We start from the raw sequence: 186183 nt of genomic DNA, 5'->3' as shown, positions 1-186183 counted from the left end.
CCTGCCCCACCAAAAGATGCGGCAACGCGAGCAGGCCCATTAAACCGCCACCACCACCATTGTGCCCAGTTTGCCGGTAATTCAGCAGCGCTCAACTGCAGCATCACTATCGCCACATCGGTAATAATGGTTACATTAAATACCACCGCCATTGCCAGTGAAAGAATAACCCCCATACCTATTTTACCGATCAACAAGTAGTGTTTTTCACTGGCTGAACGGACAAACCACCGCCTATAGATATCACTGACCAATACCTGACTGCCGAAATTCAAATTATCACCAACGGTAGACATGGTTGCCGCCATCATCGCTGCAACAAGTAAACCCATAGCACCTACCGGCAACATATCCTTCATTAACCGGCCGTACACAAGTTCCCTGTCAGCTCCCGATGCTCTTAACTCGGGGTATAGAACAGAGGCTGAGATACTTGGTAAGGTAACCAGCAGCAGCAACACAAACATGCTTATTGCGGTAACTACGTACATGGTTAAGGCTTCAGCAGGAGTTCTGGTGGAAAGAATGCGCTGTCCTTCCATCGCTCCGCCCATTGGCGCCGCATCCCCGCCATAGCCAATACTTTGACCAAATAGCCAGGCCATGCCTGCTGCCATTGGAAAAATATCGTGATTTAGTGGTGGGGTCATTTGTAATAGCTCCGGATGTGTAGCACCGAACGTGTGATGCAATGTAGCAGTCATTGCCTGAGGACCACCAAAATGGTTTAGCGTAAGCCAGGCAAGTGTAATGGTACCAATAAAGAAGATCACCATTTGAATTAGGTTGGACATGACTACCCCCTTGTATCCGGAAAAGAACACAAAAAGAAAAGAAACAGGCACAACCAGATACATGGTTTCCTCTTTTGTTAAGCCAAACGCAGGCCCCATGATCTTGTAAGCGGCCAATAGTGTAATACCTGTCCATGCCGGCATAGCAATTAATGAGGTTCTTATTGCGATCCACAAACGCATGGCAGCGGCTGGTTTTGCAGGAAAGCGCAGATCATAAAACTCTAATGAGGTAAAAAGATTTAATCTTCTCCAGAACACGGCAAAAAGCACCCCCCCCAGGAACAAGGCCAGACCAAAACGGCTCAGATACCACCATGAAATAAACGAACCCGTTACAATCGCTAATCCCCCATATCCGGTAGCCGCATCGGGGCTTACTAAAGCTGCTGTATAAGATATTCCATTTAACCATCCGGGTATTTTGCGACCGCCAAGGAAAAAGTTCTCCAGATTGGCAGAAGAGAATCGCCTGTGCCAAAGAGAAAGCAAAAACATTAAAACTAAGTAACTTATAACGATCCAGATATCAGGTTGGTTCCAATTCATACTATTTATTGTTTATAATTCCTTTCAATCGTTGTTCAAGGGGCGCAAGTGCAGGCAAATTACTCTGAGGGCTATCAAGATAAAAATACGCAGTAGCGGAGTAATTATCTACCCTGTAAAAATTAACCCATTCATCGGCAGGAAACTTATCATCATTAATATCGGGAAAACCAACTTCCTCCATCAGTTTGACCAAGCCTTTCTGAGTCATCACCGATATTGGTTTTACGCTGCCTCCTGCTTTTGCGATGCCTCTGATGAGATCCCGACCACCCCCGCCCATTTGCTGAATAGTAACCTTGCAATCCACATTAAAGTAAACCGGATCAGGAAKSYGRTNAMYGRTWWAAKKYKTAYWGSSTWKWTYCSWTMTYMRCTATTGGTGCACCCTGATACAGCTGTGAAAAGGGTCCAAGGTTCCATGCAGACCCTATGTAATCTTCCGTGCCGGTACCCACAAGAGTAGGATGCTGATCGTCTCCGTCCAGATATGCCTTTACCTCTCCTTCTCCGAACCAGGTAGTACCATAAACATTGTCGGTAATCACACTGATATTGGTTCCCAAGAAACGCCCCTCACCTTTGATACGGGGTAATATTTCAAAATCCTCGGCAAGTCCTGCTGCTGTGCTGTTGCTCCAGTACGCATGGAAGTATGCAACCTTTTTAGCGTGCTTTTTGAGTTTCGTAAAATTAACATCGTAAAACAATAGCTGCTTTTGCCTCCCCTCATTAACCAGTACCATCCGAGCATGTTTTTTAAACGGCATTGGCACATAGCTGTTAAAAGATCTACCCTCCGGACTGCTGAACAAAGCACTTTGGAAGGGAGTCATCCTGCCTAAACCAATGCCGAAGAAGTCTCCTAAAGGAACCGAAACAGCCGCCTTATCGGCATTATCCCAATACATCTCAAGCTTTATCGACCGGAGGGCTTCAGGGCTTCTATCCATGATCGTCATCCAGATCCGATTGATTAAACCACATCCGCTGTAGTCCATTAGCGTAATCTTTTCACCGGGACTTACCCAAACACTGGCGCGTCCTTTGGCGCCTTTGTTTTCCAAAGCACCCCCGCCTTTTTTGGCAGATGGGTTTTCCAGGCTAACCCAGCGGGTTTCTTTGCCGGAAGGCAGATCGTACAATTCCTGTGCACTTAAATCTGCAAAAGAAAGGTAGCATCCTATAAGTATCAGTCCTTTGAAAATTAATCTGTTCATAAACATTTTTAAGAATTTTGACCGGTTTTACCAACCCGGATTTTGAGTCAGTTTTATATTTTTTTGTATTTCATATTGTGGTATCGGCCACAAATAATGTCTGTCTGTAAACACCCTGGATTCGACAACAGTTCTTTTATAAAATGCATCGCTGGACATATTGTAATCCAAACCATTAACATCGATACCGTATACTTTTTTACTGTCTATATCGGCAGCGATTTTCCACCTGTGCGTATCAAAATAACGATTCGTTTCAAAGGCCAGCTCTATACGCCGTTCATGCCAAATTTTTTCCCGCATTTGATCTTTTGATAACCCCGAAGGTAAATTTGGCAGACCGGAACGGTTCCTAATCAGATTTACATATTTGTACACATCAGTTACAGGACCGTCAGATTCATTAAGTGCTTCAGCATAGTTTAAATATTGCTCGCCTAAACGAAATAGTATCCAGGTTTTTCTCGGACCGGTATTCCCGTTCCTTTTGTAGCTCGGGTGGCCGAACTTCTTCATCAGGTATCCTGTTTCACTGTAATTACCTGCATTATTGGTAGCCCTTCCATCCGGAGCTCCTTTCCAAAACTTTAAAGGATCATTCAGCGGACTCCTTTGATCTGGCTTATATTTTTGCCCGGTGAACATAATGCTGGCATAAAAACGAGGTTCCCTGTTTACATACATATTGCGGGTTCCGGCGACATAATTGGGATTATCAACAGTAGTATTACCGGTTTCTACATAACCTGATGCAGAATTGATTATTGGGGTCATATCCGCATTGTAACCCAGGATAGGACGTTCACCATTGGCCATTTCATAATCGTCCACAATATTTTGTGTTGGCGCGTTTAAAGTAAAACCTGTACCGGGCATTCCTCGTGGCTCGCTATAAACATCCAGATCCAGGTACCCTCCCATAGTCCTTACCCAGATGACCTCGTCATTCCAATTGGTATAAAACAGTTCCTGATAATTAAGTATGGGATCATTTGTAGCAGATTTGTACAGTTTATGGCCTGCAGTTTCTGCCTGATCTATGCAGGCCTTGGCTGCCGTGGCAGCAGTTTTCCATCTTTCAGGAGCGAAATCCGGAAACAACCTGAGTCCATCTTGTTTCAAAGCTGCATAATCTGCGTTCCCATTCCATAACGGACTGGCCATGAACAGTAAAGCGCGCGCTTTAAGTGCCAATGCTGTAATTTTAGTAGGTCTGCCATACTGACTATCGTCACTCGCAGGGACACGAACATTTAACATTTCTGCCGCCTTATTACATTCGTTTACAATAAAATCAACACATTTATCTATCGGTTGTCTTGTTTCAGCTAAAAAGTCTCCATTTATAGGAATTGATTTATCAATAATAGGCACAGGCCCATACATCCTGATCAATAAAAAATGATAATAGGCTCTTAAAAAGGTGGCTTCACCTTTCCATTTGTTGATTTTATCCTGCGTCACCAGTTCTGTTAAAGGAAGCTTATCTATATTTTCAATAAAAATATTTGCCTTTCTGATGCCTTGATAGCTGTTCGACCAGCCATCCTGAACATTGGTAGCATTGTCTATGCTCCATGTCCCATCATTCATTCTGTTACAATAGGAAGGTTCGTGCCCTTGCTCCATCTCATCGGCTGCACCGGTAAAGGTGTTTGTCATCGATACCCCATTTCCATTATCAGGAAATACAAATTCTCTTGGTAAATGGGAATAGGTATTGGTTAAAAATTGTTCAGCGAAAACAGGATTGGAAAAAACCTGGTCAATATTGATGTCTCCATCAGGAGTTTTATTCAAAAAGTCTTTCTTACAAGAAGGAGTTGTAAGAAACAGGATGGTGATAAAAAATAATAATATCGTTGCTTTCATGATGCCTAACTTTAGTTTATAAAAATTAAAAAGTAACCTCTAACCCGAAATTGTAGGTCTTGTTTATCGGATGCCTGCCTGAACCAAAATCGGATTCCGGATCAATGACTTTCAGGTTATCCCAGGTCGCCAGGTTGGTTCCGTTGATAAATATCCGGGCATTACTTAAGGAAATTTTCTTTGTAAGCTTGCTTGATAGTGTATAGCCAATTTCCGCATTTTTGATCCGGAGGTAATTGCCACTCTCCTTCCATAAAGTAGAACCGATATAATTGTTCGTGCTGTTCGCTCTAATACCAGGGTATGTTGCATTGGTATTGTCTCCTCCTGGAATCCAGCGCTGATCAAAGTAATTTTGCTGTACATTATACAACCCTTCTGCGCCCTGGAATGCCCAGGTAGTATATCCCTGACCGTAAAAGAAATCCCTGTTGGCAGCACCCGTAAAGAAGATACTGATATCAAAACCCTTATACCCCAGCGTACTACCAAATCCGTACATGATCTGAGGAAATGATCCGCTATACTCACCAATCACGGTCCTGTCGGCAATATCTATTATCCCATCGTTATTTAAATCCTTATACTTAATATCCCCTGGTCCGTAATTTGACGCTCCTCCGGCTAAATTTTCCTGGCTTGGGCTATTGGCAACATCTGCTGCATCTTTAAACAATCCAAGCGCAACATAACCTAAGTTAGCGCCTATGGAATGTCCTCTTAGCTCCTGCCATGGATATAACTGTTGGGGTTGATCATTTTCAATTATCTTGCTTTTCGCAAAGGAGAAATTAGCCAAAAAGGAATAATAGAATCCTCCTTTGGTGGTATTCCGTAATTGCAGATTACCCTCCACGCCTTTATTGGTGGAAACTCCCAAATTTGCATAAGGCACCGTCCCACCGGGATAACCAGTATAGGTTGGTATTGTTGCCCTTAGCAATAACTGATCTTCTCTTCGTTCATGAAAAACATCGGCAGTTAAGGTGAATTTCCCATTAAATAACTCCAGGTCAAATCCTGCATTTGTTTTATAAGCATTTTCCCAGGTCACATCCTCATTCCCTATACGGAGCTCACTGAGTCCACCCGGATTGTAAGTCTGTCCATTACCAAATTCGTATCCTGTTGCTCCTTTGTTAAATGTCGATAGAAAAATGAAGCGTTGCAGCGGGTTTCCAATCCTGTCATTTCCAACCTTTCCATAACTACCTCTTATTTTGAGGCTACTGACTACGTTTTTATTCCAGAATTTTTCATTTGAGACGATCCATCCGGCACCTACCGAAGGGAATAACCCGAATTGCTTTCCTTTCTTAAAGTTTTCCGAACCTGTATAACCGGCATTGAGCTCAATTAAATAACGGGTATCATAGTTATAAGTTACGCGACTGATAAGCCCTAAACGTCGTTCAGGTAAGTTGTCGATTGAATTCGATGTGGCGACATTTTGTGCATCCTTCTTATTTCCTAACAGCAGGCCAGAGATGCTGTGTTTACTAAATGTGCGGTCATAGTTTAAGGAAACTTCCCCGTACATTGTTCTATAGGTTTCATATCTGTTGCTAAGTGCCAAAGCACTTTCGGTACTTGTACGGGTATATTTTTCAAGGCCATTTACGATTTCGTAACGAAATGCATCGGGACTTTGCGTCCGCACATTTTGGGTGATATCGACCACATCGAATGACGCCAATCCCCTTACAGAAAGACCGGGAGTTATTGATGATAAGTCCCATTTAAGTCCAAGATTGCTGATTGTCGTATTGTAACTCTGCCGGGTATATCCTGATTTAGTGATCCTTGTCCATGGATTGATGATCAGATCACCTGTTGCGCCGGAATTGGAGCCATCCGGATTTTTAAAAGGCATAACCATTGGATTGGTCAGCTTTAGATAAAATAAAACACCATCGGCATCATATGCCGGATAATTTGTGCCCGAAATAATGGCGGACAGGCCTAAACTCAGGTCAACGTTCTTGGCGACATTAATATCTACATTGGATCTGAAACTATATCTGTTCAGTGCTGCATTTGTTTTGTATACATTTCCTGCCTCTTCATTATAACTGCCCTGTTGGGAGGTATACCCCAAATTAACATAGTATTTAACGGCTTCACTTCCACCAGAAACACCCAGATTGTTAATGGTTTGGCTGGTATGCTTCCTAAATATCACATCATACCAGTCTACATTCGGATAAAGATAAGGGTCAGAGCCGTCCTTAAATTTCTGTAGCTGCACATCAGAATAAGCAAGCGCCTGCCCCGTTCGTATCCTGTTTTCATTTATTAATGTGGCATAATCAAAACTATTTATATTGTCCTCCACCCGCAAAGGAGTTACAATTGCAGATTCTGATCTGAAGTTCACTCTTGGTTTGCTTACAGTTCCTTTCTTGGTGTTGATCAGAATTACGCCATTGGCTCCCCGGCTACCGTACACAGCGGTAGCAGACGCGTCTTTTAACACAGAAAAACTTTCTATCTCCTGAACATTCAAGGTGGTCCAGTAATCCTGCAGATCCCGTTCTATACCATCTATGACCACAAGCGGTTTGTTTGATCCGCTCTGCGAGATTTGACCACGGATAAATATGCTGGCAGCATCGTAACCGGGCTGTCCTGACGATTGTCGGGTCATTACCCCGGCCAATTTGCCCCCAATTGCATTGGTTAAAGACGGAGTGGCAAACTTCTGAATATCCTTAACTGAAACTGTAGATATGGAACCAACCAGATTGACTTTCTTTTGGGATCCGTAACCCACAACCTGCACCTCATCGAGTTTCTGTCTGCTTTCATCTGGCTCCAGTTTGACCGTAATCGTTCTGTTATTACCAACCCGCAGGGTTTGGCTCTTGTATCCAACAAAGCTCACAATTATAGAATCCTGTTCATTCGCTATCTCGAGCAGGAATTTTCCATTTATATCCGTGACTACGCCGCTGGCCGTTCCTTTAACGCGTACTGTAGCTCCTGGCAAAGTCTCCTCATTCTCATCAACAACAGTTCCTTTAAGTACGAAAGTATCTTTGGGTGACTGCGCCTCCGGGCCCTTGGCTTTAGCGATCAGCGAAAATGAAATGATCAATAGAAACAACAACAATGTAAATCCCTGTCGCAGAAAAGCAAGGTCACTTGTTGGTTTTACAAGCACACAGCAAGCGCTGCATGGAGGTAATTTTGGTTTGGTGAAAAGTTGCATGGTTTAGTGGGTTTGGTTGAAAAGTTGACATTTATTTAGGTTTTTTTCATTGGTATAATTGTCTATCTATTTTTTGAATACGTATTCATAATCTGTCAAAAAAATAGCCAGGCTATTTCTTTTTAACTGAATTCCTAACCACCATATGCCCTTTAAACATGAGTGTTTTAGGTTTCGCAGTACTGTCATTTATTTCGTTTAATAGAATTTCTATTGTTCCGTCGATCATCTCTTCCACCGGCTGTTCCCAGGTGGTTAAGGAATAAGAAGGCCATGCGCCCATCCTGATGTTATCAAATCCAAATACCGAAACATCTTCCGGTATCCTCAACCCTATGACCCTGATCGCATCCATTGCGCCAAGGGCGATGATGTCATTACCGCAAAAGACACAATCTATGTGTTTATTCTTTGTCATAAGTTCCTGTGCGGATTTAAAGCCGCTCTCGTAGGTATAGTTACCAGGCTCAATCATGAAATCCGTAATGTTTCTTTCTTTCAATACTTCCTCAAATCCTTTAAGTCTGTCTAAAGTAGTAGAGGTATCAGAGGGACCTGATATAAAAGCAAAAGACCGGTGACCCAGCTCCACCAAATATGCAGCTATCTGCTTGGTGGCTAAATAATTATCACAAAACACAGAGCTACTCCCTGCCTGCTCTGTATAGCGATTAAATAGCACAACCGCTATTTCACTCCGCTTAAATTTAAGGGCAGCTGAAGATGACAGCAATGCATCTGTTATAATTACGCCTTCAACATTATATTCAAGCAGCTGACTGATTTCCTTTTCCTGGATCTCCTCATTTGTTGAATTGATAAATATGAGGTGATACCCTAAAGCCGACAAACGGTTGTGAAAGATTTCCAGCACAGCAGAATAAAATGGATTTCGAATATTACGCATCACTACCCCTATCATGCGCGTTCGCCTGGTAATCAGGCTTCGTGCATGTGCATTGGGTTGATATCCCAGCGCTTCAGCAGCCTCAAGTATCTTCTTTTTCTTTTTCTCCGAAACAATTGCTCCGCCTGCAAAGACCCTTGATACCGTCGCCTGTGAAACTCCCGCTAATTCAGCTACGTCTTGTGATGTACTATGCTTTTTACTCAATTCGTTTAGTCTATGTAAATGTATATGATTATGAATACGTATTCATAATATATCAAATATAATTACATATTCTTAAAATGCAAATAAATTCTATAAATTTTTATAGACCTGTTTTACCGTAACTATCTGTGCATCTTCAGCTGATCAAAAATAAGGTTATGTTTCTGTGAATGGGAAGCTAGTTTCTTAAATCAGATTCTGTATGCATGGCGCAGATCCAATTGTTATTTTCCTTAACCCAGGTTGATGTGCACGCACATTTCCCTGAGGATTTCTGCCCATCGATGCCATATTCTAATTCTATAATATAGGCGATAACTGCACTACCTCCTAAGATCTCGCTTTCAGCGTCCGAAATATTCAGAACTTTAAGCTGCCTTCCCGCTCCAGAATCAAACATTTTTTTAAAGGAAGGTTCATCTACACTTCTTACACCATCTTTACCAGCTACAATACACGGGAAGTGGGTCAGGGTTTTTACAGTATCAAAATCACGGGTTTCCATCGCTTTCCAATACTTTTTTTCAAGTTCAAGAATTTGATTTTCCATAATATCAAGTTTGGAATGTTATAACAATGCAACTAGAATATAGTTTTGATAAAGCATTTCAAATTATGGATTTGGAGCAAAACCATGTTACCAGTCGATTTTGCTTAAACTTGCCGTTCCGCTCATGTTAACATTTGTTAACTGGGTGTAAGAGCAGTCTAACAACTTAAGCTTTCTCAAGCCGAACACATACAGGGAGACCAAGGGATTATCTCTCAAAGACAACTCCTCAAGATCTTTAAATTGGGTAAAATCTAGTTTTGACAATTGATTCTCGCTCAGTCTGATTAATTTCACCGCAGCACATCCAGACACTTTAAACTCAAGTAAATTATTTTTCTGAAACTCTATATGCACGAGCTTAGGAAGGTTAGGGATGTCGACTTTATACAGGGCATTATCGTGCATTTTTATCTCTTCAAGCTTCAGCAGTCCTGTTAAATCCAGTGCATTGATTTTGTTCTGATGAACATATAAAGTTCTTAGGTTTACCATTCCTTTCAAGTTCATGGTCTGGAGCTGATTGTTGTAGCCAAAGATCTCTTCCAGATTTCTCATTCCTTCAAGATCCAGGACCTTTACCTGATTATTCCAAAAGCTAAGTTCTTTTAAGTTTGTGAAACTTTTAATACCGATCAATGAGCTTATACCAGCCTGATCTACACTTAGCTTTGTTACTTTTTGTGCTTCTGACAGCTGAATTTCCCCATCTCCATTCAGGTCTACCCCGAGAATAACAAGTTGCTTTTTAAAATTCGGATCAGGTATTTTTACAGTTTGAGCAATAGCACCGAATGATACCGTGACCCCAACAAGCATTATATAAAAAGCTAAATATTCTTTTTTCATCGGTTTTCTTCCTGATTTAATTATGAACAGCCACATTCATTACCACTCCTGGTTCCTTAATATCCACAAATCCACTGATTTCATTTTCAATAAAAACATCATACTGATAGTCCTCATAAATTGGTGAAGAACCTAAAACATATCCATAAACATTATAGGAGGTACTGGTTCCGGTTTGAACGGCAACTGTTTTTTGCCTCGCGAAGGCAATCCAGCTAATGATGTAATATTTTCCCGGTTTCAGGTCAGTAAACTGAAAGCTTCCCTTATCATCTGTAAATCTACCTTCCACACGGTAAGTAAATGCAATATTGTTCATTGTAGCCTGTTTTTTGCGGCTATTAAATTTTTTCTTCAGCTCCAGAAATTCTGTGAAATATGGCGTCACCGGGAATAACAAGATCTGACTTCCTTTAACGCCAAAATTATCTTTTCCTTTTTTCTTTAATGTGGCTGTGCCCCGTATGGTAGCTGTCCCCTTTTCCATCAGCTTAGCAGTTTCAATCTCATTAAAAGCAGTAGCTGGAAGAACCCATTCCGGGGCCTTCTGCGCGTACGCTATATGACCGCACAACAAAAGCAGCAATTTTACCGATAGTACTTTTAATATTCTTCCATTCATGACTTTTTCTATCCTTTAGGTATGGTTAAAGCTCATCAACCATTCGAAATTACGGTCAGAAAATGTTTACCGCAATAGCTGTAAACAGTCATTTGCAACTAGCTGTAAACAGCTAGTTGCAATGTTTATGAAAGGTTCCACTAAATTTAGAATGTTATATCATCCGCTACGTTTCCACCCTGCGCTGATGCAAACAATTGCCTGTACTTTGCATTGTAAGCATCCTGTTTCTGGGTGTATCCCTGAAAATCTGCTTGTATGTCAGTATGGATCTGCGCATTCCATTTGGAAGCAGCGATCTGGAAATCTCCCAGGGTAATACCGTACTTATCAGCAATCCACTGGGCGCCATCCATTCCGTACTCATATGCTACATTTCGTGCTACTTCCAGTTCCTGATAGAAATCTTTATCTGTTTTTATCTGTGCTGTATAGCCTGCATCTTCGGCAGCACCGGTTACCGCATTGCTGAATTTCGGATGCTGACCTGCCTGTGCAAAATACTGGCCAAACAGCGTCACAATCTCAAACGTTTGATCTTGTTTCATTCTTTCAGGCCAGAGCAGGTTCGCTTCCTGCCATACTGGTAATTCTACTCCGAGCGCTTTTGCAATTGCCTCCTCGCTCAAACCGCTTCCTAGTTTGGCGCATGCTGCACTGTAATCTTCGAGGCTAATCCCGTGAATGGGTTCTAATAATTGATTTTCCGACATAATAATTGTTTATAAATGATTAATGCTTTTATCTTTTAACAGGCGGAGATAGAACTTTTCATTTTCTTCCTCCATATCTGGTGTGATCTTGTTCCATTCGTCAAACATGGCACGAAGGTATTGCTGGTATAAATCAGGATCTTTGGATTCCCGCTCCTCATAGGCCTTCAACAAATGTGCAGTACGTTGTTCGGCAAGACTGCGCGCTTTATGCAAAACCATTTGCGCACCGCTGGAAGGCAAAAAAGTATTCTGCGTCTGGCAATACGAACAAGTCACATACGTTGCGATGAAGAACATTTTGGAGACCGTTATTTTTCCTCCGCATTGCTTGCAGGTGAACCGATCCTTTATTAACGCAAATGAAGCCAGTTGCTCCTGATAAAATGCTTCCAGATCTTCTTGACCGGCCGCTTTCTGTAATAATGAAGTATAATCATGACATCGCTTTTCAAAAGCATAATGTCGGTTAAAGCAGGCCTCCCTGAAGTCGTTTGATGTCAGCACCCCCAATGAATATATTAGACCCAGGATTCTATCCTCTTTAACTTCATTTGCCTGGTCCTGCATCCGGCGTATTTGACCTAGCAATCCCGCCAGCATGCGGCTGTGTGCTCTTTTATAAGGGTCCTGGTCCGCTTTAAAAATTTCTTTCAGCTCCGGAATGGCAGCGGTACACATTTCACCCATCCGTGTTTCCAGCTTTTCGAGGAAAACAAACCATCGTTCTTGTGTTTGCCACATCAGTTCTTCCATTATGAATTATTGTCCTTCTTTATGTGAATGCCGTCTGTAAGTTTAATGTCCATGAAGCTGAAACCGCAATAAGCGCAATTGGTCAAACCATCTTGGTAGGCCCTGCCAGCACCACAATTAGGACAGTCACGTATTTCCATCTGCGCTGCTTTGTCGACCACCTCTCCACCATAATTCTGTTGCGAAAGTGCTTGTTGCTTTAGCTTTTCCACGTAGCTCAATGTCTTTTTCTTTTCTTCCTCTGGCATATCTACAGGTATTTTAGCAGCTCTTCTTTCTTGGCGGAATATTCCGCTTCATTGATCAGTCCCTCATCAAAAAGTACCTTCAGCTTCTTCAACTGTGCAGTTATATCATCTGCGGGGTTGGGCTGAACAGCAGGTTGTTGTTGGTGATTCAGAATCATTGCAAGTGCTGTTGCTTGTTTAGCTGCGTCGTTCAATGCGGTATGGTCTCTTCCGATAGCATTGGCCACGTTGAATTGGGAGAACTTATTCATATCGTCTACCATATTCATTCCGGTAACTGTGTCATAATGTTTGAGCAGCTCTTCCGGCAGGATGGCACCCGCGATCAGGAAGTTGGTTACCTCCAGCCCGAGTTGGCTAAAATAAGGCTGAATAAGTGGCTGCACCTTTTCGTTCAACGACGAAAGATTTCCCGCCACATCTATCACTGCAATACCTGCCTGTGCCAGCACCTCCGCAAATTTGGCCGCAATGAAATCACGAAGTGCCCATTCTAATTCGGCAATGGTTAGCATCGGGTACGTCCCTGCGTATTCCTTAAAGAATTTCCCTACGTCTTTTATATGGAGATTGAACGAGCCGAAAGCACGGATACGCACCTGGCCAAATTGCTTATCTCTCATCAGCACGGGCGCCGGCGTTCCCCATTTGAGGTTGATAAACCGGTGGGTATTGAAAAAATAAACATCTGCCTTAAAAGGACTTTGGAAACCGTATTTCCAACCTTTCAAACGTGTCAGCACCGGAATGTTTTCTGTTTCCAGTTTATACTTTCCGGCGGAAAACACATCTGCCAACTGGCCTTCATTCAGAAATAATGCACTCTGGCTTTCCCGAACGGTTAACATTGCGCCATTCTTTATTTCTTTGTCCCCATCTGCAAACTTCCACATCAACATGTTCGGATTCGGGGTTACAGATTCTATGATCTCAATAAACGGTAATTGCATACTCGGATTAATAATAATGAGGAAATAACATTTGATTATGAATTGTCGAAATTCCTGCACAAACAAAATTCTGGACATTGGAATTCATTTCCAAGGTTCAGCTGACTACAAAATACCTACACAAAGCACTAAAACATCTACAGAGCGTCTACACCCCATAGAAATTATTAATTAGCTTCACATTCCCAAACAAAATCCCTGGTTGTAGCTAATTTAAATGCGTTAGTAGGCTAATTGTAGACGTACATCCAAAATGCGTAGTCGCTGAGTAGTCTCTGCTTCATTGGATCAAGATCAGTATTGCCGTAATTTTGTATTGTTTATTAAGATAATTTTTTCAATTTCTCGCCTGCACATTGACTGATGATGAATACTCCATCCATTTAAAGGAGATGCAGCAACTCTGCAAAACGAAGCAGCAATTTCTGATGAATTGTCAGGTGATTTATTTGAGGAAGGTGCCAATCAAAAAGAATATAAACATACCATAAATGCCTACGGTTTTATACAACATGAAGCACCCGAATTACAAGCATCCTTAAAGCTGAAAGGCAACCCTGAAGATTGGATCATTTTGCTTAAAGTAGGCTCTACAGGTGATTTCATGTGGGGCGATGCTGGCGATCTCTTTTTTGTAATACATAAAAGCGATTTGACCAAAGGCGATTTTAGCAATGTTTTCGTAACCATAGAAAGCAGTTGATGCCTGCTAACCAGGTGCCTGTTAAACCACTCATTCGCTTAAACCTTACTGTTTTGTTCCCCTGAAATTGTAGGCGACATCACCTGAGGAACTGGGAAGTGTAATAATAACTATGTTTTTCACCGAGTGTTGATAGCCCAGTGTACCTTCAGGCGTTCCAATGGCCTCAACATCATCAGAATTTTGTATAGCTTTTACAGCGATGATTTTTGGCGTTACATTAGAATAGGCTTCGCCCTGTTTTGCTGAAATCTTTACTTTATTACCGCTTTCTTTGGTAATAACAATAATTGCATTAAAATACTCCTGAGTAGCATCGAGCGTTCCTTTATATGTTCCCACAACTCTTTTTGCAGCTTCCTCATCTGAATTCACAGGTGAACCTCCTTCTTTTTTCTTACAGGAGAACAATACGGTTAGCGCCAGTACGGATAATACTAATGATAAATTTTTACTTACTGATTTCATAGATTGATTTTTTAATATCTTATTGAATAATGTAGATTTAAACTGATCAAAATTACCCTATGCTTTTTCCTAAACATGTGCAAGAATGCTCAATTCCTGAATTGCTTTCTAATCATTAACGATTATCATGCTTTTTAAAGAAAACCATTTTTTTGCATCCAGTTCTGGCAACTCGGGAACCAATTATTTTTGCTTTCCGGATCAGAGATGCCAAATCCATGTCCACCTGATTGCAGGACATGCAACTCAACGGGAACACCTGATTTAAGCATTGCATCAAAGAAACTTAGACTATTTTTTACAGGAATGACGTCGTCATCAGCAGCATGGATCAAATATGTAGGCGGCGTTTTGGCACTTACATGCCTATCGGTACTGTATAAATTTAATGCCTTCCGGGAAGGCTTCTTTCCGATTAAGTTTTCCCTGGTCCTCGATACAAAAGGATCATATATAATGACCGGATAGAGCAAGACCATAAAATTGGGCCTAAGCGATATGTTTTCACTGTTTTCAATCACCACCCTATCTATCTGAGTACCGGCGGTCGACACCAGGTGCCCCCCTGCCGATAACCCCATCATACCGATTTTGAGTGGATCTATGTGCCATTCACCGGCTCTTTTGCGCACCATCTTAATAGCAGTCTGGGCATCTTGCAGGGGGCCTATTGTTTTATCTTTCATGATTTTTTCACTGGGCAAACGATATTTCACAACAAAGGCAGCAACTCCCAGTGCATTAAATGCTTTTGCAAGCTCAACGCATTTTTTTGGCGCCAGAACAAAATAACCACCACCTGCAAAAATAATTACAGCAGTGCCATTTGCCTTACCTTTCTCTGGAAAGTAGGCTTGCATAGTCGGAACACTTACATTGCTAATCAGACCGGCACTGTCAGCCTGCTCTATATAATCCGGGGGTGTTTTTTTTGAATTTGGGATGCCATGCGGATAAAGTGGTATCACGTGATCCTGAGCTTGGCAAAGGGATATCAATAAGATACAAAAGATTAAAATTAACGCTTGTTTCAATGTTACTGGAATTGGCATGATCAGATTTAAAAATTGATCTAAATTATTCCATCTCCGAGGCTAAACGTATGCAAGAATGCTCAATTTAGGTGTAAGTTTTTCTAAAGATTAACGGTTGGGTACCATAAGCCGATTTAAAAGCCCTACAAAAAGCGCTGACATTCTCAAAACCACATTGCCAGGTGATCTCATGTACGGGTTTATCACTGTTTTTTAGGAGTTCTACAGCCCGATCAAGCCTAATCTGAATCAAATACTGATACGGAGTGGTCTTAAAAACAGACTTAAATTGCCTGACCAGCTGTGGAACCGATAAACAGGCATTACTACTAAGTGTATCCAAATCATGCTTTTCCATAAACGTGGAATGAAGAAAATCTTTGGCAATACATAGGCGTTTATATATCTCCATTTTGGAGCTTACCTTTATCGCAGACACCTCAGCTGCCCGCCTTGATTCTGATTTGAGTGTGCTTATCAGATAATGAAGAAAGAAAACAAGATTTTCTTCTGTACCGCCAGTATAACCATGGGTTTCAAGGTCTGAAATCAGCTTTGCAAGTTGAAACTGCATTTCAGGTTCAATAGCATTAAGCGTCTGGAAAAACTCAGGTTGTGTATTGTTAATCAGGAAGGGATTGTCAAGTAATTCGTTATCATTTTTCAATGTGTCGTTGAAGACTGAAGATGCAAATTCCTTTTTAAAGAAGACCGATATCCCCCTCACACTTTCATGGGTATCAATGTTACATGAATAATTCTGTTCATTGTTAAGGATCAGGAATTGTCCGGGCCTTATCGCCAGCCTGCGGTTATTAATACCATACCACTCTTCGCCTTTCAATATTGTCTTAAAAGACAAACATCCTACATGGTCATCACAAAAACTAAAACTGCTTGTCGTGTTAAAAATAACATTGTGCTCTTTAAACCTGCTAAAGTGCAGCTCCTCGTTAAAATCAGGGCTGGAGTGGTCAGGAAGCGAAGTTAAATACATATGATGATAATTTTCTTACTCTGAAAAGACATACACAATATAGCAATTGCCCGATAAATACTGCTGATTAAACCATTGGCTCAGGCTATTCTCGCCAGTGGATGTTGTAGGTATATGATGACCAGCGACAGCAAAAAGAAAGGCACCTCAATCATCACTCCTTTGAAATCTTTATCGAGCAGATGAAAACAGATAATCAAGAGAATACCCGCGGCCATCAGAAAATTTCCCCAGAGAAAAGTCTTAGGTATGAGCATTAGTACAACGCTCAACAACGTAAAGAAGCCTAAAACCATTACTCCTTGCTTGCCAATGTTCCATTTGCCAAACAGCTCGAGCATATCGGATTTACCGGCAAACATTGCCCAGCCCTGTTTAGTCCCCATATAGGCAGCAAACAGAATAAGTATGCTATTTATAATTTTCACTATCATCGTTTTAAGTTATAGATTTATCCAGATAAATAGAAATGTAAAAGCAAAAATCCTGATCGTCTGGCTCAGGACTTTTGCTTGAACCTTTTACCTGGTAGTATAGCCGCCGTTGGCAAAAATGGTCTGCCCGGTGATCCACCAGCCATCCGTAACCAAGAACTCCACCAGCGGGGCAATGTCTTCAATCCGGGTAAGCCCACCTAAAGCCGATGCCGATTTATGGTAGGCAACTGCCTCTTCGCTCTCCTGTCCGTAAAAGAATGGCGTATCCATTGGACCGGGTGCAACTGCCGTCACAGAAATTCCCCTTTCTCCAAACTCTTTCGCTGCAGCACGTGTAAAATCCTCAACAGGTGCCTTTGCTCCGGCATACGTTGAGTAATAGCCGGTAAATGCGGCAAGCAATGAAGTTACAATGGTACAAATTTTACCATTATCGTTCAATTGCTTCCCCGCTTCCTGTAAAAAGAAATATGCCTGTTTTGAATTGATGTCGAACATGCTATCGTATTCAGCTTCCGTAGTGTCTAGGAATGGCTTTTTCAACACTTTACCTACTGTATTGATTGCGACATCAATACCACCAAATCTTGCTTTTGCTTCCGAAAAAAGCTTTACTACATTTTCAACACGGGCTAAATCTCCCTGAATTAGGTAAGCTTCTCCACCAGCTGAGGTAATATCAGCTAAGGTTTTCTCTGCGTCAACTTTTGTTGACTCACTATTGTAATGAACAACTACCTTTGCTCCTTTTGCTGCCACATTCCGACTAATTAAACCACCTAAGTTTTTCGCGCCACCAGCGATTAACACCACTTTTCCTTTTAAATCATTCCTGCTCATAATAAATTTTTTAAGATTACTGACAGGGTAAAATTCAGCTATAGCCGTTAAAATATCGTGGTGAACTTTTCGGAGCTTTCAGGTGTTTGCTATTTTCTATGCAGTTTTCTAAATTTTCCAGGTGTTTGTCCTGTAAATTTCTTGAAGAACTTCGAAAAATTGGAAGGATCATAGGTTAGTATTTTTGCAATGTCTGCAATGGAACGGTCCGTTTGGAGCATCATTTCTTTAGCCTGTTCCACAATTTTCAAATCATAAAAATGACAGGGATGATTGCCCATTGTTTGTTGAACCGTATCCGTCAGGTGGGTATGAGACACAAATAATGCACTTGCGATTTCATTCAATGTCAACATCTCAGTAACCTCGCCACTAACGATTTTAGCCAGATGAAGATCTAAAAAATCAAAATAGGCCCTGGTAGTTTCATTCCCCCGTTTCATAGGCTTTTTAGCGTTTAACATAATTGGAAATTGCAAAGATTACCATAATTTAAGGCTTTCGCATGGTGAACTTTTCGGTATCCGCAGTGCTAAAAAAAACAGCCACGCAAATTGGGATGTTCAACAGTCCTAATTTACCCCTTAATTTGTCGTTTCTGCACCTTATCCCAGTTAAAAAAGATCTTGATATTTGTATAACAACAAAAAACCAAATCATATGAACAATACCAAGAAAGTAGATGAGTTTATGAGCAAACTCGAGCATCCATTGAAAGCAGAAATAGAAGCCGTAAGATCAATCATTGTAAACAGCAACCCAAAAATAGAAGAAGATGTAAAGTGGGGCGGCCCCAGCTTTTTTTACAAGGAAGATCTGGCCACTTTTAACCCCCGGATCAAAAACTACGTCGCCCTGATCTTTCACAAAGGCGAACTGCTGAACGTAAAATCTGACTTCCTGGAGGAGGCCTCAAAAGGAAAAGTTTACGCAAAGTTCTATTCCATGGAACAAGTGACTGCCCATAAAGAACTAATTGAACAAATGGTCAATAGCTGGATTGAATTGATGGACAAGTAAAGCTTGTCCTGAAGATTGGAGAAATGTTAGTAAATCCAAATTGTGGAAATCTTGTGGATAATTACTGAAAATCAATCAGATTTATATAGGATATTAGTGTTGTATTTGACATTTTTAGCCATGAAAACGGTCTTATTTCTTCTCTTAACCCTTGGCATTTCTGTTAGCGCCTTATATACAGCCACCAGTATGTCCAATCCCTTTCCAGCATACGGTTTAGTCCTGAGCATCTGGGTTTTGTTCTACTGGAGCTATACACGCAGGTCACGCCGTATGGCCAATAGGCGTTTCCGGGAAAACATGTTCCAGGAGTACATGCGTAACACAATGCACAACCAGCGTCCATAGTATGTAAAACATTACCAATTTTGTCGATTACAACAAGGCTATGGCCCTTTCACCTCTGTTAAATCTGCATAACCCCTCATTACCGAAACATCTTCTGAGTGTACCAAAAATTGCCGTCTTTGAGCAGAAAATGTATATGTTATGTGAAAAATCCCCCTCACCTGCAACTCGCTATTGCCGTTATATCGAAAATAGGCGGGTTTCTGATCAGTTGTAGTAAGGTTATTTTCACCTTCTGCTTTATGTGCAGGAGTATCAGTAGAAGAAGTAAATTGTAGACCTTGTCTTTTTTGTCCGCAGCAGTTCATAGTTTTAGTTTTTAAGGGTAATTAGATTTTTTCATAATTATTTGTTCTAAAAATATTGCCGCTGCCGAAAACGACAGGACCAATAATATTCTCTCGATCCAATTGTTACCGAAATAAACTCCTATGGGTAGTGCTACCCAAATAGACAAACAGAAGAAACAGTCCATTAGCGAACCAAAAAAGCTTTTACCAGCAAGTTTTCTTAGTTTATAAATTAAATCAAAAGGACCATCTTCAGCCTGTATTAAATGGGTAACACGCCAAACGGAAAGAACAGAAATTAGAAACAAATAAGCTGTCATTGCTTTTTGTGTTTATGGTAAACGTTCAATGGCTACTCCAGCGCTTACAATATAGTTGCCGGCATTTGCACCTGCTCCATAACCATTAGTTGTTCTTTTTGATGCTGTTAAACCAATAGAAACGGTTGCATAACTTTCAGTAGGTTCAAGCCATTTTCCTGTTGGAACAGGTAATGGGACAAAAGTAATTTGGTGTGAATTGGAATCTCCAAACTTACTTACATCTGCCGTACCCCGATAGCCCGGACAATTATTAGCTTCGTTATTAGCTGGGTTATCACCATGTAAAATGCTTGGTTCAGGCACTGAACTTCCTAATCGTTTTACTTCAAAACCTGCAGAGGTTCCACATTTTCCGATAGAAAGATCGTAATGATCCTGAAATACAGAATTAGGGTGCGTTTCGCAAGCTTTAAATGTAACATTTAGCGGAGTGTTTAAGTAGGCCTCTTTAATGCGATACAAATTACATTCTGCTTTTACAATGTTTACACCATCGGCATCAAACCACACATTATCCAGGCTAAAGCCAAGGGAATTATTATCAATATACATGGCAATCATATCTGTAGCACCTGATATATGGTTTCCTGCAGCATCGTAACCATCCATACGGAAATAAACTGTTCCGGGTGCCGAACCCTGATAAATTCCTGTATTTAATTGTATTAAGCGGTTTTTATCATACGGTATCCACGGTATACCGGCTTCAATCTGAGCTTCTACATTTAAGTAATAAGGCACTTTAATTGCCGGACCACCATCAACTTTTAGTGGTATAGTATCATAAGAGCCTATTAATTTGGGCAATAAGTCCAACCCAAAGCCTTGAAATAAATAGCCCATATAACCTTCGGTAACATAATTCCAGGAACTGAAGGGTTCCGATATGCTTTTGCTATATCTAATGGTATAGAAAGCAATTATTGGATCATTAGGTTTCCTTTGTGTATTATACAAACAACCTTTTACATCCACTGTACCCGCCCAGGCTGCACAATCTATATTCAATCCTGCCAAAACATTATGGCTGCTAATGCGACCATCGGCATGCAAATGGTTGGCTAGGGCAGCAGAATTTCTATCCATAGCAGCAAAGGAAAAACTTGCAGTGCTATTTTGATTACCACCTATAATTACATTACCTAATGAACCAATCATATTGCCGTTAAAACAATTAAAAGGTTTAGGTATAACCGATGCCGGGATACAAATATCAATACGCTTAATTCGACTTACATTAAAGTAGCAGGCACTCTCATATAAAACAGGCGCACCTACAGTAGACCCTGGGATACTTACAACCAGATCAGGCATCACTTGCGCTGCAAGATCTTCGCCACTGGCATAATCAAACAGTTCGTCAAATACATCGGTAAGCGTATGTTTATAATGGAAAATATAGTTACCATTCATATCGGTAATGGCAAAACCTAAATTTCTACGCTCTCCGTTACCAGTATACGGGTTTCCAGCTTTTTCAGCAGCCGTACGGTCGTATTCTTCAAAATTCAAGCTGATATTTTTACCATCAGCAATGCTGCATCCAAAACGGGCGTTATCGAAAACACCGACAATGTCGCGTCGGGCCGAGCTGAGCGTACTACTTATATTGGCATCTAATTGTATACTCTTGGTATATTTCAGCGTTCTCTCAAATGAAATATTTTCAGCACCTTTTAAATTGGCAGCTCTTGTATCAATTGCCCTTTCTTCGTTTTCGATGCTAAATAAATCAGCTACGCGACTCGGGGTTTGCCTGTCATCCGATAAATTAATCATAAGGGGTTTAAATGGCCCTGGATCTGGTGGATTTGGATTTACAATAACAGGTGGAATACGTTCAGGATAATATTTCTCTATCACTTCTCGTATTCCAGGATTTTTTAACGCTTTTTGGAAAGCATAAATATTATCGATTACAAAATGACTGCGGTAACACGGATTATAAAGACAAAGACCACTATAAGTACTCACATGGCCATAGGCTAAATAATCCTGATAACCCGCTGGAGTAAAGCAGGTAAGTACCAAATCATCGAAATCCTGATCACCTCCCCCATCATTCGACTGAATTTGAAACTGGTAATTGCCTCCCACTTTGGTTGGAAATTTAATTCGGGCATCAGAATTCTGAAAACCAGTACCCGGATCATGTTGGATGTTAAGCGTCCACATGGCACCGGTTACTACTACATCGGCTGCACCGACTGTACCCTGATAAGTGCCGTTTCCACTTGTAGCACCTTGTACTACAAACTGCTGTTTAAAGGTTGCGTTTTTGGCCGTAACACGTACGGTCCAATTGCCTTGCATGGAAATATACATAGTTTTGATTATTTTAATAGCCTACTCTGTTATCGGATTTTCGGCTTACTCCGGTATTTGATTGTAGATACACTCAGACTTACAGCCGTTACCCTATTTAGCATGCTGAGTGTAGTTTGGAGAGCACATCTTAAATATCTTCCTCTGTAACACAATCATTAGGGCAACAGCGATATTCTTGCGATTTTTCGAGTAGTTCTATTTGTCTTCTTAAAAGTTCATTTTGTAAATGGATGCGTTCTCTTGCAGCGGGCTCGCAGGTGTTACATTCATCCAAACAGCCCTTCACAATAACGCCGGCAGTGGGCAAAGAGAATTCCATAGAAAACTCAAATTTCTTCCGGTAGGCGGCCGATATTTCACCTTTATCATCTAAAATACCTGCAGCAATCAGGTCTTTGTTTAGTTCTTTTAAAGCTTCTTCGCGCATGGCAGGTGTTATGGTCGGATTTACAAAAGCAAAATTTGTAATTCCCGAAACACTAATCAGTTTCTCTATGCTTACCAATTCAAACTTTACCACTTGTTTTTTATTCATCCGATAAAAAAAGTACGAGATGGCATGGCAACCATTAGGATTTGAAAACTCCCTGGATGAAGATTCGAAATGATCTTCTGATTGACCTTCGGCATGCACTTTAGTAGCTACCTCGCCAATCGAAATGGAGTGCGCTTTATGCGTTGCATTTACAGCCTGGGTTGCCGAAGCTCGCATGTTGCTGCTCTGACTGTTTAAATAATCAAGTGTAGACGAACCGTTGTGGTTTTTGGTAGAGTTGCTATTAGAATCTACACCCGGGCTAAATGGATTAATATCTATACTGCTGCTAGAGCCACCACTAAAATCCCAATGGTCTTTATTTTCGCTGCTTTGATTTCCTGATTGATTGTTTTCCATATCAGAAAAATAGCTTTGCGACGCTGTCATAAAGTATTGTTCTTCGGATATCTGTTCAGAACGATAACTTAACTGAGTGCTGGCATCGTAAGTAAACTTGCTTCTTCGGTCAGTTGTAACCAAGCGCACTTTTTCGCCAGGCAACAGGGTGGTGGTGTAAACCGGATCACCCAGTACATTACCTATTGTGCATCTACTTAATTTAAAGCTGATTAACAATTGGGCTACCAAGGCGATTTGCCTATCCTGCCCTTTTATAGCCAATGGATAATTTAATGTGCGTGTAAAAACCAATACATCGCAATTGCTGTCTTTTAACAATTCCGGACAGCAGGGAATTTTTGAGGACTCATGTTTATTTTCCATTTTTTTAATTTTTTAGTCAAAACCTACCTGGCAATTAAATGATCCTAAGAGCGCCTTTAGATTTGTTTTTTTGATAGACTAAAGTTCCGAGGAATACCATCCATGGACAAGGTAGCTTCCACGGGTTTTCGCATGCGTGTTAATACGCATGCACTATGTGGCTTTTACGCAATTATTAAAAAAAGGCCGTTAATCGCCACTAAACACTTGAAATACAGTTAATAATATTTAATTTTAGTAAACCATACTAAACGAATCTTATAAAATGGAAACTCAAAACAGACAACACCCGATTGATGGTACCGAAGGCGATCCTATTGATATAAAGATTGCCGCTGCCTGGACAAAGAACTATCGTATCATGAATCCAAATGAAACGATTTCACATTTTTTTGGCAATCAGATTTTGCAGCAAATCCTTGAACAGCCCGAATGCTTAGGCATCCGTATCTATTATGCCAATGAAGTGAGGCTAAATTGGATTCAGCGTATTTTTGTTGCTATAAGCAATTTTTTACGTTGGATTGTTGGTGCATATGGCGTAAAGCACCTGATTCTGGTGGGTAGCGATAAAGATGGTATAGATCAAATACCTGAACAAGTGCCAACTATAGCTCCATCAGATCCAGAAAAACCAATGATGGCGATGTCTTTTAAAGCAGCAGCTCCCACTATAGCCGAACAAGCCTCACCATGCCCGGGAGGTGCCGGTTGTCCGAAAAATACATTAACCAACTAAATAAGTTAAAAAMKWAAMNATRMANTNNCCAAYTWARTAAGTTAAAAAATTAACGATGTCACCGCAGCTCCTTTTGCAGAACTTATCAAGCCTGTCGGCACTCTTGCCTATAGCAGCGGCAATACTTAATTATAAGCACTTAAATAAAGTGCAAAAAATTGCCGCTGTATTTTTTATAGTTTCCGGCTTGTTCGATCTTAGTTTGCTATTGGTGAGGCACCTCGATATAACTTTAATTACCAGCGGAGAGCGCGCTAACARCGNCRMYCTTAATTCATTTATTTATACTGGTCAGTGTTTTGTTTTATGCATTAATGTACTTCCATGCATTTAATAAATTAGTTTTTAAAAGGCTCTCAATAGCTCTTGCAGTAATAACCGGCGCGTTAATTTTTATCAATGCATTTTTTATAGAAGGTCTATTAAAATTTCCTTCTGTCGGAAATACCATTTTAAGCGTAACCCTAATCTTATTATCCTTACTGTATTTTTGGCAATTACTTGATCAGGCCGAAATTGTTCGTTTAGAAAAACAACCCATGTTTTGGATAAGCGCAGGAGTGCTATCGTACTGCAGCATCAATATTTTTCTATTTATGCTTATGAGGTCTTTAGGCTCCCTATCTCCAAACTTCTGGACCATTCACTCCATAATTAATATAATAGCTAACCTTTTATTCGCAATTGCTCTATTTTGCAAACCACAGAAAACGATATAACCGAAGTACTTATTATTGGTACACTAGTGGTAGTTTTACTGCTGGTATTTTTGTTTTTGTTCGTAATTCTTTACCAGCGCAAAATGCTAAAATACCAGGAAGAAAAACGTAAGATGCAAGCCGAAGCACAAAACAGCTTCCTGCAGGCGGTTTTTGAAACGCAGGAAAGCGAGCGTAAACGCTTATCTGTTGACTTACATGATAGTGTCGGACAGGTACTATCGGCCATTAAATTAAATCTGCACCGCATTGATAAACTATCTGGCAATGCCGAAAACGCATCAAGCCTGCTGGCCAGTACCCGCAAATTAACCGACGAATGTATACAGGAAATACGTAACATTATCCATAATGTTTTGCCCACAGTTTTAATCGATTTTGGTCTAACCGATGGCCTTAAAGATCTGTGTAATTATGTCCAGCAAAACACTGGCATGCAGGTAAATTACAGTCAAAATTTAAATGGAGAACGCTTTAAACCCGAAGTAGAACTTACACTTTACCGTATGGTGCAAGAGTTGTTTGGCAACGCCATAAAACACGCACAAGCTACGGCAATAGATATTTCATTAAGCAAAGAGGCCGATTTGATCCGTTTAAACTTTAAAGACAATGGCATCGGTTTTAATAAAGATGCTATTGTACATGGTTTTGGTTTAAAGAATCTGCAAAGCCGGTCTCAATTAATAAAAGCAGACATTAAAACACATTCAGCCGCCGAAAAAGGCACACAAACTACCATTACTTTAAATATTAATAACCTTGATAATTAACTTATTCCCCCATATCTTTAACTTATGTCCTTAATAAATTTAGCTATCGCTGATGATCATAAAATTTTCCGTGAAGGTCTAAAATTCACTTTAGAGGATTGCAGCCAATTAAACCTAATTATAGAGGCAACAAATGGCAAAGATTTAATTGATCAAATTACCGATAATAAACCTGATGTTATTTTAATGGACATTAAAATGCCCGAAATGGATGGCATGCAGGCTACAGCTTATATTCATCAGCATTTTCCAGACATTAAAATACTGATGCTTTCTATGCACAACGAGGATAAATATATTTTAGATGCCATGCGTTTGGGAGCTTCGGGATATCTTTTAAAAAATGCAGAACCGGAAGAGATACTGGATGCTATTTTAACCGTGCAGGCTAAAGGCTTTTATTTTAACGACAACCTGTCGATAACTATGGCTAAAGAGCTGCTGGGTATAAACTTCATGCATCGTTTGCACCAAAAAGACGCCAAGCTAAACGAACGTGAAATCGAAGTACTTAAACTTATCTGCGAAGAATGCAGCAATACTGAGATTGCAGATAAATTATTTTTAAGTGTTCGTACCGTTGAGGGTTATCGCACCAGATTGTTCGAAAAAATAGGCTCTAAAAACATTGCAGGCCTTGTTATTTACGCAGTAAAGAATGGAATAATAACAATATAAGGTTTTCACAACCTATTTAGCTTCGGCCATCGGTTCATAAAAATGCAGTTTATTTATCCACTCTTTCCATAAGTACTGTGCTTTTTGCTGCATGTGTTCTGATGCCATTTCAAATTCTGTTCGTGTATCAGATGTATTCGAATCATAGTTGGTATAGAAACCGACATAAAAAGCATTGCGCTGTACTATTTTTTTTGATAAACCTAAAAATCCACTTTCTACATCTTGCCATTCTACAAGCTCGTACCTTATACCCAAATCCTCAGATTTTAAATGGATGTAAAAAAACGAATCGTATATTTCTTCAGTTTCAGTTCTTTTTGTTCTAAGCTCAAAACCAACGTACATGTTTCTCTCTACCCATGCAGATGACGAAGGCATTTTATTACTGGTTACTAAATTTAAAATCCGCTTTAAATATTTAATGTTTTCTTCTTTTGCCTTTAAAGGATAATCAAAAAGTCTATTCGGTTGAGTTTTATAGAGCGAAACGACTACCTCATCAAAGTTCTGTCCTGCGTTTATAATATTCAAATTACTCTTAGCATCGTTCACTACATCGCGGATATAAGTTAATTGAGTGTTTGCAAATTTCTCGGTAATTAGTTTAAAATACTTTTGAGCTTCGTTTTTATCGTTTAAACCCAGGTGGGCATGCGCCATAAAATAGTATTTAAAACTCTCTGCTTTTTCGTTTTGCATTTTTTGATAAGCCGGATTGCTAAATAAATCACTTACATAGCTAAGACTTTGATTGTGCAAACCCTTAGCCATTAAAAAGTTGAAATACACAATAGCTGTATCTAAAACAACACTTACAATAGTTTTATGCTCATCTCCGCTTTCTTCAAATTTTCGGACGGTTTGCTCATAAATCTGTTTTGCCTCTTCGTATTTTTCTGCTTGTCGATAAGCAGTTATGAGGTAGAACATCACTTGATACCATTTTTCTGCTTCCAGAATATTTTTGTAATAATCGAAATTAGAAAGCACCTCCAAACAGAATCTCTCCAGGTTCAGGTCATTTTCATTTCTCCACGAAATTTCCATTCCATTATCCAAGTTTTCCCAGAATGGTGAAACCTGATAGCCCTGCCAATGTATATCTGAAGCAAATTTACACTCCTCATTAAGGTAGCTTTTATGCTGATACCAGGACACTTGTTTAATTACAATACCCAGATTGTTGCAAAGCATTGCAAAAGTGTGTGGTTCATTGTTAATCGACAAACCCTTATCGCTATTAAAGTAAGTGTTAAATGCGTGGTAGCCGGCTAAACCGTATTTCTTTGCCGTTTCATAGTACATTTGGGCCGAAAAATGATCGTTTTTATCCTGTGCCTCATTGCCTTTTTCCAGATAGGTAGTTAGTATATTATAGCAAATTGCACCATCTGGATAAATTGGAAAATCGATAGTTCGTAAATCGATATTTAAATCTTCTGCTGTATCATAATATCTTTCGATCGCTAAATCTTTTACCTCCTGAATTATTTCATAGTATTTGGTCAAATTATCAAAGCCTTTTTTTGCATTCTTATCATTGAAGTAATAATTGTTACTCAACATCCTCCAGGCTATTGCATTTGTTGGATTTTTTTCAGTTTCATTAATAATAACGGACAGATATTTTGCTACAAATTCCTGACGGTTTTTATACCCAAATTCTGTTGGCATCTCAAATGCTGTGGGATAAAATAAACTAAATAAATTCCAATGCTTATTTAATTTCCCCCTGTTAAACAGTACTTCTATCTTTTCAGCATATCCTTTACACTCAATAGGTTCTGCTGAATCAAAATGTTTCGACAATAATTGTTCTGCCTCATCAAATCTTTCTAATTCCAGCAAAAGCAATCCACCCTCATAATTTCTGGGTGTCATTTTTGGCGCATGTTTAAACGATTTAAGGTAATAGTCGACCGCTTCAGTTTCATCGCCTTTTTCCTGATGGAGATAAGCCAATCTGTAATAAGTATCGCCAAAAGCCTGGTCTTGTAAAGCGCGATTGTCTTTTATGCCACCAACATCAATCAGCTTATCTTGCAACGTTTCAATAGCAATATCATTTAACGATAGTTTTTCCAGGTAAATATAAATCAACCAATCATATGCCTGAAGTCTGCTGGTTATATCGCTACTCGTATTGAGTATAAGGCTACAGTCATCTTGTATGGCAAATGTGTTGTTAAAAACAGGGCTGTTATTTATTCTTATTCGCCATAATAAAGCTTCAAAATGATGCGGCTCTTTACTTAATATGGTTTGAACTATTGTCAGGATATTTTCGCAGGTGTTTTTGTTTTCAATAGCTGATAACAAATCGTCTTCTTTTGAAAAATCAAGTGTGTTGTATAGTGCTATGATGTGGTTGAGTTCGTCAGAGAATTTATTCATTGATATGCATTATAGGTATCGGAAATACAAAGAAATAAGTAAAAAGATAAAAACAAAATTTTGATTAAAATAAAATTCGCGGATAGTAAATATATCTGTTAATTAGGCTTGATTAGTTTAGCCATCGCTCTTACGGGAAAGGTTCCAACTCCTTTGAATTTAGGAGGAATTGCACTAAAGGTAAAGCCATCTGCGGGTAGTAGATACAAATTGCAAAGGTGCTCCACTATTAATATTTCTGCTCCTAGTAGTGTGGTATGAACAGGTCTTGTTTTTCCTTGAGTGTTATCGATGTTATGAGAATCGATGCCAACCAGTTTCACACTGCAATCTCTTAAGTATTTGGCGGCCCCTTCTGTTAAATAAGGATGATGTTCGTAATACGCTTCCGTATTCCAATTACTATCCCATCCGGTATGAATCAAAACTGCTCTATTTCTGATTTCGTAATTTTTTAAGTGTTCTTCTGTTATTTCCAGGGTCTGGGAAAAGGGTACATGGATTACTATAGCCACTAGGTCTGTAAAACATTCTAACCCAACTTCTGAGAGGTCTTTTCCGTTTTCAAATCTATGAAAAGGACAATCTATATAAGTACCCGTGTTGCTTACCATTTCAATTTTTCCAATTTGAAATGCGGTTCCTTCTGCATAAAACTCTTTTGAGTTTTCCCGGCTCAAATAGTCACAAATAATAGGCGCTGGCAATCCTTTATAGGTTACAAGTCCATCTTCAATAGTATGGCTCAAATCAATGAATAAATCTGACCCTGCTTTTTCGTTAACGGGTTTGCGCTTGTGTGCTTCGTTAAAAATTTCCTTATTCAGGATTTTAGTTTGCCCAACCATAAGCAGTCTTAAATCGTCAACAATATAGTCGGCAAGTTCTTTATCAGAAATGTGGTCACCAGCTATGTCCAGTCTAAAATCTTCACCTTTTATACTTCCTCCATTGGTAAAATATATTTCAAAGTCAAATTTCACTCTTTTGTCCATTATCTTTTAATTTTTATTTGTTCCTGTATCGCAAATTTAGATTTTTACAACTTATAGTTGTCAATAACAACTATAAGTAGCGTAAATACAACTATAAGTTTATGTATTTTGTTGATTCGGGAAATGCATCCAAATACCTTTGTGGTGTCCAAAAAACAATAAAAAGATAGTACCTATGTTAAGCACAAAAATGATCGGCAATAAGATTGCAGAAGCACGAAAGAAAATAAATACGTCTCAAGTCCAGCTTGCTCAACTTCTGTTCATCAGCCCACAGGCAGTCGGAAAGTGGGAGCGCGGAGAATCAATGCCAGACATCACTACTTTTAACCGTCTGGCTGAAATTCTTGGTGTTGACCTTAACTATTTTTCAGAAAGCTTCCAATCTGAAGCCACTGGGATACCACCGATCGAATTGCCATCCGGAAAGCAAGAGAGAAAACTTAGCTGGGATATGTCGCTGGGAAACTGGATTGATGCTGACTTTTCAGGGTTGAAAAATCTACATGAAAAATTCAGTTCATCTAACATGCAGCGTTGCAAATTTATCGGTTCGGATTTATCGGGACTTCTCCTAAAAAGCAACAACCTTGATAGCTGTGATTTTTCAGACTCCGACATCAGCAACAGTCACATTCGGGCTTCCAACTTAGACAACAATCTATTTAAGAACAGTTCCCTGAAGGAAGCTAAATTTTTGAAAAGTTATATCAGATACTGTGACTTCTCGGGCTCAGATATCAGCAGCAGCCAAATTCAGAGCTCCCATTTAAGCAATAACTTATTTAAAGGGTGCTCTCTTAAAGAAGCTGATTTTTTAAAAAGTCATTTAGAAGGTTGCGATTTCTCAGGTGCTGATTTTACCGGAGTAAGATNNAAATCNCRGMKRNNTCRAGRWTRWTRMWKTTYMGGAKANAGTMYSGAWWMRTMYSWMKYYNAYTGRKAYACMWMTTGCTGATATTGTTTTTGATGGAACATTGGAGGATTGTTATTTTGAAAACTGTGTTTTTGATTGGGTAAAGTTCCAGAATTCAACGCTTACTAACACTTTCTTTAAAAACAATACATTTAAACGGAACCGGATTCAGTTTACAGACTGTAAAGCAGATCGTATTACCTACGAATTCCTGAAACACGGTAAAGCAGATCTAACTGGTATCACTTTGATAACATCGTAAAACGAGTCGTCATCTTGACGATAAACTTTTCGGTTCCTAAAAATTAATATTTTAAACTTTTGTATTTAGTTAATGGTTAAGCTTAAATAGACTTGATATGAAAATTGCTACTTACAATGTTAATGGTATTAATGGCCGATTACCCGTACTACTTCGCTGGCTCGAAGAGGCGCAGCCAGATATAGTTTGCCTGCAGGAGTTAAAAGCGCCACAGGAAAAGTTCCCTGAACAAGCCATAACAGCTGCCGGCTACAATGCCATATGGCATGGCCAGAAAAGTTGGAACGGGGTTGCAATCCTTGCACGAAATCTGGAAATTAAAGAAACCAGACGAGGGCTTTCAGGTGATCCAGAGGATTTACACAGCAGATATATTGAGGCTTTTATAGATGGGATAGTTATTGGCTGCCTTTATTTACCTAATGGGAACCCTGCTCCCGGATTAAAATTCGACTATAAACTGGCCTGGTTTGAGCGCTTAAAACTTCATGCTAAAGCTCTCCTGGATTTTGATATACCCACAATACTTGTAGGAGATTATAATGTGATGCCCACAGAACTTGATGTATACAAACCCGAACGCTGGGTTGATGATGCCCTGTTCAGACCCGAAGTTCGCGATGCTTTTAAAACCCTGGTTGAACAGGGATGGACCGATGCATTAAGGACATTGCATCCAAATGAAAAGATTTATACGTTCTGGGATTATTTCCGCAACGCCTACAGCCGTGATGCAGGTTTACGGATAGATCACTTCCTTTTAAGCCCCCACTTAACCAGCCGCCTCAAAGCTGCAGCAGTCGACCGTCATGTCCGCGGATGGGAAAAAACAAGTGATCATGCTCCCGTATGGATTCAATTAGAAAATCATCTTACTTAATCTGCACCACTTCCAAATTAAGTATTTCACCTAATTTTTTAATTTTTGACGCAATGTGTCCCTTACCTATTGCACAATGGTGGGCAGGGCCTTCCTGGTTCCAGGCTTCTACAAAGTTCCTTGCCCCCAACGAAAATTTATACCTGCTATTGGTATTTCCAATCTCCAGAATCGGGCCTGCAACTGATTCTGCTTCGGCAACCAGTAACTTTAGCAGCCCCTTGCCGGTTTCTACTACTGACAATAGCGTAACCGGGCCATGGCTAACGGACATTTCTACCGATAAGCCATGGCCCACCTTACCGTGATAAACTTTTAGCGGCTTAACTTTTATCTTTCCTTCCGCAATTTTTGGATGGCAGGGTCCATCATGCCCCATCATCACTACATCATCGTTAAAATCCATGGCGTAATACTCAGTAAAAGATCCCCCTGCACCAAAACTGTCCATTATTTTCATGGCCTGCACATTTTTAATTTCATATTCGCCTGCAACAGGAATGTGTTTACCCGTGAGTAGTGAATTACCAAGTATAACAGAGGTAACCGTATTTTCATTTTCGGCATTGCCAGTACCTTTGTGGTAATAGGCTAAAKAASCCAGNNCATNNTKATYNTACCAGCTTATCCAATGCAACAGCGGTTTTAGCTGCGCGATGTAATTCTTCTGGCAGGCAATCGTCCTGCACATCAAATTCAGTTTCAATTTCAGTTAACTTTTCTTCGATTTCTGCATCGGTTACACCAGTTCTTAAGGCCGACAATTCATCAACTTCCAGGACTTCGATGTGCCCGCCAAATGTTGCACACTGAAGGGTAAGATCGGTATAAATGTCTAGCATCCCTCCGTAATAATTACCCATCACACCAAGCCGGTTGTACTGCATGGTTCTGGCTACTTGCGCTGCCTGTATCCATTCTTGTATTTGGGTCCAAACATGGGGATCATCATAAAGCAGCCCTGTAACCTGAAAAAAGGGAATGTTGCTGCGACGAAACACATTTGCAATTTCAGGTACCGAACACGAAGAACAATACGCCAGCCACTCGCCCGTCATTGCAATTCTGTTTTCCATGTTGTTAAAGCTTTCATAATCAATGCTGGCTTGTGGGGCAAGATTAAGAACAATTACCGGTACCCCCGCCTTTCTTACAACGGGCAACACGGTTGATGACAGTGCATAGGTAGTCGCATATAGAAATATGAGATCAACATCCTCTTGCTTAAATTTTAAGCCAGCATCAAAAGCTTTTTCTGGTGTGTCTATTAAGCTAAGGTTAACAATTTCGGCATCAAAAGCTTCCATACTTTTTGCCACCACCTCAATGTATTCCGTTAGCCGTTGTTTAAGTCCAGCAAATTGATCCCAATATGCTTGCAGACCTATCCCAAATAATCCTATCCTAACCCTCGATTGTTTATACATTATAATATTTTATTTTTTTATAGTTTCCTGAATGATAGTTACTGGGCCCATAAGTCCTGATTCTTGTAAAGGAGAATCGGCATTGTACTGTTTGGAAGTGGTAAAAGTATATCTTCCACTTGTACGAGGCTTGTTATTCAAAAGCCAATCTGGCCATTTATCATCCTTAATTCCATCATCAGGTTTTTTCTCATCGCCAATTAGCCGATTCCCCCAAAGGTTCACCACTTCAATTTTGAGTTGGTTGTTTTTTACCTGCAAATGGTTAGAAATGTCAATTTTCCACGGAGCAGTCCATATTATACCCATTTCCTTTCCATTTAAGGTAACACGCGCCATATTCTTCACCTTCCCAAGCTCCAGATATATCGGTTGTTTTAGGTTTGCCTGTGGGAAATCGAAGGTTTTATGATAGGCAGCCGTACCAGAATAGTATTTAATTCCCTCATCTTTATTGGTGGTCCAATCAGATAGTTTATCGAATATAGCACTTGCAGGCCCACCCCATTTAGGATCAAATTTAACCTCCCAAGGCCCATTGAGCCTTACAAGTGTTTTTATTAAGGCTTCCTTTTTTGTTTTTGATGCAAGCCATTTGTTCTCTTTAGAGAACATGATGAAACAGCTTTCATACGCATCCAATTGCAAAGGAATAGTACTAATCTTGTGATCTGTTTTGAAGTCAGTTAATGGAATACGTTTTCCGGTAATGGCATTCCATAATTCAGGCGATCCTTGTGTACTGCGGAACCTGGCATCTACTTTTATTGGCTTGTTTTGTGTGTTCGACAAAAAATAAAGATCCCAGTTGCTTCCTGTTCGGTGGGTATATCTGATTTCATCGGCAACGAAATCTTCAACTACATTTTCCGATTTTAAAATATCAGCAGTAAGCTCATACTGGGGATATAAATTATCAATCCGGCTGGCTAGTTCACCACCCCATATAAGGGTACCTTTGCCATAGGTTCTTTTTGTTTGCGCTGCAGGTTTGGCTACAGAACCCCATATGGTTTCGCTTAACGCCAATACTTTTTTGTCGCAATCAGGAAAGCCACTCAGACTTGGAGATCTTAGTGGAGGGCTGCCTAATACGGTTGCTCCTTGCTTTACCAGGTCGCCAATCTTGCTGAGTAGTTCAGGTGTCATCGATTCGTAAGCAGGCAGCACAAGTAACCGATAAGATGCTCCGCTGGGGAACACTACATTTTTGCCTTTTACAGAGGCTTTCATGAGCTGTAATGGCGAACAACCATCGAAATTATATTGTTTTCTATTACCAATCGTATCGCCCTGAATTGCTGATGCCGGCGGCAAGAAAACATGCGGAGCACCTTCTGGTGTCATGTATAAAATATCGGCTACTGTACGCCCTTGTTGCAACAAGTATTGGCAACGTGTAATGTATTGGTGGTAAGCTGCCGCCATTGGCCACCAGGTTTGTCCACGATCCCAATGCACGCCATATGGTCCCATTGTTGCGCCCGGTTTTAAGGAATCAGGTAAGAATTGATTTTGGAAAGTGTGGTAAACGAAACGGTTTATGCCAGAGGCAAAGGCCCAATCACCCTGGTTTTTTACTGATCCCGGATGTTGCTTCCATCCTTCATTATTCTGTGCTGTAAAGGCTTCGGCAGGAACAAGTGATCTGCCTTCAACATGGGCAATAGATGTTGCTTCAATTACGCTGTAGGTAGAATTAAAGCCAAAACCTTTACTCCAAAACTCGGCCATAGGCACATCGGCAATACTTCCAAGATCCAGATCTGCGGTCGGGTTCATGTCGTAGGGTTCTATGGATAAGGAAAGTCCATGGCGTTTGCCGTATTGTTTTACATGGTTTGCATGGTTTTGCAACACAAGTTCCTGTGCGGTTAACCTTAGGTCCCATAAAAAACGTTCACTTTCTTCTCTTGAGCCTACAACGTTTCCTGAGTAAACGGGGTAATAGGTTATCGGATCGTAGCCTCTTCTTTTTAGGAACTCCTGCCTGAAATTAGCTGTCCAGTTTTGAGCACCCATTTCCCAACTGTCCATATGCAGTCTCTTTAACCCGCCGTTACTCTTGCTGCCGGGTTTAGCTATTTTTTTGAAGATTTTACCAAGGTAGGCATCCAGGTGGGCATTAAGTGCGGTAGTATCCAATTTATCGGCTTCAAAACCTAGTCCTGGAACAGGTGCAGGTCGGGTAATTGCGCCGTTATTACGGCTGCCAAAGCGCATAACTATCCATTTGCCTGATGGCGGAGTCCAATTCAAGGTTCCATCGGCATCCATCTTACCGGTAAGATCTATTATTTTACCTTTTTCAATGCCTTTTCTCTGATCCGACTTAAAATCGGGTTCCGCTAAATAGGGTTTCACTGTAGCAGAGCTATATGGGGCACGATAATACAGTGCCTTTTCTTCGTAATCGCTAATTGCTTTGACTGAAGAGGTAGCAGGAAATGCCAGAACAGCCACATCTTTATAATATTCCCTCCATTGTTTTTTAAAGTCTTCCGGTAGGTTGCCTTCGCCAAAGAAAGGTTTTTGGGGTGCAGGCACGGGCAGTACAATCTTTTTGTGATCATCTGAAGAGACGGTAACCTGGCTCGACACCAGGTGCTGCATAGATTGTTCTGCTTTAACCCATGGCCCACCACTACCTGTCCATCCGGGACCTATCCCCAATGTGATTTCTATCCCCAGGCGCCGAGCTTCCTTTTCTGCATGGGCAAACAAAGATGTCCACTGTTCACTAAGGAAATCAACGGCCCCTCGCGGTACACCAACGTTTACTTCCAGAAAGATCAAATTACCAATGCCAGCCTTTTTCATAGACTCGAGGTCTTTGGTTATCGTTTTGGCGTTCATATTCCCATCCATGAAGTACCAGTAGACACCGGGCTTATATTTATCCGACGGATTAGCGAAACCTGCTTTCATCTGTGCTAACTGCGCTGTGGCAGAAACAATTGAAAAACAAGTAAGAACAAAAAGTAAAAAAAAGCGATTTAAGTATTTCATGCGGCTGTTTTTTTCGCCAGCTAACTAAATTCGGCATTAATTAAGATAAATGCACAATTAATAGCCAGGATTCTGTATTAAATTTTTATCAAGAAAAAGCTGTCTGTCCGGTATTGGATAAAGTGCTTCATAACCATCAAACCTATAGTCATTTGGAGAGAATGGCACTCCGCCACGGTCAACAGTAGGCTGAGCTTTTTCGGCCTGACCATGTGTATTTAGTAAAGTTATCATTTGAGCATTGGTAAAAGCTCTTTTCATATCAAACCAGCGATCGTTCTCAAAGGCTAGTTCCACCCTGCGCTCATGTCTTATTGCAGCACGAAAAGCATCCTGACTAAGCCCACTTAAACCAATCAGGTGTGCCCTTTCTCTAACTTTATTGATATATTGATAGGCATCACCAGGGCCGGTTTGTTCGTTTATTGCTTCAGCGAGCATCAACAGTACATCTGAATACCGCAGAACAGGCCAGTTATCGTCAGTACGACCGGCAATTGTATGTGGATGATTGTATTTGTTAACATATGGAATGCCTACAAATAGGCCATCCGCATTAGTATAACCTTCCTGAAGTGAAACCGCTTTACGTTCATCGTTTGGTTCAAATTCAGCAATCATATTTTTAGTGGGAATGTTCCAGCCTTGCGGACGGCTGGTTGGGAAACCCGTGATAGCGCCCGCAGATCCTCTTGGCGCAAAGGTATAAATGAAACTACTCCATTCGCCCAGATTATTCCCACCCTGGTACTGAACTTCAAATAATGATTCGCTATTGTTTTTACTTTTAGGATCAAAAACAGCAGCATAATCTCCAACCAGCACATAGCCCATTGGCAAAATTTGCCTTAATGTGCCCTCAGCTTTTGCATAATCTTTTGTGGTTAAATAGACCTTACCCAATAACCCCAAAGCTGCACCTTTAGATGCTCGGCCTACATCCGCCGCTGAATATTCACTTTTTGCAGGCAACTTGGCCGCAGCATCGGTCAGGTCTTTTATGATCTGATCATACACTTCCTTTTCCGGACTTCTTTTTGTCTGGAACGCATCAGAAGATGAAGCGAGCGGTTCTGTGATCAATACTACCGGGCCAAAATACCTTACCAGGTTAAAATAGTAATAGGCCCGCATAAATTCAAGCTCGGCTTGATACTGATCCTTTTTTTGCTGACTGATAGCGGTAACTCCTCCGATCTTTGAAAGCGCATAGTTGATGTTGTACAATGCATTATAGCTTTGGTTATACAGATCAGCTACATTTACATTTGTTGCAGTCACATTCCAGAACTCAAAGGCCTCTGCCCTGTCGGTTTGCCCCCTGTCTGAAGGATCTAGCTGTATTGTAGTATTGTCTGAAGACATTTCTGCAAAGATGTACTGGCTGTTTACATGACTTTGCAATGAGCTATAAGCACCACTAACTGCCTGTCTGATTTCATCTTCACTCTGGTAAAACTTATCAGCTGTTTTCTTAGTTGGATCAGACAAATCCAGGAAAGATTTTTTGCAGGACACTATAGCGAGTACACCCGCTAAAACTGCAATTTTATATAGATTTTTCATTGTTTCTGGTTTTGGTTAAAAATTGATCCTTGTACCTATAGATATTGTTCTTGGAATTGGATAAGACTCTAAATCTCTTCCTGGACTGATGACATCATTACCGTTATTGGCCCTTGCCGCATTGACCTCTGGATTGTTTCCAGGATACTTAGTGATTAGGAATGCATTGTCTACACTGACAAAGATCTTTGCATCCAGGAAATTCTTGATCCTTGGAATGGTATACCCTAGTGTGATGTTCTTTACCCAAGCATAGCTACCGCTGTATACATAGCGCGAGTTAGATTCGCGGGTAAAATAATAGGTATTAGATCCAGCCTGCTTACCTAGACCCGGGTTTTGTTCAGATCGCCAACGATTTTGAACCTCCTTTAGCACGTTAAAAACACCGTCAATATTCGCGAGATTCATTTCAATAGCCCTGTAAATATCAGCTCCATAAGATCCATTTAGTAATACGCTTAAATCAAAATTCTTATAGCCTGCATTCCAGTTCCAACCCCAGGTAAATTTAGGATTTGGGTTACCAAGCACTATCATATCCTGTGTATCATAAGATATTTTGCCATCGCCATTTCCATCCAGATATTGATATGTGCCCGGAATATGGTTAGGATTACTCGGCGTACCATCTATCTGTGCCTGGTTCTGATAAATACCCAAAACTTTGTAGCCATAGAATAGTCCAATTGGTTTTCCTACCTCGGTAAGGTTGTAGCCATCATAAAATGCACCTGTCAGTAATGAATTCCTGTCCCCATCAATGGACAATACCTTATTCCTGTTAAAGGAGATATTAAACCCACTGCTAAATGATACCTCTCCAAATTTATCACGGTAGTTTAACCCAAGCTCCACACCCTTGTTTTCAAGTTCTCCGATATTGGTAATCACACTACCAAAACCGGCTACGGCAGGAATCTCTACATTCAAAAGCATATCGGTTGTTAGTTTTCGATAGTACTCTGCTGTTAAATTTAGTTTCCCATTAAACAAACTTATGTCTGTACCGATATCCAATTGTTTAGACTGTTCCCAGCCCAGATTGCTATTTGGGAAAGAACCAATTGTTGCACCCGGGGAAATTGCGTTGCCAAGAACATAATTGCTGGGATTGATAATGGCCTGAGAAGTATAATTACCAATATTATTGTTTCCAGTTACCCCATAACTTGCCCTTAATTTGAAATCAGATAGCCATTTCAATTCCGGGAAGAAACTTTCCTTTGAAATACGCCATCCTACCGATGCAGAAGGAAAACTTCCCCAACGGTTATTGCTTCCAAATCTTGAGCTCGCTTCGCGATTAAAGGCTGCTGTAAACAGGTATTTATCTTTGTAAGAGTAATTTACCCTAGACAGGAAGCTCTCAATGGTAAATGCTGCCATCCCTGAACTGCCATCTCGTTGATTTGCCGCAGAAACATATTCTACCAAATCATCCGGAAATTCAGTACCTGTAGCATTACCGGTATTTACTGTATTTTTTTGAAAAATGTGCCCAACAGTTACCTCCAGTTTATGATCTTTCAGCTGAGGTGAATAGGTAAGCAGGTTATCCATACCATAATTGGTATAGTTATAAAAATATTCTCCTGAACTAGCCAAACGCGGTGGGGCATTATTAAATCCGGCAATACCAGAAGGAGTAAAATCATGATTCCTGTCGTTCTGTAAGGTTCCGTTAAGATTTGTTCTGAAAGAAACATTTTTTATGGGCTTAACTTCTACGTAAGCATTGGCTGTAAGATTACCCTTGTATTGTTGATGAAGCTCTTGCATAAGGCGCTGTACCGGATTTGGAAAACCGAAAATATTGTCGTGCCCGCCAATGTAATTATTGAAAGTACCATCCTCATTATACACCGGTTCTCTGGGATCCATCAGCAGGGCCTGATCCACAATGTTATTACCAAATCCACCTGCAATGGCATCACTGTTTTTAGCCCATGAATAAGCACCTGATAAATGCAAGCCAAAATTAAGATAGTCGGTGGGTCTGCCATCTAAATTGGCTCTGGCTGTGATTCTGTTAAAGCCTGTGTTTTTTAATGCTCCTTGCTGACTCAGATATCCCAATGAGATATAAGAGCTTGACTTTTCTGCACCATTGCTGAGTGAAAGATTATAGTCGCTAAACGGTGCATTCTGGTGCAAAATTTCGTTATACCAATCGGTAGATACCTTGGTTTGTTCGGGAAACCTGAAATCAGCTGGTATTTCGCTGATATCTGGTTCTCTATTCTGAAAATACCTGATCTTATCGGAAAACACCTCATTTTGAAAAGCAGCAAATTCCGATCCGTTAAGTACTTTTACCCTTCTTGAATCAGGTACATTGGCTATTCCTGTATTGGTACTGACTGTTAATTTATGGCCATCCTTTTTCCCATTTTTTGTAGTGATCAGTACCACACCATTCGCACCGCGAGATCCATATACTGAAGTAGATGCTGCATCTTTTAAAATGGTCATACTTTCAATATCATTGGAATTTAGCGCAGTCCCTACACTGGTTCCTACAGGGAAGCCATCAACCACATATAAAGGATCGCTGGTTGCTCCGAGGGAACTGTTACCGCGGATTTCGACCTGTAGTTCTTGTCCGGGCTGCCCTGTTGTCTGCTTTGCTACCACACCTGGAGCTTGCCCCTGAAGTAGCCGCCCAACATTTGAAGCAGGTATACCCTGAGATTTCGAAAGATCGATTTCAGATACTGCTGAAGTGATATCACCTTTGCGCTGTGATCCGTAGGCCAATACCACCACCTCTTTTAAACCTTGGGATGAGGGTAGCAACCGGATATTCAAGTTGGCATTACTTCCTACAACTACCTTTTTTTCTACATAGCCGATGTAGCTAAAAATCAATGTAGCACCCTGCGAAGCGCTGATGGAAAATTTTCCGTTTGCGTCTGTCTGTGTAGCTACCTTAGTGCCTTGAACCATAATTGAGGCCCCAACGATGGGTCCTGTATCCAGGGAATCGGTCAATGTTCCCGAAATAACTGTTGGTGTCTGTGCCTGAACTGGCAGGTAGCACAATAGCATTATAGCTAAAATAACTAAGTATTCCCGGCTCAGCACAATTAAAAGTCTTGTTTTCATAACTTACTTTTTAATGTTCTAAAAGTTTATATTGGTATCCAAAACTATCTTTAATGTGAACTGGAATAAATAGAGGTTTTGATAAAAGACCTGCATTTTTTGGCATTTGAAATCCATTCTATGATTTTTCTTAGTAGTTTTAACCTTGCAGCGAACTCGTTAAGGGAAACTATTTGCAACCGGCACTAAGAAAACTAACCAAATGATTGACAAGTATGATTAATTTCTATAAGTATCTCCCTGTCAGCAAAGAAGATGAAAGTTGGGGCTTGACTGTACTCAATAGCGGATGCACACATATTGAGCCCACAAACGTATATCCCTTCAAAAGTCACCCGGCACACCACAATTTTAATTGGAAGAGTTGGCGCACCTTGCAGGAATATCAGGTTATTTACATCACTCGTGGAAGCGGTATCTTTGAATCCGAAAATTGCAAACAGACCAAAATTAATGCAGGAACAGTCATTGTGCTGTTCCCAAATGAGCGCCACCGTTATAAACCCGACCCAGAAACAGGTTGGGATGAATACTGGGTAGGGGTAAAAGGTAAAATAATAGACAATCTGGTTACCTCAGGCTATTTGAAGCCTGAAGCACCGACACAGTATATTGGTTTTAATGAAAGTATACTCGAAGTATATAATGGCATTATGGAAAAAACGAAACAAGAGCGCCCTGGTTATCAGCCTCTGGTTTCGGGAGCAGTCTTTTATCTGCTTGGTGCCTGTCATTCGCTTGCCAAACAACATACCCTTGGTAACCAGGAAGAGGATAATGTTATAAACCGGGCAATGCTCCTGTTTCGTTCAAATATAAATAACCCATACTCTGCCGAACAGGCCGCGCAGGATTTGTGTGTAGGATACTCCTCGTTTCGGAAGTTGTTCAAAAATTACACAGGTTTATCTCCAGGACAGTATTACCTTCAACTCAAAATTGAAAGGGCAAAGGATCTATTGTGCAGCAGCAATATACCGATCAAAGAGATCTCTATTGATCTTAATTTTGAATCCAGCTTCTACTTTTCAAAGCTTTTTAAAGAGAAAACCGGATTAAAACCAACGGACTACAGAAAGCGCTGCAGAGACACTGTGAACGAAGCATAATTGAGCTCAGCTATCCGTTGTAGGCTATGGCAAACTGTTTTGCGAAATCTTCAAGTTTGATCTTACCAATGGGAACAATGTTTTTGGAATCGAAATCCTCCCAAAGTACACCGCTTCTAATGGCTGTACCCATTTCTACATAATTCTTTGCAATTTCCTCTGGAAGTCCGGCTCCTACCATTCCATCAAAGGCCTGCACATCATCAAATGCTACCCATGGCAATTCAGGCTTACCAATTGCTTTTCCTAGCTCCTCTGCGACTTCCTTAAGCAGGCGTTTATCACTTGCGATGTAGAAAATACGCTTTCCGGTAAAGCCTTCCTTGATTTTACCTGCAGCGGCGGCAGCTATATCCTTTGGATCGACCATAATGATTGGTTGATCTGCGCCATAGTTAGACCCGATGATTCCCATGTGCCTGATCAAATCCTGATTCGCATAGAAATTGTTATAGAAAAATGCAGGGCGAAGGGTTAGTACATCGATATTTTCAAGTTTACTAAAGATCTGTTCAACAGCAAAAAGCCCTGCAATCGGGCCAGTTCCTTTGTCAAGATGAGCACCTATACTGCTCAATAAAACTACTTTTTTAACACCAGAGGCTTTTATTGCATTGGCATAGTGCTCGCCAACTTCTCTAATATGTCCTTTAAGGTCATTGACAGAGAAATCATTAGGTACCATCAGATATACTAAATCAGCACCGGTAAAGGTATCTATAAGAAAACGTTCGTCATTTACTGATCCAATTGCCGGGGTTGCACCAAGGCTGATAATTTCTTCTGATTTTTCTTGGTTACTTGATACTATGGTTACCTGATGTCCTTCAGAAATCAGGTGAATTGAAAGTGGTCTGCTGATATTCCCCAGTGACCCGGTTATAATTATTTTCATGATTGTTCTGTTTTTATTTACAGACAAAGTTATATTTGTACTTACTTTTATACAAGTACTTACCCCAAAGTATGTATCATGACAGCGATCAAAGAAAATTCAACTTTAAACACCAATAGGCAAAACAATATGGCAACCTGCCCGGTCAGCTACGTGATGAGTAAGATTGGAGGTCATTGGAAACCGGTAATACTTTACCACCTCATGAGCGGACCAAAAAGGTATAGCGAGTTGAAGAAATTGATTCCTGCCATAACTGAAAAAATGCTTATACAGCACCTCAAACAGATGCAGCAGGATGTGCTGGTTATCAGAAAAGCGGAGAACATTGTCCCTCCCTTTGTTACCTATAGTTTAAGTTTTGAAGGGGAAGAATTGAAGCCAATCCTCGATGCAATGGTTGAATGGGCCTTTGCACGAGATTTTAAGGCATAATCAAGGCCCTGCTTTAGCCTAATGTTTTTGAATTCAACCCGCATTTCAGGTGTTACGTGTGCCTGAAGGCCTAATAATCCTGCCATTTTACGATTGACAGGATCATTATCGGTAGCATCACTCATTAATACACCATTGATATAATGCTGCATATGATTGCCTTTAACAACCAGGTGATATTCATTCCAATCACCGTTACTGATATTCTTTGCCAGCTTCTCTGATGTGCCTAGGGTTGATAGGAGATCGGGTTTTCCTAATGAATCTACAACTACCTTCTCGCCTCGTTTTGCGATAAATCCGCGGCCTCTTTCTTCGTAGTTTAAGCCTGTATATTCATTGCTCCCATCTATGTCGGCCTGATAACCTTTTAGTCCAAAGGGAACACCAGGTACTTCTTCGCTCCTGTACTGAACACCACTATTTCCTCCTTTTGAAATTTTATACTGTAATTTCAGTTCAAAATCATCTACTTTTCCTCCTGTCCATATTAAAAAAGTATTATTCTTTAATTGGTTCTCAAGTGTTACCTCACCTATTATAGCTCCGTTTTCAACCTTCCAGTGGGTTAAATCTCCTTTCCAGCCCTGCAATGTCTTACCATCGAAAATTTTAACAAAATCCTTTTCCTGACTCATAGCTGAAAAGGTGATCATCGAACATAAAACTATACTTACAATAAATTTTATTGAAATTCTATCTATTTGACGCATCTTCTTACTTCTATTTACTTGCCGGCTGAAACACCTTATTATCTTTATTTCCACCTGAGATCAAATAAGCCATTAAATCTTTTAATTCTTCATTATTTAGGCTATTGATCATGCCAGGCATCATAATGGACAATTTAGATACAGAAGTGATGGCTACGTCCTTTTTCTTAATCTCGCGAAGTGTTTGAGGAGAAAAAGGATTTTGAGAAATATAAATTTTGTCTTTGGTCTCTCTCTTAAATCTTCCATAGATAGCGCTTCCGTCTTTTAAATAATAAACCTTTGCGGCATACTGATCAGAGATCACTTTGCTAGGTGTTATGATAGATTCAAGGATGTCTTTCTCAGAGAATCTGGTTCCCAGATGCGTAAGATCAGGGCCGGCAGAACCACCCTCGCCACCGGTAGTATGGCAAGAAATACACATTGTGGCGGCAAACATCATTTTACCATTCTTATAATTTCTACCCACCAAACTGTCTTTTACTACTGCAAGTGCTTCGTCCAGTTTCCAGTCTCTTCCAGGACCTTTTGGCTGTGTAACATCGCCAAGTTTAAGCTGTTTATTGTCTACCAGGCCATCTCCAGAGATTTTGTTAAAATGAGCAAATTGTTCTTTTGGCACATTGGTTAGGGCTATTTTACGTGCTTCATCAATAAAACCGATATAACTGTTACCTCCTTTAAACCCGAATGCTTTATAGAACCATTTAAAATATTTGTTGCGAAGTGCCGGTGTCCACCCTTTTTTGGCTTCGCTTAAAGCTACAGCATAATAAATCTGTTGCGAAGGCGGCGTTTTAGATAGTGTTTTTGCAATATCCAATCCATATTGAGGGTTTTTCAAGATCAAATCTGACGAACTGGTAATTCCTTTCTGGTAGTCCTCATCATCCTTGGCCAGGTCTATTAAGGCTAAAGTTTTAGGTACGACCTGCTCATCGCCTATGTAAACAAGGATCTTGGTCATGAATCGATTGATTTCATTACTCTTGGCCGGAAAATGAGCATTTAGATATTTGCTTAGTTTCAATCTGTCTGCCGGTTGGGGTTTACCGGTTCGTAGTAACGTTAGCTCAAAAGTTCTTAACAAATCCATCTTCTGCGGCTCTGACAATGACAAATAATTGATATCCATCAGGGCATTCAACATTTTACTGTTTAATTCCTTACTTCCATTTCTGGCCAGTGCAGTCATGGCGTGCATCAAAATAATTGGGTCTTTTTCATTCAAGGCTCTGTCTTGCCATTCAGCAACGGGCTGATGTTCAACAGCAATCCTTGCCGCATATCGAATATAACGATCTTTGTTTTTCAGGTTTGGCCAGGCCATGTTAATTGCCTCAGGATTGGGTGTTGCGTGAAATTCTTCCAACTGCTTCCTCAGGTTGCGTGCTTCGAGCATACTTGCAGTTGCATTGCTTGGTAATTCTTGGTTTGGCAATGAATTATCCCCATAATAAACTCTGTATAAATCAGATTCAAGCTCACGTCCACCCGTTAAAAAATATAGTGCACCATCAGGCCCAATCAAACCATCGGTAAGTGGTAAAGGCTGGCCTGATAAAAATTCCTCTGCAGTTGTTTTATAAGAAGATCCATCGGGAATAAGCTGTACTGAGTAAATGATACCAAAAGTCCAGTCAAAAGCCAACAAGCCACGACGATATTTCTCTGGAAAACGAGCATTATAACTGCTAACCAGGTTTGTAGGTGAACCCTGACCAACGTTTAAAATAGCGGGGAGATTATCAATGTAACTTGGTGCCCAATTGGTATTTCCAGAGCGCCAGCCGAATTCACTACCACTAGGAGAATGAGAAATTCTGGTGGGTTTATACCACGGCATCCCCATATCCCACTCCATATCGCCATCATAAACAAACATTTCTCCATCTTCGTTAAAGGCAAAATCATATGGATTTCTATATCCTGCACTTACCAACTCCCATTTTGCTCCTTCCGGATCGGTTTTCATTACAAAAGCGCCTGGTGCAAAACGGTCTGTAGCATGGCCATTAGGATCTTTAATGGTTGCCAACGCGTTGTCTTCTTTCCAGGTTTTAGGTAAGCGGTAACTGTCCATTTCCGGCATATCCGTATAATTACCTGCAATCATGTAAATCGACTTTTTATCAGGCGAGAGGACAATACTGTGAGGGCCATGTTCACCCTCTCCAGTTAATGCTTTCATCAATGTTACTTTATCGAATTGATCATCACCATCGGTATCCTGCAATCGGTAAAGGCCACTTCCACTTTTAAACTTGTCGTCACTATTGTGATTAACCATTACGTATAAGCTGTTGAAGGCGTAAAGCAAACCATGGGCATACCCCATCCCTACTTTAGCATTTGTTGAATCGCCAACAATTAGTTTTTCTACTTTTACTTTAACCTTGGTGGTATCTGATCCTATTGCGGGTATTTCCAGCCTGTATAAAAAGCCATACTGATCGGAGGTAATTATCCTTCCCTTATCATCAAAGGTCATGGCTACCCATGATCCGGTTTTACTTTCAGAAGGGCTATATAAGTGTTCTGCTTTAAAATTTGGTAAAAGTTTTAGTTTTTCAACTTTTGGTCCTGGATTATCTTTCTGGAAAGTGGTGAAGGAAACACCGATAAGAATGAGTAATAAAAATACTACAGATAATTTAACAGACCTAGTTCTGTTTGATTTCATGTGGGTTGGTTTATTTGTGTGTTTGGTATAACAAGAATATCGTAAATACATGAAATACGCAACCTGTGCTGTCCTGTACTGATATACGCTAGCCATATTTTATCTTTTCTGACATATCCCTTTAAACAAAAATACACTATAATGCAAATTAAAAGACAAAATTGCACTTAGTCTTAAATATTTTTTATACTTTTTGATAAAATGGCTAGCTTTATAAAAGAAGCAAAATATTAAAATGAAGAATTACCAGAAATACCTTAACATTAGTGAATTCGAAAAAAATTGGGGATTTTATATCAATACAGTTGGTTCAGCAAAGGTAGAGCCTAATAAAAATTACCCAAACAATCGTGAGCATCCACTAGATCATTCCTTTACCTGGGATAAGGGCAGAATACTAGATGGTTATTACCTGGTTTTCATTACAAAGGGCGAAGGTTTGCTGGAATCTGCAAAAACCAAGGCCTACAACATTAAAGCCGGAACCTGTTTCTTTTTATTCCCAGGCGTATGGCACAGATACAAACCACATCCTCAACACGGCTGGGAAGAATATTGGGTTGGTTTTAATGGAAATTATCCTGATGAATTGATGAAAAAGGGAATTTTTACTGCTGAGAATCCTTTTATTGATGTTGGCCTGAACGAAGATTTACTGCAGCTTTTCCATACACTCATCAAAACAGTCGCTGCTGCCGAAATAGGTTATCGTCAGATCGTTTCAGGGCTTACCCTTCAAATTTTAGGTTTGGTAAATGCAGTATCGAAATACAAAACGCCTGATATCGGAAATCAATCTAAACTCATCTCGAAGGCAAAATTTCTTTTACAGGAATCTATTGAGAACCCGGTGAATTTAGAAGAAATGGTAAAGGATTTGCCTATGGGGTATTCGAGATTCAGGAAGATTTTTAAAGAAACAACTGGCTTATCACCAAATCAATATCACCTTAACCTGAGATTAGACAAGGCGAAGGATTTACTTACATCCACCAATTTGACCATTAATGAAGTGGCTTACCAAACAGGTTTTGATTCTATTTTTTATTTTTCCCGCCTATTCAAGAAAAAGAATGGATTACCACCTAAAGAATACAGGCTTCGCAAAGTATAACTAATGATTATTTAAATTACTGACCTCAACAAATCCTTCATGTGGCTATTGATTTCAAACTGATCTGCAACGGGCATTCCATTTGAGGGTAACGTAACCATATATGGAGGTGGGCCAAATTCGGGAGTAATGGTTAATAGCTCATCACCGGCTTCTTTTTTATAGTCAATGATTTTACCCCACCATTCAAGAAATATCCTTGTGGCATTCTGCCACTCTTTTGCACGTGGGTCTGTTACTTGTGGTCCTTCAGGATAACCAACTCTTGCATGAATGTGTTCAGTTCTTTTTATTGCCTCATCTAAAATATCCGGGCAATTCTCTAAATAACTTTCGGTTACACAAACCCAATGAGAAAGATCGGCAGTGATTTTCATATCAGGCCTAAGAGCAAAAAGTTCCATTGCATTGTACGGGCTAAAACCTATCCTGCCCCTATGGGTTTCGTGGACAACTGTGATGTCCCTTTTTACAGAGAATTCCTGAGCGGTATCAATTACCCTTAATTGTTCATCTTTTGAAAAATAGTCTTTACCGCTATGCGAATTGATAAGTATCGGGTTGCACTCCATAGAGAGATTCAAATAATATTCAAAAGACTTACAAAAAGACTTAATATCGGTACCTGCGGCTTGATGCTGATGACATACAATTGGAAATTGGTACTCGCCTAGAAGTCGGATAAACTTTTTACGTTGTGCAGCATCTTCCGGAATCCATGCATCAACCCCATCATAACCTGCCTGCTTTACTTTTAGAAAAGAATCTTCAAGAGGAAGGTCTTCCATCCCCCAAAGTGTGCACAAAATTTGTGTTTTCATTTGCCTTTTGATGCTTTATTGACCTCCGTCGAAAAATATACCACTTACTGCAGCATTCTCGCCACGTACATGATTGATGCGAATCCTTATGCTTCCGGTATAATTAAAGATCAGATATTTTCCATTTTGATAATCCTTAATTAACTGAACAGGTGAGATGAGTTTGAGTGTTTTGGCGTCAAATATTTCTACAGCAGAGCGCCTTTCTTTGTTATCCCAATCTAAAAAATACAATGCGATTTGATGGTTGTGAGTTCCCGTAACCTGAAGATCCATTGTTAGGGTCTGCAAAGTCGGAGTTGGATCTTTGGTTACAATAGCGCCAAAGCTACGGTTAGTACCTGAGGTGTCTCTGAGTATCCTATTGTCTGCCGCCAAATCCAAATGAACATTTGCCTCATTTCTTAACTTTACTGATGATATGTATGCAGGTAATTTCTGTAAATGTTTATTGTTTTGAAGGTAATTAAACAAAACAAATCCTTCTTTACCATAACTACCCTTCCAATTTCCAGAAGTTAAGCTATCCTGCAGGAAAATGTTAATAGGGTAATTCCAGGACATACTTTTTACTTGCGCAGCTTTATTTAGTGTTTTATAAACTACCTTATATTCATATTTCCCTTGCCTTAGGTTATTTACATTTATGTAGCCATCTTTAATTTGAAATCCTGCTCCGCTTAAAATTGGTTTTCCATTTAAAAAAAGTGACTTCATAGTATTGCCACCTAATGGAATCGCAACCTTTTTTGCCAACGTGCCCCTGGGTATTTCGAGTGTAGTTATCCCTGATTTCACATTAAAGCTGGCAGTGATCAATCCATTTAATGTTGGTGTGCTTCCATTAACATAAGATATGGTATCTCCTAAGTGAGGTACGATTTCAAAGACTTTGAAGCCCGGCTCAAGTGGCTTTATGCCTAGCACCTCTTCTGACAGCCATTTAACTACTCCTGCGCTCCATGGATGTGTCAAGCTGGTATATCCGCATTGGTTATTGGGTGGAGCATCATTTTTATCGAGTATTGCATTCCAGCTTGGTCGGTACACTTCAAAAAATGTTGTTCCTCCATATTTGATTTGTCCGCCCCAGCAATCTTTAATTGCACATATAGCCTCTTCGTACTTTTGCATTTTAGCCATTGCCCCTATGATAAAATATTCATTAAATGGGGAATAAGACAGGCGGTTTACCCGATCCGTATAGTTACGCTGATAAAACAAGGCATCTTCCTTAGGTGTTGTAAGACCAGTATTAATAGCGTCTGCTGATGCATGAAGTCCAAATTCGTTCGGCCAGTTCTTCTTCTTTCTTTCTTCAGCAATTTTCTGCTGAGCATAATTGGTATATTTCTGTGCCAGGTCGGGTCTTCCAATCTGTTTCATTAAGCGACCAAATTCGGCCCATGAACGTATGGTAAGCATCGAATAAGCACGCTGAGATTCTTCGATATTTGGATTTTCGAAACCTGCTCCAAGACGCTCGTCCCAACCGTAAAAGCCTAACTTAGGCGAATTGCCAAAATGCTGATATGCGAGATCTAGTTTTTTACAAGCGTTATCAATATATCTGTTGACAAATTCAACATCTCCTGTATAATTTACATAATCAATAAGACTTAAAACCCAATAGAGAGAATAGCTTAAAATACCGTTATTCAGATCTGCTGTATTTATCGTGTTGGCTTTCACAAAACCATAATTACCAAAGGCAACCATTGAAGCTGCCTGCGATGGGTAAGCATCGCCGGTCCAAGAATGGCGGTCGCTCCGTTCCATTAATATTGCTCCAAAATAGTCTTTTTGAAAATTTAACTTAACGGTATAGGCACCAGTATACCATATTCTGGTCAGTTCCGAATCACTGCAGGAAAAGCTACCCTGGTAATTTACAGGTTTAACCTGACAAACCAGACGAAGGTTCTTTATATGCCAGGATTGTTGATGCGAGCGTACGTTTATCCAACCAAACCTTACTCCTTCATAAAGTTCCGGGTTTAATTCTAATCTGTACGTTTGACTATGTTTAACAGGGGCCATAGTTTTAAGCGGATGTAATGCGCCGCTATTTACAATTGCCGGCTCATTATACTCGCTGATGCTCATGGTTACACTGTCTATTAAATCATCGGATTCAAATTCAAGCCAGCCTGCGTTTGTTTGTCCAAAATCAAAACGAATTGAACCCTTTCCATTTACAGCAATTGCGCCAGTGTTCTTAAATTCTTTTGTGTTAAAACTATCCGGACTTGAAGTTTTCCAGCTAACGGGTTGCAAGCTATAGCTTTCCAGCCCATCTGATGCTTTAGGACCGGCCCAACTATTATTAATGAGCGGGTCTGGTGAGAACGGATTTTCGGTCAGTTTCTTTTTTGCAGAAATTGGCGGATAGATACTGCCTTGCGCATGTACGCTTTGAATGCAACTTGAATAGGATATAAAAAAAACAATTACAAAAAAAACACGCGCAAAATGAATCATAAAAAGCTACTCCTTAATACAGTGAAATTTAATTTGGTTTAAAGCGAAGTTACACGCTGCCCCTAAAATATCATTGCTATTAAATGGCTTTTCTTTGCACTTTTTGGCATTAATCTACATTACCATCCTTTAATTGCACCGCCTTTAAATTCTATTTCAGCTGCCTGTGCTACTTCAGCAGATTGATATGCCTTTACAAAGTTTTTGATTTCTGCTCTGTCTTGATCTCCTGCCCTGGTAACAATAATATTTACGTAAGGAGACTTTTTATCTTCTACAAAGATTCCGTCTCGCTCTGCAACTAAACCGACAGGTGTGGCAAAAGTATTATTAATGATAGCTACAGTTACATTCTGATCGTCTAATGCCCTTGGCAACTGAGGAGCTTCAAGCTGAACAATTTTAAGTTGTTTTGGGTTTCCTACAATATCATTTACAGTAGGCAATAAGCCAACTCCATCTTTTAGCTTTAATAAGTTAGCCTTTTGCAATAATAACAATGCCCTGCCACCGTTGGTAGGATCGTTGGGTATAATAATAGTGCTGCCGTCCTTAAGTTCTTCAATTTTTTTAATCTTTTTCGAATAACCAGCTAACGGATAAACAAATGTATTACCAACAATCGCAAAATTATAACCACGCTGCTTAGCCTGAACATCTAAATAAGGTTTATTTTGAAATGCATTTGCATCAATATCTCCCTGATGAAGCGCTTCGTTTGGCATCACATAATCATTAAATTGTACCAGCTCTACGTCTAATCCGTATTTTTCTTTAGCTACCTTTTGAGCAACCTGAGCAATTGTATATTCCGGGCCCGATTCAACTCCAACTTTAATGTGATTGGGTGTATTCTTTTTCGAATTGCCTCCGCAGCCGAATAAGCCAACAGAAGCTATAATTGTGAATATTGCAAGTGCTTTAATTTCTATTTTCATAAGTATTTTTAATAAGTTATTTTCTATGATCTACTTTTTTGGCTATAAAATCGCCAGTAAACTGTATAAAGAACACCAGGGCTACAAGTGAAACCAGTACCGTATTCATTACAGTGACATCGTATCCTACATATCCATACTGATACCCTATTTGGCCTAGTCCACCTGCTCCTACAGCTCCTCCCATTGCAGAATAACCTACAAGAGTGATTAACGTAATTGACGCGGTATTGATTAACGATGGAAGTGCCTCTGGAAGCAAGACCTTGTAAACAATTTGAAATGGTGTTGCCCCCATTGCCCTTGCTGCTTCTACCAAACCATGAGGAACCTCGATCAGGCTATTTTCTACCATGCGGGCAATAAATGGCGCCGCACCAATGCTTAAGGGAACCAATGCAGCTTCTACGCCAATAGAGGTGCCAACAAGCATCCTTGTAAAGGGTATCATCCACACAATTAATATAATGAAAGGAATAGATCTGAAGATGTTAACAATAACTGACACTGTATTATTAAGCCCTCTGTTCTCTAACACCTGTCCTTTGCGGGTCATAAATAACATTACACCAGTTGGCAACCCAATAACGAATCCAAAAAAACCGGAGACAAAGGTCATGATGATGGTTTCCCAGGCTCCTTTAAAAAGGAGTAAAATCATTGACTCAGACATATCCCAATACCTCCACTCTTATCTGTTTTTTGTTATAAAATTCTATTGCTTTTTGGTGGTTCTCTTCAGTACCTGAAACCTCAATTACCATTGCACCAAATTTAACCCCTCCGGCATATTCAATTTGCGCATAAATAATGTTATTGTCTAGCTGAAATAAGCGACTTACTTCAGACAAGACGGGATCATCGGCAGATTGCCCTGTAAATTCCAATTTCAACAGGGGCTTTTTATCTGTTTCTTTCTTCCTGCTCAATCTTTCCAAATATTCTACCGGGATATTGATTTTTAAAGAAGAAGCTATAAATTCTTTAGTAACATCCATTTGGGGATGTGCAAAAATCTCACTGACAGACCCTTGCTCAATAAGCTCTCCTCCACTAATTACAGCAACCTGATCGCAGATGTTCTTTACAACATCCATTTCATGTGTGATTAGTAAAATGGTAATATTCAGGCGTTTATTAATGTCTTTTAACAGGTTAAGAATTGATTTTGTTGTGGCTGGATCAAGCGCACTGGTAGCCTCATCGCACAAAAGCACTTTAGGGTTACTGGCTAAAGTGCGGGCAATGGCTACACGCTGCTTTTGTCCGCCGGACAAATTTGCCGGATAATCATTATGTTTTTCTTCCAGTCCAACTAATGCAAGCAGCTCAGCAACTCTATTATTGATCTCTTGTTTAGGCATTTTATCCAGCTCCAACGGGAAAGCTATATTCTCTGACACTGTTCTGGAAGACAAAAGGTTAAAATGTTGAAAGATCATTCCAATCTGTCTTCTTTCTTTAGCCAGCTCTGTTGCCGATAAGTCCATCAGATTTTGTCCATCAACAATTACTTCACCTGAAGTTGGTCTCTCCAATAAATTAACGCAACGGATTAATGTACTCTTACCAGCTCCTGAGGCCCCAATTACACCAAATATCTTTCCCTTAGGAACTTTTAGTGACACCTTTGACAGGGCAATGATTTCCCTGTTTTTCTGATGAAACTTTTTAGTTATATCTTTTAATTCAATCATTAACCTTATTGCAGTTTTTGACTTAGCTATGTGTATAATACTAAGTTCGCTGCAAAAGTAAGAATAATCATTAATAGTCTAGTGTATTAATAGACTTTTACATCAAGTACACATTTAATTAAAAGCTTCTTCTATAAGTTCTTTATTTATCATTGCCCCTGCTTTGGTACCCGCTGCCGTAGCAGCAGATACTGCACGAAACATTGTGGTATTATCCCCTGCAGCATAAATGCCTGGTATTGTTGTTCTCTGAAAGTCATCAACACTGATAAAACCTTGTTCATTGATACTACACCCAAGTTGTTCTGGCAACCTGGAGTGTTGGTTAAATCCTATTTTGGCAAAAACCGCCGACAACTTTTGTTTGCTTCCATCTTTAAAAACAACATTTGTAATATAACCTTGATTGTGTTCAATTTCCACAATCTCCTTTTCTATAATTTCAATATTGTGCTGCTTAATCTTTTCTGTTTGTTCCGGAGTAAGAGTAGATTGTCCATTTGTGAGCAAAACGAGATTTTTACTCCAATTATAAATTAGTCTGGAGAATTCAAAGCCTAAATCACCATTCGCAATAACACCAATTGGCTTATGCTTAACTTCATAACCATGACAATATGGACAATGCAGAACAGAAATACCCCAACATTCTGCAAATCCGGTAATGTCAAGCATCTGATCACTAATACCGGTAGCAAATAGCAATTTACTTGCAGCAAATGATTCTCCCGTTTGTGTACTTATTATAAAATCATTTTCTGCTTTTACTGCTCCAATTGCAACATCTTCATGAAAAATTACTGTATTATACTTTAAAACTTGATCTTTCGCGGCATCTGCCATTTGTTTAGGAGGCAGTCCATCTTGAGTAATAAAATTATGTGAATGAGGTGTTTGCCTGTTGCAGGGTTTTCCACTATCTATAATTAAAACTTTTTTCAGAGAACGTCCGAGTGCCATAGCCGCTGAAAGTCCGGCATAACTCCCCCCTATTATGATTACATCAAATCTTTTAGAGTCTTCCATATTTGTTCACTTATGCATAAAAACTGTATTGCTTTTATAGCAACAAAACTAAATACAATAATCAACAATGCAACATAGTTGCAAATAAACTCTGTTAATGGAATCTCATTTTTTGTAAACAGCTATTAGTTTGAGGAGTTTTTCCTCAAAGACTTGCTTCCGAAGATGTTATAGCGAATAGCAAAAGCTTGCTGGCTATCAATTACACCATCAAGGAAATGAAAGGATAAAGTAAACTTACCTTCAATTCCTTTATATATTTTTGGTCGCCAGCTCAGATCTAATCTATTATATGTTTTAGCTGTATAGAATTGATCTCCATCCATTATGTGATGGCCATCGCCTTTATAAAATGAATTGGTAACACCAAATCTGTGGTACTCTGCAGCCATTTCCAATAACAATCCTTTTGGTGTTTTCCAACCTCCAACACTACGCTCACGCTCAAAAGACATTAAGCCACCTGTATTAAAAGTTAATGAGTCTAAAAATGTTCTACCACTAAGATCTAAACCCACTTTAACTGCGAGTGCTCCATTATCTTCGATGTGGTCTCCCGGAATATCTATCGCGGGCCCTGCGTTATGCAACATCATCGCATAATGAGAAACAAAGAACATGTCTTTTTTATAACGACCTGATAATCCGAATATAAAATTTTCTCTATCGGTTGCCGTCTGACGACTCGTCCAATCAATAAACAGCAACTGCTTCCAGTTTTCATTTTCATATTTAAGTAACATACCTTCCACATTTGGTCGGTAATAACTTAGCGTATCGTTTAAAACCGCTCTTGGAAAATCAGAAAGCAGATCTCGTCTTGGAAACATTCCCATATAAAAATTCCAGTTTTGCTGAGTAAACTGATAATAAACTACAGGATCTATTTTATTGGTAAATTTAGGCGAACCAAATTCATGCAAGGCATTAAATCCAACTCTGATGCGGTGGGTACTGTCAAGCAATAATCCCAGTTCAGGAGAAAATCTTAATCCAAATATAGTTTGAGAAAATCGATTTGATCTGGCATACTCCCTATTGTCTGCAAAAGTGTGAATATTGAGGTTACCTTCGATTTGCTGAGAATAAATTTTTGTTACAGCAGAGGACAATAGAATAATAGTTAACAGAATTTTAATTCTCATATATTTAAGATGTGCTTTTAAGGTTTGACTGACCGTGTTATTATCAATAACATGGTCTAATATTTTTGCTTCAATAACACAGGCAAATATTAGATAAAATAGTCTTATTTTAAAACTTAATAAATGTTAGTTTGTAAAATTTAATTGTTTAGCCCTATGACCATAAATCAATTGCGTTTAATCACCTCTCTGTTGATGTTTATGATCTCAAATGTAGGTTTGTCACAAAACAAAATTGTTGTATTTCAATCAGATTTCGGCTTAAAGGATGGTGCCGTTTCAGCTATGAAAGGAGTGGCAATGGACGTATCTCCAGAACTTAAACTTTACGACCTCACGCATGAGATTCCTGCCTATAACATTTGGGAAGCGTCTTATCGGCTCATGCAAACTGTGCCGTACTATCCCAAAGGAACAGTTTTCGTTTCTGTGGTAGACCCCGGAGTTGGCACTGAAAGGAAATCGGTAGTATTAAAAACCAACACTGGCCAGTTTATAGTTACACCCGATAATGGAACTTTAACATTAACCGCAGAGCAACTAGGGATTGAGGAGGTAAGGGAAATTGATGAAGCGGTTAACAGACGAAAAGATTCAGGCAAATCTTACACCTTTCATGGAAGAGATGTATACGCATACACCGCGGCCAGATTGGCATCAGGCGTGATCTCTTTTAATGAAGTTGGGAAAATATTGCCCAAAGAAGTTGTACGAATTCCTTATCAAAAAGCAACTATCATTGGCAAAACGCTTAAGGGCAACATTCCAATATTAGATGTACAATACGGAAATATATGGACCAACATCGATGCTGAACTTGTAAAAAAGTTCAATTTAAAATACGATGACCTCCTAAAAATTTCATTTTTTCATAACGGCAAAAAAGTGTATGAAACTGAGGCGCCATACAGCGAAACTTTTGGTAATGTACCAAAGAGCAAACCTTTATGTTACCTCAATAGCTTACTACAACTTTCATTTGCATTAAATCAAGACAGCTTCGCCACCGTACACAACATACAAAGTGGAAGCGACTGGGATGTAGAAGTAACTAAGCTAGACTTCTGACAATTGAAGTTCTTCTTTCGGGATATCTTGAATCACATCTGCCTGTTTCTTCTTTACCATAACACTTACCCTGTAAACGAAAATACAGCAAACAGCAATAATTACCGAAACAACGATACCTAAGACGCCATAATTTTGAAGCGGGCTTGTACTGCTTTTTTGCGTAACTATAAGTCCTGCACACAAAGCAGCAATACCGCCTGCCATTTGCTGAAGCGAAGCGTTTACACTCATAAAAGCACCCCTATCTTTCATATCTGGTATACTCATGGTAAGTGTGGTTGCAGGAATCATCCTGCTCATTATCCCCATAAACAATACCATATTGATTAATACAACTTGCCAAAGCGGTATAGGTACCAGATTTGTATAAATTAATATCATTACTATTGCCAGGGCAGAACCTGCAGTAAACAACATAAATTTATCAATCTTATCACTTAACTTCCCTATTAATGGCATTATTATAATTGATGCTATACCGGTAAACATAAATACCATAGGCAGTTGCTGAGGTGTTATATTTATGTTGTTAATCAGATAGGCACTACTAAAAGGCATAAGCATAAAACCTCCGACACTTAAAAAGGCTGTAGCGATAAAACCTGTTTGATAAGATTTGTTCGACACTGCATGCCATAAATGCAAAAAAGCACTTTTATCTGATTGAAGGGCAAGATGCTTATCAATAGGCTTAACCTTAATTACAATGGTTATAGCTATCAACACTGCCAGACCAACGATCATTAAAAAGGAAGAATGCCAGCCCCATAAATTCGCAAAATAAAGGCCAATTGGAATACCAAGTACCTGACTGGCAGCAAATGCCATTTGTACAAAGCCCATCACCCTACCACGTTGATTAACCTCAAATAGATCGGTCATGATGGTCATGGAAATGGCACCAATAACACCTCCAAATAATCCTGTTATTATTCTGGCACCTAACAACATCCAATATGTTGTTGCTAAGGCACAGCATAGCGTACCAACAATAAATCCTGCGTAGAAAAACAATAGTATTTTTTTACGATCGAATTTATCTGCAAAACCAGCTGCAAGTATCCCTGATGCTCCTGCACTAAATGCATAAGAAGATACTACCACTCCAAAGCCTTTTGGAGTAATTGAAAGTGATTTCATTAAATAATCGCCCAAAGGCGCAAGAACCATAAAATCTAGCACTATTGTAAATTGAAGTAAAGCCAACAGGGCTATTACCAGCTTTTGATAGTTGTTAAATGGTAAAATTATATTAGTTGATGGTTGTTTCATGAGTTTTTTTTATTAGGTCAATTCTTCACACTGATATCCATTTTTTGAAACCAGTTGAATTACCTCATCTAGTTTCAAAATCGGAGATACGATACGCAGCACACAATCAACATCTTGTTGATCTACTGTCCATTGTTCTATTTTATGTTTCTCCATTACTTTAGCGATGAGTATTTTATCATCAGCAGTTTGAATGTTTGTTTTAAAAAGCAGAATATCTTTAAAATCTGGTTCCATAGTTTTTTACTTTTTTAATGCTTTTATTACCAGTTCAAAGGTTTCCCAAAGCGCCTTATCTGTTAAAATAAATGGTTTACCTCCAATACTGCGACCTTCAAAATGAAATCTTACAAGGTTATATAAAGGCGCAAAAGCTACCGACCAATAAACTTCCAGCTGCATTGGGTTAATTTCGCCCCTGTTGATTGCATTGGTCATAAATTTGCCAAGTGTTATCTTGAAATTATTCACARYTNNGWTCSRWARASCTGCTCCTGATAGGTTGAAGTCCTCAATTGCTCTAGAAACTGTGCTGTTATTGGATTTTCAAGCATACACTTTGCCCTATTTTTCCATTGTTGCCTCAACCCAACTTCAAAAGATACTTCAGGATCGAAATTCTCCAGCATCACCTTGCTCATCCGCTCTGCTTCTTCCATTGCTATCTGTAAGATCAGATCGTCTTTGTCTTTGTAATAAATGTATAGCGTAGCTACAGATATTTTGCACTCTTTAGCCAACTTATTCATGGTAAAACCTTCAAAGCCTGTCTTCACAAGCAACTCCATTGCCTTCTGTTTTACCAACTCTACTTTATTCAGATCTCTTGCGCGCATATTGCTTTTCAAATATCTCCACAAATATAAATGAATATTCATTCACTTATATAAAATATCTAAAAAAATGTTTTGATCATTTAATTATAAGTACTGATGCACCTTGTTTTTGCCTTTCCATTCAAAAAGAATAACACCTGATCCTATTTAAATCCAGAAAAATTTGAACTTATTGGATTTCTTATGTGTTATAGGTTAAACCTTTAAATTTTAATACGATGAAAAGTCCAAAGAATAAAACCATTAAAGCCGAAATAATAGATCAAAAAAAACCAAAGGGTTCTGAACCAGAAAACTCAACTTCTGCAAAAGATGCCAAAAAGGTTAAGATTGAGAAGAAGTCCTAAATACCACTTGTCCTTCCCGTTTCTTACAAACTTATTTGTAAGCGAATAAGTGCAAAGTATTTTAACAATTCAGAAACATTTTCAAGTTTTAACTGTAGGTATATTAACTAACCACTTAAATGCTAAAATCATGAAAACTAGAATTTTATTACCGGCTGTATTGTGCTGCTTGCTTAATTTAAATGCTTGCCGAAATACAGAAAATAGCACAAGTAGTACTTTGGCCGATTCTTCTCTAGAGCAAACAATGACTGACACCACGGCCGTAAACCGCGGTGAGGGAATGCAGTTCTTTTTAGAGAAAGCCGCTAATGCTGGTAATATGGAGGTAGAGCTTGGTAAAATGGCAACATCAAAAGCCAGCAATGTTAGAGTTAAAAAATTTGCTGAAAAAATGGTGAAGGATCATACTAAAACAAACGATAATTTAAAAAAACTGGCCGATAAAAAGAAATTAACAATACCGACCGCCATTCCTGAGGCCGATCAGAATCATATAAATGAAATGGCAWAWWKATNSWGRWGYTYAWWYTRATNRWMAYKMCWTNGSAYRKSWTKGTAAAAGATCACATAAAAACCCTTGATTTATTTAAATCTGCAACAACTTCGGGAGATATAGACATAAGAAGGTTTGCTGCCAAAACACTCCGCATGATTGAAGGGCATTATAAACTTGCCACAGATTTGAGTTTTGACTTAAAATAAAAAAGGGGATATCAATGATTGCACTGTCTCCAAAAAGTTAGACACTTTCTGGGGACAGTCCATGATCAGCTCTCTTTTTTATTTTTTCTCTGCCCTGGCCGCCTTCACTTCTGAAACTTTGATGGCACTCGCCTTATTCCCAAAACTGTTCCTTACAAAGGTTAAAACATCAGCTATTTCCTGATCTTTTAAAAAGCCGTGCGAAGGCATTACATTAGTATAAACTTCACCATCTATTTCAATTTCTTCTGCCAAACCATTAAGTGCTATCTTAATTAACCGGGTTTTATCGCCAAGAACATATGTTGTTTTTATCAATGGAGGATTCATGTTCTGAACACCACCTCCATCTGCCATATGGCAGCTTAAACAATATTGATTATACACTTTTTGTCCGTTAGCCAAAACCAATGCAGATACCACTTCAGTTTTGACCGTCTTTTTAACTTTGCCTTTTGTTTGGGCGTTTAATTTTATACTACCTATTGTTGTTAAGATCAAAAAGATCGCTAAAACTTGCTTCATCAAACTTTTTATTTTTTATTATAGACGATACGATAAATTGTTCCTTTAACATCATCTGTTACATACAGTGAACCATCAGATCCCTGAGCCAATCCACAAGGGCGATGGTCTGCCCTTCCAGCAGCAGCTTTTTCAGGTGTACCAGCAAAATTATCGGCAAAAACTTCCCAATCACCGGAAGGTTTTCCATCCTTAAATGGCTGAAATACTACAAAATAGCCTTTTTGAGGTTCAGGAGCACGATTCCAGGAGCCATGAAAAGCGATAAAAGCACCATTTCTATATTTATCAGGAAACATACTTCCGGTATAAAACAGCAGACCATTTGGTGCCATATGGCCTGGAAAGGCAACGGTGGGATCTATAAATTTTGAATCAGCCTCTTTCTTTTTATTACCACCATATTCCGGAGCTACTATTTTTTTATGTTGGATCTGATCATAGTACATAAATGGCCAGCCAGCATTATCGCCTAGCTTTAAAGCGTACAAACACTCCGCAGGAACTTCTGCCGATTCTTTTTCATTATAAAGCTCCGGCCAGGAACTGTTCAGGTTATCTCTGCCATGCTGCATAACAAAAAGCTGGTTATTTTGCTGATTCCAATCTAAACCGACAACATTTCTCAGTCCGGTTGCAAAACGAACACCCTGACCATAGCTCTGGTTCAGTTCTTTTGCTTTGAACTGCCATATGCCAGCCATAGAATCTAACAGTGGGCAGCCTTCTATTCCTGGAGAACGTAACCCACGATCTTGTTCCTGACATGAATTTGAATTTACGCCAATGTTTACATAAACATTCCCATTGTTATCTAAAACAAGTGATTTAGTTTCATGCTGGCGTCCTGCCTTTAAACCCGTAATGATCTTTTCGGGTTTATTGGGGTCAATTACTTTATTCTGTGCATCGAGCTTGTACCTAAATACTTCCTGATTTGATGAGGCATATAAGTATCCATCTTTCATGTAAATTCCGGTGCCCCCATAATTACCAAAACCACCAGTAACCTGGGCCTTACCATCGCTATTCTCATGAAGTACAATAATCCCCTTTTCTTCTTTGGATCTTGCAAGTTTAACATAGATATCGCCTTGCGGCGTAACAACAAGATGTCTGGCTTTTGCCCCTAGCTCTGCCACTTTTAAAGCGCCAAAACCTTCTGGCAACTTCAATCCTGCATTATCAGCATCAGCTATTGGCCCATTGCTTCTTAAATGATTATTTGAAATATTTTTGAAAGAATATAATGCAATAAAAACTATTGCACTTAACAAAACCGGAATTAATAATGTTTTTTTCATCTGGTGATTTATTTGAAGAACTTTCCGCTATTTAAAGTTATTGTTTTTCCCCTGCATTTTTCATCTAAATTAACGTAATAATGCAGTTGCACACCATAATATTGGCGCCTGCCCGTGCAGGTCACCAATATTACGTTTACGATCTAAGTAATACTGGCGATCATTCTTTTTATTTGTGCCCTCACACACTTCTCTTACCTCATCATTTTCATTGATGTAAGTGATTAAGCCAAGCCAGCCTTTCCGGGCAGCTTTCCCATAAACTTCTTTATCCAGCCAGCCATTTTTCACACCTGTAATCATTGCAAAAGTAAACATTGCTGTTGATGAAGTTTCTTCCCAGGCTTCTGGGTCATCGATTAACTGACGCCACATTCCATTGTCAGCCTGATATTTAAGCAAGGAGGCCATCATGTTTTTATACCCTTTCATAATGCGTTCATAATTTGGATTGTTTTTAGGTATCGATCTAAGCAGTTCGGCCATACCAACAGCCATCCAGCCATCTCCTCTACCCCAAAAGAAGGGAACATCGGGCGCGTGATAAAACAGGCCATTAGGCTCCTGAAGCTTATCCAAATAAAAAACCATCTCTTTAGCTGCCCTATCTATATACTTCACATCACCAGTGGCTCTATACGCTTGGGCCTGAACAGCGGTGATCATATACATATCATCTATCCATAAACGTGTTTGCCAGGTGTAACCCTGATTGTAAAACTCATGCGATTCAGGTTTTACTCTCGGGCCTTCTGGTGGTGCCCATTGTTTATCTGCAATTGACAATCCAAGATCAAGATATTTTTTATCTTTTGTTTGTATGAAAAGCTCTAATGGAACGGATCCAAATACAGTATAATCTACATGATCAGGCACAGGAAGCATTTTGGCTTCTTCGCCAAAAAGGGGTTCAAACCTATCAGCAAGTTTTTTAACCATCTCTTTATTTCCGCTTTGTTTTGCAAAAGTTAAAGCACCAAACCAGGCGCAGGTTTCTGGATAAGTAATCACCTTTGGTGGTCCGGGTCTGTTAAAATTCGTGTGTGGTGTTACTATGAAATGATTTGCTACTCTTGTTCCAATTTCCTTTGGTGATGTTCCTTTTGGCCAATTCTTTAAATTGGCTTCTTTTGATTGTGCCTCTACATTACGCTGTCCTACAATCATAAAACAGGATATAAAAGCTGCTATGCTTAAAATTTGGTTTTTATTCATGCTAGTATATTTATTTTTTGATGATTTCTAATTCTTTTGATATTCCTGATAATTTATTTCCAGTCACTTTTACATTAGCACTTGCTGTCCCTTCAACACGAACAAGTGCTTTTGTTGTCCCCTTAACGGTAATATTTTTTATCAATGCAGTTCGTACATTTTCTAAGCGGATAATCGACTCGCTTCCTTCAGTATCTGGAAGATTCCAATTGCTAACCTCCAAATCGCTTCCGTCCTCGCAAACTAAAGCGGGTCGGAGGTCATTTCCAGAAAGTTTAAACTGAACATTAATAAGCTTCAATCCTTTAACATGCCTTGCCCAAATGCCGTAGGCGGGAACCCGCGGACCAAATGTTTTAACTTCCGGATATTGATCAATCGCTTCAGGTACCACTTGCCTGCCATGGGCTGCAGTTCCACCTCCGGCCAAACTAATTTCTATATTTTCAAGAGTTAAACCAGTGATATAATGCCCTGGAATACCAGTGATCAAAACACCTGTTGGGGGCAGTAATTGTGCATCGGCAGATGCTTTGGCTTTAATATTTTTAATTACAACATTCTCAAAAATACCTGTTTGCTGTTTTGTATCAGCATCTTTGCGGAACACACTTAATCGCGATCCAAGACGGAACAGCATTGGGGTCCTAACCTCTTCCATGGTTATATCCGATATTTCAACGTTTCGTAAATGAGCACCATCAACGCTTAGTAGCTTAATGCCTCCATTTCTGGTCTCATAGATATGACAATTTGAAATTTTAATATTCTCGAAAGCTGCCATGGATTCAGTTCCCATTTTAATTCCTGCCTGACTGCTTTTAAGTCTTAAGCCTGTTACTATAATATTCTTACAGGCCATTTTACTTGATGTGGTTTTAAACACCAAGGCATCATCCCCGCTTACTACATCACAATCTCTAATTACAACATCCTGGCAACCATCAATACCGATACCGTCATTATGGGCAACACCCACACTTTGTATCTTTACATTTTCAATATTTATTTGTCTGCTCTGAAAATAATGCGAAGTCCATGCCCCTGCATATTTTAAAGTTACACCTTTAACATTTACGCCGGTACAACGTACAATTCGTAAAAGAAAAGGCCTCATCCCCCATCGTTGTCCTTCGGGCCGGGTATCAGTAAGTATATGTTTTGCTTTAATTGCAGCTCCCTGGCCATCAATTGTTCCTTCACCTGTAACTCCAATATTTTTCGCATCCACAGCTACAAGTAAAGCCCATCCCACATCAATACCCAACCCCTCGGTAAAAGGGTCCATATTTTTATAATCTTTAAGGTCTGTACTGCCCAGTAAGACAGCGTTCTTTTGAAAACTGATAGTTACATTGTCCTTCATAACGATAGTTCCTGATAAGAATTTACCTTCAGGAAAGATTACGCTTCCGCCACCCGATTTATAGCATTCCTCAATTGCCTGTTGAATAGCCTTCGTATTTAAGGTCAGCCCATCACCAACAGCACCATATTTGATGATGTTAAAGTCAGCAGCTCTTACAAAACTTGTAAGAGCCGTCAACACACATAAACCAACCAATAATTTCACTTTAATCATTCTAATCCTTATCTCTAATTAAATATAGCCATTAAGTATAATTCCGCTAAAACCAGCCTGGGTTTTGCGGATATTTTGGACCTGTTGTAGTAGCATCGATCTGATCCTGAGGGATAGGTCTAAGCACATGAAAATCCATAATATTTGCGCCCGCTTCCGGATTATAATTTTTAGTTTTTACCCTGTCAATTAATTTCCCCGTTCTTACAAGATCCCACCACCTAACATTCTCTCCGCATAATTCTCTTGAACGCTCATCTAAAATAAAATCAAGTGAGGGAATTGAAGCAACATCCATTACAGAAGGGTTTGGATTTGGAAATGCAGCCCTTCTTCTGATAATGTTGATATGATTAACCGCTTCTGAAGCTGCCGCTCCGCCCATAAACGCTGCTTCGGCTGCAATCAAATGAGTTTCAGCTAAGCGATAGACAATAACAGGCCTAATCGACGGATAATTTAAATCTGCACGTTTGGTGTCATTGTATTTTTTCATATAAGGTGATAAAGTATTATCATACTTACGTGGAGGTATCAACAAATATCTGGATGCTGCTATTTTAGCATCACTAACATCATACCCAGGCATAAATATAGCCGTATCACCTAAGGCAAATTTAGGTTGACCCACAACAGCATTTGCTGGTGCACCAGACGGGAGCGGACTTTCCCACTTCGGAATGGAGGCGGCATTATTACACAACCAAACGGTTTGAAAGGTTTTTGCATATCGCGTATCATTTAATCGCTCTGCAAAAGCCTCATTTGTTAGCCACGCGGTAGGAACGCAGCGAATATAAGGCCTTCCATAAAACACATCGCGTTTCATTCCCGGACGAAGTTCATATTGTGGCACCCACATATGGTTTAGTACATTATCTGCTCCGCCACTATTATTTGGACCATTATATGCCAAATTTGAGGTATGCTGTACTGTCCACAATACTTCATTACTATTCTCATTTCCTTCTGCATAAACACTGGCAAAATCTTGAAGCAATGTGGCTCCGCTTGTATTGATTACTTCCATTGCAGAATTATAGGCATTTGTATAATCATCTGCTTTTTTAGCAGATGAACCGGCTCTGGTTAAATATACCTTGGCCAATAAGTGCATAGCAGCGGCTTTGTTAGCCTGTCCCGGTAATGCACCGCTTGATTTAGGGCCGGCAAATAGGGCCGGCTCGGCAAGTACATCTTTAAGATCCTGAACAATAAAATCATATACTTCAGCTAAAGGCTGACGCGATGCGGAGGTTGTAGGTGTACTTTGGAAGTTTTTATTTAAAGTGACATCACCCCAAAATTGCACCAGGATAAAATAGTAGTTTGCCCGTAAAAACTTAGCCTCCGCTACAATTCTATTCTTAAGATCATCTGCAACCCCAGTAACCTTGGCGGCATTATCAATTACGCCATTACAGGTGTTGATATTAACATAGCAGTCTTTCCAAATTGCGGAAACAGTCCCATTTTCAGTATTGTAGTTACTATTGTATTTATTGATATTGTTGTTCCCATCCTTACCTGTGTAAAACTCATCCGTACCAATCACGGTCATCGTGAATAAGTTTTGGTTTCCCCAGAAGGACCGGGTACCTGCATAGGCGGCATCAAGCCCCTTCTGAAAACCCTGAGCTGTAGAGAAAAACTCTGGTGTTAGTGTTGAATGTGGTTCTTCTATTAAAGCTTTTTTACATCCGCCTGTAACCGCCAAGCAGAAACAAGCCAATATTATGTATATATTTTTCATTAGTATATAATTTATAGTAAAAATTATAAGGTCATGTTTAAGCCAAACACAATTGAATAAGTTGCCGGTGTATCAACACCAACTGACCCCTTATTATTTCCTCCATTAAGCGCCTCCGGATCTATGCCTTTATAAACATTCCTATACTTTGAAAAGAGAATAAAAGCATCGTTGGCAGAAGCATAAACCCTTAAGGTTTTTCCCCCAATTTTCGCAGCAAGAGCAGTAGGAAGGTTATATCCAAGCGTCATACTTCTGATCTTAACAAACGTGCCATCAAAGTACCCTAACACTCCTCTGTTAGGTGTGTTTGTTGCGGCAGCATTAGGCTTGGGCCAGAAATTTTCATGATTGGTTGGCGTCCAATAGTTAACATCCAGGTTGTTATAATTTCCCTGAAAAGTATTGGCAAACCCACTATTATGAACACTGCTAATAATGGTACTCCCAAATCTTCCAAAAGCCACTACGGTAAAATCTAAGTTTTTATAAGCGAATCTATTTGTAATGCCACCAGACCAGTCGGGCTCACTGGATCCAATAAATGTCTTGTCATCAGCATTGATTTTTCCATCACCATTCACATCTGCAATTCTAATATTACCTATCACAGAGCTCGAACCTTGTTTAACAGTTAATCCATAGGCCAATGCTAACGCACTATCGGCCGGTGTATTTTGCCATATTCCAACTCTTTTATCATCATAAATTACACCGATTGGCTGGCCAACAAAACGTCCATTGGCTATATCATTAATTACGCCGTCCTGTAGCTGGGTAATTTTCCCTCTATTAACAAAAACATTAAAATCTGTGCTCCAGCTAAATTTATCTTTACCATCACCATTAAAATTTACAGTGCTTACCTGAAATTCAAAACCTTTGTTTTCAGATTTCCCGACATTGGTTACTATGGCATTTGGTATTCCGGAAGTAAATGGAAGATCCTGAGGCAGCAACAATTTATCGGTATAAACTTTATAAGCTTCAATTGATCCTGTAATCCGATTGTTTAAAATGCCAAAATCTAAACCAATGTTAGCAGTAGCTGTATTTTCCCAGGTTAAATTTGGGTTTGGAACGTTAGAAAGATATAAGCCGGTTGTAGTCTTATCACCAAAATTATAAACCGCTCCAGATAAACTACCAAGGGTTTCATAAGGATCTATAGATGTATTTCCAACAACACCATAACTAGCTCTCAGCTTTAAATTTGTAAACACCTTTGAATCCTTCATGAAATTTTCCTGAATGATATTCCATCCGGCCGCAGCAGATGGGAATACTTTATATTTGCCTCCGGGAGCAAGTCTAGATGAACCATCCGAACGCATGGTTAAGGTTAATAGGTATTTATCTTTAAACCCATAGTTAATCCTTCCCATATAAGAAATGATTGACCATTTTGAATAACTACCACTGCCGACCAGATTTGATCCCAAAGCTGGATTGTAATACCAAAGGTTATCGGCCAGAAGGTCATTATTATTAAATGAATTTGACTGATTCTGTGATTGCTGATAGCTAAACAACCCCGTAAAATTCAATTTGTGATTTTCAGCGATAACCTTATCATAAGTTAAAATATTCTCTAAGGTATAATTAGAACGAAAGCCCGTTTTATTATTTGACTTAGACAATCCGCCCAAATTATCAGAGGTAGCACTGGCAAAGAAGTTACCGTAAACATCAGATTTTATTTCGGCACCGGCATTAAACCTGTACTTCAAACCATCAGCTAATGCAGCTTCTAAATATAGTGTTGTAAAAGTTCCATATCTTTTTCTGTTCTCTACCTTCGCTCCTTCAACAAAGTCCCCAAGTGGATTCCATACCTGATTAGCACTACCTGGCACAAATCCATATAACTTACCATCCGCATCATATGGCGTAGACAATGGGCTTGCCCGCAGAACCTGCCCCATTGGGTTCGCTCCTTCTCCCTTGGTGGTATTAAATGAATTTAAGGAGTTTAGTCCTACCTTAAAATATTTACCCAACTGCTGATCAACGCTCAATTTCACACTATATCGTTCATAAGCTTGTCCGGGATAAATCCCCGTTTCATTAAAATATCCTCCTGAAACGGAATACTGCGTTTTTTCTGTTCCGCCAGAAACACCTACCTGGTGATTGGTCTTTATCCCATTTTTATAAATCAGGTCCTGCCAGTCGGTACTTCGGCCACTTGCAATACCTTCAAGTTCCTCTGCTGAGAAAATACCACTTGTTAATATTTTTGGATCATCAATTCCGGTAAAAATGGGCTTGTTATTCTTGTCGAAGTTACCGTTAACGACAGCCCATCTTTTTAGCATCTCAAACTGCTTACCATCCATCACGTCAATCTTACCCAGATTCTTTGTTACTCCGGCATAACCGCTGTAAGTTACTACTGGCGCACCTTCTTTTCCTCTTTTGGTAGTTACCAGAATTACCCCATTGGCCCCTCTTGATCCATAAATAGCTGTAGAAGAAGCATCTTTCAACACCTCTACCGACACTACATCGTCTGGATTTATATCATTTATATTTCCATTATAGGGTATACCGTCAACGACAAAAAGTGGATCATTATCAGCCCCGATTGACCTGGCACCTCTTATCCTGATAACAGGTGCAGTTCCAGGTTTGCTATTACCACTTCCCTTCTGGATATCTATACCAGAACCCCTCCCCTGCAGGGCTTGAGATAAATTGGCAACAGGCACCTCCCTTAATGACTTTTCATTAATAGAAACTATGGAACCAGTAATATCTGATTTCTTTTGTGTTCCGTAACCTACTACAACAATTTCGCTTAATGTTTTATCTTCGGTTACAAGAGTCACATTAATTGTTGACCGGTCTGCAACAGGTATTTCCTGAATTGCAAAACCTACAGAAGAAAATACCAGGGTTCCTGAACCGTTTGGAATTGTAATGGAATAATTCCCATTTACATCGGTACTGGTGGTTGTTGAAGTACCTTTTAATTTAACACTTACACTAGGTAAGCCTCCGCTGGCATCCGATACTTTTCCTTTTACAATAAATTGCTGGAAGGAGGAAAAGCCATCAAAGCTACAGCAGCATAACAGAAGTGCCAGAAGGCACCACTGAAGAGAAAATGCTCTACTAATCATGGTTTAAGGTTGTTTAGGTTTAAATATTTGATTAGTCTAATGAAAAAAAATTTGCCCGCATTTTTCTCTGTTGCGTTAGCATATTCTTCAATCAGATTGTCATTTAGATAAGCCCTGGAAGCTAGTTCGTTGCTACAATTTCAAAAACGGAACTGCTTAATGGAATAATCTTCCCCGGAGAAAGATTTAAACCAACTTTCATCAGGTAGTCTCCACTATAAACTTTATCGTTATCCGGATGTGTTGATTTTGTGTCTGGCAACAGATTAATCTCTTTAATTTTATACTGCTTTACCGGATCGAGCCCATCTAAAGTAACTTTCCCCATATACTCCTTGCGTCTGAAATTGAGCAGATAATTAAACAAAACTGCTTTATTTTTATCCTCATTCACATACATCATAACCGCCCTGTTTTCCTCATAAGGTGAAATCAGTCGATATAGATCCCCAAACCAAATTACATTGCTAATGCGTTTATAATTTTTAACCGCTTCGTTGCTAAACTTAATCTCTGCATCAGTTAAATTTTTCACCCGAATATCGTATCCAAGTTTTCCCATCATTGCAACATCCGTGCGGAACTTAAGCGACTGTTTGCCCATGGAAGTTACGTGGCTGGAAACCGTTACAGATGGAAAAAAGTTAAGATAACCCCATTGAATAAAGATGCGTTCCAATCCATCAGTATTATCGCTAGGCCAAAATTCTGTAAAATACTTTAGTCCACCATAGTCAACCCTACCGCCGCCGCCTGCACAAAGCATAATGGGCAAATGAGGATGTTTTTTTCTTATCCGCTCTAAAATATCATACAGACTTTTGGTATAATCAATAAATAAATTCCCCTGATTTTCTTTAAGATATGGCGAATATGTATTCGTCATCATCCGATTGCAATCCCATTTTATAAAAGCAATACCAGGGTTCTTTGTAACCAGCTCATCGACCATATTGAACACGAAGTCCTGCACTTTAGGATTAATCAGATCCAATACCAATTGATTACGGGAATAAGCTTCCTCTCTGTTCGGTAATTTCAGAATCCAGTCAGGATGATTTTCATACAACTCACTTTTCGGGCTCACCATTTCCGGTTCTATCCATATTCCAAACTTTAGCCCTTTTGCTGTTGCTTCCTTAGTAAGAAAACCCAAACCACCAGGTAATTTTTTCTTGTCTACCTGCCAGTCGCCTAATGCAGTTTTATCAGCATCGCGCGGATATTTATTACCAAACCACCCATCATCCAATAAAAACAGATCCACACCCAATTTACCCGCGCCGTCAAATAACTCAACCAAAATATCCTGGTTAAAATCCATGTGAGTAGCCTCCCAATTATTCAATAATGTAAGTTTTGGCTTATCGCCATCCAACACCCCATAATTTCTTGCCCATCTATGTAAATTTCTGGTGGCTGCCCCCTTACCTTGATTTGAATAGGTAAATATAAAAGCAGGTGTTTCGAACGTTTTGCCAGGCAACAATTTATATTCTGACGCGTAAGGATTCATACCCGTAACCATACGTAAGGAATTCTGCTGATCTATTTCAAAAGAGCATTGAAAATTACCCGACCATGCCAATGTGCCTGCAATCAATTCACCACTATTTTCGTCTGCAAGCTTATTCAATGAAAGAAAAAATGCAGGAGCACGATACATTTGAGCACGAGTACCCAGTTTGCTGTCCAGAATTTTAATACCTGCTGTAAGCTGGGTTTCTTTCATCCTCATCTCGGTCATATAATCTCCATCAAATTGACTGAGCCAATATTTAGAGGCATCAAAATGAAGCATTGAAGAAGCATAGTTTGTAAGTATTATGGCTTTCTTCTCATTGTGTTTTACAGTTGTCCATTGCTTAATGATGTCTTCATTTTTATAAGCAGTAAAATGCAGCACCACTTCAACAGCATATTGAGGGTCTTTAAGCGTAATGGTAGTAGCAGTTATATTATCATGCTTTTCTGTTTTATGGGTTACGTATTTTAAATCAAGTGATGGGTTTCCATCAGCATGAATAATTCTTATAGCAGGCTCAAACAACTCACCCATACCAGCGCCTATATAAGCTTCCCTGCGCATTGATTTTAGCAGGCCCTCATCAACTGAACTATTTAGCTTCTGACCCAAATAACTCTGATAAAGTTTAGTATTATTACCAACAGTAAAAACAAGCGATGCATTTTTAGTATCTACAATAATTTGTTTTTCGGATTGTCCGAAAGATGTTAACCTAAAAGAGACAAGCAGAATACTAAAAAATAGAATGCATTTATTCATAACGATTAAGAATTTATAATTATAACCTGATCAATTGAGTTGCACCTTCTTTTACTTGATATTTGTATACTTTATCACCCTTCTTAACTACAATTATCAGCTTGTCTTTTCCTGCTCTTGATATCTCCAGATCGAATACATTTCCAAAAGAATGGATATTTCGCAATGCAAATCTGTCCCATGTCTTTGGCATTCTTGGTGTGCAGTTAAAGCTATTGAAGCCAATAGGTCGCATGCCAAAAAGCCCCTCTGTAAATATCCTGCAATACAAGCCACTTTCTGCAGATAAATGACGCTGGTTACCTTCAGGATATGCCTCAACGGGATAAGGCACATGATCACCAAGTAATCTCCTTCTCGAATAATATTTTATAAAATCCATTGCTTTTTCAGTGTCTCCGGCTTCAAGAACTCCCCTTAATGCATAAAGTGTAGAACGATCCCAGAAGGTATCTTTACCCGCCTGTGTTGCTAATCCATCGGCAGTCCACAAACGTGGAGAAAATAAGGCATCGATAGTTCCCTTTTTCCTGTCAAATATGCCTACGGTAAGGGGCAAACATATCCAGGCACGCAATACATCATTCCCTTCGTAATATTTGTAGGTTTCAAAACCTTCAACATTGCCGCCAAAATATTTTTCGATATTTATTTTTAATGCATCAGCTTGTTTACGATAGCCTTCTATTTGTGCCTTTGGCTTGCCCAGTAGTGGACCTAATAATGTGGCAGACCGCAATGCATCATAGTATAGGGTATTTGTGGCCAGGTTAGCTTTCCCAGCAGGAAAGCGCCCCTCAAGTTCATCTTTATCAGAATTCACCACCCCCTCATTATTCATTTTTCGTCTGCTAAATTCCAGGCACCATTCAATTAAGGGCCACAAGACGCGTGCGGAATTTATGTTTCCATTCGCCAAAGCATAGCGTGATGCGCCATAAGCGATCATTGCCTGGTCTCCCCTGTCTCCAGCGCCTTTCCATACGGCATCCCCTTCAGCAACAATAGAACTTGGAATTGGCTTATAATCCGGATTCATATATTTTGCAAACCAGCGATAAGAATTCATTGCTGATTGATTAGCGATCCTGTCTCCTGAAAATGCGAAGTATGGGTTAACATATTCTGCCTGGTCATTAGCCCATATTGCGGCATAATAAGCCAAACCACCCGGCCCATGCATATAACCACCTTTTGTTTTATAAATGCTTTCCGTAGCTCTTAGTTTAGCAAACTCAAATGCTGTATTAAGTATGTTATCTGGAGTTTCTAGTTTAAGTGGCGCCTGAATTTCAGCTATCCTTGCTACCCTTTTTTGTTCTTCCAGATCAGGATTGATGGTCTCTATATCTTGTGGCGTATCAGTTGCCAGATAATAAACTGCAAAGGTTACCGATTTACCCGGTTGCAAAATGCGATTCCCTTCTCCCCTTGTACCCATTATTACAGAATGAGATTGCACTTTACTTTTAGAAGGATCAGTTCTTACTTCTCGCTTTAAATACTCCATTGAAATAGTTTGTTCTTTATCTGATTTATTAGTAAAAACAAACTTTTCAATAGCCATTGGCCTATCGACAGAAGGAAAAAGGCTTCTTTCTATTTCCGCTAAAACAGGCATACCTGTTTCGGCAGAAACCTTCATAATTCCTTTATGATTTATCTTTTTTACACTATAGCCTAATGTACCGGATTTACCACTTTTCTCAATCGAAAAATCTAACAATCTGTTGTTTATATAAAACCTTGGCAATTCATTATCCTGAAAAGAATAAGAGATATGTGTTCTGGTTCCATCGGGCAACATTCTAAAAGTCGGAAACACAACTGTTCTACTAATCTTCGCTTTTCTATTGCTATCTAAACCATACTCAACCCACAAGGCAACCTTCTCTCCTGCCATTTCGATATGATCGGTATGGGGTAATTCATTTTTGATAACCCAGCTAATACTGCCATCTTCCTGAATACCCCAACGATCTGTCTGTTTAGGTAACACACGCTGTTGAGCATAACTAAATGATTGCATGATACCCATACAAACTATGAGCACCACGGTATGAATAAGATCTCCCTTCATGGTTTTTTATTTTTCTTAATCGTATTGTAATTTATTCATTCTGATTGCAAGTGCAATTTGAGTAATACTTAGAGCTAATCTATTGCCACTATTGGCTAAGTAATCAACCGTATTAGCATATTCAGATACGCACAGTTTTTCATCTTTAAAAATGTTTATCTTTCGGTGCGCCTCATACAAATACTCATTTCGCTGGCGAACACTTGTCTGAAAATTGGCCAGGATTTATGGAAGGTGCGTTGGAAACCGGAAAAGAAGCAGCGGATAAAATATAATAAGAACAAATAATATAAAAATGAGATTAAAGAATTTTGGTTTTAGTTTGATGATATTTTTTAGCTCCATATCTATTTCAAATGCACAACAGGATAAGGTAGCTACACTTGATAATTTTTTTAATCATGAAACAAAAAAGAACAAGGATGCAAATGAGATCAGGTTTCATTACACATGGGAAGATCAAACCCTAAATGGTTACTCTATACTTGGAGATATTTTTAAAAAGAATGGGTTCCAGATCAAAAATCTTGATACCGGGCCAACCCTTAAATCCTTAAAGGGTACCGATGTATATATTATTGTAGATCCAGACAACACTAAGGAAACTCCTAACCCAAATTACATAACCAAAGATCATATAGAAGCAATTACCAAATGGGTAAAATCTGGAGGAGTATTGGTATTATTAGCCAACGACAGTGCCAACACTAACCTTACACAGTTAAATATGCTTGCGGAAAATTTTGGCATTAACTTTTCCAATAAAAACCGAAACATGGTAAAAGGGAAAAATTATGAAACAGGTACGATAAATGTTCCTTCAGGAAATGAGGTATTTACTTCCTCCAAAAAATTCTACATAAAGGAACTTTCAATTCTTCAATTGAATCCACCTGCCCAAGCTTTAATAACAGAACAGAACGACGTTATCATGGCTACTGCCAGATACGGCAAGGGAATTGTTTTTGCCCTTGGCGATCCATGGATCTATAACGAATATGTTGATGGAACCCGCATTCCCTCAACATATGAAAACTACAATGGTGCAGTTGAACTGGTAAAATGGCTTAGTTCAAGAATACCTCATCAATAAATATCCATGCTGGCTCACCTTTGCCTGGATGCCATTGAGGGAGTTTCTTAAAGTTTTTGACAACTATTTTTAAACAAGAGATACTGCGTGGTTCAAATTTTGCATCTAACTTTATAAGGGCATTCCCCTCATCTTTAAGCGGCATTTGGTTTTTTATAACCTTCAATAAACGAAGACTTTTTTTATCTGCACCAGCCCAAATCTCAACCTCCTGCGGAAGTAAAATATATGCAGAAACTTGTCTCATTACATTAAGTGTTACCGATTTTAAAGAAATAGGTTGCTTAAAGAACATTATAGTCTCCATGTTATTTTCCCTAAAACCAATCCATTTACCAGTAATATCAAAATTACCCAGCTGATTGTCGACCAATGTCTTTGTCCCATCAGACCTATATTTTTCATTTGGCTGTAATAAAAAGGCAATGCTATCAGGCTTGTAATTGCTTTGATAAAAATTAAAAACCACCGCATCGCTGCTATACCAACCGGCTTTATATGCTTTTGCTTTTAGGGTAGTGGTCTCCTTAATAATAATTTCTTTATCATATAACGGTGACTTAAGACTATCAGGCTCTGTGCCATCTGTGGTGTACCTGATTTGCACTCCATTTACAGGGTGTTTTACCTGAAGGGATAACGAATTTTTAAAAATAGAAACATCTGTACTTAAACGCGGCTGATTTAATTTAACCGGACTTTTGCCATCATCTTTAAAACCACCTATTACCTCCAATCCCTTATTCATTTTCTGTAATTGGCCTATCTCGGCCTCATTTAAGCCAGTATTCCATAAGGTCAGCTCCTTAAGGCTTTTCATCCCTACTAACTCTTTAACGAAACTAAAATTAACCTTAGTTCCCGATAAGGATAATGCATTTAAATGATTTAAGGATTTTAAATACTTAAGCCCATCACCCTTAATATCCGTAAAATTTAAATTTAGCTTCCTCAGATTTTCAAACGCTCCTATTGTCTTTAATTCCTCATCTTTAACCGGTAAATTATTCAGATTTAAGGATACAATCTGCTTTTTAACAGGCATCAGTTCTTTTATAGCCTCAGGCTTATAAATACTTCTATTATAAATATTTACTTCTAAAGCTGGTGATATTTTATCGAGTGCATAAATTACACGATAATTGTTATTTAGTTTTTTAACCGTTGCTTCATCTGCTGCTGCAAAATCATAATTTTCCTCAACAGATGTCACTGGGCCCAACAATGATGCAGATAGTACTCTCAAAGAATCGGTTTTTGGCAGATCTAAAACTTTCTTCTTTAGATCAGCATTACCCTTTATCCACAAAGCTAAAATGGCAATTTCTTCACTTGTTAACTGAGATTTACTCTTAGGAGGCATGTGCTTTTTATCCTCTGCAGGGAGGTGTATTCGCTCCAGCAACAAACTTATTTCAGGTTTCCCTGGCACAAATAATTTGCCGTTCTTTCCTCCTTTAAGCATTGATTTAGCATCTGCCAGAATTAAACTGCCTTTTGCTTTTTCTAAATTATGGCAGCTCAAACACTTCTCATTAAATATAGGCATGATCACATCATCAAATATGACTGCTTTATCTACAGGAACCTTTTCTTTTTCTGGCATTACGGCTGCCAGCACAAAATTATCTCCATGAGTTAATGTAGCTCCATAATGGCCAGTAACAATTAAACATAAAATGGTGACAACAGCACCTGCTTTTGCTACAGATGCTTTATACCAGGACGAGTTTCTGGACCAATAGATAATTGAAGAAATAAAGACAATACTTACTCCTGTCCATTTGTGCCATTGCAAAGTACTGCCGCTATAACCTTCTTCTTTAGAAAGGAATAATCCCATAACCACAGTTACTGCAGACAATAAAACTCCTGTTAACAATAACCCGGTAGTGAAATTCTGATATAGTTTTTCTCCTGTGTATGCCTCCTTAAAGCGAAAGAATTCCAGAAGCATCGCTAACAGCAAAAGTACGATAGGAAAATGCAGAATCATAGGATGCAGCCTACCCAATGGCTGTAACCAATACGGCACAGAAATCTTATCTCCAAATACCAGTAAAAAGACAATAAAGATGTTTAACGCAAATAATGCATTTTCAGTAAAACCTTTAAGCGTAATTCTCATAAAAATTATGCACGGGTAAATTTATATGGATATACTTTGCCCGATGCCCACTGTGCTACATAAAGGTTGTCGTCGTCATCTACACATACATCATGTGGATTCAGAAAAATCTTCTCTGCCTGCGACATTGGTTGCAATACGCCATCCGTATAAACCGGTGCTGAACCACCAATATTAGACACTACCTTATTATCCTTATCCAAAATAGTAACAAAGCCACTATTCTCCTTATTCAAATCCGGTGATCTAAGCACCGCAGCATATAAATAATCGTTTTTAATAACCGGTCTGCACACACAGGCACCCGGAAGCGCAATTATCTCTTTTAAATTCCCTGCCATATCAAAGCGTTTAAAGCAATTGCGTGTACGATCTGTAACCAGCAATGAGGCTTCACCCTGTCTTTTATCAATACAAACCCCATGCGCATTATCCAGATGTTTTGTTTCGGTACCTTTTCCGCCAAAATAGCTCAACAATTTACCTTCAGCATTATAATGCAGAACATACTGCAATCCATAACCATCCGCAATAAAGAAATCACCATTGTCAGCGACGGCTACTTCAGTTGGTACATATTCTTCATTTTTTTTGTACAAACCCGTTTCCATCGGGCAATCAAGTGTCATCAATATTTTCCCATCCAAAGTAGTCTTATATACCTGATGTCTGTTTGTATCAGTAATAAAAAGAAATTCTTTACTACCCTCTCTGGTAAGTGTTAATCCATGTGCTCCGGGAAATTCATGACCCCAGGAATCTAATAGCTTGCCCGATTTATTATAGATCAGTACATTATTTTTGGTCTCATTTGTCAATAAAATAATCCGGCCTTTTTTATCCTGCACCATTTCGTGACAATCATTTACCGGATTCTTTGCGGGGTTCAATTGTCCCCATTTTGCGTCCATAGTATAACGCATATTGTTGTGACCGTATACAGGTTCTTTTGATTTTGCTAATGTATCTTTCATAATAAAAAATCCGGCAGAAACTGCGGTTGTATGTTTTAAAAATTCTCTCCTTTTCATAAAATATGCTTTATACTATAATGTCATTAATTACTTTACCGGCTACATCTGTTAGTCTGTAACGACGGCCTAAATGTTTAAATGTGAGTTTCTCATGGTTTAGTCCAAGCTGATGAAGAACTGTTGCATGAAAATCGTTCACATGAACAGGATCTTTTACAATATTATATCCAAATTCGTCAGATTCACCATATACTATGCCTGGTTTAATCCCACCTCCAGCCATCCAAATGCTAAAACAGCGCGGATGATGATCACGCCCATAGTTATCCTTGGTCATCGCGCCCTGACTATAATTAGTACGGCCAAATTCTCCTCCCCATATCACCAATGTTTCATCAAGCAGTCCTCTCTGTTTCAAATCGGTTATTAAAGCTGCCGACGCCTGATCTACGTCTTTAGCTTGCCCTGCCATTTCATTTGGCAGATTGCCATGTTGATCCCATCCCTGATGATATAACTGCACAAAACGCACCCCGTTTTCGCTTAACTTACGCGCGAGCAAACAATTGGCAGCAAAAGTTCCCGGAACCAAACAGTCGGGCCCGTAAAGTTTTATAATATCGTCAGGTTCTTTAGAAAGATCGGTGATTTCAGGTACGGCAGTCTGCATTCGATAGGCCATTTCGTATTGTTGCACTTTGGCATTTATCTCCGGATCACCAAACTCCTGATACGACATTTCATTTAACTCGGCAAGTTTATCCAACATCTTTCTTCTTTCAAACCTGTTCAGTCCTTCCGGATCTTTTAAATAAAGTACCGGATCTTCGCCACTGCTAAATTGAACCCCCTGGTGTGTTGAGTCCAGAAATCCATTAGTCCAGAGTTTGGAGTATACCCCCTGCCCATTACCTTTTCCGCGCGACAACAATACCGTAAACGCCGGCAGATTTTTGTTTTCACTACCTAAACCATAGCTGAGCCATGCACCCATGCTTGGTCTGTTTCCTTGCTGCGCCCCGGTTTGAAAGAAAGTTAGCGCCGGATCATGATTTATCGCTTCAGTAAACATAGATCTGATGATACAAATATCATCTACAACCTTTGCAGTATGAGGGAACAAGTCACTAATCCATGCTCTCGATTCACCGTATTGCTTAAAATCATAATATGAACCTACCAAAGGGAAAGAGGATTGATTAGCCGTCATACCGGTAAGGCGTTGACCTGCTCTAATGGATGCCGGAAGCTCCTGCCCCATCATTTCTCTTAGCTTAGGTTTATAATCAAAAGACTCCAGTTGCGACGGAGCACCGTTTTGAAACAGATAAATTACTCTTTTGGCTTTAGGAGCAAAATCAGGAATACCAGGAGGAAGTCCTGCCTCTTCAAAACTACCGGTAAACAGATCCGGAATTAATAACGATCCCAGTGCAACACTCCCTAGTCCCAAACTTAATTTTGAAAGGAAACGGCGTCTGTTAAAATTAAGGCCATGCTCCAAAATATTCTTTTCCATATATCAGGATTTTGTAATGGTTTCTTCTAAATTATATATTGCTGCTATTACTTCCATCATTGCGGCAAGTTCAGTTTTATTGGTTTTCTGAGAGAGTGGATACTCTCCAACTGCCAGAACTTTATCAGCATTTGATTTTTGCTTAAACACCTTCAGCTGATCTGCATAATACGATGCCAGCAGTTTTATTTCTTTATCCTTTGGTTTTCGGCATACAATCTTTCTAAATGCTGTGCTGATTTTCGATTCGGCTGTTCCCTTCTCCTGTAATAACCGATCTGCCAAAACACGCGAAGCTTCCAGTACAGTCGGATCATTCATCATGACCAATGCCTGTAGCGGAGTATTGGTATTTAATCTTTTCACCTCACACTGATCTCGGTTACTGGCATCAAAAATTCCCATGGTAGGCGGTGGTACTGTTCTTTTAATAAAAGTATACATACCTCTACGGTATAAACTCTCCTTATGATCTTGCTTATAACTAGCTAGTATTCCACGACCAGAGGTAGCAGCTTCCCAAAGCCCTGCTGGCTGATATGGTTTAACACTTGGACCTCCTATGGTATTCACCAACAAACCACTGCTTGAAAGTACCACATCACGAACCAATTCTGCTGGAATACGGTAACGCGGCGCTCTTGCTAAAAGGATGTTATCCGGATCTGTTTTTAGTTTTTCAGGCGAGACTACAGCCGATTGCCTGTAGGTTGCAGATAATGTAATTTGTTTTACCAAACGCTTGATATTCCAACCATGGTTCATGAAATCAACCGCAAGCCAATCCAGCAATTCCGGATGAGAAGGTAGTTCTCCCTGCATACCAAAATCTCCGGAGGTTTTAACAATACCGCGACCAAAAAACTCCTGCCATACCTGATTTACAAATACCCTTGAAGTGAGCGGGTTTTTCTTATCGAACAACCACTGGGTTAATCCTAATCTGTTTTTAGGATATTTCTCGTCGAATGAAAGTAATGATTTTGGAGTTCCTGCCTTTACTTCTTCTCCATGCGCATCATAAACACCCCTGTTCAGCACATAAGTTTTACGAACCGTGTCCTGATCACCCATCACAGAAACGATTAACTTACCTGTATCCTGCTTATTTATAAATTTCATGATGTCCTTAACATCAGCATTGCTGATTTCCATAAGCGGCTTTTTCGCATAAGTCTCCGGCCCACCAATAACCGATTCAAGACCTACCTCCTTTACATTATTAAAAAAGGCAAATACCTGATAATATTCTTTTTGCGAGAAAGGATCGTATTTATGATCGTGACAGTGAGCACATTCAAGCGTAACACCTATAATAGCTTTGCCAAAAGTATTGGTACGATCCGTAACATATTCAACGCGATATTCTTCATCAATGACCCCGCCCTCTTCAGTGATTTTATGATTTCTGTTAAAGCCCGTAGCTAAAAGCTGTTCTTTAGATGCATTAGGCATCAAATCTCCGGCAAGCTGCCAGCTCACAAACTTGTTGTAAGGCATATTTTCATTAAAAGCATGAATTACCCAATCTCTCCATGGCCATTGAGTACGGTAACCATCATCCTGATAACCATGAGAATCAGCATACCTGGCAACATCTAACCAGTGCAAAGCCATTCTTTCGCCGTAAGTAGGACTCGCCAATAAAGCATCAACCGCTTTTTCGTAAGCATTACTACTTGAATCAGCTAAAAATTTATCCATCATCTCAATAGATGGTGGCAAACCGGTGATGTCCAGACTAACACGCTTCAACAATCTTTCCTTATCTGCTTCAGGATTAGGTGCCATTCCTTTATGTTCAAGCTTATCCAATACAAAATAATCTATTTCATTTTTAGCCCATTTAGCGTCCTTAATCTTAGGCATTTGTGGTGCTTTTGGAGGAGTAAAGGCCCAGTGCTTTTCGTATTTAGCGCCTTGTTTAATCCATTTCTCTATTATAGAAATCTCATGAGCCGTTAATTTAAGGTTCGAGTTTTTTGGAGGCATCATATATGCCGAATCCTTGGATGCAATTCTTAAAAATACTTCAGAGGCATTCGGTTTAAACGGAACAAGAGCATGCGCCGATGGGTTTTCCTTTAATGCCTTATAAGCCTCCTCTGCAATATCCAGTCTTAAATCTGCTTCCCGTTTATTAGCATCGGGGCCATGGCAAATAAAACATTTGTCTGAAAGAATTGGTCTGACATTAAAATTGTAGCTAATGGTATCTGGCAGCTGTTCCTCGGCAACCTGAACAGTAGAAGGAGTGTTACATGCCTGAATAGCATATACAATAGCAAACAACGTCAGCGTTAAATAAAAAAGCCTACGGTACATACGATATCTATTTGGTTTCAATTGTACAGACAAGCTCTCACTTATCCGATTCTATAAATTTAAGATAAATACTTTAAATACCAATTATTATTTTTCTTAAAAAACAAGAAATGAAATTTTTAATGCTTAAATTGTTATGGCATATGCAACACTAAACACCACAGGAAATGAATGCAGAATTTAATGATGTAGCACTAATAAAAAATTCAGAAAAAAATAGATTTGAGCTTAAAACCGATGATTATGTGACTTTTATAGATTACAAAGAGCGTGGAAAAAAGATATGGCTGATCCATACTGAAGCACCCGAGGAGCTTAAAGGAAAAGGAACCGCAACTGCGATAGTTGAAAAAACATTAACCTATATAGAAGACAATGGTTACAAACTCATTCCCCTATGTCCATTTGTAGTAACATACTTAAAAAGACATAGGGAATGGAATAGAATTTTAGATGAAACCGTAGCTCCTTTTTAAGCCCACTTTAAAAAGTACTTGCTTCCTTTAGTGGTATTAAAGCTAACCACATTACCAGCTCCAGTATTTAATASCWMMKWTNKKAMSWGCNSTMKTGTRRRSANAAGTTCCAGCCGGTAACTGAATATAACATTCAGCTCCGCTTACAGACAATATCTCAGCTTTAGTTAATTTACTGTTCTTCCAGCTAAAACTAAGTTCAAAGCCATTTCTTGCACGCATTCCCTTTACATTACCGCTGCTCCAATCCGCATTTGTTGGCAACGCAGGCAATAAGCGGATCACCGAATGATTGCCGTTACTTTGCAATAACATTTCAGCAATAGCAGCCGTACCGCCAAAATTTCCATCAATTTGGAATGGTGGATGTGCACAAAACAGATTAGCATAAGTCCCCGCACCACTGACCATAGAAATCTTACTTCCCGCAACAGCAGGCGCAAGTAACGCTTTAAAAACCTTCCAGGCATGATCACCATCACCCAGCCTTGCCCAGAAGTTCACCTTCCATGCTCTCGACCAACCTGTACCTCCATCACCCCTTCTCTCTAAAGTCTTTCTTGCGGCAGCCATTAATAAAGGTGTTTCTAACTGTGTGATTTCATCATAAGGGTATAAGCCATACAAATGGGAAACATGGCGATGTGTTACTTCAGGATCTTCATAATCTCTAATCCATTCTTGAATACCACCTGTTCGTTTACTGATCTGATTAGGGGCTAACCGAGCTTTTAACTGCTGTAAGCTGTCCGCCCAGCTTTTATCTACACCTAATAGCTTAGCCGCAGCGATCGTATTGCTCATCATTTCTCTTCCAATCTGCATATCCATAGTAGGCCCCATTGTGGTTTGTCCCTCAAAACCATCCTCAGTTTTATAGGAGTTTTCCGGAGAATTTGATGGGGCAGTTACCAACCACTTGGTTATCGGATCTACGATTAAAATATCGGTATAAAATTTTGTTGCTCCTTTCAATACCGGATAAATTTCTGCTAAAGTCTTTTTATTTGGGTTATATAGATAATGTTGCCATAAATGACTGCTTAACCATGCGCCACCAGAAAGAACTGAACCCCACGAAGCATGCTCTCCTGGAGCTGTAAATCCCCATGGGTTTGCGATTACATGCGCTACCCATCCTGTGCTGTTATAATAGGCCTTTGCAGTTTTCTGTCCTGGTGCAACCAAAAATTTTGTGAACTCTATCAGTGGTTTATGTAGGTCAGCTAAATTTGTATTCTCTGCCAACCAGTAGTTCATTTGAACGTTTATATCTAAGTGATAATCTCCATTCCATGGAGTTTGATACTCTTCAGCCCAAATCCCCTGCAGGTTAGCAGGTAAGCCCCCGGGTCGAGAACTTGAAATCAAAAGGTATCGTCCAAAATTAAAATATAGCGCAGGTAACGTTACATCACGATCTCCATTAGCAAAACGTTCTAATCGCTCTGCTGTAGAAAGTGACGCAATACCGGCATCCTCTTTTTCCCCAAGCTGAATTTTGCAACGGTTGTAGTAAGCTTGAAAAACTTCAGTTTGCTTAGTTTTTAATGTTAACCATGGAAGTTTACCTGCCTCATCAACGTATTTTTTAGCTACAGGTAACGGTGCAGAACCACGTCGTGTTACATTTGGCCAGTTCATATCTGTTGCCCCACTAATTACAATAAGGCATTCTGTTGCCCCATCCACTGTCAATCCGTTATTTTTCGCAGTTATTTTTCCTGTCGATGAAATGGCTTTTGCAAAGGCCGCGAAAAGAATTCCTTTGTCTCCATCACCAGCAGGTAGTTGTCCTGTCATCGTAAGTCCATTTCCTTGTGCGGAAAACTCGGCATTTTCTTTTCTGCTTAACGACAGATCAAAGTTTAATCCTTTTGATTTGCTCGAAGTCAGGCGAATGATAATAGCTTGTTGAGGAGCACTTACAATTACTTCCTCTTTAAAGCTTACACCAGATCTGCTCCATTCTGTAATTGAAATGGCTTTATCTATATTTAATGTCCTTTTGTAACCCGTTACTTTCGCTGTTGTATCTCTCCAATTAATGAACATATCTGAAAGTATCTGGTAGCATCCAAACTTTACGTTTGCTCCATTACCAAAACCAGAACCAGCCCCAGCGCTTGTAAAATACTTTTGCAGCAGCCCTTGCGCTTCTTTATTTTTGCCTTCCTTCAGTAATTGCTGAATGACTGGTAAATGGGTCGCAGCATCAATCCTGTTCGGATTCTCTACCCCGCCCGACCACATAGAAATTTCGTTTAAAACAATCCTTTCTTTGTTTGGATTACCAAATACCATAGCACCTAGCCGGCCATTGCCAACAGGACTTGATTCAGTAAAATGGGTAGCTGGTGATTTAAATTTTACTTCCTGATCTGTCTGTGCGACTAGCGACAAACCACCTAAGGTGAAGCAGAAAAACGAAATGCAGGTCTTTTGGAATAAACTCATCTTTAGTACTTATTATATTTGGTACTCAAAGAAAGAGAATTACGGCCTTAGAAATTAGCTGCATTTGTCAAATTATTAAGCAATATTGGCATTCTAACGTGAGCGCTTATTCATAGCCATTTTTCAACACCAATACTGCACCTGGCTTAGCCGTCAATTCTACAAATCCATTTCCATCAGCTTTTACTTTAAAATCTTTGTTTGAGGCAATAAAATGAGTCTTAAATGGTAGTTTTAATTTTGTTACTCCACCTTTCTCCGAAACGATCCTAACTTCATCTACCTGTCCTCCTGTTTTTTTTGCACTTACAAGAAACGCACCTTCTGTACGCAAATTTTCAAATGAAGTGTCTTTCCATTCAGCTGGAACAGCGGGCATAATTTCAATAAACCCTGCATAACTCTGCAGGAGCATTTCTTGCAAGCCTGCTGCAAATGCAAAATTACCTTCAAGCGTAAAAGGTCTGTATTGAAATTTAGATAACCCTGATTTTGTTTGATCTCCATTTAAATGGAAGCTATTTATAGAGCAAAAAGCCCTGGCAAATATCTGTAGATCCTTTGCTGCGCCCGCTCCATCTTTTGCTCTTGCTTTAATATTTGCAAGCCAGGAGTAAGAATATCCACACCAATAATCGGGGCCTATTTTATCCAATAGCTGTATCGTATTCTTTATAATAGATTGAGCTTTCGGTCCATCTTCCCATTTTATTAGCCCTAATGGGTGGATAGCCATCATATGAGAAAAATGTCTGTGCGATTCTTTATAATCCAAACCTGGTGCAAATCTGAGCTCATCCTTGTCCGTTATAGAGAAATTATCAAACTCATTTAACAATTTATTCCATCGCGCCGCTTCGGTTTTCAATCCTAATTCAATAGCAAGTTCTTCTGCAGCTTTAAAGGTAAATTTCATTAAAGCAAGATCATAGTTAGTATTTTCCAAAAACCAGGCACTAAGATCGTTGTCGTTGATCTCCGGACTCGAACTAATTTTCAATTTCCTGTGTCCGTTTCCATCTTTAACCGTTATGTGCTCGAGAAACTGGGCTGCTCCTTTGATCCATGGGTAGGCCTTATTTTTAAGAAAAACCTTATCCATACTGTAGCGCCATTGCAGGTAATAATGCTGCCCAAGCCATGAAGAAACTGTTGGTGATAAAGAGTATTGAATCCATCCGCCCATTTCTGTACCATCCAGAGTCGTTACTCCAGGCACAGCAATACCGTCTGCACTAAAATAAAGCTTAGTATAGCGTTTATAGTTTGCCTTATTTTGCTCTAAATGATTAATATAACCCATTGCTTCATCAAGATGATTACCACTATAAGCAGGCCAATAACTAAGCTGAGTATTTAAATCATGATGATAATCGCCTTTCCATGGCGGTATCCTTCCGTTATCGGCAGTCCACACCGCCTGCAAGGAAATTGGAGGTGCATCCGCTCTTGCAACAGAGCCGAATTTATATTGTTCTAAATACCATTGTTTCTCAATCAACGTATCGGGTACATGAATTGCAGACTTACTCCAGAAAGTATTCCACCACCCTACATGCGTTGAAAACTCCTTATTAAAAGTAGTGGAGATGGCATTTTGAGTAATAGAAGCAGCTTTTTTGTTAGCAATCTTACTCGGATACTGAGATGAAATACTCCAAACTCCTTCAACAGTTTTACTGTCAGTTCTTTTCCATCTAACATTGATATCGTAACCAAACCCACCCCAGCCTTCCTGATGATAAGTTATGCTATTTCCATTTTGCTGAATTGTCCCCTGTTTATATCCCAATCTCGACAGGTCATCGCCACCTACCGGATCACCAGAAACTTTAACCGCTCCTTGGTATTTTGGTGCAATCAAATGTGGTTTAAAATCATTGCTTACATTTTCAAATCTAAACCAGCCCAAAGGCTTTACGGCATCAACAAAAGTTTTCAGAATTATGCCATTTGCCCAGCGCACTTCGCAAACTGCATCCTTTAGAGACAAATGAACACCTTCGGCCTGTCCCCAACCCTTGGTTTCAAATTCAAGAGCGCCAGCAGGTATTTTCGAAGGTGCAGGTTCTCTGTCGTAAGGTGCATCAAAATAGTCTTGTACAGGCTTATAATCCTTTTTATTTACCTGATCTATTACCCATTTATAACTAAACTCTTTCCTATGCAAGCCCTTCATTGGCCGCATATCCCAAACATCTACCCTATCCAAAGAGAAACGCAACCGTTCTCCTTTTTGCCAAATCAAGGCACCTAAAGTTCCATTACCCAGGGGAATAGCTTCATCCCATTGGGATGCCAGCTTATTGAAATGCAGATCGTGTTTCGGAGACTGCGCTATTGCAGTGATCGATGTAAAAATAAAGAGGAATAATGCAATTGTTCTGTTCATAAGATTTCCTAACCTGGTTTAAAAATAGGTTATTTTATTCTAAGTTTTGCATATCCTCCTCTACATTATCCTCTTCTCTGGTTTCTATAAATTCTGTCGCATGTTTGTTGCGCATAATCGGTAACACAGGTGGGGTACCACCCAATCCAATCCCAAAACAAGCTAATATTATCAATACAAYGANSTCCAACAAGACGCATTGTTTTCTTAAAGCGTTTCATAAAAAAAATTATAGGAAAAAGCCTTTCGGCCAATAAACCTCTCGTCAAAAAAAATAAATAGTCTTAGAAAATTAAACTATGCCGGGAGGCTTGTTTTTGGAGACGCCGGATAAAAAAGAAATCTCACAGCACATAGAGTGCCCAATAGAAAATCAATAGATAAAACTAGAAATGCATTAGCATTGAACTGAATATGAACAATGCTATTTTTAAGCATCAGGAGATTTCTGAAAACATATTTTAATGAAGAAATTTTGGAATAAATCCAATTGATCTTAGCAACAAAACTCTTGTAGAATATTTTATGGCCATTTGTTCCACTCTGATTTACGATCCTTTGTTCAGTTGGATATGCTGCTAAATTAACAGGAGAAATAACCTTGGCTATTCCTGATAACGCAAATAAATTTAAGAACATGAAAAGTCCAACTACCCAATGGAGTAGCAGCTCTTTATAATTCACAGACTTAATTTTCATCATATTGGATCAAAGATAGTCAATTTCAAAAACTTAACGCTGGTGTTAATTCTTCGCAATGAAAACCCTTATCTTTTAAGATATAATTAACCATCGGTGCACAAGGAACAGAGCTTACCACACTTAGTATTCTATCAATTCCCTCGGTCCTGAATGACCAATTGTTCTCTCCAAATATGATATCCATTATAGGTCTGATAGAAATCAACTCATATTTATCTTTTACCGAAGTTTTAAAACTAATTGTGTTCATCGCTTTATGATCTATCTAATGAATAACTTACCATAAAGATGAGGGTTATCACTAAATCATACCAGTTCTATCCGGCTAAAGCAGACAAAAAGCTCGACGAGTGGCCATAAAACATCGGTGAAAATTTCCAAACTATAATGTGATTATTCAATTTGCACCCAGGTATAGCTCTCAGGCTTAAGCGTACAGGTATACGATATCTCGTAATCTCTGTTTAATGTATACTTTTTAGCTACACCCTCCTTCTCTTTCAAAGTGGCAGTGCCGGTTAAACCTGTATAATATAATGGAACCTTTACGGTACGGGTAATTTCCTTTTTCGATGGATTGTACAGCATCATTAAACCTTTGGTTTTTAGGCTGGGGTTTACATGTAATATTCCATCCCAATCTCTCCCGTCAGCTCTTCTCAAATGGATAATTTCCGAGTTCAATATATCTCTGTATTTCTTATACCAATCAATCACCTTAATTACAGTTTGCTTGGTAGCATCCGTATCATATAAGCGCGGGCCCCGATAACAAGCTTGTACACCTGCTCCATAATACTGCATCATTAACTGTTCATAATCTTTTAGATGGTCATTTAAAGGTTCAAGAACGGCTTCGGCGCCTCCTCCCTGATAAACTGTTAAAGGAACAAACCCCCAACTCATAGACGAAGTTTTTTCCCATGTTCCATCAAATATATTCTGGCGGTTAAGGATCATCTGATTTGCTCTTGGTAATGAAAAATTCACCTCTCTGTAGCCTATTGCTATTTTGTGCGTACCATCCAGAAAATACCAGTCGGGCGCATTTATATATACTCCCTTTTCATTTAAGGAACGGTATAAATCTTTCTGAATTTCCATTTGCTTCCATTGCGAGTCCTCCAGTCCTTTATGTCCAGGATGTGTTGTTGAAGCACATACATCTCCCGGATACGGGCCATCATTTTCCCAAATATCGAAGCCGGTATGCGCATAAAAAGTCTTTATCTTATCGCGGTAACCCAGTCCCCATTTACTGCCAAAACATGGTGCATTGCCAAAGAAAGCTCCGCCTGGTTTACCGGTTTTAGGACTTATTACGTCATCTTGGTCACTTATTTTTCTGGAGCTAAACAACGAATAACTCCCGATAAATACTTTTTTACTATGTGCATAATCTGCCAGGCCCTTCCATTTTTCAATATTAGCAGCAGAGGTGTCTTCCATATTACAATGACTTCCGAAACTTAATATTAATGCTTCGTAGCCGGTTGCGGCACATTGATCTATCGCTGTACGCACCTGTTCATCATTTTTGCTAACCAAATGCATAAAAATTGGATTCGCTGTAGTCCATGGTGCTATTGCATTGTACATTTTACGTATAGTCAAACCTCTCCTCTCCCTATCGTAACTATCCATTAAAAGCTCATGAGTACGTACGGATTTAAAAACACCGCCTTTCTCCAGTTCAATACCGGGAGCTTTATCAGGATAAACTTCCAATAAACACGGTGTTTGATAATCGTAGTTAACTTGCGAGGTGTACGTCGAGTCAACCTTCCAATGGGTCGTTTGATCGCTTAGATCGTATCGCATTGCATTATTAAAGGCATAGTTTGTTTCCAGGTAAATACCTTGTGGTTTGGCCATTTTTTCTGGCGATCCAACTACAGCGCTTTGCTCTTCAACCATGCCCAAAACTTCACTAATTACGCGGTCAATCTTAAATGCTTTATCAGATTGATTTTGAACTGTCAACGATTTTACAATCAAAGGTAAACCATCATACAATTCGTAGTTTACACTTACCGTTAAGCCCTTCAGTTCATCAGCTCCTGCTTTATAAAGAAAAGATACCACCTTACCGCTAGGCGGCTGATTGTTGCTTGCCCAAAATTTACTTTTCCATTTAATAAATGGCGAAATTGGTTTTATATCGAAAGAAACGAATTGAAAAGCATTCTTATCAGCAGTAAAACCATCAAGCCATTCAGGCAAAAGGTAAGCGTTTTCCTTTTGCCCCTTTAAACCTCCAACTTCATAGTCTTTTCCGTTAATGGTTAAACGGGCTTCTGCTTTTACAGACCTTAGCAACTGTCTGCCATTTATCAGATTAACATAATCGATACAGGCCACATTAGGTGTTATCCTAAAGACCCTTTTGGTCAATCCATTTTCAAGAATTACATCCTTATCTGACTTGTAAATAGCAGCTTTATATGATGCCGAATTTAATAACCAATCTGGTTTCGATGTATTCTTAACAGATTGATTGCCCTGTGCATTTGCATTACTTAATTGACCTGTTAAGATCAGTGATATGCAAGCTAAAGCATACCTGAAATTCAGAATATTCAATCGTATCATTCTATTTTGCTTGTTTAACAGGTTTAGGAAAATAGTCGGTAGAACTTTTACGTTTGTTGTTAAAAAACAATGCGTAGCGGATTACCTGTCCTTTTTTCAACACCACTGGTTGTTTATAAACAGACGACTGCTCATTAACATCGGATCCGTCAGTTGTATATCTGATAGTACTCGCCTTTGTAGGATCATTAAGTGTTACTTTAACACTGCTGTCCGGGTTCACAACTGTTTGACTTATTGCCACGGGAATTCTAAACTGAATTCCCTGTTTATCATATCGTTGATATTGAGTACTCAACCTGCCCTTGAAATCCTCGAAATTCTTCAACGCTTTTGGTGTCCAGTCAATTTCAGCCAATGCCGCAATACGAGGATAAACCATATATTCAAAATAATCTTCTGTTCCAATAAACTCAGTCCATAAATTCCCTTGCGCGCCTAAAATGTGCTTTGCTTCAGTTTCGTTTAATGCTGGATGTACTGGTTCAAAGGCGTATACACTATCAATTGGCACCCAATAGCCAATAGCCATAGGTTCGATTTTAGGATCAGCCTGGTAGCCGTCAATATACAAATGTGAGTATGGCGACATGATTACATCATGCCCACTCTTAGCGGCCTTCAAACCACTTTCAACTCCCAGCCACGAATGTACCGTAGCATTATCTGCAAGGCCTCCCTGCATAATTTCTTCCCATCCAATTATCTTTTTCCCTTTACTATTGATGAATTTTTCCATTCGCTGTATAAACCAGCTTTGTAATGCAGCCTCATCTTTCAAGCCTTCCTTTTTTATACGTGCCTGACATTTAGGGCAGGTATGCCACGCATCATGCGGAGCTTCATCTCCACCAATATGAATATATTGAGATGGAAACAATGGCATCACTTCATTTAAAACATCTTCCAAAAATGTAAATACGGTATCATTACCTGCGCAATAAAGATCTTTAGAAACTCCCCATACTTTTCTCACCTCAAATGGCTTTCCGTTCTCAAAACTAACATCCCCACAAGCCAGATAAGGATAGGCTGTAATGGCCGCTACTGAGTGTCCTGGCATTTCTATTTCAGGAATCACTTCAACAAATCTCGATGTTGCATAAGCTACAACTTCCTTAATCTGTTCCTGAGTATAATAGCCGCCATATTTAATACTGTCAACATCTTTCTTTCTGTTTGGACCAATCTGTGTTCCATTTCTGTAAGCTGCAATTTCCTGCAGTTTCGGATATTTTTTTATTTCTATTCTCCAACCCTGATCTTCTGTTAAATGCCAGTGAAACTTGTTTAATTTATGTTTAGCCAACTGATCTATAAATTTCTTGATATAGTCAACAGAAAACATATGGCGACAATTGTCCATCAGCATTCCCCTCCAGCTAAAACGCGGTTCATCTTCTATATAAACACAAGGCAACTTTTTAGCTCCATTAACTGGCACCAGTTGTAATAATGTTTGTATGCCATAAAAAAGGCCATTTTCGGTTCCTGCTTTAATGGCAACTCCGTTTGCAGTTACCTCCAGCACATATCCCTCTTTTGAGGTAACTTTTGAGTCAATATTAAGACTAATGGTTTTTGCTTTTCTTTGCATCCACATGCCTGTACGCAGTTCAGGTTTAATACCGGCAGTCTCTTCTATCGAAGACTGGGCAAACATTGCCAGGTCTTTTAAATTAGCAGAAGGGTAACTGATGTATACATTCTTGTCTAGCGTAAGACTTCCTTTTCGCACTTCTAATTTCGCCGGTAAAGGAATTATAGAAATTTTGGATTGCGCAGATAATTTGAGGGTGCAAATCATCAACAGAGCTATTGATAACAGTCGGTTCATGTGTGGGTATTTGGTCATTTAAAATAAAACAGTTATTGCTTAGTTTTGTAAACTAATGCTAGTTAACTGTTTTATTTTAAAATATCAATCTCATACGTTGCGCAAACCTTTGCGTAATTTCACTAAAACTCTATTCTGTAATTTATGGTTGGTATGATCCCGCCCCACTTAGACGGTTCTATAATACGCTTGCTGGAATTGTAATGCATCCCGACTGTGTTTTCTTTGTTCAATAGGTTCTGAATATCCATAATAAGCAGATGGCTAACCCTTTTACTGTTGATACGGTAACTGGCTGAAAAATCTACACGCACGTATGGATCAGCTGTTAATGTATTAACCCTATTTTGATCTATCACCTCTTCATCTAACCTGAAAGATTCTTCAACCAAGATCGGAGAATACTTTCGGCCTCCGGCATAGATCAGCTTTGCATTTAGGCCGAAAATATTGTTTTTTCTTTTTCCTGAAATCCATTCCTTACCGGCCAAAAGATTCCCTACATACCGCGTATTAAATGAGGTATTAAATTCTCTGTTGCTCAGCGCCTTAAATTTGGAATCGAACAATGAAGAAGTAATAATAAAATAATAGCCCTTGCTTAATGATTTTTCAAGTGAAAGTTCAATGCCATAGTTTTTCCCCGTCCCTTTATTCACCAGAGCACGATAAGATGAAGAAGAAATGGCAGAATTATCTGAAACATTCAGTAGTGAAAAATTCACCTCCGGATCAATAGAAACCGGCACATCATACAGATGCTGATAGTATATCTCTGTTTTAAATTTCAGGTTTCCACCAAACAGCTTTTCATAACCCAGCACGGCCTGTGCAGATTTGGTGGGACTAAGGCTTTTAGTAGCGTCTGAAGGATTTAATACAGTTTGATCTGCACTCCTCGCAAAATAATAAGAGAGTGGCTCCAGGCGACTGTATAAACCAGCACCGAAAGACAGTTGTTGCTCTCCTGCAAGCAGTAGGTTTAGCCCAAGTCGGGGCTCTATACTCCAACTCTCACTCAAATTAAAATAATTAGCATGCAGACCGGTATTTAGCGTGAGCTGACTATTCAATTCTGTTTTATACTGTACAAAACCATCGTAACTGCTTGCACTCCCTTTCTGATTAATAAGTTCCTTTAATGCCTTTAACTCAGTGTTATAATGCTGCCCATATAGATTATAGCTTAAAAAACTCGCATTAACACCTGCCCGCACCACATTGGCCTCATTAATTTTATAGTTCATGGTTCCTGCATAGCGTATAGAACTATTGGTATACCTGCTTTTATCCTGCAAGCTGGCTTGATAATCTTTGTTCAGGGTATCAATATTATTGGAACTGCGATTACCCGAATAAGAGATGATGTTGTTGAAATAGAGTTTATTACTGGCTATATAAAGGTGCTTTAGGCCTATGCTACCCACATCATAGCCATACTTCATATCATACTCATCCTTTCTTTCTTCCCATTTGGTATAATCTCTGTCAGCATCTTTATTGAGGTTGCTCAATCCTCCTATTCCAAACAGTGAAAATGTTCCGGCTTTCTCTGTAGGTACTACGAAATTAAACGACAGATCCTGATACTTTGGAACGCCCTCATCGGATACCTTAATACCTGCCTTTTCCAGTAAGCTTAAAGAAGAATAACGGTAACTGATCAGATAAGAAGCATCGCTTCCTTTTTTAAAAGGACCTTCTAAAGTAACGCCTGCTCCTAGTATACCAACATTAAAAGCATATTCACGTTTATCAGTATTTCCCTTTCTGAATTTTAAATCGAACACCCCCGATAATGCGTTGCTATATTCAGCAGCCAAGCCTCCGGTATAAAAATCGGACGTGCTTAAAACGGTAGTATTGATCATACTAATTGCGCCGCCCGAAGCGCCTTCACTTCCAAAATGATTAGGGTTGATGATCTCGACACCTTCCAATCGCCATTGTAAACTTTTTGGAGAATTACCTCTTACGATAATGTCATTGTTGTCGCCACCGGCTACAACACCCGCAAAGCTTTGCGCCATCCTTGCCGGATCAAAAAAGGCACCGGCATAACGATTTGTTTCTTCAGGTGAAAAAGAGCGACCACTTGTCATTGCCATCTGGTTCAAAGGTTTTTTACCGGAACTGGCATTTACCACAACTTCACTTAAGTTGTTGGCTTGTGCCTCCATTTCTAGATTAAGGATGGGCTCTTTGCCACTTGTAACCAAAAGTTCGGATAATACAATTTGCTGATGTCCTGTTAAGGTGGCCTGAAGTACCTGACGGCCTAAGGGAACACCTGTTAAACGAAACACACCGTTTTCATTGGTACTTACGCTTTTAACAGCTAAACTGGAAGAGAGTTTAATGGTAACTCCCGCTAGCGGAAGTCTGCTGCCTTTGTCTACCACCGTTCCTTTAATGGTCTGGGTAATCGTAGAAGTTTTACGGTTTAAGGAATCTTGATTCTGGGCTTGCACATAAATGCTTTGCAACATCAAAGCAATAAGAAACACAGGGAGGAATTTTAGCGTCATAATGGATTTGTTTTATCCTATGACACTCCTCTTTTACTTTACCCCTACGCGGAAAAAAAATTAAAGTCTTAGCAGTTTATTATCTGGTACCAAAAACTTTATCCCAAATATCAGATGTCACCCCATATTTCGTTGTAGAGTCATCATAATGATGCAACATGTGCTGTTGCTTAAGTTTCTTCCAAAAAGCGTTTTTGAATTGCGCATGGTGCAACATATAATGCGTCATGTCGTAGCAAAGGTAACCGAAAATAAATCCGGCAAAAAAACCTTCAAGCATGGCCGGAGCAAGTAACCATTTAAAAAGAAAGAAAAATGCCAGTGCCAGTGGTATGCTTGCAGAAGGCGGCATTACCAGTCGTTGCGCATCGTTTGGGTAATCGTGATGAACACCATGAAAAATNARSTRARWTCKKWWRMCCCATTCAGACTTTGGATAAAAATGAAAAACAAAGCGATGAAGCACGTATTCCGTTAAAGTCCAGATAAATAATCCTAACAAAAAATATCCAAGAAAACCTAAAATTCCATTTGCACTGAATGATACCCAGGAGAAATATCCTACAACCGGAACATACACAATAAGCGGTACAAAATATGGCACTTTAGATAAACCCTCAAAAAGTGGGTTTTTAAACATTCTAATAGATTCTCTAGAATTAGATACAAAATTCTTCTTCATCACAACTAATTTTTGATGGTTTTCAAACGAGAGTTCTAAATTACGGCTTTTCTTACATTTCCCGTTACCTAAAACAAGTAATTTACCAAATTTTGATACTTCTTAATATCTGAATTTCATAGCTACATAAGGATACCAGCCCTCATTTGAATGCCCCATTACAAAACGAAACACGGTTAGTGATGCCGGAGCGAAATATAAACCGGCACCGTATCCCTGATGCCAAACATCAGACGTTTCTACTTTTCTCCATACCCTGCCCACATCATGAAAACCCAATAGTCCAAATTGCCCAGGCAGTATATAGTTCATAAAATTTGCCACTTTTACCCGCAATTCTAAATTATTATATACGCTATGCTGGCCACCAAATCTAAATTCTCTGTACCCAAGCAAATTACCCTGTCCTCCCAGAAAACTGGATTGATAAAATGCCTGTTTACCCACCGTCACACCCCCACCAATTCTGTCCGTTAAAACAAACCGGCTTCCTTTATCTATCTTTTGATAAACTGAGAAGGATGCACTCAGCTGTGCCATAGAATTCGACTCGCCATTTATCCCTTTATAAACCTGTAATTTACTTTCTAAGAAAGTGCCCGAAGTAGGCAAAATATCACTATTACGATTGTTGTTTGTAAAATTTGCAACTAATCCTGCATACAACTTGTCTTTTGTTATGGTTGCACTATCTGGCGAATGCAACTCGGAAGTATTGTTAATGAAACGGCCCTCATTATCATCTTTACTGTACCGGTAATACTGCAGTGACGGTCCTATACTAAAGGTAGATTTTGACATCCTCCATCTTATAGATGGATCTATCTGAAACAAACTAAATCTTGCACGATAATATCTTACAAAACCTCCGGTTTTATTAAAAGTGGTTTCATTACCTAAACCGTAAAAGTTCTGCGAATTCTCGGGGGCAAAAGCATCCGCTTGTAATACAATATCTGCATTGCCTAAAACTTTAAACATTTCTCCTCTATAGTTGAATCTAAACCCGGATGTTGCAAAAGAGTGCAAAAATGAGAACGAATGTGTACTTCCATAAGGCAGTTTCCTAAAACCGGGTTGGGTAATTTTATATGATAAACCAAGTAACACCCTGTCATCAATATTGTAACTGGCATTTAAAAGCAGCATCTTTCTTTTATAAAGGTCTGTGTACACAAAGTGAGTGTTAGAGGTGTCGTTATCCAACCGCTTAAGAAACTTGTTTGTATTCCCCGTAAAAGCGATGTTGTCATCTTTACCGTAAACCCGGATTTTGCGAAGCGAGTTTTCTACATGAAATGTTTTTTTACCCTCAACACTAATTATCCTTAGTTTAATAGCTGAGGTTTTATTATTTAATATTAAGCTATCATTGCCATCTTTCACGTATAACCTAATTTCTCTGGTTACTTTTGGATCGAAAGTTCTATTAAAAATAACATCCTTAATATGTCCTTCCTTAGATATTTTACGGATTGTTACATTTAAAGCCTTATCAGCAGCATCTGTTATATTGATTAGCTCATTCTTATTACTAGCCTGTATATCAACTATACTATTTATGAAGTGATAGTACTTACTCATCAATTCAGGAAGGTTCTTTCTTCTCTCTTTAAGCTGGGCCAGTATGCTATCATGGCGAAGAGAATATCCAGGTTCAGGTAGTTTTTTAAGCGCCTTTTCAAACACCTCATCGGTTAAAGAAGCACAAAAATCCTTTACCACCTCGTTCCACTCCTTCTCATCTATCCCGGAAAACCATCTTCCATAAATGGCTCTTCCTTCCCAAAAGAACCAGTTAATATCAGGCAGGCTTCTTTCATACCCCTGTATCATGGGCAAAAGCCATGATGATTGCGCATATCTTGGCACAAGGCCTTCCGACAAATAAAAGACCTGATCTCTGTCTCTCGGAATGGGAAGATATTTCATAGTTCCATCAGCATTCTTCTCTGGCTTCCATCTCCATTGATCTTCATGCCTATCCCAATCTCCCAATAAGGCATCCAATGCTTTTGCTTTTAATAATGCCCGTCCATCATAAATGTTGTCATTATCATCTGTCAACTTGCGCATCATTTTCTCCGAATTATCAGTATCACCTACGGGTTCTCTTTCCTCCAGTAAACAAAGTGTATTCTGGAATACCTTGGCAAATTCACCTAATCCGGTATCTGGTAATACCCAACCAATCATCGGATCGCTGTGTGGCACATTTACAGCATCTGCAATATCAGGGACTGCCAAGGCCGAGAATGGATTCTGAGCCGACATATTGTCTTTCACTACCGTACCTGCAAACGTTCTTCTGAACACTTCCGGCAACAATATTTCCGGGAACTTCTCTACACTTCTAAGCACCCACTCCTTGCCCTGTTTATCTACCAGTCTTAAAGAATGCGACTGGTTGCCCCCGCCCCTTTTGACAGGTGTTAACCCACCTTTAATTTCCGATATTCTGATAATGGGAACTTTTGTACTCATTGCATACTCCTTGCGGTAATTTTCTCCAAACAAAAAGCGATGAAACTTACTTACACTATCGTACTTAGGGTAAATTTTAATACTTATGGAGTCTTGCGCACTTGACACCAAGCTAGCCGACAATAAAACAACGGAGAGGATGAATCTAATCATACTTTAATATCTAAATATAAAGCTACGCATTTCTTAATCTATGGTAAGATTTAAAATAAAAGTTCCCCCTAAATTTGTAGTGTTATTTAAGAATTAAGTAATTAAACCATTAAAATAGGTAGCCATGAACAACAGAATTTTAGGCCTGCACCACATCACTGCAATTGCAGGAAACGCAAAAAAGAACTATGATTTTTATACCCGAATACTAGGTTTACGATTGATTAAAAAAACAGTAAACTTCGATGACCCACATACCTATCACTTTTATTACGGTGATGAACAAGGAACACCGGGAAGTATTTTGACATTTTTTCCATGGGAAGGAATTATGACCGGCCGACGGGGCTCAAGACAGGTAACCGAAATTGGGTACAGTGTTCCCGCCGGGAGTTTAGAATTCTGGCAAAACAGGTTAGAAGAAAACAATGTAATCTACAATAAACCTGCTGAAAAATTTGGCGAACGGTATCTGACTTTCCTTGATCCTGATGGATTAAAATTTGAACTGACTGAAGTTAAAACTCCTGATGCAAGGGTACAATGGACCACCCCTGAAATAGGCAAAGAAAATGCAACCCATGGTTTTCATCATGTAACTATAACAACCAATAAAATGGATGGTACTGCTAAAGTTTTAACAGACATTTTTGGATATAAATTGGAAAAAACTGAAGTAAACAGGTCCCGTTTTGTTAYWSATNCWKTAACCTACGCCGCCATTGTTGACCTTGTTGAGGCCCCTGGTGAAGCTGTTGGTCATGTTGCAAGCGGATCTGTGCACCACGTTGCCTTCAGGGTTAAAGATGAGGCTACTTTAATGTACTTTAGAGATAAGGTTGTGGCAATGGGTTTGAACATTACAGAAAAGATTGATCGTAACTATTTCTATTCTTTATACTTCCGCGAACCAGGTGGTGTACTTTTTGAAATTGCTACCGATAATCCAGGTTTTACCGTTGATGAAGCTTTAGAAGAATTAGGGTCAAACCTTAAACTCCCTGCTCAATATGAAAACATGAGGGCAGAAATTGAAGGCATTTTACCTAAAATAAACTAACATGTATACACACAATAAAAATATTATAACCGCAGGTATTCCTGTTGCTGAGGCTAAAAGAGCTATTGTTTTTTTGCATGGCCGCGGATCGACAGCTGAGGAGATCATTTCTTTAAACAATCATTTAAAGGTGGACGATGCAGCTTTATTTGCTCCCCAAGCTAGCAATAACAGTTGGTACCCGTATAGCTTTATAGCTCCTGTTGAACAAAACCAACCGGCTTTAGATTCCGCACTTACCGTGATTAAAGAACTTGTCGGCGAAATTATCTCTTCAGGAATTCCTCAAGATAAAATTTATTTTGTTGGATTTTCACAGGGTGCATGTTTAACGCTTGAATATATTACCCGAAATGCGGCCAAATATGGCGGTACAGTTGCCTTTACTGGCGGATTAATCGGCAAAGAAATAAACATGAGGAACTATAAAGGCGATTTTCAACAAACGCCAATATTGATAACAACGGGTGATCCTGATCCTCATGTTCCGGTAAGGAGAGTTGAAGTAAGCGAGGGTATCCTTAAAAAAATGAATGCAAAAACTTCTATGAAGATTTATGGCGGAAGAGTTCACACAATTAGTCAGAAAGAAATCGAATTGGCCAGGCAACTCATTTTTGACGGAGTCTGATCAGAATTTGCTTAATAAAATCAAAATGGCACAAACAATATTACATACCGCTGCAACGCGTACACTTGCAGATCATGGCTGGCTTAAAAGCTATCAGACTTTTAGTTTTGGCATGCAGTATAATCCTGAAAGAATCCAATTTGGCGCCTTAAGAGTGCTTAACGACGACTGGGTCAATGGAGGAAAAGGATTTGGAGAGCATCCTCATGATAACATGGAGATTATTTCCATTCCTCTTGAGGGAGCCTTACAACACGAAGACAGCCTTGAAAACGTAGCGGTTATTGAAGCGGGAGAAATTCAGGTAATGAGTGCCGGCACCGGGATTTACCATAAGGAGTTTAATAAAAACAGAAATGAACCGGTAAAATTTCTTCAGATCTGGTTGTTTCCAAATCAACGCAATGTAACACCAAGGTACCACCAGGAAAGATATGATACTTTGATGAAACCAAATCAGCTCACTCAAATCTTATCTCCAGATAAAGATGATCAGGGTGTTTGGATTTATCAGGAAGCCTGGTTTAATATTGGTAAATTTGATAAGGGGATCAAAACAGATTATCATTTTAAAAACAAAGACAATGGCTTATATGTATTTGTAATTAAGGGCGATGTAAAAATTAGCGATCAAATCTTGAATGAACGAGACGGATTCGGCATCTGGGAAACTGAACATATAGCCATTGAAGCAATTAACGATACGGAAGTCCTTTTAATGGAGGTTCCAATGAATTATTAATTAGAGTATATGAAAAAGACCGAGGTTTTGGTGGTTTGCACCCATCAGGAAATTCTAAATACAGTTGTGAGGCTGGTAAATTCCAATACTGAAATGAGTGCAATAGGTGCAAATACCCTGGAACAGGCAATTACAACATTTAGATCGGCAGACTTTGATTTGGTTTTGGTGGGGGCAGGATTAGAAAAGACTGAAGAAACAGAATTAGAGCAGGTGATCAGAAAAGTAAATCGCAAAATCCCTATGGTATTTCATTACGGTGGCGGAAGCGGTTTGTTGTTTACCGAAATCTATGAGGCTTTAAAATAGAGAAAGGGCCTGTATCACAATGATTAGGCCCTTTCTCTTTACTAAAAATAAAGCTTAAATATCTAACTTATATAATTTAATATACGTAAGCTTGAAGTTTTGGTCATTTTGGATCATGGTAGCAACAAATCCAAAAGTTACGTTAGATTGGATAGCCACATTGAATTTCGTAGTAAAACTTAGAGGGGCATTCCCTGATGATTTTGTATAACCTAAAACGATGGGATTGTTTTCAACATTATCAATATTTGGTATTTCGTCTCCTTTTACAATAACAGTATAAAACTGATCTTTAAGTTGATAATCATGGAAAAACAAGGTGTAATAGTACTCACCTACTGGAAGTGGGAATAAAGCAGTTTGCTGTATTTTACCATTCACGATATCAGGTTCTCCGCCCCAAGATTCCATAGACATACTATTGCCCTCCCATTCATCCCATCCACCCATGTTACCTTCTCTTTGCTTCACTGCGTCGTTTACGCGCCAATCTGCTACAACACCCCATCTGCTACCAACTCTTTGTGAGGCAACAAATTTAGGGCCCACGTTAAGTAGGTACTTATTTGTTACATCCACCACGGTACCATTACTGGTTACCAGTTTGGATACTGTAAAAACAGAACCTTTTTCTGTAGTTACCTTTAATTTAGAGGTATATAGTTTACCCCCTTCGTATTCTTTAATTGGTGAGGCTTCGGTGGATCCAGCAGATGCATCTCCGAAATCCCATGAAAAATCTTTGATATTAACTTTTGACGATTTAACATCAAATTTCACCTTATTGCTACCTTGACTTTTTGCGATAAAGTTTACTGCGCTGTCTGGAATAATTTTAATAAGTACCACTTTCTTCGCGGTGGATCCATCTTCAGCGATTGCTGTTAAGTTAACTTCAAAAGTGCCCGTAGTGGCAAATATATGACTTGGAGCATTCTCATATGAAATGCTATCATCACCAAAGCGCCATTCAAGCTTTTTATATTCCTTCGAATTATTCTTGAAGTCAAAGGTAAATGGATCGTCTCCTGGAACAGCTTCAAAATCTACAAATGGTCTTTTCTGTTCGACAGGTTCTGCCTCAATGTCCTTAGTTTTAGAACAGGAAGCAAAAATAACTATGCTTAATAGCAAAATAAAAAGTTTGTTCATACTATTTAAAGTTTGGTATATTTTTTAAACCACAGCGATGATAATATCTTAACAATCGCTGTGTTAATTAGTTCGTTATAATGTATTTACAAATTTATTACTTTTTTCTGGTAAAGATCCATCCCCTTACGTCATAAGCTCCTACGTTCATGAAGAATTTCATAATATGTCGTCCTTTTGTAAGTTGAACTGTTGTTCTGTTCGGTTGTTGATCACCATATTCCCCAGGTGTTTTGCCTGCAGCTAAAGTCCCTGTAATGTCTACCCCATCAAAGTATACTGTATACCTTCCATTATCTCCTGGTGCACCGATTAGGGAGTTCAACTCATACTCTCCAGTTTCCTCCACATTAACAGTATAGGTTAACCATTCGCCATCAGAAGTCCAGCCTACGACACTACGTGGAGTATAGTCACCCACATCAACATTATCATTTGGTCGGTAATCACCAACACCATCTTTACCACCTGTATCGTGGAATGCAACTCCTTCACCGCCAAAATCATACTGTGCAGCAGGAATCATATCAGAAACGGCACCAATAGTTCCCTTAATAAGGAAAGGACTTCCATTGTAAGGCCTGAAATGATCCGGATCAATCACTACCACAATGCTTTTTTTCGCTTCATCGAGTTGAAATTTGGAAGGATTTCTAAGCAGTAGGCCAATTGCTACTTTTTTATTGGTCGTCTTCAAAAATTCTGAAATCCTGGCATTAAGTTCAACTTTCGCACTGTTCTCATTAGAAAGAAACTTAACTTTGGGGTTAGTAAGTGAATAGCTATTTGAACTTAGTACTACTGTATTTTTAAGCGTCCCATTATTTATCAGTGCAGTAACCAATGCGTCATTCGGTGCTACATCTACAGTAAAATCAGAACCAGCAAGTCCTGCAAGAGCAAGATTTAGCGGAATCGTCACATCCTGTGTACCAATTGCATAATTAGTTCCAGTTGGCACAAAATAAGGAGGACCAGCCGCAGTAAATGAGATATAATGAACATCTTCGGCAGCAATCGCTTCTGCAGCATTAATAACAACTATAACGGCACTCTTGCTGGCATCAATTGCATTTCCTTTAGACGGAGATGAAATTTTTATAGCCAGCGCCAATAACTTGGTATGATTTCTCTCCACAAAACTTCTACTTACCGCCAGATTAAAAGTTGTACTCTTCACTCCATAGGCAAAATCGATCACCGGAGGAAAATTAAATGTTTGCTCGGCCAGGGATATTGTGCCCGCAGGTAGTATTCCACTACCAACAAGTGTAGCAATCGTATCCAAATTAGGTGTTAGCTGAACATTGAAAGCTGTTCCAGATGCATCCGATAGATTGACTGTTATTGGAATCACTAATTCATCGCTGTTTAATGTAAAGTTCTCGCCGCTACCAACATCAACTCGATTGTCCACGCTAAGATTAACACTTTTAACCTCTTCGTTAGCAAGCACCCCAGACAGCTTTTCTTTTTCACATGACATCATCAGCATAGCTGAAATTGCCAACAGGCATAAATGTGCAGTGGTAAATATTCTTTTCATATTTTAAATATATAATGATCTTTAAATGGATTTCCAGGGCTTAATAAAGCAAGCCCTGGAAATCCTAAATTAATTTGCAATCCAAACCCTGCCATCTAAAGCCCAGCTTTCCTGTCTTGGAATATTAAACCAGCTTAATATTTGAGAAGGAATGTCTGAGTTCTTGGGAACCAATACACCTAAATTTGTGCTGCTTGGTGAACACATCAGGTCTGTAAATTTTTCCCAGTTATAAGGTCCTTCTAATACAAAATCAGCAGCAAATGGTCCATTGTCTTTGATTTTCGTCCCAGAACCATCAACCATTGGCCAGTAACCAGCTAAGTAGTCATAGGCTGGATGACTTTGGTCCATAGTCGGGTCACAAGAATATTGTTTAATAACTGTTTCTGAAAGTGCAGTTTTCCATATTTTCAGTTCAGCCAGCTGAACGTTAATCACGCCCCTATCGCCGTTAACATCACCTCCAACAAATCCAACTGTTAAAGGATCATTGTTATTATAGTTTGGAAATCCGGATAATTGCCTATCATTTGTATGGGGTTTTGCAGGACTGGCCTCAAATCCGCCTCCATTATTTGTAATCCCCTTTACTCCATCGGTATACATTCTGATATATCTCCTGCCATCAGCTTTTTTCTCCACCACAAATGTTAAATCATGCCAGGTATCCCCACTAAAGTCAAGACCACCAACTTCATCACCATTTGAATTATCCTGACCGCCCGCTCCAAAAAAGCGCCACCCATTATAAAACAAACAGATGTTCCATCCAGCCTGACCCCAGCTGCTATTATTCCTCTTACCTAATACCGAAGGCCATTCATACCAATAATCTCCTTTTGAAGTATTCTTGGTTTTTCCTTTTTTGATTTTCACAGAAACTGAAAAATCCGCATCAGGTCCAAAATTAAATTCACTATTAATTGCAGCTCCTTGTACCACACCTTTAATTTTCTCAGGTTCACCTTTAAATCTAACAGCAGTGCCGGAATAGCTATTTCCTAAAAACGGTCTGGCAATAAAGGTGGGATTATATTTATTGTTATAGATGATGGTAAAAGTATTCACGTTGGTATTGCTAAACAAAGTCTTATCATCTTGCTCCACAGGTAATGTAAATTGTCCACCTTTATTAGAAGTTACAATAACCAACCAGTTCTCTTTGTTATAAGTAGGCCTCGATTTTAATGACGCCAAGACTTCACCAACCTGACTGTCAAACTTATTAATAGCCGCTTTATATGGGGCAAAGGAATTATCAAATCCAGAAGCCTTCCCTGCCTTTTCAACACCGCCAAACTGTCCAACAATAAGAGATGCCGTATCTGTTTTTACAAACTCAACCAATCTTGAAGTAACAGCATCATCATTTCCGCCAAATGATTCGGTAACATCTGCTCCAGTAGTTAACTTACTCTTAAATAAGTCCGATGAAGCAAAGGAGGCAATACGAAAACTCGGTTTTAGTGATTTGATGCGTTCAAATATAACCGGGTAATTTTCAAGTTTGTTACCTGCAAAGTCTTCTGTCAGAACATTGTGCTTTTCCTTTTTTACTCCCGTCAACATATCGGTCCAATTTGTTGCATCTGTATAATTCGTATTATCACTTAAGCCCGTCCAGGTATAAACAGCACTATCAATAAGTGTTCTTAACGTTGGAGCTCCTGCATCTCTGACCGAGGTACCACGAGCACCATCTACAATTAGATAAAGAACTTTTGGTATCCTATAAGTAACATTACCATCATTGTCCGGCGAATCAGGGATTACTTTTTCGAAATCCTTGTTACAGGATGTTGCAAACACCAGCAAGCATAGTGTTAGACTAACAAAATATTTGAATTGATGTTTTTTCATATTCTTTGATTTATAATTCATTTGGTTCATGTCTGGATTATATATGTTAATATAATCAATTTTCTAGTGTTACCTTAACAATATTATGGGTCTCGAGGTTATCAAAAATGAAGAATGAACCGGCTATCAGCAGTGCTCTTTTATTATCTGCAGATTTGGTTTCAAACACATTATTGATTTTACCCAATAAGTTCCCCACATTATTATACCCATCAGCAATCTCTCCCTTATCAGTTAAAATAAGAAAACCTTGCCTGTTTACCCCATCGTAAGTCTTAAAGTATCCGCCTATTAAGCATAAACCATCGCTCAACTGCTTGGTGAAGTCAGGGAAACCGCCTACAAACTTTTTAGGCACAAATGACTGGTCGACTGAACCGTCATAATTCAACATAACAAGACTTTCTGCAGCTACACCATTGAATTTTTTGAAGGTTCCACATAACAGGTATTTCTTGGTTACCTCATTATAGCTTGCGTAACTAACGACAAAATCGGCTCCGGCTCCTCCCGGATTAAACGTAGGATCTATCGTTCCATCGGCGTTTAATCTGGTAATGTATCCTGCCGGCTGGTCATCAAATTTGGTAAAATTACCATGAACCAAAATCTTTCCATCGCTATGCATAATTGTTCTAATATAGCCATTTGATCCAGGCCAACTTTTACCTTTTTTACCACCATAACCAGTTGCATTTGGATCAAATCTCCAGGTTTTGTCTAACGTACCATTGGTGTTAAAACGCACCAGCTGACGTACATCCACCGTATCAATCACGGTACTGTCTTTCAGTTGTCTGCTTGGCTGGTCATAACGACGAGACACATAATATTTAAAATTACCTGTTGCTATTATTTTATTATTATAAGCATAAATTTCAGTGATTGCACCGTCAGTTCCACCATTAAACGTAGGAACATATATTAACTTTTTTGTATAAGTTTCCTGGATCATCGTATCGATAGTTCCCTGATTACTAACCCTGGTTATATTATTGATACCCCCTCTTTGGGCATACCCACTAAAAGCCCCTCCAAGATACCATTGACTATTTACAACGGCCATGCCGTAAAGGTCACCGTTTGCAGCAGGTCCGCTTAATAATGAACGATCCCAAGTTCCATCAGGGAAAATTCTTACTATACGATTTATTGGCTTCACAATACCCTTGTTGTCATAATTTTGAAAACCACCCAAAAGCAACAAATTACCCCCCGCTAACTCATAAATCTTATCAACTGGACCATCTGTTCCGGCAACCACTTTAAAGGTTGGGTCTTTTTTAACAAATCCTGTAACCGTAAAATTTGGTCCAAATASCWAMKRTCSGWMGAKYRYMRWAGCCGTAACTCCTGAACTGGCTCTTCCGGGCACTTTTGCTTTAATTCCGGCTTCAGTAATTTCCGTGATCTCTGCTTTTTCACCATTAAACAAAAACTGAACCTTATCTTTATGAGGCACTAAACCTGTGGCTTTAAAAGTAATTACAGTTCCTGCCATCCCAACAGAGGGAACGGGTATTTGCTGGCGATCAATCTTAATTCCCAGCGGTGCTACGCCACCCTGATAAGGATCTTCAAACGAAGCTTCCTTTTCCTTACAGCCAGTAAATACTACTGTAGCAAGGATCATTGATAGACTTATATATTTAAAAAATTTCATATGCTTATTTTAAATTGTTCCTATTCACATTTTAATTGTTATAATCCTACCTGGTAAAAAGTACATCATTATAAAAGTCAACATTAAACCCAAATACATTTGCAGCAAAGTTGGTTGGTACATCTCCAATTTTATCTGCTATTGTAATGGCAAGTACATGTACAACACCATTACTTGGCTGTATATCCGAGGTCGCAACTGCTGCTGTACCAAAGTTACTCGGATTTGATCGATCCGGTAAATACGACAGCGCCAATTGACGATAACCAACATACTTAACTCCATTTACGGAATTATATACAACTCCGATGTTTGCAACATCACTATCGTAGGTATAATAATATGAACCTGGGAACAATTCCCTTAAATCAAAATCGATCTGAGGATAATCTTTCAATTTATAGGAGCCTTTAAAAATATATCTTCCTAAAAATTTCCTCCATATCTCAGGCTGTACATCTGAAAGTGTCTTAAGGGTATCTCTTCCGGCATCAAACAATAGTTGATTTAATCCACCYSKCMANTSGNARTNTASSTSTWKTWAMMAAGMYRAYKRTWMKWMTGATNNARSTWMAKCKGWTSGYGYAAAAAAGGTGATATTTTCATTTTTAAAAACATCTTCCATGCCTGCTAGCTTAACAATCTGAGCTATCGTATCAAACTTATCATTGGATTCCAAAAATTGCATCATATTCCCCTTAAAAACAGGATCCGCTTTACCTCCATCATTATAATAGTCATCTTTTTTACAAGAGGTAATTACCATGGCCAACAAAATCGATAATGTTGCTACAGGTTTTAAGTATCGTTTAATAATATTTTTCATGTATTTATCTATTATTTAAAATTAAAGACCTGAACCAATCCAATAAGTGTTTAAGCTCATCTTCGGATTGTTGAACAATGCATTAGGATGAATTGGCCATGTCCAACCTCCTCTGTTGAACTTATCAGAAGTCAACGGATTATCAGTCCACTCTTTGCTTAATACTCTCTTGGTCCTAACCAAGTCAAAATATCGGCTACCTTCGCCCATCAATTCTTTAGATCTTTCCAGAAAAATGGCGTCCTTCAAATTACCAGTACCCTCTATGTACGGTGTTGCCACTGCTCTTTTTCTAACCTCGTTTAAGCAATCGATCGCCGTTTGATCATTTGGATTCAAATTAGCCAGCGCTTCTGCACGCAATAAAATAGCATCAGAATAACGCATAATTAAATAAGTATTATCTGGATTTAAATCCAGGTTGGGGTTATTCACATCAGCAAACGTATTCAAAGCAAATTTCCTCAATTGGAAGGTCGATGCATTTTGATCAAACGGAGCTACAAACCAAATGGTTAACCTCAAATCAGTCTCATCTTCAGGATAAAGTTTTCTCATATACTCTGATGAAAATACTGAATAGCTATATCTGTGGGTGTACTCAGGCTGCTTATATGGGAAGTGAATAAATGCATCCCCAAAAGGTGAATATGCATTTGCCTGTGCGAAAGGATCATTCAAATCCTGATTGTAATTTATTGTTCTAAATAGCTCAAAAAGGCTTTCTTCAGAACGACCTTTTACTACTTTAGCCCATTCTCCAATTGGAAGCAAACGGAAAGCCTTACTGTCCATGATCTCTTTTCCCAAGGCTGCTGTTTCTTGGTAATAAGAAGTTCTGTTTGCAACATCAAACCCCGCATTCCACATATTCATATTCATTAATAAACCGATAGCGGCACCTTTACTCGCTCTAACCCCTCTCTGCGACGGATCAGTAAAAGTTGTAGGCAAATCATTCCTAAAATCCTTTAGGTCAGCAATACACTTTGTAATTACTGAAACCATATTCTCTCTTGGCAAAGGATCTTTTTGAAAAGCAGCAGTATAATAAACGACATCACCATATAACCGAACCATTTGAAAATAACAGAAGCAACGAATAAATTTAGCTTCGGCCTTATAGCGTTTAGATTCTTCAGGAGTGAGCGCTTCAATACCATCATCGATTTTACTGATCATAAGGTTAGCGGATTGTATAACTCTATAATACTCATCCCATTTGGTTAAATCACCAAAATTATAGCCAGACCAAGCTTGCCCATCGAGAATCGCGGCCAAAAGAAGTCTGTCGTTAACAGTTGTTAATGGCACATTCTGCTTATCTGTACTTCCCTGCGGGTTTGGCGTTTGCCTGGTATGCCCCCCAATTAGTCCTGACGCAGAGCGACCCGTACCACCCTCCTGAGCTGGAATTACTTCACCAGAGCGAAATTCTCCTGTCGCTCCGGCAAAAGCGGTTTTTGTATATTTATCAAATAACTCACCATACATATCGGTGATATTTGCTTCCATATCCTCTCTTGTTTGGTAAAAATTATTTCCCGTAAGTTTATCTATGGGAGTAATATCCAAAAACTTCTTACATCCATATTGTGAAGTGCTCACAATAATAAATAAGCAAATAATATATTTTTTCATGTCCTATTAGTTTTGTGACTTCAATTAAAATTCTACGTTAAAACCAAGATTGTATACACGAGGTACCGGATAACCACCTGAACCATCTCTACCAATTGCCGTAACTCCCTCAGGATTCGGACCTGAATAAGGAGAGAATGTAATGATATTACTAGCTGATAGGAAAGTACGTATGTTGTTTAAACCAATACGTCTAGCCATTTTCTTTGCAAAGGAATACGAAAGTGTAATCTGATTAATTTTGAAATAGCTACCTGTTTCCATCCAAAGTGTTTGCGCATATCTGTAGTTGTTTACATAAGCGTTATGTGCATAATCATAGGCATTCGCAAATTTCGCATTTGTTGAACCAGGTCCTGTCCACATGTTCAAATCATTAACAGGAACCACGGCTAAAGGATTTGCCCCAAGAACATTGTCAACATTATTTAACTTCCCATATCCAAAAGGGTTATCAAGTAGTCTTAATCGATCAGCCAGTGCATTATTCAAGATAGAACGTTTGGCAGTATAAGTAGCATAGATATTAAGAGAAAGCGAAGAGCCTGATGGCATCGTATAACTCAAAGTATTAGACAAACCACCTGTTAACACCGGCTGGGTATTACCAACAACCTGCAAATCTCTTGAGTCTAAAATGTAATCACCATTAGCATCAAGGAAACGAGCGTCACCACCCTGGAAAGAGTTTAGAAAATTTGTTGAACTGTTATTTCTATATCTTAAACCAGTAATTGGATCAATTGGAACATCGTTGGTTGAGTCATACACGCCCTGATTTACAAATAAATAATTTGCCAGTGAATTTCTACCAACTCTTTTTGCTAAATGCTGCTCATATGGCGTGTAGATATCAAATTCAATAAACTGACCGTTATATTCATCAGGAAGTTTGGTTAATACGTCATTGTTCCAGGCCCCGTTTACAGATACCGTCCAGTTAAATTTACTGTCCTTAGATAAAGGTCTGCTACTGAAAGACAACTCATATCCATAATTCGCAAGCGCCGCATCATTACTGGTATATTTTTGAAACGCAAGTGTATTAGACAGGAAGCTGGTAAACAACTCATTATCCACTTTTTTATAATAGGTATCAAAAATAACATCCAGTTTTCCGTTAAATAAGCCCAAGTCGAAACCAAGGTTAAATTGAGTAACATTTTTTGGTCTAAGTAATGGATTAGGAACAAATTCATAATCAATTCCCACACGAGGGTTATTGTTATAGAAACCTTTTGGAGTATATTTTCCATAAATATCCACCAAAGTTCCAACCGGGAAGATATTTTTACCAGCAGTTACCCTAATGTCACCATAACTTAACCATTTAAGGTCTTTAAGCCAGTTTTCTTTGTTAAAATTCCATTTCAAACCAATTGAAGGGTTTTTAGAATAAGGATCTTTATTTCCGTTATTAGAAGTACCATCAATACGGTAGGTAAGGTCCAGGATATATTTCTTCTCGAAATCATATGTAAAAGCAGCCGCAAATGAAATCTGATTCTGATCATAGAACGTAGTTAAAATACCACCACCTCTTGAGTAGTAACCATCGTAACCTAATGGTCCCTGGAATTGATCATTTGGAGACCTTTCTAACCTCGTAATACTGGACTGTCCTTTCTTAACATACATTTCGCTGAAAAGGTTAATAAAAAGGTTATGCTTTTCATTGAAAGATCTGGTGTACGACGCGTTATTTCGATTATACAATTGCGACGTATAGCCATAAAGAGAGAAAATCTTTGCAAACTGATTATTGGCAGCGGCAGGTGTAAAAGTGTCCTCCGTATCTACGTTATAATCATAACTAGCTGCAGAAGTTATATTCAATCCCGGAATCAGCTCATAACGTCCTTCAATATACGTATTTAAATTTTTAGGACCTGCATCAGTATTTGTTTGCAAAGCGGATAAGACACTACTTGTGGCCTGGAAGAAAGAAGGGCCGGGCAGTAGCGATGATTTTTGTCCATCTGCCGCGACACCCGTTTGCAATAACCCTACCCCATTTGCTTTTTTAATTTTACCAACATTTCCTCTGATGGATCCAAAAAAACTAATTCTTGTAGTAGGCTTATAATCCATGTTCATATTCAAACTGTATCTGTCAAAACCAGTATTTTTAATAATACCCTTATCTGAATAATAGCTTAAGTTGGTTTTGTAACTGAACTTAGTATCCCCCCCATCCAATTGAACATTATGTGTTTGGTTATAAGTGTTTTGATAAAAAACGCCTTGCCAATCTGTTGAATTGTTATAATAAGGATTCAAACTGTCAGTTAAGAATGGTGTATTGGATATCTTATACCTGTCATCAAACCTGCCATAGGTATTAATCTGATATAATTTCAAATCACGTTCGTTGCTACCCCCCAAAATACTACGAAGCTTAGGGATTGCATTCATATAAAAGTTACCAGTGTAACGGATACGTGGGATTTCAGAATTACCACGTACGGTTTGTATTAAAATTACACCGTAAGCTCCTCTTGAACCATATAAGGCCGTTGCTGTTGCATCTTTCAACACCTCAATACTTGCGATATCCTCTTGTGGTATTAAGGATATCGGACTTACACCCGGACCTTGTTGCTGGAATCCAAATTCTGAAGCTTTATCAGCATCCATTGGAACCCCATCAATAACATATAGAGGCGAGGTTGGCTGAAGGAAAGTTTCGTTACCAGCACCAGTAGTACTAATTGTTGATAAACCACGAATATTAACTGTACCACGTAAACCTGGAGCACCGGTGTTTAGCTGGATATTTAAACCGGCTACTTTACCTTGTAACAATTGCTCTACGTTTGATACCGGAACATCCTGAACTTCTTTACCGGAAACTATAAACGATGATCCGGTAGTTTGCTCTCTCGTTCTCTTTTGATAGCCACGGATTACTACCTCCTCCATCGTTTTATTGTCTTCCTTCAGAGACACATTCAATGTAGTTTGTCCCGGATTTAATTTAACAGTTTTTTGACTATAACTTACATATGTAAATACTAAAGTTGCACCATCGTCCACAGATACTGAATAATGACCTTTAGCATCAGTTTGAGTAAGTACTTTAAGTGGCTTACCACTGGCAACACTAACCCCTACCATGGTATCATTAGTTCCGCCATCCTTTACAGTACCACTAACAGTTACCTTTTTTGTTTGCGCCACCAAATCCTTGCATAGAAAAATGCAGCTGAAAAAAATCGATAGCAAAATTATTTGTTTTCTCATTGTATTAATTTTTATCATTAACATTTCTATTCATCTTCAAATTTTGGATTCACTGTTTTAAAGTGAAACACAATCTCCCAGTCGCCCTTTTCATAAATGGCAAACTCTTGTGAAATCACACCCTGTTCCCTTGCGCCACCAAATCCTTTGCGTGAATAAACAAATTCAACATGGGCTGTAGTACCCCCGTTTGTATTTGTAACACCTCCGGAGGTAAATCGCGTAGGAATCCTGGCCACAGGTATAGGATATGCTACATCGAATTTCACATACTCACCTGTTTTTTCCATATTGAAACCATGAACGAGCTGATCCCATTTAGTTTCATTAAACTTGGCAGGGTTTATTGCTACTGAATCCTTATTTAAAAACTTAAACCTTAATGAATTTCCTGTACCGTTCGGCACTTTTCTGATGTAGGTATATACCACTCCTCTTGTTCCTCCACCATTTGCCTCAAGAGGTGCATTGGTGCCTTCACCAATCATTCCAAATACTACGGGATAATTATGAACCAGATTCGTTCCGTTTGGTGTAGAGGTATTTGGCAAACCGTTAAATCTGTTGATATCTTCAGCAGGGTAATATGGAATTTCTATAGATGGGATGATCGACAGGTCTTTAATAATTCGGGTACCTCCCGAGTTTTTGACCTTTACATCAAAATACCTGATGTCTTGCGGATAAATAACAGAATCTCTCGGCTTAAAGGTCTCACTAGTACATGAAGGCCAAAAAACGATATCACCTGAAGGCCTCACTTCAACCATCGGACGTTCTTCAATCTTCCTTTTTGCTTCTATTTCTGCAAGACTCTTTTCATTTCCTGTATATTCCTGGGTCCACACCAGTACTGGTTTCTTGGCCAGCATATCATCAGCTGACCTTCCGTCACCAAACCTTGCATTTATAATTTCAAAGGTCATAGGAAATGAAGAGTTATCCGGATTAAAAATACCTTGATACATAAATAACCGACCTAGAACAGGAGTAAAATCCTTTGTAAAATATGTCATTTTAGTACTCAGGTAATCCTTTTCCTCGGGCAGATCAAAAATCTTCCTGCATCCTGAAAAAACAACTATCAAGGTCAAAAATGGAACTATCTTATATTTTAATATGTTGTACATAACATTTGTTATTTTAAATTTATCTGTCTTTATCATTTGTAAACTGTCCTAAAGTTCATAGTCCATTCAGACAACTGAAATAAATCATCGCCGGTATTACTCAAGAATACGATACGGTAGTGCTGCCAGGCAATCTCATTATTAAAATCATAAATTTTATTCTGGAAGTTAGATTCAAACACCATATCCTGTCTGGTATCTAATACCGTCCAGTCTGTTCCATTTTGAGATCCTTCAACTCTCCAGCTCTTCGGATTACGAGAATATTCTTTTGAGTCATTTGCAGATGTCAATGTGTAAACATTGGATACTACAGGTAAGCTAGGGTGCCAAATGAAGTAAACCGGTTTAACATTCTGAACGTTAAAGTGAGTAATGAACTTAGTTAACACGTTGTCATCAAACAATTTAATAAATTTCTCTCCTGGATTTACCGTTCCATCCTTATAGTCAGGATTGTTAAATTTAACCTCCATTGTACCGGTAACCGTTTTAAACAAGTTTGTTGGTGGCGGTACAAATGTCAATCGTCTCACAAATTCGTCGAATCCAAAAACATGATCTGGCTGTATCAAGTGTATGATACCATTTTTTGCCTGGATATTTACTGAACTCGTATAAGCAAACGCCCAATTTGGAGTAAACACGCTTCTTTTGGTATTTGCAAATTCAATAACCTCTGGCCCACCATTTTGCATACCCTGAGCATCGGCATATTGACGTTTCCCATGCATTGGATAATTTCCACGAACACTAAAAAGCTCACGACCATCACCCAGAGAAAAATCTGTTGATTTAAAGAGACCTTTTATGATATATCTGGATACCATAGTGTCCAGGTGGGCACTGTCATTCTTAGCTTTCTCACGGTCAGCTAAAGCAGGGGCAAATCCTGAAGCCAATTCAGCAAGGAATATTGCTTTCTTGTCATTCGCTCTTCTAGCATTATTTAAGTTTTGAATTGCGATCTGAAAACTTGCATTAGAAACGGCAAATATCGAAACACTACTATCGGTAAGTGTCTCTTTCATTTTGAGCTTATCTATTACAAGCAACAAGGAATCGTAAACCCCTGGTTTACTTTTCAGGTAATCATAAATATTTAATGAGGTACCCGAATTAATATTTGGGGTAGAGTAATAGCCCTTTTCTTTCTTACAGCCAATCTGAAATATCATGGCACTAAACAAGAATGCTAATAAATATCTACTATATAAATTTGATTTTTTCATATCTATTAATGTTTAGTTATTTCCAATAAGAGTTTTGCACCAATTCCGGATTCTGATCGATAAGAGATTGTGCTATAGGCCAATAAATTCCACCTGAATTAATGAGCTGTACAAACTTCGCATCTCGTTGTACAATTTTATGGTACCTCACTAAATCATACCATCTGTAGCCTTCGCCCATGAATTCTTTATTTCGTTCATTGAAAATCGCATCGATAAGATTTCCACTTCGCTCTGGTGAATAAGGGATGTAAGAACTATTTGTCGCGCCAACATTATCTACATTATATCTGAATGTTCTTACAATATTAAGCGCATCAATCGCTCCTTGTCTTTCTCCCAATACAGCAAGGGCCTCAGCTCTTAATAAAGTCACATCCTCTAATCTTGTAAAAAGTATAGCACTCGAAAAGATTCTGAAAGTTGGGTCAGATGATCCATCCTGCATACATTTAATTTTACTAAAGATTGGATACTTACCAAGGAAATTTGTGAAGTAAAGTTGCGAATGCACAATACCAGTACTATCGATGTTAAACCTACCATCATTAGCCTCTTTAAATATGGATAAAATAGAATCTTTTGGCACAAAGATGTCTGGCAAGTTTTTATTTACAATTGGCTCAGCAAGTGTTAAGGATTCGATATTACCTACAAATGTGGCATCCTGATGGCCGAAAATAAATCCAAATGCAAACAGTTGGTTATTGTTTTTATCAAAGAAAAGCCCCCTACGTCCTGCCAGATAATCAGTTGGGCTATAAGCCATGGCTGCTCTAGAATAATTATCAAGCACAATTTTGGTATATACAGTTACATCAGCATATTTCCCTTGCCACGCGGCCACCTGAGCAGCAACTGCGTAAGCACTTAATTTTCTAACTAATGTTCCGTTCCATCTTCCTTCGCTCTCGTTGTAATACTGACCTGGCTGCTGAATATCGTTTACACTATACCTATAAGGCAATACTTCTGCCGCTGCTACCATCTCAGCCTGAACAAATTCCAAAATTGCATTTTTATCCGCCCTTTTAACGTTTTCAAATTTTCCATCGCGAGATGAAGTAATGAAAGGTACATCCCCCCAGATCCTTACCATATAGAAGTATGCAAAAGCACGCAAAAATCTTATTTGCGCTACATCTACAGTCATGTTATTATCGGTATATCTAGGATCTTTTGCCTTTACTTCATTGATACGTTCAAGAAAAATGTTCGCAGCATTAACAATAGCATAGAACCTTCTCCAGTTTGAAAGCTCCTGAACAACAGGATAAGATGCTTTCAGGTCATTTTTTATAATTGCCTTTAGATCCTGACGTAATGGACTATCAAAATTCCCCATACGCACATCTCCATATATCCAATGGCCATTGTTATCTGCTAATGCCGCTCTGGTCAACCCATATACCCCGAGCAATTTAGCTCTGGAATCTTCCATGGTATTCCAGGAATTCTCTTCATTTACCACACGGGTTGAGTTTATATCTAATGCTTTTTTACAGCCACCTGTTACCAGGGCAAAAAAGATAAGACTCAGCAAAACTATTTTTTTCATTTCGTCTATTTTAAATGGTACTTAATATTATTTGTCTATGTGTGATATTAATTAAAAATCCATTTTTACACCTAGCATATACGTTCTGGGAATTTGCATTCCATATCCTGTATCGTAACCTGTATAGCTTACGAGTTCCGGATCTTGTCCTGTATATTTAGTAAGGGTGAAAACATTATACACGCTACCATAAACATAAAACCTTTCAAGTTTTGGCATTTTCTTTTTCATCATTTTGGTTAAGTCATAACCTAAAGACAATGTTCTTAACTTTAAAAATGAACCATCCTCAAGGAATAAATCCTGATTTACCTGATAAGGGGCCGACGAACTCCATGGGTTATACAAAGGATATTTCGAATAATCTCCTCTTTTCTCCCAGTAAGTAATCTCTCTAACAGAATTGATGTTATTTAAACCTTCACGATTCACAAAATCGAAACGATTGGCCATTTCCTGATTTATTAGATCTCTTCCTAAATTGAAATACATATTTACACTAAGCGTCCAATTACCATAACCGAAATCATTATTAAAGCCTCCGGAAACAAGCGGAAGGGCGTGACCAGATAAGGTTCTGTCGCTATTATTGATCATGTTATCCCCATTAAGGTCTTTCCAGATCGGGTCCCCTGCTTTTAAAGTGATGGCATTATAGCTCATTTTTTGGCCATTTGCGCCTACCGGAACTTCGGCATCTGTATTAAAAATACCTTCGTTCTTTAATAACCAATAGCTGTCTACAGATTCGCCAACTTTTAAAAGTCTGTCGCCAATGATCAATTCAGATAAACCACCTGGCAATGCTTTTAATTTATTTTTATTGAAATTTAAATTAAGTGAAGAAGTCCATGAAACCTTATTTGTTGACGGCAAGATATCAACACTAATTGCAGCATCAATACCCGAGTTTGCAATAGACATTCCGTTTCTAACAATAGTGTTATATCCATATTCTGCTGCACCCGGTACACCTAACAATTGATTTTTATCTTCTTTCGAATATACATCAACCGAAGCTCTGATCCTGTTTTTTAGAAATGCAACATCAACTCCAACGTTTAGCTGATCTTGATATGCCCATTCTAAACCGTAAGGAATAGCGCCAGCATTATAAGGTCTTGTTAAAGTACCAAAACCATTATAACCAGGCGCAATTAAGTTGCCTGTAAAACCAATAAACGCAGTATACTGAGGCCCTTGAGCATAATTGTCAAATTGTTCTGCTCTCCCCATACGCCCTACACTTGCGCGTAAATTCAAATCTGAAACAAAATCATTTGTTTCCAGAAAGTCCTTTTTCATGTTCCAACTTCCTGAGAAGATTGGCGAATAGAACCAACGATTAGTTGGCTGCTGATTAGATGATCCATCAGCACGTAACATTGCAGAAAAAGTGTAAATATCTTTATAGTTGTAACTTGCTCTTCCAGTAAATGAAATCTGGTTGTTTCTGGTCTTATCCAAAAATTTCCAAACAAGTTCTCTTTTAAATACAAAAGGTTCCAAATAATCACTTCTGTTTGGGTCACTTTGTAATAAATTCAGTTTTATAAAATCATTTGATCCTTTATAAGCATAAGCATAGTTATACTTATAAGTATCATACTGAAATGAAGAACCCACAACGAAGTTAAATGAATGAACATCATTTATTTTAAGATCATACGTTGCTGTATTATCGAAAAATATCCTTCTACTATATCCGTAATAATTTGAGGCATAGTTTGTCGTTTGTAATAAAGTTCTAGGGAAGAATATGTCTCTGTAGCCCTCGTTATGATCCAATCCAAAAGTAGAATTGAATTTAAATTTACCAAGGTCTATACCTAGTCTAACTAATCCTTCAACAATATTAGACCTGTTGTCGTCAAATCCTTTATCAAATTCAGCCAGATATTCACTATATTTAGTGTTATTTGGCGCAATTGGCGAACTTAAATCTGGTATGTAGTTTACTTGAGATAACCTATCTCTAACATTTTTATTTCGCTGACGGTCAACACGATTCGCATTAATAATTGCAGTAAATGCCATCCAATCGGTTGGCCTCATGTTAATCTGAAAACGAGTATTATAGCGGTCAGCACCAGTATTATCTCCTACTCCACCACTAGTAGTAGTACCCACACCAAAACGGAAGTTAGCTCTCTCACTACCCCCCGAAATTCCGGCGTTTACAGAATAAGCAAGCGCGTTACCATAATAGCTGTCGTTCCAGTTAGATGGCCCATAAAAGTCATTATTCAGTGAGTCACTTAAATAAAGTGGGTAAGAATCAACACCCGAATAACTACCATTAGCGGTATACTTATCGTAGAATTGTCTTCTAAAGTCATTCTCGAACTTACCATTTATCGTAGTTACCGCACTAGGCTGTGCTAAACCTATATACGATTCGAAGTTTATTTTTCTAACCGTCGAGTTCTTTTTGCTCGTAAGCAAAATTACTCCATTAACTCCTTTTGGTCCGTAAACAGATGTAGCACCAAGGTCCTTCAATATCTGCACAGATTCTATATTATCCATGTTGATATTGGAAAGGCTATTTGTAGCTGGACCTATTCTGTCAAATTTAAATTGTTGGATGTCGTAAGCAAAAGGATGCTCACCAACTAACGGTATTCCATCGAGAACAACTAGCGGTTGCGTAGCAAATTGTTCACGAGGTGATACAAGCGGTTGTGATGTTCCGCGGATAAACATGTTCTGAACGGTACCTGGCTCACCAGATGATTCCTGAACATAAAGGCCAGCAGCCTCACCTTTTAAATACTGCTGTAATGTAATCGCAGGAAAAATAGCGAGCTTTTTAGGATCGACATCATTTCCTTTAGATTCTAAAGCCGAAAAAACGGTCCTCTTGGACTTAGGCTGGAAGCGTGTAGTGTCTACTTTAAGTTTGGCAGAATCCTCTTCAGCAGAATCAGTCTGTTGTTGGAAGCTCATCTTAAAAGAAGAAATATCCGACACACAGGCAGACCTAGCGGCATTGCCAAAAGAACATGTTGATGAACACAACAAACCCAGGAAAGTTATATTTGCAATAAAGCGCATAACAGATAATTAAGTATTAACTGATTGAAAACCTTTTTTAATTTGATTTTATAGAAACTAATAGATTAAATTTTAGATACACGTATGCCAGATCGCCTGCCAATCGAGCAGATTGAACAGCAACAAGTAAAAAAATTTAAAATATTTTTAAAACGATTTAGCTAGGGATCTCCGCAACCAACAGATTGCACAGCCTAGCTTCAGCATTTAAAATTGGCATGTTATGCCCAGGAAAAAAATTGTGATTATGCCGTGAGAACTCACTACATAGCTTTTTAGTAAAAGTTTGATTCATAGTTTGGCTTATTAGGTTAGTATTTGGTTTCCCGACAATGACTTATGGTGCTAAATCGATTATCTATAACAATAATACGAAAGAAAATTTAAATTCCAAATCTTTTCCATCATTTTTTTTACACAAAATAACATAAGTGCATTCGATTGCCAAATAAGCCCTATTTAGCCTATAAACCCATACTACAACGTTATCGTAGCAAACGTTTGCGCAAACTCATATAACCATCATCCTCAGGCAAATGAAACCACTAATTTTATACGTATATATATATAGGAGTATSNAAKAKYKTYSYRTCTAAGCTACAATTATCACGTTGTAGTAATTATTAAAATATAAATACATAAACATGTCCTTTTTAATGAATGAAAATTTGTTATTTTGAATTATATTAAAAACAGGCCCCTTACACAAAACAGATATGCCAGTTAAGCAAAAAAAAGAAAGCGGAAACAACATTTTATCAATAGATATAGGCGGCACCAGCATTAAAGCCTGTATATTAAGTTCAAAAGGAGATCTGCTCTCTGAATTCAAAAAACTTCCTACCCCAAAAAACTCAACACCGGAAGAAGTTATTAAAACCATTAAAGAATTGGTATCATCGCTCGAAGACACCTTCGACAGGATATCAATCGGCTTTCCCGGATATGTTAAATGCGGTAAAGTAGAAACAGCTCCAAACCTGGCTAAAAACAAATGGACAAATGTTAATCTTGCTCAACAGGTAAGTAATCTATTTAACAGACCTGTAAGGCTTATTAATGATGCCGACCAACAAGCACTTGGAATTGTAAGTGGCATAGGCTTCGAAATCGTATTTACAGTAGGTACCGGTTTTGGTACTGCACTGATATTTGATGGCGAACTACTCCCCCATTTTGAGCTTGCTCATTTACCGGTAACAAAAACAAAGGACTATGATGATTACATAGGAACCAAGGNTNYTGNYWAAATAGGAAAAAAAGATTGGAACGAACGTTTAGAACGGATCATTCAGATCTATAAAACAGTATTCAATTACGATACATTATATATAGGTGGTGGAAATTCCAAGCACATTACTTTTGAGCTTGATCATAACATTCATCTGGTAACTAACAAAGACGGTATCAAAGGCGGTGCTAAACTTTGGGAAGTTGCCGAAAAATATCACGTTTACACAACTCGTCCTAACGACAAATAAAATAATGAAGAATAAATATACTTTAGGAATGATCGGCCTCGGAACCATGGGCCGAAATTTATTGCTTAATATGGCCGACAATGGCTTTCAGGTTACAGGTTATGATAAGGACGCCCGCATGCTTAAAAAGCTTGAAGAAGATGGTAAGGCCCATAACTTAAAAGGATTTGAATCATTAGAGGATTTTATACAAAGCCTTGAACTTCCAAGAAGGATTATGCTTTTAGTACCTGCTGGTAAAATTGTTGACAGCGTAATTCAGGAACTTGTCCCTTTGCTTGATAAAGGTGATATGATCATCGACAGCGGAAACTCTCACTTTACCGACACCAGCAGACGAGCAATAGAGCTTTCAGACCAGGGCATCCACTTCTTTGGAATGGGTATATCTGGCGGCGAAGAGGGTGCCCGTTTCGGACCAAGTATGATGCCAGGCGGAGATAAAGCTGCTTACAACGCAGTAAAACCTATTCTCGAGGCTGTTTCTGCAAAAGTTAACGGCGATCCTTGCGTAGCATACATCGGCCCAGGTGCTTCCGGCCACTTTGTGAAAATGGTTCACAATGGTATCGAATATTCAATGATGCAGATTCTTGCGGAAACTTACGATCTTTTAAAGAACGTACTTGGCTATAACAATGAGCAGATATACAACACATTTGAAAAATGGAACAATGGCAGGTTAAAATCTTTCCTATTGGAAGTAACCCGCGACATTTTTAAAGTTAAAGATAAAAAAACCGGAGGCTACCTGATTGATGTCATCAAAGATCAGGCAAAATCTAAAGGCACAGGAAAATGGACTTCACAAGTTTCTATGGATTTGCAGTTACCTATTCCAACTATAAACGAATCAGTAAGTGCACGCGATCTGTCAAAATTCAAAGAACTCCGTGTTGCACTATCACAAGCATTACCACATCAGCAAATTAAAGTTGAAGATGCAGCTGCATTCGAAGTACAATTGGAGCAAGCGCTTTACTTTGCTATGATTACCTCTTACGCTCAGGGACTTCATTTGCTGGAGCAAGCTTCTGCAGAATTCAAATATGAGCTAAACCTGAAAGAAATTTCTCAAATCTGGCGTGGTGGATGTATTATCCGCGCGGTATTACTTGAAGACATTTATCAGGCTTACAAAAAACAACCGGAATTGCCGCATCTATATTCAGATGAGAGCATCCAAAATCAGTTAAAAGAAATTATCCCGGGCACAAGAAATGTTGTGATAACAGCATTGAAAAACGGCATTGCAATTCCTTGCTTCGCCTCAGCCCTCACTTATTACGATTCCCTTAGAACTGATAAATCACCATTAAATCTAACCCAGGCACAGAGAGATTTCTTTGGCGCACACACTTTTGAGCGCATCGATGAAGAAGGTATTTTCCATGCCGATTGGAACGAGAACAATTAATTAAATCACAACCTACACTGCATATAATAACATTCTAATGAAAACTAGCCTCAACGTTAACCCAACCATAGTAGTAATTTTTGGCGGTACCGGTGACTTAAATTTACGCAAACTTGCGCCCGCTCTTTACAACTTATACACAGACGGCTACATGCCTGAAAAGTATGCCATCATTGGAACTGCCCGCAGGCCGCTTACTGACGAAAAATTCAGAGAAAACCTAATGGATGGAGTAAACAAATTCTCAAGATCAGGAAAAGTAAAGCAGGAAAAGTGGAACAAATTTGCAGAAAATGTTATTTATAATTCTGTTGATGTAGAGACTCCTGAAAGCTTTGGTTTGCTTAAAAAGAGCATAGAGAAACTTCAAAAAGAATTTGGTCCTAAAACACAGGTTATCTACTACCTTGCCGTAGCACCAAATTTGTTTCCACTTATAGCTAAGTGCTTGTCAGATTATGCATTAGCAGGAACCGAAGACAACTGCCGCATTGTAATCGAAAAGCCTTTTGGAAGAGATCTTGAAACAGCTAAAGAACTAAATTGTATTCTTACCGGCATATTTACTGAGAAACAGATTTATCGTATAGATCATTACCTGGGTAAAGAAACCGTGCAGAACATAATGGCTTTCCGTTTTGCGAACTCATTTCTGGAGCCACTTTGGAATCGTACTTATATAGATCACATTCAAATTTCTGTAACAGAGCAACTTGGAGTGGGCGATAGAGGAGGTTATTACGAAGGTGCCGGTGCATTAAGAGACATGATTCAGAATCACCTGCTTCAACTACTTTGCTTAATTGGCATGGAAACACCAGTAAACTTTGATGCAGATGAGATCAGAAACAAAAAGGTTGATGTATTAAAAGCAATGCGTCCGTTTAGTCCTGAAGACATTCGTTTCAGCACAGTTAGAGGTCAGTACACTAAAGGATGGGTAGAAGGAAAAGAAGTACCTGGATACAGACATGAGACCGGCGTAGATGCCAATTCGAATACTGAAACCTTTGCTGCAATTAAGTTTTTTGTAGACAATTGGAGATGGCAGGGAATTCCTTTTTACGTACGTACCGGAAAACGTTTGTTCCAAACATCTTCGTTAATTACCATTCAGTTTAAAGATGTACCGCACCATATCTTCCCTTCTGGAGTAACTGAGCACTGGCAACAGAACAGATTGATCATCAGTATTCAACCTGAAATGAGTATCCGTTTGCAGGTACAAGGTAAAAGACCAGGATTAGACATGGTATTGAACCCTGTTGACATGGTATTTGACTACAAAGGAACCTATAGCTCAGAAACTCCTGAGGCTTATGAAACCCTTTTATTAGACGTTATGACAGGCGATCAGACCCAGTTTATGCGTGCCGATCAGGTAGAAGCTGCATGGGAATTACTAATGCCGGTTGTTAATGCCTGGGAAAGCAAGAAATCTTTAAGCTTCCCTAATTACACTGCAGACTCATGGGGACCAGAAGACGCCGAAGCGCTGATTGCCAGAGACGGTTTCCACTGGTTTGCATTACCACTAAATAAAGAATAATGAATTTATTAATTTATAAAACTCAAAGCGAATTATTTGAGGATCTGATAGACTATATAGTAACTATTGCCAATCAGTCAATCGCAGAAAACGATTGCTTTAATTTTGTATTAACCGGTGGAAACTCACCTAAAGCATTATACGAATTACTAGCTACCACATACCGCGATAAAATCGACTGGTCTAAAGTATATTTCTTCTTTGGAGACGAGCGTAATGTATTGCCTAGTCACGAAAGTTATAACGGCTTAATGGCTAAAAGAGCAATACTAGATCCTTTAAATATTGCCGGAGATCATATATTTTATGTAGATACTACCCTTGCTCCTGAAAAGGCGGCAATTGAGTATAACAAAGCGATATCTGCACATTTTAATGGTGCTGACATCATTTTTGACCTGATCCTTCTAGGAATGGGCGATGATGCACATACTGCTTCGTTATTCCCTGGAACATCAATCCTTGATAACAAGGAAGTAGAAGTAGATTCAGTATTTGTAGAAAAACTTTCTACCTACAGAATCAGCTTTACTGCACCGTTAATTAACAAAGCCAAGAACATTGCTTTCCTTGTTTTTGGCGAGACTAAAGCACAGGCGGTAAAACACGTTATCGAAGCTCCAAAAAAGAATACAAAATTGTATCCCTCACAATTAATCAACCCTGTTGATGGTAGTGTAACCTGGTTTCTTGACGATGCAGCAGCAAGCCTGTTAGATAGTTAATAAGATCCTAAACAAAAAAGGTGTATCATGATTATGATACACCTTTTTGCTGTAAAAAATATAAGTATGTTACAAAACAGAAATATTCCAATTTAGTATCTTGCCATCAAAACATCACCACCCTATTTGTTATGGAAAAAGAAATCAATGCATTACCCCGCCGTCAGTTTCTGGGCAATGTATCAAAGGCAGGAATACTAGGATCATTAGCGGCCTTTTTACCAGGAAGCAGTTCTGCCGAAGTACTTAAATCCTTTACCGCCATCCCGGAAGACGGGCATGTCTTTTTAACAAAGCCCTATCTCCAATTGCCTTCGGCAGATGGTATGACCATAAGGTGGGTTACCAACAAACTCTGTTACAGCTGGGTTGAATACGGCGAAGGGAATAATCTAAACCTAAAAGCCCACAACGTAACCGACGGTCTGGTTGATGCCCACAACAGAATAAACTTTGTTAAATTAAAATACCTTAAACCAGATACAAAATACAGCTACCGTGTATTGTCTAAAGAAATCACAGACTTTCAGCCCTATTCTTTAAAATATGGAGAAACCATTTCTAGTGAAACCTACTCCTTTAGCACACCAAAAGCAAATCCTGAGACAGTTTCATGGCTTATACTAAATGATATACACGATCGCCCGGCATCAATTCCACATCTGCTAAAATTAAACAACGAAGATCACGATTACGTATTTTTCAACGGTGATATTTTTGACTTCCAGAAAGACGAACAACAGATCATAGACCACATGCTTAATCCATCTACAGATGCATTTGCAAGTACAAAGCCATTTATGTTCGTCCGCGGTAATCACGAAACCAGAGGAAAATTCTCTCGTGAACTAAAAGACTATTTTTCTACTAAAGACGACAAAGGGTATTTCGCTTACCAATGGGGACCGGTTTTCAATATCGTATTAGATACTGGCGAGGATAAGCCCGATGATCATCCGGTTTATGCCGGAATAGTAGATTTTGATGGCTACCGCAAAGAACAGGCGAAATGGCTCGAAGAAATCATGAAATCAAGCGCTTATAAAAAAGCAAAGTTCCGTGTGGTTATGATGCATATTCCGCTGTATCACTCGGGCGACTGGCACGGGCCAATGCATTGCAGAGAACTCTTTGCACCATTGTTTAAAAAGTACAAAGTAGACATTGTAATTTCCGGACATACACATACCTATGGTGTTTGGCCACCATCTGCAGAACACCCCTACCCTGTTATCATAGGCGGCGGACCACAAGAAGGGAAACGTACGCTTATTAAAGTAAAAGCAGACAATAAAACACTTGATTTGGTTATGCTTAAGGACGATGGCTCGGAAGCAGGAAAATACAGCTTAAAGAGCTAGACTAGTAGTTTAACTTGCTAAACTTTTATTCGCTCCAAAACCGCAGCATTGTTTTCGGTGTTTACACCTTTTAGCTCCACATATTTAACATTTGGCAGCCAAAATGAACCGCCTTCAATCCTCACAAAAATCCTGTCGAGCTGAATCTTTTTGTTATTAACCGTTACATAAACATGGAATTTCTTGTCGTGCTCAGATTTCAGCAAATACATCGGCAGCTTTTTATGTGAAACAAACCTTAGTTCATAGTGATCTCTCCCAATCTCTTTGGCCTGAATACCATATGCAAATTTCTTTTGAATGTAGCTTAAATCCTTTTTCTCGCCCTCATCTCCATAACGGATCCAATACACAAGAATCGGTTCATTTCTGTCCACCTCTCCATTTTTATCCGCATTTAATTCACAGATGATGGTGTTGGTGTTAGGGTCTCTCTGCAGATAAAAAAGCTGATTGGCAATTCCTTTTGGAGTTGGAAATTTTAAAGGTGAAGGATCACTTTTATCAACTGCCTGAGCAAATGCAGGTATGGGATTCACTATTGCTGTGATTAACAAACTAAAGAGCAACAGTATATTGAGGGTTAGTAATTTAGCGGTTTTCATTGGTAAAGTATTAGGGTTCAAAGATAAAAAGAGAATTCTAAACTCTTGAAATTCAATTGTCAAATTGCCGACATTATCTTTCACAAGTAAATGCCTCAAAAGTTCCTTTTTACCATGAAAATGTGTTTCTTTAACTTTATTGATGAATTTAATGAATCTCAGACCCCTTTTATTCGTAGCCCTTCTAAGCTCAATTTATTTTGTAACGCTGGCGCAAAAAGAAGATAAACCAAATGCACTACAATTATTTCTTCAGGCAAATGCCGACAGCACAATTATTTTTCAGTATGAGCCCTACTCGGTTCAACTATCACCCTATTACATTTTAAGCAAAAAAGCGGACACTATAACAGCCTATACCTATAAAGCCCGCCCAAATTAGATAAGAGAATCCAACTTCCACGTTCTATAGGATTAAAAATTCGGCATAGGAATTATATTGCTGTTAATTTAGTGCCAATTGATGTAAATATGTATTTCCAACCTGTTTATTTTAGCCCTAAAAAACTGCTTAATTTTTGGAAAAACATTGGTAGAGAGACCCCCTGGCAGTTAGCCGACGATTCAGTTGATGGCCATGCATGTGTTGATAGCCTTGGCAATAGAACTGGAAATTATATTTACGATGGCGGAGGGATTTACCTTTATCTGATCACAAAAAACGAGATAAAAAAACTGGACTATTATGCTCCTCATTTTTTTGAGAAAGAGGTTTGTCCGGGCAGAAAAGGCCGAATCTCAATACTAAAGATCGAGCAGCTATTTGATAGACATTTTCACCTATAGTATAATTCTGAACCAGAACTGGTATATTGCAACAATTATGGGTTACGCAAAAGAAAGAGGAAAGCTTGAAAAGCTATCAACAAAAATAGTCGGCATAAGCATTTATGACGAGAAGAATTTAGCAATTCTAATCGATATTCACGAGCAGTACTCGCATACTGTAAGGATACTAAAAAACAAAGAACCGGAAACATTTAGTGATCTATACAACAATGAATTACAGGAAGTAAAAACTGGAAAAAGATCTCTTAGAGAGAGCGATTCAGACGAAACTCGTCAGGCTAATTTCATTGCATACAAAGAATCAATACAGCGCGCTTTAGAGAAAACGATTAAAGCTACAATAGAATCTTTATAACAAGAATAGAAAGCAATAAAAAGACCCGATTGAAAATTCAATCGGGTCTTTTTATTGCATCAAATTGTATTTTACTTTTGTGTTACACGCACATCAATTCGACGATTTTGAGCCCGGCCTTCCGGAGTATCATTGCTCGCTATCGGATGATCCTGACCATAACCTTCGGCAGATAAACGTTTGGCATCTATTCCCAGTTTAATCAACGCCTGCATTGCTGTATTTGCTCGTTCATTAGATATCTTCTGATTTACAGCAGCATCACCTGTATTATCGGTATAACCACCCATTTTCAGCCGTACATTTGGATAGGCCTTTAAAATGGCAGCTATATTTTTTAATTGCTCCTGAGATTCCGCTTTTAGCGTACTTTTTCCAGTCTCAAAATACAGCCTATCAAATGTAAACCAGGTTGTTTTATCAACTGGTTTATTCTTATCCTCAATAAATGAAATCAGGCTATTCTCTACAGAATTCTCAGCAATGCTAAGTTCTGTACCATCTGGTAATTTCTTGCTGATTTTAGCGCCCAGATCCTTAACAAAATCTCCTGCCTCATTTAATTTACCTGCTACGGTTGATACCACTGCATCGGCAGCAGAATCTATTGCCGTACCCGCAGAGTCAACATTAGCCGATAAAGAATCAGTAACATTGGTCAATTCTGTTTTATTACAGCCAGATTTACCCATAATCCACCATGCCCCTAACAAAATAACAAGCAATGGTATTAGCCATTTTAAAAAACTACCGCCCGATTTAGGTCTTTCTATTTCCGCATAGTTTGTTTTTGGCAATTTTACCTCATTTGGGATATCTGGTTTTGGCGCGTTTACCTTCGGTTTATCAACTTTTGGAATATTAATACTTGCCAAACCTAAAGAATCGCTTAAACCAGCTGGTAGTGCTGCAGTGATAGCTGATTTGCTTTCAAAGATCTTACCTAATAAATCGGAGATACTCCACCCTTTACTGGCCATTAACTTAGAAATATAACCTGTTATTAATGGAACGATCATGGCCAGCAAACCTTTAGTTTTTGCACCACTTAAGCCACTTGAAGAGGAAACGGCGTCCGTTACTGCTTTCGTATCGCCACCAAATAAGCCACCCAGCAAAGATTTGCCTTTCTCCAATAAAGAATCCCGATCATCATTTAATAAATCTGCAGGGTCACTGCCGGAACCGGTAACACCGGATAAGATATTGCCTAGAAAGCCTGTATCACCGCTGGCCCCATTTTTTAGGATGCCCGCTAAAATAGCCGGGATACCTGCTGAAAGCCCTGTTTGAACCTGATCTTCGGTTACGCCAGCTTTCTGACTTAAAGAAGAAATCGCATCACTGCCTATTTCATTCTTTATCATTTCAATTAAATTCATGTTTATAGTTTTAAGTTAGTATTCTAAAATAAAAACAAACACCCGCTCCTTTAATCTCAAATGGTACATTTAAAAAACAGAACGTACCTGCATCTTTATTAAACATAAGGCTAAGCTGTATCAATACAAATCTAATAACCTAATAGAAAACGACTTAGGTATTGTTCATAACATCTTGTCTCCTACAACAATTATTCATGATAGAAGTTTAAATTTGTAGAATAATAAATTTATTTTGGAGGAGCACACTACATCAAAAATTTTTCATGAAGACTTTTATGAGGCTGAAAAAGAAGTATACGCCAAATATGGTAGTGAGCTTAGAGAGCTAAGCGCACGAGAAAATGCAGACTATGGAGCACGCAATTTTAAACTACCAGGAAAAACTATTGAATTTAGGGTTTCTAAAATTACCCCTAAAAAAGTAGGTCAATTTGTTGCAATTTGGAGAAGAAATGAGCAAGGCGTAACCCAGCCCTTTGAAGAAACGGACGAAATAGATTTCATGGTAATCGGCTCAAGAACTGTGCATAACTTTGGACTATTTGTCTTTCCAAAATCCATTCTTATCGACCAGGGAATCATTTCAAGCAACAAGGAGGCAGGAAAACGAGGAATTAGAGTGTATCCGCCATGGGACAAACCCACAAATAAACAAGCGCAAAAAACCCAAAGCTGGCAAATAAAGTATTTCATCAGCATCGATCCCAATTAATCGAACAGATTTTCACGTTTAAAACTTACCGTTAAAATTTGATTCAAACAAAATTCTCATTGTCAACGGAGTTAGATTCAGTCACATATAGTATGACTTAATAACACTCAAGCTAAACAGTCAAAATTGCTGTAAAATTGCGGCAATTTTGTCCTATAAAAAATCAAGGCACCCAACACTCAATGAAGCGTACGGTTTTCTAGTCATATTAACTGACACTTAAGAAAAAGATTATCGCTTTTTATTCTCTAAAAATTGTAATAAAGTCCCCCATTGACATTGATACGCAGATTTCGGTTTTTCAACGAAAATTTACTCCCCCTAGTATACTTTAGGAAGAAAATTGCTCGACGGAATATGCAAGTGCATAATACTTTGTTTATGCCTGAATATTGAATAAAATGAACAAAATCAGGACTTCTTCAAAACAAACTGTCTTACAATTATTTAAGAACTAAAAACTCTCATTGACTTCCATTTCTCTCCGTTAAATAGTAACCTAAACGAAACCAAAACTGAATATAATGAACAAAAATCATTGAAAGAACTGTAATAAGTTTGCTATACCATACATCCAGATAACTTTTTTGTCCTAAAAATTATTCACAGGTAGTATAGGTTAAACTAATTTACCGCTCATAACTTTGAAACTTTATCGCTCATATGCTCCACTTTTAGGATTACTGTTAACAGTGATGTTGGTGATTTTGAGGGGAGAAGTTAAGGGGCAAAGAGTTTATGCTACAATCCCAAGAAATAGTACTGTTGGGGTAACGAGTCCCAATAATTCTACGGATCTTAATTTTACAAATTCTACGGATCTTAAGGCCTCAAGTCTTGTTTTCTCAGATCCTCCGGCATGGAATCAAATGATCTTTGCGTCAAACATTCTTCCAAATACACCTATATATGTAAAGTGTTCATATAATGGCTCGCTTCTAGGAGGTGGTTTAACTATAGAAGCATATAAAGGAAGTAATGCTGGTTTTAACGGTAACACGGCAACTTCTTCCACCATATCTACAGTTACAGATGCTAACGCAGACACATACTTAACAATCAGACCAACTGAAACTTATAATGCAGTAAGAGCAACAGTAACCCCTCCTCTAATAGCAGGGACAAATACCGCAAATATTTTTTATGCTTTTTACATCGTTGCCCCAACAATAACTGGAACCACTATTTGTAGTGGAAGCCAAGCCCACCTTTCTGTCTCCTCCCCGGTGGCTGGCTTAACCTATAACTGGTATACCGCTGCAACCGGTGGAGACCTGATAAATACTGGAACTACCTATTCGCCAAATTTAATAGCGAATACAACATACTATGTTGAAGCTGCCGATGCAGGTCAATTCTTTTCAATGAGAACGCCTGTTACAGTTATAGTAAATCCACTCCCAACACTTAGTACAACACAAACTGCAACAACAATTACTACGAGTGGCACAGTAGCCTTTACGGCCACTTCCTCTGCATCCACGATAAAATGGTATGATAACATTGGTTCATTAAAATCTACAGGACCAAATCCAACTTTTGGGCCTTTTTCTACCCCTGGAACTTATACTTACCAAGTTATTGCCGACGATGGCATCTGTAGTAATTCTTCGACTGTTTCATTTTCAGTGTACTCTACCAGCGCTTGCCCACCATTAACTAAAAGAGTATATGGAAATAGTTCAACATGGTCTTCCGTTATTACAGGCTCCGTTTCGGATAATTCTTTTGCCGCAGATGGCGATCCTAAAACAAATTCTACCCTAACAAGTGCAGTAGGTTTACTAGGAATAGGAACTGTTACACAGAACGTATTTTGGAATAATACAGTTGCTGCAGGGACTCCTGCAACAATAAAATTTGGACTTGGTTCTGGTTTGCTTTCACTTGCTTCAAATGTATCGGTAGTAGGTATAAAAAAGAACGGTGTCTTAGATCCTATAGAAATAGGAACGCCTCAGATAGTTAACACTTCATTACTAAAGCTACTACCTGGAGACAACACCTTTGAATTTACCTTAATTCCGTCAGATAATACGGGTCCTAAAGGCTACGATGGAGTTAGAGTAATTTTAGGGTCATTGTTAAGCTTATCCCAAACAGCTAGGGTATTTGATGCTTATTACTCTACATCAACGCCTGCTGTGGATTGTACCAAAGGAGATGTTGAAGATATAGTTTATGGAGTAAAGGATCTCGGAATAGGTGCCTTAACGGTAACTGTGGGAGTAAATAATCCCTGGCAATCAGTAGACGGGGACTTAAACACTTATGCCACGATGTTGAGTGGAGCTGGCGTAGTGGCACAAGCCAGAGAACAAATTATTTTCTCAAGTCCAAGTTTGCCTAGTGATTCGTTAAAAATCATTACCTCAACGGGTTCCTCTTTATTAGGTGTAAACCTCCTTACAGGTTTTTCCATCCAAAGATATTTAGGAAGCGCTCCAGTTGGGCCAGCTCTTGATAATACAAGTACTCTTTTAAGTATAAAACTGTTAGCTGGAAATACTAGAGCCGCGATAGTTTTGGCACCTACCCCGGAGCCTTATGACAGGATCGAGATCCTTTACGGAGGCGTTGCAAACGTATTAACATCCATTAACATTCATGAAGTTCAGCGAATAACTTCCACAAAGCTGAGTGCTGCTCCCGATAATGATAATAAGATTACTGTTTGTAAGGGAGAAAGTATAGCATTACCCACCCCACTAGATAACTGTACAACATTTAAATGGTATGATGCTGCTGTTGGAGGTAATATAATCGCAGGTTCAACGATTAATACAAGCTCATATCCCGCTGGTAATCATACTTTTTATATACAACCCGTAAGATTTGGGTGTGAATTAATAGGTAGAGGCGCAGTGACGGTAACAATTAACATTCAACCTTCACTCGCAACTATACCACCGCAACCTGTATGTAATAACGGTCAGTCATTAGATCTAGTAACACTTAATCCAATAGACAATAATGGCACTGCCGGTGGAACATATATTTGGTCATTAACACAGGGTGGCACAGCGCTAAGTTCCACCACCGTTACCCCTACATTGGGTACCACCACATACTGGGTTAGGTATACCAAAAATGGCTGTTCAACAGATCAAAGTGTTGCAGTAACGGTTAACCCACTTCCTTCAGTTGGAAATATTACAGGAAATTCTAATGTATGCGTATCACAAACCATTCTATTATCAAATGCAACCACAGGAGGCACATGGACAAGTAGTGACCTTACGAAAGCAAGCGTAAGTACCAGTGGAGTAGTAACGGGTGTGGCGACAGGTTCTGCCATTATAACTTATACCGTAACTAACCCTACAACCGGATGTACTAATTACGCTTCAAAAAGTATTACCATTAACGCCGTGCCAAGTCCTGGAACAATCACAGGAAACTCTTCAGTATGCGTTAATCAAACGATTTCTTTGTCAAATTCTGTTAGTGGTGGAACTTGGGCCAGTACCGATAATACAAAGGCGACAATAAATTCAAGTGGTGTCGTAACAGGAATTGCTCAAGGTCAAACTACGATCACCTATACTGTTACTAATGCAGGATGTTCTTCAGCTGCGGCAGTAGTAATAACTGTGAATCCCCTGCCAAACGCAAGCATTTCAGGGACAGCAACAGTCTGTCAGGGAGAGGCAACGCAAAGCATAACATTTACTGGATCAAATGGAACCAGCCCCTACACTTTCACTTACAACATCAATGGAGGAAGTAGTTCGACGATCACTACAGCATCTGGAGACAATGCTATTACAATTCAAGTTTCAACTAGTGTTCAAGGAATTCTTAGTTATAACCTCTTAGGCGTAATGGATGCGAGTTCAACTCAATGCAGTAATGTACAAACAGGTACTGCAACTATTAAAATTAATCCAAAACCGCTTACTCCACATGTAGTAATGCAGTAAGTAAAAACAAGAAAATAACAAAAAATATAAACATTAAAAACAATAATCATGAAAACAGCAATCACAAAACTTGGTGCAATTCTATTCTTATTATTTGCACTACCATTAGGAACTTTTGCAGCAGTAAATTTCCCTCTTTATCTATGTGGCGGAGCTATTGCTAATCTTAAGCCAGATGCAACGGTTACTGCTGCATTAGCAGTGGGAGATCGAGTAATTTGGCAAGAATTTGATGCCGCAGATCAACCGGTTGGCACAGCAACAACCATAACTGTAACTACCGCAGGAACTGTAGACAATTTTACTACACCAGGAGCTTTAAGTTCTGGCGCTCACAGTTATAAGGTATTCGTAATATCTGCCGCACCAAATACCTGTACCGGTGATGTTTCTGATCCATTTTCTTTATATGTCTTACCAACTGCTACTGTAAGCCTCGGGACACCTTCAAATGCTAATTATTGTGAGGCAGGCGGAGCTACCTCATCTTCAGTAGTGACTGCTACTATACCAACTCTGGATGCAGCGATAGGAACCGACATTACTTTTGCTTATAACTGGACAGCAACAAAAGACGGAGCTGCTGTAACTCCGGTTACCGGCGTAGGTGGTATTGGTACTGCTGCAGATAACGTTTTTACCTTAAGTACAACTACTACAGGAACATATAAACTTAAGCTTGCCATTAACTATGCTCCGGCCGCTGGAGTAACATTAAAATCAGGAGATGGTAATGGGTGTGTCGTTACTTCTACTGAATCTAGTGACATCAAAGTTACACCTAAACCTGGAAAACCAACAGTATCATTTTCTTAAAATAGTGTGAATTAATTCTAGGTAATTATCCTTTCATGATTAACAGAAAAATAAGTTTTGTGTCAAGTATGCTGTTGCTCAGTGCAACGGCATGCTTTGCGCAATCTTCTGGTCCGCAAACTGTGAATCTCCCTCAGGGGGCTTCTTTAAAGTTGCGGGCAAATTCTGTTAACGCATCAACCTATCAATGGCTTAAAGACAATCAAATTGTAAGTGGTGCCATTGGTCAGGAATTTACAGTATTTGTTTCTGGAACATACACCGTAATATCCTATAATATAGAAGGCTGTGCTTCTGATATCTCAGAAGCTGTCATCGTTGTAAGTGGCTCCTCTCCTGTTATTCTCAAAGCCGATATGATGGTTACTAAAACATCAGAAAACAGGGCTTTAACACTCAACGACTCATTCGATTATACCATTAACGTAAAAAATAATGGAATCGATAAGGCAACCAACATTAAGGTTACAGATGAACTACCTCCTGAGGTTGAATTTCAACAACTAACCCCTACTGCCGGCAGTAACGCAAGGTATAGCTTTGCAACCAGGACTGTACTTTGGGAAATTGACAGTCTGCAAAATGGTGAATCTGCTGATTTAAGGATAAAAACAAAAGCCCTTAAAGCCGGTGTTATTTACAACACAGCCAAAGTTTCGGCTGATCAGGCTGATCCGAATCTGGCTAACAACGTTTCCACAGCCAGTACTTCGGTAGCAGGTATTATTATTCCTAACGTGTTTACGCCAAACGGAGATAATAAGAACGAAACCTTTGAAATACCAGGCGTACAAGCATTTGAAAATGAAATCACCATCCTAAACAGATGGGGAGGAACTGTATACTTCAAAAAAGGCTACAATAACGAATGGACCGGACGAGGGCTTAATGAAGGTACTTATTTCTATGTACTAAGACTAAAAATAGGCACCAAATGGGAAATCTATAAAGGCTATATCACTTTATTAAGGGGCAAACAATGATGAAAAGAATCATACTTCTGTTTTTAGCATCTATTGGAATTGTGTGTAGCTCAAGTGCACAGCAAGACAGTCAGTTTACACAGTACATTTTCAATACAATCCATATTAATCCTGCTTATACAGGGTATAAAAAAGAGCTGTATATACAGGCTTTTTATCGTGCACAATGGGTAGGCGTAAGAGGTGCACCAACAACAGTTTCAGTAGCTGTAGATGGTGCTATTGACGATGGAAATGTTGGCCTTGGATTCATCGCTTCAAACGATAAAATTGGTGCGCAAAAAAACCTTTCTGCATATGCAAACTATGCCTATAAAATCCAATTGGGTTATGATGAAAATTCCAGACTCTCTTTTGGTTTGGCAGCAGGTGTAATGCAACTTGGCCTTGACGGAGATAAATTAACCAGTATAGATCCCGATGATGAGGTTATCCCTACTGGAATGCAAACCAGATTTTTCCCTGATGCCAGGGCCGGTATTTACTACTCTAATGAAAGATATTTCGCAGGACTTTCGGCAAGTAATCTTATAGCAAGCTGGGCTGCAAAAAACTACAGCAACAACCTTCTTGTTCCTGTTCCGCAACCGCACATATTTTTAACCGCAGGGGCTTTAATACCCATTACTTATGGGTGGGCTTTAAAACCGGTTATTTTATTAAAAGACGATATAAAGGGCCCTACTTCTCTGGATGTTAACGCCTTCCTCCTACTCAATGAAAAGGTATGGATAGGAGGTTTTTATAGAACGACGGTTCCTTTGTACAACAAAAAATTCCTACAAAAAGACCTCACTAAAAAGAATGCGCTGGGCATGATGTTCGAGCTCTTTGCTACAGAAAATCTTAGGGTAGGCTATTCTTACGACTACTCTTTAAACAAGCTCCAGTACTACAATTATGGTAGTCATGAGTTTTCGGTAGGTATTTATCTAGGTCCCAGAAACATGAGAAAAATGAGATCGCTAAGATGTTATGACTTTTAGATCGTATAAAATCGGAATATTGATTTGTATCCAAGTCAATATTTATGTATTTTTGACTTGAAATCAAGTCAAAATGGAATCTTTAATTGCATATCAGGAGAATTTATTAACACATACAGATGGTGAATTCTTTCGTTTTCTTCATAATAAAATACCTTGGGATCAGCGAATGATTGCGATAAAGGGTTTGCGTGGAGCAGGAAAAACCACAATGATCTTACAACACATCAAATATAATACTCCCAATCCCGTTAAAAGTATGTATGTGAGTGCTGACCATCCATGGTTTTATAATCATTCGCTTTTAGACCTGGCAGATAAATGGTATAAGGAAGGTGGAAAAGTATTATATATTGATGAGGTACATAAATATGTAAACTGGTCACGCGAATTAAAGAACATTTATGATGGATATCCGGGCATGAAGGTAGTATTTACAGCCTCATCTGCTTTAGATATTTATAGAGGTGAGTCCGATTTGAGCAGAAGGGTGCTTAGCTACGAACTTTCCGGAATGTCATTTAGAGAGTATCTTGAACTGACATATAAAATAAAGATTCCTCAGGTATCACTTAATGAGCTATTGTTAAACCATGTTGAACTTATCAGGTCTTTTTATAATAAATTAGAAAGTCCTTTGGTGTTATTTAAAGAATACCTGACTAGTGGCTATCTTCCATTTACCAAAACAAATAAAGAAACCGATTACCTGACGCGATTATATCATATTATAGATGCCTCCATTTCACATGATCTGGCATTTATACAAAATTACTCGACTACCCATGCCGTAAAAATTAAGAAACTTTTAGGGGTAATAGCAGAATCGGCACCGTTTGAGCCAAACATTGCTGCCATAGCAAAGAAATTAAATCTTGGCAGAGACACCGTAAATAACTTTTTGCAAAATTTGCAAAGCGCTCACCTGTTAAATCTGATTAACCGGCCCACACAAGGCATAGCGGCATTACAAAAGCCCGATAAAATCTATTTAGAAAATACCAACCTGAGTTTCGCTCTAAACAACAATCCTGAAATTGGAACAATAAGAGAAACTTTTCTGTTTAATCAGTTGAAAAATTCAGGGCATAAAGTTCAGCTGGCAGAAAAAGGAGATTTTTTGATTGATGGAAAGCAAATTATAGAAGTTGGTGGAAAAAACAAATCGTACAAACAAATACAGGGTATTGAAAATGCCTATATAGCCAGTGATGAAATTGAAATCGGTTTTGGAAATAAAATCCCGCTTTGGTTATTCGGATTTCTCTACTAACATCAAATTCAAACTGTTCAGGTATTATTTTGTCCGTTTGGGCAGTAAACATCTTTAATTACATTTATAAACCCTCATTTTTGCAGAAACTCAATTTCATGTGAACTTTGCGGGCTTTGTGATAAAATAAAAGTTCTTCGTTAATCATGAATATATTTGCACTAAATGAAAACGAAACTTCCTCTTAAAAGCTTAATAAAAATAAGCTGCTGTTTTACTACAGCGGTCAGTTTGTTTTTGCTTCTTTCTTCTTTTATTCAAGATGGGGAACTGTACTCCTCTCTCGTAAAATGTTTGTTTTTTCAGCTGCTGCTTACATTAATGTGCTTATCCAACATCCGTCTCTTAGTGGTTTTTGGGGATGAAAAATCGCCTCCCATCAGTAAAAGTAGCAAAAAGTTTTACCTGGCAAGTTTTGTGATGAGCGCGGTAATAATTATATGTATTTACTGGCTTGGCCAATACCTTACTTTTCGCGGTATTATAGAACAACACGAACCATTTAGGGTTAGAGGTAATGTAATTTACCTATACCTCAGTTTACAGGGATTCTTTATCAATGGTATTGTTTTGCTACTCCAAAACTTCATTATTGTACAAGATTCTAATAACCAGGTACAGTTGGAGAACTCACGTTTAATTGCGGCAAGGTCTCAGGCGGCTAATGAATTATTACTTCAGCAAATACATCCGCATTTTCTGTTTAATGCACTCAACATATTAAAATCTCTAATTAAAAGAAGTCCCGATAAAGCTGAGGATTATTTACTCCGCCTATCTGACTTCTTACGTGTCTCCATATCAGGCAATAAAAGCGGAATAGCATCACTGAATGATGAGCTGAAATTATGTGCAGATTACCTGGAGATGCAAAAAGTAAGATTTGGTGAAGCATTGAGTTTTAATTTAGACATACAAGAGAAAGAAAGCTCAGGATTAGTACTTCCGGTTTTTTCACTTCAACCGCTTCTGGAGAATGTGATTAAGCACAATGAACTAACGGATGCTGCTCCGCTGAACATAAATATCAAACAAAATGGCAACTGGATCAGTGTAACTAATAACATCCAGCTTAAGTCGAACCTGGAGCATTCTACCGGTAGTGGTTTGGCCAATCTTGCAGAAAGATACAATCTGTTATCTGGCGATGAGATTGACATCAGAGATGATGGACTTACCTTTTCTGTTAGCTTAAAAATATTAAAACATGAAGATTGTAATTATAGAAGATGAACAAATAACAGCTGAGGATCTTGCTGATCTGATCATCAGATTACAACCTAATGCTCAAATTGTTGCAAGCCTAAGATCGGTAAAAGAATCACTGCATTATTTTAGAACGCACGGCATGCCTGATCTTATCTTTAGTGATATTCAACTTGGTGATGGATTAAGTTTCGACATATTTAAAGCTGTTGAGGTTACAGCTCCCATTATTTTTTGTACTGCTTATGATGAATATGCATTCAACGCTTTTCGCACAACCGGTATAGATTATATATTGAAACCAATCGTTTCATCAACAGTCGAACAAGCGCTCAAAAAATATCAAACCTTACGCAAGGAATTTAACACTTCAGCGGTTTCTTATGATTCTATTCTAGATCTGTTTGCGAACAAACCTTTGCAAAAAACATTTTCTATTTTAGTTACCCATAAAGACAAGATCATTCCTGTAAAAATGGAACACATTGCTCTGTTTTATATTAAACATGAAGAAACCTGCTTGTTTACTTTTGACGACAAAACGTATGCGGTTAGCAAGAAAATGGAAGAGCTGGAACGTATTTGTGGCGACGATTTTTTTAGGGTAAACCGACAGTGCCTGTTAAACAGAACGGCGGTTAAAGATGCGGCTCATTTTTTTTCCCGCAAGCTGGTTATAAACCTCTTAGTTCCATTTAAGGAAACCATCACCATAAGCAAGGAAAAGACGCCTCAATTTTTAGACTGGCTTGCCAGAAAATAAATATACGCTTACAATTCAGCTTCAATTTTGTCCGTTTCGGTGTAAATTCTCTTTTCTTAAATTCACAAATCTACCATCTTTATATGTGTTAGGTTGAGGCAATAAGGATTGCAACCCGATAATTGTTAGACACAATCAATGAAGAGTGATGAACATAATTATTTTTAAAACCTCGGTACGGGACAAAAATGATCTTAGTACCATTAGACGTAAGATGGACAATCTGCTTGGCACAAAAAACTGGACTTTTGCACTAGAGGATGAAGATAAAATCCTTAGGGTAGTTAGCGCCAGTTCCTATGTACCTGCCATCAGAAAAATTTTAATGAGATATGGTTTTATTTGCGAAGAATTGCCCTATTCTTTAGATGAGTTTAAAGTTTAGGTTAATAAAAAAATATAATCGACTCAAATATGGCAAATTTATGAGCCGATTATTTTTGCTAATCGGCTCATAAATTAACTATGACTTTTAACGAACAATAACGAGTTTTATACTGTTATGTAATCACTAAAGTTGGGTACCTGCTTTGAAACCAGAAAAAAAAGATATAATTATAGTTGGTGGTGGCTTAGCTGGGTTAACCTGTGCAATACATTTGCTAAAGTCAGGATTCGGTGTTACCCTAATAGGAAAAGCCCATTACCCGCAACATAAGGTTTGCGGCGAATACATTTCAAATGAGGTGCTTCCGTATTTGAAGTGGCTTGATGCTGATCCGGCCGGGCTGGATCCAACAGAAATTACCCGATTGTCTATTTCTTCTGCAAGAGGCAAAACAATAAACACAGAATTGCCGCTCGGCGGTTTTGGAATTAGCCGCTTTGCGCTTGATCATTTTCTTTACGAAAATGCGTTGCAAAATGGCTGCATCTTCATAAACGACACTGTAAACACTATTGATTTTAAGGACGATTTGTTTAGCATTAGCACAGCCAAAACTGGTTTACTTAATGCAAAAATTACAATTGGCGCTTTTGGAAAAAGATCATCATTAGATCAAAAAATGGAACGCGGATTTATTCAAAAAAAATCGCCATGGCTTGCGGTAAAAGGACACTATAAGGGTGATTTTCCGGATGATCTGGTTGCACTTCATAATTTTAAAGGAGGTTACTGCGGGGTTTCAAAAGTAGAAAACGATCGTATTAACATCTGTTACCTTACAGATTACCAAAGCTTTAAAGCGTATAAAAACATTACAGATTTTCAAAAACAGGTACTTTATAAAAACCCTCATCTAAGAGAAGTATTTGAAAACTGCACTCCATTGTTTGATCAGCCACTAACCATAAGTCAGATCTCTTTTGAGAAAAAAGAACCTGTTTATAACCATATTGTAATGGTTGGAGATACTGCAGGTTTAATCCATCCTTTGTGTGGAAACGGGATGGCAATGGCCATCCATAGCGCCAAGATTTGTGCGGAATTAACCATTCAATTTTTGAAAGGCAGTATCTCATCAAGGACTCTGTTAGAAGAAAAATATAAAAAAGAATGGAACCTAAATTTCAAAAATAGACTGGCCGTGGGGAACCTCCTGTCGGGGATTATAAGAAAAGAAAAACTGTTTGCTCCATTGTTAAATCTATTGACTAAATTCCCTTCTATTTTGCCCAAAATCATTAAAAAGACTCACGGAAAACCAATAATTTAAATGCTTGTAAACACCAGTCGAAGAAGCGAAGCACCTGAAATAATGGATAATTTCTCTATGGAAGGAGAAATACTAAGGGATGCTTTAGACAAAATTGCAAGTATAAACAGGCTACTGGGCGGGAACAAAGTGACCTTGCAGGGCGTAACAACCTTGATAAAAAACAGTAGGGCATTTAGCAATAATACTTCGAAAGAGATTAGGATTTTAGATGTAGGTTGTGGCAATGGTGATATGCTGAGAGCCCTTGCTAACTATGCTGTTAAAAATAATTTAAAGTTTAAACTAATTGGAATTGATGCCAACAATTATACCATTGGTCATGCGCAGCAGTTATCCGGAAACTACCCAAACATAAGCTACGTATGTGCAGATATTTTCAATAGAATTGAACAACAAAGCACTTACGATGTTATCCTTTGTACATTAACCCTTCACCATTTCAAAGATCCGGAAATACTGACGCTGATGAACGGCTTTAGAAATCAGGCAGAGATGGGTATTGTGGTTAACGATTTACATAGAAGTGCTGTTGCTTATTACCTGTTTTTGGCGATATGCTTTGTTTTCAGGCTCAATAAAATGTCGAAAGATGATGGATTGGTTTCGATACTTAGGGGTTTTAAGAAGGCTGACCTGCAATCCTATTCCAGGGAACTGGATTTTAAAAAATATACGGTAAAATGGAAATGGGCATTTCGATATCAATGGATAATTCCAACTTCCAATTAACAAAAACCATTTATGAGCGTAAAGATCAAAACCATTGCTAAGCTGCTGCCCCAATACTCAAGAAAAACTGAAGAGATTATACCTTTTTTAGATTTATGGTTAAGCGGACAGGATGAACGTTTCATTAGAAAAGTAAAAAAGATATTTGAAAACGCAGGGGTTGATCAGCGCTATTCGATCATGTCGCCCGAAGAGGTATTTAGCGTTCTGACTTTTGAAGAAAGGAACAATATTTATGTAAGAGAGGGTGTAAATCTTGCTACCAAATGCTTAAAAAATGCTTTAGAAAAAGCGACATGGCTGCCTGAAAATCTGGATTATATAATTACAGTGAGCTGCACGGGCATTATGATTCCTTCGTTAGATGCATACCTCATCAATACCTTAAATCTGAAACAAGATATAGTTCGCTTACCGGTTACAGAAATGGGTTGCGCGGCTGGTGTTTCGGGTATGATATACGCCAATAATTTTCTGAAAGCCAATCCTGGGAAACGGGCTGCTGTTGTGGCATACGAATCGCCCACAGCTACATTCCAGGTAAACGATTTTTCCATGGCCAACATTGTTAGTGCTGCAATTTTTGGGGATGGTGTGGCTTGTACATTACTTTCGTCTCATCAGGATGATGAGGGCCCGGAAATTGTGGCCGATGAAATGTATCACTTTTACAATGCAGAAGAGATGATGGGATTTAAATTGGTAAACAGCGGTTTGCAAATGGTTTTGGATGTTGCAGTGCCGGATAAGATAGAAAGCCATTTCCCTGATATTATTCATCCGTTTTTAGCGAAACACAATTTAACAATAGATGACATTGATCATCTGATCTTTCATCCAGGAGGAAAAAAAATTGTACAGCTTGTTGATGACTTATTTGGTAAATTAGGTAAGAATATAGAAGATACTAAAGCGGTTTTAAGGTTATTTGGAAATATGTCGAGCGCCACGGTTATGTATGTTTTAGAACGCTTTATGGAGGGAGAGCAAAAGGCCGGAGATTTGGGACTGATGTTAAGTTTTGGCCCCGGGTTTTCAGCGCAAAGAATATTGTTGAAATGGTAGTGACCTTACCGCATACTGAATTTATTTCAGCATCCCGAAAGAGAAAGTCAATCTCCACAGATGTGGAATGCTGAAATAAATTCAGCATGACGATCGATTTCAACTAGTTTTACACTCATATTAATAAAGAATAGCTTAACATGAATAAAGAAGAAATTTTAGCCCACTTGCCTTACTCCAAACCGTTTTTATTTGTAGATGAAATACTTCATATCGATGAAAACGGATCAAGCGGAACTTTCACATTTGATAAAGATCTCGACTTTTACAAAGGTCATTTTAAGGATCACCCGGTTACACCAGGTGTAATTTTAACTGAAACAATGGCCCAAATTGGATTGGTTTGTTTGGGCATATACCTTACAGGAAGTGCTGAAGGTGGAGTACCGGGACATGTAATGCTAACATCTACTGCTATTGATTTTATGAAACCGGTATTCCCGGGAGAAAAAGTAAAGGTTGTTGCTGAAAAAGTATATTTCCGCTTCAAAAAACTAAACTGTACTGTACAAATGCTAAATGAGCAGCATGAAGTGGTATGCAAAGGTACAATAGCCGGAATGGTAACCAATAAAATGAATGGATAACAGAGTTGTTGTAACAGGATTAGGTGTTATTGCCCCAAATGGAGTTGGCTTAACTGCATTTACGGATGCCATAAAAAACGGCACTTCGGGTATTAAGCACGATTCTCAGTTAGAACAACTGCAGTTTTCTTGTCAGATAGCTGGTAAACCTGAACTGTCTGATGATTTTATTGCACAATATTTTACAGCCTTAGAATTAAGAAATTTTAACAGTACAGGCATCCTATATGGCGTTATTGCCGGTATGGATGCTTGGAAAGATGCAGGTTTAACCATTACTGAAGGTGATGAACCTGATTGGGACAGTGGAACAATATTTGGAACCGGCACTTCGGGCATTGATAAGTTCAGAGAGTCTATCTATAAAGTTGACGATCTGCAGCTTAGGAAACTTGGCAGCACCGTGGTGGTGCAAACCATGGCAAGCGGAATCAGCGCTTATCTGGGTGGCAAGCTCGGATTTGGAAATCAGACAACCACCAACTCATCGGCCTGCATTACGGGCACAGAAAGCATTTTAATGGCCTATGAACGAATTAAAACCGGGCAGGCAACAAAGATGCTCGCTGGCAGCACAAGTGACAGCGGACCTTATATATGGGCCGGATTTGATGCAATGAAAGTTTGCACTTACAAACACAACCCATCTCCTGAACAAGGATCGAGACCAATGAGTGCCAGTGCAAGTGGCTTTGTACCCGGAAGCGGGGCGGGAGCTATGGTTTTGGAATCACTGGATAGCGCCCTTAAACGGGGAGCAACAATTTATGGGGAAATACTAGGAGGCCATATCAATTCTGGTGGACAAAGGGGCACCGGAACAATGACAGCTCCAAATAGTATTGCTGTTCAGCGCTGCATAAAAGGAGCCTTACAAAATGCAGGCATTAAAGCCAGCCAAGTGGACGCCATTAACGGGCACCTTACGGCAACCTCTAAAGACGCTACAGAAATCCAGAACTGGAGTATTGCTTTGAATAGAAAAGGGTCAGATTTTCCTTATATCAACTCTTTAAAATCTACTATCGGCCATTGCCTAAGTGCCGCCGGAAGCATCGAATGTATAGCCTCAATCTTACAATTGCATCATGACTTTATATTTCCGAATATCAATTGTGAAGATCTAAATCCGGAGATTAACGAAATGATAGATTTCAATAGAATTCCGCAACAATTATTGAACACAAATGTTAATATTGTGGCTAAAGCAAGCTTTGGATTTGGCGATGTAAATGCTTGTATTATCTTAAAAAAATACGCTAAATAAATATATGGACAGAGCAGAATTAATAGCAAGGCTTACGCCTATTATTGCTACCTATGCGCAAGATAAAGATGCTGTAGCCTCAATAAACGAAAACACTGATTTCATTAAAGATCTGAAGATCAATTCTGCAAACCTTGTTGACGTAGTTTTAGATGTTGAAGAGGAATTTGATATCGAGATTGACAACGTATCGATGGAACGAATGCTGAATGTTAGCGCTGCAATGGAAATCATTGAAGATAAACTGAAATCAAAATGATAGGCAACGACATAGTAGATCTTGTACAGGCAGCAATAGATAGTAACTGGAAACGGAAGGGTTATCTGGATAAGATCTTTAACACCGAAGAGCAATTTATGATCACCTCTGGTATTCATCCTTCTATGATCATATGGTTGCTATGGAGTATGAAAGAATCGGCCTATAAAATATATTCAAGGGAGGCTAAACTCCGCGAGTTTGCCCCGCTTAAACTTCAATGCAGCAACCTGATCATTCATAACGATACTGCTACCGGAAATGTCTCTTACGAAAATGAACTATACCATACCGCAAGCTTTTTTGATGAAAATTACATTCATACCATAGCCTCAACAAAACTGGAAGAACTGGAAAAGGTTGAAATAAAAATAACCGACCGTGCACTGTTTGATTATAAAAAGACCAAACCGGCATCAGTAAGTCACCATGGCGCTTACCTTGCCTTAGTTTATCTATAAATTCTCTTCAATCAACAGGTTAATTATCCCATCTACCAATCCAACTTTAGGTACATAGATCTGTTTAATACCTGTCCACTTCATTAAAGTAATGTAGATTTCGCAGGCCGGAATAATTACGTCTGCCCTATCCGGATTAAGGCCAAATACGCTAATCCTTTCTTTTAATGAATGCCCGTTCAATTGATTGTACAACCCTTTTAATTTCAGGAATGATAGAGGCATCCCGTCCTTTTCGTCCGACATTCTGAACAGCTTATTGATGTTTCCGCCCGTTCCAATGCCTGCTACATTTTTAAGGTTTTTAGTATTTTCCTTCACCCAAAGTCGCATATCTTCCCAGGTCTCATCCTTGTCCTGGTTGTCGAGGATTCTAATGGTACCTATATCGAAGGATTTAGAAGCTACTGGCTCTTTGTTCACAAAAACCGAAAGCTCTGTACTACCTCCGCCTACGTCTATATACAGATAGCTCTTTTTAGCATCCAGGTTTTCTTCAATATGGTTAGCGTAAATGATATTTGCTTCTCGCTGTCCTTCAATAATTTCCAGATCAAGATCGGCAACTTCTTTAATTCTTTTTATCACCTCAGCTCCGTTCTCCGCTTCGCGCATTGCAGATGTAGCACAAGCCAGGTATTCTGAAACGTGATAAACATCCATCAGATTTTTAAAGGCACTCATTGTTTTAACAAGGTCTTCAACTTTACGATCTGATAACCTATGATCTAGAAACGCATCATCTCCTAGCCTTAATGGCACCCTTACCAGGGTGTTCTTTTTATAACTATAGCCCTTTTCTGTTTTTGAGATATCAGCTATCAGTAACCTTACAGCATTTGACCCTATATCTATTGCAGCGTATCTTAACATTGCTCTATTGGTGTTTATTTTTTAAGTAATTATAGGTTTGCACCTGCGCCCTAACTTTTGTTGTGAGTCTGTTTTTATGGTATTTGTTGTTGTTTAAGCGAGTAATATCCCGGGCCTTCACATTATCTTGTAATTGAAACTCAATGATATCTCTTATTTCCTGTCGCACTTCTTCATCTAAAACCGGAAAGCCCACTTCTACCCTATGTTCAAAGTTCCTGCTCATCAGATCTGCAGATGAAAGAAACATTTCTTCTTTATTATTATTACCAAATATGAATACCCTGGCATGCTCCAGAAATTTGTCAATGATGCTAATAACTGTGATGTTTTCGCTAAAGCCTTCTATGCCGGGAACAAGCGTGCAGATGCCGCGAACGATGAGTTTAACAATTACGCCTGCATTACTTGCTTCATAAAGTTTCTCCACTATCCCTTCGTCTGCAAGGCTATTAACCTTAAAAATCAAATAGGCTGTTTTACCTTGCTTCGCAAACCTAATTTCTCTATCTATCAAACCATAGATTTTGGTTCTGGATTCGAGTGGCGAAACAATCAGATGCTTAAATCCTTTTATGACCATCCTTTTGTTCAAGGCATTAAAGAGCTTAAGCAAGTCTTGTGTAATTTCTTTTTTAGCAGTAAAAATACTGTGGTCGCAATAGAGTTTAGCTGTTTTCTCGTTAAAATTACCGGTAGCAAGATTGGCATAATAAACTGCTCTCCCCTTCTCCATTCTTTTCACCAAACAGATTTTTGAGTGTACTTTATAATCCGTTAGGCCGTAATTAACATGTACACCTTCTTCTTCTAATTTGCTTGTCCAGAATATGTTTGCCTGCTCATCAAACCTGGCTTTTAATTCTACCAGACAGTGAACCTTTTTACCATTTTTTGCTGCATTTATCAGGGCATTTACAACCCTTGAGTTTTCTGCCAGTCGGTAAAGGGTAATATTGATTTCTGTTACCTTAGGATCAATTGCGGCCTCACGTAAAAACAAAATGATATAATCGTATGACTGATAAGGTAAATTGATCAGATAATCCCGTTCACTTAGCTTATTAAAAATACTTTCAGTACGGTGTAAACCCGCTACTTTCAACGGTGCATTTTTTGCATACTCCAGGTCTTTAGAACCAACATTTGGAAAGGCAATAAAATCTCCGAATTTATGATATCTGTTTCCTGGGATTAAACTTTCAGCCTCTATCTTAAGTTTAGAAATCAAAACGGTAAGCATCTCAAACGGCATTTCGGTATCGTAAAGAAGACGCATTGGCTTACCCTTTTTACGCTTATCGAGACTGGTTTTCAAGTCTTCAACAAATTTATCATTGATATTTTTATCTATATCCAGCTCCGCATCTCTGGTGAGCTGAATCGAATATGCATCTATCACATCGTAGTTAAAAACATAGAAGATATCGTCTAAACAATACTTAATTATATCCTCTGCAAGGATAATAAATTTAAGTCCGTTCGTTTCAGGCAGTACAAGGAACCTTGGCAAGTCCGGAGGCAGTTCTATTAGTGCATACTTCTCACTTTTCTTGGATGTCTTTTTTGAAAGCCGAACAAAGAAATATAAGTATCGATCTTTAAGTTCTGGAAAGGGCTTCTCCAGATCAATCATAATAGGAACAAGAGTAGAAAGTATTCTGTCCCTGAAATGGTTGCGAACAAATTCTCCACGCGAAACGTTAAGTTGCGTTTCGTTTAAAATAAAGATCCTGTTCTGTGCTAGCTCATTAATTAGTGTTGCCTGAAAAAGCTGTTCAAACTTGCGTTCCTGTTTTACAACAATATTCTTTATCTCGTTTAAAATCTTCTTAGGGTTAAAGCCCAATAACGCTTTGGCTTTATCATTTAGGTTAGATAACCTGCTCAATGTGGCTACCCTTACTCGATAAAACTCTTCAAGGTTTGACGAGAAGATAGATAAAAACTTTATCCGTTCTATGAGCGGTACGGTTTCATCGGCAGCTTCCTGTAAAACCCGTTCGTTAAAATATAACCAACTGATCTCTCTGTTTAGAAACGGCGCCTTTTTTTTCATTAAATATTATTGGTCCTCAAAACTGCAAATTCTATTGTTAAGTAATTGTTAATTATTACTCAATTAATAGGTTTAAACTTAACTCTTAATCTTACCTGCCCTATTTAGTCTTTTGGGGCGGTGTTTTTGGCGCGGCTGGCTTTGTGGCTTTCTTAACAGGAGCCTTACTTGCAGGTTTTGCAGGCGCCGCCATAGTTACTGGTTTAGCCACAGCTTTAACAACGGCTTTAACTACAGGTTTTGGCGCTGTTTTTTCGGCTACTTTGGTAGCTGTATTTTGTACTGATTTCGAAATTGCTTTAGCTGCCTTCTCTTCTGTTGCAATTGCGGCCACCTTAACACTTTGTGCTACCGGTTTAGCTTTTGCAACCGCTTTCTGAACTACCTTTTTGGCATTTTTAGCTCCTTTTATTGTACTTTTCTTCACCTCTTCAACCTTTTTAGCTACGGGTGCCTTTGATGAGGTTGCTTCGTCAATTTTATTTTCTACAACTGACTTTACCTCTTTAAATTTCTTCGATAATTTTTTGGCAACAAACTTACTGGCAATCTCAATATCCTTACCTATCCTTTCCGCATCATGTCCCAGATGTTGTACAACTTCCAGAAACTTCTCTCTCAAACTTTTCTCTAATTCTTTTTTAACCGCCTTTTTTGAGTCTTTTTTTTGCACCTTTGAGTTATTGGTTTTCATATGTTATAAGTTTTAGTGTAACAGCTTATGAATGGTTCATAATAATTTCGCTTTTTTGTACAGAGAAATCAATATTTACTTAAATCTAATATATTTTTTACTATAAAGCTATAATCATGCCCACTTTCGATATTGTAAGCAAAGTAGATGCTCAAACATTTGATAATGCAATGAATAACGCAAAAAAGGAAATCCTTAACCGTTATGATTTCAGCACTTCAAAAAGTACCATTGACCACGATAAAAAAACCAATGTAATTACCATAGTTACGGAGGATGATATGCGCTTAAAAGCTATTGAAGATGCTATTATTTCCAGAATGGTAAAGCAGAATCTTGATGCAAAGAGCCTGGATTTTGGTAAAGAACAATATGCATCAGGCAACATGATCCGTAAAGAAATTACGGTTAAAGAAGGCATAGATAAAGAGACAGCAAAGAAAATAGTTGCAAAAATAAAAGCAAGTGGACTAAAAGTACAGGCATCTATGATGGATGATCAGGTTCGTGTGCAAAGCAAAAGCATTGATGACCTGCAAGCTGTGATTTCACTTTGCCGAAAAGAAGATTTCGGGCAACCTTTGCAATTCATTAACATGAGGAACTAATGGAAATTGAAGATCATGGTTTTATCTTTTCAGATGATAAGAATAAAATAGATCCTGTTGCTATTCATCACTATCTGAGTACCCAATCTTACTGGGCAGAGAATATTCCGTTAGACACTGTTAAAAGATCCATAGATAACTCATTGTGCTTTGGAATTTACAAAGACACCAAACAAATTGGTTTTGCCAGATGGATAACGGACAAGGCTACTTTTGCATACCTTGCTGATGTATATGTTGAAGAAATATACAGAGGGCAAGGCTTATCAAAAAAGCTGATGTCGCTAATGCTTTTCCATAAAGATCTGCAGGGATTAAGAAGATATATGCTGGCCACCCAGGATGCCCATGGCTTATATGCCCAATTTGGTTTTAAACCAATTGAACATCCTGACAGGTTAATGGGAATAGCAATTAAGAATCCTTATAAAGACTTGTAATGTTTTGTAAAAACAGTTTTTAAACTGTTTTTACATCATCATCGCTATAATCCTGAATATCTGTAATATATCCATTTAAGATCAGAAAATCGAACAAGGGTTTGGCATCTGGAGTTACCGGCATATTTGCCGAAGTAACCACTTCATTTGTTTTCTTATCAAGGAAAGGATAAGCGAAAAGCTTTACGTTTTTGCTAAACATATCGCTCACATAACTCAACAACAGGCTGCTGTAATCTTCGCCAAAGTTATTTGAGTTAAATACAAATTTCAGGTTATTGATATTGGTAGATATACCTACACTTTTTGGCCTGCAGCGATCCAGATATTTAGCCAGTTTATTGTGTCTGGAAAAGTTGGATACTATTACCTTATTTCCGGTTTTACACATCTCTTCTGCCCTTTTTGCAACGGCCCTCAAATCTACTTCATGCAGGTCATCTCCGGTCGACAATAAGTTAGACATCAACACCTCTATAAGCACACTGAGGTTGTCTTCCTGTACATTTTCTGTTTTCACAAACTGATCAACAGCCTTGTTGAGCATGCTAAAATTTGGATGAGATTTTTGCGCATATTTTGTACGCAGAATCATGATATCTTTTTTATACAGCAAATCTTTAGGCAAGCAAGGCTGACCTTGAGAATCAAAAATAGCTGCATCAGAGAAGTCCTTAACGATCAGATAAAGGTTTAACAAAATATTATCTGCACCTTTAAATACTGGCCCGTTTACAGAAATAAGATCTATTTCAACTGATCCAACAGTTAAATTATCTGCCAGTGATTCAATCATTGCCCTGCGGTCCTGATTGTAATAAAATGCTGCATAAACAAGGTTGACACCAATTATCCCCAATACATTTTGTTGTAAAGCGGCATCCGTATCAAGCAAACGAACATGGAAAAATATTTCGTTGGGTTCTCCCCCCGGCTCTGATTGAAAGCGAAGTCCGATCCAACCATGCGGGTCATTAGATTTATTGTAGTTAAGTGTAGTTACTGTATCTGCAAAAGCGAAAAAAGTCCTGTCATCATACTTCTCGCCACTCAGTCTTTCAGTTAATAAACCAAACTCGTGGTTTAACATTTTCAATAGTCTGGATTTGCTCACATATCTGCCAGATTCTTCAACACCATAAATTGCATCACTAAATGTCATGTCGTACGCCGACATTGTTTTTGCAACCGTACCCGATGCGGCACCTGCGGTAAAGAAATTACGAGCCACTTCCTGTCCAGCACCTATCTCTGCAAATGTTCCGTAAATTTTAGGGTTTAAGTTAATCTTTAAAGCTTTACGCTTAGTATCAAGGATTTCTCTTTCCATTTTGCAAAAATAGCACAATCAGATGGATTTAGACGATAAAATCCCTATATTGATGCCAATTATTTTCATATAGAAAATCTGTTCCGTTAAATCGATGCTGAACGTTAAAAACCTCGACATACAATTCTTAAACAAAGAGGACAAATCCTGGCTTAAAGCAGTTAACAATGTGAGTTTCTCCATTGATAAGGGCAAGGTACTTGGTATTGTTGGAGAGTCCGGATCAGGAAAATCTGTAACTTCTTTCTCTATTATGAGGCTTCATGATCCGCAAAGCACAATGATCGGCGGTGAAGTGGAATTTGATAACATCGATCTGCTAAATTTAACACCCGAAGAAATCAGAGGATATAGAGGCAATAAAATTGCCATGATTTTTCAGGAGCCCATGACTTCTTTAAATCCGGTGTTTACTTGCGGTGCACAGGTTGAAGAAGCGATTGTACTACATCAAAAGCTTGATAAGTATACGGCAAAAAATAAAACCATAGCCCTTTTTAAGGAAGTTCAGCTTCCCCGTCCTGAACACATATTTGACAGTTACCCTCACCAACTTTCTGGAGGACAAAAGCAAAGGGTGATGATTGCAATGGCGCTTAGCTGCAATCCGGAACTTTTAATAGCAGACGAGCCTACAACAGCACTTGACGTAACGGTTCAAAAAACGATCCTGGAGTTATTACTAAAACTTAAACAGGAACGTGATATGGCCATGATATTCATATCTCATGACCTTGCCGTAATTAGCGAAATTGCAGATGAAGTTGCCGTTATGTATAGGGGAGAAATTGTTGAACAAGGTTCAGCAGATCAGATTTTTCATCATCCACAACATCCGTACACTAAAGGTTTGCTTGCCTGCAGACCTGCACCAAATAGGTTACTAAAAAAATTACCCGTTGTGGCCGACTTTTTAAATGAAGACTCGGATCAGGCCATTGCACATCTGATGGCACAAAATAGTTATACTGATTCTGAAATCGAACAGCGAAGAGCTCATCTTTATAGCCAAAGACCGCTATTAGAGATTAAGGACTTGTGTACCTGGTATCCCATAAGGAATGGCTTGTTTGGCAAAACCACTGATTACGTAAAGGCGGTTGACCATATTAACTTCGATGTTTTTCCTGGTGAAACGCTTGGGCTTGTAGGTGAATCGGGATGTGGAAAAACCACCTTAGGCCGTAGTATTTTAAGACTAGTTGAGCCTACCTCAGGACAGATCATTTTTGATGGCAACAACATCACCTCCCTTAACAGACGAGATCTGCGCGGGATGAGAAAAGATGTACAAATAATTTTTCAGGATCCATACTCCTCTTTAAATCCGAGGCTTACCATTGGCAATGCCTTAATGGAACCATTACAGGTACATCAGGTATTTGATAATGACGCCAAACGAAAAGCTCATGTATTAAATTTACTTGAACGTGTGGATCTAAAAGCCGAGCATTTCAACAGGTATCCACATGAGTTTTCGGGTGGTCAGCGCCAACGTATTGTAATTGCCAGGGCACTTGCCTTACAACCTCGATTTATTATTTGCGATGAATCGGTATCTGCACTGGATGTTTCTGTACAGGCCCAGGTATTGAATCTGTTGCGTCAGTTGCAACAGGAATTCGGACTTACCTACATTTTTATCTCTCACGATCTTGCCGTTGTAAAACACATTTCTGATCGAATGATTGTGATGAATAAAGGAAAAATTGAGGAACAAGGATATCCTGAAGACATTTATAACAATCCGCAAGCTGAGTATACACGCAAATTAATAGCAGCCATTCCAGGTGCAAAATCTTTAATTTGATTGTTTAATTAGAGGGTTGCAGGCGTTGTTTGTTTATCGGTTTTCAGAACGGCCGACAATCTTATCAATGCAGTATTTATTGCCCTCCTGATCTCCCTTTCTTTGACCTTATCGTATCTTTTCAATAAGATCATTGCCTTAAAGATAACAACGTCTTTATTGATGGCTATGGTTTTAACAGTAAGGCCTCCCGGCATCACATTGTCGGCATAATTTTCAATAACCTTATTTAATTGGTTTTCTATAAATTCAGGGGTATAACCATTAGTTAGCGACATATCAAATTCGATGCTTAGCTTTTTGGTATTTTGCTTAGACTGGTTTACAATAACAGAGCTAAAAGCAAGTGAATTGGGAATTATCACCATATCGCTATCTTCGTTTTGCAAGATCATATTGATTAGTGTGATGTCTAATATCTTACCCTCATGATCGCCTATTTTGATGTGATCTCCTAATGAAAGTCTATCGGAAAACATGATAATTAAACCATTGATCATATTGGCAACATAGTCTTTGAACGTAACGGCTAAGGCTGCCGCAACAATGGAAATGCTAAATACCAAATCCTGTAATTTTACATCCCAGAATGAGGTTAATGCCAGCATAAAAAACACAGTGTTTAATATCGACTCAATCCGGTTAATACCCAGAATGAAATTATCCTTAATGTTGCTCTTAAATTTATGTTTTTTGATGTACCAGTAAATAACCACCCATCTGATGATAGAAATTGCCAGACTTGGCCCTAGAAAGATCATAAAGCCACTTGTGATTCTTGCTAACCGTGGATACTCAACATAAATTTGCGGCTTGTTGACGTAAAAATAAACCAACAGCGAATAAATCAATGCCTTTATCAGGATCATCAGCAATTCCTTTCCGGTTTTTCTTTCTCTGTCTTCTATCATTTTATACTATAAATAAGAATAAGTTTGACATTACTCTGCCTAAGCAAAGGTACAAAATACAACAATCTATCGCTTCAAATTGTTACCTTCGGGTGATTCATATTTTTATTATGGCAAAAAAGAAAACATCGCACTTAGAACTTGTTTTAATACAATTGATTAGTGATGTATTGGAAAAAAACAGTAATGAAGCTCTGAACTACAAACAGGTTTCAGCTAAATTAAATATAACAGATCCAGAAGCAAGAGAAACAATTCTTGAGGTACTCAAAGAACAATCAAGAAAGGGTGTTTTTTTAGAACCAGAAAAGGGCAAATTCCGCTTAAAGGATTTGAAAACTTTCGTTATCGGTAAAGTAGACATGACCGCTGATGGTTCTGCATTTGTAGTTCCCGAAGATGAATTTGAAAAAGACATTTTTGTATCGGCACGCAAACTTCATAATGCACTAAATGGCGATACCGTAAAGGTTTACATCTACGCCAAAAAAAGTGGTCGTAAAAATGAAGGCGAAGTAGTTGAGATCATTACCCGCGCAAAAACTGATTTCATTGGAGTGATAAAGATCTCTGATCGCTTTGCTTTTGTAAATATCGATGACCGTAAAATGCTGCATGATATATTTGTCCCTTTAAGCGACCTAAACGGCGCTAAAAACGGACAAAAAGTACAGGTAAGCATTACTGATTGGCCAGAAGGGGCTAAGAACCCAATTGGAAGAATAACGACTATACTTGGCGAGCAGGGTGAGAATAATACTGAAATGAATGCCATTCTAGCTCAATTTGGATTTCCCTTGGTATTTCCTCCTGAGGTTGAAAAAGAAGCTAATGCCATACCTGAAGAAATTACTGTTGCCGACTTAAAAGGGCGCAAGGATTTTAGGGAAACAGTTACATTTACCATTGACCCGGCTGATGCCAAAGACTTTGACGATGCCATATCTTTTAAAACATTACCAAACGGAAATTTTGAGATAGGTGTACACATCGCTGATGTGTCTCACTATGTTATCCCTAATAGTCATCTCGATAAAGAAGCTTATTCAAGAGCCACCTCAGTTTACCTGGTAGATCGCGTGATTCCTATGCTTCCCGAACGTTTAAGCAATGGTGTATGTTCATTACGCCCAAATGAGGACAAGCTGTGCTTTGCAGCGGTGTTTGAACTTGATGATAAAGCAAATATCATTACGGAATGGTTTGGTCGTACGGTTATCCATTCGAACAGACGCTTTAGTTATGAAGAGGCTCAGGAAGTTATTGAAAATAAAGAAGGTGATTACGCTGATGAAATCCTGAAACTCAATGAGCTGGCCTATATACTTCGCGACAGGAAATTTAAAAATGGCGCTATCAGTTTTGAAAGTACTGAGGTTAAATTTAAACTTGACGAAACAGGTAAACCAATTGGCGTGTATGTTAAAGAACGTAAAGATGCCCATAAGCTTATAGAAGACTTTATGCTGCTTGCCAACAAAAAAGTAGCTGAGTTCATCGCCAAAAAAGGAAAAGGAAAGCAGAAATATACTTTTGTGTATCGTTCTCACGACTCCCCTAACCTCGAAAACCTGGGTAATTTCGCGCTTTTTGCAGCCCGTTTTGGTTATAAGATAAATATGAAATCGGATAAGGAGATTGCAAAATCTCTGAACTACCTGATGGAAGATGTTGAGGGAAAAAAGGAACAGAATGTATTAACACAACTTGCCATCCGCTCTATGGCGAAAGCTGTTTATACCACAAAAAAGACAAGTCATTACGGATTGGCTTTTGACCACTATACCCATTTCACCTCCCCTATCAGACGATATCCGGATGTTATGGTACACAGACTTCTGGCTGCTTATTTAAACAATGAAAAGTCTGCAAATGAAGAAGAATATGAAATAGCATCTTCTCATTCTTCAACAATGGAAAAACGTGCGGCCGATGCAGAGCGTGCTTCTATTAAATATAAGCAGGCCGAATATCTTGAAGAAAACATAGGAAATACTTTCCTTGGCATTATATCCGGAGTTACGGAATGGGGAATGTATGTTGAGATCATTGAAAACAAGTGCGAGGGCATGATAAGACTTCGTGATATATCTGATGATTTCTATGTGCTCGATGAAAAAAACTACTGTATTGTGGGGCAACGTAAAAAGAAAAAGTACCAATTGGGCGACGAGGTAAAGGTAAAAGTAAAGAAAGTAGATCTGGCTAAACGTCAAATAGATTTCATTTTAGTACAGGATTAGATAACAACAATAAAAAGAATGCATTCTCCTTCAGAATTATTAAAGCACGTAGAGCAAGCAATAAGCAAAATCCAATACCCAACATATCCTGGTAACCTATATGAGCCCATAAGCTATATTATGAGCTTAGGTGGCAAAAGAGTAAGACCTACTATGCTATTAATGTCAGTAGATTTATTTAGTGGCGATATTTTTAAGGCTTTGCCCGCGGCAATGGCAATTGAAACATTCCATAACTTTACACTTATTCACGATGACATTATGGACAATGCTCCTCTTAGAAGAGGGAAGCAAACCGTACATGAAAAGTGGGGAACAAACACTGCTATACTAAGTGGTGATGTGATGATGGTTGAAGCAAACAAACACATTACAAATGTGGATGTAAGCATTTTAAAGCCTGCTCTTGATACTTTTAATACTACCGCACAGGGTGTTTGTGAGGGTCAGCAACTCGATATGGAGTTTGAAAACCGTAGCGACGTAAGCATTCCCGAATACATAGATATGATACGCCTTAAAACAGCTGTTTTATTAGGTGGTGCAATGAAACTGGGCGCGATTGTTGCAAAAGCAAAACCAGAAGAGGCCGAGCTTATTTATGTGTTTGGAGAAAATCTGGGTATTGCTTTTCAATTGCAAGACGATATTCTGGATGTGTTTGGCGATCCGGAGAAATTTGGAAAACAAATAGCCGGCGACATTATAGCAAACAAAAAAACTTTTCTACTGCTAAAATTACAGGAATTGGTAAGCAAAGAGGATCACGCTAAACTTACCGATCAATTTACCAACAAGAACACGGAAGATAAAATCAAACATATTACCGATTTATATCACCGCTATAAGATTAGAGAGTTGGCCACTCAGGAAATGAAAAGTTATCTTGACAAAGCATTTACGGCCTTAAACAAGATTACGATAGCTGAATCAAGAAAATCTGAAATTATTAAATTAGCTGAGGAGCTAATGAGCAGAGAACATTAATGATCAAATATTGATCTTACCTTTTCGTCGGTAAGTGGCTTAGCAATGAAAGCTTTTACAAAGGGAAATGATTTTGCAATTGTTCTATCTATTGGATCAACTGATGATGAGATAATAACAACATCAATAGAAATCTCATTTTCGTCTAACATCTTCAGAAATCTGAGACCATTAATATTAGGCATATTTAAATCCAATAGAATAAGATCGGGATTATTCTGCTTGATGTAATCAAGTGCATTTCCAGGATTATTGAACAAAACGACCTGCTTTTCTCTATGCTGATTTCTTATCAAAGCCTGATGCACTTTAATGGTCATTAGGTCATCATCAACAAGTACCACATGTTTTTTCTCCGGTTCTAAGGCATCATTTTCTGACAGATATTCAGTTCCGGGCCTGCTAAGGGAAATACAAAGTTCCCTAATTACACTATCCAGCTTTTTTGCCTGATGATTAACATCGCTTAGTAACCGATTTATTTTTGAAATATCATAACCTCCCAATCGGCTATAGTTTGTAACGTTAAACAGGCTCGATACGTTAGCAGTAAGGGAGCGTAGTTGATGAGAAGTAAGGTGAGAATAATCATTAAGTTTCCTTAAATGATCCAGGCGCTCGTGATTCTTTATAATGGTGCAAACAACGCTTTCAATCTTATCTTTCATTAAAGGAGTAAACACGATCTGAAAGGATGAGTCTATCCCCTCATAGGCTGAAGGAATTCTTACCTCTATACTGAAACATTTATTGTTAAAACATTTTTCAAGTAGTTTTAGGAATTTATATTTATAAATTTGCGTAATTATTTCCTCAACATTGTCCCCAATTTTAGGTGAGCCAGTAATAAATTCCCGTAAATTATTTTCAGGAACGATTTTGAAAAATAATAATTCAAATTTTCTATCAATCAGAAAAAATGAACAAGATGAATGCTCCCACACACTACTAATCAGCATTGTTAATCTTATCTAAACTATTATATTGCCCAGGTCTCATTTTTTTAACGGATTTTTTAATTATTTCATAAGCCTTGGCTTAATACTCGGAACGTCTATGGTGCAATTCTACCTTAATAATTAGCCCAATTTTTTTATGGTTTAGAATTTGCAACCTGGCAATAGGTTGCAGCTCTGACCATATACAAATCAACACAATATAAATCAGTTATGCAAGAAATACTGTCAAAAGTAAGCATCGGAGAAAGGATTAAAAACTTGCGATTGGAGCACAATTTATCACAAGCGGCCATCGCTAACATACTAAATATATCCAGAAGTAATTATTCCCAAATAGAATTAGGAAACCAGTTCCCTTCTTTTGATACACTGCACTTAATCGCCAGATATTATAGCAAGAGTTATGAATGGATTTTACATGGTAAGGAACAAGATTCTGATGGTCAGCAATCAGTTAACAAGACTCAGTCTCTAATCAATAATCTCGAAAAATCTTTGGCAGGCATTAAAAAGGCAATAGAGAACTTTGAGCAGGAGCTCATTGAAATTAAAATCGACAAGTTCAAAGGCAACCAATCGAATAGACATACAGAAAGATGAACAAAAATATTACTACAAAAAAAGGGTTTCAACATATGCTGAAACCCTTTTTTGTAAAGTAAATAACTTACTATTCTGCAGATTCTGCTTTAGTTTCTGCTTCAGCTTTAACAGCTTTTTTTGCAGGTGCTTTTTTTGCAGGTGCTTTTTCAGCAGCAACTTCCTTTGCAGGAGCAGCAGCTTTCTTAGCAGGTGCTTTTTTAACAACAGGTGCTTTTTCTACAACTTCTTTAGCTACTGTAGGTAATACAGAAACGTATGATTTGTTATCTTGTTTCTTTTTGAAGATTACAGTACCATCAACCAAAGCGAATAAAGTATGGTCTTTACCAATACCTACTCCTTTATCTGGATGATGTTTTGTACCACGCTGACGTACTAAAATGTTTCCAGCGATAGCTTCCTGACCACCAAATATTTTGATACCTAAACGTTTGCTATGCGACTCGCGTCCGTTTCTCGAACTACCGGCTCCTTTTTTATGTGCCATCTTGTTTTATATTTTATTAATTACCTGATTAACCTGGTAATCTTTGTTTAACAACTAATTATAAACTGATACCAGAAATCTGGATTTTGGTGAAATACTGACGGTGACCGTTTTTCTTTTTGTAACCTTTTCTACGTTTCTTTTTGAACACGATTACTTTATCGCCTTTTAAATGAGACACGATTTTAGCTGAAACTGAAGCGCCTTTCAATGTAGGTGCTCCTACAGAGATTTTACCACCATCTTCAACCAACAATACATTGTCAAATTCAATACTAGCGCCTTCATCTCCTTGTAAACGGTGTACAAAAAGGTGCTGGTCTTTTGCAACTTTGAATTGCTGTCCTGCTATATTTACTATTGCGTACATTGTTAAATATTTATTATTTTAAATTGTTTATTTTTATCGAGGTGCAAATATAGAATTAATTTTTCTAAATCCACAACAGAATTACTTTTTATTCCCGTAACGTTCTTCAGCGTCATTTATGCTTTGTCCGATAAGCTTTTGCATTTGAGCTGCAACATCTCTTAGCTTAGGTATTTCGTTGTAATCAGTCAAATAGATCACTTTCTTTGATTTTGTTTTGTAGTTAAACTGGATCTCATAACGCAGTATCTTAGGCGAATTTAGATCCGATCCGTTATTTGCGATTACACTTGGAAAATTCCACAAACCTAATTCATTCGCCTTACTGTGTAAATAGATCATGTCATTTTTTCTAAGCTTTACATGGGTCTTAACCAGCGAGTCTTTATCATCAAGGTATTGATAATCGCCGGTAGCAGAATTATAACTATTAGCAAGAGTTTTCCCTACCCCCCACTTGTATTCAAATGAAACAAAGTCTGCTGACCTGAAAGGTGCATTCTTTATCATTGGGGTATAATATACTATGCAATAAATCAAGAACGGCACTACAATACTTAGCGCTAAAAAAATCTTTTTCCCTTTGTTAGTCATAAATTATGCTTCTATTGGTGCCTCATAGTCAGGATTATATTCACCCTCCCATTTTGCGATTACAACTGTTGCTAAACAGTTTCCTATTACGTTTAATGATGTTCTTCCCATATCCATCAATTCATCAACTCCTAAAATTGCAGCAATAATAAAGGTTGGAAGACCAAACTGATCTGCGGTAGCTATCAATATAATTAGAGATGCCCTTGGTATTGCAGCCACCCCTTTACTGGTAATCATAAGCGTAAAAACAATCAATAACTGATCGCCAAACGACAGATGCATTCCCGCAGCCTGAGCCACAAAAATAGCCGCTAATGAGAGATATAATGTTGTTCCATCTAAATTAAAACTATAACCGGTTGGAATTACAAATGATACAATTTTGCGGGGAACCCCAAATTTTTCCATTGCACTCATTGCTTTAGGCAATGCCGCATCAGAACTGGTTGTTGCAAAAGCAATGGATACCGGTTCTTTTATCGCGCTAATAAACTTCCTAATAGGCAACTTGATGTATAAAGCCACCGGCAGCAATACTATGAGGATAAAAGCCAACAATGCCACGTATAGGGTTGCCACCAGCATGAACAAATGCTTTAGGATGTCTACCCCCATATGCCCGACGGTGTAAGCCATAGCTGCTCCTACTCCAATTGGAGCAAAGTACATGATCACATTTGTGAACTTGAACATGGTTTCAGATAAGCTTTCACAAAAATCAACCATAGGCTTCCTTTTCTTTTCGTCTACCATCGCCAGACCAATTCCGAAGATCACTGAAAAGATCACAATCTGTAAAATCTGGGCATCATAGATAGATTTTGCAATATTCTCAGGGAAAACGTTTCTAAAAAAGGCAAGGGTTTTATACAACCAATGTATGCTATGTGGTAAACTTTGCAGAATGCTCTCATCAGTCAAATCCTTCACCGGTTTTGGCAATTCATTATGAGGCATATTTTCAATATTAACCCCTACTCCTGCTTGAGAAATATTTATTGCCGCCAATCCAATAAATAATGCCATTGTGGTAGCGCAATAGAAGTACAGCATAGATTTCCAGGCCATTCTACCTACTTGTTTCAAATCAGAATGACCAGCAATACCATAAACCAGGGTTGCAAATAATATTGGACCAACTATAGTTTTTACCAGCTTAATAAAACCTTTGCTTAGTGGCTGCAATGCTATAGCTACATGTGGATAATCTATCCCAATAAAAACTCCTAAAATCATACAAACCAATATCCAGGTAGTTAGATTCTTTTTAATAAGGGCATAAACAAACAATTCCGCTGCAAGAATCCAACGCACGGCCATCATCAGATTATCTGGAATGGCAACAACATCAAAATCTTTCAAAACTCCGAGCAAAGTTGCAATTGTAATAAATATCAATGTAATCAGCCCGATGCGGTTTTGTTTCATAAATTAGTTTTTAGTGGCAACAAAAGTAATTAATTGTGGTAAGCCCGCAAACATTTATTATTTTTGATACCGCAACCGCTTGTAACAATTAAAGATTACAACGATCAAACTACCATCAGCCGTTAATTAATGGAACAAAAGGATCAGCTATTTAAACAAATTTTCGACACAAATTCCAAGAAAATCTTCCATTTATGTTATGGCTATACTGGCGACGAAGACTCGGCAAACGATCTTCTTCAGGAAACATTTTTAAAAGTTTGGCAGAATCTGGATAAGTTCCGAAATAAATCTTTGATCTCGACATGGATCTACCGTATCGCAGTCAATACTTGCCTAACCTATTTAAGGTCGGAAAAAAGGCAGGCAAAAGATGAGCTAACAGACAATATTATCGAAAACAGGCCAGAGGAATTGTCAGAAAAAAACGAACAGGTTGCACTACTTTATAAGTCAATATCAAAACTAGAAGAAAACGATCGCCTCATAATTACAATGGTACTCGATGAACTACCCTACAATGAAATAGCCGATATATCTGGCATCAGTGAAGGGAATCTGAGAGTAAAAATTCATCGCATTAAACAAAAACTTACAGAACTATACAATCAACATGCAAGAATTTGATCATATACAATCGCTTTGGCAATCACATTCAGTTGAGGTAAAAATCTCTTCTGATGAAATGCTTTCGCAGGCAAAAAAAGAAGTATCAGGCATCAAAACAAGATCTCTACTGAACATCGCCGGAATGTTGATTTCTTTTGCATCCCTTGTTGCACTTTTGATATTTTATCCATTCACATCATGGACAACACCTGCTGGATTAGGCATCATTATTATAGCTATAGCTGTATCTACCTTTATTCTATATAAGGATTACAAAATAATATCGAGGAATGACTTTACGCAGCATCCTAATGAGTTTTTATCACAACTAAAGATCTACCAGTTAAATAAGTTCTCCATATACAACAAGCTATATTGGTTTTATGCCGCAGCAATATGCCTTGGCTTTGTCCTTTATTTCTACGAAATGCTCGACAATCTGGAATTATGGTTTCAGATCGGGATAACTTCCTTCTCTGTTTTCTGGATGGCATTATGTGCAACCTTTTTGCGCAAAGCTTATTTAAAAAGAGAGAAAGAGCGCTTAGATCTTTTAATAGAGAAGTTTGAACGCATCAGCAGCCAGTTCAAAGAGCAGCCATAAAAAAAGTCATCCTACCTATTGGATGACTTCTATTATTAACTAACCCAAATTTAAATTTATCCAAACTTATTGCTGGGCTTCCTGGTTCAAATATAGGTTTAGGGCTTAACTATGAATAAGCGAAACTCACCAATTCTTTTTATCCGTTAAATCTGTGGATCTGGCTTATTTTCCATATGCCGTTTTGATCTTTTACAACAGTTACATAGTTCTCTTGGGTAAACAACGGATATTTAAAATCCACTCTTACCATTACTACGCAATCACTAGTAGATAAGATCTCAAAATTAGAGGTACAGTTTAGCGTAATGTCGCCTCTTTTTTTATAAAAATCTACCAGATCCCTTTTGTTTTGTTCTACAATTTTACCTTGCCTGGTTATTTTTAGCACAGCCTCATTACCCATCACCTGATTGAGTAATGCTGCATTACAGTGAACATTTGCATCTATGTAAGCTTCTATTACAGAGTTTGATTTTAAATTTACACTTGCCGCTGGTTTATCTGTATCAGCGGATGCAACAGTGAAGGAGATACCCAGTATCGCCATACACAACAGGATTTTTCTTTTCATAACCATTTTTTTAATTTTTTTTAAACTAAACACATATCGTGTACTCTAAAAGCATCGTATACGGTACAGATTACCTGTACTGGCCGGGAGTAACGTTAAAGGAACTTCTAAATAACCTGATAAAGGAACTTGGGCATTCAAAGCCCACCATATCTACAATCTCACTAACCGGATAGTCTGTATTTCTTAAGTAGTACTTGGCTTGCTGAAGTCTGAATGTTGTTAAAAACTGGTGCGGCGACTGCTGATAAGCTTGTTTAAAAGTTCTGAGTAAATGGTTTATCGACAAACAAGCCATTTGTGCAATATCATCCAGTCGGATGTTCTTATTGTAATTGCTAATGATATAATCCTTAGCCATAGACAGGCGTCTTAATATTTCGGATTTGGTTACATGACTAAGAAACTTTAACGATGCAGTTCTGCTGACAACTTCAATGTTGTATATGCCGTAATAATTTAACAAGCAATTATGCAAGCAGTCATTCAAGAGCAGCTGATCAGTTGTATTGCTATTGAGAAGTGCTCCAAGATTTAACAGATTGTCTTTTAGTGCACCATGCAAAGGATAAATAGATTCTACAAAAACCGGGTTCTCATATTTATAATCAAATGGGTTATCCAGCAAAACAGCGTGATTTTTTCTCGAATATTCGAAATCCTGAACGAAACGGGGATCAAAGAAAACAGAAAGCGCATTTACCGGTATTGCTGAATCAATTCTGCTGGAATAGTTGGTATGGCTATTTAAAAATATAAAGTTTTCTGGATGCAGCCGCAGCTCCCTTTTGCCTAATTTATAGTCGGCAGCGCCGTTAAATACCATGTTAATTGAATACTTTCCTGTTAAGCCAGTGAAGCTGCTGGCACAAGAATTTTGATTTATAATTTCATTATTACCAACAAATATTCTAGTAGTACTCATCACAATTAAATTAGCGTGTTTAACTCAAATCAGTCAACTTCAATGTCCAAAGTTTCTAATCAAAATTAAACCGGGATATCGTGTTTCTTTTCACCCCTGAAGGGGTATTTTGAGGTAAATGAAAAAAATACCCCTTCAGGGGTGATTTTTTAATTGTATATTGATAAATATATTTACAATCGGATTAACCTTGTATTTCCGTATCAAGTGGGCAAAAAGATATCGTTACTTTTTCTCATCCTTTTCAGCTATTGTCTCGATGGTTTTTCCCAGCGGTATAACTTTGAACAATATGATATAGAGGATGGTCTAACGCAATCGCAGGTAACTGCTATTACGCAGGACAACAAGCGTCGCTTGTGGATTTCGACCCTTGGAGGGCTCAGCTGTTTTAATGGCAAACAGTTTACCGATTACACCAAGACACGTGGTCTAAGCAGCAACTTCATTCTTGCACTGGCAGCAGGAAAAAATGAGGAAATATGGATAGGATCTGCCAAAGGTTTATCAAAATACGATGGCAAGAGTTTCAGCAATTCGGCGGATACAAAAAAATGGGTTGGTGCACTGGCTACCGATAAAGATGGAACTACCTATTGCATAAAAGCCAAACGTTTATACAACGCCAGCAAAGATGGGCTAATAACCATTTCAAATGATACCACAGAAATAGTTACTGCTCTTAAAACAGACTATTCAGGTAAAATATGGGTAGCCGTTCATGGCAAAGGATTATATCATCTTGAAAGGGGTAAGTGGATACTATGGCCATTAGATGAAAAAATAAAAACCCTGGTAGTTACTAATATTTTAGTAGACAAGCTTAACAAAGGAAAGGTATGGTTTTTAACGCCCGAAGGGATCTATATTGCCCAGAACCATACCATTAATAAAGTCTATAACGAAATTACAAGTAAATGCAATACCATAGCTCAGGATGGCAAAGGATCAATATGGATAGGTACAAATAAGGGTGCCTACTACATTACCTCTGCCAGCATCATCCATTTCAACTCCAAAAATGGATTTACAGATAATGTTGTTAATGAGATATTTAAAGACATAGAGAACAACATCTGGCTTGGCACAGATGGTTCAGGCTTATTCAGATTTACCAATAACAGCTACGTAACATTTGATGAAACACAAGGAATAGAAAGCCGAATTGTAATGGCCATTGCCAAAGGTCCTAATCCCGGATCAATATGGTTAGGCTCATATGGTGGCTTGTATGAATACAAACAGAATCAAAAGATAATAAGCGTTAAAATACCCTCTCAAAATCCAGATTCCTACCGCATTAATTTCTTATATAACGACCGCAAAAATAATCTTTGGTTAGGCACACCCGGTGGTGGCCTCTGGAGGCATAACGGGCAGCGCTTGGAGCGTATGGATACGGAAAACGAGCATATAGCGTACAATGCAATGATCGAGGATAGTGGTGGTACCATATGGCTATCAACTAATCACGGATGCTTAACCTTTGATGTGAACACCAGAAAACTCACTGGAATTACCCAACAGTTTGGTGGTGGATTAATGGAACTGGGGCGCGATTCAGTAATTTTAGGCACCCAGGATGGAGCACGGTTAATTGTAAATAAGAAAACAGTTACTCCGTTAAAGATTAAGGGCTTATCTGGCTCAAACATACTTTGCATGCTTAAATATAAGGATTATGTGCTTTTCGGGACCGCAGATTATGGCTTGGTGATCTGGAATATTAAAACCGGGGCAACAAAATTTTTAAACACAAAGTCTGGCATTGCATCTGATCATATCTATAGCTTATTAGAAGACAAAAAGGGAACAATATGGGTTGGAACCGGAAGAGGTATTGATAGGATTGACCCAAAAAACTTTACAATTATACCGCCACAAAGTGAGGATGAACTCCTGGTAGAATGCAATCAGAATGCCATACTCCAACACGACAACAATGTATGGATTGGCACAACTAGAGGTGTTATTGTTTATGGAGTAAATCCTAGTTCAGAAAAAAAAGTAAACCCCTACATCTACATCAATTCAGTAAACGTAACGCCAAACTACAAGCCTGAATATGTTGATGGTGTGCTTACGCTACCGTATAACCACAATCACATCAATATCAGCTATACTGGAATTTATCTGAAAAATCCTGACGCCGTTATGTACAGGTGCCGACTAATTGGATTAGATAATAAATTCAGTCTGCCAAGCAGTAATTCGTCCATGAATTTCACTGCTATCCCTCCCGGAAAATACACTTTCGAAGTGAAAGTGATTACCAAAGACGGGCTTTTTTCGGTTAATACCGCCTCAGTTGCATTTGAAATACTGCCAGCATACTACCAAACACCTCTCTTTAAGTTCTTTGTAGTGATACTTATTATCCTGCTGATATTGTTTATAGTATACATTATCCTGATGCTGAATGAGCGTAGGCGCAAGTTAAGACTAAAAATAAAGCTGGAGGAACAATTTAAGATCAGAAAACAAACTGCAGAAGATTTTCACGATGACCTGGGCAACAAGCTAACCAGAATAACAGTTCTTTCGGAAGTATTGGGGAGCATGATCGATAAAGATGATACCGAAAAAAGAAATATCTTAAAAAAGATCCGTTGCAATGTTGATGAACTGTACAATGGAACTAAAGATATATTATGGTCGTTAAATCCAAAAAATGATTCCTTAGATCAGGTATTAAACCACATTAAAGATTTCGGTCAGGAAATGGTTAACGAAACCCCTATTCTCTTTAAATTTGATATTGATCTCAATAATAAATACACCAAATTATCATTAGATATGAGCAGAAACATATTGATGATTTTTAAGGAGTCGATACATAACTCGCTGAAACATGCCAAAGCTAAGGTGATAAATTTTGAGGCCAAATTAAACAACGGTATGCTGTTGATCACCCTTCAGGACGATGGAATCGGCTTTGATGTAGCACATGCTAAAGACGGACACGGCATGAATAACATGTATGTAAGGGCTAAAAGAATAAATGCCGATTTAAAGATCATTTCTAATGACAATGGTACCAGTGTATTGTTACTTGTTAATTTTTCGACCTTAAAACATTTTAAAGATGCCTAATCAGGAAGCCGCAAGAATTGTAATTATTGAAGATGATAAAACCATCAGAGAAGGCTACCACTACCTGATAGACAATACCTCTCCATATACCGTGGTAAATGCTTATCCTTCATTTGATGTTGCAAAGCCTAAAATTGCAAAAGACAACCCGGATGTGATCATATTGGATATACAGCTGCCTGGTACAAGCGGCATTGAAGCTTTACCCCAGCTAAAAAAGATGCTGCCTAATGTTTACATCATTATGCTTACCGTATATGAAACCGAAAAAATAATACTGGACGCATTGGCAAATGGTGCTTCGGGCTATTTCACCAAGAATACGCCTTCATCAAAAATAATTGACGCAATTAAAGAGGTAATGCACGGCGGCGGCCCCATGAGCCCCGATGTTTCAAAGAAAGTAATTATGTCTCTCCAAAAAAACCAGCACTCGCCGCTTACCAAAAGAGAAACGCAGATATTGGAATTAATTGCTGAGGGAAAAGATCGTGGCCAGATCGCCACTCAATTGTTTATAGACGTAGAAACGGTTAAAACTCATGTAAAGAACATTTACATTAAATTAGACGTCAACTCGAAAGCTGACGCCATAAATGTGGCAAGAACCAATAAGCTGATATAAGCCTATTCACTCTCTATTTCAGATATAGAGAAGCTATTACCGCTAAGTCTATATTGTAATGTTTTTAAAGTACCATCCTTTTGAGTAGTATCTTTTGAATTTACGATAGGATAAGTGCGGAATAGGTCGCCATTCTTGATCACGAATTTATCATTACCTGCATAGGTTTTTTTAGCTCTATCGCTTAATGCCGGGAAAGTGATCTTGTTAAAATTGCCATCCGAATATTCGAAAACGTTAAGATCCAGAACATTCTTCTTGCTTAATAGCTCGATGTAAATTTCCGGATTGCCATCGTTATCTAAATCCATGTTCCATGCGTCAGTTATAATGCCAGTACGTTCATTAGAAAACGATTTGTAATTGCTTTTAAGCGAATCGGACATCAGTATCAGGTAACCACCTACACTATCAACCCCTTTACCCCAGCTTACTACCTCAAAATTGATACCTGGTCTTATTGCTATATCCTTGTAAAAAACAAACTGACCTTTTTGCTTAGCCGCAACAGGTTCACTCTGTTTTACATCTGTATCCTTCTTAGAAGAGTCGCTGCAGGAAGCCAATAAAAGCAGCCCCGCAAATAGAAGAGGCTGCTTTATTAAGTATTTCATCAATTTCATCATTTACTTTTTAATGTAAATACAATTTATACAATGCAAACTACTATTTAGTTTTTACATCCGAAGCACCATTGTTCAAAATTGTTTCTGTAACAACACTGCGTTTACCACTTGGAGTAATTACAATAGTTTTTAAAACACGTTTTTCTCCCTTAGGAACAATCACTTTAACAGGGCTGTTAACTAAGGTAGCGGTTTCAGAAGGACGCGTAAGATCTAAAGTATAAAATACTTTTGAACCTGGTATTGGTGCTTTCAAATCAAGACTAAACTCTTCACCATTCACTACCTTCTCGGTTGTTAAGCCAAGCGGAGTTGGAACCCAGTAGTTGGTATTGGTTTTATCTAATCTGGCCAAATGCACAGGAATGCGTTCTTCAGAGAAGTTTTTAAAGTCCTTACGATCAAGCTTGCTCCAGGCAATCTCTGATAATGAGAACATTCTTGGTAAAATCATATACTCCACTTTTTCAGGAGTTTGAATATACTCAGTCCACAGGTTAGCCTGTACACCTACAATATGTTTCTGCTGATCAGCAGTTAATTCTTTTGGCATTGGATCGTAAGCATATGCTAAAGAATAAGGTGCTAAACCACCAATATTTGTTGGCTCATCAACAGAATTAGATTGTTTATGATCAAAGTAAAGTCCAATAGGTCCGCCTGGGGTCATGATCACATCATGGTTTTGTTTTGCCGCAGCAATACCACCTTCTGTGCCTCTCCACGACATTACGGTAGCGTTAGGTGCTAAACCTCCTTCAAGAATCTCATCCCATCCAATTATAGAACGGCCTTTTGCATTGATGTGTTTTTCAATTCTCTGGATAAAATAGCTTTGTAACTCGTGTTCATCTTTTAACCCAAGTTTTTTGATTAAGTTCTGGCAAAACTCACTTTCTTTCCAGTATTCTTTAGGGCTCTCATCACCACCGATATGAATGTATTTAGAAGGGAAAATCGCGATTACCTCATCCAAAACATCTTCTAAAAATTTAAAGGTATTGTCGCTAGGAACAAATACATCATCAAATACACCCCATTGTTGTTGCACTTGCTTTCCTTTTCTGGAACCAGACCAAGGTGTTTTCGCATCAACAAAAGTATCTCTGTTAGGGAATGAACTTAATTCCGGATAAGCCGCAATTGCTGCTGAAGCATGGCCCGGAAGTTCAATCTCAGGAATTACGTTAATAAATCTTGCTGCTGCATAAGCAACAACCTCTTTAGCCTCTTGCTGAGTATAAAAACCTTTGTACTCTTTGTTATCTGTACCTACTCCAGGGTGGTGACCAATAATGGTACCGCTTCTGGTTGCACCAACTGTGGTTAGTTTAGGGTATTTCTTGATCTCAATTCTCCACCCCTGATCTTCGGTTAAATGCCAGTGGAAATTATTTAATTTATATTGAGACATTAAATCGATATACTTCTTGATAAAAGCTACCGGGAACATATGGCGCCCAACATCAAGGTGCATTCCTCTGTATTTAAAACGAGGATAATCGTTAATCTCTGCTGCACTTATCGTTAACTCATTATTTTTCTTTTCAGGCATCAACTGGATCATAGATTGAACTGCATAGAACAATCCTGCATCTTTACCCGTTACCGTGATTTTTTTATCAGTAATATCAATCGTATAACCTTCTGCAGGTAATTTCTCAGCGCCTGCCGAGGTCAATACAATTGCTCTTTCATTTGCTTTTAAAGCATTTGTTTCTCTAAGCGCAAATCCTGCCTTCGTGGTAATAGAAGCGTTTAGCAAATCGGCCATCTTTGCATTAGCTGCATCTGCAGACAACAATACAACAGTTTTGTCCAGTTTAAAGGCTCCGCTTTTCTTTATTACAGATACGGGTGCAGGAATAATGCCCATATTGGCATCTGTTTGTGCAAATGCACCCACAGACATAAATGCCACGAGAGCAACTGATAATAATCTTTTCATGTGTTAGGTTAAATAATTTATTTTAAATCAAGCCCCAAGATAAAAAAATCTTAGAGAAAGATGGGCAAAAAAAAGGCAGAACCATGCGATTCTGCCCATATTTTCATTAAAATGTTACTTACAACACTTCTTTTACTTCATGCTCTTTTGCCGCCAGATAACGCTCTGCATCTAAAGCAGCCATACAACCAGAACCCGCAGCTGTAACCGCCTGGCGATAGTAATGATCCTGAACATCTCCACTGGCAAAAACACCTTCTATGTTGGTTTTCGAAGTTCCAGGGATTGTTTTTAAATAACCTGTTTCATCCATATCCAACCATCCTTTAAAGATATCGGTATTTGGTTTATGGCCAATAGCTACAAAGAAACCTTCAACCGGCAAATCAGTTTCTGCACCAGATTGGTTGTTTACTATTCTTACCGCAGTAACATTTTTACCGTTACCCAGAATTTCTTTGGTTTCAGAGTTATAAATCACTTCAATATTTGGCGTATTTAATACCCTGTGTACCATAGCTTTTGAAGCTCTGAACTCATCTCTGCGCACAATCATATATACTTTTTTACAAAGCTTTGCAAGGTAAGTAGCCTCTTCAGCAGCAGTATCACCAGCACCAACTATAGCCACGTCCTGTCCTTTAAAGAAAAAGCCGTCGCATACCGCACATGCAGATACACCAAAACCATTATATTGTTGTTCACTAGGTAAACCAAGCCATTTAGCTGTGGCACCTGTGGAGATAATTACAGTATCAGCTGTGATGGTTTTAATCTCATCAACAACTACCTTATGAGGCAAAGATGAAAAGTCTACAGAACTTACATATCCAAAACGGATATCAGTTCCAAAACGTTCTGCCTGTTTACGGAAATCTTCCATCATCTCAGGCCCCATAATGCCACCTGGGTAACCTGGGAAATTATCAACATCAGTAGTCTGCGTTAATTGACCACCAGGTTCCATACCGGTATACATAACCGGCTTAAGATCAGCACGGGCCGCATAAATTGCAGCAGTATATCCTGCCGGACCTGAACCTATAATTAAACATTGAACGTGTTCTATTTCTTCTGACATATATGTTTCTTTCTTATTAAAGTACAAAATTACGCTTTATCCCGCTATCCGTCAAACGCTGGCACACAACAAAGGCAACATTGTGATTTCCAGATTATAATTCCGCCTAGGTCTGGATAACACCTACGTTAAACTGCTTTTTTATAGGCGATTGATTGGCCGCTTCTATACCTATAGAAATTACTTTTCTAGTCTCTGAAGGGTCAATAATACCATCAACCCATAACCTTGCCGCAGCATAATAAGGAGTAGTTTGACTGTTATACCTATCGGTGATTTCTTTTAACAATTCTTCTTCTTTTTCAGGCGTAATCAACTCTCCTTTTGCTTTTAGCGACGCTTCCTGAATCTGCAGCAATACTTTAGCAGCCTGCGAGCCACCCATAACTGCAATTTTAGCACTTGGCCAGGCATAAATCAATCGCGGATCATATGCTTTACCGCACATCGCATAATTACCGGCACCATAAGAGTTTCCTATTACAATGGTAAACTTAGGCACAACTGAGTTCGCAACCGCGTTTACCATTTTTGCACCATCTTTAATGATGCCTCCATGCTCAGATCTGCTGCCTACCATAAAGCCTGTTACATCCTGTAAAAACACCAAAGGGATTTTTTTCTGATTGCAGTTCATGATAAACCGTGTTGCCTTATCGGCACTATCCGAATAAATTACCCCTCCGAACTGCATCTCCCCTTTTTTAGATTTAACAACTTTTCGCTGGTTGGCAACTATACCAACTGCCCATCCATCAATACGCCCTAATCCGCAGATGATGCTCTGTCCATACAATTTCTTATATTCTTCAAATTCAGAGTTATCTACCAAACGATGAACTACCTCGAGCATATCATAAGGTTTTTCTCTGTTTTCTGGCAGTATCCCGTAAATTTGTTCCGGATCGAGTTTAGGTAAAGCGGGCTTAATCCTATCAAATCCGGCTACCTGAGGTGCACCCAGCATGCTCATGATGTTACGAATGCTATCTAAACAAGCCTGATCATTAGGATGCTTATAGTCGGTAACGCCTGATATTTCGCAATGGGTAGTAGCCCCACCCAGGGTTTCATTATCTACGTCTTCGCCAATTGCTGATTTAACAAGATAAGACCCTGCCAGGAACACAGAACCTGTACCATCAACAATCATTGCTTCATCGCTCATGATTGGCAAATAAGCACCACCAGCTACACAAGAGCCCATTATTGCCGAAATCTGTACAATCCCATCGGCCGACATGATGGCGTTGTTTCTAAACATTCGTCCGAAATGTTCCTTATCAGGAAAAATCTCATCCTGCATAGGTAAATAAACACCTGCACTATCAACCAGATAGATTACCGGCAGTCTGTTTTCCATTGCAATTTCCTGCGCCCTAAGATTTTTCTTAGCAGTCAGAGGAAACCAGGCACCTGCTTTTACGGTCGCGTCGTTGGCTACAATCATACATTGCCTGCCCGATACATATCCGATACCGCAAACCACACCGGCCGATGGACAACCACCCTGCTCAGCATACATTTCATCTGCAGCAAAAGCTCCAATTTCCAGAAACTGGCTCTCTTTATCTATTAGGTAAGAGATCCGTTCTCTTGCCAATAATTTACCCTTGTCCTTTTGTTTAGCCGCGTTCTTCTCTCCCCCACCTTTATATATCTTTTTGAGCCGTGTTTTTAAGTCATAAACTGACTGTTTATTAACGTCTTCATTCTTATTGAATTCTATGTTCATACAGGCAAGTTAAATCTTTATTTTTAGGAGAACAAAAGTCCAATTCGGGCTTTGGTACAGAGTTAACAGTTTAACATCCATTTCCAAGCTGGCATTATTAGAATATGTACACCGTGTTAAACGCTCATCTTCAAAATTGAAATAGATAATCTGTCCTGGCGATACACCGCGGGTTTTCTTTAATTCTTCAATGGCTAACTGCATTGCTCAAGTTTTACCTACACGCCGGGGACCAATGATAGCTTGTATTTTTTCAAGGTCCAATGATATACCTGTGTTGCGCGACCTAAGCCCTTTAGAAAGGTTTCTTTCTTGGTTTTGAATTAATACCTCTTTTAAGGTCTCTTTCATAATACACAAAACTATCTTCATAAAAAAGACAATTTTAACAATAATCGTCTTTACAAGAAAGACGATTATTGTTAAGTTGGAAATACCACGCTACGTAAAAGACAATTAATTATTTACTATGCCTCATAATTTTTAAACACAGAAGTTGCAGTGTGACCACCGAAACCAAATGTGTTGTTCAGTACGTAATTAACAGGCTGGTGAATAGATTTACCTAATACAATATTTAAACCTTCAGGAATTGCAGGATCAAGATTTTTAGTGTTGATAGTTCCCGGAATAATTCCGTCTCTGATGGCAAGAATACTGATTATACTTTCAATAGCACCTGCACCACCCAGCAAATGGCCGGTCATAGATTTGGTTGCACTAATTTTAACTGGCAAATCGCCAAATATTTTTTTAATTCCGTTCAATTCTCCAGAGTCTCCTAAACCTGTAGAAGTTGCATGGGCATTGATATAATCAATTTTATCAGGAGTTATTCCTGCGTCAGCAAGTGCCTTAGAAATACCTAAAGATGCACCTAAACCATCCGGTGGAGTACCTGTAAGGTGATAAGCATCAGCTGCCATACCGCCACCAACAATTTCCGCATAGATATGCGCACCTCTTTTTTGAGCATGCTCCAGTTCTTCTAAAATCAAAGCACCGGCACCCTCACCAATCACAAAACCATCTCTGTCTACATCAAACGGACGCGAAGCAGTTTCAGGATCATCGTTTCTTTTTGATAAAGCATGTGCTGAGTTAAAACCACCTACGGAAGATTCAGTAATACCAGCCTCAGAACCACCTGCTACCATAATGTTGGCCTTGCCTAAACGGATAGAATCAAAAGCGCTGATAATTGCAGTGTTAGAAGATGCGCAGGCCGAAACAGTAGCATAGTTTGGGCCATGAAGCTTATTGCGTATTGAAATTACACCAGCGGCAATATCAACAATCATTTTAGGGATAAAATACGGGCTAAATCTAGGCGTTCCATCACCAAGATGATACTCTTTCAATTGCTCTTCAAAAGTACCAATACCACCATTTCCAGATCCCCAAATCACCCCCACTTCATAGCGATCAATTTCAGGCATTGTTGTAAAGTCTAATCCTGAGTCTTTGATGGCCTGATCGCTGGCTGCAATAGCGAACTGAGTATACAAATCATATTTTTTGATTTCCTTTTTATCAATATAGGCTTCGGCATCAAAGTTTTTCACTTCAGCAGCAAAGTTGGTTTTGAATTTTGAGGTATCAAATTTTGTTATTTTAGCTGCGCCACTTTTACCGGCAACTATATTGTCCCAAAATTCTTTTACTGTATTTCCCACCGGGGTTACAGCACCTAAACCTGTTACTACTACTCTTTTCATATTCACTTCTATTTTATATTTAGCGGTGCGTTTGTTTAAACTCACCGAGTTATTTCGTTATTAATTGTTCCGGCACGGGCAATAACCACCTGATGCTTGCTTGCAAAATTACCATAAATACTTAAATCTGGCGGGCATTTATTTGTTACAATCTGTCATATTGTTCAATATTTCCATTATCCCCTCATTTTCAATTATCCACATGCCCATGCGTTCATCAGTTATACCTTCTTTCAGCTCATGAGTAAACATGGGTTTTCCATCTATTATTCTAGTTTCCAAAAACCGGAAATTAATATTACTGTTATCATTTAGCTCTTTAGCCACTTCAATAATATGTGTTGAAATAACAAAAAAACTCCCTCTGATCTGGCTAAACGCTGTTATGATGGAAAGTGAAGCATCGTAGGCATCTTTTACATTCGTTCCTCTAAACAGCTCATCAAATATAACCACCATATTCTTAGATGTGGTTACTTTTTGTGCAACTTGCTTTACCCTTAACACCTCATTATAAAAGTGGCTATATCCCTGATTCAAATTATCTGAAAGATTGATAGTAGTAATGAGGCCATCAAAAATGCTTGTCTCCATACTTTCTGCAGGAACAGGAAAGCCCAAATGGGCCAGATATATGGATATTGCAATAGATTTTAGCAAGGTCGATTTCCCTGCCATATTTACTCCTGTAATGAAACAAACATTTTTATCAGTACTGAAATCGATGTTGTTGGGTATTGGGTGCTTCACAAATAAATGAAATACCCCTTTTATGACAATGGATCTGTCCTTTGAAGAATTGAATACCGGAAATGACAAACCGTAAGTTCTTGCAGATTTTGCAACGGATAAATAGGCATCTAACGAATAACAAATTTCCAGAAGTTCCTTAATTTCTGTAACCTCTGAATTTCTGATTATAAAATCATATTTCTCTAAATCCAAAAGTTTAAAAGCGCCAGGTCTTAATTGATTATGGTGCTTAATGCCGGGCTGCCTGTCTATAATTCCATGAACTTTATTGTGGAGTAATTTTAGTAGTTCAGGAGCGTTCTCAATAACTAATTCGCTACAAAAATCATATAATAAATGGATCAGCTTTAATACTTCCTGAGCCCCGCGTTGTCTTAAATACTGTTGCTGACTGTTCTTAAAGAAAAATCTGGAAGTAATCCCTATAATATCTAAAGCTCTCGGCCGATTGGGTTTATCATTTTGACGGAAGTAAAATTCAATGAAATCAAGTGCTTCCTTATCGAAGGTTATAGTTTTATTATACTTCAACAGATATTGAATAAGATTTTTTCTCTCTTCAATTATCTGAATATCAGTTTGAGGATGATTAAAAAGGCTCCTTAACTTCTCTTTCCCTCCTATTGTTGAGCTGAAGTCGAAAAACGAGAAAATGCACTTTTCACTTGTGGCTTTTTCAAATATCTCCAGATCGTTTAAAGTTTGATTATCGATGTCAAATGGAACCATTTACAAAACATGTTGATTTTCATCAATGAACATACAATAATTTATGCTTTATAAGTGCATTTATTTGCTTTATAAGTGTATTTATTTTCTGATCAACAATGGTCCTTTTATCGAGCTCGGTATGGCCTGCGTTAACCCTGGCTCGAGACTGGTTTGGGGAAAAATGCGTGTTTTCCGAAGCAATCTGCTCCAAATCATTAATCTGCCTTGATTAAGCCCAACAAGAGGTAGCTTAAAGGTCGTCATCTCCTTTGGATAACCAAAGGGAATGACGACCATGGTAACTAAATTTTAATAAGCGCTTACTGTTTTCCAGTAAGCATTTTTATAGAATCGATCTCTGCTTTTTTATATGGGCTTCCGTCTTTTCTGAAAATATCATGAAACCATAGTTTAGGTTCTTTTCCATCAGGCATTGGGCTATCCCATGCATAAATAGTATTGGTTTTTCCTGCAACTAAGCCCCAATTGTAAGCACCAATATTTTCTTTTTTAAGGATAGGCATAATGTTACTGAATAAGCTGTTTCTCGATCTTGCCATATATTCAGTACAGATAAGTGGGCGTTTAGAAACACTTCTAAGTGTATCAATCCATTTTTGGTGATCCTTTACATCGCCATAATTATGATAAGTGGTTACATCAGAATTCTGAATCTGATAATCTGAAAGTTCTTTCAAATCTAATTTCCATACTCCTACAGAAAGTGGCTGACTAGGGTTAACCGTGCGACCCCATTCAAATACTTTTTTAAGCAAATCCATGCTTTTGTTTCCATAGTTTGAATTTCCAGGCTCATTATAAAGATCCCAAAGTACAATGCGTTTATCGTCTTTAAACGTTGTCAATACATCTTTAACATACGTTTCAAGCGTATCTACAAGCGTAGAGTCCTGATAATATAAATCTCCCGGGTCTCTTACCCAACCGGAATTGTGAATACCAATTTTTGGTTCCGGTTGTTTTCCGGTTTTAAAAGTTGGGTTCCAGCAATCATCAAATAGCACAAACAAGGTAGAGATGTGGTGCTTATCGGCGATATCCAGATACTGTTTTACCCTTCCTTTAAAGCCATCTTTATCTTGTTGCCAGGCAGCATGGTGCAGGTAAACACGCATTGAGTTCATTCCAATTCCTTCAGCATAACCTAATTCCTTATCAATAGTTGTCGGGTCAAAAGTTTCCTTTTGCCACATTTCTAATTGATTGATTGCAGTACTTGGTATAAAGTCGCTGCCTCTTAACCAGCCCCATTGCTCGTACCATTTGTTGGCCTGTTCTACAGTCCATATTTCTCTTGGCTTTTGTTCTGTTTGTGATGTTTGATCTGCAGGTTTTTGTACGCACGACTGAAACGTGAGCCCAAGCAAGCATAGTGCTAGATAATAGGTTCTTAGATTTCTCATTTTAAAAGGTTCTAGTTATAATTTAGTGATTTGTTCATTCTGTATGTTTATTAAATGTGGTGTTTTTATTTGGTTTCAGCATCAGTAAAAAGAAGTTTAAATGTCGATTCATCGGCTTGTAGCACATCAGCTTCATCGCCTCTGGCAAACTTTACATCTATAATTCCGGTTGACCGCGGCGAGACTTTTGTAGCAGAATGGTGAGTATGCATTACATATTTGTAATTTCCCGATTTATCGGTAAACAAATCGCCATGTCCTGTTCCGTTTTGCTTTAATTTCTCTCTGCTTATGATCGGGCTGCCTGCATATTTTTTCCATGGGCCCATAGGCGAAGTTGAAGTGGCATAACCTACTGCGTAATCCTTATTGCGAAAATCGTTTGCAGAATAGATCAGGTAATACAAATTCTTATGTTTTATTACCGTTGGCCCTTCGGTAACCGGCCAATCTGTTTTCTCTGTGTTTTCCCATGCAAGTACGCCACTGATACACTCCTTGGTAGTTTCCTGCAATACATCAGAAAGATCAGGTTTCATCTCAGAAACAAAAATCCTGTTGCCTTCTTTGAGCTTTACATGGTACATATAGGTTTTACCATCGGTATCAAAATACACAAAGGGATCTATCTGTTTACCAATACCCGATAGCGACTTTATTTGCTCCTGCTTAAAAGGCCCCAGTGGGCTATCACTTTTTGCTATTGCAATCTGTTCATCAGCGGTGTAGGCCATGTAATAAGCATTTTTATGTTTAAAAACCTGCGGAGCCCAAAAGCCTTTACTCCCAAAAGATTCTCCCTTTACAAGAGCGAAACCCTTGTTTTTACCTACAGGACCTTTCCAGTTCTTTAAATCCGATGATTCATATACCTCAAAGCCCATATCACTACTCGTGCCATACAAGTAATACTTGTCGTTATCCAGAAATATAGTAGGATCGGCAAGTGCTATCGGGTCTTGCACCAAACGTCCTTTGATCATCCAGATTTCAGAATGGTTAGAATAGGCATTTGTGCTGGTTACCGCAACAATAGTATTGTCGTTTAAAATAGCTACACTACTCCATAAGCACGATTTGTTTGCCGGGATTATGAATGGTGTAGATTTTCTATTAAAATTACGGGCTTGATCATCTCCAATAACCACCTTCATGTCTGCAAATTCCATTTTATTGGTACGGCCTTCGGTACCTTGATAGGAAAGTATGGTTTCTCCGGTTTTTAATTGCCTTAAATAAGGCGCGCCTGCATAGATATTATCGGCAATTTTATCTGCCAGCGCATAGCTTCGGTTGGGGCTGCCAGCATCTACAGTGTTTGCCCAATTGTCTTTTAAAGTATTTCTGATGATATAAGGTTTAAAAGTATCAAATCCGTTGTCTTCTATAGCAAATACAGTTTCTTTTCCATTATTAAGCAATAAGGGCACCGGCATGCCATCTCGTTTCCCTGTTCTGAAACTTACAATTTGAGGTTTTTCAGTCCATGTTTTTCCGTTATCACTGGAACGTAGCATGGAGATATTCTGCTCATCGGAATTTAGATAGTCTCCTTCATTTGCAAAGTATAACTGAATCTCTCCATTGGGCAGTTGCACAGCTGATGGCTCCCAACATCCATTCTTAAATTCATATCCTGCTTCATAAAGCAGCTTCTCGTCTTTCCAAGTTAGTCCGCCATCATAGCTTTTCTTGGTGCGGATACCGAATTTTCTGGAAGGCGAAATATCATATGGTCTTGGATTATAGCAAGCCAGCAAAGAATGATCTTTTAATTCCAATATATCCGGGACAGACATATTTGTGCCATTGGCACGTTGGGCAACTGAAACAGGTGCCGACCAGGTAGCTCCCAGATCGGCACTTTTAACAGTAACAATATTTCCATCGGCCTCATATATGGCTAACAGCGATTGATCTTGCAATTGAATCATCCTGGCATATCCGCAATACCTTTCGCCTGCATCAGATGATGAAACTTTTTTTAAGGTATTATAATCCCATTCGATATGGCTTTTAACAGATGGCTTTTGCGGAACACCAACCGTTTCGTTCTTTTTACCGCAGCCATAAGACAACAGTGCGCAGAACTGTGCTATAGTACAGATTTGGACAGCTACTTTCATTCACCTGAAGGTTTTAGGATTGGCGTATCGATCTTTACAGGTTCACCAAAATTTGGTGTTCCATCGGCATTCCAGCTAAACTTCTGCATCCTTGGACTACGGTCGTTAGAACATGCTAACCCCGCTCTGGGATTAGCATGGTAGAGAATCCAGTCTTCCGTTCCATCGGGTGATTTAAAAAAGCTATTATGGCCCGGTCCGTAAGCTCCGCTTTCCGGTTTCTTAGTAAACACCGGTTTATCTGTTTTGGTCCAATCTGCCGGCTTCAGCGGATCGCCATTCTCTTTTAAACTGATCATACCCAAGGAATAATCATCTGTCCAGCAACCACTGGCCGAAAATATCAGAAAGGTTCTGCCATTCTTGTTGGTTAGAATTTCGGGCCCTTCATTTACATGAGGTAAACCTATCTTTTCCCAGTCGTAGGTTGGAGTAGAAATCTCTGCTCTTGCTGTAGCCATCTTCCATGGTTGATCGGCTAACTGTGCAATATATAACCGCTGGGTATTATCAGTTGCTGAGATATGTCCGCTCCAGATAATGTAATTTTTACCATTGTTAGAGAACACCGTAGCATCAATGGCAAAAAAATCAGCATTGTTATCCCTTATCTGTCCCTTTACTATCCAGGTGCCTTTTGTAGGATCGGTATTACTGTTTTCGAGAACAAACATGCGCTGGGTAGATAAATCTCCGGACGATCCGGCGGTATAATAGATGTACCATTTGTTGTTCAGAAAATGTAGTTCTGGTGCCCATATATTCTTCGAATCTGCACCTGATGCAGGGGCCTTATAAGCCACCGTAACCTCCGCCCTGTTTAACTGCGAAAGGGCTTTTGTTTTACGTATAGAAACCTGGGTTCCCTGGGTATTCATATAATAGTAATACCCATCCTTTCGGATAACCCATGGATCCGGTCCACTGCTAAGCAAGGGATTTGTGAATGTGGTTATAGCAGGCGCAGGCTTGTCTTTATCAGGCACAGATTTTTTCTGGCTCTTGCTACAACCAACTATAGCTTGCAATAGCAGAATAACGGTTACACTTCTTAAAAACATAGTTTCTGAATTAATAATTGGGGTTCTGTGAAAGATTAGTGTTATTGTCTACTTCGACCTGTGGCAATGGCAGTCTGATGTGTTTTCCTACAACGAAGTTCTTAAAGTCAGGATCGCGTAATGCAACTTTATCTACATTCGCTTTGTTGTCAAGATCGCCCCATCTTTTTAAATCGGCCCATCTAACACTTTCACCACAAAGCTCTAAGCTTCTTTCCACCTTCAATCGCTCTCTGAACAGGTCTTTATTGTTGCCAATTGCAGGGTAAGCAGTAGCCAGGCCAGCCATATTTACCCTGCTGCGTACACGGTTTACGTATTGATAAGCATCGGCTGTTTGCCCAAGCTCATTCAATGCTTCTGCATACATCAGTAAAACATCGGCAAAGCGAATTACCCTGTTGTTAACCTGATTAAAATAATCTTCATTACTGCGCATATAGTCACGTGAGTATTTTTTGAACCAGGCTTCATCGGCACCCCACGCCCAACTTCTGCCATAAGTCTTGTCGCCAAAATCAGCTTCAAGGCCAGGGTAGAATAATGTATATCTTAACCTTGGATCAATTTTGTTATCAGTAGTTTTCTCTTTTTTAAACTCATTAACCAACCAGAATCTGGCTTGTCCATCTGACCATCCTATACTTCTAGGTGCAAAAAACTGCGCACGGTTACTACCCACATTTGCACTAGGTCCGTCTCCTTCTGCAGACTTATTGACATCTGAAAATTGAATTTCAAAAACAGATTCTTTGTTATTTTCGTTTTCTGCCCTGAAGTTATCTTTATAATCAACAAGATCATAATAATTTTTACCTGCACCAGTAACCAGATAGTCAAAAGCAGTTTTAGCATCGGCCCATTTATGTTGCTGCATCAGTGCTTTACCCAATAATGCTTGTGCTGCGCCTTTTGTAGCACGGCCTGTCTCATTTCCTGTCCACTGTTCAGGGAGGTCGGCACTTGCCTCTGTAAGGTCTTTTTCTACCTGTCCCCACACCTGAGCTAAAGAGCTTTGTTCAGGTAAATCTGTTGGTGTTTGAATGGTAGTTACAATAGGAAAGTTCTCCCACAATATCGCCGCGTAGTAATAATAAAATCCCCTTAGGAACTTAGCCTGTGCAAGTATTTCTGCTTTCTTTTTGGCATCAGCAAAAGGAATATCCGGCACATAGGTTAATACCTGATTACATCTGAAAATCGCTTTATATGTATCTCTGTAAGTGTTTACATTACCTTCCCAGAAATTGTAATTGATATACTGGAAACGAGTCCAATCGCCAAGCTCAGTCCAAGGACTATTGCTCCATCCTTCATCAGAAGTTAAATCGAGCCTAAAATAGATCCACCTGTTCCATCCGCCATTTTGATAAAACATGGCATATGCAGCATTTACTCCCTTTTGGGCATCGCTTTCAGTTTTCCAGAACTGGTCAACTGTTAGTGTATTTGGGTTGTCCTGATCTAACAACGACTTTTTACAGGAGAACATCAGGACGAGTGCACTAAGCACTAATATTTTTGAAATTATCTTTTTCATGTTTCTAATATTAAAATCCGAAGTTTAAACCAAGAGATACTGTTCTTAAATTAGGGAATGCACCAAAGTCAAATCCTTTTTCAAAAACACTTCCGTTACTAAATTCAGGATCAAGGCCTGTATACTTAGTGATAGTGATCAGATTTTGTCCGGAAAGGATCACCTTGGCATTATTAAATCCTATTCTTTTTAACAGTGTATTTGGGATGTTATAAGAGATACCAATGTATTTCATACGTGCAAAACTTCCATTTTCCAGCCAACGATCGGTATCGCCTCTGGCATTGATGGTACTGCTATAAAAAGCACGGGGTACACTTGTGTTAGGATTTTCCGGTGTCCATGGTTGAACACCGGCACGATAGTTAGAATTGTCTGAGAAATTATCCATTACACTTCTTGGCCCGTTAAACACTTTTGATCCAAAAGAACCAAACCAGTCCATAGAAAATTCAAACCCTTTATATGAAGCTCCGATGTTTAGACCCAACTCATAATCGGCCCATGGACTTCCAACAACTACTTTATCCTTGTTTGTGATTTCACCGTCACCATCATTATCCTTATAACGAATATCGCCAGGTTGAGCGGCAGGCTGAATAACTTTACCGCTAGCATTTTTATAACTGGCAACTTCATTAGCGTTCTGGAATAAACCATCTGTTTGCAGTACATACCACATACCAATTGGCTGGCCAACCTCGGTAACTGTATTGCCAACAAAAGTTTTGTTTTTGTTATAGCCTAAACCCAGTACTTTGTTATTTAGCGTGGTTAAGTTTGCAGTAACATTGTATTTAAATTCCGTTGAGTTTTCGGCATATGTTGCAGTAAACTCAAAACCTCTGTTACCTAATATCCCCCCGTTTACAAAAGGATTTCCACCATCATTACCAGTAGAAATAAGTAATGGATAGCGGATTAATACTCCGTCTGTTTTCGAAATAAAGTATTCGGCACTGATTGAAAGTTTGTTGTGAAGAAAAGCAGCGTCAATACCATAATTTTGCTGAGTTACTTCTTCCCAATGCAAATCTCTGTTTGCAAGCTGAACCTGAGTCGAGCCTGACTGAAGATTTTGGTTTGGCCCCATAGGAATTGTAGAGAAGGTATTAACAAAAGCCATATATTCATATGCGCCAATATCACTGCTTCCTAAAGTTCCATAGTTAGCTCTTATTTTCAGATCATCAATCCAGGATGATTTGAAAAAATCTTCTTTGCTAATACGCCATGCACCTGATACAGATGGGAAACTACCAAATTTGTAATCAGGACCAAACCTGGAAACACCATCAGTTCTGATAACTGCATTTAGCAAATACTTATCGGCATAATTGTATTCTAACCTGCCGAAGTAAGAAATCAGATCTGAACGGTTTCTATAACCGCCGGTAAGGGCTTCATTACCCTGATCTAAAACATCATAATAGTGACCAGTGGTAGAGTTCTGTAAAATATTACGCTTCGTACCCCATATCATAGCATAATTATCCTTTTGATAAGATTGCCCCCCAATAACTGTTAATGAATGTTTACCAAATTCTTTATTGAAAGTAAGTGTATTTTCTATAAGGACTGTGGATGACTCTCCCCTATTCTCATTTAGTATTGCAGGGTCATAAGCTTGATTGAGCGTCCAGAATCCGTCCTTTTTCAAATAAGTATAATGATCTCTGCTGGTCTCGTATCCAAGACTAGTTCTGAACTTTAATGGCTTAAGTAATTGCAATTCAGCAAATAAATTACCTCTGATTCTTAAATTTTGATTTATACGATCCTCAAGGTTCGCTATAGCAAGCGGATTGGTTCCAAATGTTCTGGCTTTGGCTTCGTCTCCGTAACCATACCCTCCAGGATGGCCAGCATCATAAACTGGTATAGTAGGTAACATACGAACCACATCAAGTACTGGGTTACCCGACATCTCGTTGTTTTTGGAGCTGCTTATTGCCAGATTTTCACCAATGGTAAATATACCTTTGGTACCTTTTGTATTAACTCTAAAACTAAGTCTGTCAAAATCAGTACTGATTACCGTACCCTTGTTTCCAAAATAACCACCTGAAACAAAATAGGTAGCATCTTTACTTCCACCAGAGAAACTTAGGTTATAATCCTGTACATTTCCTGTTCTAAATGCTACATCC

145 protein-coding genes and 10 pseudogenes (1 of these 155 running past the window's edge) are annotated in these 186183 nt (G+C 38.7%); 54 read left to right on the top strand and 101 right to left on the bottom strand.

The annotated features are described in order from the left end of the window. The 13 genes and pseudogenes from N824_RS08640 to N824_RS08580 form a co-directional block, all read right to left on the bottom strand. Positions 1–1343 (bottom strand): hypothetical protein (locus N824_RS08640; RefSeq protein WP_048904686.1); only part of this gene is annotated, 1343 nt, incomplete at its 3' end. A 1-nt stretch (position 1344) separates the two neighbouring features. Continuing rightward, a complete protein-coding gene (locus N824_RS32980; protein ID WP_200869837.1) occupies positions 1345–1653 on the bottom strand; it encodes a hypothetical protein in 309 nt (102 codons plus the stop codon). A gap of 16 nt (positions 1654–1669) precedes the next feature. Beyond that, positions 1670–2563, bottom strand: a pseudogene (locus N824_RS08630) (glycoside hydrolase family 172 protein). A gap of 27 nt (positions 2564–2590) precedes the next feature. Further along, positions 2591–4435, bottom strand: a complete 1845-nt coding sequence (locus N824_RS08625) for a RagB/SusD family nutrient uptake outer membrane protein (RefSeq protein WP_048904683.1) — start codon at positions 4433–4435, stop codon at positions 2591–2593. 25 nt (positions 4436–4460) lie between these two features. Next, positions 4461–7646 carry a TonB-dependent receptor gene (locus N824_RS08620; protein WP_048904682.1) on the bottom strand — a complete coding sequence of 1062 codons (3186 nt, stop codon included), beginning with the start codon at positions 7644–7646 and terminating at the stop codon, positions 4461–4463. A gap of 112 nt (positions 7647–7758) precedes the next feature. Beyond that, positions 7759–8760 (bottom strand): LacI family DNA-binding transcriptional regulator, encoded by a 1002-nt coding sequence (locus N824_RS08615; RefSeq protein ID WP_048904681.1) that lies wholly within the window; start codon positions 8758–8760, stop codon positions 7759–7761. Positions 8761–8938: 178 nt separating this feature from the next. Continuing rightward, complete coding sequence (locus N824_RS08610) at positions 8939–9310, bottom strand: nuclear transport factor 2 family protein (RefSeq protein ID WP_048904680.1); 372 nt, start codon at positions 9308–9310, stop codon at positions 8939–8941. Between the two features lie 87 nt (positions 9311–9397). Beyond that, the gene (locus tag N824_RS08605; protein WP_152542040.1) at positions 9398–10159 is read right to left on the bottom strand and encodes a leucine-rich repeat domain-containing protein; all 762 of its coding nucleotides are present in this window, start codon (positions 10157–10159) and stop codon (positions 9398–9400) included. A gap of 16 nt (positions 10160–10175) precedes the next feature. After that, the gene (locus tag N824_RS08600; RefSeq protein WP_048904678.1) at positions 10176–10781 is read right to left on the bottom strand and encodes a carboxypeptidase-like regulatory domain-containing protein; all 606 of its coding nucleotides are present in this window, start codon (positions 10779–10781) and stop codon (positions 10176–10178) included. Between the two features lie 146 nt (positions 10782–10927). Beyond that, the gene (locus N824_RS08595; RefSeq protein ID WP_052334084.1) at positions 10928–11494 is read right to left on the bottom strand and encodes a DUF6620 family protein; all 567 of its coding nucleotides are present in this window, start codon (positions 11492–11494) and stop codon (positions 10928–10930) included. Between the two features lie 9 nt (positions 11495–11503). Beyond that, a complete protein-coding gene (locus N824_RS08590; RefSeq protein ID WP_048904677.1) occupies positions 11504–12250 on the bottom strand; it encodes a zinc finger-like domain-containing protein in 747 nt (248 codons plus the stop codon). After that, positions 12250–12498: a hypothetical protein gene (locus N824_RS08585; protein ID WP_048904676.1), complete on the bottom strand. Its 249-nt coding sequence runs from the start codon at positions 12496–12498 to the stop codon at positions 12250–12252. The genes N824_RS08590 and N824_RS08585 overlap by 1 nt, the downstream gene beginning before the upstream one ends. Positions 12499–12500: 2 nt before the next feature. Then, positions 12501–13526: an SPFH domain-containing protein gene (locus tag N824_RS08580; protein ID WP_235207032.1), complete on the bottom strand. Its 1026-nt coding sequence runs from the start codon at positions 13524–13526 to the stop codon at positions 12501–12503. A gap of 355 nt (positions 13527–13881) precedes the next feature. Between N824_RS08580 and N824_RS08575 the strand changes: the two genes are divergently transcribed. Continuing rightward, complete coding sequence (locus tag N824_RS08575; RefSeq protein WP_048904675.1) at positions 13882–14151, top strand: DUF1963 domain-containing protein; 270 nt, start codon at positions 13882–13884, stop codon at positions 14149–14151. Positions 14152–14196: 45 nt separating this feature from the next. On the opposite strand, the gene N824_RS08570 is transcribed toward N824_RS08575, so the two are convergent. The 6 genes from N824_RS08570 to N824_RS08545 form a co-directional block, all read right to left on the bottom strand. Beyond that, positions 14197–14619 carry a hypothetical protein gene (locus N824_RS08570; protein WP_048904674.1) on the bottom strand — a complete coding sequence of 141 codons (423 nt, stop codon included), beginning with the start codon at positions 14617–14619 and terminating at the stop codon, positions 14197–14199. Between the two features lie 134 nt (positions 14620–14753). Continuing rightward, a complete protein-coding gene (locus N824_RS08565; RefSeq protein WP_161662279.1) occupies positions 14754–15587 on the bottom strand; it encodes an alpha/beta hydrolase in 834 nt (277 codons plus the stop codon). A 151-nt stretch (positions 15588–15738) separates the two neighbouring features. Next, positions 15739–16650, bottom strand: coding sequence for a helix-turn-helix domain-containing protein (locus N824_RS08560; protein WP_048904673.1), 912 nt, complete (start codon positions 16648–16650; stop codon positions 15739–15741). An 80-nt stretch (positions 16651–16730) separates the two neighbouring features. Further along, positions 16731–17078, bottom strand: a complete 348-nt coding sequence (locus tag N824_RS08555; RefSeq protein ID WP_235207031.1) for a hypothetical protein — start codon at positions 17076–17078, stop codon at positions 16731–16733. A gap of 93 nt (positions 17079–17171) precedes the next feature. Beyond that, positions 17172–17927 (bottom strand): SDR family oxidoreductase, encoded by a 756-nt coding sequence (locus N824_RS08550; RefSeq protein WP_048904671.1) that lies wholly within the window; start codon positions 17925–17927, stop codon positions 17172–17174. Positions 17928–18016: 89 nt separating this feature from the next. Further along, the gene (locus N824_RS08545; protein ID WP_200869836.1) at positions 18017–18370 is read right to left on the bottom strand and encodes an AraC family transcriptional regulator; all 354 of its coding nucleotides are present in this window, start codon (positions 18368–18370) and stop codon (positions 18017–18019) included. A gap of 217 nt (positions 18371–18587) precedes the next feature. Between N824_RS08545 and N824_RS08540 the strand changes: the two genes are divergently transcribed. Next, the gene (locus N824_RS08540; protein WP_048904669.1) at positions 18588–18947 is read left to right on the top strand and encodes a DUF1801 domain-containing protein; all 360 of its coding nucleotides are present in this window, start codon (positions 18588–18590) and stop codon (positions 18945–18947) included. Positions 18948–19333: 386 nt separating this feature from the next. On the opposite strand, the gene N824_RS08535 is transcribed toward N824_RS08540, so the two are convergent. The 4 genes from N824_RS08535 to N824_RS08520 form a co-directional block, all read right to left on the bottom strand. Beyond that, positions 19334–19603, bottom strand: coding sequence for a hypothetical protein (locus N824_RS08535; protein ID WP_048904668.1), 270 nt, complete (start codon positions 19601–19603; stop codon positions 19334–19336). Between the two features lie 11 nt (positions 19604–19614). Beyond that, positions 19615–19905 carry a DUF1360 domain-containing protein gene (locus N824_RS38270; protein WP_048904667.1) on the bottom strand — a complete coding sequence of 97 codons (291 nt, stop codon included), beginning with the start codon at positions 19903–19905 and terminating at the stop codon, positions 19615–19617. A gap of 12 nt (positions 19906–19917) precedes the next feature. Further along, positions 19918–22233 (bottom strand): hypothetical protein, encoded by a 2316-nt coding sequence (locus N824_RS31185; protein ID WP_161662278.1) that lies wholly within the window; start codon positions 22231–22233, stop codon positions 19918–19920. A gap of 130 nt (positions 22234–22363) precedes the next feature. After that, positions 22364–23497 carry a hypothetical protein gene (locus tag N824_RS08520; protein WP_048904665.1) on the bottom strand — a complete coding sequence of 378 codons (1134 nt, stop codon included), beginning with the start codon at positions 23495–23497 and terminating at the stop codon, positions 22364–22366. A gap of 265 nt (positions 23498–23762) precedes the next feature. Here N824_RS08520 and N824_RS08515 point away from each other — a divergent pair, with 265 nt between their 5' ends. The 3 genes from N824_RS08515 (at position 23763) to N824_RS08500 (ending at position 26406) form a co-directional block, all read left to right on the top strand. Next, positions 23763–24236, top strand: coding sequence for a hypothetical protein (locus N824_RS08515; RefSeq protein ID WP_048904664.1), 474 nt, complete (start codon positions 23763–23765; stop codon positions 24234–24236). Between the two features lie 694 nt (positions 24237–24930). Continuing rightward, a complete protein-coding gene (locus N824_RS08505) occupies positions 24931–25728 on the top strand; it encodes a sensor histidine kinase (RefSeq protein WP_048904662.1) in 798 nt (265 codons plus the stop codon). Positions 25729–25752: 24 nt separating this feature from the next. Beyond that, a complete protein-coding gene (locus N824_RS08500; protein WP_048904661.1) occupies positions 25753–26406 on the top strand; it encodes a response regulator transcription factor in 654 nt (217 codons plus the stop codon). 12 nt (positions 26407–26418) lie between these two features. On the opposite strand, the gene N824_RS08495 is transcribed toward N824_RS08500, so the two are convergent. After that, complete coding sequence (locus tag N824_RS08495; RefSeq protein ID WP_048904660.1) at positions 26419–28803, bottom strand: tetratricopeptide repeat protein; 2385 nt, start codon at positions 28801–28803, stop codon at positions 26419–26421. Positions 28804–28901: 98 nt separating this feature from the next. Continuing rightward, a complete protein-coding gene (locus tag N824_RS08490) occupies positions 28902–29798 on the bottom strand; it encodes a cyclase family protein (RefSeq protein WP_048904659.1) in 897 nt (298 codons plus the stop codon). A 175-nt stretch (positions 29799–29973) separates the two neighbouring features. On the opposite strand from N824_RS08490, the pseudogene N824_RS38265 reads away from it, so the two are divergent. Together N824_RS38265 and xth are read left to right on the top strand one after the other, a co-directional pair. Then, positions 29974–30756: pseudogene (locus tag N824_RS38265) on the top strand (pentapeptide repeat-containing protein). A gap of 317 nt (positions 30757–31073) precedes the next feature. Beyond that, on the top strand, positions 31074–31856 hold the full coding sequence (gene xth, locus N824_RS08475; protein WP_048904657.1) for an exodeoxyribonuclease III: 783 nt from the start codon (positions 31074–31076) through the stop codon (positions 31854–31856). On the opposite strand, the gene N824_RS34090 is transcribed toward xth, so the two are convergent. The 5 genes and pseudogenes from N824_RS34090 to N824_RS08455 all read right to left on the bottom strand — a co-directional run bounded on the left by N824_RS34090 (position 31849) and on the right by N824_RS08455 (position 40966). Continuing rightward, entirely contained in the window at positions 31849–32316 is a 468-nt protein-coding gene (locus N824_RS34090; RefSeq protein ID WP_235207030.1) for a hypothetical protein, read from the bottom strand. The two genes, xth and N824_RS34090, sit on opposite strands and share 8 nt — an antisense overlap. Before the next feature lie 94 nt (positions 32317–32410). Next, a pseudogene (locus N824_RS34085) lies at positions 32411–33283 on the bottom strand (hypothetical protein). Positions 33284–33292: 9 nt separating this feature from the next. Continuing rightward, the gene (locus N824_RS08465) at positions 33293–36292 is read right to left on the bottom strand and encodes a glycosyl hydrolase (RefSeq protein WP_048904656.1); all 3000 of its coding nucleotides are present in this window, start codon (positions 36290–36292) and stop codon (positions 33293–33295) included. Between the two features lie 57 nt (positions 36293–36349). After that, positions 36350–37858, bottom strand: a complete 1509-nt coding sequence (locus N824_RS08460; protein ID WP_048904655.1) for a RagB/SusD family nutrient uptake outer membrane protein — start codon at positions 37856–37858, stop codon at positions 36350–36352. 15 nt (positions 37859–37873) lie between these two features. Continuing rightward, positions 37874–40966 carry a TonB-dependent receptor gene (locus N824_RS08455; RefSeq protein ID WP_048904654.1) on the bottom strand — a complete coding sequence of 1031 codons (3093 nt, stop codon included), beginning with the start codon at positions 40964–40966 and terminating at the stop codon, positions 37874–37876. A 215-nt stretch (positions 40967–41181) separates the two neighbouring features. On the opposite strand from N824_RS08455, the gene N824_RS08450 reads away from it, so the two are divergent. After that, complete coding sequence (locus tag N824_RS08450; RefSeq protein WP_048904653.1) at positions 41182–42075, top strand: AraC family transcriptional regulator; 894 nt, start codon at positions 41182–41184, stop codon at positions 42073–42075. A gap of 10 nt (positions 42076–42085) precedes the next feature. Here the strand turns inward: N824_RS08450 and N824_RS08445 are convergent, their stop codons facing one another. Then, on the bottom strand, positions 42086–42970 hold the full coding sequence (locus tag N824_RS08445; protein WP_048904652.1) for an NAD(P)H-binding protein: 885 nt from the start codon (positions 42968–42970) through the stop codon (positions 42086–42088). Positions 42971–43048: 78 nt separating this feature from the next. Between N824_RS08445 and N824_RS37230 the strand changes: the two genes are divergently transcribed. Next, a complete protein-coding gene (locus N824_RS37230; protein WP_084498235.1) occupies positions 43049–43405 on the top strand; it encodes a helix-turn-helix domain-containing protein in 357 nt (118 codons plus the stop codon). On the opposite strand, the gene N824_RS08440 is transcribed toward N824_RS37230, so the two are convergent. Continuing rightward, positions 43318–44061 (bottom strand): DUF1080 domain-containing protein, encoded by a 744-nt coding sequence (locus N824_RS08440; protein ID WP_235207029.1) that lies wholly within the window; start codon positions 44059–44061, stop codon positions 43318–43320. The genes N824_RS37230 and N824_RS08440 overlap by 88 nt on opposite strands. Before the next feature lie 67 nt (positions 44062–44128). Further along, on the bottom strand, positions 44129–46804 hold the full coding sequence (locus N824_RS08435) for a c-type cytochrome (RefSeq protein ID WP_048904754.1): 2676 nt from the start codon (positions 46802–46804) through the stop codon (positions 44129–44131). Between the two features lie 235 nt (positions 46805–47039). Here N824_RS08435 and N824_RS08430 point away from each other — a divergent pair, with 235 nt between their 5' ends. Then, positions 47040–47918, top strand: coding sequence for an AraC family transcriptional regulator (locus tag N824_RS08430; RefSeq protein WP_048904651.1), 879 nt, complete (start codon positions 47040–47042; stop codon positions 47916–47918). Positions 47919–47929: 11 nt separating this feature from the next. Here N824_RS08430 and N824_RS08425 read toward each other — a convergent pair whose 3' ends face one another. From N824_RS08425 to N824_RS08395, 7 genes are all read right to left on the bottom strand, one after another. Continuing rightward, positions 47930–48739 (bottom strand): sugar phosphate isomerase/epimerase, encoded by an 810-nt coding sequence (locus N824_RS08425; protein WP_152542038.1) that lies wholly within the window; start codon positions 48737–48739, stop codon positions 47930–47932. Positions 48740–48754: 15 nt separating this feature from the next. After that, the gene (locus N824_RS08420) at positions 48755–51220 is read right to left on the bottom strand and encodes an alpha-L-rhamnosidase C-terminal domain-containing protein (RefSeq protein WP_052334082.1); all 2466 of its coding nucleotides are present in this window, start codon (positions 51218–51220) and stop codon (positions 48755–48757) included. A 119-nt stretch (positions 51221–51339) separates the two neighbouring features. Next, on the bottom strand, positions 51340–52158 hold the full coding sequence (metQ, locus tag N824_RS08415; protein ID WP_048904649.1) for a methionine ABC transporter substrate-binding lipoprotein MetQ: 819 nt from the start codon (positions 52156–52158) through the stop codon (positions 51340–51342). A 16-nt stretch (positions 52159–52174) separates the two neighbouring features. Next, positions 52175–52831, bottom strand: coding sequence for a methionine ABC transporter permease MetI (locus N824_RS08410; RefSeq protein ID WP_048904648.1), 657 nt, complete (start codon positions 52829–52831; stop codon positions 52175–52177). Then, positions 52824–53855 carry a methionine ABC transporter ATP-binding protein MetN gene (metN, locus tag N824_RS08405; RefSeq protein ID WP_048904647.1) on the bottom strand — a complete coding sequence of 344 codons (1032 nt, stop codon included), beginning with the start codon at positions 53853–53855 and terminating at the stop codon, positions 52824–52826. Before metN ends, N824_RS08410 begins: the two co-directional genes overlap by 8 nt. 114 nt (positions 53856–53969) lie before the next feature. Then, positions 53970–54881: an NAD(P)/FAD-dependent oxidoreductase gene (locus N824_RS08400; RefSeq protein ID WP_048904646.1), complete on the bottom strand. Its 912-nt coding sequence runs from the start codon at positions 54879–54881 to the stop codon at positions 53970–53972. 125 nt (positions 54882–55006) lie between these two features. Beyond that, complete coding sequence (locus N824_RS08395; RefSeq protein WP_048904645.1) at positions 55007–56026, bottom strand: hypothetical protein; 1020 nt, start codon at positions 56024–56026, stop codon at positions 55007–55009. Positions 56027–56182: 156 nt separating this feature from the next. Here N824_RS08395 and N824_RS08390 point away from each other — a divergent pair, with 156 nt between their 5' ends. Continuing rightward, positions 56183–57094 (top strand): S-adenosyl-l-methionine hydroxide adenosyltransferase family protein, encoded by a 912-nt coding sequence (locus tag N824_RS08390; RefSeq protein ID WP_152542036.1) that lies wholly within the window; start codon positions 56183–56185, stop codon positions 57092–57094. On the opposite strand, the gene N824_RS08385 is transcribed toward N824_RS08390, so the two are convergent. From N824_RS08385 to N824_RS34075, 4 genes and pseudogenes are all read right to left on the bottom strand, one after another. After that, positions 57083–58369, bottom strand: coding sequence for an MFS transporter (locus N824_RS08385; RefSeq protein WP_048904644.1), 1287 nt, complete (start codon positions 58367–58369; stop codon positions 57083–57085). The genes N824_RS08390 and N824_RS08385 overlap by 12 nt on opposite strands. Positions 58370–58381: 12 nt before the next feature. Beyond that, complete coding sequence (locus tag N824_RS08380; RefSeq protein WP_048904643.1) at positions 58382–58606, bottom strand: hypothetical protein; 225 nt, start codon at positions 58604–58606, stop codon at positions 58382–58384. Positions 58607–58612: 6 nt separating this feature from the next. Then, positions 58613–58807 carry a hypothetical protein gene (locus N824_RS34080; RefSeq protein WP_235207028.1) on the bottom strand — a complete coding sequence of 65 codons (195 nt, stop codon included), beginning with the start codon at positions 58805–58807 and terminating at the stop codon, positions 58613–58615. A gap of 29 nt (positions 58808–58836) precedes the next feature. Further along, positions 58837–59247 (bottom strand): annotated as a pseudogene (locus tag N824_RS34075) (TetR/AcrR family transcriptional regulator). Positions 59248–59423: 176 nt separating this feature from the next. Here N824_RS34075 and N824_RS35410 point away from each other — a divergent pair. Both N824_RS35410 and N824_RS38260 read left to right on the top strand, forming a co-directional pair. Beyond that, positions 59424–59552 (top strand): hypothetical protein, encoded by a 129-nt coding sequence (locus tag N824_RS35410; RefSeq protein WP_255327427.1) that lies wholly within the window; start codon positions 59424–59426, stop codon positions 59550–59552. Positions 59553–59682: 130 nt separating this feature from the next. After that, positions 59683–60087: pseudogene (locus tag N824_RS38260) on the top strand (DUF4142 domain-containing protein). Positions 60088–60335: 248 nt separating this feature from the next. On the opposite strand, the gene N824_RS08365 reads toward N824_RS38260, so the two are convergent. The 8 genes from N824_RS08365 to N824_RS08330 form a co-directional block, all read right to left on the bottom strand. Then, on the bottom strand, positions 60336–60782 hold the full coding sequence (locus N824_RS08365) for a cytochrome c (protein ID WP_048904641.1): 447 nt from the start codon (positions 60780–60782) through the stop codon (positions 60336–60338). 8 nt (positions 60783–60790) lie between these two features. Then, entirely contained in the window at positions 60791–62086 is a 1296-nt protein-coding gene (locus N824_RS08360; protein WP_048904640.1) for a sorbosone dehydrogenase family protein, read from the bottom strand. A gap of 69 nt (positions 62087–62155) precedes the next feature. Next, on the bottom strand, positions 62156–63301 hold the full coding sequence (locus tag N824_RS08355; protein ID WP_048904639.1) for a glycoside hydrolase family 105 protein: 1146 nt from the start codon (positions 63299–63301) through the stop codon (positions 62156–62158). 10 nt (positions 63302–63311) lie between these two features. After that, entirely contained in the window at positions 63312–64883 is a 1572-nt protein-coding gene (locus N824_RS08350) for a glycoside hydrolase family 28 protein (RefSeq protein WP_048904638.1), read from the bottom strand. 46 nt (positions 64884–64929) lie between these two features. Beyond that, positions 64930–66636: a RagB/SusD family nutrient uptake outer membrane protein gene (locus N824_RS08345; protein ID WP_048904637.1), complete on the bottom strand. Its 1707-nt coding sequence runs from the start codon at positions 66634–66636 to the stop codon at positions 64930–64932. 23 nt (positions 66637–66659) lie between these two features. Further along, positions 66660–69761, bottom strand: a complete 3102-nt coding sequence (locus tag N824_RS08340; RefSeq protein WP_048904636.1) for a TonB-dependent receptor — start codon at positions 69759–69761, stop codon at positions 66660–66662. Between the two features lie 121 nt (positions 69762–69882). Beyond that, a complete protein-coding gene (locus N824_RS08335) occupies positions 69883–72048 on the bottom strand; it encodes an alpha-galactosidase (protein ID WP_048904635.1) in 2166 nt (721 codons plus the stop codon). Between the two features lie 19 nt (positions 72049–72067). Continuing rightward, positions 72068–74128 carry a hypothetical protein gene (locus N824_RS08330; protein WP_052334081.1) on the bottom strand — a complete coding sequence of 687 codons (2061 nt, stop codon included), beginning with the start codon at positions 74126–74128 and terminating at the stop codon, positions 72068–72070. Positions 74129–74310: 182 nt separating this feature from the next. Here N824_RS08330 and N824_RS38255 point away from each other — a divergent pair. Next, positions 74311–74403 (top strand): annotated as a pseudogene (locus tag N824_RS38255) (FAD-dependent oxidoreductase); the annotation flags it as partial. A gap of 20 nt (positions 74404–74423) precedes the next feature. Continuing rightward, entirely contained in the window at positions 74424–75221 is a 798-nt protein-coding gene (locus N824_RS08325; RefSeq protein ID WP_048904633.1) for a DUF4350 domain-containing protein, read from the top strand. On the opposite strand, the gene N824_RS08320 is transcribed toward N824_RS08325, so the two are convergent. The 4 genes from N824_RS08320 to N824_RS08305 are packed head-to-tail and all read right to left on the bottom strand — an operon-like array spanning position 75196 to position 82167. Continuing rightward, positions 75196–77349: a chitobiase/beta-hexosaminidase C-terminal domain-containing protein gene (locus N824_RS08320; protein WP_048904632.1), complete on the bottom strand. Its 2154-nt coding sequence runs from the start codon at positions 77347–77349 to the stop codon at positions 75196–75198. The two genes, N824_RS08325 and N824_RS08320, sit on opposite strands and share 26 nt — an antisense overlap. Positions 77350–77354: 5 nt before the next feature. Further along, positions 77355–78380: a peptidylglycine monooxygenase gene (locus N824_RS08315; protein WP_048904631.1), complete on the bottom strand. Its 1026-nt coding sequence runs from the start codon at positions 78378–78380 to the stop codon at positions 77355–77357. A 10-nt stretch (positions 78381–78390) separates the two neighbouring features. Further along, entirely contained in the window at positions 78391–79842 is a 1452-nt protein-coding gene (locus N824_RS08310) for a DUF1501 domain-containing protein (RefSeq protein WP_048904630.1), read from the bottom strand. Between the two features lie 3 nt (positions 79843–79845). Further along, the gene (locus N824_RS08305; protein ID WP_048904629.1) at positions 79846–82167 is read right to left on the bottom strand and encodes a PSD1 and planctomycete cytochrome C domain-containing protein; all 2322 of its coding nucleotides are present in this window, start codon (positions 82165–82167) and stop codon (positions 79846–79848) included. A 167-nt stretch (positions 82168–82334) separates the two neighbouring features. Between N824_RS08305 and N824_RS08300 the strand changes: the two genes are divergently transcribed. After that, positions 82335–82643, top strand: coding sequence for a GNAT family N-acetyltransferase (locus tag N824_RS08300; RefSeq protein ID WP_048904628.1), 309 nt, complete (start codon positions 82335–82337; stop codon positions 82641–82643). Positions 82644–82694: 51 nt separating this feature from the next. Here the strand turns inward: N824_RS08300 and N824_RS08295 are convergent. The 9 genes and pseudogenes from N824_RS08295 to N824_RS08255 form a co-directional block, all read right to left on the bottom strand. Next, positions 82695–85100 (bottom strand): annotated as a pseudogene (locus tag N824_RS08295) (glycoside hydrolase N-terminal domain-containing protein). A gap of 106 nt (positions 85101–85206) precedes the next feature. Continuing rightward, entirely contained in the window at positions 85207–87492 is a 2286-nt protein-coding gene (locus N824_RS08290; protein ID WP_052334080.1) for a glycoside hydrolase family 95-like protein, read from the bottom strand. A gap of 297 nt (positions 87493–87789) precedes the next feature. Beyond that, positions 87790–88194, bottom strand: coding sequence for a hypothetical protein (locus tag N824_RS08285; RefSeq protein ID WP_152542034.1), 405 nt, complete (start codon positions 88192–88194; stop codon positions 87790–87792). 22 nt (positions 88195–88216) lie between these two features. After that, entirely contained in the window at positions 88217–88444 is a 228-nt protein-coding gene (locus tag N824_RS08280; protein WP_048904626.1) for a hypothetical protein, read from the bottom strand. A gap of 143 nt (positions 88445–88587) precedes the next feature. Beyond that, complete coding sequence (locus N824_RS08275) at positions 88588–90786, bottom strand: alpha-galactosidase (protein ID WP_200869835.1); 2199 nt, start codon at positions 90784–90786, stop codon at positions 88588–88590. Between the two features lies 1 nt (position 90787). After that, positions 90788–92623, bottom strand: a complete 1836-nt coding sequence (locus N824_RS08270; protein WP_161662277.1) for a beta-N-acetylhexosaminidase — start codon at positions 92621–92623, stop codon at positions 90788–90790. 122 nt (positions 92624–92745) lie between these two features. After that, a complete protein-coding gene (locus tag N824_RS08265) occupies positions 92746–95151 on the bottom strand; it encodes a TonB-dependent receptor (protein WP_048904624.1) in 2406 nt (801 codons plus the stop codon). A 79-nt stretch (positions 95152–95230) separates the two neighbouring features. After that, complete coding sequence (locus N824_RS08260; protein WP_048904623.1) at positions 95231–95833, bottom strand: sterol desaturase family protein; 603 nt, start codon at positions 95831–95833, stop codon at positions 95231–95233. Between the two features lie 102 nt (positions 95834–95935). Next, complete coding sequence (locus N824_RS08255; RefSeq protein WP_048904622.1) at positions 95936–98470, bottom strand: BamA/TamA family outer membrane protein; 2535 nt, start codon at positions 98468–98470, stop codon at positions 95936–95938. 124 nt (positions 98471–98594) lie between these two features. Between N824_RS08255 and N824_RS08250 the strand changes: the two are divergent. The 4 genes and pseudogenes from N824_RS08250 (at position 98595) to N824_RS08235 (ending at position 101212) form a co-directional block, all read left to right on the top strand. Further along, positions 98595–99530 (top strand): annotated as a pseudogene (locus N824_RS08250) (ring-cleaving dioxygenase). Position 99531: 1 nt separating this feature from the next. After that, positions 99532–100161 carry an alpha/beta hydrolase gene (locus N824_RS08245; protein WP_048904620.1) on the top strand — a complete coding sequence of 210 codons (630 nt, stop codon included), beginning with the start codon at positions 99532–99534 and terminating at the stop codon, positions 100159–100161. Between the two features lie 25 nt (positions 100162–100186). Continuing rightward, positions 100187–100903 (top strand): pirin family protein, encoded by a 717-nt coding sequence (locus tag N824_RS08240; RefSeq protein ID WP_048904619.1) that lies wholly within the window; start codon positions 100187–100189, stop codon positions 100901–100903. A 9-nt stretch (positions 100904–100912) separates the two neighbouring features. Beyond that, positions 100913–101212, top strand: a complete 300-nt coding sequence (locus N824_RS08235) for a hypothetical protein (RefSeq protein ID WP_048904618.1) — start codon at positions 100913–100915, stop codon at positions 101210–101212. Between the two features lie 54 nt (positions 101213–101266). On the opposite strand, the gene N824_RS08230 is transcribed toward N824_RS08235, so the two are convergent. From N824_RS08230 to N824_RS08180, 11 genes and pseudogenes are all read right to left on the bottom strand, one after another. Continuing rightward, entirely contained in the window at positions 101267–102364 is a 1098-nt protein-coding gene (locus N824_RS08230) for a DUF5013 domain-containing protein (RefSeq protein WP_048904617.1), read from the bottom strand. A gap of 97 nt (positions 102365–102461) precedes the next feature. Beyond that, positions 102462–103910, bottom strand: coding sequence for a carbohydrate-binding protein (locus N824_RS08225; RefSeq protein ID WP_048904616.1), 1449 nt, complete (start codon positions 103908–103910; stop codon positions 102462–102464). A gap of 69 nt (positions 103911–103979) precedes the next feature. Beyond that, positions 103980–105773, bottom strand: a complete 1794-nt coding sequence (locus N824_RS08220) for a DUF4983 domain-containing protein (protein WP_161662276.1) — start codon at positions 105771–105773, stop codon at positions 103980–103982. A 55-nt stretch (positions 105774–105828) separates the two neighbouring features. Further along, positions 105829–107436 (bottom strand): annotated as a pseudogene (locus N824_RS08215) (DUF5008 domain-containing protein). A 46-nt stretch (positions 107437–107482) separates the two neighbouring features. Continuing rightward, positions 107483–107935, bottom strand: a complete 453-nt coding sequence (locus N824_RS30090; RefSeq protein ID WP_152542031.1) for a hypothetical protein — start codon at positions 107933–107935, stop codon at positions 107483–107485. Positions 107936–108283: 348 nt separating this feature from the next. Then, positions 108284–109903 (bottom strand): RagB/SusD family nutrient uptake outer membrane protein, encoded by a 1620-nt coding sequence (locus N824_RS08205; RefSeq protein ID WP_048904612.1) that lies wholly within the window; start codon positions 109901–109903, stop codon positions 108284–108286. Positions 109904–109927: 24 nt separating this feature from the next. Next, positions 109928–113146 (bottom strand): SusC/RagA family TonB-linked outer membrane protein, encoded by a 3219-nt coding sequence (locus N824_RS08200; RefSeq protein ID WP_048904748.1) that lies wholly within the window; start codon positions 113144–113146, stop codon positions 109928–109930. 26 nt (positions 113147–113172) lie between these two features. Further along, on the bottom strand, positions 113173–114276 hold the full coding sequence (locus N824_RS08195; RefSeq protein ID WP_048904747.1) for a DUF5007 domain-containing protein: 1104 nt from the start codon (positions 114274–114276) through the stop codon (positions 113173–113175). Between the two features lie 32 nt (positions 114277–114308). Beyond that, a complete protein-coding gene (locus N824_RS08190) occupies positions 114309–115508 on the bottom strand; it encodes a hypothetical protein (RefSeq protein ID WP_152542029.1) in 1200 nt (399 codons plus the stop codon). A 16-nt stretch (positions 115509–115524) separates the two neighbouring features. Continuing rightward, complete coding sequence (locus N824_RS08185; protein ID WP_048904610.1) at positions 115525–117066, bottom strand: RagB/SusD family nutrient uptake outer membrane protein; 1542 nt, start codon at positions 117064–117066, stop codon at positions 115525–115527. A gap of 51 nt (positions 117067–117117) precedes the next feature. Further along, on the bottom strand, positions 117118–120015 hold the full coding sequence (locus N824_RS08180; protein WP_152542027.1) for a SusC/RagA family TonB-linked outer membrane protein: 2898 nt from the start codon (positions 120013–120015) through the stop codon (positions 117118–117120). An 824-nt stretch (positions 120016–120839) separates the two neighbouring features. Between N824_RS08180 and N824_RS08175 the strand changes: the two are divergent. The 5 genes and pseudogenes from N824_RS08175 (at position 120840) to N824_RS08155 (ending at position 126656) form a co-directional block, all read left to right on the top strand. After that, positions 120840–121604: pseudogene (locus tag N824_RS08175) on the top strand (ROK family protein). Between the two features lie 4 nt (positions 121605–121608). Further along, complete coding sequence (gene gndA / locus N824_RS08170) at positions 121609–123021, top strand: NADP-dependent phosphogluconate dehydrogenase (protein ID WP_048904608.1); 1413 nt, start codon at positions 121609–121611, stop codon at positions 123019–123021. Positions 123022–123058: 37 nt separating this feature from the next. Next, on the top strand, positions 123059–124570 hold the full coding sequence (gene zwf / locus N824_RS08165; RefSeq protein ID WP_048904607.1) for a glucose-6-phosphate dehydrogenase: 1512 nt from the start codon (positions 123059–123061) through the stop codon (positions 124568–124570). Continuing rightward, positions 124570–125295, top strand: a complete 726-nt coding sequence (gene pgl / locus N824_RS08160; protein ID WP_048904606.1) for a 6-phosphogluconolactonase — start codon at positions 124570–124572, stop codon at positions 125293–125295. The genes zwf and pgl overlap by 1 nt, the downstream gene beginning before the upstream one ends. Positions 125296–125426: 131 nt before the next feature. Further along, positions 125427–126656 carry a metallophosphoesterase family protein gene (locus tag N824_RS08155; protein ID WP_048904605.1) on the top strand — a complete coding sequence of 410 codons (1230 nt, stop codon included), beginning with the start codon at positions 125427–125429 and terminating at the stop codon, positions 126654–126656. Positions 126657–126673: 17 nt separating this feature from the next. Here the strand turns inward: N824_RS08155 and N824_RS08150 are convergent, their stop codons facing one another. After that, the gene (locus N824_RS08150) at positions 126674–127261 is read right to left on the bottom strand and encodes a DUF4833 domain-containing protein (RefSeq protein ID WP_048904604.1); all 588 of its coding nucleotides are present in this window, start codon (positions 127259–127261) and stop codon (positions 126674–126676) included. A gap of 151 nt (positions 127262–127412) precedes the next feature. On the opposite strand from N824_RS08150, the gene N824_RS08145 reads away from it, so the two are divergent. The 3 genes from N824_RS08145 to N824_RS08135 all read left to right on the top strand — a co-directional run bounded on the left by N824_RS08145 (position 127413) and on the right by N824_RS08135 (position 128405). Then, positions 127413–127643: a hypothetical protein gene (locus tag N824_RS08145; RefSeq protein ID WP_152542025.1), complete on the top strand. Its 231-nt coding sequence runs from the start codon at positions 127413–127415 to the stop codon at positions 127641–127643. Between the two features lie 89 nt (positions 127644–127732). Further along, positions 127733–128047, top strand: coding sequence for a hypothetical protein (locus tag N824_RS08140; RefSeq protein WP_048904602.1), 315 nt, complete (start codon positions 127733–127735; stop codon positions 128045–128047). Positions 128048–128084: 37 nt separating this feature from the next. Further along, positions 128085–128405, top strand: coding sequence for a hypothetical protein (locus N824_RS08135; protein ID WP_048904601.1), 321 nt, complete (start codon positions 128085–128087; stop codon positions 128403–128405). 71 nt (positions 128406–128476) lie between these two features. Here N824_RS08135 and N824_RS27865 read toward each other — a convergent pair whose 3' ends face one another. Next, positions 128477–129787 carry an OmpA family protein gene (locus N824_RS27865; protein WP_052334078.1) on the bottom strand — a complete coding sequence of 437 codons (1311 nt, stop codon included), beginning with the start codon at positions 129785–129787 and terminating at the stop codon, positions 128477–128479. Between the two features lie 235 nt (positions 129788–130022). Here N824_RS27865 and N824_RS08125 point away from each other — a divergent pair, with 235 nt between their 5' ends. From N824_RS08125 to N824_RS08050, 16 genes are all read left to right on the top strand, one after another. Continuing rightward, positions 130023–130502, top strand: coding sequence for a MepB family protein (locus N824_RS08125; protein ID WP_235207027.1), 480 nt, complete (start codon positions 130023–130025; stop codon positions 130500–130502). A gap of 644 nt (positions 130503–131146) precedes the next feature. Next, on the top strand, positions 131147–134425 hold the full coding sequence (locus N824_RS08120) for an Ig-like domain-containing protein (protein ID WP_152542023.1): 3279 nt from the start codon (positions 131147–131149) through the stop codon (positions 134423–134425). Between the two features lie 48 nt (positions 134426–134473). Beyond that, positions 134474–135241 carry a hypothetical protein gene (locus tag N824_RS08115; RefSeq protein ID WP_048904598.1) on the top strand — a complete coding sequence of 256 codons (768 nt, stop codon included), beginning with the start codon at positions 134474–134476 and terminating at the stop codon, positions 135239–135241. Between the two features lie 35 nt (positions 135242–135276). Further along, positions 135277–136224, top strand: a complete 948-nt coding sequence (locus tag N824_RS08110) for a T9SS C-terminal target domain-containing protein (RefSeq protein WP_048904597.1) — start codon at positions 135277–135279, stop codon at positions 136222–136224. Next, the gene (locus N824_RS08105; protein WP_084498233.1) at positions 136221–137210 is read left to right on the top strand and encodes a type IX secretion system membrane protein PorP/SprF; all 990 of its coding nucleotides are present in this window, start codon (positions 136221–136223) and stop codon (positions 137208–137210) included. Before N824_RS08110 ends, N824_RS08105 begins: the two co-directional genes overlap by 4 nt. A 73-nt stretch (positions 137211–137283) precedes the next feature. Beyond that, entirely contained in the window at positions 137284–138483 is a 1200-nt protein-coding gene (locus tag N824_RS08100; protein ID WP_048904595.1) for an ATP-binding protein, read from the top strand. A 420-nt stretch (positions 138484–138903) separates the two neighbouring features. Then, positions 138904–139716: a sensor histidine kinase gene (locus N824_RS08095; RefSeq protein ID WP_161662275.1), complete on the top strand. Its 813-nt coding sequence runs from the start codon at positions 138904–138906 to the stop codon at positions 139714–139716. Then, entirely contained in the window at positions 139691–140452 is a 762-nt protein-coding gene (locus N824_RS08090) for a LytTR family DNA-binding domain-containing protein (RefSeq protein ID WP_048904593.1), read from the top strand. Before N824_RS08095 ends, N824_RS08090 begins: the two co-directional genes overlap by 26 nt. A gap of 148 nt (positions 140453–140600) precedes the next feature. Beyond that, entirely contained in the window at positions 140601–140837 is a 237-nt protein-coding gene (locus N824_RS08085) for a hypothetical protein (RefSeq protein WP_048904592.1), read from the top strand. 145 nt (positions 140838–140982) lie between these two features. Continuing rightward, positions 140983–142110 carry an NAD(P)/FAD-dependent oxidoreductase gene (locus N824_RS08080; protein ID WP_048904591.1) on the top strand — a complete coding sequence of 376 codons (1128 nt, stop codon included), beginning with the start codon at positions 140983–140985 and terminating at the stop codon, positions 142108–142110. Then, positions 142111–142842, top strand: coding sequence for a methyltransferase domain-containing protein (locus tag N824_RS30085; RefSeq protein ID WP_048904590.1), 732 nt, complete (start codon positions 142111–142113; stop codon positions 142840–142842). A gap of 12 nt (positions 142843–142854) precedes the next feature. Beyond that, positions 142855–143907 (top strand): type III polyketide synthase, encoded by a 1053-nt coding sequence (locus N824_RS30080; protein WP_048904589.1) that lies wholly within the window; start codon positions 142855–142857, stop codon positions 143905–143907. A 140-nt stretch (positions 143908–144047) separates the two neighbouring features. After that, complete coding sequence (locus tag N824_RS08065) at positions 144048–144494, top strand: 3-hydroxyacyl-ACP dehydratase FabZ family protein (RefSeq protein WP_048904588.1); 447 nt, start codon at positions 144048–144050, stop codon at positions 144492–144494. Beyond that, positions 144487–145761, top strand: a complete 1275-nt coding sequence (locus N824_RS08060; protein WP_048904587.1) for a beta-ketoacyl synthase — start codon at positions 144487–144489, stop codon at positions 145759–145761. Before N824_RS08065 ends, N824_RS08060 begins: the two co-directional genes overlap by 8 nt. Positions 145762–145765: 4 nt before the next feature. Beyond that, on the top strand, positions 145766–146020 hold the full coding sequence (locus N824_RS08055; RefSeq protein WP_048904586.1) for an acyl carrier protein: 255 nt from the start codon (positions 145766–145768) through the stop codon (positions 146018–146020). Next, on the top strand, positions 146017–146481 hold the full coding sequence (locus N824_RS08050) for a 4'-phosphopantetheinyl transferase superfamily protein (protein ID WP_048904585.1): 465 nt from the start codon (positions 146017–146019) through the stop codon (positions 146479–146481). The genes N824_RS08055 and N824_RS08050 overlap by 4 nt, the downstream gene beginning before the upstream one ends. Here the strand turns inward: N824_RS08050 and N824_RS08045 are convergent. The 3 genes from N824_RS08045 to N824_RS08035 all read right to left on the bottom strand — a co-directional run bounded on the left by N824_RS08045 (position 146476) and on the right by N824_RS08035 (position 150107). After that, the gene (locus tag N824_RS08045) at positions 146476–147354 is read right to left on the bottom strand and encodes an exopolyphosphatase (RefSeq protein WP_048904584.1); all 879 of its coding nucleotides are present in this window, start codon (positions 147352–147354) and stop codon (positions 146476–146478) included. The two genes, N824_RS08050 and N824_RS08045, sit on opposite strands and share 6 nt — an antisense overlap. Before the next feature lie 4 nt (positions 147355–147358). Next, positions 147359–149413 carry a polyphosphate kinase 1 gene (gene ppk1 / locus N824_RS08040; RefSeq protein ID WP_048904583.1) on the bottom strand — a complete coding sequence of 685 codons (2055 nt, stop codon included), beginning with the start codon at positions 149411–149413 and terminating at the stop codon, positions 147359–147361. A gap of 100 nt (positions 149414–149513) precedes the next feature. Continuing rightward, positions 149514–150107, bottom strand: coding sequence for a hypothetical protein (locus tag N824_RS08035; RefSeq protein WP_048904582.1), 594 nt, complete (start codon positions 150105–150107; stop codon positions 149514–149516). A 116-nt stretch (positions 150108–150223) separates the two neighbouring features. Between N824_RS08035 and N824_RS08030 the strand changes: the two genes are divergently transcribed. Together N824_RS08030 and N824_RS08025 are read left to right on the top strand one after the other, a co-directional pair. Next, the gene (locus tag N824_RS08030) at positions 150224–150715 is read left to right on the top strand and encodes a YajQ family cyclic di-GMP-binding protein (RefSeq protein WP_048904581.1); all 492 of its coding nucleotides are present in this window, start codon (positions 150224–150226) and stop codon (positions 150713–150715) included. Then, entirely contained in the window at positions 150715–151155 is a 441-nt protein-coding gene (locus tag N824_RS08025) for a GNAT family N-acetyltransferase (RefSeq protein ID WP_048904580.1), read from the top strand. The genes N824_RS08030 and N824_RS08025 overlap by 1 nt, the downstream gene beginning before the upstream one ends. A 19-nt stretch (positions 151156–151174) precedes the next feature. Here N824_RS08025 and N824_RS08020 read toward each other — a convergent pair whose 3' ends face one another. Further along, a complete protein-coding gene (locus tag N824_RS08020; protein WP_048904579.1) occupies positions 151175–152485 on the bottom strand; it encodes a hypothetical protein in 1311 nt (436 codons plus the stop codon). Between the two features lie 94 nt (positions 152486–152579). Between N824_RS08020 and N824_RS08015 the strand changes: the two genes are divergently transcribed. Next, on the top strand, positions 152580–154295 hold the full coding sequence (locus N824_RS08015; protein WP_048904578.1) for an ABC transporter ATP-binding protein: 1716 nt from the start codon (positions 152580–152582) through the stop codon (positions 154293–154295). An 8-nt stretch (positions 154296–154303) separates the two neighbouring features. Here N824_RS08015 and N824_RS08010 read toward each other — a convergent pair whose 3' ends face one another. Then, positions 154304–155206 carry a mechanosensitive ion channel family protein gene (locus N824_RS08010; protein WP_048904577.1) on the bottom strand — a complete coding sequence of 301 codons (903 nt, stop codon included), beginning with the start codon at positions 155204–155206 and terminating at the stop codon, positions 154304–154306. A 110-nt stretch (positions 155207–155316) separates the two neighbouring features. Here N824_RS08010 and rnr point away from each other — a divergent pair, with 110 nt between their 5' ends. Continuing rightward, positions 155317–157449: a ribonuclease R gene (rnr, locus tag N824_RS08005; protein WP_048904576.1), complete on the top strand. Its 2133-nt coding sequence runs from the start codon at positions 155317–155319 to the stop codon at positions 157447–157449. Between the two features lie 18 nt (positions 157450–157467). After that, positions 157468–158436: a polyprenyl synthetase family protein gene (locus tag N824_RS08000; RefSeq protein WP_048904575.1), complete on the top strand. Its 969-nt coding sequence runs from the start codon at positions 157468–157470 to the stop codon at positions 158434–158436. Here N824_RS08000 and N824_RS07995 read toward each other — a convergent pair. Beyond that, positions 158433–159395: a response regulator gene (locus tag N824_RS07995; RefSeq protein ID WP_048904574.1), complete on the bottom strand. Its 963-nt coding sequence runs from the start codon at positions 159393–159395 to the stop codon at positions 158433–158435. The two genes, N824_RS08000 and N824_RS07995, sit on opposite strands and share 4 nt — an antisense overlap. 210 nt (positions 159396–159605) lie before the next feature. On the opposite strand from N824_RS07995, the gene N824_RS07990 reads away from it, so the two are divergent. Next, on the top strand, positions 159606–159995 hold the full coding sequence (locus tag N824_RS07990) for a helix-turn-helix domain-containing protein (protein ID WP_048904573.1): 390 nt from the start codon (positions 159606–159608) through the stop codon (positions 159993–159995). Between the two features lie 70 nt (positions 159996–160065). Here N824_RS07990 and rpmA read toward each other — a convergent pair whose 3' ends face one another. The 4 genes from rpmA to N824_RS07970 all read right to left on the bottom strand — a co-directional run bounded on the left by rpmA (position 160066) and on the right by N824_RS07970 (position 162880). Next, positions 160066–160485 (bottom strand): 50S ribosomal protein L27, encoded by a 420-nt coding sequence (gene rpmA / locus N824_RS28915; RefSeq protein ID WP_084498232.1) that lies wholly within the window; start codon positions 160483–160485, stop codon positions 160066–160068. Between the two features lie 58 nt (positions 160486–160543). Then, positions 160544–160855, bottom strand: a complete 312-nt coding sequence (gene rplU / locus N824_RS07980; protein ID WP_048904572.1) for a 50S ribosomal protein L21 — start codon at positions 160853–160855, stop codon at positions 160544–160546. A gap of 81 nt (positions 160856–160936) precedes the next feature. Further along, positions 160937–161365 carry a hypothetical protein gene (locus tag N824_RS07975; RefSeq protein WP_235207026.1) on the bottom strand — a complete coding sequence of 143 codons (429 nt, stop codon included), beginning with the start codon at positions 161363–161365 and terminating at the stop codon, positions 160937–160939. 87 nt (positions 161366–161452) lie between these two features. Next, on the bottom strand, positions 161453–162880 hold the full coding sequence (locus tag N824_RS07970; RefSeq protein WP_048904570.1) for a dicarboxylate/amino acid:cation symporter: 1428 nt from the start codon (positions 162878–162880) through the stop codon (positions 161453–161455). Between the two features lie 129 nt (positions 162881–163009). Here N824_RS07970 and N824_RS07965 point away from each other — a divergent pair, with 129 nt between their 5' ends. Further along, positions 163010–163507, top strand: a complete 498-nt coding sequence (locus N824_RS07965) for an RNA polymerase sigma factor (protein WP_048904569.1) — start codon at positions 163010–163012, stop codon at positions 163505–163507. Continuing rightward, positions 163494–164093 (top strand): hypothetical protein, encoded by a 600-nt coding sequence (locus N824_RS07960; protein ID WP_048904568.1) that lies wholly within the window; start codon positions 163494–163496, stop codon positions 164091–164093. The genes N824_RS07965 and N824_RS07960 overlap by 14 nt, the downstream gene beginning before the upstream one ends. Before the next feature lie 139 nt (positions 164094–164232). Here N824_RS07960 and N824_RS07955 read toward each other — a convergent pair whose 3' ends face one another. Further along, complete coding sequence (locus tag N824_RS07955; protein ID WP_161662274.1) at positions 164233–164667, bottom strand: nuclear transport factor 2 family protein; 435 nt, start codon at positions 164665–164667, stop codon at positions 164233–164235. Between the two features lie 70 nt (positions 164668–164737). After that, positions 164738–165592, bottom strand: a complete 855-nt coding sequence (locus N824_RS07950; protein ID WP_048904566.1) for a helix-turn-helix transcriptional regulator — start codon at positions 165590–165592, stop codon at positions 164738–164740. A 207-nt stretch (positions 165593–165799) separates the two neighbouring features. Here N824_RS07950 and N824_RS07945 point away from each other — a divergent pair, with 207 nt between their 5' ends. Further along, on the top strand, positions 165800–168685 hold the full coding sequence (locus tag N824_RS07945) for a two-component regulator propeller domain-containing protein (protein ID WP_235207025.1): 2886 nt from the start codon (positions 165800–165802) through the stop codon (positions 168683–168685). After that, entirely contained in the window at positions 168678–169310 is a 633-nt protein-coding gene (locus N824_RS07940) for a response regulator transcription factor (protein ID WP_048904565.1), read from the top strand. Before N824_RS07945 ends, N824_RS07940 begins: the two co-directional genes overlap by 8 nt. A gap of 2 nt (positions 169311–169312) precedes the next feature. Here N824_RS07940 and N824_RS07935 read toward each other — a convergent pair whose 3' ends face one another. From N824_RS07935 to N824_RS07880, 11 genes are all read right to left on the bottom strand, one after another. Then, positions 169313–169924 (bottom strand): hypothetical protein, encoded by a 612-nt coding sequence (locus tag N824_RS07935; protein WP_235207024.1) that lies wholly within the window; start codon positions 169922–169924, stop codon positions 169313–169315. A gap of 52 nt (positions 169925–169976) precedes the next feature. Next, positions 169977–171884 carry a beta-N-acetylhexosaminidase gene (locus tag N824_RS07930; protein WP_048904564.1) on the bottom strand — a complete coding sequence of 636 codons (1908 nt, stop codon included), beginning with the start codon at positions 171882–171884 and terminating at the stop codon, positions 169977–169979. Positions 171885–172002: 118 nt separating this feature from the next. Then, on the bottom strand, positions 172003–172965 hold the full coding sequence (gene trxB, locus N824_RS07925; protein ID WP_048904563.1) for a thioredoxin-disulfide reductase: 963 nt from the start codon (positions 172963–172965) through the stop codon (positions 172003–172005). Positions 172966–173071: 106 nt separating this feature from the next. Continuing rightward, on the bottom strand, positions 173072–174700 hold the full coding sequence (locus tag N824_RS07920; protein WP_048904562.1) for an acyl-CoA carboxylase subunit beta: 1629 nt from the start codon (positions 174698–174700) through the stop codon (positions 173072–173074). Positions 174701–175167: 467 nt separating this feature from the next. After that, positions 175168–176418, bottom strand: coding sequence for a beta-ketoacyl-ACP synthase II (gene fabF, locus N824_RS07910; protein WP_048904560.1), 1251 nt, complete (start codon positions 176416–176418; stop codon positions 175168–175170). A gap of 138 nt (positions 176419–176556) precedes the next feature. Then, positions 176557–177900, bottom strand: coding sequence for a hypothetical protein (locus N824_RS07905; RefSeq protein ID WP_048904559.1), 1344 nt, complete (start codon positions 177898–177900; stop codon positions 176557–176559). Positions 177901–178202: 302 nt separating this feature from the next. After that, the gene (locus tag N824_RS07900) at positions 178203–179306 is read right to left on the bottom strand and encodes a cellulase family glycosylhydrolase (RefSeq protein WP_084498230.1); all 1104 of its coding nucleotides are present in this window, start codon (positions 179304–179306) and stop codon (positions 178203–178205) included. A gap of 65 nt (positions 179307–179371) precedes the next feature. Beyond that, positions 179372–181432 carry a family 43 glycosylhydrolase gene (locus N824_RS30075; RefSeq protein WP_152542018.1) on the bottom strand — a complete coding sequence of 687 codons (2061 nt, stop codon included), beginning with the start codon at positions 181430–181432 and terminating at the stop codon, positions 179372–179374. Next, on the bottom strand, positions 181429–182493 hold the full coding sequence (locus N824_RS07890) for a family 43 glycosylhydrolase (RefSeq protein WP_052334077.1): 1065 nt from the start codon (positions 182491–182493) through the stop codon (positions 181429–181431). Before N824_RS07890 ends, N824_RS30075 begins: the two co-directional genes overlap by 4 nt. Positions 182494–182503: 10 nt before the next feature. Beyond that, positions 182504–184033, bottom strand: coding sequence for a RagB/SusD family nutrient uptake outer membrane protein (locus N824_RS07885; protein ID WP_048904558.1), 1530 nt, complete (start codon positions 184031–184033; stop codon positions 182504–182506). A 10-nt stretch (positions 184034–184043) separates the two neighbouring features. After that, on the bottom strand, positions 184044–186183 hold the 3' portion of the coding sequence (locus N824_RS07880; RefSeq protein ID WP_048904557.1) for a TonB-dependent receptor. Its footprint extends 872 nt past the window's final position; the window shows 2140 of its 3012 coding nt (coding positions 873–3012); its start codon lies off the right edge, out of view — the gene reads right to left on this strand; its stop codon occupies positions 184044–184046.

Source organism: Pedobacter sp. V48 (assembly GCF_000523515.1).
Taxonomy (GTDB): domain Bacteria; phylum Bacteroidota; class Bacteroidia; order Sphingobacteriales; family Sphingobacteriaceae; genus Pedobacter.
This window is presented reverse-complemented; position numbering and strand designations above follow the sequence as displayed.

Excerpts from the sequence above, each read along its gene's own strand:
- N824_RS08275 (WP_200869835.1), bottom strand. The coding sequence starts at position 90,786 with ATGATACGATTGAATATTCTGAATTTCAGGTATGCTTTAGCTTGCATA.
- N824_RS08095 (WP_161662275.1), top strand. The coding sequence starts at position 138,904 with ATGAGCGCGGTAATAATTATATGTATTTACTGGCTTGGCCAATACCTT.
- N824_RS08300 (WP_048904628.1), top strand. The coding sequence starts at position 82,335 with ATGAATGCAGAATTTAATGATGTAGCACTAATAAAAAATTCAGAAAAA.
- N824_RS34080 (WP_235207028.1), bottom strand. The coding sequence starts at position 58,807 with ATGACCAATGCAATCAACAGGGGCGAAATTAACCCAATGCAGCTGGAA.
- N824_RS08195 (WP_048904747.1), bottom strand. The coding sequence starts at position 114,276 with ATGTACAACATATTAAAATATAAGATAGTTCCATTTTTGACCTTGATA.
- zwf (WP_048904607.1), top strand. The coding sequence starts at position 123,059 with ATGAAAACTAGCCTCAACGTTAACCCAACCATAGTAGTAATTTTTGGC.
- N824_RS08570 (WP_048904674.1), bottom strand. The coding sequence starts at position 14,619 with ATGAAATCAGTAAGTAAAAATTTATCATTAGTATTATCCGTACTGGCG.
- N824_RS08330 (WP_052334081.1), bottom strand. The coding sequence starts at position 74,128 with ATGAAGGGAGATCTTATTCATACCGTGGTGCTCATAGTTTGTATGGGT.
- N824_RS30080 (WP_048904589.1), top strand. The coding sequence starts at position 142,855 with ATGAGCGTAAAGATCAAAACCATTGCTAAGCTGCTGCCCCAATACTCA.
- N824_RS08110 (WP_048904597.1), top strand. The coding sequence starts at position 135,277 with ATGATTAACAGAAAAATAAGTTTTGTGTCAAGTATGCTGTTGCTCAGT.
- N824_RS08520 (WP_048904665.1), bottom strand. The coding sequence starts at position 23,497 with ATGGAAAATAAACATGAGTCCTCAAAAATTCCCTGCTGTCCGGAATTG.
- N824_RS08550 (WP_048904671.1), bottom strand. The coding sequence starts at position 17,927 with ATGAGCAGGAATGATTTAAAAGGAAAAGTGGTGTTAATCGCTGGTGGC.
- rpmA (WP_084498232.1), bottom strand. The coding sequence starts at position 160,485 with ATGGCACATAAAAAAGGAGCCGGTAGTTCGAGAAACGGACGCGAGTCG.
- N824_RS08400 (WP_048904646.1), bottom strand. The coding sequence starts at position 54,881 with ATGGAAGACTCTAAAAGATTTGATGTAATCATAATAGGGGGGAGTTAT.
- N824_RS08090 (WP_048904593.1), top strand. The coding sequence starts at position 139,691 with ATGAAGATTGTAATTATAGAAGATGAACAAATAACAGCTGAGGATCTT.
- N824_RS07990 (WP_048904573.1), top strand. The coding sequence starts at position 159,606 with ATGCAAGAAATACTGTCAAAAGTAAGCATCGGAGAAAGGATTAAAAAC.
- N824_RS08620 (WP_048904682.1), bottom strand. The coding sequence starts at position 7,646 with ATGCAACTTTTCACCAAACCAAAATTACCTCCATGCAGCGCTTGCTGT.
- N824_RS08545 (WP_200869836.1), bottom strand. The coding sequence starts at position 18,370 with ATGAAACGGGGGAATGAAACTACCAGGGCCTATTTTGATTTTTTAGAT.
- N824_RS08065 (WP_048904588.1), top strand. The coding sequence starts at position 144,048 with ATGAATAAAGAAGAAATTTTAGCCCACTTGCCTTACTCCAAACCGTTT.
- N824_RS08335 (WP_048904635.1), bottom strand. The coding sequence starts at position 72,048 with ATGAATAAATGCATTCTATTTTTTAGTATTCTGCTTGTCTCTTTTAGG.
- N824_RS08265 (WP_048904624.1), bottom strand. The coding sequence starts at position 95,151 with ATGACGCTAAAATTCCTCCCTGTGTTTCTTATTGCTTTGATGTTGCAA.
- N824_RS08340 (WP_048904636.1), bottom strand. The coding sequence starts at position 69,761 with ATGATTAGTAGAGCATTTTCTCTTCAGTGGTGCCTTCTGGCACTTCTG.
- N824_RS08385 (WP_048904644.1), bottom strand. The coding sequence starts at position 58,369 with ATGAAACAACCATCAACTAATATAATTTTACCATTTAACAACTATCAA.
- N824_RS07930 (WP_048904564.1), bottom strand. The coding sequence starts at position 171,884 with ATGAAAAGATTATTATCAGTTGCTCTCGTGGCATTTATGTCTGTGGGT.
- N824_RS08055 (WP_048904586.1), top strand. The coding sequence starts at position 145,766 with ATGGACAGAGCAGAATTAATAGCAAGGCTTACGCCTATTATTGCTACC.
- gndA (WP_048904608.1), top strand. The coding sequence starts at position 121,609 with ATGAAGAATAAATATACTTTAGGAATGATCGGCCTCGGAACCATGGGC.
- N824_RS08200 (WP_048904748.1), bottom strand. The coding sequence starts at position 113,146 with ATGAGAAAACAAATAATTTTGCTATCGATTTTTTTCAGCTGCATTTTT.
- N824_RS37230 (WP_084498235.1), top strand. The coding sequence starts at position 43,049 with ATGACAGCGATCAAAGAAAATTCAACTTTAAACACCAATAGGCAAAAC.
- N824_RS08030 (WP_048904581.1), top strand. The coding sequence starts at position 150,224 with ATGCCCACTTTCGATATTGTAAGCAAAGTAGATGCTCAAACATTTGAT.
- N824_RS08355 (WP_048904639.1), bottom strand. The coding sequence starts at position 63,301 with ATGAATAAAAACCAAATTTTAAGCATAGCAGCTTTTATATCCTGTTTT.
- N824_RS08100 (WP_048904595.1), top strand. The coding sequence starts at position 137,284 with ATGGAATCTTTAATTGCATATCAGGAGAATTTATTAACACATACAGAT.
- N824_RS07890 (WP_052334077.1), bottom strand. The coding sequence starts at position 182,493 with ATGTTTTTAAGAAGTGTAACCGTTATTCTGCTATTGCAAGCTATAGTT.
- N824_RS27865 (WP_052334078.1), bottom strand. The coding sequence starts at position 129,787 with ATGAATTTAATTGAAATGATAAAGAATGAAATAGGCAGTGATGCGATT.
- N824_RS08285 (WP_152542034.1), bottom strand. The coding sequence starts at position 88,194 with ATGATGAAAATTAAGTCTGTGAATTATAAAGAGCTGCTACTCCATTGG.
- N824_RS08245 (WP_048904620.1), top strand. The coding sequence starts at position 99,532 with ATGTATACACACAATAAAAATATTATAACCGCAGGTATTCCTGTTGCT.
- N824_RS08580 (WP_235207032.1), bottom strand. The coding sequence starts at position 13,526 with ATGTCCAGAATTTTGTTTGTGCAGGAATTTCGACAATTCATAATCAAA.
- N824_RS08320 (WP_048904632.1), bottom strand. The coding sequence starts at position 77,349 with ATGAGAATTACGCTTAAAGGTTTTACTGAAAATGCATTATTTGCGTTA.
- N824_RS07940 (WP_048904565.1), top strand. The coding sequence starts at position 168,678 with ATGCCTAATCAGGAAGCCGCAAGAATTGTAATTATTGAAGATGATAAA.
- N824_RS08540 (WP_048904669.1), top strand. The coding sequence starts at position 18,588 with ATGAACAATACCAAGAAAGTAGATGAGTTTATGAGCAAACTCGAGCAT.
- N824_RS08085 (WP_048904592.1), top strand. The coding sequence starts at position 140,601 with ATGAACATAATTATTTTTAAAACCTCGGTACGGGACAAAAATGATCTT.
- N824_RS08465 (WP_048904656.1), bottom strand. The coding sequence starts at position 36,292 with ATGAAATACTTAAATCGCTTTTTTTTACTTTTTGTTCTTACTTGTTTT.
- N824_RS08590 (WP_048904677.1), bottom strand. The coding sequence starts at position 12,250 with ATGGAAGAACTGATGTGGCAAACACAAGAACGATGGTTTGTTTTCCTC.
- N824_RS08365 (WP_048904641.1), bottom strand. The coding sequence starts at position 60,782 with ATGAAGCAAGTTTTAGCGATCTTTTTGATCTTAACAACAATAGGTAGT.
- N824_RS08020 (WP_048904579.1), bottom strand. The coding sequence starts at position 152,485 with ATGGAAAGAGAAATCCTTGATACTAAGCGTAAAGCTTTAAAGATTAAC.
- N824_RS30075 (WP_152542018.1), bottom strand. The coding sequence starts at position 181,432 with ATGAAAGTAGCTGTCCAAATCTGTACTATAGCACAGTTCTGCGCACTG.
- N824_RS08180 (WP_152542027.1), bottom strand. The coding sequence starts at position 120,015 with ATGAGCTTCCAACAACAGACTGATTCTGCTGAAGAGGATTCTGCCAAA.
- N824_RS07960 (WP_048904568.1), top strand. The coding sequence starts at position 163,494 with ATGCAAGAATTTGATCATATACAATCGCTTTGGCAATCACATTCAGTT.
- N824_RS35410 (WP_255327427.1), top strand. The coding sequence starts at position 59,424 with ATGAAAAGTCCAAAGAATAAAACCATTAAAGCCGAAATAATAGATCAA.
- N824_RS07935 (WP_235207024.1), bottom strand. The coding sequence starts at position 169,924 with ATGAAATACTTAATAAAGCAGCCTCTTCTATTTGCGGGGCTGCTTTTA.
- N824_RS08345 (WP_048904637.1), bottom strand. The coding sequence starts at position 66,636 with ATGAAAAATATATACATAATATTGGCTTGTTTCTGCTTGGCGGTTACA.
- N824_RS07955 (WP_161662274.1), bottom strand. The coding sequence starts at position 164,667 with ATGAAAAGAAAAATCCTGTTGTGTATGGCGATACTGGGTATCTCCTTC.
- N824_RS08600 (WP_048904678.1), bottom strand. The coding sequence starts at position 10,781 with ATGAATGGAAGAATATTAAAAGTACTATCGGTAAAATTGCTGCTTTTG.
- N824_RS08115 (WP_048904598.1), top strand. The coding sequence starts at position 134,474 with ATGAAAACAGCAATCACAAAACTTGGTGCAATTCTATTCTTATTATTT.
- N824_RS08495 (WP_048904660.1), bottom strand. The coding sequence starts at position 28,803 with ATGAATAAATTCTCTGACGAACTCAACCACATCATAGCACTATACAAC.
- N824_RS08325 (WP_048904633.1), top strand. The coding sequence starts at position 74,424 with ATGAGATTAAAGAATTTTGGTTTTAGTTTGATGATATTTTTTAGCTCC.
- N824_RS08010 (WP_048904577.1), bottom strand. The coding sequence starts at position 155,206 with ATGATAGAAGACAGAGAAAGAAAAACCGGAAAGGAATTGCTGATGATC.
- N824_RS31185 (WP_161662278.1), bottom strand. The coding sequence starts at position 22,233 with ATGTATATTTCCATGCAAGGCAATTGGACCGTACGTGTTACGGCCAAA.
- N824_RS08380 (WP_048904643.1), bottom strand. The coding sequence starts at position 58,606 with ATGGAACCAGATTTTAAAGATATTCTGCTTTTTAAAACAAACATTCAA.
- N824_RS08270 (WP_161662277.1), bottom strand. The coding sequence starts at position 92,623 with ATGAACCGACTGTTATCAATAGCTCTGTTGATGATTTGCACCCTCAAA.
- N824_RS38270 (WP_048904667.1), bottom strand. The coding sequence starts at position 19,905 with ATGACAGCTTATTTGTTTCTAATTTCTGTTCTTTCCGTTTGGCGTGTT.
- N824_RS08535 (WP_048904668.1), bottom strand. The coding sequence starts at position 19,603 with ATGAACTGCTGCGGACAAAAAAGACAAGGTCTACAATTTACTTCTTCT.
- N824_RS08390 (WP_152542036.1), top strand. The coding sequence starts at position 56,183 with ATGACCATAAATCAATTGCGTTTAATCACCTCTCTGTTGATGTTTATG.
- N824_RS08135 (WP_048904601.1), top strand. The coding sequence starts at position 128,085 with ATGGGTTACGCAAAAGAAAGAGGAAAGCTTGAAAAGCTATCAACAAAA.
- N824_RS08205 (WP_048904612.1), bottom strand. The coding sequence starts at position 109,903 with ATGAAAAAATATATTATTTGCTTATTTATTATTGTGAGCACTTCACAA.
- N824_RS08255 (WP_048904622.1), bottom strand. The coding sequence starts at position 98,470 with ATGATTAGATTCATCCTCTCCGTTGTTTTATTGTCGGCTAGCTTGGTG.
- N824_RS08450 (WP_048904653.1), top strand. The coding sequence starts at position 41,182 with ATGATTAATTTCTATAAGTATCTCCCTGTCAGCAAAGAAGATGAAAGT.
- N824_RS34090 (WP_235207030.1), bottom strand. The coding sequence starts at position 32,316 with ATGAAAATAATGGACAGTTTTGGTGCAGGGGGATCTTTTACTGAGTAT.
- N824_RS08595 (WP_052334084.1), bottom strand. The coding sequence starts at position 11,494 with ATGTCGGAAAATCAATTATTAGAACCCATTCACGGGATTAGCCTCGAA.
- fabF (WP_048904560.1), bottom strand. The coding sequence starts at position 176,418 with ATGAAAAGAGTAGTAGTAACAGGTTTAGGTGCTGTAACCCCGGTGGGA.
- N824_RS08515 (WP_048904664.1), top strand. The coding sequence starts at position 23,763 with ATGGAAACTCAAAACAGACAACACCCGATTGATGGTACCGAAGGCGAT.
- N824_RS08230 (WP_048904617.1), bottom strand. The coding sequence starts at position 102,364 with ATGAACAAACTTTTTATTTTGCTATTAAGCATAGTTATTTTTGCTTCC.
- N824_RS08155 (WP_048904605.1), top strand. The coding sequence starts at position 125,427 with ATGGAAAAAGAAATCAATGCATTACCCCGCCGTCAGTTTCTGGGCAAT.
- metQ (WP_048904649.1), bottom strand. The coding sequence starts at position 52,158 with ATGAAAATAGAAATTAAAGCACTTGCAATATTCACAATTATAGCTTCT.
- N824_RS07995 (WP_048904574.1), bottom strand. The coding sequence starts at position 159,395 with ATGCTGATTAGTAGTGTGTGGGAGCATTCATCTTGTTCATTTTTTCTG.
- N824_RS08305 (WP_048904629.1), bottom strand. The coding sequence starts at position 82,167 with ATGTACCGTAGGCTTTTTTATTTAACGCTGACGTTGTTTGCTATTGTA.
- N824_RS08560 (WP_048904673.1), bottom strand. The coding sequence starts at position 16,650 with ATGTATTTAACTTCGCTTCCTGACCACTCCAGCCCTGATTTTAACGAG.
- metN (WP_048904647.1), bottom strand. The coding sequence starts at position 53,855 with ATGATTGAATTAAAAGATATAACTAAAAAGTTTCATCAGAAAAACAGG.
- N824_RS07975 (WP_235207026.1), bottom strand. The coding sequence starts at position 161,365 with ATGATAAAGAATGCACCTTTCAGGTCAGCAGACTTTGTTTCATTTGAA.
- N824_RS07920 (WP_048904562.1), bottom strand. The coding sequence starts at position 174,700 with ATGAACATAGAATTCAATAAGAATGAAGACGTTAATAAACAGTCAGTT.
- ppk1 (WP_048904583.1), bottom strand. The coding sequence starts at position 149,413 with ATGAAAAAAAAGGCGCCGTTTCTAAACAGAGAGATCAGTTGGTTATAT.
- N824_RS08610 (WP_048904680.1), bottom strand. The coding sequence starts at position 9,310 with ATGGAAAATCAAATTCTTGAACTTGAAAAAAAGTATTGGAAAGCGATG.
- N824_RS08145 (WP_152542025.1), top strand. The coding sequence starts at position 127,413 with ATGAATCTCAGACCCCTTTTATTCGTAGCCCTTCTAAGCTCAATTTAT.
- N824_RS08220 (WP_161662276.1), bottom strand. The coding sequence starts at position 105,773 with ATGAAAAAACATCAATTCAAATATTTTGTTAGTCTAACACTATGCTTG.
- N824_RS08000 (WP_048904575.1), top strand. The coding sequence starts at position 157,468 with ATGCATTCTCCTTCAGAATTATTAAAGCACGTAGAGCAAGCAATAAGC.
- rnr (WP_048904576.1), top strand. The coding sequence starts at position 155,317 with ATGGCAAAAAAGAAAACATCGCACTTAGAACTTGTTTTAATACAATTG.
- N824_RS08035 (WP_048904582.1), bottom strand. The coding sequence starts at position 150,107 with ATGAAAACCAATAACTCAAAGGTGCAAAAAAAAGACTCAAAAAAGGCG.
- N824_RS30085 (WP_048904590.1), top strand. The coding sequence starts at position 142,111 with ATGCTTGTAAACACCAGTCGAAGAAGCGAAGCACCTGAAATAATGGAT.
- N824_RS08625 (WP_048904683.1), bottom strand. The coding sequence starts at position 4,435 with ATGAAAGCAACGATATTATTATTTTTTATCACCATCCTGTTTCTTACA.
- N824_RS08140 (WP_048904602.1), top strand. The coding sequence starts at position 127,733 with ATGTATTTCCAACCTGTTTATTTTAGCCCTAAAAAACTGCTTAATTTT.
- N824_RS08435 (WP_048904754.1), bottom strand. The coding sequence starts at position 46,804 with ATGAAATCAAACAGAACTAGGTCTGTTAAATTATCTGTAGTATTTTTA.
- N824_RS07905 (WP_048904559.1), bottom strand. The coding sequence starts at position 177,900 with ATGGTTCCATTTGACATCGATAATCAAACTTTAAACGATCTGGAGATA.
- N824_RS08425 (WP_152542038.1), bottom strand. The coding sequence starts at position 48,739 with ATGAAAACACAAATTTTGTGCACACTTTGGGGGATGGAAGACCTTCCT.
- N824_RS08605 (WP_152542040.1), bottom strand. The coding sequence starts at position 10,159 with ATGAAAAAAGAATATTTAGCTTTTTATATAATGCTTGTTGGGGTCACG.
- N824_RS07900 (WP_084498230.1), bottom strand. The coding sequence starts at position 179,306 with ATGAGAAATCTAAGAACCTATTATCTAGCACTATGCTTGCTTGGGCTC.
- N824_RS08185 (WP_048904610.1), bottom strand. The coding sequence starts at position 117,066 with ATGAAAAAAATAGTTTTGCTGAGTCTTATCTTTTTTGCCCTGGTAACA.
- N824_RS08310 (WP_048904630.1), bottom strand. The coding sequence starts at position 79,842 with ATGGAAAAGAATATTTTGGAGCATGGCCTTAATTTTAACAGACGCCGT.
- N824_RS07970 (WP_048904570.1), bottom strand. The coding sequence starts at position 162,880 with ATGAAACAAAACCGCATCGGGCTGATTACATTGATATTTATTACAATT.
- N824_RS08430 (WP_048904651.1), top strand. The coding sequence starts at position 47,040 with ATGAAGAATTACCAGAAATACCTTAACATTAGTGAATTCGAAAAAAAT.
- N824_RS08015 (WP_048904578.1), top strand. The coding sequence starts at position 152,580 with ATGCTGAACGTTAAAAACCTCGACATACAATTCTTAAACAAAGAGGAC.
- N824_RS08190 (WP_152542029.1), bottom strand. The coding sequence starts at position 115,508 with ATGAAAAAATCAAATTTATATAGTAGATATTTATTAGCATTCTTGTTT.
- N824_RS08500 (WP_048904661.1), top strand. The coding sequence starts at position 25,753 with ATGTCCTTAATAAATTTAGCTATCGCTGATGATCATAAAATTTTCCGT.
- xth (WP_048904657.1), top strand. The coding sequence starts at position 31,074 with ATGAAAATTGCTACTTACAATGTTAATGGTATTAATGGCCGATTACCC.
- N824_RS08360 (WP_048904640.1), bottom strand. The coding sequence starts at position 62,086 with ATGAAAAAAACATTATTAATTCCGGTTTTGTTAAGTGCAATAGTTTTT.
- N824_RS08410 (WP_048904648.1), bottom strand. The coding sequence starts at position 52,831 with ATGTCTGAGTCAATGATTTTACTCCTTTTTAAAGGAGCCTGGGAAACC.
- N824_RS08150 (WP_048904604.1), bottom strand. The coding sequence starts at position 127,261 with ATGAAAACCGCTAAATTACTAACCCTCAATATACTGTTGCTCTTTAGT.
- N824_RS08395 (WP_048904645.1), bottom strand. The coding sequence starts at position 56,026 with ATGAGAATTAAAATTCTGTTAACTATTATTCTATTGTCCTCTGCTGTA.
- rplU (WP_048904572.1), bottom strand. The coding sequence starts at position 160,855 with ATGTACGCAATAGTAAATATAGCAGGACAGCAATTCAAAGTTGCAAAA.
- N824_RS08455 (WP_048904654.1), bottom strand. The coding sequence starts at position 40,966 with ATGAAAACAAGACTTTTAATTGTGCTGAGCCGGGAATACTTAGTTATT.
- N824_RS08440 (WP_235207029.1), bottom strand. The coding sequence starts at position 44,061 with ATGATCACCTTTTCAGCTATGAGTCAGGAAAAGGATTTTGTTAAAATT.
- N824_RS08235 (WP_048904618.1), top strand. The coding sequence starts at position 100,913 with ATGAAAAAGACCGAGGTTTTGGTGGTTTGCACCCATCAGGAAATTCTA.
- N824_RS08490 (WP_048904659.1), bottom strand. The coding sequence starts at position 29,798 with ATGGACAAAAGAGTGAAATTTGACTTTGAAATATATTTTACCAATGGA.
- pgl (WP_048904606.1), top strand. The coding sequence starts at position 124,570 with ATGAATTTATTAATTTATAAAACTCAAAGCGAATTATTTGAGGATCTG.
- N824_RS08280 (WP_048904626.1), bottom strand. The coding sequence starts at position 88,444 with ATGAACACAATTAGTTTTAAAACTTCGGTAAAAGATAAATATGAGTTG.
- N824_RS08045 (WP_048904584.1), bottom strand. The coding sequence starts at position 147,354 with ATGTTAAGATACGCTGCAATAGATATAGGGTCAAATGCTGTAAGGTTA.
- N824_RS07950 (WP_048904566.1), bottom strand. The coding sequence starts at position 165,592 with ATGAGTACTACTAGAATATTTGTTGGTAATAATGAAATTATAAATCAA.
- N824_RS08025 (WP_048904580.1), top strand. The coding sequence starts at position 150,715 with ATGGAAATTGAAGATCATGGTTTTATCTTTTCAGATGATAAGAATAAA.
- N824_RS07885 (WP_048904558.1), bottom strand. The coding sequence starts at position 184,033 with ATGAAAAAGATAATTTCAAAAATATTAGTGCTTAGTGCACTCGTCCTG.
- N824_RS08460 (WP_048904655.1), bottom strand. The coding sequence starts at position 37,858 with ATGAAAAATCTATATAAAATTGCAGTTTTAGCGGGTGTACTCGCTATA.
- N824_RS08350 (WP_048904638.1), bottom strand. The coding sequence starts at position 64,883 with ATGATTAAAGTGAAATTATTGGTTGGTTTATGTGTGTTGACGGCTCTT.
- N824_RS08445 (WP_048904652.1), bottom strand. The coding sequence starts at position 42,970 with ATGAAAATAATTATAACCGGGTCACTGGGGAATATCAGCAGACCACTT.
- N824_RS08420 (WP_052334082.1), bottom strand. The coding sequence starts at position 51,220 with ATGATTCATTTTGCGCGTGTTTTTTTTGTAATTGTTTTTTTTATATCC.
- N824_RS08105 (WP_084498233.1), top strand. The coding sequence starts at position 136,221 with ATGATGAAAAGAATCATACTTCTGTTTTTAGCATCTATTGGAATTGTG.
- N824_RS08585 (WP_048904676.1), bottom strand. The coding sequence starts at position 12,498 with ATGCCAGAGGAAGAAAAGAAAAAGACATTGAGCTACGTGGAAAAGCTA.
- N824_RS07965 (WP_048904569.1), top strand. The coding sequence starts at position 163,010 with ATGGAACAAAAGGATCAGCTATTTAAACAAATTTTCGACACAAATTCC.
- N824_RS08225 (WP_048904616.1), bottom strand. The coding sequence starts at position 103,910 with ATGAAAAGAATATTTACCACTGCACATTTATGCCTGTTGGCAATTTCA.
- N824_RS08315 (WP_048904631.1), bottom strand. The coding sequence starts at position 78,380 with ATGAAAAGGAGAGAATTTTTAAAACATACAACCGCAGTTTCTGCCGGA.
- N824_RS08050 (WP_048904585.1), top strand. The coding sequence starts at position 146,017 with ATGATAGGCAACGACATAGTAGATCTTGTACAGGCAGCAATAGATAGT.
- trxB (WP_048904563.1), bottom strand. The coding sequence starts at position 172,965 with ATGTCAGAAGAAATAGAACACGTTCAATGTTTAATTATAGGTTCAGGT.
- N824_RS08060 (WP_048904587.1), top strand. The coding sequence starts at position 144,487 with ATGGATAACAGAGTTGTTGTAACAGGATTAGGTGTTATTGCCCCAAAT.
- N824_RS08240 (WP_048904619.1), top strand. The coding sequence starts at position 100,187 with ATGGCACAAACAATATTACATACCGCTGCAACGCGTACACTTGCAGAT.
- N824_RS08290 (WP_052334080.1), bottom strand. The coding sequence starts at position 87,492 with ATGAACAGAACAATTGCATTATTCCTCTTTATTTTTACATCGATCACT.